General features: G+C 62.5%; 197 protein-coding genes, 3 pseudogenes and 2 riboswitches (1 of these 202 cut by a window edge). Of the genes and pseudogenes, 92 read left to right on the top strand and 108 right to left on the bottom strand.

Features of this window, described 5'->3' with window-relative positions:
• The first annotated feature begins 56 nt into the window (after positions 1-56).
• Positions 57-818 (top strand): annotated as a pseudogene (locus V6765_RS08005) (IS3 family transposase).
• 111 nt (positions 819-929) lie between these two features.
• Here the strand turns inward: V6765_RS08005 and V6765_RS08010 are convergent.
• The 6 genes and pseudogenes from V6765_RS08010 to V6765_RS08035 form a co-directional block, all read right to left on the bottom strand.
• Entirely contained in the window at positions 930-1,304 is a 375-nt protein-coding gene (locus V6765_RS08010) for a GtrA family protein (RefSeq protein WP_448427596.1), read from the bottom strand.
• On the bottom strand, positions 1,301-2,278 hold the full coding sequence (locus tag V6765_RS08015) for a glycosyltransferase family 2 protein (protein ID WP_448427597.1): 978 nt from the start codon (positions 2,276-2,278) through the stop codon (positions 1,301-1,303). Before V6765_RS08015 ends, V6765_RS08010 begins: the two co-directional genes overlap by 4 nt.
• A gap of 220 nt (positions 2,279-2,498) precedes the next feature.
• A complete protein-coding gene (locus V6765_RS08020) occupies positions 2,499-4,160 on the bottom strand; it encodes a hypothetical protein (protein WP_448427598.1) in 1,662 nt (553 codons plus the stop codon).
• Positions 4,161-4,387: 227 nt separating this feature from the next.
• Positions 4,388-5,123, bottom strand: a pseudogene (locus V6765_RS08025) (IS3 family transposase); the annotation flags it as partial.
• A 71-nt stretch (positions 5,124-5,194) separates the two neighbouring features.
• A complete protein-coding gene (locus tag V6765_RS08030; RefSeq protein WP_448427599.1) occupies positions 5,195-9,703 on the bottom strand; it encodes a glycosyltransferase in 4,509 nt (1,502 codons plus the stop codon).
• A gap of 602 nt (positions 9,704-10,305) precedes the next feature.
• Positions 10,306-10,923 carry a hypothetical protein gene (locus V6765_RS08035; RefSeq protein WP_448427600.1) on the bottom strand — a complete coding sequence of 206 codons (618 nt, stop codon included), beginning with the start codon at positions 10,921-10,923 and terminating at the stop codon, positions 10,306-10,308.
• 236 nt (positions 10,924-11,159) lie between these two features.
• Between V6765_RS08035 and V6765_RS08040 the strand changes: the two are divergent.
• Positions 11,160-11,673 (top strand): annotated as a pseudogene (locus V6765_RS08040) (transposase); the annotation flags it as partial.
• A gap of 810 nt (positions 11,674-12,483) precedes the next feature.
• A complete protein-coding gene (locus V6765_RS08045; protein ID WP_448427601.1) occupies positions 12,484-15,741 on the top strand; it encodes an autotransporter outer membrane beta-barrel domain-containing protein in 3,258 nt (1,085 codons plus the stop codon).
• Between the two features lie 216 nt (positions 15,742-15,957).
• Here the strand turns inward: V6765_RS08045 and V6765_RS08050 are convergent, their stop codons facing one another.
• The 3 genes from V6765_RS08050 to pdxA all read right to left on the bottom strand — a co-directional run bounded on the left by V6765_RS08050 (position 15,958) and on the right by pdxA (position 18,489).
• The gene (locus tag V6765_RS08050) at positions 15,958-16,269 is read right to left on the bottom strand and encodes a TraM recognition domain-containing protein (RefSeq protein WP_448427602.1); all 312 of its coding nucleotides are present in this window, start codon (positions 16,267-16,269) and stop codon (positions 15,958-15,960) included.
• A 347-nt stretch (positions 16,270-16,616) separates the two neighbouring features.
• Positions 16,617-17,501, bottom strand: coding sequence for a dihydrodipicolinate synthase family protein (locus V6765_RS08055; RefSeq protein WP_448427603.1), 885 nt, complete (start codon positions 17,499-17,501; stop codon positions 16,617-16,619).
• Positions 17,502-17,514: 13 nt separating this feature from the next.
• The gene (gene pdxA, locus V6765_RS08060; RefSeq protein ID WP_448427604.1) at positions 17,515-18,489 is read right to left on the bottom strand and encodes a 4-hydroxythreonine-4-phosphate dehydrogenase PdxA; all 975 of its coding nucleotides are present in this window, start codon (positions 18,487-18,489) and stop codon (positions 17,515-17,517) included.
• A 164-nt stretch (positions 18,490-18,653) separates the two neighbouring features.
• Between pdxA and V6765_RS08065 the strand changes: the two genes are divergently transcribed.
• Positions 18,654-19,709 carry a four-carbon acid sugar kinase family protein gene (locus V6765_RS08065; RefSeq protein WP_448427605.1) on the top strand — a complete coding sequence of 352 codons (1,056 nt, stop codon included), beginning with the start codon at positions 18,654-18,656 and terminating at the stop codon, positions 19,707-19,709.
• Positions 19,706-20,446, top strand: coding sequence for a FadR/GntR family transcriptional regulator (locus V6765_RS08070; protein WP_448427606.1), 741 nt, complete (start codon positions 19,706-19,708; stop codon positions 20,444-20,446). The genes V6765_RS08065 and V6765_RS08070 overlap by 4 nt, the downstream gene beginning before the upstream one ends.
• A gap of 266 nt (positions 20,447-20,712) precedes the next feature.
• Here V6765_RS08070 and V6765_RS08075 read toward each other — a convergent pair whose 3' ends face one another.
• On the bottom strand, positions 20,713-21,834 hold the full coding sequence (locus V6765_RS08075) for an iron-containing alcohol dehydrogenase (protein ID WP_448427607.1): 1,122 nt from the start codon (positions 21,832-21,834) through the stop codon (positions 20,713-20,715).
• Positions 21,835-21,845: 11 nt separating this feature from the next.
• Complete coding sequence (locus V6765_RS08080; protein ID WP_448427608.1) at positions 21,846-23,039, bottom strand: sialidase family protein; 1,194 nt, start codon at positions 23,037-23,039, stop codon at positions 21,846-21,848.
• A gap of 330 nt (positions 23,040-23,369) precedes the next feature.
• Here V6765_RS08080 and V6765_RS08085 point away from each other — a divergent pair, with 330 nt between their 5' ends.
• From V6765_RS08085 to V6765_RS08100, 4 genes are all read left to right on the top strand, one after another.
• Positions 23,370-24,869 carry an ABC transporter substrate-binding protein gene (locus tag V6765_RS08085; protein WP_448427609.1) on the top strand — a complete coding sequence of 500 codons (1,500 nt, stop codon included), beginning with the start codon at positions 23,370-23,372 and terminating at the stop codon, positions 24,867-24,869.
• 70 nt (positions 24,870-24,939) lie between these two features.
• Positions 24,940-25,854: an ABC transporter permease gene (locus tag V6765_RS08090; protein ID WP_448427610.1), complete on the top strand. Its 915-nt coding sequence runs from the start codon at positions 24,940-24,942 to the stop codon at positions 25,852-25,854.
• A 9-nt stretch (positions 25,855-25,863) separates the two neighbouring features.
• Positions 25,864-26,805, top strand: coding sequence for an ABC transporter permease (locus tag V6765_RS08095; RefSeq protein ID WP_448427611.1), 942 nt, complete (start codon positions 25,864-25,866; stop codon positions 26,803-26,805).
• The gene (locus tag V6765_RS08100; protein ID WP_448427612.1) at positions 26,798-28,426 is read left to right on the top strand and encodes an ABC transporter ATP-binding protein; all 1,629 of its coding nucleotides are present in this window, start codon (positions 26,798-26,800) and stop codon (positions 28,424-28,426) included. The genes V6765_RS08095 and V6765_RS08100 overlap by 8 nt, the downstream gene beginning before the upstream one ends.
• Positions 28,427-28,470: 44 nt before the next feature.
• Here V6765_RS08100 and V6765_RS08105 read toward each other — a convergent pair whose 3' ends face one another.
• The 3 genes from V6765_RS08105 to V6765_RS08115 all read right to left on the bottom strand — a co-directional run bounded on the left by V6765_RS08105 (position 28,471) and on the right by V6765_RS08115 (position 32,501).
• Complete coding sequence (locus V6765_RS08105) at positions 28,471-29,190, bottom strand: LytR/AlgR family response regulator transcription factor (protein WP_448427613.1); 720 nt, start codon at positions 29,188-29,190, stop codon at positions 28,471-28,473.
• Complete coding sequence (locus V6765_RS08110) at positions 29,178-30,275, bottom strand: sensor histidine kinase (RefSeq protein ID WP_448427614.1); 1,098 nt, start codon at positions 30,273-30,275, stop codon at positions 29,178-29,180. Before V6765_RS08110 ends, V6765_RS08105 begins: the two co-directional genes overlap by 13 nt.
• Positions 30,276-30,608: 333 nt before the next feature.
• Positions 30,609-32,501: a PhoX family protein gene (locus V6765_RS08115; protein WP_448427615.1), complete on the bottom strand. Its 1,893-nt coding sequence runs from the start codon at positions 32,499-32,501 to the stop codon at positions 30,609-30,611.
• Between the two features lie 345 nt (positions 32,502-32,846).
• Here V6765_RS08115 and V6765_RS08120 point away from each other — a divergent pair, with 345 nt between their 5' ends.
• The 4 genes from V6765_RS08120 to V6765_RS08135 all read left to right on the top strand — a co-directional run bounded on the left by V6765_RS08120 (position 32,847) and on the right by V6765_RS08135 (position 36,557).
• A complete protein-coding gene (locus V6765_RS08120; protein ID WP_448427616.1) occupies positions 32,847-33,062 on the top strand; it encodes a hypothetical protein in 216 nt (71 codons plus the stop codon).
• Positions 33,063-34,292: 1,230 nt separating this feature from the next.
• The gene (locus tag V6765_RS08125; RefSeq protein ID WP_448428759.1) at positions 34,293-34,931 is read left to right on the top strand and encodes a ZinT family metal-binding protein; all 639 of its coding nucleotides are present in this window, start codon (positions 34,293-34,295) and stop codon (positions 34,929-34,931) included.
• Positions 34,932-35,158: 227 nt separating this feature from the next.
• Positions 35,159-35,500, top strand: a complete 342-nt coding sequence (locus tag V6765_RS08130; RefSeq protein WP_448427617.1) for a hypothetical protein — start codon at positions 35,159-35,161, stop codon at positions 35,498-35,500.
• Positions 35,501-35,561: 61 nt separating this feature from the next.
• Positions 35,562-36,557, top strand: coding sequence for a DUF1775 domain-containing protein (locus V6765_RS08135; RefSeq protein ID WP_448427618.1), 996 nt, complete (start codon positions 35,562-35,564; stop codon positions 36,555-36,557).
• A 498-nt stretch (positions 36,558-37,055) separates the two neighbouring features.
• Here the strand turns inward: V6765_RS08135 and V6765_RS08140 are convergent, their stop codons facing one another.
• The 5 genes from V6765_RS08140 to V6765_RS08160 are packed head-to-tail and all read right to left on the bottom strand — an operon-like array spanning position 37,056 to position 41,320.
• Positions 37,056-37,829 (bottom strand): ABC transporter ATP-binding protein, encoded by a 774-nt coding sequence (locus V6765_RS08140; protein WP_448427619.1) that lies wholly within the window; start codon positions 37,827-37,829, stop codon positions 37,056-37,058.
• Positions 37,826-38,512 (bottom strand): ABC transporter permease, encoded by a 687-nt coding sequence (locus V6765_RS08145; protein ID WP_448427620.1) that lies wholly within the window; start codon positions 38,510-38,512, stop codon positions 37,826-37,828. The genes V6765_RS08140 and V6765_RS08145 overlap by 4 nt, the downstream gene beginning before the upstream one ends.
• Positions 38,512-39,231, bottom strand: coding sequence for an ABC transporter permease (locus V6765_RS08150; protein WP_448427621.1), 720 nt, complete (start codon positions 39,229-39,231; stop codon positions 38,512-38,514). Before V6765_RS08150 ends, V6765_RS08145 begins: the two co-directional genes overlap by 1 nt.
• Before the next feature lie 7 nt (positions 39,232-39,238).
• Positions 39,239-40,093, bottom strand: coding sequence for an ABC transporter substrate-binding protein (locus V6765_RS08155; RefSeq protein WP_448427622.1), 855 nt, complete (start codon positions 40,091-40,093; stop codon positions 39,239-39,241).
• 39 nt (positions 40,094-40,132) lie between these two features.
• Complete coding sequence (locus V6765_RS08160) at positions 40,133-41,320, bottom strand: M20 metallopeptidase family protein (RefSeq protein ID WP_448427623.1); 1,188 nt, start codon at positions 41,318-41,320, stop codon at positions 40,133-40,135.
• A 255-nt stretch (positions 41,321-41,575) separates the two neighbouring features.
• Here V6765_RS08160 and V6765_RS08165 point away from each other — a divergent pair, with 255 nt between their 5' ends.
• Positions 41,576-42,223 carry a TetR family transcriptional regulator C-terminal domain-containing protein gene (locus V6765_RS08165; protein ID WP_448427624.1) on the top strand — a complete coding sequence of 216 codons (648 nt, stop codon included), beginning with the start codon at positions 41,576-41,578 and terminating at the stop codon, positions 42,221-42,223.
• Positions 42,224-42,238: 15 nt separating this feature from the next.
• Positions 42,239-43,435 carry a pyridoxal phosphate-dependent aminotransferase gene (locus V6765_RS08170; RefSeq protein ID WP_448427625.1) on the top strand — a complete coding sequence of 399 codons (1,197 nt, stop codon included), beginning with the start codon at positions 42,239-42,241 and terminating at the stop codon, positions 43,433-43,435.
• 59 nt (positions 43,436-43,494) lie between these two features.
• Here V6765_RS08170 and V6765_RS08175 read toward each other — a convergent pair whose 3' ends face one another.
• Complete coding sequence (locus V6765_RS08175) at positions 43,495-44,229, bottom strand: class II aldolase/adducin family protein (RefSeq protein WP_448428760.1); 735 nt, start codon at positions 44,227-44,229, stop codon at positions 43,495-43,497.
• 52 nt (positions 44,230-44,281) lie between these two features.
• A complete protein-coding gene (locus V6765_RS08180) occupies positions 44,282-45,238 on the bottom strand; it encodes an NAD(P)-dependent oxidoreductase (RefSeq protein ID WP_448427626.1) in 957 nt (318 codons plus the stop codon).
• 398 nt (positions 45,239-45,636) lie between these two features.
• Between V6765_RS08180 and V6765_RS08185 the strand changes: the two genes are divergently transcribed.
• The 11 genes from V6765_RS08185 (at position 45,637) to V6765_RS08235 (ending at position 59,917) form a co-directional block, all read left to right on the top strand.
• The gene (locus tag V6765_RS08185) at positions 45,637-46,428 is read left to right on the top strand and encodes a response regulator transcription factor (protein ID WP_448427627.1); all 792 of its coding nucleotides are present in this window, start codon (positions 45,637-45,639) and stop codon (positions 46,426-46,428) included.
• A gap of 137 nt (positions 46,429-46,565) precedes the next feature.
• Entirely contained in the window at positions 46,566-48,368 is a 1,803-nt protein-coding gene (locus V6765_RS08190; protein ID WP_448427628.1) for a ShlB/FhaC/HecB family hemolysin secretion/activation protein, read from the top strand.
• 77 nt (positions 48,369-48,445) lie between these two features.
• Positions 48,446-50,020 (top strand): serine hydrolase domain-containing protein, encoded by a 1,575-nt coding sequence (locus V6765_RS08195; protein WP_448427629.1) that lies wholly within the window; start codon positions 48,446-48,448, stop codon positions 50,018-50,020.
• 303 nt (positions 50,021-50,323) lie between these two features.
• On the top strand, positions 50,324-51,937 hold the full coding sequence (locus V6765_RS08200) for a carboxylesterase/lipase family protein (protein WP_448427630.1): 1,614 nt from the start codon (positions 50,324-50,326) through the stop codon (positions 51,935-51,937).
• Between the two features lie 41 nt (positions 51,938-51,978).
• Positions 51,979-53,631 carry an AMP-binding protein gene (locus V6765_RS08205; RefSeq protein ID WP_448427631.1) on the top strand — a complete coding sequence of 551 codons (1,653 nt, stop codon included), beginning with the start codon at positions 51,979-51,981 and terminating at the stop codon, positions 53,629-53,631.
• 101 nt (positions 53,632-53,732) lie between these two features.
• Entirely contained in the window at positions 53,733-54,371 is a 639-nt protein-coding gene (locus V6765_RS08210) for a TetR/AcrR family transcriptional regulator (RefSeq protein ID WP_448427632.1), read from the top strand.
• 498 nt (positions 54,372-54,869) lie between these two features.
• Positions 54,870-56,117, top strand: coding sequence for a branched-chain amino acid ABC transporter substrate-binding protein (locus V6765_RS08215; RefSeq protein ID WP_448427633.1), 1,248 nt, complete (start codon positions 54,870-54,872; stop codon positions 56,115-56,117).
• 98 nt (positions 56,118-56,215) lie between these two features.
• On the top strand, positions 56,216-57,166 hold the full coding sequence (locus tag V6765_RS08220) for a branched-chain amino acid ABC transporter permease (protein WP_448427634.1): 951 nt from the start codon (positions 56,216-56,218) through the stop codon (positions 57,164-57,166).
• A gap of 8 nt (positions 57,167-57,174) precedes the next feature.
• Positions 57,175-58,461 (top strand): branched-chain amino acid ABC transporter permease, encoded by a 1,287-nt coding sequence (locus V6765_RS08225; RefSeq protein WP_448427635.1) that lies wholly within the window; start codon positions 57,175-57,177, stop codon positions 58,459-58,461.
• Positions 58,458-59,222: an ABC transporter ATP-binding protein gene (locus V6765_RS08230; RefSeq protein ID WP_448427636.1), complete on the top strand. Its 765-nt coding sequence runs from the start codon at positions 58,458-58,460 to the stop codon at positions 59,220-59,222. The genes V6765_RS08225 and V6765_RS08230 overlap by 4 nt, the downstream gene beginning before the upstream one ends.
• Complete coding sequence (locus tag V6765_RS08235; RefSeq protein ID WP_448427637.1) at positions 59,222-59,917, top strand: ABC transporter ATP-binding protein; 696 nt, start codon at positions 59,222-59,224, stop codon at positions 59,915-59,917. The genes V6765_RS08230 and V6765_RS08235 overlap by 1 nt, the downstream gene beginning before the upstream one ends.
• A gap of 109 nt (positions 59,918-60,026) precedes the next feature.
• Here the strand turns inward: V6765_RS08235 and V6765_RS08240 are convergent, their stop codons facing one another.
• The 6 genes from V6765_RS08240 to dsbD form a co-directional block, all read right to left on the bottom strand.
• Complete coding sequence (locus V6765_RS08240) at positions 60,027-61,931, bottom strand: heavy metal translocating P-type ATPase (RefSeq protein ID WP_448427638.1); 1,905 nt, start codon at positions 61,929-61,931, stop codon at positions 60,027-60,029.
• 179 nt (positions 61,932-62,110) lie between these two features.
• The gene (locus V6765_RS08245) at positions 62,111-62,941 is read right to left on the bottom strand and encodes a universal stress protein (RefSeq protein WP_448427639.1); all 831 of its coding nucleotides are present in this window, start codon (positions 62,939-62,941) and stop codon (positions 62,111-62,113) included.
• 106 nt (positions 62,942-63,047) lie between these two features.
• Positions 63,048-64,031 (bottom strand): zinc-dependent alcohol dehydrogenase family protein, encoded by a 984-nt coding sequence (locus tag V6765_RS08250; protein WP_448427640.1) that lies wholly within the window; start codon positions 64,029-64,031, stop codon positions 63,048-63,050.
• 277 nt (positions 64,032-64,308) lie between these two features.
• A complete protein-coding gene (locus tag V6765_RS08255; protein ID WP_448427641.1) occupies positions 64,309-65,034 on the bottom strand; it encodes a L,D-transpeptidase in 726 nt (241 codons plus the stop codon).
• A complete protein-coding gene (locus tag V6765_RS08260) occupies positions 65,031-65,660 on the bottom strand; it encodes a DsbA family protein (RefSeq protein WP_448427642.1) in 630 nt (209 codons plus the stop codon). The genes V6765_RS08255 and V6765_RS08260 overlap by 4 nt, the downstream gene beginning before the upstream one ends.
• 21 nt (positions 65,661-65,681) lie before the next feature.
• Positions 65,682-67,484, bottom strand: a complete 1,803-nt coding sequence (gene dsbD, locus V6765_RS08265; protein ID WP_448427643.1) for a protein-disulfide reductase DsbD — start codon at positions 67,482-67,484, stop codon at positions 65,682-65,684.
• A gap of 106 nt (positions 67,485-67,590) precedes the next feature.
• Here dsbD and V6765_RS08270 point away from each other — a divergent pair, with 106 nt between their 5' ends.
• The gene (locus tag V6765_RS08270) at positions 67,591-68,253 is read left to right on the top strand and encodes a response regulator (protein WP_448427644.1); all 663 of its coding nucleotides are present in this window, start codon (positions 67,591-67,593) and stop codon (positions 68,251-68,253) included.
• On the top strand, positions 68,250-69,584 hold the full coding sequence (locus tag V6765_RS08275; RefSeq protein WP_448427645.1) for an ATP-binding protein: 1,335 nt from the start codon (positions 68,250-68,252) through the stop codon (positions 69,582-69,584). Before V6765_RS08270 ends, V6765_RS08275 begins: the two co-directional genes overlap by 4 nt.
• 19 nt (positions 69,585-69,603) lie before the next feature.
• Here V6765_RS08275 and V6765_RS08280 read toward each other — a convergent pair whose 3' ends face one another.
• The gene (locus V6765_RS08280; protein WP_448427646.1) at positions 69,604-70,380 is read right to left on the bottom strand and encodes an SDR family oxidoreductase; all 777 of its coding nucleotides are present in this window, start codon (positions 70,378-70,380) and stop codon (positions 69,604-69,606) included.
• Positions 70,381-70,584: 204 nt separating this feature from the next.
• On the opposite strand from V6765_RS08280, the gene V6765_RS08285 reads away from it, so the two are divergent.
• Positions 70,585-70,776 (top strand): hypothetical protein, encoded by a 192-nt coding sequence (locus V6765_RS08285; protein ID WP_448427647.1) that lies wholly within the window; start codon positions 70,585-70,587, stop codon positions 70,774-70,776.
• Positions 70,777-70,893: 117 nt separating this feature from the next.
• Here the strand turns inward: V6765_RS08285 and V6765_RS08290 are convergent, their stop codons facing one another.
• Positions 70,894-73,083 (bottom strand): putative bifunctional diguanylate cyclase/phosphodiesterase, encoded by a 2,190-nt coding sequence (locus V6765_RS08290; protein WP_448427648.1) that lies wholly within the window; start codon positions 73,081-73,083, stop codon positions 70,894-70,896.
• A 417-nt stretch (positions 73,084-73,500) separates the two neighbouring features.
• Between V6765_RS08290 and V6765_RS08295 the strand changes: the two genes are divergently transcribed.
• The 5 genes from V6765_RS08295 to V6765_RS08315 are packed head-to-tail and all read left to right on the top strand — an operon-like array spanning position 73,501 to position 76,882.
• Entirely contained in the window at positions 73,501-74,133 is a 633-nt protein-coding gene (locus V6765_RS08295; protein WP_448427649.1) for a TetR/AcrR family transcriptional regulator, read from the top strand.
• Between the two features lie 13 nt (positions 74,134-74,146).
• On the top strand, positions 74,147-74,836 hold the full coding sequence (locus V6765_RS08300) for a DUF899 domain-containing protein (protein WP_448427650.1): 690 nt from the start codon (positions 74,147-74,149) through the stop codon (positions 74,834-74,836).
• Positions 74,829-75,515, top strand: a complete 687-nt coding sequence (locus V6765_RS08305; protein WP_448427651.1) for a glutathione S-transferase family protein — start codon at positions 74,829-74,831, stop codon at positions 75,513-75,515. Before V6765_RS08300 ends, V6765_RS08305 begins: the two co-directional genes overlap by 8 nt.
• A gap of 48 nt (positions 75,516-75,563) precedes the next feature.
• Complete coding sequence (locus tag V6765_RS08310; protein ID WP_448427652.1) at positions 75,564-75,986, top strand: VOC family protein; 423 nt, start codon at positions 75,564-75,566, stop codon at positions 75,984-75,986.
• A gap of 32 nt (positions 75,987-76,018) precedes the next feature.
• A complete protein-coding gene (locus V6765_RS08315; protein WP_448427653.1) occupies positions 76,019-76,882 on the top strand; it encodes an alpha/beta fold hydrolase in 864 nt (287 codons plus the stop codon).
• A gap of 103 nt (positions 76,883-76,985) precedes the next feature.
• On the opposite strand, the gene pdxR is transcribed toward V6765_RS08315, so the two are convergent.
• Positions 76,986-78,401, bottom strand: coding sequence for a MocR-like pyridoxine biosynthesis transcription factor PdxR (gene pdxR, locus V6765_RS08320; RefSeq protein ID WP_448427654.1), 1,416 nt, complete (start codon positions 78,399-78,401; stop codon positions 76,986-76,988).
• Positions 78,402-78,489: 88 nt separating this feature from the next.
• Between pdxR and V6765_RS08325 the strand changes: the two genes are divergently transcribed.
• The 3 genes from V6765_RS08325 to pdxY are packed head-to-tail and all read left to right on the top strand — an operon-like array spanning position 78,490 to position 80,707.
• Positions 78,490-79,188: a glutamine amidotransferase gene (locus V6765_RS08325; protein ID WP_448427655.1), complete on the top strand. Its 699-nt coding sequence runs from the start codon at positions 78,490-78,492 to the stop codon at positions 79,186-79,188.
• Positions 79,185-79,865: an MOSC domain-containing protein gene (locus V6765_RS08330; RefSeq protein WP_448427657.1), complete on the top strand. Its 681-nt coding sequence runs from the start codon at positions 79,185-79,187 to the stop codon at positions 79,863-79,865. The genes V6765_RS08325 and V6765_RS08330 overlap by 4 nt, the downstream gene beginning before the upstream one ends.
• Positions 79,862-80,707 (top strand): pyridoxal kinase, encoded by an 846-nt coding sequence (gene pdxY, locus V6765_RS08335; protein WP_448427659.1) that lies wholly within the window; start codon positions 79,862-79,864, stop codon positions 80,705-80,707. Before V6765_RS08330 ends, pdxY begins: the two co-directional genes overlap by 4 nt.
• Before the next feature lie 11 nt (positions 80,708-80,718).
• Here pdxY and V6765_RS08340 read toward each other — a convergent pair whose 3' ends face one another.
• The gene (locus V6765_RS08340; protein ID WP_448428812.1) at positions 80,719-80,985 is read right to left on the bottom strand and encodes a hypothetical protein; all 267 of its coding nucleotides are present in this window, start codon (positions 80,983-80,985) and stop codon (positions 80,719-80,721) included.
• Between V6765_RS08340 and V6765_RS08345 the strand changes: the two genes are divergently transcribed.
• The 3 genes from V6765_RS08345 (at position 80,921) to V6765_RS08355 (ending at position 89,685) form a co-directional block, all read left to right on the top strand.
• On the top strand, positions 80,921-81,073 hold the full coding sequence (locus V6765_RS08345; RefSeq protein ID WP_448427661.1) for a substrate-binding domain-containing protein: 153 nt from the start codon (positions 80,921-80,923) through the stop codon (positions 81,071-81,073). The genes V6765_RS08340 and V6765_RS08345 overlap by 65 nt on opposite strands.
• Before the next feature lie 306 nt (positions 81,074-81,379).
• Positions 81,380-88,420, top strand: coding sequence for an autotransporter outer membrane beta-barrel domain-containing protein (locus tag V6765_RS08350; protein ID WP_448427663.1), 7,041 nt, complete (start codon positions 81,380-81,382; stop codon positions 88,418-88,420).
• 92 nt (positions 88,421-88,512) lie between these two features.
• Entirely contained in the window at positions 88,513-89,685 is a 1,173-nt protein-coding gene (locus V6765_RS08355) for a TIGR03032 family protein (RefSeq protein WP_448427664.1), read from the top strand.
• A gap of 69 nt (positions 89,686-89,754) precedes the next feature.
• Here the strand turns inward: V6765_RS08355 and V6765_RS08360 are convergent, their stop codons facing one another.
• Together V6765_RS08360 and V6765_RS08365 are read right to left on the bottom strand one after the other, a co-directional pair.
• Positions 89,755-90,276 carry a DUF6653 family protein gene (locus V6765_RS08360; RefSeq protein ID WP_448427666.1) on the bottom strand — a complete coding sequence of 174 codons (522 nt, stop codon included), beginning with the start codon at positions 90,274-90,276 and terminating at the stop codon, positions 89,755-89,757.
• Positions 90,273-90,833 (bottom strand): phosphatase PAP2 family protein, encoded by a 561-nt coding sequence (locus V6765_RS08365; RefSeq protein WP_448427668.1) that lies wholly within the window; start codon positions 90,831-90,833, stop codon positions 90,273-90,275. The genes V6765_RS08360 and V6765_RS08365 overlap by 4 nt, the downstream gene beginning before the upstream one ends.
• 205 nt (positions 90,834-91,038) lie before the next feature.
• Between V6765_RS08365 and V6765_RS08370 the strand changes: the two genes are divergently transcribed.
• The gene (locus V6765_RS08370; protein WP_448427670.1) at positions 91,039-92,226 is read left to right on the top strand and encodes a helix-turn-helix domain-containing protein; all 1,188 of its coding nucleotides are present in this window, start codon (positions 91,039-91,041) and stop codon (positions 92,224-92,226) included.
• Positions 92,227-92,247: 21 nt separating this feature from the next.
• Here V6765_RS08370 and V6765_RS08375 read toward each other — a convergent pair whose 3' ends face one another.
• Both V6765_RS08375 and V6765_RS08380 read right to left on the bottom strand, forming a co-directional pair.
• Complete coding sequence (locus V6765_RS08375) at positions 92,248-92,535, bottom strand: SDR family oxidoreductase (protein ID WP_448427672.1); 288 nt, start codon at positions 92,533-92,535, stop codon at positions 92,248-92,250.
• Positions 92,536-92,545: 10 nt separating this feature from the next.
• Positions 92,546-92,758, bottom strand: coding sequence for a hypothetical protein (locus V6765_RS08380; RefSeq protein ID WP_448427674.1), 213 nt, complete (start codon positions 92,756-92,758; stop codon positions 92,546-92,548).
• Positions 92,759-92,767: 9 nt separating this feature from the next.
• On the opposite strand from V6765_RS08380, the gene V6765_RS08385 reads away from it, so the two are divergent.
• Positions 92,768-93,076 (top strand): hypothetical protein, encoded by a 309-nt coding sequence (locus V6765_RS08385; RefSeq protein ID WP_448427676.1) that lies wholly within the window; start codon positions 92,768-92,770, stop codon positions 93,074-93,076.
• 368 nt (positions 93,077-93,444) lie between these two features.
• On the opposite strand, the gene V6765_RS08390 is transcribed toward V6765_RS08385, so the two are convergent.
• From V6765_RS08390 to V6765_RS08410, 5 genes are all read right to left on the bottom strand, one after another.
• A complete protein-coding gene (locus tag V6765_RS08390; RefSeq protein WP_448427678.1) occupies positions 93,445-94,446 on the bottom strand; it encodes an ABC transporter permease in 1,002 nt (333 codons plus the stop codon).
• Between the two features lie 12 nt (positions 94,447-94,458).
• Positions 94,459-95,961, bottom strand: a complete 1,503-nt coding sequence (locus V6765_RS08395; RefSeq protein ID WP_448427680.1) for a sugar ABC transporter ATP-binding protein — start codon at positions 95,959-95,961, stop codon at positions 94,459-94,461.
• 96 nt (positions 95,962-96,057) lie between these two features.
• Entirely contained in the window at positions 96,058-97,005 is a 948-nt protein-coding gene (locus tag V6765_RS08400) for a sugar-binding protein (RefSeq protein WP_448427682.1), read from the bottom strand.
• Positions 97,006-97,154: 149 nt separating this feature from the next.
• Positions 97,155-98,147: a sugar-binding protein gene (locus V6765_RS08405; RefSeq protein WP_448427683.1), complete on the bottom strand. Its 993-nt coding sequence runs from the start codon at positions 98,145-98,147 to the stop codon at positions 97,155-97,157.
• A gap of 44 nt (positions 98,148-98,191) precedes the next feature.
• Positions 98,192-99,172, bottom strand: coding sequence for an NAD-dependent epimerase/dehydratase family protein (locus tag V6765_RS08410; protein WP_448427685.1), 981 nt, complete (start codon positions 99,170-99,172; stop codon positions 98,192-98,194).
• Between the two features lie 156 nt (positions 99,173-99,328).
• Between V6765_RS08410 and V6765_RS08415 the strand changes: the two genes are divergently transcribed.
• From V6765_RS08415 to V6765_RS08425, 3 genes are read left to right on the top strand one after another with little or no spacing between them, the layout of a single operon-like run.
• A complete protein-coding gene (locus V6765_RS08415) occupies positions 99,329-100,069 on the top strand; it encodes an ATP-binding cassette domain-containing protein (protein WP_448427687.1) in 741 nt (246 codons plus the stop codon).
• A gap of 12 nt (positions 100,070-100,081) precedes the next feature.
• Positions 100,082-101,071 carry an ABC transporter permease gene (locus V6765_RS08420; protein WP_448427689.1) on the top strand — a complete coding sequence of 330 codons (990 nt, stop codon included), beginning with the start codon at positions 100,082-100,084 and terminating at the stop codon, positions 101,069-101,071.
• 42 nt (positions 101,072-101,113) lie between these two features.
• A complete protein-coding gene (locus tag V6765_RS08425) occupies positions 101,114-102,112 on the top strand; it encodes a LacI family DNA-binding transcriptional regulator (protein WP_448427691.1) in 999 nt (332 codons plus the stop codon).
• Between the two features lie 113 nt (positions 102,113-102,225).
• Here V6765_RS08425 and V6765_RS08430 read toward each other — a convergent pair whose 3' ends face one another.
• From V6765_RS08430 to V6765_RS08470, 9 genes are all read right to left on the bottom strand, one after another.
• Positions 102,226-103,833: a GMC family oxidoreductase gene (locus tag V6765_RS08430; protein WP_448427693.1), complete on the bottom strand. Its 1,608-nt coding sequence runs from the start codon at positions 103,831-103,833 to the stop codon at positions 102,226-102,228.
• On the bottom strand, positions 103,830-105,347 hold the full coding sequence (locus V6765_RS08435; RefSeq protein WP_448427695.1) for an FGGY-family carbohydrate kinase: 1,518 nt from the start codon (positions 105,345-105,347) through the stop codon (positions 103,830-103,832). Before V6765_RS08435 ends, V6765_RS08430 begins: the two co-directional genes overlap by 4 nt.
• Entirely contained in the window at positions 105,340-106,182 is an 843-nt protein-coding gene (locus V6765_RS08440; protein ID WP_448427697.1) for a class I fructose-bisphosphate aldolase, read from the bottom strand. The genes V6765_RS08435 and V6765_RS08440 overlap by 8 nt, the downstream gene beginning before the upstream one ends.
• Positions 106,173-107,900: an FAD-dependent oxidoreductase gene (locus V6765_RS08445; RefSeq protein ID WP_448427699.1), complete on the bottom strand. Its 1,728-nt coding sequence runs from the start codon at positions 107,898-107,900 to the stop codon at positions 106,173-106,175. Before V6765_RS08445 ends, V6765_RS08440 begins: the two co-directional genes overlap by 10 nt.
• 58 nt (positions 107,901-107,958) lie before the next feature.
• Entirely contained in the window at positions 107,959-108,954 is a 996-nt protein-coding gene (locus V6765_RS08450; protein ID WP_448427701.1) for an aldo/keto reductase, read from the bottom strand.
• Positions 108,944-109,924 (bottom strand): sugar-binding transcriptional regulator, encoded by a 981-nt coding sequence (locus V6765_RS08455; protein ID WP_448427703.1) that lies wholly within the window; start codon positions 109,922-109,924, stop codon positions 108,944-108,946. The genes V6765_RS08450 and V6765_RS08455 overlap by 11 nt, the downstream gene beginning before the upstream one ends.
• Before the next feature lie 13 nt (positions 109,925-109,937).
• A complete protein-coding gene (locus tag V6765_RS08460; protein WP_448428762.1) occupies positions 109,938-110,918 on the bottom strand; it encodes an ABC transporter permease in 981 nt (326 codons plus the stop codon).
• A gap of 29 nt (positions 110,919-110,947) precedes the next feature.
• Positions 110,948-112,468, bottom strand: a complete 1,521-nt coding sequence (locus V6765_RS08465) for a sugar ABC transporter ATP-binding protein (protein ID WP_448427705.1) — start codon at positions 112,466-112,468, stop codon at positions 110,948-110,950.
• A gap of 83 nt (positions 112,469-112,551) precedes the next feature.
• Positions 112,552-113,565, bottom strand: a complete 1,014-nt coding sequence (locus V6765_RS08470) for a substrate-binding domain-containing protein (protein WP_448427707.1) — start codon at positions 113,563-113,565, stop codon at positions 112,552-112,554.
• A gap of 508 nt (positions 113,566-114,073) precedes the next feature.
• Between V6765_RS08470 and V6765_RS08475 the strand changes: the two genes are divergently transcribed.
• From V6765_RS08475 to V6765_RS08495, 5 genes are all read left to right on the top strand, one after another.
• On the top strand, positions 114,074-115,408 hold the full coding sequence (locus tag V6765_RS08475; RefSeq protein ID WP_448427709.1) for an amidase: 1,335 nt from the start codon (positions 114,074-114,076) through the stop codon (positions 115,406-115,408).
• A gap of 37 nt (positions 115,409-115,445) precedes the next feature.
• Positions 115,446-116,225, top strand: coding sequence for a transporter substrate-binding domain-containing protein (locus tag V6765_RS08480; RefSeq protein WP_448427711.1), 780 nt, complete (start codon positions 115,446-115,448; stop codon positions 116,223-116,225).
• 74 nt (positions 116,226-116,299) lie between these two features.
• Entirely contained in the window at positions 116,300-117,022 is a 723-nt protein-coding gene (locus V6765_RS08485) for an ABC transporter permease (RefSeq protein WP_448427713.1), read from the top strand.
• Positions 117,019-117,705, top strand: a complete 687-nt coding sequence (locus tag V6765_RS08490) for an ABC transporter permease (protein ID WP_448427715.1) — start codon at positions 117,019-117,021, stop codon at positions 117,703-117,705. The genes V6765_RS08485 and V6765_RS08490 overlap by 4 nt, the downstream gene beginning before the upstream one ends.
• 23 nt (positions 117,706-117,728) lie before the next feature.
• A complete protein-coding gene (locus V6765_RS08495; RefSeq protein ID WP_448427717.1) occupies positions 117,729-118,694 on the top strand; it encodes a LysR substrate-binding domain-containing protein in 966 nt (321 codons plus the stop codon).
• A 9-nt stretch (positions 118,695-118,703) separates the two neighbouring features.
• Here the strand turns inward: V6765_RS08495 and V6765_RS08500 are convergent, their stop codons facing one another.
• On the bottom strand, positions 118,704-119,852 hold the full coding sequence (locus tag V6765_RS08500; RefSeq protein WP_448427719.1) for an aminotransferase class V-fold PLP-dependent enzyme: 1,149 nt from the start codon (positions 119,850-119,852) through the stop codon (positions 118,704-118,706).
• A 10-nt stretch (positions 119,853-119,862) separates the two neighbouring features.
• A complete protein-coding gene (locus V6765_RS08505; protein WP_448427721.1) occupies positions 119,863-120,858 on the bottom strand; it encodes an ornithine cyclodeaminase family protein in 996 nt (331 codons plus the stop codon).
• 249 nt (positions 120,859-121,107) lie between these two features.
• Here V6765_RS08505 and V6765_RS08510 point away from each other — a divergent pair, with 249 nt between their 5' ends.
• The 12 genes from V6765_RS08510 to V6765_RS08565 all read left to right on the top strand — a co-directional run bounded on the left by V6765_RS08510 (position 121,108) and on the right by V6765_RS08565 (position 136,111).
• On the top strand, positions 121,108-121,452 hold the full coding sequence (locus V6765_RS08510; protein ID WP_448427723.1) for a RidA family protein: 345 nt from the start codon (positions 121,108-121,110) through the stop codon (positions 121,450-121,452).
• Positions 121,453-121,478: 26 nt separating this feature from the next.
• Entirely contained in the window at positions 121,479-121,790 is a 312-nt protein-coding gene (locus tag V6765_RS08515) for a (2Fe-2S)-binding protein (RefSeq protein ID WP_448427725.1), read from the top strand.
• On the top strand, positions 121,787-123,196 hold the full coding sequence (locus V6765_RS08520; RefSeq protein WP_448427727.1) for an FAD/NAD(P)-dependent oxidoreductase: 1,410 nt from the start codon (positions 121,787-121,789) through the stop codon (positions 123,194-123,196). The genes V6765_RS08515 and V6765_RS08520 overlap by 4 nt, the downstream gene beginning before the upstream one ends.
• Positions 123,186-124,292, top strand: a complete 1,107-nt coding sequence (locus tag V6765_RS08525; protein WP_448427729.1) for an NAD(P)/FAD-dependent oxidoreductase — start codon at positions 123,186-123,188, stop codon at positions 124,290-124,292. Before V6765_RS08520 ends, V6765_RS08525 begins: the two co-directional genes overlap by 11 nt.
• A gap of 238 nt (positions 124,293-124,530) precedes the next feature.
• Entirely contained in the window at positions 124,531-126,885 is a 2,355-nt protein-coding gene (locus V6765_RS08530) for a LuxR C-terminal-related transcriptional regulator (RefSeq protein WP_448427731.1), read from the top strand.
• A gap of 194 nt (positions 126,886-127,079) precedes the next feature.
• Positions 127,080-128,111, top strand: a complete 1,032-nt coding sequence (locus tag V6765_RS08535; RefSeq protein WP_448427733.1) for an ABC transporter permease — start codon at positions 127,080-127,082, stop codon at positions 128,109-128,111.
• On the top strand, positions 128,108-128,968 hold the full coding sequence (locus tag V6765_RS08540; RefSeq protein WP_448427735.1) for an ABC transporter permease: 861 nt from the start codon (positions 128,108-128,110) through the stop codon (positions 128,966-128,968). The genes V6765_RS08535 and V6765_RS08540 overlap by 4 nt, the downstream gene beginning before the upstream one ends.
• 3 nt (positions 128,969-128,971) lie before the next feature.
• A complete protein-coding gene (locus V6765_RS08545) occupies positions 128,972-130,654 on the top strand; it encodes an ATP-binding cassette domain-containing protein (RefSeq protein ID WP_448427737.1) in 1,683 nt (560 codons plus the stop codon).
• A gap of 53 nt (positions 130,655-130,707) precedes the next feature.
• Positions 130,708-132,267 (top strand): hydantoinase/oxoprolinase N-terminal domain-containing protein, encoded by a 1,560-nt coding sequence (locus tag V6765_RS08550; RefSeq protein WP_448427739.1) that lies wholly within the window; start codon positions 130,708-130,710, stop codon positions 132,265-132,267.
• Positions 132,260-133,387 (top strand): DUF917 domain-containing protein, encoded by a 1,128-nt coding sequence (locus V6765_RS08555; protein WP_448427741.1) that lies wholly within the window; start codon positions 132,260-132,262, stop codon positions 133,385-133,387. The genes V6765_RS08550 and V6765_RS08555 overlap by 8 nt, the downstream gene beginning before the upstream one ends.
• A 4-nt stretch (positions 133,388-133,391) precedes the next feature.
• On the top strand, positions 133,392-134,501 hold the full coding sequence (locus tag V6765_RS08560; RefSeq protein WP_448427743.1) for a DUF917 domain-containing protein: 1,110 nt from the start codon (positions 133,392-133,394) through the stop codon (positions 134,499-134,501).
• A 29-nt stretch (positions 134,502-134,530) separates the two neighbouring features.
• Positions 134,531-136,111, top strand: a complete 1,581-nt coding sequence (locus tag V6765_RS08565) for an ABC transporter substrate-binding protein (protein WP_448427745.1) — start codon at positions 134,531-134,533, stop codon at positions 136,109-136,111.
• On the opposite strand, the gene V6765_RS08570 is transcribed toward V6765_RS08565, so the two are convergent.
• The 11 genes from V6765_RS08570 to V6765_RS08620 form a co-directional block, all read right to left on the bottom strand.
• Complete coding sequence (locus V6765_RS08570) at positions 136,086-136,268, bottom strand: TRAP transporter large permease subunit (RefSeq protein ID WP_448427747.1); 183 nt, start codon at positions 136,266-136,268, stop codon at positions 136,086-136,088. The genes V6765_RS08565 and V6765_RS08570 overlap by 26 nt on opposite strands.
• Positions 136,269-136,369: 101 nt before the next feature.
• A complete protein-coding gene (locus V6765_RS08575; protein WP_448427749.1) occupies positions 136,370-141,823 on the bottom strand; it encodes an autotransporter outer membrane beta-barrel domain-containing protein in 5,454 nt (1,817 codons plus the stop codon).
• 901 nt (positions 141,824-142,724) lie between these two features.
• Positions 142,725-143,609, bottom strand: a complete 885-nt coding sequence (locus tag V6765_RS08580; RefSeq protein ID WP_448428764.1) for a DUF3313 domain-containing protein — start codon at positions 143,607-143,609, stop codon at positions 142,725-142,727.
• A 185-nt stretch (positions 143,610-143,794) separates the two neighbouring features.
• The gene (locus V6765_RS08585; RefSeq protein ID WP_448427751.1) at positions 143,795-144,553 is read right to left on the bottom strand and encodes an ABC transporter permease; all 759 of its coding nucleotides are present in this window, start codon (positions 144,551-144,553) and stop codon (positions 143,795-143,797) included.
• Positions 144,550-145,590, bottom strand: a complete 1,041-nt coding sequence (locus V6765_RS08590) for an ABC transporter ATP-binding protein (RefSeq protein WP_448427753.1) — start codon at positions 145,588-145,590, stop codon at positions 144,550-144,552. Before V6765_RS08590 ends, V6765_RS08585 begins: the two co-directional genes overlap by 4 nt.
• Positions 145,591-145,596: 6 nt before the next feature.
• Positions 145,597-145,800 (bottom strand): hypothetical protein, encoded by a 204-nt coding sequence (locus V6765_RS08595; protein WP_448427755.1) that lies wholly within the window; start codon positions 145,798-145,800, stop codon positions 145,597-145,599.
• 83 nt (positions 145,801-145,883) lie between these two features.
• Positions 145,884-146,732 carry an enoyl-CoA hydratase/isomerase family protein gene (locus V6765_RS08600; protein WP_448427757.1) on the bottom strand — a complete coding sequence of 283 codons (849 nt, stop codon included), beginning with the start codon at positions 146,730-146,732 and terminating at the stop codon, positions 145,884-145,886.
• Positions 146,733-147,013: 281 nt separating this feature from the next.
• A complete protein-coding gene (locus V6765_RS08605) occupies positions 147,014-148,351 on the bottom strand; it encodes a sensor histidine kinase (RefSeq protein WP_448427759.1) in 1,338 nt (445 codons plus the stop codon).
• Positions 148,351-149,022, bottom strand: coding sequence for a response regulator (locus tag V6765_RS08610; protein WP_448427761.1), 672 nt, complete (start codon positions 149,020-149,022; stop codon positions 148,351-148,353). The genes V6765_RS08605 and V6765_RS08610 overlap by 1 nt, the downstream gene beginning before the upstream one ends.
• Positions 149,023-149,212: 190 nt before the next feature.
• Positions 149,213-150,166: an alpha/beta hydrolase family protein gene (locus tag V6765_RS08615; RefSeq protein WP_448427763.1), complete on the bottom strand. Its 954-nt coding sequence runs from the start codon at positions 150,164-150,166 to the stop codon at positions 149,213-149,215.
• A gap of 50 nt (positions 150,167-150,216) precedes the next feature.
• Positions 150,217-151,095: an SDR family oxidoreductase gene (locus tag V6765_RS08620; protein ID WP_448427765.1), complete on the bottom strand. Its 879-nt coding sequence runs from the start codon at positions 151,093-151,095 to the stop codon at positions 150,217-150,219.
• Between the two features lie 139 nt (positions 151,096-151,234).
• On the opposite strand from V6765_RS08620, the gene V6765_RS08625 reads away from it, so the two are divergent.
• Complete coding sequence (locus tag V6765_RS08625) at positions 151,235-151,849, top strand: TetR/AcrR family transcriptional regulator (RefSeq protein WP_448427767.1); 615 nt, start codon at positions 151,235-151,237, stop codon at positions 151,847-151,849.
• 98 nt (positions 151,850-151,947) lie between these two features.
• Here the strand turns inward: V6765_RS08625 and V6765_RS08630 are convergent, their stop codons facing one another.
• Together V6765_RS08630 and V6765_RS08635 are read right to left on the bottom strand one after the other, a co-directional pair.
• The gene (locus V6765_RS08630; RefSeq protein ID WP_448427769.1) at positions 151,948-152,883 is read right to left on the bottom strand and encodes an NADP-dependent oxidoreductase; all 936 of its coding nucleotides are present in this window, start codon (positions 152,881-152,883) and stop codon (positions 151,948-151,950) included.
• 58 nt (positions 152,884-152,941) lie between these two features.
• Complete coding sequence (locus tag V6765_RS08635) at positions 152,942-153,310, bottom strand: hypothetical protein (RefSeq protein WP_448427771.1); 369 nt, start codon at positions 153,308-153,310, stop codon at positions 152,942-152,944.
• A gap of 107 nt (positions 153,311-153,417) precedes the next feature.
• On the opposite strand from V6765_RS08635, the gene V6765_RS08640 reads away from it, so the two are divergent.
• A complete protein-coding gene (locus tag V6765_RS08640) occupies positions 153,418-154,362 on the top strand; it encodes an AraC family transcriptional regulator (protein WP_448427773.1) in 945 nt (314 codons plus the stop codon).
• 28 nt (positions 154,363-154,390) lie between these two features.
• Here V6765_RS08640 and guaA read toward each other — a convergent pair whose 3' ends face one another.
• The 11 genes from guaA to ubiE form a co-directional block, all read right to left on the bottom strand.
• Positions 154,391-155,956 (bottom strand): glutamine-hydrolyzing GMP synthase, encoded by a 1,566-nt coding sequence (gene guaA, locus V6765_RS08645; RefSeq protein ID WP_448427775.1) that lies wholly within the window; start codon positions 155,954-155,956, stop codon positions 154,391-154,393.
• Between the two features lie 39 nt (positions 155,957-155,995).
• Entirely contained in the window at positions 155,996-156,628 is a 633-nt protein-coding gene (locus V6765_RS08650; protein ID WP_448427777.1) for a 5'-methylthioadenosine/S-adenosylhomocysteine nucleosidase, read from the bottom strand.
• Entirely contained in the window at positions 156,628-157,011 is a 384-nt protein-coding gene (locus tag V6765_RS08655; protein WP_448428766.1) for a PaaI family thioesterase, read from the bottom strand. Before V6765_RS08655 ends, V6765_RS08650 begins: the two co-directional genes overlap by 1 nt.
• Before the next feature lie 136 nt (positions 157,012-157,147).
• Positions 157,148-157,606 (bottom strand): TspO/MBR family protein, encoded by a 459-nt coding sequence (locus tag V6765_RS08660; protein WP_448427779.1) that lies wholly within the window; start codon positions 157,604-157,606, stop codon positions 157,148-157,150.
• Positions 157,607-157,625: 19 nt separating this feature from the next.
• Complete coding sequence (locus tag V6765_RS08665; protein ID WP_448427781.1) at positions 157,626-158,714, bottom strand: DUF1513 domain-containing protein; 1,089 nt, start codon at positions 158,712-158,714, stop codon at positions 157,626-157,628.
• A 1-nt stretch (position 158,715) separates the two neighbouring features.
• Positions 158,716-159,789, bottom strand: a complete 1,074-nt coding sequence (locus tag V6765_RS08670; protein WP_448427783.1) for an imelysin family protein — start codon at positions 159,787-159,789, stop codon at positions 158,716-158,718.
• Entirely contained in the window at positions 159,786-161,294 is a 1,509-nt protein-coding gene (locus V6765_RS08675) for a di-heme oxidoreductase family protein (RefSeq protein ID WP_448427785.1), read from the bottom strand. Before V6765_RS08675 ends, V6765_RS08670 begins: the two co-directional genes overlap by 4 nt.
• Before the next feature lie 359 nt (positions 161,295-161,653).
• Positions 161,654-162,934 carry an imelysin family protein gene (locus tag V6765_RS08680; RefSeq protein WP_448428768.1) on the bottom strand — a complete coding sequence of 427 codons (1,281 nt, stop codon included), beginning with the start codon at positions 162,932-162,934 and terminating at the stop codon, positions 161,654-161,656.
• Between the two features lie 144 nt (positions 162,935-163,078).
• Entirely contained in the window at positions 163,079-164,362 is a 1,284-nt protein-coding gene (locus V6765_RS08685; RefSeq protein ID WP_448427787.1) for an RsmB/NOP family class I SAM-dependent RNA methyltransferase, read from the bottom strand.
• A 253-nt stretch (positions 164,363-164,615) separates the two neighbouring features.
• Positions 164,616-166,202, bottom strand: coding sequence for a 2-polyprenylphenol 6-hydroxylase (gene ubiB, locus V6765_RS08690; RefSeq protein WP_448427789.1), 1,587 nt, complete (start codon positions 166,200-166,202; stop codon positions 164,616-164,618).
• Between the two features lie 9 nt (positions 166,203-166,211).
• Positions 166,212-166,988 carry a bifunctional demethylmenaquinone methyltransferase/2-methoxy-6-polyprenyl-1,4-benzoquinol methylase UbiE gene (gene ubiE / locus V6765_RS08695; RefSeq protein WP_448427791.1) on the bottom strand — a complete coding sequence of 259 codons (777 nt, stop codon included), beginning with the start codon at positions 166,986-166,988 and terminating at the stop codon, positions 166,212-166,214.
• 173 nt (positions 166,989-167,161) lie between these two features.
• Here ubiE and mutM point away from each other — a divergent pair, with 173 nt between their 5' ends.
• Complete coding sequence (mutM, locus tag V6765_RS08700) at positions 167,162-168,049, top strand: bifunctional DNA-formamidopyrimidine glycosylase/DNA-(apurinic or apyrimidinic site) lyase (RefSeq protein WP_448427793.1); 888 nt, start codon at positions 167,162-167,164, stop codon at positions 168,047-168,049.
• A gap of 17 nt (positions 168,050-168,066) precedes the next feature.
• Here mutM and V6765_RS08705 read toward each other — a convergent pair whose 3' ends face one another.
• Positions 168,067-169,779, bottom strand: a complete 1,713-nt coding sequence (locus V6765_RS08705) for a thiamine pyrophosphate-dependent enzyme (protein ID WP_448427795.1) — start codon at positions 169,777-169,779, stop codon at positions 168,067-168,069.
• A 128-nt stretch (positions 169,780-169,907) separates the two neighbouring features.
• Complete coding sequence (locus tag V6765_RS08710) at positions 169,908-170,900, bottom strand: 2-hydroxyacid dehydrogenase (RefSeq protein ID WP_448427797.1); 993 nt, start codon at positions 170,898-170,900, stop codon at positions 169,908-169,910.
• A 279-nt stretch (positions 170,901-171,179) separates the two neighbouring features.
• Here V6765_RS08710 and rpsT point away from each other — a divergent pair, with 279 nt between their 5' ends.
• The 4 genes from rpsT (at position 171,180) to ybaK (ending at position 174,750) form a co-directional block, all read left to right on the top strand.
• Entirely contained in the window at positions 171,180-171,446 is a 267-nt protein-coding gene (gene rpsT, locus V6765_RS08715) for a 30S ribosomal protein S20 (RefSeq protein ID WP_448427799.1), read from the top strand.
• Positions 171,447-172,352: 906 nt separating this feature from the next.
• The gene (gene dnaA / locus V6765_RS08720; protein WP_448428770.1) at positions 172,353-173,813 is read left to right on the top strand and encodes a chromosomal replication initiator protein DnaA; all 1,461 of its coding nucleotides are present in this window, start codon (positions 172,353-172,355) and stop codon (positions 173,811-173,813) included.
• Positions 173,814-173,919: 106 nt separating this feature from the next.
• The gene (locus V6765_RS08725) at positions 173,920-174,273 is read left to right on the top strand and encodes an ArsC family reductase (RefSeq protein ID WP_448427801.1); all 354 of its coding nucleotides are present in this window, start codon (positions 173,920-173,922) and stop codon (positions 174,271-174,273) included.
• 3 nt (positions 174,274-174,276) lie between these two features.
• Positions 174,277-174,750, top strand: a complete 474-nt coding sequence (ybaK, locus tag V6765_RS08730) for a Cys-tRNA(Pro) deacylase (RefSeq protein WP_448427803.1) — start codon at positions 174,277-174,279, stop codon at positions 174,748-174,750.
• A 3-nt stretch (positions 174,751-174,753) separates the two neighbouring features.
• On the opposite strand, the gene V6765_RS08735 is transcribed toward ybaK, so the two are convergent.
• Complete coding sequence (locus V6765_RS08735) at positions 174,754-175,614, bottom strand: hypothetical protein (RefSeq protein WP_448427805.1); 861 nt, start codon at positions 175,612-175,614, stop codon at positions 174,754-174,756.
• Positions 175,615-175,724: 110 nt separating this feature from the next.
• Here V6765_RS08735 and V6765_RS08740 point away from each other — a divergent pair, with 110 nt between their 5' ends.
• On the top strand, positions 175,725-176,981 hold the full coding sequence (locus V6765_RS08740) for an aminopeptidase (RefSeq protein WP_448427807.1): 1,257 nt from the start codon (positions 175,725-175,727) through the stop codon (positions 176,979-176,981).
• Positions 176,982-177,109: 128 nt separating this feature from the next.
• Here the strand turns inward: V6765_RS08740 and V6765_RS08745 are convergent, their stop codons facing one another.
• From V6765_RS08745 to V6765_RS08760, 4 genes are all read right to left on the bottom strand, one after another.
• Positions 177,110-177,685, bottom strand: a complete 576-nt coding sequence (locus V6765_RS08745; protein WP_448427809.1) for a nucleotidyltransferase family protein — start codon at positions 177,683-177,685, stop codon at positions 177,110-177,112.
• Positions 177,675-178,487, bottom strand: a complete 813-nt coding sequence (fdhD, locus tag V6765_RS08750) for a formate dehydrogenase accessory sulfurtransferase FdhD (protein WP_448427811.1) — start codon at positions 178,485-178,487, stop codon at positions 177,675-177,677. The genes V6765_RS08745 and fdhD overlap by 11 nt, the downstream gene beginning before the upstream one ends.
• 4 nt (positions 178,488-178,491) lie before the next feature.
• A complete protein-coding gene (gene ehuR, locus V6765_RS08755; RefSeq protein ID WP_448427813.1) occupies positions 178,492-179,880 on the bottom strand; it encodes a MocR-like ectoine utilization transcription factor EhuR in 1,389 nt (462 codons plus the stop codon).
• 134 nt (positions 179,881-180,014) lie between these two features.
• On the bottom strand, positions 180,015-180,494 hold the full coding sequence (locus tag V6765_RS08760; RefSeq protein ID WP_448427815.1) for a cupin domain-containing protein: 480 nt from the start codon (positions 180,492-180,494) through the stop codon (positions 180,015-180,017).
• A gap of 112 nt (positions 180,495-180,606) precedes the next feature.
• Between V6765_RS08760 and V6765_RS08765 the strand changes: the two genes are divergently transcribed.
• Both V6765_RS08765 and V6765_RS08770 read left to right on the top strand, forming a co-directional pair.
• Complete coding sequence (locus V6765_RS08765) at positions 180,607-181,572, top strand: LysR family transcriptional regulator (protein ID WP_448427817.1); 966 nt, start codon at positions 180,607-180,609, stop codon at positions 181,570-181,572.
• A gap of 50 nt (positions 181,573-181,622) precedes the next feature.
• On the top strand, positions 181,623-182,681 hold the full coding sequence (locus tag V6765_RS08770; RefSeq protein WP_448427819.1) for a lysine-2,3-aminomutase-like protein: 1,059 nt from the start codon (positions 181,623-181,625) through the stop codon (positions 182,679-182,681).
• Between the two features lie 101 nt (positions 182,682-182,782).
• On the opposite strand, the gene V6765_RS08775 is transcribed toward V6765_RS08770, so the two are convergent.
• Positions 182,783-184,111, bottom strand: coding sequence for a sugar porter family MFS transporter (locus tag V6765_RS08775; protein ID WP_448427821.1), 1,329 nt, complete (start codon positions 184,109-184,111; stop codon positions 182,783-182,785).
• A 214-nt stretch (positions 184,112-184,325) separates the two neighbouring features.
• Positions 184,326-184,427: riboswitch (TPP riboswitch) on the top strand.
• A gap of 108 nt (positions 184,428-184,535) precedes the next feature.
• On the opposite strand from V6765_RS08775, the gene V6765_RS08780 reads away from it, so the two are divergent.
• The 4 genes from V6765_RS08780 (at position 184,536) to V6765_RS08795 (ending at position 187,333) form a co-directional block, all read left to right on the top strand.
• Positions 184,536-185,249, top strand: coding sequence for an ABC transporter permease (locus V6765_RS08780; protein WP_448428772.1), 714 nt, complete (start codon positions 184,536-184,538; stop codon positions 185,247-185,249).
• A gap of 30 nt (positions 185,250-185,279) precedes the next feature.
• On the top strand, positions 185,280-186,224 hold the full coding sequence (locus V6765_RS08785; protein ID WP_448427823.1) for an ABC transporter substrate-binding protein: 945 nt from the start codon (positions 185,280-185,282) through the stop codon (positions 186,222-186,224).
• A 152-nt stretch (positions 186,225-186,376) separates the two neighbouring features.
• Positions 186,377-186,580 carry a hypothetical protein gene (locus tag V6765_RS08790; protein WP_448427825.1) on the top strand — a complete coding sequence of 68 codons (204 nt, stop codon included), beginning with the start codon at positions 186,377-186,379 and terminating at the stop codon, positions 186,578-186,580.
• 162 nt (positions 186,581-186,742) lie between these two features.
• A complete protein-coding gene (locus V6765_RS08795) occupies positions 186,743-187,333 on the top strand; it encodes a hypothetical protein (protein WP_448427827.1) in 591 nt (196 codons plus the stop codon).
• Positions 187,334-187,390: 57 nt separating this feature from the next.
• Here V6765_RS08795 and V6765_RS08800 read toward each other — a convergent pair whose 3' ends face one another.
• From V6765_RS08800 to purE, 5 genes are all read right to left on the bottom strand, one after another.
• Positions 187,391-188,641: an MFS transporter gene (locus tag V6765_RS08800; protein WP_448427829.1), complete on the bottom strand. Its 1,251-nt coding sequence runs from the start codon at positions 188,639-188,641 to the stop codon at positions 187,391-187,393.
• Positions 188,642-188,877: 236 nt separating this feature from the next.
• The gene (locus V6765_RS08805) at positions 188,878-189,483 is read right to left on the bottom strand and encodes a tetratricopeptide repeat protein (RefSeq protein ID WP_448427831.1); all 606 of its coding nucleotides are present in this window, start codon (positions 189,481-189,483) and stop codon (positions 188,878-188,880) included.
• A gap of 56 nt (positions 189,484-189,539) precedes the next feature.
• Complete coding sequence (gene ykgO / locus V6765_RS08810) at positions 189,540-189,665, bottom strand: type B 50S ribosomal protein L36 (protein ID WP_018064355.1); 126 nt, start codon at positions 189,663-189,665, stop codon at positions 189,540-189,542.
• Positions 189,666-189,794: 129 nt separating this feature from the next.
• On the bottom strand, positions 189,795-190,868 hold the full coding sequence (locus V6765_RS08815) for a 5-(carboxyamino)imidazole ribonucleotide synthase (protein WP_448427834.1): 1,074 nt from the start codon (positions 190,866-190,868) through the stop codon (positions 189,795-189,797).
• Complete coding sequence (gene purE / locus V6765_RS08820; RefSeq protein WP_448427836.1) at positions 190,865-191,374, bottom strand: 5-(carboxyamino)imidazole ribonucleotide mutase; 510 nt, start codon at positions 191,372-191,374, stop codon at positions 190,865-190,867. Before purE ends, V6765_RS08815 begins: the two co-directional genes overlap by 4 nt.
• Before the next feature lie 254 nt (positions 191,375-191,628).
• Here purE and V6765_RS08825 point away from each other — a divergent pair, with 254 nt between their 5' ends.
• The gene (locus V6765_RS08825) at positions 191,629-191,802 is read left to right on the top strand and encodes a YdcH family protein (RefSeq protein ID WP_448427838.1); all 174 of its coding nucleotides are present in this window, start codon (positions 191,629-191,631) and stop codon (positions 191,800-191,802) included.
• Between the two features lie 94 nt (positions 191,803-191,896).
• On the opposite strand, the gene V6765_RS08830 is transcribed toward V6765_RS08825, so the two are convergent.
• The 18 genes from V6765_RS08830 to V6765_RS08915 form a co-directional block, all read right to left on the bottom strand.
• Entirely contained in the window at positions 191,897-192,250 is a 354-nt protein-coding gene (locus V6765_RS08830; protein ID WP_448427840.1) for a DUF6665 family protein, read from the bottom strand.
• Between the two features lie 321 nt (positions 192,251-192,571).
• Positions 192,572-194,278 carry a 30S ribosomal protein S1 gene (rpsA, locus tag V6765_RS08835; RefSeq protein ID WP_448427842.1) on the bottom strand — a complete coding sequence of 569 codons (1,707 nt, stop codon included), beginning with the start codon at positions 194,276-194,278 and terminating at the stop codon, positions 192,572-192,574.
• A gap of 161 nt (positions 194,279-194,439) precedes the next feature.
• Positions 194,440-195,078: a (d)CMP kinase gene (gene cmk / locus V6765_RS08840; protein WP_448427844.1), complete on the bottom strand. Its 639-nt coding sequence runs from the start codon at positions 195,076-195,078 to the stop codon at positions 194,440-194,442.
• A 290-nt stretch (positions 195,079-195,368) separates the two neighbouring features.
• Positions 195,369-196,139, bottom strand: a complete 771-nt coding sequence (locus tag V6765_RS08845; protein ID WP_448427846.1) for a DUF4167 domain-containing protein — start codon at positions 196,137-196,139, stop codon at positions 195,369-195,371.
• A 413-nt stretch (positions 196,140-196,552) separates the two neighbouring features.
• A complete protein-coding gene (gene prmC / locus V6765_RS08850) occupies positions 196,553-197,416 on the bottom strand; it encodes a peptide chain release factor N(5)-glutamine methyltransferase (protein WP_448428774.1) in 864 nt (287 codons plus the stop codon).
• On the bottom strand, positions 197,412-198,494 hold the full coding sequence (gene prfA / locus V6765_RS08855) for a peptide chain release factor 1 (protein WP_448427848.1): 1,083 nt from the start codon (positions 198,492-198,494) through the stop codon (positions 197,412-197,414). Before prfA ends, prmC begins: the two co-directional genes overlap by 5 nt.
• Positions 198,495-198,563: 69 nt before the next feature.
• Positions 198,564-200,831, bottom strand: coding sequence for a phosphoenolpyruvate--protein phosphotransferase (gene ptsP / locus V6765_RS08860; RefSeq protein WP_448427850.1), 2,268 nt, complete (start codon positions 200,829-200,831; stop codon positions 198,564-198,566).
• Between the two features lie 77 nt (positions 200,832-200,908).
• Complete coding sequence (locus V6765_RS08865; RefSeq protein WP_230719811.1) at positions 200,909-202,159, bottom strand: aspartate kinase; 1,251 nt, start codon at positions 202,157-202,159, stop codon at positions 200,909-200,911.
• A 201-nt stretch (positions 202,160-202,360) separates the two neighbouring features.
• A complete protein-coding gene (locus V6765_RS08870; protein ID WP_448428776.1) occupies positions 202,361-203,137 on the bottom strand; it encodes an ABC transporter ATP-binding protein in 777 nt (258 codons plus the stop codon).
• Entirely contained in the window at positions 203,134-204,135 is a 1,002-nt protein-coding gene (locus V6765_RS08875; protein WP_448427853.1) for a FecCD family ABC transporter permease, read from the bottom strand. Before V6765_RS08875 ends, V6765_RS08870 begins: the two co-directional genes overlap by 4 nt.
• A complete protein-coding gene (locus V6765_RS08880) occupies positions 204,128-204,991 on the bottom strand; it encodes an ABC transporter substrate-binding protein (RefSeq protein ID WP_448427855.1) in 864 nt (287 codons plus the stop codon). The genes V6765_RS08875 and V6765_RS08880 overlap by 8 nt, the downstream gene beginning before the upstream one ends.
• Positions 204,992-206,911 (bottom strand): TonB-dependent receptor domain-containing protein, encoded by a 1,920-nt coding sequence (locus V6765_RS08885; RefSeq protein ID WP_448427857.1) that lies wholly within the window; start codon positions 206,909-206,911, stop codon positions 204,992-204,994.
• Positions 206,912-207,062: 151 nt separating this feature from the next.
• Positions 207,063-207,251: riboswitch (cobalamin riboswitch) on the bottom strand.
• Between the two features lie 68 nt (positions 207,252-207,319).
• A complete protein-coding gene (locus V6765_RS08890; RefSeq protein ID WP_448427859.1) occupies positions 207,320-207,829 on the bottom strand; it encodes a DUF421 domain-containing protein in 510 nt (169 codons plus the stop codon).
• A 119-nt stretch (positions 207,830-207,948) separates the two neighbouring features.
• The gene (locus V6765_RS08895) at positions 207,949-208,578 is read right to left on the bottom strand and encodes an N-acetyltransferase family protein (protein WP_448427861.1); all 630 of its coding nucleotides are present in this window, start codon (positions 208,576-208,578) and stop codon (positions 207,949-207,951) included.
• A 1-nt stretch (position 208,579) separates the two neighbouring features.
• Positions 208,580-209,884, bottom strand: coding sequence for a nicotinate phosphoribosyltransferase (pncB, locus tag V6765_RS08900; RefSeq protein ID WP_448427863.1), 1,305 nt, complete (start codon positions 209,882-209,884; stop codon positions 208,580-208,582).
• A 152-nt stretch (positions 209,885-210,036) separates the two neighbouring features.
• The gene (locus V6765_RS08905; RefSeq protein ID WP_448427865.1) at positions 210,037-210,276 is read right to left on the bottom strand and encodes a hypothetical protein; all 240 of its coding nucleotides are present in this window, start codon (positions 210,274-210,276) and stop codon (positions 210,037-210,039) included.
• A 3-nt stretch (positions 210,277-210,279) separates the two neighbouring features.
• Entirely contained in the window at positions 210,280-210,501 is a 222-nt protein-coding gene (locus V6765_RS08910) for a hypothetical protein (protein ID WP_448427867.1), read from the bottom strand.
• A 74-nt stretch (positions 210,502-210,575) separates the two neighbouring features.
• Entirely contained in the window at positions 210,576-211,535 is a 960-nt protein-coding gene (locus tag V6765_RS08915) for a 2-hydroxyacid dehydrogenase (protein ID WP_448427869.1), read from the bottom strand.
• A gap of 179 nt (positions 211,536-211,714) precedes the next feature.
• On the opposite strand from V6765_RS08915, the gene V6765_RS08920 reads away from it, so the two are divergent.
• The 3 genes from V6765_RS08920 to V6765_RS08930 all read left to right on the top strand — a co-directional run bounded on the left by V6765_RS08920 (position 211,715) and on the right by V6765_RS08930 (position 217,314).
• Positions 211,715-213,076 (top strand): NAD(P)-dependent oxidoreductase, encoded by a 1,362-nt coding sequence (locus V6765_RS08920; protein ID WP_448427871.1) that lies wholly within the window; start codon positions 211,715-211,717, stop codon positions 213,074-213,076.
• 12 nt (positions 213,077-213,088) lie between these two features.
• Positions 213,089-214,402: an NAD-dependent dihydropyrimidine dehydrogenase subunit PreA gene (gene preA / locus V6765_RS08925; protein ID WP_448427873.1), complete on the top strand. Its 1,314-nt coding sequence runs from the start codon at positions 213,089-213,091 to the stop codon at positions 214,400-214,402.
• 227 nt (positions 214,403-214,629) lie between these two features.
• On the top strand, positions 214,630-217,314 hold the full coding sequence (locus tag V6765_RS08930; protein WP_448427875.1) for a bifunctional diguanylate cyclase/phosphodiesterase: 2,685 nt from the start codon (positions 214,630-214,632) through the stop codon (positions 217,312-217,314).
• Between the two features lie 9 nt (positions 217,315-217,323).
• Here the strand turns inward: V6765_RS08930 and V6765_RS08935 are convergent, their stop codons facing one another.
• A complete protein-coding gene (locus tag V6765_RS08935; RefSeq protein ID WP_448427877.1) occupies positions 217,324-217,959 on the bottom strand; it encodes a TetR family transcriptional regulator C-terminal domain-containing protein in 636 nt (211 codons plus the stop codon).
• A 218-nt stretch (positions 217,960-218,177) separates the two neighbouring features.
• On the opposite strand from V6765_RS08935, the gene V6765_RS08940 reads away from it, so the two are divergent.
• From V6765_RS08940 to V6765_RS08985, 10 genes are all read left to right on the top strand, one after another.
• Entirely contained in the window at positions 218,178-219,425 is a 1,248-nt protein-coding gene (locus V6765_RS08940) for a Zn-dependent hydrolase (protein WP_448427879.1), read from the top strand.
• A 170-nt stretch (positions 219,426-219,595) separates the two neighbouring features.
• On the top strand, positions 219,596-219,988 hold the full coding sequence (locus V6765_RS08945) for an endonuclease domain-containing protein (RefSeq protein ID WP_448427881.1): 393 nt from the start codon (positions 219,596-219,598) through the stop codon (positions 219,986-219,988).
• A gap of 251 nt (positions 219,989-220,239) precedes the next feature.
• Entirely contained in the window at positions 220,240-221,694 is a 1,455-nt protein-coding gene (gene hydA, locus V6765_RS08950) for a dihydropyrimidinase (protein WP_448427883.1), read from the top strand.
• 3 nt (positions 221,695-221,697) lie between these two features.
• Positions 221,698-222,357 (top strand): LysE family translocator, encoded by a 660-nt coding sequence (locus tag V6765_RS08955; RefSeq protein WP_448427885.1) that lies wholly within the window; start codon positions 221,698-221,700, stop codon positions 222,355-222,357.
• Entirely contained in the window at positions 222,354-222,776 is a 423-nt protein-coding gene (locus tag V6765_RS08960; protein ID WP_448427887.1) for an NUDIX hydrolase, read from the top strand. Before V6765_RS08955 ends, V6765_RS08960 begins: the two co-directional genes overlap by 4 nt.
• Positions 222,773-223,558 carry an ABC transporter ATP-binding protein gene (locus V6765_RS08965; protein ID WP_448427889.1) on the top strand — a complete coding sequence of 262 codons (786 nt, stop codon included), beginning with the start codon at positions 222,773-222,775 and terminating at the stop codon, positions 223,556-223,558. The genes V6765_RS08960 and V6765_RS08965 overlap by 4 nt, the downstream gene beginning before the upstream one ends.
• A complete protein-coding gene (locus V6765_RS08970) occupies positions 223,551-224,027 on the top strand; it encodes an N-acetyltransferase family protein (protein WP_448427891.1) in 477 nt (158 codons plus the stop codon). The genes V6765_RS08965 and V6765_RS08970 overlap by 8 nt, the downstream gene beginning before the upstream one ends.
• A 296-nt stretch (positions 224,028-224,323) precedes the next feature.
• Positions 224,324-225,193: an ABC transporter permease gene (locus tag V6765_RS08975; RefSeq protein ID WP_448427893.1), complete on the top strand. Its 870-nt coding sequence runs from the start codon at positions 224,324-224,326 to the stop codon at positions 225,191-225,193.
• Positions 225,190-226,056 carry an ABC transporter permease gene (locus V6765_RS08980; protein ID WP_448427895.1) on the top strand — a complete coding sequence of 289 codons (867 nt, stop codon included), beginning with the start codon at positions 225,190-225,192 and terminating at the stop codon, positions 226,054-226,056. The genes V6765_RS08975 and V6765_RS08980 overlap by 4 nt, the downstream gene beginning before the upstream one ends.
• A gap of 30 nt (positions 226,057-226,086) precedes the next feature.
• Positions 226,087-227,082: an ABC transporter substrate-binding protein gene (locus V6765_RS08985; protein WP_448427897.1), complete on the top strand. Its 996-nt coding sequence runs from the start codon at positions 226,087-226,089 to the stop codon at positions 227,080-227,082.
• A gap of 101 nt (positions 227,083-227,183) precedes the next feature.
• Here V6765_RS08985 and V6765_RS08990 read toward each other — a convergent pair whose 3' ends face one another.
• The gene (locus tag V6765_RS08990; RefSeq protein WP_448427899.1) at positions 227,184-227,381 is read right to left on the bottom strand and encodes a hypothetical protein; all 198 of its coding nucleotides are present in this window, start codon (positions 227,379-227,381) and stop codon (positions 227,184-227,186) included.
• A gap of 39 nt (positions 227,382-227,420) precedes the next feature.
• Here V6765_RS08990 and V6765_RS08995 point away from each other — a divergent pair, with 39 nt between their 5' ends.
• On the top strand, positions 227,421-228,608 hold the full coding sequence (locus tag V6765_RS08995; RefSeq protein WP_448427901.1) for an efflux RND transporter periplasmic adaptor subunit: 1,188 nt from the start codon (positions 227,421-227,423) through the stop codon (positions 228,606-228,608).
• A gap of 11 nt (positions 228,609-228,619) precedes the next feature.
• Positions 228,620-230,686 carry the 5' portion of an efflux RND transporter permease subunit gene (locus V6765_RS09000; protein WP_448427903.1) on the top strand. Its footprint extends 1,218 nt past the window's final position, so 2,067 of the gene's 3,285 nt are visible here — the first part of the coding sequence; the start codon lies at positions 228,620-228,622; the stop codon falls past the right edge of the window.

The raw sequence follows: 230,686 nt of genomic DNA on the forward strand, positions 1-230,686 counted from the left end.
CTTCAATCGAATGCTTGGTCATAGGACTACTCCTAGTGTTTGCACTAGGACTTCCAATGTTCACGCCAATCTCGCAAGACGACCTTCACCGGAGGCTTACCGTGTTCCACGAGAACTTCCGGGTTTATGGCGTACGCAAGGTCTGGCGGCAGTTAAAGCGCGAGGGCTTCGATATTGCCCGATGTACTGTCGCCCGGCTCATGAGGACGATGGAGCTGCAAGACGTGATCCGAGGCATGCCCGCCAGAACAACGACGCCGGACAAAAAACGCGCCATGTCCGCTCGATCGGGTCAATCGTCACTTCAAAGCATCATCTCCGAATATGCTCTGGCTTTCCGATTTCACATATGTCGCGACATGGCAGGGCTTTGTTTACGCGGCTTTCGTGATCGATGCTATTGCTCGACGCATTCGGCTGGAGAGCAAGCCGCACTGCCCATACGAGCTTCGTCCTCGACGCTCTGGATCAGGCGCTTCATGATCGACAGCCCGTTCATCGTAGCGGCCTTATCCATCACTCGAACCGCGGCGTGCAATACGTATCTATTCGCTATTCCGAACGGCTGGCCGAGGCAGGCATTGAGCCGTCTGTCGGAAGTGTTGGCGACAGTTACGACAACGCCCTCGCAGAAACGATCAACGGGCTCTACAAGGCGGAGGTTATCCATCGGCGAGGTCCATGGCGCAACTTCAACGCTCGAATGGGTCGACTGGTTCAATAACCGACGCCTTCTGGAGCCGATCGGATACATTCCGCCCGTAGAGGCCGAAGAACGATACTATGCCACGTTGGACGCACCAGCGTTGGCCGCATAACTTAAACCAAACGGTCTCCGGCAACCGCGGCGCGGTTCACTATTCCTCGAGCTGTATTCCCACAATATCAACAAAGAGAAGTGAGGAGTTGCAGCACGCAAGTTGTTCACGTCAACTGTTGAAGACGTACTTCTTGGAAAGAAGGAAGTTGAACGCTAAACCAGAAAGCGTCCCTGCGAGGAGGGCAAACACCGGCAGATGTCCAATGAACGAAGGGAAGATCAGTGATAACCCGACTGACACTGTGTAGTTGACCGCGCCTCCGATCAAATTTGCGAAAAGGTATTTCAACCATTGCAGGGCAAGGTTCTGGTTTCTGTTGGTGAATGTCCATATCCGGTTCAGCAGCCAGGCGGAGCTCGCGGCAGAGAGGTAACTTCCGGCCCTCGCCACAGGAAATGGGCACCCTAATCCCAGCAGAAGAGTGACCACAAGCCAGTCGACCCCGAATGCAATACCGCCGACAATCGCAAAGCGGAAAATCATTGCCTTTTCTGGCTGTCCGTTTTGATTGGGCCACCAGGAACCGAAAGGTATTGCATACGTTTAGCTTCTCTGCGCCCGAGGGTAACTGTATTCAATATCAGTCCGCAGAAAAACGAAAGTGCGGCAAGAGTGCTGGTGCCGGTTGCAAGTACGGCTGTCGGGAGACGTGGCACAAGCCCAGTCTGCATGTAGGTAACAAATAGAGGTATACTGATACCAACGGTCAAAAGAATTAGAAGTACAGATATGATCGAAAAAAACTGAAGCGGTCTTTCATCTCTTACCAGGAGCAAGATGGTCGAAAGGATGTTGAAGCCGTCGCTGAATGTTCTGAGTTTACTGACCGATCCCTCAGGGCGTTCCTTGTATGGTGTACCGATCTCTCTGATCGGCATCCGGAGCTCGAGAGCGTGAACGGTCAGTTCTGTCTCTATTTCGAAGCCTGTCGCCAGTGCCGGAAAACTCTTCACGAAGCGCCGCGAGAAAACTCTATAGCCCGAAAGCATATCTTCAAACTCACGGCCGAACACGAACTGCACAAGTGATGTCAGCATCACATTGCCAAACCGATGGCCACGACGATAAGCCTCGGTTGATCCTCCAAGCCTTCGCCCATTCACCATGTCCAAGCCTTCGCTCGCGAGTCTATCGATAAGCATCGGAGCGGATGCAGCATCATACGTGTCATCGCCGTCCACAAGCACATATATATCGGCATCGATATCAGCAAACATACGCCGGACGACGTTGCCCTTTCCCTGCCGGAACTCATCGCGCACCACTGCGCCCGCCGAAGCAGCCAGTTCCTTAGTTCTGTCGGTAGAGTTGTTGTCGTAGGCGAAAATCGTTGCATGCGGAAGAGCCTGCCTGAAGTCTGCCACAACCTTGCCGATTGTAACCTCTTCGTTATAGCAGGGGATAATTACGGCCACAGACACGGGAATAGGCCCCTGAGTTGAAAAACCTTCTGTCACGGATGCCCCCGACACTTTGGAGTTGACCTTCAGCGGCTTTTATCAGGTGATGTCCGGAACGCAATATGTGTCCCGATAAAAACCTGGCGTGCTCCCAGATCCCATAACGCGGCCTCTTGCACCTTGAAAGACACGGCGGGAGTGTATGGCGCAATCATGCTCATGGTGCTCTACCTAAAAAAGCAGTAGTCTCGCCGCCTAAATCCTAGACTCGACCATTTCACGGGTCATCCGATCGCCGCGTAAGCGCACATATCTGCACGAACGGGGCGTCATCGACATTGGACACCAAGGCAGTGCACTCATCGGTGCGCTCCAGCCCGTAGTAGTCCAGTGCTTGATCCGCCGATCCTTTAAACGCTGCCGGGTATTCGAAGCCCCATAATGGCCCTTGAAAAGTTCGAACGGCATTGTCGACCATTTCCTGAAGTTTGCCTTCGCGCCCGGGGCTCGTAATATTGCTTTGGACGGCGATGGCCCTCACGCCTTCAGGCATTTCCGGAACAAGCCACGAATAGGCATAGGCATCTAGAAACAAAACCATCGCATTGTCTTCTATATCGGGGAGTTCGACCGAAACAACCTTGTCAGATGGTTTTGCTCGGCTCCACCATGGGTAATGCGTGTCGTGCATGACAAAGGCCATCAAGGCGACCATCCCGACCGTAGCGCCCACAACACGCCAGTTTTTGCCGGGCTTTCGGTCGACAGGCCGACCTGCGACGAGACGTTGGACCAAAACGACAGGAAGGATCCCGCTTAAAGCTTCGATTGTCGTCAGGTAGCGATAGATCGACCACTCGATTTCCCAAAGCACATAGGAAAAAAGGCAGAAAACGGCTAACGCCAGAAACATCCTGAAGGAGGTTGAAGCAAATGCCGACTTCCGATCGCGCACGAGGGACCATATTGCAGCGACCAGTGCAATGACGGCGGAGACAACCAGGATCAATATACGGGCATCTCGCATGTTGAGCTCGATCGCGACATGTGATTCACGAAAGGCCCAATATGCGGGGTAGAAGAGAGCCCGTATCAAGCCATCGGGTTTGAACCGTTCATCGGTCCAGCTGGCATGCGACGCGAAGTCCGATTTAAACACGTTGTTCATCAGAGGAAAGATCGGGTTTCCGAACTGCGCGTAGTTCTTCAGAAGCCAGTGTGCGTCGATGATCAGGAAAAGAGCGAAGCCCGAGACCGAGAACAGAAGGGCCTTCACCACAGCACCTTTGGGCGAAGCCATTTCCGTTGTCAGGATTGCAACCATCAGGCCGAGAAAATAGGGGACCAGCGTCAGCTTCAGACCGACCGATATACCTGCGATGACGCCGAGCAAAAGCACGCGTGGCAGCACCGTCTTCTCTTCCCGCATCCATGTAAACCAGAGAGCCACCGCAAGGAAAAGCGGCAGCGCTGGGACCACGTCGGTCATCGTGGTTAGAAAGGTAGAGTATATTCCGGCCCCGAGAAGCCCGTAAATCGCAACAAAGATGGAGAGAAGTCGCCAGAGTGCGCCGTCACTCGTGCGGAAACTCCAGGCCGTTATCATGACCAAATAGGCGGCTATACCGTAGGGTATTGCTAGGATCGCGTTCAGAAGCCTCGGTTGGTCATTGAGACCACGAAAGAGAAGGTAATAGAGGGCATCGAGCCCGTTGAAAAAGTAGGTTTGCATCTGTGCCGGAGCAATATCCAGCCCGGCTCGGTCATTCCAAGCGGAAAACCCATTATAGTAATGGTATATTTTGAAATCTGGAGATCCGTCAGTTGATATCGTCAGAGACAGTATAATAAAAAAAGCTAGGAAGAACGGAAGGTACACATAATGATTGCTGACGTACCACTGCTCTTTTGATGGGAGATGGTCTGAATTACGGCACATCGATTTTCCTGCAGGGACTGATTGGTAGAATCATTCTGATACACGCAAAAGGCGCAGAATTGAAATCACTCTTAGCACGGCGATGTCCGGGATAGAAACCCAATCAGCGAAAATGCGGAAGACGCGCACAAATGCATGACGGCTCAGGCGACCATTTGATCGCGCAACTTCTCTTCCCGGAAGAGCGTGGCTATCATATGAGGCGGCTCCCGTCCGGCCAGCGCTCCACGGCTTTGAAGTGCCCAGCCGATGACGCGGCGGGAATATAGGTTGATGACGACCGCCAGATAGGCGAAGCCCTCCAAGGTCCGGATGTAGGTGATATCAGTCACCCATGCCTTATCCGGCACCTCCACGTCAAACTGTCTGTCGAGCGTGTTGTCGACGGCAACAGAAGGTTTTCCACCGTAGCTTCCGGGCCGTCGCTTATAGCCAATCTGGGCCTTGATGCCGGCAAGACGGGTCAGGCGCGCAACCCGGTTCGGGCAGCACGTCTCCCCCTGATCCAGCAGGTCATCATGCAGTTTGCGGTAGCCGTAAACCTTGCTGCTGTCTTCCCACCAAGACCTCAACAGCTCTGTCTGCCGCCTGTCCTCGATGGCCCGCTTGCTCAGCGGTGCTTTGAGCCAGGCGTAAAACTCGCTTGGGTGAACCCGGAGAAGCCGCCGATGCAGGGCGATAAAGGCTTGACTATCACTTTGCATCCCTGGCGAAGTACGTGGCCGCTTTTTTTAGGATATCGCGCTCCTCTGTGACGCGAACCAACTCTTTCTTAAGCCGCTTGATCTCCTCGGATTCGGCGTTGGCCTGAGGCGTCGAGCCGGCAGACCTCTTCTTCCATGCATAGAAAGAATGCTGGCTTACGCCGAGCCGCTGAGAGACTTCCGACACCGGATAGCCTCGTTCCGTGATCTGACGAACGGCAGCGCGCTTGAAATCGTCACTGAAATTCGATTTGCTCATGATCGCCTTCTTACCTCATTTTTAGGCAGGAAGGTGTCTACAGTTCCCGGGGCTATTCAAGTTGATTTTGTTTAACTGAGCTGCTGCCCGAAAAGCGAGGAGATTGCATCGTTGAAACGGCTGTAGCTGAAATCAAGCGCGCGGGAATGGGCCGCCAGACTTAATCTCTGCAACTCACCCTCCGATATGTCGTTCATGATGCGTCTGGTCTGATCAACCAGACCCGCTATGTCATCATAGAAGAACCCGTTGACTCCATCGGTGATGATCTCGGTCGGGCCGCCAGCGCGGAGGGCCACAGGAATCGCTCCGCCTGACATTGCCTCGACGAGGCTTATGCCGAAATGCTCCGCCTTCTCCGGCTCGACCTCAAGGTCGCGGCCAAGGCCGGTCGCGTGCCAGTAGACCAGGCTCTCCGCATAGAGCTGTTTGAGCCTGGCTATCGGGCAATTGATATGGAAAAAAACAGGCAAATCTGCAGCCGTCTCCCGGATAGAGGCGAGAAAATCGATATCGCTTGGCTCCGGGGACGACGAGCCTGCCAGATGCAGCTCCACATCGCTCATCCCGCCTTCGACAAGCTTCCGAAACGACTCGATCTGGAGATCCTGGCGCTTCGAGTGGCCGCCGACAAAGAAACGTCCAACGGAGAAAATCATGCGACGCTTCGATTTTGCCGGTTCGATCAACGGAACGGGCGGATAGACAATCTGGGTTGGCAAGACCGGAAGTCCGGCCTTTTTGCAGCGACTTCTGTAGTTCTCCTCCGTGTAACTCGAGTTGACCATCACTTTCTGGTAGGTCTGCAACATGGCGCCGTCGCTCTCGGCGTTTTCCTTTAACTGAAACGGAAACTGGCAGTGATAGATTCTCACGCGACCGCGCCCTGCGACAGGCGGCAGAGCGGCGTTACCCATCGTTAGCATGATATCCGGATCGGGGCCCTTCTTAAACTCGGCGAGGGTTTTGAAACTCAGCATGCCAAGGTCGATTTCGAAAGCCGATCCGATCTGCCGCAAGCGAAGATCAGAATAAGGATAAGGCGTGACCACTTCGACCCTATGCGTACGCGCCAATTGTCGGGCGGCGCTCAGAAGGTAACGTTCGCCGCCCCCGGGCGTGACTGAGTAGGGAGAAAAAACAACGGCAACCGGAAGGTCTTCGCTCTCCTTCGGGGGCAACGACCAATCATCCGGCATGAAATCCGCAAGCTTTTCAGACAGCACTGCATCATCACGCTCGCGCAGAAACTCGCCCCAGCGCGCGACGAACTTGTCCCTGTTGGAATCGCCCAAAGCCTTACGCCGCACCTCAGCCTCCGTATTGCCGTTCGCGGCGGCACCCTCGATATGAATAACTCGGCTTTCCGGGCAATAGGCAACAGGCCTGCCGAGTGCGCGCAACTTGAAACACAGATCAGTATCTTCGTAATAAGCAGGCTCGAAGATGAGGTCAAAGCCGGCAGCTTTCATGAACATCTCTCGATCGATCAAAAGCGCCGCTGCAGAAATATAGTCGACAAACTTCTCCGACAGGATATCTTGGGTCGGAAATTCCTGATCGCGACCGTAGCGGACCGGATACCCGCCTTCGTTGATCGTTCCACCCGCCTCTTGAACGCGACCGTTCGGCCAGAGGAACATCGGCCCCACCGCGCCGAGTGCAGGGTTGTCATTCATCATTTGGAGCATGGCCGCCAGCCAGCCTGATTGCGGAAATGCATCATTATTCAGCAGTACAACGTACTTTCCACTGGCTGCTTCCGCCGCAATGTTGTTTGCTTCACCGAAAAAACGGTTACAGCCGATCTTGATGAAGGTTACGCCCGGGATCGGCCTTGACAAGCGTTCGATATCGTCCTCCCCGGAACCGTTGTCGACAATCACAACCTCATAGGTGTGCCCTTCGGTATTAAGCCAGATCTGACGAATGCACTCCAGCGTAAGAGGTGCGGCGTTCCAGTTGACAATCAGAATGGACACTTCCGGATTGTCGTTCGTGCACCAGCGCGCAGCGCGTTCCAGCACCTGTGCGGTAATGAACTGCGCGGCTCCCGGATAACTGGGACGATAGCGGCCAGGGCTCACAGGAACAGGACGGGACCCGGCCGCTTTGAGGCCCTCGCTTCTCAGCGTATCGACGGCATCGGACCATGTCGGACGGAAGAACTCACGACGTATTTTGCCTTCCGCTGCCGCGACGGCATCGTAGTCAGTGAGGGCCCTAGTGAACACTTCGACTGCGCCTTCAATGTCATTCGGATCGAAGTACCAGACGAGATCCGACGCCTGCTCCATGACAGGCGGCAGATTGGAGGCAAGGCACAGTTTGCCTTGCTGAAGGCTCTCCACCACCGGCAGACCGTATCCCTCACTCAGCGAAGGAAACGCTGTGAAGCGGCAGGCTCGCGTCAGCACGGCAATTTCCTCGTCGTCCAATCCGGACAGGACAACAAGCTTTCCTTTCTCGGCCAGATCACGATAGACCGAGTCCTCTGAGCCCAACCCGGCGTCGTTGCGTCCTGCTAGTACCAATTGGGGCATATCATACCCACTTTTCGTCAGCATACGCCAAAGCCGGCACAGCAGCACTTGATTCTTGCGTGCATCGACCGTTCCGACGCTGAGCACGAAATCATCGACCTGAACCCTGGTGAACTTGTCCTGCTGAAGCAGCTTTTCGGGTGCCGCAATTTGTTTCAGCGGATGCGCCCCGAAGGGGATTTTGACGATCTCCGCTGCGACTTCTATTCCCTCGAGAACCGCCCAGCGCAGAATTTGCGCGCGCACGTATTCCGTAGAGACAAAAACACGATCTGCGGTCTGCAGGGCAACCGTCAACCACTCCGCAAAACGTGTTGACTGCGGCTCATCGACATCCGCGCCCCCTTCAAGAGGGATGATGTCATGAACCAGAACCGAAAAGCCGATCCCCGTTTGGTAAAGATGTCGAAAAAGCGCAGTGAACTTGGGCGTCCACACCAGACCGGTGAAGAATACATGATCGCCTTTCGAAGGAGCCCCATCAGCGCTGAATTTACTCGCAGCATCGCGATAGCTACTGTCCAGCTTCCCGAGCAGATCAGCATCCAATTCGGCGCGGCTCATACCGATCAGGTCAAGGTCGGACCTTCCCGTGCGGCACGGCGCGAAATCGACGTGCTCTTCGCGCAACGCGGCACTCAGAATTTCGACGGACACGCGTCCCACGCCTGTCAACCTCTGATGCGCTTTCAGCCAGTCAACCGTGTCGCCAACATAGAACCACAGGCGGGGAGTCCGGGAGACCGGTCGCGATGAACAGACCTTCTCCGGTTGAGGTTCCGGTATCGGTACAACAGCGGTTTGCAGGAATGAGTCAGCCCGCTCGATGCGAATTTGCCGATAAGCCCTCCGCTTCTTGGCGTTAAATGGATGACGATAAAGTGCCGTATACCGGAGTTTTCTTCGGTTGACAGCCTCTTGGGCAGATTGCGAAGGCGACACACTGTCCGCTGTCCTCGAAGCATTCAGGCGCCGCAATATCTTTTCGCGTTTCTTCTGCCGGTACTTCCTGCGCTTGCGACCTGAGAGAGGATGCCGAACAGAGGCTTTCCATCTCAAGGCGCGCAACTTTGGCCTTTGCAGTTCCGAGACCAAGACGTCCAGCAATGAAGACATTCGCTCGGTCCGGGCCTGAGTTTCCCGAGAACGCGATTGCTGCAACTCACCCGAGTACTGATCGACAAGAGCGGCCAACGAACTGATCTGGTGAAGTAAATCGTCTATCTGCTGCCCACGACGATCACTCAGCTCGCTTGCCTCGTTCAGCGCCACTTCCAGATCACTCAGCTTACGCCTTTGATCAGTCGTCTCTACTCGCAAGGCCTCGCGGTCCGCCTCAACGATGAGTGCGTTCCATTCCCGGACGACCTTGTCGCCCAACATACTGTAGGCTCTTCGTATCGCGGTTGCCCTAGCGTCATCACCATTCATGAACGGTACAAGACATTCCGGGACTTCACCCAGAGCCAGAACGCCAAGCCCATGCTGATGGTGGAAATTGAAAGACGGGTATTTCTCGCTCAGCTCACCAAAAAGCTTCCATACGCCGAACTCACGCTCTCTGACCTCGGTATCGTGAAACAAAACGATGGCGTTGGGCGAAAGCTTCGGAAGCCATTCCTCAAAATCGCTCTTCGCGTCCTCGTAGAAATGACGGCCGTCAATGTGCAGAAGATCAATATAACCGTCGGTAAACTGTGTAACAGCCTCGCTAAATGTCGAGCGCACAAGTTGGGAAAAACCGGAATACCGCTCATTAATCCGGGACACGCTCTCAAACACGCTCTCCTCATAGAACCCGGCATGCTCATCACCAACCCAAGTGTCAACTGCGAAGGATTTTGTTCGCAGATCATGCTTCTTGATGGCTTGACAAAAGCAGAAATAGGAGAAGCCATTATGCGTGCCGAGCTCGACGAAAACCTTGGGGTCGAGCGCAGAGATAAGATGGAACGCAAAGGGCGCGTGCCCCAGCCAGCCGGACTCAACAATCGTCTCCGGAAGAATCAAGCTATTCTGAGAAAGGAATTCCTGCATGTATCACTCGGCTGTTTAGTGCACCAACGAGCCCAAACTTGGATTGAGGTGCTGTAATCTGTTCGCTTTCGGCAATTATGGCGGATTTGGAGGCTCCGGGAAATTGGCAACTTCTGATAATCCACACGGGCCGACTTGTCACCGCTGTTTGGAATTTCAATTCGACCTTATTATCCATCATGTCAGCATTGTCGAGATCAACCGCTACCTCGGCGATTTCCTTCGCTTCCGTCCATGTGCAGCCATCACCGGCTCCAAACCAGCCAAGGACTGCCCCTCCATCGGGCCTGCCATGCCTTCCCCCCGCAATCGTCATAAAAAGACGCGGAAGGTTTGCAGTTTCGCTTCGGTTTGTGGCGGCGGCTTGCGTCGATCTGCCCCGATACGACACCCATATCTCATAACAGGAGAACATGGCGGCCTCGACGCCAAAAGTAAGTCGATCCTAATGCGTGGTTGCGGGAAATGAACTTCCCGCATCGGAGAAAGTGGTGAATTTTCACAGAATTATATTTGCTCTAATATTACCAGGACAATATGTATTCATAAATAATAATGTAAATCATATTAGATATAATACACAAATTTGTAATAAAAATAATCTAAAATCGGTGAATTTTCGTCGGATCCACGATTTCCAGGAAAACCTTCCGGGCCTCACTTCGCCTGACCCCATGATCTCTCAACAAAGTTTCTATTGATGACCAGAAATACTCAAAATCGTCAGCAAAATCCGGGAAACAAAAGAAGTAAGTCCGAACCCGGAACTTGATCAGCGGATAAACAGCCTTGTAAAATTGGAAAGCCAATGCGTTTTCCTGAGTTTCCGGATTATCAGTATACCACAAACCGCCTGCTGTAGCGCCGGACTCGGAAACGCGGCGCCTGCTCTCAGCCGCAGAGAAGATGTCTCGCATAGGGATAAGAGCGGCATGAATCTTGGTCTGCCTATATTCCAGCGCACTCATCAACTCATCCGCATACCAAGGAGACTTGATCACGTAGGGGCTGTTTTCAGCGATCAACGGACGCTCCAGTCCGGCATACGATGTCGGGTCTACAGAGCTAAGCGCCTCTGAGACGTTATATCCCGTGTTGAACCCCAACGCCGTAAAAAACTGGATTAGCAATGTCGTACCGGTTCTGCCGGTGCCTGTAATAATAATATGACCGTCAGAAGCATCGGTTCGACTGCGCACTTTTTTCTTAAAAAATCTCATTCCAGACAACCTTTAATCCGATCCTCAAAGTCCGCGCCGAACCTTATACGATTAACGGCTTCCTAGGGATACGATAAAACAGCAAAGCCTCAACTGCGAAGTCGGGCAGGCTTGAGAAGCGCACAGCCTCAATCCCAGTTGGACTTGGAACCAATCGCAGCGCCGAGCGGGTCCGACTGAATAGCCCCGGGAACTGTAGACGCCTTCCTGCCTAAAAATGAGGTAAGAAGGCGATCATGAGCAAATCGAATTTCAGTGACGATTTCAAGCGCGCCGCCGTTCATCAGATCACGGAACGAGGCTATCCGGGGTCGGAAGTCTCTCAGCGGCTCGGCGTAAGCCAGCATTCTTTCTATGCATGGAAGAAGAGGTCTGCCGGCTCGACGCCTCAGGCCAGCGCCGAATCCGAGGAGATCAAGCGGCTTAAGAAAGAGTTGGTTCGCGTCACAGAGGAGCGCGATATCCTAAAAAAAGCGGCCGCGTATTTCGCCAGGGATGCAAAGTGATGGTCAAGCCTTTATCGCCCTGCATCGGCTGCAGTTTTCGGTGCGGACGATGTGCCGGCTTCTCCGGGTTCACCCAAGCGGGTTTTACGCCTGGCTCAAAGCACCGCTGAGCAAGCGGGCCATCGAGGACGGGCGATAGACATATCTGTTGAGCTCTTCGTAGGAAGACAGCGGCAAGGTTTACGGCTACCGCAAACTGCATGATGACCTGCTGGATCAGCGGGAGACGTGCTGCCCGAACCGGCGGCAACATTGGCGATGTTGACCAGCTTTCCCATACGGCCAAGTCTGACAAACTCAGCAAGCATTGGCAGCACATTCTTTAGCGGCCTGCCGGAGCCCTCTGGCAAACCGCCGTGCCGAGAATGATATTGGTCGTCAAACGCAGGAAGACGGCTTGGTCGTCGATCTGATCGAGCGGGCACTCCGAGGTGACCTACCGGTAAGGCACGGTGCTGCTCTTTGCCGGCTCCCGCTTCTCATACCAGATTTGCTCGCATTTATTGCGGAGATCAGTCATCGCAACCGACTGCTAAGTCCTGCAATAATGACAATTGTCAAATACGACGGAATCAGCTCTGCGTTGTGCACCTAACGGCAGGCCTCCGCCCGTGAAACGCGGGCGGTAAAGCATACCTTTTACGATCACATCTTTGTGTAACGAGGGCCTTATTATGTAAGTAAATACTTCTTCTTAACCCCCAATTTTCAACCCAAAAATACCACTATGTAAGGCATTTAGCCTGAACACAACTAAAAATAGTAAGCTTACATTTACCAATATTTACTTTACAATAGTTTCTTTAGCGAAAACTAAAATAAGATTATTATAAATATATATGAAAATACATGTTGAAATTTCATCATTATTAATAAAAGAGAATAAAAGTAAACGCCGTCAACCGACACGGGACTTTGTGTTGGCGCTTCCAGAGAGAGAGGGACCACCATGCCGCGAGCAGGCATAGTAAAAGATTCCATAGAGAGTGCGGTCCAAGAACAGCGGGCTCAGCCCTTCTGGCGCGAAACTTCCGCGATCGCCATCGCGGCATTCATGGTGTCTGTCACGCCGCTGATGCAACCTCTGATCAGCAACTTTTCCGGCCGCGCAATTGCCGCCGATGAATGCGGCGCGCCTGCTGGCGCGAACGACACCATCACCTGCAACAACACGACCTACACTACCGGACCGGGCGACAGCGTTGAGTATGTCGGCGTCGACGGCTTGACGTTGATCATCGACGACGGCGGCACGGGAACGCTGGATGTGACCACTGCCGGCGCGGCGGTCGTCCTGAGAAACAATGGACCATCGACAAATGACATTGTTCTTCAGGCAACGAGCTTCGGTACCATTTCCACGACATCAAACAACGCAGCCGCGATTGCGGGCGTCAATGGACTCGGCACAGCAACTGTTACTCTGAGCGGAGGTCAGGTTTCGACATCCGGCACTCTAGCACAAGGTCTCTTGGTCCAGTCGCTGACGGGGGCCGCAAACCTCCTGATGAGCGGTGGCGCGGTCAGCACGACTGGCAACAACGCCATCGGACTGTCATCCTTACGGCAGGTCTCCACCGGGTCGGAGAATTCCACTGTCACCTTGAGCGGCGGCAGCGTGACCACATCGGGCTCCGGTAGCAATGGCGTGCAGTCTGCGACGCTCGGCACGTCCAACATGGGCACTGCAATCATCAATATGTCCGGAGGCACGGTGAGTGTGCTTGCGTCGGGCTACGGACTATCCAGTTTCACTGACGGTCTCGGCGACGTCGAAGTCAATCTCTCCGGCGGCAGCGTTGCGACTGCAGGCGTCGCAAGTTATGGCATCTATGCCCACGTTTTTAGCCTCACTGGGCCGGGAGATACAACAATAACCATCGACGGCGGCTCGGTCGCGACAACGGGTGCAGGTTCCCACGCCGCGCTGACTTATACCCGTGGTACAGGCAACGCTATCATTGATATGGCAAATGGAGATGTCGGCGCGAGCGGCGCCGGGTCGCATGGATTGAATGCAGAGTCGATTTACGGCGGTTTCAGCGTTTCTGTAGAGGACGGTACGGTTTCCTCCGGCACAGGAGCCGGTGCTGCCATCTACACCTTCGGCCCCCTCGGCGGAACGGCCGATATCGGGTCGGCAGCCGTCATCGACGGTTCGGAGAGCGGCCTTGCGCTGGTGGACGCAGACACGGATTCGGAAGGTTTCGGCCTCACCTCGGGCGGCAACATAACCGTCACATCCGCAGGCATGGTCACCGGCGACGGCATTCTCAATCTCGGCGATGATAGCCTTACCATTTCAGGCGGAAGCTGGGCCGGCGACCTCTACGGCGACGGCATGACCGTCGATGCGGCAGACGGTGACGACACCTTCACCTATTCCGGCGGCATCCTCGCGGGCAACACCTATGCCTCAGGCGGCAACGACATGTTGACCGCATCGGGAAGCGCGGTCACGGGCGATGCCGCTCTTGGGCTCGGCAATGACAGCGCTACGCTTTCGGGCGGAAGCTGGACCGGCAATATCTACGGCGACGGCATGACGGCCGATGCGGCCGACGGAGCCGACACATTTACCTGGAGCGCAGGCGGTTTTGCCGGCGGCTACTATGCAGGCGGCGGCAACGATACCGCCACGGTTTCCTCTTCCGGGTACAACGGCTCGCAGATCTTCAGCGGCGACGATGCCGCCGGTACGCTGGCCGCCTCGACCTACGACGCGATCACCTTCTCGGGCGTCAACGCCGCAACCGATGCAGGCGCGACGATCGTTTACTGGGATGATGTCACGCTCGAGAGCTCGGCCCTTTCGGTCACCAGCGCGGCCTGGGACATCAGCACCGCGCCGGGCCAGGGGCTTTTCCTCAACAATTCGACGCTGGCCTGGTCGGCCCCGACCGGAAACCTCAACGCCAATCTCGACATTGGCGCCGGCAGCACCGCGAGCTTTGGCGGCACCTCGCTGTTGGTCGCCGGGAATCTTGCGAATAACGGACTGCTGACCATGCAGGACGGCGCCGCCCGCAGCAATGTCGTCGTTCTCGGCAACTACGCCGGAACCGGCACGCTGGCCGTCGACGTGGACTTCGCCACTAACACCGCAGATGTTCTGACGGTGAACGGCGATGTGACCGGCGGCCCGACGCTGCTCAGCATCAACAATGCAACCTCCGGATACGCAACCGGCAATGACGTGCTGGTCGTCGATGTGGCCGGCGCTAGCGCGGCCGGGGATTTCGCGCTTTCCGGCGGCCCGATCGGTTCCGGCGCTTACTTATACGACCTGTTCTTCGCCGCGGGTGACTTCTACATTGGCACCGATGGCACATATCAGCCGGCAGTCCCGGTCTATGAGGCCTATCCCCAGATGCTGATGGCGCTTGGACGGCTTCCCACGCTGCGCCAGCGCATCGGTGAACGCGATGTCTATGACGGCAACGCGGGTCGCGTGACAGACGAAGGCGCGAACCTCGACGCCCTGTGGGGCCGGATCGACGTCACGCAGGACCACTTCGAGCCGAAATCCTCCACCACTAGCTACGAAACCGACTTTGCGCATTGGGCGCTCAATCTTGGAGTCGACGGCCTGTTCAGCGACGGCGAGAACGGACAGTTGGTCGGCGGCTTCTACGCCAAGTATCTCAACGGTTTTGCCGACACGACGTCAGCATTTGGCAACGGCAAGACGAGCGTCGACGGCTATGGCCTGGGCGCGACCTTGACCTGGTACGGAGACAACGGTTTCTATGCCGACGGTCAGGCGCAATTCCAGTGGTATGACAGCGACCTTAAGAGCGACACGCTCGGAACGCTTGCCGATGGCAACCAGGGCTCCGGCTTTTCGACCTCGATCGAAATCGGCAAGAGTTTCGCGCTGTCGGATCGGGCCTCTCTCACGCCGCAGGCGCAGCTGACCTACGCCATGATCTCCTTCGACGACTTCAACAGCGCCGCCTACGGCGAGAATGTCTCGCTCGGCAACAATGACAGCCTCAGGCTGCGGCTTGGGCTTTCGACGGACGAAAAGGTTGTCTGGCAGGACGATGCCGGAAAAACGCGATCGGCAGGCTTCTACACCATCGCCAATGTGCACTACGACTTCCTCGAGGGCACAAGCGTCGACATCAGCGGCGTTTCGCTTAACAGCGATCTGCAGGGCCTTTATGGCGAAGCCGGCATCGGCGGCACCTATTCCTGGGCCGACGGCAAATATGCAGCCTATGGCGAGATTTCCGGACTCGCCGGCTTCGGCGACACCCAGGGCAATTACAGCATCGCCGGAAAGGCCGGCATGATGGTCCGCTGGTAATTCGCTCAAACAATAACGCGGTGCAACTTGAAAGCCGGGCCGTGCCCGGCTTTTTTTCTGTTTGGCGCGACCCTTGCCAATGAGTGGCGCATTAATTCGCCAATTTAACATTGGGTTACTGTTCATTTTTCCCTCATAGATCGCGCAGATATGAGATACAACCGTATCAACTATCAACGGCCTCTTCGATCCCGTCAGAAGCAATATCTTGCCCGCCTAAAGCTCCATTATCTGATCGGCCGTCATGAGCTTCTGGCGGCTTTCGCTGTTGGTGATGCGCGGGTTTTGCCCGAGCTTGGTGCCGGGCTGGCGGCTGCGGGTCAAAACCGTCTGATCACCAAGCGCATTTGCCGCCCAGCTTGCAGTTTCGTATTCAGCGCGGCCGAGCCCGAATATCCGGGTAGTGACGCATGAGCCGAGGATGCTGGCCGTGTCGCCTCTGCCATAGACGCTTTCGATCTGGCCCTTGTCCTGCGTGATGAACAGCGCCTCAATGCCGCAACCGGCGGCGGCCAGAGGACCGCTCACGAATGTTGCCGACTGTCGCCAGGGAAATCGGGTGCCGACTCATCAAGCATGTTAAGCTTGCCGTTGAAATACCTATGGATATCCCGCTCGGCAGAGCTCGTGCACATCCCGGCGAAAGTCGTCCCGTTTGAAAGCCATATCGCGAGATGCAGTACAGCGCCGCTTCAGCGCCCCTATGCCCTCGCCGGGCGTCGATTGGACTTATGCCAGCGCCGTTGCTCTTTTCGCCCTATATCGCCTTCGGGCTGCGGCCACTCTGCGGTTACATCCCAGCATTCAAGCCGCATCCTCGCAGCGATAGATGAACGAGGGGGCCGGATACAGAGATTTGAGGCCGCGGCGTCGTGCTACAGGCCGTAGCGCTCAAGTATCGCCTCGATCGCCCGGTCCTGTTCCGGTTCCGGCAGAAGGGCCGGCTGGCGGGAGAGGCCGACGGAGGGGTCGCGCAGGTAGAGCGCCCGCTTCACCAGGGCCGGCGGATAGCCGAGTTTGTAGAGATCGGTGCGGAAGGCGGCGTAGGTTTCCTGCGCCTTCGCCGCCCCCGCCTCGTCGCCCGCGTTGACGGATGAAACGATCCTGGCCAGCACCTCGGGCATGACGTTGCCGAGGCCGGAAATGCAGCCCTTTGCGCCGTTGGTCAGCGCCCAGTGCACAAGCTGGTCGGGGCCGGAATAGACATCGAAACCCGCGACAGTGCGGCCGACCTCCATATAGGCCTCGAGCGTATCCTGTGCGCCGCCGGAATCCTTGATGCCGGCAATATTGCCGTGGGCGGCCAGCCTGCGCGCCGTCTCGGGCTCGATATGGTTTTGGGTGCGCGCCGGAATGTCGTAGAGATAGATCGGCGTTTCGACGGCATCGGCGACCGTGGTGAAATGGCGCTCGAGCCCGTCCTGCGTGCAGGCGATGAAGAATGGCGTGATGACGGCGATGCCGTCGACCCCGATGCGGTCGAATTCGCGCGCAAGCTTCACCGTCTCGAAGGTCGCGGGCATGCCGGCATTGACGATGACGCGGGCGCGGCCAGCGACCTCATCGACCACCTCGCCGCAAAGCCGCACCTTCTCGTCAAAGGTCAGCGCCGAGAAATCGCCGTTGGTGCCGGCGCACATGATGTTGTTTCCGGCAGAAACCTGCCGGCGCACCTGCGCGCGCGTCGCCGCGTAATTGATGGTCTCGTCCTCATTGAAACAGGTCACGAGCGCGACGAACGCTTGCTTCTTGTCGGTCATTCTTCCCCCCCCCTCAACCGCGCGCGGCGGCGCCCATTTTCGCGGCATAATCGAGTGCCGCCAGCATATTGACGTGATTGGCCTTTCCCGTGCCGGCAATATCAAAGGCCGTGCCGTGATCGACCGAGCAGCGGTCGATCGGCAGGCCGAGCGACACGTTGACGGCGGTATCGAAGGCGACGAGCTTGATCGGGATATGGCCCTGATCGTGATACTGGGCGACGACCAGATCGAAGGCGCCGTTATAGGCGCGATGATAGACGGTGTCGGCCGAGATCGGCCCCACCACATTGATGCCCTCGGCCTTTGCCGCCGCCACAGCCGGCACGATCGCCTCGTCATCTTCCCGGCCGAAAAGCCCGTTCTCGCCGCAATGCGGATTGATGCCCGCCACCGCGATGCGCGGCGCTTCGAGCCCCATGCGCTTCATGTGTTTGTGGCCGGTGCGGATGGTTTCGAGCACCCGCTCCGTCGTCGCCCGCCCGATCGCATCCTTCAGCGAGACATGGGTCGAGACATGCACGACGTTCAGCCGCTCGGAGGCAAGCAGCATCCATGAGGATTTCGACCCGGTCAGATGCGCCAGCATGCCGGTGTGGCCATCATAGTGATGCCCGGCCGCATTCAGCGCTTCCTTGTTGATCGGGGCGGTGACGATTGAGGCGGCATCGCCGCCCATGGCCAGTTCCACCGCACGGGCGATATAGCGATAGGAGGCCTCTCCACAGGCCGGACTCAGGACACCGAATTCCTCCGGCAATCCATCGACGGCGATATGATCAACGCGAATACCGTCACCCGCCTCATCCGGCGCAAGGACCGGCAGATCGATGCCGCACACCGCCGCGGCGCGGGCAACCGTCGACCGGTCCCCTATGACGCGGACCTGCCGGCGCAAGGCGGCATCGCGCGCGGCAAGTGCCTTTACAGTCACCTCCGCGCCCACTCCGGACGGATCCCCCATGGTGATGACGATTGAGTGTTTCATGAAGGCCTCCCGAGAACGACGCGTCGCCGACATTTAACTTATAGGTAAACAGGTTTCAATAACCAACGCATAAATTAATGAAGAACGCCATTTCACCTTGAAATTTATCTTCTTTTTATCGCAAGATCGAGCCGTAACAATAATGACAACCTCAGGAGACAATCGTGCCGCCGGATGTTCTGATCATAGCCGATGACCTGACGGGCGCGCTCGATTCGAGCGTCGCCTTTGCGGGGCCGGGGCGACCGGTGCTGGTGGCGCGCAGCCCGGATGCCATTCCCGAGATTCTGAGCCAATCGCCGGATGTGCTCGCCGTCAATACGGCAAGCCGGGAATGCGACGCGGAGGACGCGGCGCAGCGCGTGGCGGCCGCCCTCGCCCGGCTGCCGTTGGCCGATATTCCGATGATCATGAAAAAGGTCGACTCGCGGCTCAAGGGCAATATCGCTGCCGAAATGCTCGCGCTACAGGCATCCCTCGGCGCGCGCCGCATCATCGCGGCCCCGGCGATCCCGACGATGGGCCGTCGTGTGAAGGGCGGCGTGCTCGGCGGCGACGGCATTGCCGCGCCCATTGAAGTCGCCTCCCGCATCGGGGTCTCTGCCGCAATACCGGATACCGCGAGCGACCGCGACATGGACGAGTTGGTCGCCGACGCAGGCTCCGGCGTGCTGTGGGTGGGCGCGCGCGGCCTCGCCTTCGCGCTGGCGCGCACCGCCGGGCATCCCGAACCACAACCTTTCAAGCTCACGCCGCCGCTGATGATTATCAACGGATCGCGCGATCCGATCACGGTGGCGCAGATTGAACACCTGCGGGCGCTGACGCTGGTGGACGAAGCGCCCGATGGGGCGGTTCCGGCAGTCGCCGAGACCGAACTGCCGAGCGTCGTATCCATCTGCGATGGCGGCGGCGGCCTTTCCGGCGAAGCCGCCGGCGCCCGCTTCTGCGATGGCGCGAGCCGCCTGCTGCATGCGCTCAGGCCACGGTCCCTGCTGGTGGCGGGCGGCGAGAGTTGCAACGGCATTCTCGACCGCCTCGGCATCCGAAGTTTACAAGTGGCCGCCGAATTGCGGCCCGGCCTGCCGGTCAGCCATGCCGTGGCGCCTTGGGGAAATTTACAACTCGTGACAAAATCGGGCGGTTTTGGTACGCCGTCGCTTCTCGCCGAGATTTTTGCCGAGGCGAATAGCGGCGATGACGAAGAGGACATGCGATGACCGACAATCTGAACCAGGACGCGGATCGCGGCGCCGCGCAACGGCGCACCTCGCTGTCGGACAAGGTCTATGAGGCGCTGCGCGGGCGGATCATGCGCGGCGATTACGGCGCCAATGAAAAACTGCCGGCGGAAAAGGATTTGTCGGTCAAGTTCGGCGTATCGCGCCCGGTGCTGCGCGTGGCGCTGGAGCGGCTGCGCGACGAGCGGCTGATCTATTCGCGCCAGGGCGCCGGCAATTTCGTGCGGATCAAGCGCGAGACGGCGCTCGGCTACACCCCCGTCGAGACCATCGCCGATATCCAGCGCTGTTACGAGTTCCGCCTGACCGTCGAGACCGATGCCGCCGCCCTTGCGGCGCTCAGGCGTAACGAGGCCGCACTTGCCGAAATGGAACGGGCGCTGCATCTCCTGTCGGATGCCACCGGCCAGCAGCTTCACCGCGAGGATGCCGATTTCGCCTTTCACCAGTCGGTCGCCCAGGCCACCAACAACCAGTATTACGGGGAAACGCTGAAGGCGCTGCGCGACCATATCTATGTCGGCATGAAGCTGCACGGCGAGACGCTGATGTCCGATGGCGCCTGGGCGCTGGAGGAGGTGCTGGCCGAGCACAAGGCGATCTACACCGCCATCAGGGAACGCGCGCCGGACGCCGCCCGCACCGCCATGCGCGCCCATATCGAGCACTCACGCGAGCGGCTTTTCGGCGGCGGCCTGTTCGATCTTTCACTCTGAAAACAGGTGACGACGGCCACCTCCCTGCTGACAAAGCACCAAGCTTTGACCATCATGTGTCATTGTTCCTTCGTTCTTGGGTCATGCTCGGACTTGATCCGAGCATCCAGGCAGCTAAGTCTATGAATTTGCAAATATTTATGGCGAGACCTCGCCGGGCGGCCTGGATCCTCGGGTCAAGCCCGAGGATGACCCGTTATGAGGGAGACGTTTGTCAGCAAACTGGAGGCGGCGAGACAGCCGCCCTCCCCTTTTTGCGGCAATGCCTAGAACGCCGCCCGATAGATCGCGTGCACATCGTCAACCGACATGTCGCGCGGGTTGTTGTCCATCAGCCTGCGGATGGCGTGGGCCTCCTCGGCCCAGAGTCGCAGATCCGCCTCGTCGGCGCCATGGGCGCCAAGCCGCATCTCGACGCCGAGATCCGCGCAGAATTGATGGGCGGCGCGGTGGACCGCTTCCGGCGTTTCCGCAGCAAGGCCGAGCGCGGCCATGATCTCGCCGGTCTTCTCGGCGGCCACGGGCTGGTTGAAGGCCAGTACATGCGGAAAGATGATGGCATTGGCGAGACCGTGCGGAAGGCCGAGCCGGGTGCCGAGCGGATAGGCGAGCGCGTGGCCCGCCGCCGTATTGACCGGCCCCAGGCAGATGCCGCCGTAATAGGAGGCGAGCATCATGCCCGCGCGGGCCTCGGCGTCATTGCCGCTTTGAACCGCGCGGCCGAGATATTGGCCGATCAGGCCGATGCCGAGCCGGGCGTAGCCATCGATCAGGTCGTGGGCCCGGATATTGGTGAAAGCCTCGACGCAATGGGCGAGCGCATCAATGCCCGTCGCGGCCGTTACCGCCGGCGGTACGGAATAGGTGAGTTCCGGGTCGAGGATGGCGATATCGGCCAGCAGGAACGGGCTCTCGACCGCGAGTTTCGATTTCGTCTCGGGATCGGTCAGCAGCGCGCGGATACCGGCTTCCGAGCCGGTGCCCGCCGTGGTCGCGACCTGCGCCAGCGGCGTGCGCCTGCCGGCCACCTTGTTCGGACCAACGACATCGCGGACGGATTGCTCTCCATCCCAGAGCGCCGCCGTCAGCTTGGCGACATCGAGAACCGAGCCGCCGCCAAGGCCCACGACGAGGTCCGGCTTGTGCGCCCGGGCCGCGTCCAGAACCGCCTCGAAGGCGGGAAGATTGGGCTCCGGCGGAGCTTCGGCATAGACCCGGACATCGCCTGGAAGACGAAGCCGCTCGACATAATGGGCCGTCGGGCCGCCGGCGATGACGAAAGGCCGTTTAGCCTCGGCCGCCCACGCGCCGAGCTGTGCCGCCGTGCCGACGCCGACTTCAAGTCGCTTCGGCTGGTGGAGCGTGATCGGGCGATCCATGCTGTTCATTTTCTCTCCTTTCACGTCCGGTGGTGCGAAACCTGCGCGACAAGCGTCGCGACGGTTGCGGCATCGAGCGCGACATGCCGGATGGCCCGGCGGTAAAGCGTGTAGGCGATATCGAGCCCGCCATCGTCGCGCGGCAGCAGCACGGGATAGGAAAGCTCCTTGTTGCGGCCATCGAGCGAATTGTTGGTAAGGCAGGTGCCGGGGCTGTCCTCGATCGTGTAGCGCACCGGAAAGGTGCGGCCGCCATCGCCCGAAAGACAGAGCGTCAGCGGCGCGCGCTCGACGCCCCAGATCGGGTTGCAGCCTTCGCGGGCCTCCGGTCGGGCGTCGCCCGCCTCCTCAAGCTCGTCATAGAGCGAGGCGCGGCGCGCTTCCGATTGCGCGGCCGAGACCGGGTTGCAGACCATGGCCACGATGTTGCCCTCAAGGCGTACGGCGTTGACGGAACTGTTGTTGTTCGGCACATCCGTCGGCGCGGGCGCGCTCCAGCTCCGCCCGCCATCACGGCTTTCGGAGCGATGAACGAAATCGGCCTGGCGACGGCGATAAAGCGCGATCATCTCGCCTCCGCCCAGGCTCACCGGCGTCATGTGCACGGACCCGGCCGAATCCGGCACATCGATAACTTCCCAGCTTTCGCCATCATCCGTACTGACGGCAATCGCCGCGGTATCGAAGGCGCCGGTCCAGCGAATGCCGGGCCGCGGATTGCAACGGAAGAGCGGCAGGCACCACGCCCCGTCATCGCGCACAAAGGGCGCGGCGCGAACGAAGGTGCCGGGCGGCAGGCCGGTGTCGCGAGCGTCAGCAGCCGCCAACCGATCGCCTTCGGGCGTGAGACGGCGCATGAATACCCGAGACTCATCCTGATTGCCGGCAGGCTGAGCGGTGTTGAAAAGCAGGATATCGCCTTTCGGCGTCACGAAGATCACCGGATTCTGTTCCGAGCGGTCGGGATCATTCGTCAGCCGCACCGCCTCGCCCCATGCCCCTGAGGCTGGATCGAGCAGCGAGGCATGGATGGAAATGTCGGACTTGCCTTCCAGCGTGCCGCCGAACCAGGCGCAGGCGAGACGTCCGTCCGGCAGGCGCGACAGGAAGGCTGCATGGTTCTGCACGGTCGGCGCCGGGAGAACGGCCTCACTGCCGTCCGGACGCGCCTCAAATCTTCCCGTCATCTTCCCGGCGATATCCTCCGGCGTCATGCACATGCTCCTCCACTTGATTCCGGCCTCCAAAAAACAGGCCACAAAACAAGTTGTCAAGTTGAAGTTTTCGGGAATATTCTCGACATCGGATTTACGGTAACAAATTTATCAATTAAATTCATAATGTTAATAAGATATCGAATTCAGGTTCGCCAATTAAACCGAGAAGGCGTTTGACAAAGGTTATCAACTTTACCAATATTGCGGAAAGCTTGAGCCGGCATCTCAGCCGGACTCACGCGGGCCATGTCAGTCCTTTTTTTGCGCGCGCAGCGGCGCAAGGGCCTGAACGACGTTATGCTGCGACGTTCCTGGAGGAGGAAAACAATGAAACGCAGAACTTTGCTTGCCGGGCTGATGCTGGCGTCATCGCTGACGCCGGCCTTTGCACAGGAGGAAGGATCGGTCACCGTCGTGCTGGCGGAAGAGCCGGATCTTGTCGAGCCATGCATGGCGACGCGCTCCAATATCGGGCGCATCGTGCTCCAGAACATCTCCGAAACGCTGACTGAACTCGACGTTCGTGGCGATGAGGGGCTGAAACCGCGCCTGGCCGAAAGCTGGGAGATGACGGACGACAACACCTGGCGCTTCCACCTGCGCGAGGGCGTGACGTTCTCCGACGGTTCGGCCTTCGACGCTGAAGACGTGAAGCACTCCTTCGACAGGGCGCAGAGCGACCAGATCGTCTGCGAGATCTCGCGCTATTATGACGGCATCACGATCACGCCTTCGGTTGTCGACGAGCACACGATCGACTTCACCACCGATCCCGCGCAGCCGATCCTGCCGCTCCTGCTTTCGCTGCTGACCATCGTGCCGTCGGAAACGCCGGTCGAATTCACCCGCGAGCCGATCGGCACCGGGCCTTACGTGCTTTCCGACTGGACGCCGGGCCAGTCCATCACGCTGACGCGCCGCGACGACTATTGGGGCGAAGCGCCGGCCGTGGAAACCGCGGAATATGTGTTCCGTTCCGATGCCGCCGTGCGCGCCGCCATGGTGGAGACCGGCGAGGCCGACATCGCGCCGTCGATCTCGGCCATCGACGCGACCACCGATCTCGACCACGCCTACCCGAACTCGGAGACGACCTATCTGCGGATCGACCACTCCGTGCCGCCGCTTTCCGACAAGCGCGTGCGCGAGGCGCTGAACATCGCCATTGACCGGGAAGCCTTCATCGGCACCATCCTGCCCGAAGGCGCGGATATCGCCACCGCGATCAACGTGCCGACGACGCTCGGCTGGAACCCCGACACCGAGGCGTGGCCCTATGATCCCGAACGCGCGCGCGCGCTTCTCGAGGAAGCCGCAGCGGACGGCGTTCCGGTGGACACCGAGATCCTGCTGGTCGGCCGCACCGGCAACTTCCCCGGCGCGACCGAATTCTACGAGGCGATCACCAGCATGCTGAACGAGGCGGGCTTCAACGTGAAGCTCCAGATGGTCGAGGTGGCGGAACACGAACAGTTCTACTCCAAGCCCTATGTCGATGATCGCGGTCCGATCATGGTCGGCGCGCAGCATGACAATTCGCGCGGCGATCCGGTATTCTCGATGTTCTTCAAGTACCACTCCGAAGGCCGCCAGTCGGGCATTGCCGACGCGCATGCCGACGAGCTGATCGAGGAAGCAACCGCGGCAACCGGCGAGGAGCGCGAGGCGCTGTGGTCGGAACTCTTCGGCTACCTGCATGACGACGTCATCGCCGATGTGCTGCTGTTCCATATGGTCGGCTTCGCTCGCGTCGGCGAAAACGTGGATTTCACGCCGACAATCGCGACCAACAGCCAGCTTCAGCTTGCCGAAATCGGCCTGAAGTAAGACCTTTCGAACGAAGAGCGCGCGCGCGGTCCTCCCGCGCGTGCTTCCCTTTTGAAAACGAGAGAACACGATGAAGAAAACGCTGGGAAAACGCGGGTTGACGAGCTTCGTCTCGCTGCTGGTCCTGATCGTGCTTGTGTTCTTCCTGTCCCGGCTGACCGGCGACCCGACATCGCTTTACCTGCCGGTCGACGCATCCGAGACGATGCGCGAGAACTTCCGCGAAATCCACGGCCTGAACGATCCGGTTCTGGTGCAGTTCTGGCACTATGTTACCGATATCGTCCGGCTCGATTTCGGCGAGAGCCTGCGAAAGGCCCGCCCCGCGCTGGAGGTGGTCATCGAGGCCTTCGCCTGGACTCTGCAGCTTGCCTTCATCACCATGGTTCTGGTGACCGCCGCCGCCATCACGGTCGGCGCGATTGCGGCCTTCAATGTCGGCACCTGGTTTGACCGGGCGGCCTCCGTCCTGTCGCTGATCGGCGCTTCGGCCCCCGATTTCTGGGTGGCGATCGTCGGCATCGTAATCTTTTCCGTCACCCTTGGCTGGCTTCCGACCTCGGGAACCGGCACCCCATGGCACTGGGTTCTGCCGGTCGCCGTGCTGTTCATCCGGCCGTTCGGGCTGATCCTGCAGATCGTGCGCGGATCGATGATCAACGCGCTCGGCTCCGCCTATGTGAAGACGGCGCGGGCCAAGGGCGTGAAGAACCGGCCGATCATCTTCGTCCACGCGCTGCGCAATGCCATGCTGCCGGTGATCACTGTGATCGGCGATCAGGCAGCCGCGCTTTTGAACGGCGCGGTGGTGGTGGAGACGATTTTCGGCTTTCCCGGCGTCGGCAAGCTGATGATCGATTCCATCATGCAGCGCGATTTCAACGTCATTCTGGCCGCGATCATGGTGACGGCGATCGCGATCTTCATCATGAACCTCCTGATCGACCTTGCCTATGCGGTGCTCGATCCGCGCATACGAACCTGAGGGACGCCGATGAGCGATACCACGACAGAGGCCAGAGCGGAGCACCCGACCGTTTCCAGGCAAGAACCGGGCGCTTTCCGGCGCTTTCTTAAAATGCTGTGGGCCGACAAGTTCGCCTTTGCGGCCGTATTGTTCCTGATCCTCATCGTGGCCTGCGCGATCTTCGGGCCGATGCTGCTTGATGGCGTTGCCGCAAAGCAGAACCTGCGCGCCCGCAACGCGCCGCCGTTTTCGTTCGAGCGCGGCTTTCTCTATCTGCTCGGCGGCGATGCGCTGGGCCGGCCGCTTCTCGCCCGCATCATCGTCGCGGCGCGCAACACCATGGTGGTCTCGGCCGGCGCAGTCGCCGCCTCGCTCGTGATCGGGTCCACGCTCGGCCTCATCGCCGGCTATCGCGACCGGTGGCACAGCGAAATCATCATGCGGCTTGCCGACGTCATCATGTCGTTTCCCTCGCTGCTGCTGGCCGTCACCGTGCTCTACGTGCTGGAGCCGTCGATCGCCAATCTGGTTCTGGTGCTCGCCATCACCCGCATCCCGATCTATCTGCGCACGACCCGCGCTGAGGTGCTGGAAGTGCGCAAGCGCATGTTCGTGCAGGCGGCGCAGGTCATGGGCGCGTCCAATCTGCGCATCGTGCTGTTTCACATCCTGCCGGTGGTGCTGCCGACGTTGCTGACCATCGCCACGCTCGACTTCGCCTTCGTGATGCTGGCGGAATCCGCCCTCTCCTTCCTCGGCATCGGCATCCAGCCGCCGGAGATCACCTGGGGGCTGATGGTGAGCCAGGGGCGGCAATATCTGACAAGCGCATGGTGGCTCGCCTTCTGGCCGGGCCTTGCGATCATCCTGACCACCATGTCGCTCAACCTGCTTTCGAGCTGGATGCGGATCGCGCTGAACCCGACCCAGCGCTGGCGGCTCGAAATCGGAGGCAAGTCCAATGGCTAGTTCCCACCTCCTTGAGGTACGCAATCTCTCGGTCCGCTTCCACACCGCGCGCGGTCCGGTCGACGCGGTCAACGACGTGTCGTGGCATCTCGACCGGGGCGAGACGCTGGCGATCCTCGGCGAAAGCGGTTCGGGCAAATCGGTCTCGGCGTCGGCGATCATGAACCTGATCGACTGCCCGCCCGGCGAGATCGTGAGCGGCGAGGTGCTGTTCGAAGGCCGCGACCTGCTGACGCTTTCCAGCGAGGAGCGCCGCCGGATCAACGGCAAGCGGATCGCGATGATCTTCCAGGACCCGCTCAGCCACCTGAACCCGGTCTATCCGGTCGGCTGGCAGATTGCCGAGGCGGCGATGTGCCACGGCAAGAGCAAGGATGAGGCTTTTGCCCGCGCCCTGAAGCTGATGGAACGCGTCGGCATTCCCGACGCCGCGGCCGCGTTGAAGAAATACCCGCACCAGTTTTCCGGCGGCCAGCGCCAGCGGCTGATGATCGCGATGGCGCTGGCGCTCAAGCCGGACATCCTGATCGCCGACGAGCCGACCACCGCGCTCGACGTCACCGTGCAGGCGGAGGTGCTGTCGCTCTTGGAGGAGCTGCAGGCGGAAACCGGCATGGGTCTCCTGCTGATCACCCATGATCTCGGCGTCGTCGCCGAGGCGGCGGACCGGGCCGTGGTGATGGAGGGCGGCCGGATCGTGGAGACCGGCACGCCGCGCGAGCTCTATCACAACGCCCAGCACCCCTATACCCGGAAACTACTGGCCGCAGCCCCCGGCAAGGGCGAGATGCGCACGGGTGAAAACGACCGCCAGCCGATCCTGCAGGTCTCCGGCCTCACCAAGACCTACGGCGCGTTCACCGCGCTGAAGAACGCCGATTTCGAGCTCCATGCCGGAGAAACGCTCGCCGTCGTCGGCGAAAGCGGTTCGGGCAAATCCACGGTCGCCAAGCTGATCCTCAGGCTCGAAGAGGCTTCCGGCGGCAAAGTGCTGTGGAAGGGCGAGGACCTGCTGACGAAATCGTACCGGCAAATGCGCGCGGTCCGCCGTCACCTGCAGATGGTCTTCCAGGACCCGACGCAGTCGCTCAACCCGCATATGTCGATCTACCAGATCATCTCCGAGGCCTGGGTGATCCACCCCGAGATTCTGCCGAAGGAGAAATGGCGCGACCGGGTGAATGAACTGTTGCAGCAGGTGGGGCTGAAGGCCGAGCACGCCGCGCGCCACCCGCACCAGTTTTCCGGCGGCCAGCGCCAGCGCATCGCGATCGCCCGCGCGTTGGCGCTCGAACCTGACGTGATCATCTGCGACGAGGCGGTGTCCGCACTCGACGTCTCGATCCAGGCGCAGGTGATCGCCCTTCTCGGGGAACTGCGTGACCGGCTTGGCATCGCCTTCATCTTCATCGCCCACGACCTGCCCGTGGTGCGCGACTTCGCCGACCGGGTGCTGGTGATGCAGCGCGGCGAGATCGTCGAACAGGGGACCGTCCGGCAGATTTTCGAAAACCCGCGGGAACTCTACACCCAACGCCTCCTCGCCGCCGGCCTCGACCCCGACCCCGACGTGCAGGCAGAACACCGAAAGGCGAGACTGGCGCTGGAGAGCGCCCTATAGGGGATACTGTCGCTTGCCTCCAAGTAACTGCAATAAGCCGAGGCTCAGTCATCCAGAAGCTGGCGCAGGCGTCTGGTTGCGGAGCGGCCAAGAGAGATTTCGCGACCGGCCTCGCTGAAACGCAGAATGCTTCGCCCGCCCGCCTGCCATTCGACCGTGTGGATATGTTCGAGGTTAACGATCAACGAGCGGCTCAGCCGGCGAAATGGAGGTGATGGCAGGTCGGCCTCGAACTTGCCGAGCAGGCCGCCGGCAAGATAGGCCTGGTCGCTATCGAGATGCACCCGCGTGAAGTCGGCTTCCGCCTGCAGCAGCGTGATTGAACTGACCGGAACCATAACCGAAGACATCATCGATTTCAGCAAAATGCGCGCCGGCGGCCGGGCTTCGGCGGCCGCCAACGGCGGCGGCGCAAGGCGTTCCCTGAGGCGGTTGATCGCGGTCTCGAGCCGGTCCGGGTCGACCGGCTTGACCAGAAAGTCGAGCGCAGCCACGTCGAACGCATCGATCGCATAGAGACTATAGGCCGTCACGACGATCACCGCGGTATCGGGCGACAGGTCGGTGATGATGTCGAAACCCTTGCCGCTTGACAGCTCTATATCCAGAAACACCGCATCCGGGCGCAGCGTCGCGATCAGGTCTCGCGCCTGGTCGATCGTGCCGGCCTCGCCGACGATGTCGATATCATCGAAGGCGGCGAGCATGCGCGTGAGGCCGCGCCGCGCCGGCGGCTCGTCATCGATGAGCACTACACGCGGCATGCGGATCCCCTCAGCATCAGCCTGGCGACGACGCGATCACCGGCCTGTTTCAATGTCAGCTCATAGCCTTCCGGGTAATGAAGATGAAGACGCTGTCTGGTATTGGCGAGGCCGATGGCCGGTCTGTCCGACCGTTCCGAACGCAACGTTCCCGAGTTGACGACCTCGATGACGATACTGCCCTCGTCGAAGCGTTCGACCTTTACGCCGATCTCGATGGCGTCGTCCTGATGCCGCAGGCCGTGCTTTACGGCATTTTCCACCAACGCCTGAAGGATCATGTGCGGCACCAGCACGTTGAGCGCGGCAGGATCGACAGAGACGGTCGTCCGCAGCCGCTCCTCGAAACGCAGTTCCTGTATGCGCAGATAGGCGCGCATCGCTTCCAGCTCGTCTTCCAGCGGACAGCGCGAATGGGCCGCGTGGTCGAGACAGTAGCGCAGATAGGCCGCGATGCGACGGACCATCTCCAGCGCCTCGTCGGGCCGGTCGTGAATTTCCGAGGCCACCGAATTCAGCGCGTTGAAGAGAAAATGCGGGGCGAGTTGCAGATGCAGCCGCTCCATTTCCAGCCGGACTGCCTCCGCCTGCGCCTCGGCGGCACGCAGGCGCTCGGAGCGCGCCTCCAGCAGCGCCGTGCGCCAGAAATACATCAACGACCAGCCGATGAGCAGGATCGTGTAAAATACGGTCATCATCGCCGGGCTGAGCGGAAGCGGCATGTCGTCGAGCACCAGACGGCGCACGATGTCGGCGATACCGTGCAGCAGGAAGCCGCCGACGACGGAAAAACAGAGCAGGAAGACGACGATCGGGAGGGACGTAACCCGGCGACGACGCGACAGGAAAAACACATGCAGCGCGCCGGTCATGAGAAAGGCGATCGGGTCCACGATCAGCGTCATAGCCGTTGCGGCGAAGACATCGCCGAAGGTGATGAGCCGTGCGGTCCAGCCGAAAAGGATCAGAAAACTCCAGACCGCACATTGCGCGCCCCAGAATGTCGTGAGCACAGGCGCACGACCGCCGGCGCTTGCGTGCGCACTGCCATTGGCGGCATCAAGATGCGCCGTATCACTGACCATGGTCTGGCACCCTTCCCTCGCGTCGACTGCCGCCAACTTACGCGCATCCCGCGCGGGAACGAATGCCGGTTCATCGAAAAAATAATCACGTTCATCGAAATACGGATGAATTCGCGCTGTCGGCCGCACATCCGTCGCGACGGCGTTTCGTGTGACCGTCCAAAAGCGGCGATTGAAGAAAGGCCTCCCCAAAAGGCGCGCCAAAAGAACTGGCCGCCTATATCCATCCGTGCATTCGATACATCGAACCGCCATCCGACCGATAGGCCAGGTCCATGCCAACGCCGTAGGCAGGGCGCTTGGCGCGCCATGCCATCTTGATACCGGAAGACGTCAGCCAACAAGGCCGTTGTCGTCGCGCTTGATCGCCATGATCGAGGAGCGCGGCAGGCCTTCTTCCGCCGGCCACGAGCCGCCCGGATGCTGGACGCCGACGAACATGGTGCGCCGGTCGGCGGACCAGCACAGGCCGGTGATCTCGCCGCCGCGCGGACCGGTCAGGAAGCGGACGATCTCGCCCGTTGCCGGATCGCCGGCAAGCTGCTGGTTGTTGCCCATGCCGGCGAATTCGCCCTCATTGCTGTCCTCACCGTCGGTCTGGATCCAGACCAGACCGCTGGTGTCGAAAGCCATGCCGTCAGGCGAGTTGAACAGATTGCCGCTGTTGATGTTGGGCGAGCCGGCATTGGCGTCCGAATGGACCTCCGGATTGCCGGCCATGACGAACAGGTCCCAGCGGAACGTGTCGGCGGCGTGATCGTCGCCATCGGGATACCAGCGCACGATCTGGCCGTATTTATTGGCCTCGCGCGGGTTCGGCCCGCCGACAGGCGTGGCGTCGCCGCCGGCATTGGCCTTGACGCCGCGGTTCTTGTTGTTGGTGAGACAGCAATAGGCTTCGACGGCGTAAGGGTTGACCGCGACCCATTCGGGACGGTCCATGGTCGTGGCTCCCACCTTCGATCCGGCCATGCGGGCGAAGATCAGGATGTCGGCTTCTTCCATACCGGTGGTTTCCGGCGTCAGCGCCAGCCATTCGCCGGTCTGGTCGTCGTTGAATTTGGCGACATAGAGCGTGCCGTCATCGAGGAGGCCATCGGTATCGCCGCCGGCGACATAGGGATGGGTCGAGACGAAGCGATAGAGGAACTCGCCGCGCTCGTCATCGCCGAGATAGACCACGACGCGGCCATCGGGGGCGAGCGTCACTTCGGCGTTTTCATGCTTGAAGCGGCCGAGCCCGGTGCGCTTGACCGGCGTGCTGTCGGGATCGGTCGGGTCGATCTCGACCACCCAGCCGAAGCGGTGCGGCTCGTTGGGGTTCTTCGAGGTATCGAAGCGCGGATCGAACTTTTCGTAGCCGTACTGGCTTTCGGCCGCCATGCCATAGCGCTCGTAGCCGGCGGCGACATCATCGCTGTAGCTTGTCTCTTCGGTTGCGCCGAAATAGCCGTTGAAGTTCTCCTCGCAGGTCAGATAGGTGCCCCACGGCGTCTTGCCGGCGCCGCAATTGCCGAGCGTGCCGAGCACGGCGCGGCCGTCCGGGTCGGCTTCCGTCTTCATGAGCGGATGGCCGGCGGCCGGACCCGAAATCGCCATCGGCGCATTGTGGTGCAGGCGACGGTTAAACGGGCTGGAGCGCACCACGGACCAGCCGTCCGCGCCTTCCGCGATCTCGACCACGGTCACGCCCTGCAGGTTCTGCAGCTTCAGCACGTCGGCCGCGCTCTGCGGCACGCCATCCTCGGTATGCGGCAGGTTGATATCGCTGTTCACATATTCGTTGTTGACCGCGAGAATCTGGTGACCACCGATCTCGAAGGTCTCCATGCCATCGGTGTTCTCACCGAAGACCTTGTCGGATTCCTCGACCGAGCCGCCGGTCTCATGGTTGAATTCGGCCACGCCGTCATAGAGCGGATCGCCCCAGCTCACCAGAACCCTGGCTTTATAGCCTTCGGGCACGTGAAAGGCGTAGTCGGTCTGGGCGGCGATCGGCGTGAACGGAAAGCGCGATTGCGGCGCTGCCGCTTCCGCCGCACCGCTGGGCAACAGGCCGGCGCTCATGGCTACGGCGCCAGATCCGAAGGCGACAACGCCGCCGAGGAAGCCGCGCCGCGAGATCGCGCGTTCGACCACCCGGTCGAAATCGCTTTCTTCGGGCCGGGGAAAATTGAGTTCATCCCACGCGTCGGCGGGCATCTTGATGGGCGGTATCCTGGTCATGAAAGGTCCTCGTAATTTAATAGCATTACAAAACCGACCCTACAGTGCTTTCTTGACGGCGGCATGAATGTCCCGTCGAGGGCCGCATAAAAACGTGTGTTCGACCCCGGAAACGCTGCGATGGCCGAGACAGAGAGGCGGCGTGGGAGCCGGCCTGCGGAAGGAGGCGCAGAAATGTCCGCGGTGAAGCACAATCCACACCTCCTGCGCCCCTATTGTCGGACGCAATTCTGAAACCCGCACCAGGTTTTCAACAAGGCGGAAAAAGCGGTTGCTTTCATATCACGCGTTCGATAATCGTAATGATATTACATTACTGATCCACCCACCAGAATGAGCATCTCTATGGCCGAGGCTTGCCTGACCTTTCGCGAACTGACGCTTGGATATGACCGACCTCCGGCGGGGCATGACCTGACCGGCGTTGCCGGCGATAGAGAGCGCAAACCCGAAACGCGCCCTTCGGACGCGTTGTCTTCAGCCGATGGCCCCGCGCGGAGCTACATAGACATGAGGCGACACAACGTCGAAACGCTCGCCGCCGCCACCAATAACGGCTGACACCAATAAACCGGGCGAGGCCGAACCTTGCCCATAACTGTTACGTTATACCATTAAGGAGAGACAGATATGAAACGATGGATCCTGGGCGCTTCCACGCTCACGATTGCGCTCGGCGCGCCGGCAGCGTTTGCCGATGACCATGAGGACAGCGTCACCCTCTACCGGGTTTTCGTCGGCGACCATGCGGATGCGAAGGTCACCGCCTTCGACCTCAGCGAACCCGACCATCGCTGGTCCTTCGACACCGTCGGTCAGAACAAGCTCTACGCGGTCAATGATGGCGCGGCCATCGTCGCCGTCCAGTCGGACAGCGATGCGGTTCACTTCATCGACAGCGGGATTTTGCTGCATTCCCATGGCGATCATGCCGATATCGACATTAAAGAGCCCACCGCCATCGAGGGCAGCCTCACCGGCCCGCGCCCGTTCCACATCATCGATCATGACGGCAAGGTCGTTATCAATTTCGACAAGGGCGGCTATGCCGCGATCGTCGATGCCCATGAACTTTCCCATGGCGAGATTGCAACCAGCGAACTGAAGCAGGACCGCGCCCATCACGGCTTTGCCGCCCCCGTCGGCCAGTACTGGGTCACCACCGTCGCCACCGACACGCCGGTTGACGGCACCCGCATTGGTCTGCGCGCCGTGAGCGAAGACGGCGAGCCGGCCGGCGATGTCGCGACCTGCACCGGTATTCACGGCGAAGCCTTCTCCGGCGCTTATCTGGCCGCCGGTTGCCAGGAAGGCGTGCTGACCGTGACACCGGGCGAAGACGGCCCCGTCTTCGAGATGCTGACCTATCCCGACGATCTGCCGGAAGGCGAGACCACGGGCACCCTGCTCGGCGCGAAGAGCATGCAGGTGTTTCTCGGCAATTACGGCAAGGATGGCCTCGTTGTCATCGACCCGGCCGATGAGCCGCATTTCAGCTATATCGACCTGCCTTTCCGCCGCGTCGACTTCGCGCTCGATCCGGCCAATGCGCGCTTCGGCTATGTGCTGACCGAAGACGGCAGCCTGCACCAGATCGACATTCTGGCCGCCAGCCTCACGACAAGCGCCAAGGTCACCGAACCCTATTCGATGGACGGTCACTGGAACGACCCGCGCCCGCGCATCGCCATGGCCGGCGATGAAATCGTGATGAGCGATCCGAATGCCGGTCTCGTCCGCCGCATCGCCAAGGAGGACCTGACGGAAGTGGGCACCATCGACGTCGGCGACATGCCCTACAATATCGCCGTTGCCGGCGGCAGCGGCATGGTGCATGAAGGCGAGCACGACGATCACGCCCATGGCGACGAAGCGCATGCCCACGATCATGGCGATCCGCAAATCTACAAGGGCTATTTCGAGGACAGCCAGATCGCGGACCGTCCGCTTTCCGACTGGGAAGGCGACTGGCAGTCGGTCTATCCCTATCTTCAGGACGGCACCCTCGATCCGGTGATGGCGCACAAGGCCGAGACCGGCGCGATGACCGCCGAAGAATACAAGGCCTATTACGACACCGGCTACAAGACCGATGTCGAGCGCATTACAATCGAGGGCGACGTGGTCACCTTCTATCGGGATGGCGCGGCCGTCAAAGGTCAGTACGCAAGCGACGGCTATGAAATCCTGACCTATGCCAAGGGTAACCGCGGCGTCCGCTTCATCTTCGAAAAGACCGGCGGCGATGAAGCCGCGCCTCAGTTCATCCAGTTCTCCGACCACCGGATCGCACCGGCCGACGCCGATCACTATCACCTCTACTGGGGTGACGACCGTGCTGCAGTACTGGAAGAACTCACCAACTGGCCGACTTATTACCCGTCATCGTTCAACGCCGACCAGATCGTCCAGGAGATGCTGGCGCATTGAGCCTTGCACGAAAGGCAGAAACAAGCGCTCGGCCTATTTGGCCGGGCGCACCGAATGGTCAGGACAGCACATGAGCCCGGCGCGACCGACCTGGCATTTCTCTTGCGTCAAATTGGCAGGTTGCAATAAATTGCGGCTTCCATTCTTGTTTCGCCGAGCTTATGCACACTTCGGCGAAACAGCGGGATGATGGGGAGGCATTGGGTTTGCGGGGATTGAAGGCAGCGATGCGGGAACTGGCGGCGGCGCTGGCCGTGATCGCCGTCTTTGCGCTTGCCTTTGTCTATCAGCCCTACATGCCGGCCTTGACGCATCATGATGCCGGTTCGCTCCTGGCATCCTCCCAGAGCGTTGTCTGCGGCAGCGGGCCTGCCGACCACGGGACCGCAAGCCATGGCCCCTGCCATGCCTGCCGCCAGGATGCCGCCATCCTGCCGCCGCCGCCGGACGAGGCCGTTCCGGCCTATACCTGCCTTGTCGCGCATGTCTTCACGGTGAACGACCAGGCCCTGACGCTCGTCCTCCACACCGATCACTACAATCCGCGCGCGCCGCCGTTTGCTGTCTGATTTTTTGACGCGGGCTTCAACAGCCCAAAAAATCACGACAATTCCAAACGGAGTATTTTCCATGACCATGTTCATGACCCGTCTCGCATGGGCCGGCGCGATCAGCCTTGCCAGCCTTTCCGCCGCCAGTGCCCACATGACGCTCGAGACTCCGGAAGCGGCCGCCGGCGGCAGCTACAAGGCCGTCATCCGCGTTCCCCATGGCTGCGATGGCGCGGCGACCACCGAAATCCGCGTCAAGGTGCCGGAAGGCTTCTATAGCGTGAAGCCGATGCCGCATGCGGGCTGGCAGCTTGAAACCGTTACCGGCGCCTATGCCAATACCTATATGGATCACGGCAGGCCGGTCAGCGAAGGCGTGACCGAGGTGATCTGGACGGGCGGCGAACTGCCCGACGCCCATTACGATGAATTCGTCATGCGCGGCTCGCTCTCTTCCGATATCGCACCCGGCACGGCGCTCTACTTCCCCGCTGAGCAGCTCTGCGCCGATGGCAGCGCCAACCACTGGACCGCCACGGGCGAAGCCGGCGACGGCGAGCCCGCGCCAAAGCTCACCGTTACCGCGGCCGACGGCGGCGACGACCATCACGACCACGATGACGCCACTGCGCCGGACCATGTGACGCTCGGCGATCTCGAAATCGACGGCGCCTTTGCCCGCGCCACCCTGCCCGGTGCGCCCGTCGGGGGCGGCTTCATGACGATCACCAATAATGGCGATACCGATGACCGCCTTATCGCCGCCTCTTCAGAGGCCGCCGGCGAATTGCAGCTTCACAACATGCGCATGGATGGCGAGGTGATGAAGATGTACCGGATGTCCGACGGCATTCCGGTTCCGGCTCATGAAACCGTGACGCTCTCGCCCGGCGGCATGCATGTGATGTTCATGCAGCTCAACGGGCCGCTGGTCGAAGACAGCGTCGTCGATGTCGAACTGACCTTCGAAAAGGCCGGCACCGTGACCGTGCCCTTCGCCGTGAGAAGCATCGCCGCACAAGATGCCGGCCACGACATGCATGGCATGGATCATGGCGACATGAACGCCAACTGAGCTTCAGACCTGTCGCCGCCCCTCCACCGGACGGCGATGTTGGTCAGCCGCGGTATCACGTTCTGGATCGCCTGCGGCAGTTCCGCACTTAGAGCCCTTCAGGCTTAAATGGAAGCGTTCTGCGGCAAGGAATTTGCGCCAGGACCAAGGGCTTTGGCGCAGGGCATAGCCGTCGCTATGTCCAAGCCGAAGACCGCCGGTAATGGCGCAAATTCATGCCGCCCTTCGGGTTTGCCCAAACCGGCCCTACACTTTGTCGAAGCCCTTCGCCATAGCTAAGGCTATGCCGCGCGGGCTTCTTCGCGTGGAAGAACCGGCTTGGGCAAACAGAACGGATTCCATTTAAGCCTGAAGGGCTCTAAGCCAATAGCCAAGCCTTATGGCGCATCATCGCAATCGCTCACAGGCTGATCGGAATCGCTTTCCTCGAAACCGCACTCCCTTGGCGCGCGGAACACTCTGCCGAACACGGGGCTGGCTGGGAGCCAAACCGGATAGTCATGCGCGGTCGAAATAGCCGCTGAGGAAGGCGGTGCAGCGTTCCGATTGGGTATTGCCGAAAACCTCGTCGGGCGTGCCGTCCTCTTCGATAATCCCCTGGTGCAGGAAGACCGTGCGGGTCGAGACCTCGCGGGCAAAGCCCATTTCATGGGTGACGATGATCATGGTGCGGCCCTCGCCGGCGAGGTCGCGCATGACCTTCAGCACCTCGCCAACCAGTTCCGGGTCGAGCGCCGAGGTAGGCTCGTCGAAAAGCAGCGCGCGGGGTTTCTGCGCCAGAGCGCGGGCGATGGCGACGCGCTGCTGCTGCCCGCCCGAGAGCTCGTTCGGCCAGGCGTCCGCCTTTTCGGGCAGGCCCACCTTTTCGAGCAGCGCCAGCGCCTCATCTCGGCATTCGGCCTTGTCGCGGCGCTGCACGATCAGCGGAGATTCGATCACGTTCTGCAACACGGTGCGGTGCGGCCAGAGATTGAAGTTCTGGAACACGAAGCCGAGTTCGCGGCGCATGGCGCGCACCGTGCGCATTTCGCCCCGTGTCAGCGTGCCGCCGCTGGGCGAAAGACGCGCCCGGCCGACCGAGATGACGCCGCTGTCGGGCGTCTCCAGCATGGGAATGCAGCGCAGAAGCGTGCTCTTGCCGGAGCCGCTGGCCCCGATCAGCGAGATGACGTCGCCATCATGCGCCGTCAGGTCGATGCCGCGAAGCACCTCGTTCTCGCCGAAACTCTTGTGAAGGCCCTCGACGGAAACCGCGGTAGGATGGGAAGTCATGGTCTTGCTCCGAATTGCCAGGGAGAGAGGGCGCGCTCGACGAGAGATGTCGCGCGGGTGATGATCAGCGACATTGCCAGGTAGATCAGACCCGCGCAGACGAAGATCTCGACCGCGCGCCAGGTTTCCGCGACGGCCTCGCGGGCGATGCCGGTGACATCCATCAGGCTGATCATGCTGACCAGCGCGGTGGCTTTCAGCATCGAGATGATCTCGTTGGAATAGGCCGGCAGGGCCTGCCGGATCGCGATCGGCAGGGTTACGCGGCGCAGGACCTGAAGGCCCGACATGCCGCAGACCCGCGCCGCCTCCTGCGTGCCCTTCGGCACGGCGCGCAGCCCGCCGCGCAGGATTTCCGACGTATAGGCCGCGTCGTTGAGCGTCAGCGCAATCAGGCCGCACCAATAGGGTTCGCGCAGCAATGGCCACAGAAAGCTCGCGCGGATGAACTCGAATTGCGCCAGGCCGAAATAGATCATGAAGAGCTGGACCAGCAGCGGCGTGCCGCGGAAGATGAAGACGTAGGTTCCTGCCACCGCGTTGCCGACCCGCGTGGCGCGCGCAAGGTTCAGCAGCAGGGCGAGAGCGAAGCCGCCCAACAGCGAGAAAAAGGCAAGATTGAGCGTCAGCGGCAGGCCGGAAAGCAGCGCCTGGAAGAGGGAAACGAAATAGGAAAACTCCATCAGCGTGCCTCTCCGGAATAGCCGGCCATTGCGCGCCGTTCGAGCAGCCGGAAGGCCTGGTCGGACAGAGTTGTGATGACCAGATAGATGACGGCCGCGGCGCTATAGAAAAGGAAATGTTCCTGCGTGGTGCCGGCGGCGATCGAGACCTGGCGCATGGTTTCAACCAATCCCGTGACCGAAACCAGCGCGCTTTCCTTGATGACGGACTGCCATTGATTGCCCATGCCCGGGATTGCCGTCACCATCGCCTGCGGCGCGGTCACGCGGCGAAAGAGCTGCCAGCGCGTCATGCCCACGACGCGGCCGGCCTCCAGCGTGCCGACCGGCACGGCCTGGTAGGCCCCGCGCAGGACCTCAGACTGGGTTGCGCCCGAGATCAGGCCGATCGCCAGCATGCCGGCAACGAAGCCGCTGATATCGAAGGGGCCTTCGAATCCGAGCGCGGTGCCCAGGAAGGCCACCACCTGGCGCCCGCCGAAGTAGAACAGGAAGATGACCAGCAGGTCGGGAACGCCGCGCAGAACCACCACATAGGTCTCGGCCAGCCGGCACACCCAGACATTGCCCGAGATGCGCGCCCAAACGGTCAGCGTTCCCAAGACCGTGCCGAGCAAATAGGCCGCGATCGAAACGGCGAGGGTCATGAGACCGGCGCGCACGAGCACCGGCCCCCATCCCTCGGGGCCGAAGCCCAGGAGATACAGATTTGAAGTCATGCGCCCATCAGTATTGCTGCGGGGTCACGACCAGGCCGAACCACTTCCGCGACAGATCGGCCAGCGTGCCATCGGCCACAATGCTTTCCAGCCCGGCATTGAGCGCGTCGCGCAGTTCCTCGTCGCCCTTCTGCACCACGAGGCCGGAACCATTGCCCATGATCCCGCCGCCAAAGGCCGGACCGGTTGCGGCGGCCTTGTCGGCATTCTTTTCGAGGAAGGCCGAGACATTGGTCAGCGAGGCGATGCCCGCGTCGATGCGCCCAACGCTGAGATCCTGGTAGACATCGGGGCCGTTCGGGTAGGTGCGCACGTTGACGCCGCGATCCTCGAGATATTCCTCAAGGAACTTGGACTGGATCGTTGCCTGCTGCACACCGACCGTCTTGCCGGCGAGAACCTCGGCAACGGCATCGATCGCCGGACCGATGCTCTCGGGATTGTCGAGGCGCGCGGATTCGCCATCCATCGGCAATTCGATGCCGGACGATTTCATGACCACAAAGGTCGAGCCGCCGAGCGTATAGTTGTGGGTGAAGTCGACCACTTCCTGGCGGGCGGGCGTGATGCTGACGCCGTCGACGATGGCGTCATACTTGCCGTCGATCAGGCCCTGGATCATGCCGTCCCAGGCCTGCGAGATCAGTTCGATCTTCAGGTTCTGGCGCTTGGCGATCTCGTTCACCATGTCGATCTCGAAGCCGTAGAGCTCGCCATTGGGACGGGTCATGTTGGAGGGAGGGAAGGAGCCTTCGGTGGCCATGACAATGGTCCGGTCGGTGACGTCGGCCTGGGCGCCGGATGCGGCCAGAAGGGCGGCGGAAAGCGCGGCGCCGGCAAGGGCGCGTGTGATCTTGAACATCAATAGTCCTCTCTGTTGGTTTTCTGAATTTGGAACCGCTCAGGCGAGCAGTTCGGTGGCCATGCGGGTCAGCACGATAGCGCTGTCCGCGATGCAACTTTCATTGGGCTGGTAGTCGGAGTTATGGACACGGTCGTTGCGGCCGGGGGTCTGCGCGCCGACATGGATCTGGATCGAAGGCATGCGCTCGCTGAAAAGCGAAAAATCCTCTGCCCCGAAACTCGGCTCCTCGGACGCGAGCGGCGCTACGCCAAACTGGGCCTCGATTGCGGCGGCGGCGCGGTCGACCATGGCGTCGTCGTTGATCAGGGCCGGCACGCCGCGCACATAATCGATCTCGGCTTCGAGATTCATGGCCGCGGCCGCATTGGTGCAGATCCGGCGGAAGGAGTCTTCCACGCGATCGCGCGATTCGGCGCTGCGGCAGCGCGCGGTGCCTTCGAATGTGCAGCTGTCGGGAATGATGTTCTGCGTCTCGCCGCCAATGATATGGCCGATGGTCAGAACGGCTGATTGCGCCGGGTTCATCTCGCGCGAGATGATGGTCTGAAGCTGGGCGATGACATGGGCCGCGCCGACGATCGGGTCGATCGCAGCATGGGGTCGTGCGGCATGGCCGGACTTGCCGCGGATGGTCACCTTGAACTCATCACTGGACGCGGTGCCCGCGCCACGGTTCAGCCGCACCTTGCCCGCCTCCAGTTCGGGGCGGTTGTGGAAGGCTATGGCCATGTCCGCCCCCTCGCCCGCGCCATCGGCCAGCATCGCGGCGGCGCCGCTCTCCAGCGTTTCCTCGGCGGGCTGGAACACAAGGCGCACGGTGCCGCGCAGTTTCGGCGCCAGCGCTTTCAATGCATGGGCCGCCCCCAGAAGGGCGGAGGTATGCAGGTCATGGCCGCAGGCATGCATCTTGCCGGCCACGGTCGAGGCATAGGGCAGGCCGGTCATCTCCTGGATCGGCAAGGCATCCATATCCGCGCGCAGGATCAGGCAGGGGCCCGGCGCGCCGCCCTTGATCTCGGCCACGACACCGGTGCGCCCGACCCCGGTCTTCGGCTCAAGCCCGATGGCGCGCAATTCCTCGGCAACCTTTTCGGCGGTGCGCACGGTCTCGAAGCCTGTCTCGGGGTGCGCGTGAATATCGCGTCGAATCTCGATCATCCGCGCCTCGACCTTTCGGACGAGCGCTTCGATCTCGGGTCCGGGGTCGTTCGATAACTTGTTCATTTGTATCCTTCCGCCCATGCGGAGACCGCCTCTCCAACACGGGGCATTGGGTATTTCAGGTTCAGGTGCGGAACCCTATTTACCGCAATGTTGTACAAATGTATAGTAACGGAAACAAATTAGCGACCAGCCAGTTCCCGACGCGTTGTTTCCCGGGGCGGTTCGGTCTGAAAATGAATAAAAGAATGACTTGGTTGCCGCCACGAAAGCCCCCAAAGCTGTCGCAAAGGCATCAAAAGGCAGGAGGACATCAGGGTGACAAGGCGGAGCTACCAACGTCTGGGTGTGGATGCGCGGCGCAGCGCACTCCTCGAGGCAACGCTGGATTGTCTGGCCGAAGACGGCATGGGCGGGGCCAGCGTGCGCAAAATCGCGGATCGCGCGGGCGTTTCGGCGGGACTGATCCGGCACTACTATGCGTCCAAGGACGAAATGGTCCATGAAGCCTACGCCTACCTGATGGACAATCTGACGGGGGCCGCGGCGGGCTCCGCCCATGCGGCGTCCGAAGGGCCAGCGCAGGCGCTCGCGCATTTCATCGCGGCCAATGTCACGCAACCGAACCTTTCCGCGCGCAAGGTTTCGCTGTGGGCGACGTTCATCGGGCGCGTTCGTTCCAGTCAGCGCTACGCCGATATCCACCGCGAAAGCTACCGGGAGTTCCTCGACCTGCTTGAGGAACTGATCCACCCCGTCCTGGTGCAGCATGGTCTGCCTGCCGATCCAGCGGCCTGCCACGGCTACGCCATTGCCCTCAACGGGCTGATCGACGGGCTCTGGCTGGAGGGCTCGCTCGGGCACGGGCTTTACGACCCCGCGCGACTGCCGGGCATAGCGCTGGCCGCCGCCGAAGGCATCCTGCGCCTGCCCGACAATACACTGGTGCGCGCCGTCGCGCCCTGAAGACAAGGAAAATACATGCAATACGCTTCAATTACCCGCAGGCTCAGGGATCTGGGCGGCGACAAATGGGCCGTTCACAACGCCGCTCGCGACCGCAATGCGCAAGGCGAGGCGATCATCATGCTGACCATCGGCGAGCCGGACATTCCGACCGACCCCGATCTGGTCGAGATCTGCGCCCGGTCGATGCGCCAGGGCCGGACCCGCTATTCCAACGGCCGCGGCGAAACCGGGCTGGTGCAGGCGCTGGAGGCCACCTATGCTCCGCGGCTGCCCGGTATCGGCTCCGAGAACATTCTGTGCTTTCCCGGCACCCAGACGGCGCTTTTCGCCGTGATGCTGGCGCTGGTCGAAGAGGGCGACGGCGTGCTGATCGGCGATCCTTACTACGCCACCTATGACGGCGTGGTCGAGGCGACCGGGGCCAAGGTGCAGCCCTTCCCTTTGAAGATGGAGCATGGTTTTGTGCCGCAGCCCGGCGACCTCAGGGATGCGATCACGCCGCAAAGCCGCGTGCTGCTCTTGAACACGCCGCACAATCCGAGCGGCTCGGTCATCGATCGCGACACCATGAAGGCCATCGGCGATATCGCGGTCGCGCATGACCTCTGGATCGTCTGCGATGAAGTGTATGAATCCCTGATCTTCACGGGCGAATTCTGCTCTCCGCTGGAATTCGCGGCGCTGCGCGAGCGGACCATCGTTGTCTCGTCGATCTCGAAAAGCCACGCCGCCACGGGCTTTCGCAGCGGCTGGGCCGTGGGACCGGTTGAGGCGATGCGTCTTGTGCTGCCGATCTCCGAAACCATGCTGTTCGGCAATCAGCCCTTCATTGCAGACATGACCGAAGCGGCGCTGACGGGGGATTACGATACCGCCGCGCGCCAGCGCGAGGCGCTCTCCCGTCGTGCACGCGCCTGTCAGGCAGCCTTCGACGCCGCCGAAGGGCTGTCGTCATTCGCCCCGCAGGGCGGCATGTTCATGATGGTCGACGTCTCCGAAACCGGCCTTGGCGGCGAAGCCTTCGCCTGGCGGCTACTGGAAGAGGAAGCCGTGGCGGTGATGCCCGGCGAAAGCTTCGGCACCGAAGCCGGGCATCTCATCCGTCTCGGCCTGACACTGCCGGATGAAGAGCTGGCCGAGGCCGTGCGGCGCATCGCGGCGCTGGCGACCCGGCTCTGCGCCGCGCGGGCCAAGGCCGCAACGGCCTGAATCAAGAAGGGCCGGCGCTTGACGCGCCGGCCCTCTTCAAACGTCTGGCCGAGCCTTGCTCAGTCCCGATAGTCCGGGGCGATCCGCTCCAGCAGGCGCAGATGCGCGGCCCATTCGAGGGCGACGTCGTCTTCCTCGCCCATCGAGCTTTCATACTGTTTCGCCACATGGCCGGCGATATCGGCGGGCACCGCGCGCAGTTTCTGCCCCATGGAGAGCGTGGCGACCTGGATCTCGCAAGCCCGCTCCATATAGAACATCGTGTTGAACATCGAGGCGGCCGTGGGGCCGGTTGCCACAAGACCATGGTTGCGCAGCACCAGAACGGGATTGCTGCCGAGGCTTTTCACCAGACGGTCGCGTTCGCCGAGATCCAACGAAATGCCCTCGTAATCATGATAGGAAATCCGGTTGTGGAACTGCAATGCGATCTGGTTGAGCGGCAGCAGCCCCTCCTCCAGCGTCGACACCGCCACGCCCGCGCGGGTGTGGGTGTGCATGATCCAGGCGGCATCGTGGCTGGCGCGGTGAATGGCCGAGTGGATGGTGAAACCCGCCGGGTTCACCGGGTAAGGACTGTCCCCGACCTTGTTGCCGTCCACATCGATCTTCACCAGCGACGTGGCGGTGATCTCTTCCCAGCAGAAGCCATAGGGATTGATCAGGAAATGGCCTTCCTCGCCCGGAACGCGGGCGGTGATATGGGTATAGATCAGATCGGTGAAGCGGTAGTGCCAGGCCAGCCTGTAGCAGGCCGCAAGGTCGCAGCGGGCCTGCCACTCGGCCTCGCTCATGCCCGCGGGGGCGGGGCGGGTCACTTTACTCATTACGCTCTCCTTCATCGGGTCAGTAGCCGCGCGCGCGTTCAACGCCGAGGCTGAGGGGAATGCCGTCGCGCAGTTCGCGAGCAGTTGCCACGATCTGCTTGCCCACGACCTCGGGCATCGAATCGCTGGCGATATGGGGCGTGATCCGCAGGCGCGAATCCCGCCAGAACGGGTGATCCTGAGGCAGCGGCTCCTGGCGGAAGACATCGAGCGTGGCCCCGGCAAGCTTGCCGTCATCCAGCGCCCGCATGAGATCGGCCTCGACCAGATGTTCTCCGCGGCCGATCTGGATCAGCCAGCTCCCCGGTGCCATGGCCGCAAACAGTGTTCCGTTCAGCACGTTCTCGGTGGCCGGGGTGAGCGGCAGGGCGTTGATCACGAAATGCGCGCCCGAGGCCGCGGCGATCACGCCATCCGAACCGCTGAAATACCGCACGCCGCCGATCGGCGCTTCAGGCGCGGTGCGGCAAGCAACGCGCAGGCTGAACCCCAGCGTGCGTAACGCTTGCGTAACCGCCGCGCCCATCGTGCCATTGCCCAGCACCGCAACGATCGTATCTTCCGGCGGGCGCATCGGCAGCGGCGCCCAGCGGGCCGCGTCCGCCGAGCGCGCGAGCTCGGAAAAACCGCGCGAGACATGCAGCACCTCATGGGCGGCATAGCCCGCCATCAACGCCGCCTGGTGCGGATCGCGCACCCGCGCAATGGCGACCGCCGGCCGCAAGCCCGGATTATCGAGCAAATCATTGACGCCCGCGCCGATCGACATGGCCAGTTTGAGGTTGGGATAGGCCCTTAAGCTCTCGGCCGTCGGCAGCCAGCAAATGGCGAAGCTGATCCGCTCCGGGTCTGAAACCTGTTCGGGGCGGTGCAGCACCACCTCCTGCCCGGCCGCCGCGACAGCGGCGCCATAAAGACCTTCAAGATCAAGCGTGGGGCTGAGGTACACGCCATGGATTGGCGAAGATCCGGTCATCAGATGTCCTCTTCTGGAGCAAGAATTTACTCCTTATTGCACGTCCGTATAGTATCGTGCAACCGTCGACCCGAGCGGTTTCACCTGACGCTGCCGCCGGATTCTCGCCTCGGATGTTCCCGTCCTTGCTCTCGAAGACCCTGATAGAGTTCATCGGACTCGACCGCACAAACCCGGCCTCTGCCTTTTGCCAATTTAACCGCCAAAACGCTGCTCTTCGATCTCATTGATGCGCACGCCATTCGTTGAATACAAAAGCGTCTTGGTATGCTCGATGCCGCTGGTTGGGGCATCCACCGCATCAGTTCACCTGATTTCTTGGCGGTTCTTCCCCATAATTTTACCCCTTACTTACAGAAAAGAGTGGGAATTGCCGTCCCCCGCGGTCAAATAGGGTCATGCTAGACGAAACAATCGATACTGAACGCATTTATGCGCTGTGGGACCAACTGGCGGATTTCGAGGCGTCGCGCATGCCTGAAGCGCGCGTGCATCTGCTCTCGGTCGTCAGCGACATGATCGACGCGCGCCAGGCCGACTGGATCGGCGCCGTGAGGCTTGCGGACAATATGCATCGCGATCCGCTTTTCGGCTGGCGACCGCGCAGCCTGTCGGCCCTTTATCCAGACGCGGAAACCGCGCGGACCATCCAGGAAGCCTTCGCCCTGATGGAAAAGGGCGAACCCGACATTACCACGATCCGCAATGCCGAGCTTGCCGGCCAGTTCCGGGTGTTCATGCTGGAGGAGCTTGGGACGCCCGAATGGTTTGAAAGCTATTCCTACAAAACCTTCTATCGCGGGCTGGACCGGCTGGACTCGATCTGGGTGGGCATTCCCATCAATGCCGATGCCGAAATCCAGATCGGCTTTCACCGGGCGCTCACGCAGCCGCGTTTTTCGGAGCGCGACCGGCGGATTGTGACGCACGCCCTACGCGGCATCCGTTGGTTTTATCGTCTGCAGATGCTGTCGGAAGGGATCGGGGTTGCATCCGAACCCCTGACGCCGATGGAAGGCAGGGTGCTGCACGACCTGCTGCAGGGACTTTCGGAACGCCAGATCGCCGAAAACAACGGCCAGAGCCCCCACACCGTCCACGATCACGTCAAGCGGATCTACCGCAAATACGGCGTTTCGAGCCGTGCGTCATTGATGGCGCTTTGGCTCGGCCAGCCCATACCCCCCTAAACAGGGGATTCCAAACGCAAGACGGCTGTTCGATAAGCTTTCGCAAAAAAGGGTCTCGTCAATTCCGGCGCGCCGCGCCGCCATCTGGCTGAATGCAAGAGTGGGTCCCTTGTGCAACGATCAGTGTGGGGGGAACCATGCGTCAAACGGCCCTTTCAGAGAATCCCGCTTTCCTGGCGATAACGCGCCTGCAATTGCTGGCACTGCTCGATGATGAAAAGGCTGTAGCGAGCCCTCCGGAGCCGTCGCGCAAAAGCGGCCCTCCCTCGCGCCCGGCTTCCTCCTGGTGGGGGTTTCTCGCCTGTGGCGCGCTCACGACCCTATGTCTTTTCGCGGGTACCGACACCGCGCTGGCGCAAACCGCGGAGCGGATCGAGCAGACGGTTGCCGGTCAGACGACCATTCTCGAGCGGTTCACGCCGCCTCAGCGCATCGGGACTGTCGATATCAAGGTTCAGGATCAGCGCAAGCGCACCCCCGAAAAGGATGCCGCCGCGATCCGCTTCACGCTCAATGCCCTGACAGTCGAGGGTGCTGTGACGTTGCCCGGCACGGCGTTTTCCGATCTCTGGCAAGGCATGACCGGCAAGGTTATCACGCTAGCCGATCTCTATCGCATCGCCGCAGAGATCGACGCCCGCTATCTGAACGCCGGCTATCTCGCCATGACCGTCGTGCCGGTTCAGGACTTTTCCTCCGGCAAGATCACGCTCCGCGTCTATGAAAGCTATGTCGAGACGCTGGAAGTCAACAGCGCCATTCCGGGCATCCGCGAGCGGCTTGCCCCCTATATCGACCGGATCATCGCCATGCGGCCGATCCGGATCAAGGAGGCCGAGCGCATTCTGCTGCTGATGAGCGATCTCGGCGGGCTCGATATCGAAGGCACGCTGATAAGGCCGGAGACACCGCAGGGCGGCGGAACATTGCGCCTCGATATCGGCTTCGACCGCGCCTCGGGCGGCGTCGGGCTCGACAATCTCGGGACCGATGAGGTCGGCCCGCTGGAGCTTTCCGGCAATGTCACCGTCAATGACATGCTGGGGCTTTTCGACACGGCAAGCCTCGTCGGCGTCACGGTTCCCAACACGCCACAGGAAATGATTTTCCTGCAGGCCTCGCAGGATATCCCGATCGGCTTCAACGGCCTTTCGGCCGGATATGATCTTTCCTACATCACCCAGAAGCCGGGCGGCGATCTCAAGGCCGACGACATTCATATCGAGTCCGTGATCGGCACGGCGCGGCTCGACTATCCCTTTATTCGCACCATCGACCAGAGCCTTTTCGGCAGGTTGGAGGTCAATCTGCGCAATGACCGCGTCGATGTGATGGGCGCGCGGGCGGCGCGCGAGCAGACGCGCTGGGCGGCCATGTCGCTGACCTATGACCGGCAGAACGGCGACACCGCCTTCCTCACCACGGCGGAATTCGGCCAGGGGCTGGGGCAGGAAACCGCCCTGCCCGAGGTGCCGGAAGACTATCGCTTCGCGCGACTGAACTTCGACATCGCGCATGCTCTTGGCGCCGACACCGCCATCCGGCTGCGCAGTGCCGGGCAGTACGCCGCAACGCCGCTGCCGGCGGCGGCGCAATTCTCGCTCGGCGGCGATCCCTATGGCTGGGCATTTGACGGCGGCACGTTGTCCGGGGCCAGCGGCGCGGCCGCCGCCCTTGAGCTCAGTCACGATTTCGAAACCGGTTGGTCGGCGCTTCCGGGGCTCACCTGGACGACATTTGCCGATTATGGCGTGGTCTGGAATGAGGCGGCAAGCGCTGACTATGCGCGCGATGCGCTCGGCTCCGTCGGCATGGGCGTGAGCGGCATGCTGGCGGAAAAGATGAGTTTTCAGTTGATTGCGGCCGTGCCGTGGTACAGTCCCGACAATGGCGAGGATGAGGGGCTCAGGGTTTTCTTCCGGCTGGGCCTTCCGCTCTGACGCGGTCCCGTCCGCATCGGCATCTGACAACACGACGTTCCGGCTGCGCCGGTGATTGCAACGAGGAGAGGTTTTCCATGTCACAGTTCAAGGCCTCGCGCCGCCATTTCCTGACCACGGTTTCGCTGGCATCTGCCTCGCTCGCCTTGCTCTCGCTCCCCGCACTTGCCGACATGCTGCCGCCATCGCGCACGTCTGGTGTCCCGGTCCCTCCCGGACAGATCGACGCGGCGGTAGCGGCGCTTGATGGCATTGTCGAAGACATCAAGGCCCGCAGCGGCGTGCCGGGCATTGCCGTCGCCGTGGTGCATGGCGGCGAGACCGTCTATGCCAAGGGGTTCGGCACGCGCGATGCCGAGGGAGACCTGCCCGTTACGCCCGATACGGTGTTTCAGCTTGCCTCGCTCTCCAAATCCGTCGGCGCGACGGCTGTCGCCCGCCAGGTCAGCCGCGGCGTGGTCTCATGGGACAGCCGCATGCAGGACCTGCTGCCGTGGTTTTCGCTCTCCGATCCGGCGGTGAGCGAGAAGCTGACGATCGGCGACCTCTACAGCCACCGCTCCGGCCTGCCGGACCACGCCGGCGACGAACTCGAGGACCTCGGCTTTGACCGCCAGACCATTCTCGAAAGGCTGCGGCTCCAGCCGCTCTCGCCCTTCCGCACCAGTTACGCTTATACGAATTTCGGCCTGACGGCGGCGGCCGAGGCTGTTGCGGAGGCATCGGGCATGGCGTGGAGCGAGCTTACGGAAGAAGCGCTATTTCAGCCGCTCGGCATGACCGAGACCAGCGCGCGTTTCGACGATTTCATGGCGCGGGAGAACCGGGCGACGCCGCATGCCAGAACCGAAGATGGTTTTGCGGCGCTCCATCAGCGCAAGCCCGATGCCCAGTCACCGGCGGGTGGCGTCAGCTCGACGGCCAATGACATGACAAAATGGATGACAATGGTGCTCGCCGGCGGCGGCGACCTCATCCGGCCGGAAGCGCTGCAGCCGGCGATCAGCCCGCAGAGTTTCTCCAGCAGGCCGCACAGCCCGGATGAGCGCGCGGGCTTTTATGGTTATGGCTTCGGCGTCGGCACAGATCCGAGCGGCCGGGTAATCCTCAGCCATTCCGGCGCCTTCATCCTGGGGGCCGCGACCTATTTCGCGCTGATCCCTTCGCTCGATGTCGGCATCGTGGTGCTCTCCAACGCCGCCCCGGTGGGCGCGGTCGAGGCGATCGGCGCGAGCTTTGCCGACATGGTGCAGACCGGCAGCGTGACCCGCGACTGGTTCTCGGGTTACGAAGCGCTGTTTGCCGGCCTTTACACACCGCTCGGCGAAACGGCCGGAAAGCCGTTCCCCCAGGCTTCCGCGGCTCCACCCCCCGCAAGCTATCTGATCGGCCGCTACAGCCATCCCTATTTCGGAACTGCCGAGGTAGCCGAGGACGCGACCGGCGACCTCGTCCTGCTTGTCGGGCCCGAGCCAGAGGCGTTTCAATTGATGCCGTGGGACGGCGCGATGATGGTGTTCGACATCGACACCGAAAACGCGCCCGAAGGCTCCCGCTCCGCCGCCACGTTCTCGGGCGGCCCGGACAAGGCCGAAACGCTGGAGATCGAACTGTTCGTCATGGACGGCCCTGCACTGTTCGAACGGATATAGAGCTGCTCACGACCGATTACTCTCAGACGCAGTGTCGGTCGGCGCTATAACATACCTGCCCGTTCCCAATACTAGGCGGCTCTATCAGAGGCAGAGAAATGTCCCGTAAGTGGCACGGTTCCGCGAAGGCGAACTTTGATTTCTGATCGATGGCGATCAAGAGACAGAGCTCGCCTTCGGCGGTTTCCGGCTCGGCAATCCCTCCCCGAACAGAGCGACTGGCCCCGCACAAACACTCACACACACGATAGTGAATATTGACGACGACGCCAATGTCATGCATGGATACGCGCGTACAGGCTGATGCATCGGGAGGAGCGGCAACTGGACAAGGGCGTGGCAGGAACCCGCCAGCGGGAAACGCTGGCCTATTGCCCGGACGGCATCCTGCGCGGATCGCTGGACGGGGATTTGCGCGTCTTCAAGGGCGTTTCCTATGCTCGCCCGCCCGCCGGTCCCGCGCGCTGGAAACCGCCCGTCGCGTTCGGCCCTTGGGACGGCGTCAGGGATGCGCTTGAATTCGGCCCCTCCTGTGTTCAGCCCGGCCGCCGCAAGGACAGCCTCTACGCGGGCGACATGATGCCTGTCGGTGAAGATAGCCTCAACCTCAATATCTGGGCGCCCGCCAGCGCGCAAGACGCCCCTGTCTTCGTCTGGATCCATGGCGGCTCCCTGATTTGGGGCGGAAGCTCCGAGCCCCATTACGACGGCTCCCGCCTGGCAGAGCGCGGGCTCGTGGCCGTCTCGATCAATTATCGCCTCGGCCTATTCGGATTTCTCGCCCATCCCGCGCTCAGCGCGGAAAGCACCGAACGGGTCTCCGGCAATTACGGCCTGCTTGATCAGATCGAAGCGCTTCGCTGGATCCGGAGAAACATCGCGGCCTTTGGCGGAGACCCCGACAATGTCACGATCGCCGGCGAGTCCGCCGGGGCATTGAGCGTGCTCGCCCTGATGTGCGCGCCCTTGGCCCGGGGGATGTTCTCGAAGGCGATTGCCCAAAGCGGCTACGCCATTTCCTTTCCTTCCCTTTCCCAGTCCCGTTTTGGCGAGCGGGCCGCCGAGGAAATCGGCGAGAGCCTGATTCGTTCGCTCGGTGTAGCCGACATCGCCGCGCTGCGTGACATGGACGCCCTGGAACTGGCCGCCGCGGCGCTGGATGCAGGCTACGCACCCACCTTCACCGTCGATGGCCACGTGTTGCCGCGCCAGATCGTCGTGACCTTCGACCGCGGCGAACAGGCCAATGTTCCGTTGCTTGCGGGCTTCAATACCGGCGAGATCCGCAGCCTTCGGTTCCTGGCGCCGCAACCGCCAGGCGACGCCGCAACCTATGCGGCCGTGATCCGGGAGCGCTACGGCAATCTCGCCGACGAATTCCTGGCGCTTTATCCGCACGACGCGACCGAGGAATACCTGCTCGAGGCCGTGCGCGACGCCATGTATGGCTGGACGGCCGATCGTGCGGTCGCCCACCAGACCGCACTCGGTCCGCCCGCCTATCTCTATCTCTTCGATCACGCCTATCCGGCGGCAGTGGAAGCGGGGCTCCAGGCCTTCCATGCGGCAGAAATTCCCTATGTGTTTGGGACGTTGGGCAGCGCCCCGCCGCCCTGGCCCAGGATCGACGACAACACGCGCGAGCGCGCCATGTCCGACGCGATGGCCGGCTATTGGGAGAGCTTCGCCCGAACGGGCAGGCCCGAGGCGTTGGGACAGCCGGAATGGCGCCCTTATAGCCATGACAGGGCCTGTATGCGCTTCGCCGAAACCCCGCACCTTGAAACAGACCTGATGCGGCGAGCCTTCGCGTTTCACGAAGAGGTGGTCCGCCGGCGCCGCGCCGCCGGCGATACGCCCTGGAACTGGAATGTCGGCGTCGCTTCGCCGCCGAGCCTGTTTGAAGTCAACAATTGAGGCGCGGCTGGCGGACGGCGCGACTGAAACCGGTAAAGCAAGTGAAAAAGCAAGACATCCAGAATGCAGTTCCACGGAATGCGAGCCGACCCGGCGCCGGCGAGGCGTTGGCGGACGGCGCGATGCAATATTACGGCCTGACTCTGGACAAATTCCTGCGCCACGCCGCCAAGTGGCATCCGCAGGCGGAAGTCATCACCGCCCGCCCCGATGGAACTCGCTACCGCGTGGGCTATGCGGAACTCTACGACCGCTCCCGGCGCATCTCCGCCCAGCTTGCCGCGCTCGGCGTCGGCGTCTCTTCCCGCGTCGCCACGCTTGCCTGGAACACCCAGGCGCACATCGAGGCGTGGTTCGGGATCATGGGCATCGGCGCCGCCTGTCACACGCTCAATCCCCGGGTGACGGCGGAGCAAAGCGGCGTCATGCTGCGCCAATCCGGCGCCGAAATCCTCATCGTCTGCGCCGATTTGATCCCTCTGGCTGAAGAGATCGTCGCCCATGCCGGCACGGTTTCACACATCTTGGTGATCGACGGACCTGAAGACGCCTGGACGGAGAAACGCACCGGGCTGACCGTGGAAGCGCTCGACCCGTTCGCCATTGAACGCGAGCCCGTCCCCTGGGGTGCGTTCGACGAGAACACCGCCTCAGGCCTCTGCTTCACGTCGGGCACCACTGGCGCACCGAAAGGCGTCACCTACACCCATCGCTCCAGCTATCTCCATACCCTGCGCATGCTGCAATCCGATGTGATGGGCCTCACCGGCAGGGATACGGCCCTTGCTGTCGTGCCCATGTTTCATGCCAATGCCTGGGGCCTTCCGTTCGTGACGCCGGCCGTCGGCGCGAATCTGGTCTTGCCCGGCCGAAAGGCGGATGGCGCCAGCCTCGCGCGCCTCATCGCCGCCGAAGACGTGACTGTCGCCGTCGGTGTGCCAACCGTATGGCTCGGCCTGGTCGAGCACATGGAGGCGGCCGGCGGCGAGCTTCCAAGCCTTGAGCGCATTATCGTCGGCGGCGCTCCTATGCCGCCGGCCCTCATGCAGCGCCTCGAAAACCGTCTCGGCATCACAGTCCAGACCAGTTGGGGCATGACCGAGCTTTCGCCCGACGGCACGATGGCCATTCCCGGCGATCCGCGGCGCAGGCCCGCTTCGGCCGGCAGGCCGGCAATCGGCGTCGATCTGCTCCTGAAGGACGCGGATGGCAAAGCATTGCCCGAGCAGCGCGACGTCGAAGGCCAACTCCATGTTCGCGGCGCCTCCGTGCTCGAACGCTATCTCGGCTTTGAAACCAGCGCCACCGATGCAGACGGTTGGTTCGGCACCGGCGATCTTGCGCGGATCGACCAGGACGGCAACCTGTTCATAACCGGCCGCGCCAAGGATCTGATCAAGTCCGGCGGCGAGTGGATCAATCCGGCTGAAATCGAGGCGGTCGTCGCGGCGATCCCGGAAGTCTCCCACTGTGCGGTGGTCGGCAAGCCCGACCTGAAATGGGGGGAGCGTCCTGTGCTGATCGTCGAAATGCGCAAGAATACGACGCTCACCGATGCCGAACTTACCGCGGCGCTCAGAGACAAGGTTGCTTCCTGGTGGATTCCCGATGCAATTATCCGTATCGACAGCATGCCCATGGCATCGACCGGCAAGATCGATAAGATGCGGCTCCGGGCGGAGTATGGCCAATGATGTCAGCTTCGCCATTGCAGGCCATTGAGAAAGGTAGCGGATTGTCCTCAGAAAAGAAACCGCGGCGCAAGAGCGCGAAGAAAGCCGAGCGCCGCGCTGATATGATCGAGCAGATTCTCGATACCGCCGAATTTCTGTTCTCCCGGCACGGCCTCTACGGTGTGACTTTGAAGGACGTGGCCACCAAGATCGGCGTACACCACACCCTCATCAACTACTATTTCGATGACAAGAAGAAGCTGTTCGACGCCGTCTTTGCCCGCCGCGCCGTCGTTACCAGCGAGCGCCGGATGCGCATGCTCGACGAATACGAGCGGGCGAGCAACGGCAAACCCACCGTGGAGGGCGCACTCAGAGCTTTTCTCGACACTGACCTCGATCTCTACATAGAGGGCGGCGAAGGTTGGAAGAACTATGCGGCGCTTGGCGCTCAGATCGCCAACACGCCTGAATGGGGTGCCGAGATGATGGACGAATATTTCGATCCGGTGGTCTTGCGCCTCATCTCGATCCTCAAGAAGGCATTGCCCGGCTGCGCCGAGCAGGACATCTTCTGGGGCTACCATTTCGTGACCGGCGCACTGATGCTGACGCTTGCCCGCACCGGCCGCATTGACAAGCTTTCCGGCGGACTTTGCAGGTCCGATGATTTCGTCGCCGTCAAGGAACGGATGGCGACCTTCATGACCGCCGGTTTTCTGGCGATCTGCCACAGCCGGGAGTCTGCTTCGCAGGGATGAAGAGGTCGCGAGACCTGTTGAATTCCGGGCATCGCAATGGTTTTGAGCGATACTCGGAAAGCGAGAAAATCCTTGCTTTTTGTACATTAATTCTCTAGTGAGTGAATAAATTACCGATATGAGGAAGTTGGATAGGGGGCCTTCCTCGGTGGCGATGTATCGGCTCCGGTAGCAGTGATCCAAAACCGGGCGAAAATCGCCGTGACGAGACCGTTCCGAGCCACGGTTTTGTCCAGTTCGAGCGGGGATTGGCGCGCGCTATAGCAATTCCAGGTGAAGTGGACACCGGTTCACCGTCCGGAATTGCGTAAAGACAATGAGATAGAGCGTTTCCGTGAAATGCGGAAAGGCTCTAAGGCCCCGGCGCCCGCAAGATCGAGGCCTGATTTCCTGGCCAGTGTCACCGCGCCGGCCAGACGATATTTCAAACGGTTGGAGGAGAGCCGTTTGGATATGAGGGAGGCGGATGATCCGCCTTCGCACTCTGGGAGGAGAGCAATGCAGAAAATTTTTGCCGGAACAGCGCTCGCGCTGTCCGTCCTCGGGCTGTCCGCGTTTGGCGCGGCCGCTGAGGACACCTTGAAGATCGGCTATGTCGATCCTCTTTCAGGCGGCGGCGCCGCCGCCGGCCAGATCGGCCTCAACCAGCTCAACTTCATAGCCGACGAAATGAACGCCAATGGCGGCGTGCTCGGCATGCAGGTCGAGATCATTCCCTACGACAACAAGCTCGACCCGCAGGTCAGCCTGGTGCAGGTGCAGAAGGCCATCGACCAGGGCGTTCGCATCATCGTGCAGGGCAACGGCTCGTCGGTCGCCGCGGCGGTTGAAGACTTCGTCACCAAATTCAATTCGCGCAACCCGGGCAAGGAGGTGGTGCATATCAACCATGCCGCCATCGATCCGTCGCTCACCAATGACAACTGCAGCTACTGGCACTTCGCCTTCGACGCCAACGTCAACATCAAGGTCGAAGCGATGACCAGCTTCATGAAGGCCAATGAAGCCATCAAGAAGGTCTACCTGATCGATCAGGACTATTCCTTCGGTCACTCCGTGGCCGATGCGGCTGTCAGCAAGCTTTCTGCCGAGGGCTCGACGATCGAAGTCGTCGGCAATGAATTCGTACCGCTGCAGAAGGTGACCGACTTCTCGCCCTACATTGCCAAGATCAGGGCTTCCGGCGCGGATTCGGTGATGACCGCCAATTGGGGCAACGATCTGCAACTGATGATCAAGGCCGCCGGCGACGCCGGTCTGTCGGTCGACTGGTACACCTTCTACGCCGGCCTTGCCGGCACGCCCACCGCGATCAAGCAGGCGGGCCTTGAGGACAAGGTCTTCCAGATCACCGAGGGCGTGAACAACATCGACTACCAGCCGATGCAGGACAAGGTGAGGGAATACCAGGCCAAGTATCCCGACGCACCGATCTACTACCCCCGCCTGTTCAACGCGATGGGTATGATCTTCGAGGCCGTGGAAGAAGCCGGCTCCGACGATCCGGTCCAGTTCATCCCGAAGCTCGAAGGCATGTACTACGTCGACTTTATCGACGGCAAGGAAGGTTTCATGCGCAAGGACGACCACCAATACTTCCAGACGATGTACATCTCCGGTCTTGGCGCGCTCGGTCCCAAGCAGCCCTTCGACGAGGAAGGAACCGGCTGGGGCTGGAAGGTGGCGGCGACCGTGCCGGTGGAAGACACCATCGTGTCGACCACCTGCCAGATGGAACGCCCCTGACCGCGCCGCATCGCCATGTCGACGCCGGGTTGCCTCCGGCGTCGATATCGCATGGTGCTCGCCGCGCGCAGGCCAGCCTGTGACCGAAGGAACCGCATATGCTCGAGATCATTATCATTTCGACTCTCAACGGCATTCTGTTCGGAATGTTGCTTTTTCTGATGGCAAGCGGCCTGACCGTCATCTTCTCGATGATGGGGGTGCTCAATTTTGCCCATGCCAGTTTCTATATGCTCGGGGCCTTTTTCGGCTTTGAAATCAGCCGTCATGTCGGCTTCTGGCCGGGACTGGTCGTGGCGCCCGTGCTGGTCGGCTCGATCGGCATGCTGGTAGAACGCTATGGCTTGCGAACGGTGCACAAGCACGGCCATGTTGCCGAATTGCTTTTCACCTTCGGCCTGACCTTCATCATCGAGGAACTGGTGCAGATGGTCTGGGGCAAGCTGGCGGTCGACTACCGCGTGCCCAAGATTCTCGATTTCCCCGCCTTCACGATCTTCTCGACCGAGTATCCCGCCTTCAAGGTTTTCGAACTCGCAACATCGATCTCGATCTTCCTGGTCCTGCTGCTCGTCATTAAGCGCACGCGGGTCGGCCTGATCGTCCAGGCCGCGCTCAGCCACCCGGAAATGGTCGGGATGCTCGGGCACAACGTCAACCGTGTCTTCATGCTGGTGTTCGGCGTCGGCGCTGGCCTTGCCGCCATTGCCGGCGTGATCGCCGGTCCGGCCTTCGTCACCCAGGCGAATATGGCGCAGTCCCTCGGACCGATCCTGTTCGTCATCGTCGTCGTGGGCGGCCTCGGCTCGCTGTCCGGCGCCTTCGTCGCCTCGTTGCTGATCGGACTGTTGCAGACCTTTGCCGTCGCTTCGAACACCTCTCTCGCCGGACTTTTTGGCGAACTTGCCGGCACGGGCGCGCTCAATGCCTACCTCGCCGACATCTGGAATGTAACCGTGGCTCAACTCTCGGCCGTAACGCCTTACCTGCTTTTGGTGCTGGTGCTGATCTTCCGCCCGCGCGGTCTTATGGGAACCAGGGAAGCATGAACGAACCGATGAAAAATACCCCGTCCGCCGGACCGGCATCCGGACGACGCACCGCCTATGGCGTCTGGATCATCGCGGCGCTGGTGCTGGCACTCTTGCCGCAGATCTTCAGCTCGGGCCTTGCCATCTCGACAATGTGCCTGATGGAAATCATGATCATCTTCGCCCTGTCTTACAACATGCTGCTCGGCCAGACGGGATTGCTGTCTTTCGGTCACGCCGTGTTCTTCGGCCTCGGCGGCTTCCTGACCGCCCACGCAATGAACGCCGCGCGGGCCGCCGATGCGCCGTTGCCGCTGGAGGTCTTTCCGTTGGTCGGCGGCTTGACCGGGCTTGTGTTCGGCGCGATTTTCGGTGCGGTGGCAACACGGCGCGCGGGCACCGCATTCGCAATGATCACGCTCGGCATCGCGGAACTCGTTTCGTCGAGCGCCCTCATCCTTCGTCATGCCTTCGGCGGAGAGGAAGGCATCTCGTTCGACCGCACCCGCGTTCTTCACCTGTTCGGCGTCACCTTCGGCCCGCAGCAACAGGTGTATTACCTCATCGCCGGATGGTGCTTCGTCTCCATGGTGGCCATGTACGCGATCACCCGCACGCCCTTCGGACGCATGTGCAACGCCGTTCGCGACAACCCGATCCGCGTCGCCTTCATCGGCTACAACACAACCATGATCCGCTTCATGTCCTTCGCGATCGCCGGACTGTTCGCCGGCATCGCCGGCGGGCTTCTCGCTCTCAACTTCGAGATCGTGACCTCGTCGGCCATGGGCGCCGCGCAATCGGGCGCCGTCATCCTGATGACCTTCATCGGCGGCATCGGCAATTTTGCCGGACCGATCATCGGCGCGGTGCTGGTCACCTATCTCCAGGTCATGCTGAGCGACATCACCGGCGTCTGGCAACTTTATTTCGGCCTGTTCTTCATTGGCATGGTGCTGTTCGTGCCCGATGGAATCGCGGGGCTCATCGTCCGGCAACAACCAATCTGGCAAAGCCGCCAACTGCACAAGGTCGCACCGTATTACATTTTGGCGGCCATCCCCGGGCTGATCGCCATTGCCGGTCTCAGCCTCATTATCGAAATGGCCTACCAACTGACAGTCAATGCTGCCTATGGACCCGAGATGACCTTCGCCTATGTCCCGCTCAGCGCCAAGTCGCCGCTGCCCTGGCTTGCGGCCGTCGTTCTTCTGGTCGGCGGCGGCTGGGCTTTCAAGCGTGCGGGCCGGATGGCGCTTGACGCCTATGGCGAGGCGCTTGCATCGGCGCGCGAACCGAAGGTGCAAGCATGACAGCGACCATCGTTTCACCCGCGCTCGAACTCATCGATCTTCACAAGAGTTTCGGCGCGATCCGCATCATCCGGGGTGTCCATCTTGCGATCCCGAAGGGCGAACGACATGCCGTCATCGGCCCAAACGGCGCCGGCAAATCCACCCTCTTCCATCTGATCAGCGGTCATTACCATCCGAGCGCCGGCGCGATCCGGCTGAATAGCGAGGACATTGGCGGCATGCCGCCACAACGGATCAACCGTAAGGGCCTGTCCCGCAGCTTCCAGGTCACCAATGTGTTCCCGCGCCTCAGCGTCTGGGAAAACATCCGCTGCGCCATCCTCTGGACGATGGGATATCGCTATTCCTTCTGGCGCGGCGTCGAGAACCTGGCCGATGTGAGGGCGCGCACCGAGGAAATCCTGCTCCAGGTCAACCTGCTGGAACGCTGGAACATCCCGGCCGGCACGCTTGCCTATGCCGAGCAGCGCGCACTGGAAATCGGGCTGGCGATAGCCTGCGACCCGGATGTCCTGCTTCTGGACGAACCCATGGCAGGCATGAGCCATGCCGAGACCCAACGCATGGTCGAACTGATCCGCACGGTCAGCGCGGGAAAGACGCTTTTGATGATCGAACATGACATGGGGGTCGTCTTCGACCTCGCCGATCGCATTACCGTTCTGGTTTACGGCGAGGTCATCGCCTCCGACACGCCGGAAAACATCCGCGCCAACGTCGCCGTCCGGCAAGCCTATCTCGGCACGGAGGCTGCCTGATGCTGACGGTCCGGGACCTCCATGCCTATTACGGCAAGAGCCATATCCTTCAGGGCGTCGATCTCGATGTCGGAGAAAACGAGATTGTCAGCATTCTCGGACGCAACGGCGTTGGCCGTTCGACGACCTTGAAGGCGATCATGGGCGACCCTTCGCCACAGGGATCGATCACCTTCAAGGGAAAGCCGATCGCCGGCCTGGCGCCCTACGCAATCGCAAATGCCGGGATAGGCTACGTGCCGGAAGAACGAGCGATTTTCCCGACCTTGACGGTCGAGCAGAACCTCATGCTCGGCCAAAAGCACGGACAAAAGGGCGGGCGCTGGAGCATCGAGGAAACCTGGCGGCTGTTCCCGCAACTGGAGGAACGCGCGGATGCGCCGGGCGGCGCGCTGTCCGGCGGTGAGCAGCAGATGCTGACCATTTGCCGTACGCTGATGGGCGACCCCGACCTGATCATGATCGACGAGCCGACCGAGGGGCTCGCGCCCCAGATGGTGGAGCGCATCGGCCTGCTGCTCGGCGAAATCGCCAAGCGCGGCATATCGATCCTGCTGGTCGAACAGAAGCTCGCCATCGCGATGCGCATTTCGCACCGCCTCTATGTCATGGGCCATGGCGGCATGGTATTTGAGGGAACCCCGGACGAACTGAACGCCAATGCAGCGGTACGGAAGGAGTGGCTGGAGGTCTGAGCGGCTTTCAGGAGCGAGCCTCAATCAGCTTGCCCGCCAGATTATGATTGTAGCGATGATCAAAGCCGAGGCGAAGTTGGCAGCAGGTGTGGGTCGAAAGAAGAGGCTTTCAGGAACGTACTTGCGCGACGTCAGATTGACGGGACGCGACTTTCTGTGAATGGAGCGGAACGGGCGGGCGCGGGGCGATACTGAGAGCGCGGAGTGCATTCAGGATCACGGTGACATCAATCGCCTCCTGCAAGAGCGCGCCCTGCACCGGGGTGAGATAGCCGAAGGCAGCGGCGATCATGCCGAGCACTGAAAGGCTGATCCCTGCAACCACGCTTTGGACGGCGATGCGGCGCGCACCGCGCGCTATCTGGATGCCCGAGCCGAGCCGGTCGAGGTGGTCCACCAAAAGTACCACGTCCGCCGCCTCGGCAGCAGCTGCCGCACCCCGTGCGCCCATCGCAACGCCCACGTCGGCGGCGGCAAGCGCCGGGGCATCGTTGACGCCGTCGCCCACCATCATCACGGGCCCGCGCTTGCACTCGGTCAGCACGAGAAGCACCTTCTGATCCGGCGTGAGGCCGGCGCGCAGTCCATCGATGCCCACCCCCTCGGTCACCCGTTCGGCCACTTCAGCGCGGTCGCCGGTGGCAAGAAGAATACGCGCTACTCCCTCGCGGCGCAGACCGTCCAGCATCGCGCCGGCGCCTTCGCGCAAGGGATCGGACATGACAAGGTGACCGGCCATGCGCCCGTCGACAGCGACAGCCACGAGGACCGACCCGGCGGCAACGGCGGAATGATCGCCGGGTCGCCGTCCGACGCGAGAGGCGACAAAGGCGTCTCCGCCCACAATGACGTTGCGGCCCTCGACATGCCCCACGACGCCTTCGCCCGCGATCTCCGCCACGTCCGAGGGAACGGGCAGAGAGAAGCCCCGCTCTTTCGCGGCGGCGACGACGGCCTGCGCCACCGGGTGCTTCGATGCCTGGTCAAGCGATGCCGCGAGCCGCAGGATCTCGTTTTCCGCCATGCCCTCATGGCTGTCGATCGAGACGATCTGCGGACGGCCCTCCGTCAGCGTGCCAGTCTTGTCGAGGATCAGCGTGCGGATGCGCGCCATCGTCTCGAGCGTCCCCGCGCCCTTGATGAGCACGCCGAAAGACGCCGCGCGCGAAAGGCCCGCGACGAGTGCGACAGGCACGGCGAGGATCAGCGGACAGGGCGTGGCGACGACCAGCACGGCAACCGCCCGGACCGGGTCGGCCGAAACCCACCAGGCGGCAAAGGCGATTCCGACGGTGACCGCGAGAAAGCCCAGCGACCAGCGATCCGCCAGCCGTGACATCGGCGCCCTCGACGCCTGCGCCTCCTCCACCAGCCGGACGATCCCGGCATAGGTGCTGTCCTTCGCCTCGTGCGTGGCCGTCAGGTCGAAGGCTTCGCCCGCGTTGGTCGACCCGCTCATGGCGTCGTCCCCGTGCGCCAGGCGCGCTGGGAGGGACTCGCCGGTCAGCGCCGAGGTATCCAGGAAGGCCGTTTCGGAGGCCACCGTGCCGTCCGCCGGCACCACATCGCCCTGCCGGATCAGCAGGCGGTCGCCAGGCACGATTTCGTCGAGCGGCACCTCTTCGATCCCGCCATCGCGATGCCGGGTTGCCGTCCGCGGCACGCGGGACAGGAGATCATACATCTCGCGCCGGGCACGACCCTCGGCGAAGGCTTCGAGGAATGTGCCGCCGGAATACATCACTGCGATGACTGCTGCCGCGAGCGTCTCGCCGAAGACGAGCGCCGCCGACATGGAGAGCGCGGCGACGATGTCGAGGCCCGCCTCGCCAGCGCGCAGGCCGCGCAGGATCTCGACCACAAGCACAACAAGCGCGGGAACGACACCGGCCGTCCAGACGAGGTCCGCGATACCGGCCCGAGCCGTGAAGGAGAACACAAGGCCCAACGTCAACCCGGCAGCGGCCAGCAAAAGCACTACAGTCTTGAGGCGATCGGTTCGGGAGGTTTCCATGGGGCCATCTTTATCCGGCTGAAGCTTGCTCTGAAAAGCGTATCGCACAAGGTCACCCGTCTCGCGCCGAGCACCTGCATCGTAGTTAGGCGATGCGCTCGTGAACGGTGTGACAGTCGGCAGGCGCTCCCCGGCATTTCGTGCGATCCTCGAATGCGACCCCGCCGGCCGGCCGCGCTCTAATGCCCCATCAGAACGGGAACTTCCGATCTCTTCAGGACCTCCCGCGTCGCGCCGCCAAGCACCCATTCGCGCAGACGCGTATGGCCGTAACCGCCCATGACGATCAGGCCGGCGTTGAGCAGTTCGGCCTCGTCAAGCAGAGTGGCGCCAACGCCCTTGCCCTCCGGCAGGGGGTTGAGCTCGACCGGGACCCCGTGGCGGGCGAGATGGCGGGCGATGTCATTGCCCTGGGTGACCCGCTCGATCCGGCCCAGTTCGTCGTCGCCGATCATGCAGACCGACACGCGTTCGGCCCGTTTTAGGAATGGCAGGGCCTCATCGACAGCCCGCGCGGCCTCCCGCGTGTTACGCCAGCCGAGCACGATGGTTGAAAAATCAAGGGCGGAAACGCATTTCGGCGGCACGAGCAAGACCGAATGCCCGGCCCCGAACAGCACGGATTCCACCAGCGCCGCGGCTTCATGGTCGTCCTCCTGCGGCATCGTCGTGACGAACAGGTCGTATAGCCTTGCCTCTGCCAGGATGGTCTGCTGCCACCTGGACGACAACACATCGAAACGACGCAGCTCGTTCCGGGCATCAAGACCGGACAGCAGGTCTTCGAGCTTTGCGGCAATCCTGTCGCCCTTCTCCCGTGCCTGTCTTTGCATGTCATCGAGAGCGGACGCCGAATAGCTGTAAATCTCCGCCGCCGGCATATCGGGCAGGCGATTGACGAAGACGCCGGAAAGATGGGCATCGAACATCACCGCGATCTGTCGCCCGGCTTCAAGGCGGTCCTTGTCGCCATCGCTGCCATCGAGGTGAACAAACAAATCCGTAATCATGTCGGCCTCCATTGTGCGCGTCGAATGAATCCAGTCGACCACACTCCGCTCGCAAGGGCTTTGATCATTATCAATAAATGAGACGGCAAACGCCGGCTCCGTTTCATCAGGGAACCAGAATCGCAGCGCCCTGAAAACGACCATGCCGCAGATCATCGAGGGCGCGGTTGGCCGCTTCGAGCGGATAGCGCTTGATCGTGGTCGAAACACGGGCGGCCTGCGCGACCTTCAGAAACTCATGGCCGTCCCGGCGGGTGAGATTGGCCACAGACAGTATATGCCTTTCTTCCCAGAGCAGGCGGTAGGGGAAGGCCGGAATATCGCTCATGTGAATGCCGCCGCAAACAACCCTGCCGCCCTTTCGGGTGGCGCGGAGAGCCAGAGGCACGAGTTCGCCGACCGGCGCGAAGAGGATGGCCGCGTCGAGCGCCTGCGGGGGCGCGTCCTCCGATGCCCCGGCCCAGGTGGCGCCGAGGCTCAGCGCATGCTCCTGGCTGGCGCTATCGTCGGCGCGCGTAAATGCATAGACCTCACGGCCCTGCCAGACGAGCACCTGCGCAAGGATATGCGCCGCCGCGCCGAAGCCGTAAAGCCCGATGCGTCTTCCCTCGCCCGCCATCTTCAGAGACCGCCATCCGATCAGGCCGGCGCACATCAGCGGGGCGGCGGCGGCCGGATCGTCGAACCCATCCATGGGAAAGGCAAAATCCGCATTGGCGATCACATGCGTGGCAAACCCGCCATCCCTGGTGCAGCCGGTAAACTGCGGGTCGTCGCAGAGGTTTTCGCTGTCTTCCAGGCAATAGGCGCAATGACCGCATGTGTGCCCGAGCCAGGGGATGCCGACCCTCTGCCCGACGGTGAGCGAGGCCACGCCGTCGCCGAGCTGTTCGACAATCCCGACGATCTCATGGCCGGGAATGACGGGCAGCCGCGTTTCGGGCAGATCACCATCGACGACATGCAGGTCGGTCCTGCAGACGGCACAGGCCTCGACCCGCACCCTCACCTCTCCCGCGCCGGGCACAGGATCAGGCCTTTCTTCGAAAACCAGTGGCGTTCTCAACGCCCGCAGAACCATCGCCTTCATGTCATCGCTCCGATAACGGGCTGTCACGTCAACCAGCCCTTCATGTCTCAAAGAACGGCTGTCCGGCCGTCGACGTGTCCGAAACCCGCCGACAACCACGCGGCAGCGCTCGCGTCAGGCTTTCACCTTACCTTCAAGCGTGACCATCGCGAAGGCCGTCATTTCGTCTATCGTTGCGAAGTTTGGCGGCCCGCCAGCGAAGAGCCCTGCGAACTCTGCGTCATATTCCGCATGGCTTCACGGCGGGCGCCGGGATAAATTCGAGGCTTCGGCCTGCTCAGACAGAATTTCTACTCTTTGCCCGAGTATCATTGCCCTGGTTGTTTTGTGTGCCAACTACCGGCTTCTCCTGCCCCCCGGCGGGCAGAACGATGACCTTTGCGCCGTCCGGGACACGGCGATAGAGGTCCATGACGTCCTGGTTCATCATGCGGATACAGCCCGATGACATTGCCTGACCGATCGACCACGGCTCGTTGGTTCCGTGGATACGGTAAAGCGTATCCTTGCCATCCTCGAACAGATAGAGCGCGCGGGCGCCGAGCGGGTTTGTCGGCCCGCCATCCATGCCGCCCGCCCATTTCTGATAGGTGTCGGGATCGCGCTTGATCATGTTCTGCGTCGGCGTCCATGTCGGCCATTCGCGCTTGTAGGCAACATTGGCCGTGCCGGACCATGCCATGCCCGCGCGCCCAACACCGACGCCGTAACGCATGGCCTTGCCATCCGCCATGACGAGATAGAGGAACCGGTTTTCGGGATCGACCACCACCGTGCCCGGCTGCTCGCCGGTCGGATCGTCGACGACCTGTCGCCGGAATTCGGGATCGAACTGCCTCAGATTGACGGCCGGCACAGCAAACGGCTCGTCGGTGACGGCGGCGTAGCGCGCGTCCTCAAGCACCGGCTTCGGTGCGGGCGGCTGCGGCGGATTGTCGATTGAGGCGCAGGCCGAGAGCGCGGCGACGACGACCGGAAGAAACTTGACGGGGAGGTTTCTCATTCGACGCGCTCTCCCGCTCCGTGACGCCGCCTGGCCTCCGCCACCGTTTCCTTGAAGCCGTCATAGTCGAGCGTCGTCGTCATCATCGGGCCGATCAGATAGGTCGGCGTCGAGATCAGGCCGAGCGCATCGCCCTGCTCCATCGTGCGCCCCAGCAGGGCGGTAATCTCCCCGTGGTGACCGGTGATATCGTCCTGCAATTGCTGCATGTCCACGCTCGTGGCGCGCACGGCTTCGAGCATCTGCGCCTCGGTAACCTTGTGGCCAGGAACGCCCATCAGAGCATGATGAACCTCTTCATACTTGCCCTGAAACTTCGCCGCGAGCGCCAGTTGCGCGCCATAGACCGAAGCCTCTGAAAGCACCGGCCAGTCCTTGTAGACGAGCCTGATATTGCCATCCTCCTCGACAATGCGGTCGAGGTCCGGGGCCGATGTCTTGCAGAAGGGGCAGTTATAATCGAGGAAGGCGACGATGGTGACGTCGCCCTCGGGATTGCCCGCCTCGGGCGCGTCGGGATCGTGCAAAATGGCATTGACGTCGATATTCTGGGCCATTGCGGGCACGCCGCCCGCAAGGGTGAACGCCGCCAGCGCGGCAGCGGCCAGGAAGGACCTGCGCTTCATGTCTGTCTCCTTGATTGGTCCTCAGGCGCCGGCCCGGGACAGGTTTTGCGAAATGGTTTCCGGGGTGATGGCGCCGGTGATCCGCGAATTGCCGATCTCCCGGCCGGCGCGATCGACCAGAAAAAGCGTCGGTGGACCGACGACGGAAAACCGGTCCATCAGCGCCCGCGCGTCGCCATTCTGGCGGGTGACGTCGACCGTGATCATGGCAACGTCCTGAAGGCGCGCGGCAATCGCCGGTTCGGCCATGATCTTTTCGTTGGATTTGCAGATCGTGCACCAGTCCGCGCTAAACGAGACCAGCACCGGTGTCTGCCCGGCGCCAGCAAGCGCTTCGTCGAACGCCGCAAGAGAGGTAACCTGCGTTTCATCGATCTGACGGCGGGATTCGGGAGCGCCGGCCAGAAATGCCAGCGGCTTGAGCGGATCGCGCTGGCCGGCGGCGGCGCCGACAAGCATGGTCGCGCCGGCAATAAACGTCACGAGGCCGAAGGCCTTAGCGGCGCGTTGACCCCAGCCGCTTCCGGCAGAAAGGCGATCGAAGGCCCCTGCGAAGACGGCGATGCCGATGACCGTCGCGCCCCAAAGGGCCAGTGCGGCGGGCGGCGGCAGAAGCCGCGCGACGAGCATCACGGCCACGCCAAGAAACACGACGCCGAAGGCCTGACGGATCGCCACAAGCCAGGGGCCGGATTTCGGCAGGATACGCGCGCCGAAAGTGCCGAAGGCGACCAGCGGCAGCCCCATGCCGAGACCGAGCGCAAAGAGCGCGACGGCGCCCCTGGCGGCCTCGCCCGTGTTGATGGCATAAAGCATCGCCGCCGCCAGCGGTGGGGTAACGCAGGGACCGACGATGAGCGCGGAACCAAAACCCAAAACCGCGGCACCGGTCACGGAACCGCCATGCCCGCGACCGGCAAGGCGGGTTGTGAGCGCCGACGGCAACTGAAGCTCGAAGAGGCCGAACATGCCAAACGCGAGCACGATGAACACGGTGGCCGCCAGACCAAGCGCAACAGGCGTCTGGAGCGCGGCCTGCAGATTGGCGCCCGACAGACCGGCGGCGAGCCCGACGAGGCCGTAGGCAGTCGCCATGGCCAGCACATAGGAAAGCGACAGGATGAACCCGCGTCGGGCGGAGAGTTTTGCGCCCGCGCCGGCCAGGGTGGCCGACAGGATCGGGATCATCGGGAAAACGCACGGGGTCAGCGATAATAACAGGCCAAAGCCGAGAAAGCCCGCCGCCATCAAAACCACATTGCCGTTGAGATAGGTCGTCGTCCGGTCGGCCACCCGGCTCTCCGCGCCGGCTGAACCCGGATCGGCGTTGCCGACAGCCGGCGCAACCTGCCAGGGGCCGGACCGCGTGGCGGCCTCGCTCAGCCGGTTACCGCTTCCCGATACCGAAAGGCTCGCCAGATCGATCGTCTTTTCGACCGGCGGATAGCAGATGCCCTGTTCGGCGCAGCCCTGATAGCGCACCGTCAGCCTTTCGGCTTCAAGGCCTTGCGGAAGCGCGGCCCGGACATGGTTGTGGTAGACATCCACAGTGCCGAAATTCGGATCGTCCTTTTCAACGCCGTCGGGCAGAGCAAGCGGAACCGGCTCCCCGCCCTCGCTTGCCTTGATGCTGTCGCGATAGAGATAGGTGCCCGGCGCGATCGTCCAGTCGAGCATTACCGCGCCGCTGACGTCACGGCCGGCCTTAAGCCGGAAGACGTCATCGGCGGGCGGCGGCATCTGCCCGAAGGCGGCGCTCGAAAGGCCAACAAGCAAAAGGGCGGCGGCGAAATGGGAGAGCAGGAACCGGATCATTGCAGGCATTTGCGATTCTTGATTATCAAAGCAGCGCGTCAGATCGCCCCGCCAGCTTAAGTCAGCCTTAAGCTGACGGGAAAACAACGGCCACGTTCAAACGGAAAGACAGTCCATGCGCATACTCGTGATTGAGGATGATCCGGTTCTGGCCGATGGCCTTGCTGTCGGCCTCAGGCTCAACGGCTACACCGTCGACGCCGTGGCGACCTGCGCCGACGCGCTTGCGGCCATCCGGACAGGCGCTTTCGATGCGATCATCCTCGACCTGATGCTGCCGGACGGCTCGGGGCTCGACCTGCTGGCGACCGCAAGACAGGCCGGAAACCGGACGCCCGTGCTGATGCTGACCGCGCTCGATGAAACGGAGGACCGGATTCGCGGCCTGGATGTCGGCGCCGACGACTATATCGGCAAACCCTTCGATCTGGACGAGCTCGCGGCGCGCCTGCGCGCTGTCACGCGCCGCGGCCATGGGCAGGCCGAGCCGCTTCTGACTGCCAACGGAATCGCGCTCGATCCTTCGAAAATGCTTGCAAGCGTGGAAGGCCGGGAGATCGTCCTGTCGCGCCGTGAATTCGCGATCCTGATGGCGCTGATGGAGCGTCCGGGCGTTATCCGCTCCCGGCAGGCGCTTGAAGACCGTCTCTATGGCTGGCAGGAGGAGGTCGAAAGCAACGCCATCGAAGTCCACATCCACAATCTGCGCGCCAAGATCGGCCGCGCCAGCATTGAAACCGTGCGCGGGCTTGGCTACCGCATGAGGCCAGACCGATGAATTCACTGCGACGCCGTCTTTTCATTCTGCTTGTCGTTGCGTCCGGCATCATCTGGGTTGCGGCTGTCATCTGGATTTCGAGCTGGAGCCGCTTCGAGGTGCAGCATGTGCTCGACACCCGGCTCCAAGAAGCCGCCCGCATGGTTCATTCGCTGGTTTCCAGCAGCGATATAGACGCAGCGCGGAAAAACGGAACATTCGCCTCGGTCGACTACGAGAAGCAGTTGTCGTGTCAGATCTGGTCGCTCGACGGCGATCTCGTCGCCCGTTCCAGCGGGGCGCCGGATGAGAGCATCGCGCTCAACGAAGAGGGTTTCGGCGATCGCGAGGTGAATGGCGAGGCGTGGCGGGTCTACACCATCATCGATGCCGAAAAGGGCGTGCGGGTGGTTGTCGGCGACCGCGTCGGCCTTCGCGACCGTCTGGTCCGCGACCTTGTTGCGGGGCTGTTGATCCCGGCGGCGCTGGTTCTTCCGGTGTTCGGCTTTCTCATCTGGTTCAGCCTCGGGCGCGGCCTTCGTCCGCTGAACCGTATTGCCGGCGACATCACCGCCCGCGATGGCGAGGACATGCGCGCGATTGACGCCGAAGGCGCCCCGTCCGAGGTCCGGCCTCTGGTGGATGCGCTGAATGGCCTGTTCGATAAGGTGGATGCAGCACGCAGACATGAGCGCGAACTGACGGCCTTTGCTGCCCATGAACTGAAAACGCCGCTTGCGGGTTTGCGCATGCAGGCGCAGGTGGCGCGTGCTGCCAAAGACGACGCGATGCGCGATCAGGCTCTCAGACAAATTCTTGTTTCAGTCGACCGCACCGACCGTCTGGTCCGCCAATTGCTGACATTGGCGAGGCTCGAAGCCGGCTCGGAGAAGATCGACAGGGAGCCGACGGCTATCGGCGAAGTGTTGCGCGACGTGATCGCGGGCCTGCCCGAAGCCGGCAATACGATCGTCGATCCGGCGCTGGACCAGTTCAGCGTTGAGACAAATGCCGAAACACTGCATCTGATCCTCAGAAACCTGCAGGAAAATGCGGTCCAGCATGCAGGCGCGAACGGCGCGGTGCACTGGCGCATGGCACCAGATGGCGATGGATTGGTTGTTGAGGACAGCGGCCCGGGTGTGCGGGAAGAAGACCTTGAGCTCCTGACCCGCCGGTTTTATCGCGGTCGCGACAATAAGGCATCCGGCACCGGGCTCGGGCTGACGATTGCAAGCATGGCGGCAAAACGTCTCGGTGCGTCTCTGACCTTCGAGAACCGGCCGGACGGACAGGGCTTCCGCGTCTCGATCCGTGGCGGTTTTCGCGTGGCTCATGATGCGCCCCTTTAAAAAGGTTCAGCAAAAACGTTCAGCGCAGCAGCCCCTGACCGCCATCCACCCAGACCGGGGTGCCGGTGACGTGCCTGGCCTTTTCCGAGATCAGGAAAGCGATGACGGCTGCAACATCTTCGCTGCGGCCGGGCGCGCCGCCCGTCAGCGGAATGTGGCCTTCGGGCCATTCGCTTGGGATGCCGCTCTTTTCAGCATGGCGGATATTGGTGTTGTCATCGATCTCGGTATCGATGGCCCCGGGGCAGACGGCGTTGATGCGGATCGATGACTTTCCCAGCTCGGGCGCCAGTTGCTGGACCATGGCAAGCTGCGCGGCCTTGGTGGCGGTGTAGGCCGTGGCGCCGGGCGAGGAGAAGGTGCGCGTGCCGTTGATCGAGGAGACCACCACGATTGACCCGCCGCCAGCCGCCCTGAGGTGCGGCACGCTCGCGCGGATCGTCAGAAACGTGCCGCGCAGATTGATGGCGATGGTGTGGTCGAACTCCTTGGGCTCGAGTTCATCAATTGGAGCCCAGACGCCGTTGACGCCTGCATTGGCGACGACGGCGTCGAGCCGGCCGTGTTTCGAAACCAGTTCGTCCATGGCTGCGGCCATCTCCTCCTCGTGAGCCACGTCGGCGGAAAGCTCCATCGCCGTGCCGCCATTGGCTTCGATTTCCTCGACCGTTTTTCTGTTTTCCTCCGGCGTATGGCCCAGGACGCCGACGACATAGCCGTCGGCCGCCAACGCCAGTGCCGCCGCCCTGCCAATGCCGGAACCGGCTCCGGTGACCAGAGCTACTGAATTTGCCATGGGTCGTTCTCCTGTTGCTTTATCCGGCCCTGGAACGCCGGGAATCTCGCGGGCATTGCCTGCGGCTCTAACCGACACGTCGCGGGATTGGTTCCCGAGAAAGCGTGGAGCAGATCAACGAAGCGGCTTTTTTCGGTTCGGAACAAAGGCCGGGATGACCGGTTCGGATGCAAACCCGTTCCAGTTTTCCAGAAAGGCGGCAAAATGTCTCTATCCAATCTTCTGTGGCTGTTTGCTGTGGCCGCCGGCCCGGTGCTTCTTGGCCTCGCTTTCGCTTACGGCATTGCCCACCAGCGAAAACTAACCAATGCCGAGCAAAAACAAAGCGACGAGGCGACCCGAGAGCTCTTCGAGGCCAATGACGACGAAAGCGCCGACGAGAAAGGGCGCGGATGACGGGCGGCATCTGTCCTAGCCGGAGTAAGACGCCAGCTCGGCGGGGCGAGTTCTTGACCAGCTCCGACTACGCGGTTGCATCTGGTCGGCGCCTTGGCCGCAGCTCTGCGTTTACTCTCATCTCCGCGAGCCGGCGGGAGAGGAAATGTGCTCAATGTCACGAAGAGGAACCGGCTTCGAGTAGAGAAAGCCCTGCAGGCTGTCACAGCCAATCTTGACAAGGCCTGCGTCCTGCAGCGCGGTTTCAACGCCTTCCGCGGTCGTCTTGAGGCCTCTCGCGTGGGCCAGTTCAACAATAGCCCGGATTATGGCTTCATCGCCGGCCTTCTCGCCAAACCCCTGGACGAAACTTCTGTCGATCTTGATGCGATCGACGTTCAGGGTTCGCAGTCGACCAAGCGACGAGAAGCCAGTCCCGAAATCATCAATCGCGATCTTCACACCTATTGCACGCAGGGCGTCGAGATTGGCGACAACGGCCGAAGCCTCATCGGTGGCGGCTGTTTCAGTCACCTCCAGTTCAAGAGCCTGCGGTGACAACCCGGTGGATAGCAGCACATTTTTGACTTTGGCGGCGTAACCTTCTTCACGGAGCTCGACGCCGGACACGTTGACCGCAATGCTCTTGCCTGACCAGTTAGTTGCCGCTTCGCAGGCTTCCCGCAAAACAAACTCGCCGACGGCTTCAATCATTCCGGTTTCTTCAGCTATCGGTATAAACAGTTCGGGCGAGATCGGGCCAAATTTAGGATGCTCCCAGCGAAGGAGTGCCTCGTAACCTTTGACCCGATGGTCACGTGCGGAAATAATGGGCTGGTAGTAAACCTGAAACTCGTTGCCAGCCTTCAGGGCCGTACGCATATCCCCTTCGATCTCCTGGCGCCTGATGAGCAACTGGTCCATGTCCTCTGAAAAGAACGTATACCGACTGCGACCGGAATTCTTGGAAAAGTACAAGGCAACATCAGCCCTCCGAAGCAGGCTCACGCGGTCGCTGCCGTCGCGCGGCGCCAGCGCTACCCCAACACTGACTCCGACAAAGACCTCCTGGCCGCCGAGTACAAAAGGGCGGCGTGCAGAATCAACGATGCGCTGACAGATAACGTCGACGTCCCGCACGCTGGCCTTTCCCCTGAGCATCACGGTAAACTCGTCTCCGCCAACGCGGGCAACGACATCACCCTGGCGTACGATAGCCTCCAAACGTTGGCCAAACTCGCGAATCAAAGCGTCGCCCGAGGGATGTCCGAGCGTATCATTGACCTGCTTGAACCGATCCAGATCGAGAAATAGAAGAGCGCTGCCCCCTCCCTTGGCCAACTCGACATCGACATATTCATTGAAGTAATTTCTGTTGGGAAGTTCGGTCAACGGATCGTGGAGCGCCATGTAACGGATCTGCTCCTCACTGGCCTCCAGCTCTTTCGAGCGGTTGTGATACAGGAGCAAAGAGAAGGCGATCGCGCAAAGCGCCAAGCCGATCACGGCGGTCAAAACCGGAATAAGCCTTGATAGCATCGTTTCCCCCGGGTGATGGGGATGCCAGACCATGTAGCCCAAAACGGATCCGTCAGTCTTGTAAAACGGCAGGCTGGAATAGTGCGGTTCATCGCTCGCCGCCCATGAAAAACGCAGGTCTTCGAACAGATAGTCGCTCTTCAACTCCTCGATCAGGCTTCCGTCGAGAAAGCGTACAGCGATGTGAACGGCTTCCTCGCCGGGGGTTTGCTGGATATCACCGGTGTCGGAAACAATTGGCTTGACGCTGACGACAGCGGGGCGCCCCTGGATGACTGCCAATTCGGATACGCCCGGCGTGAGCACGGTTTCGCTGATCTGGCTGTCATCGCCGGCCCGAAGCTTGTCGCGAAGAGCAAGAACCAAAGGCAGGGCTTCGTCTTCGACTACGCTGAACGCATCCGGAGCGGCCGTTCCGCCATCGGCAAAAGCGTAAACTGACTGGTTCGACGGATCGAGAACATAAGCCTGATCGAGGCCGAAATATTCATGCATCCAGGTCCCGAGATTACTATCCATCCAGGCGCTGTCACGCGCGCGCACCTGCTCGACAGCGTCATCCCAGACAGTGACACTTTCCTGATCGTGCGCGACTTTGGAACGCAGTTGAGAGACAACGAGTTGAACTAGGCTCGCTTGTCGATTGTACGAGACGCGATCAACCTCATGTCCCGCCCAAATCAGGAGCCCCAGAACACCAAGACCGATACAACCGGTCAACGCTAATATTGGCAGGGCGCGCGTCAGTAGAAAACCTGAGAATTTGAAAGACTGTTTTTTGTTGCGCATTTTCGAAACCTGCCATGTATTTAAAACTATGGAGAAACTTAAGCTTCTGCACAAGCGAATATCTCAAACCCTTCTGTCTGGAGTAGCGCACAAAGGGCGAGGCAGGCATTGCCAAAAATTCCTGTCGAGGACTGTCTCCTGCTCAGAGACAGACCGCACTTAGAAGCGCCGAAGGCAAGCCGCGCTGTCGCTTGTCTGTGAGGCCATACAGTGCTTGCCCAGACGTCGACGGCGGGATCGTCCGTTTGGTCTTCGTCCGGACCTTGGGTAGCGATGCCAGCGGCGCCTCAGGATAGGCCTCCGTTGCGTTAATCGCCGCCTCCAGCTTGCGTTCGCAGTCGTGTGCCTTGGGCGATCGTCGTCCCATTTGACAAGAAACCGACTAGTTGGTATGTAAATTGAAAAAGGAGGCGACGCATGCCCAAATCGACCCCAAAACCGGATGCGAGATCGAAGCTGCTCGATGCGGCGCTGTCGCTGATCCGCGCCAAGGGCTACACGGCCACCACCGTCGACGAACTCTGTTCGACCGCGGGCGTGACCAAGGGCGCTTTCTTTCATCACTTCAAGAGCAAGGACGCGCTCGGTATCGCGGCGGCGGAGCACTGGTCGGCCACCACCGGCGCATTCTTCGCCGGCGCGCCCTATCACGACCATGATGATCCGTTCGACCGGCTGATCGGCTATATCGAGTTCCGCAAGGCGATCATCGAGGGCGATCTCGCCGAGTTCACCTGTCTCGTCGGCACCATGACGCAGGAAGTCTATGGGTCAAATCCGGCGATCCGCGATGCCTGCGCGGCAAGCATTTTCGGGCATGCGGCCACGCTTGAGCCGGATATCGAGGCTGCGATGACAGCGCGCGGGATTGTGGCGGACTGGACGCCCGCCAGCCTGGCCGCGCACACCCAGGCCGTGCTGCAGGGCGCGTTCATACTCGCCAAGGCGACGGGTGGCCGCGCCATCGCGCGCGACAGCGTCGATCATCTGAAACGCTATCTGCTACTCCTGTTCGAGAGGCCATCGAAGAGCGGCGCGACAGGTTCTTGAGGAGGTTCATAACATGACTGGAATTTCAGACCATGAGACGAAGGCGGTGTCCGGTGTCGTTCGCCGAACAGTGTCGCCGGATGCCTGGCGCGACGAACTCGCCGACCTTCGCAATGCGGAAAAGGACCTGACCCGTGCCCAGGACCGGTTGGCCGCAAGGCGGCGGCGCATGCCGTGGACGAAGGTCGATGGCGACTATGCCTTCACCGGACCCGAAGGCACCGGCACGCTAGCCGATCTGTTCGACGGCCATCAGCAACTCATCGTCTATCACCACATGCTGAAGCCCGCGGATCCGAGCCCGTGCGCAGGCTGCTGCATGGTGGCCGACCAGATCCCGCACCTCTCCCATCTGCACGCCCGCAACACCACGCTCGTCTTCGTCTCGAAAGCGCCGATTAGCGAGATCGAGGCGTTCCGAAAGCGCATGGGCTGGTCGATGTCCTGGTACGAGACACGGGACAGTTTCAACGCCGACTTCGACGTGTCTTCGGGGTTCGGCCTCAACGTTTTCTATCGCGATGGCGCGGACATCTACCGGACCTACTACACGACCGGTCGCGGGGTCGAGACCCTCGGCACGGTCTGGACTCTGCTCGACCTGACGCCCCTCGGCCGGCAGGAAGACTGGGAGGACGCGCCCGAGGGCACGCCGCAGACCAGGCCATACCAATGGTGGCGGAGGCACGACGCGTATGACTGAGACGCGTCTCCAACAGTTGACCGCCGGCTCCAGACCCACCATCACCGTCTTTGAACGTTCGCCCGATGGAGGGAGGGGGCTGGCGCGCGACATGCGGGTGCGCTGGGCGCTCGAGGAAGTTGGCCAACCTTACGACGTGCGACCAGTGTCTTTCGCCGCGATGAAGGAACCCGCGCATAGGGCCCAGCAACCGTTCGGGCAGATCCCGACCTATGAGGAGGGCGACCTCACTCTGTTTGAAACCGGCGCGATCGTCTTTCACATCGCCGATCGCCATGACGGCCTGCTTCCGCGGGATGCGACCGCGCGGGCACGGGCGATCAACTGGATGTTTGCCGCGCTCAGCACCATCGAACCCACGATCGTCGACCGGGAGGTCGCCCTCTATCTCGAGCGGGACGAAAACTGGTTCGAGCAGCGCCTGACGCTTGTGGAGGACCGCATTCGCGCCAGGCTGACCGACCTGTCCCACCGCCTCGGCGATGCCGACTGGCTCGATGGCCGTTTCAGCGCCGGCGACCTGATAACGGGCGATGTTCTGCGCAGGCTAGGCGGATCGGGGCTGCTCGAAGAATATCCCAATCTCGCGGCCTACGTTGCCCGTGCCGAAGCGCGACCGGCCTTCAGGCGCGCATTCACTGCCCAGAGGGATTTTTTCAACGCTGCGGCGGAGCCGTAGCCAATCGTCGCCGTTGAAGGCGGCATAAACCGTAAGGGAGGAACTGACATGGAACCGACAATCTATCTTTTCTTCAAGGGCAACTGCTTCGAGGCGATGACCCGTTATGCCGAGGTGCTCGGCGGCGAGATCGGCGGTGTTTTCCGCAACGGTGACGCGCCCGATCCGGAAAGCCGGATGCCCGGCGGCGACGATATGGTGATGAACATGGCCATGAGTTTAGGCAATGCCACGGTCATGGCCTCGGACGTCCCGGCCGAAATGTACAGGAAGCCCGCCGGCTTCCGCGTATCGATCGCGCCGTCCTCGCGCGCGGAATTCGACCGCATCCACGAGGCGCTGGCGGCGGATGCGCAGAGCATCGAGATGGCGCCCGGCGAAACCTTCTGGGCCGAACGCTTCGCCATGTTCACCGACAGATACGGCACGCCGTGGATGCTCAATTTCGAGGGCGCCAAGGGCTCCGCCTGAGCGAACCTCAACGAAAGCAGGGAGAGACAATCATGTTCCGAATGGTCATTATGACCGCATTGCTTGCGGTCGCCGCCCCGGCATTAGCCGAAGACGAGCCGACAGGCGATCGCGTCGAGGTCCACGGTATGACGATGTATTACGAGGCCTCCGGAAAGGGCGATCCGCTGATCGTGCTGCACGGTGCCTATATGAACATCCCCTCGATGGGCGAGATCATCCCGATGCTCGCCGAGACGCACCGGGTCTATGCGCTGGAATTCCAGGGGCACGGCCGCACGACCGACATCGACCGGCCGATCACCTATCCGAACCTTGCGGGCGATGTCGCCGCTTTCATGGATGCGGTCGGGATCGAGAAGGCCGACATATTCGGCTACTCCATGGGCGCAGCCGCCGGGCTGCGGTTCGCCATCGATTTCCCTGAGCGGGTCGATCAGCTTGTCGCAGCATCGGTGGCGTATGATTACGAAGGCTGGCAGCCCGCCTTCAGGGACTTCGTCCCGCAGATGACTGTCGAGATGTTCCTGGAGATGCCGTTTGCCGCCGAATACCGCGAACTCGCGGCCAATCCGGACGGGTTTCCGGCGCTCGTCGAAAAGCTGATCGCGCTCGAGCATGAGCCGATGGCCTGGGGCGAGGACGTGGCAGCATTGGAGACCCCGGTGCTGATCATCACCGGCGACGCCGATGTCGCGACGCTGGAACATTCGGTCGCGATGTTCCGCCTGCTGGGCGGCGGGGCGATGGGCGACATGGGCCAACCGCTGCCGGAGTCCCGGCTCGCGGTAATGCCGGCGACATCCCACACCGCGGTCATCAACCAGCCCGCGCTTCTGCACGCATTCATCGAGCCCTTCCTTCAGGGGACGACACCGAAAGGGTTCTTCGAATAGCACGCGTCGCGCCTTATGCCCGAGGCGGCTTACCGCCGCAACGGGCATAAGGAGGTCGGGCAGGACCGCCGATCCACAAGGTCCCACTCAGCCGCCGAGAAACTCAACGCGGCAAGCTTCGGGCGAGGATATCCACCGCATGGGCGATCTGCGCCTCGCCCAGCGCTGCATAGCCGAGGCGGAGCGCCTGCGGGGCGGCGCGCTTCAGGGTGAAGCGGGTGGCCGGAAGAAGCGCGAGGCCGGCTTTTCCCGCGCGCGCTGCCCAGACATCTGCGGAGACTTCTCCGCAACCGAGCCACAAGGCCAGCCCGCCCGCCGGCGTTTCGAAGGCGATCCGCTCGCCCAGATGCTCTCTCAAGGCTGCGGCCAGAACATCGCGGCGGGCGCGATAGATGCGCCGCGCCTTGCGCGCATGACGGCCGAGAGCGCCGTCGCGGATCAGATCCGCAAGCGCGGCCTCCAGCGGCGCGTCGCCCTGCCGGTCGATTGCCGCGCGCGCCGCGGCCATGCCGGAGAGCAGCGGCTCCGGGGCCATGGCATAGCCGAGACGAATGCCGGGCGAGAGCAGCTTGGAAAGCGATCCCACGTAGATCAGCGGCAGGTCCGCGGGCGCACGGGCGGCGAGCGGCAGGACCGGGCGGCCTTCGAAGCGATATTCGTGGTCGTAGTCGTCCTCGATCAAGGTGATGCCATGTCGCTCGACCACCTCCAGAAGCTGCAAGCGCCGCGCGGCCCCCATGGTCACCGTGGTCGGATATTGGTGATGGGGCGTGACATAGACGGCGGCGATGCGCGGATCGCTTGCGATCGTCTCCTCAAGAGCCGTGACCGACAGCCCGCCCGCATCGACCGGAACGCCCCGCACGGAGGCCCCCGCAGCCCGGAAGGCTTCCCAGGCCAGCGAATAGCCGGGCTCCTCCACGGCAATCGCCTGGCCGGGCTTCACAGCCGCCTTTGCCGCCAGAAACAGCGCCATCTGGCTGCCGCGCGTGATCAGCAGCCGCGCCGGATCGGCGACCACGCCGCGATCCGAGGCGAGATAGGAGGAAAGCGCGTGACGCAGGACCGGCGTGCCACGGGCATCGCCATAATCCACGCCGGCCCGGAAAGCCGGCGACAGCAATGCGCGGCGAAAGGCGCGCGCCAGTGCCTTGTCCGGCAGCAGTTTGGGATCGGGCGCGCCGTCGGTAAAAGCCAGCGGCGGACGGACGACCGCCGGTTCGGCGGGAGCCTCAATGCTACCGGGCGGCGCCATCTCGTCAGGAAGATCCTGCGCGACGAAAGTGCCGCGTGCCGGCTCGGCTTTGAGCCAGCCCTGGGTCGCGAGCTCCTGATAGGCGGCATCGACCGTGTTGCGGTGAACGCCGAGTTCACGCGCCAGCGCGCGCGTTCCCGGCAGGCGGCTTCCGGGTTTCAGGCGGCCGCGCAGAATGTCGCGGGTGATCGCCTCGGCAATCGCCAGGAACAGCGGTCCATGCGGGTTCTTCGCGATTTCCAGCGCGAGGGGATCAGGGGCCATGGCAACCGGCCTATCGCAATTTCAAAAACTGGCTCTTCTTCACAGGCCGGATATTCGCGAGACAGACATCAAAACGCAAGAGGTTCCGATGCCGAAATCCGCCCTGATCCTGCGCCACCTCGCCTTCGAGGACCTTGGCAGCTTTGGTCCCGTGCTTGAGAAAGAGGGCTACCGGCTCAACCATATCGAAGCGGGGGTCGATCCCTTGCCGGACCCGCTTGGCACCGATCTTGTTGTCGTTCTCGGCGGCCCGATCGGGGTGAATGACACAAAGGCCTACCCTTCCATGGCGGCGGAGCGCGACTGGCTGGCACCACGCCTTGCCGCCCGCCGCCCGACCCTCGGCATATGTCTCGGCGCGCAGCTCATGGCTTCCGCCCTTGGCGCGCGGGTCGCGCCGATGTCGCGCAAGGAAATCGGCTTTTCCACCCTGACGCTGACAGAGGCCGGCAAAGGTGGTCCGCTCGGCCACCTTGCGGACACGCCCGTTCTCCACTGGCATGGCGAGGCATTCGAAACGCCCGTCGGGGCGGAGAACCTGGCCGCGACCTCCGCCTGCGCCACCCAGGCCTTTGCCATGGGACCGGCCATATTGGGGCTGCAATTCCATCCCGAGGCAGGCGAACTGCCAGCCTTCGAGCGCTGGCTGATCGGCCACAGCGTGGAACTGGCCGGCGCCGGCGTCGACCCGGCCGGCCTGCGTCGCGATGGGCTGGCGCATGGGCCAGCGCTGCGACGCGCCGGCCAATCCATGCTCCGGGCCTGGCTGCGGGGCCTGCCTGCATGACGGCGATCACTCTTCTGACCGGCCGCGCCCGGTCCTTGGCGGGAAGCGACGCGCTGAGCGGCATCGCGAAAAAACCGGCGGACGGGCCACTTCGGCTCGGCCCCGAAGGATTCGAAGGCGATGAACAGGCGGACCGGCGGGTCCATGGCGGCGTCGAAAAGGCGGTGCATCATTATCCGCTGGATCATTACACGCTCTGGCGCGAAGAGCTCGGCGAACGGCCGGCGCTTGGCGCTGCCGGCGGCTTCGGCGAGAACATCTCGTCATCCGGCCTGACCGAAGCCACGGTCGCCGTCGGCGACATCTTCCGGCTGGGCAGGGCACTGGTGCAGGTCTCCCAGGGACGCCAGCCCTGCTGGAAGCTCAACCATCGTTTTGGCGTGCCCGACATGGCCCGCCGCGTGCAACAGACCGGGCGCACCGGGTGGTATTACCGCGTGCTTGAGCAGGGTGTGGTGGCGACGGGCGACCGGCTCACGCTCGTCGACCGCATTGCGCCGGACTGGACCTTGCGCCGGCTGTGGCGCGCGCTCTATGTTGACCGGCTCAACCTCGGCGAGCTCGAGGGCATGGCCGCGCTCGACGTTCTGGCCGAGGGCTGGCGGAGATATGCGGTCCGGCGGCTTGCAAGCGGCCGGGTCGAGGACTGGCGCAACAGACTGGACGGCACTTCATGACCCCTCCCCCCTTCGTGATCTCGATCCAGAGCCAGGTTGCCTTCGGCCATGTCGGCAATTCCGCGGCGCTTTTTCCGATGCAGGCTGCGGGGCTGGAAGTGGCGGCGATCCCGACCGTGATCTTTTCCAACACGCCCGATTATCCGACGCTGCGCGGCCGGGCGCTTCCGCCGGAGTTCTTCTCCGACCTGCTGCAGGGCGCGCGCGAACGCGGCTTGCCCGAGCGGGCGAATTTCATCCTGACGGGCTATATCGGCTCGCTCGACGTGGCGCTGATGGTGGCGGATTTCGTGGCCGAGGCGAAAGCCGTCAATCCCCGCCTCACTTACGTCTGCGACCCGGTGATGGGGGATGCCGGCCCGGGCCTCTATGTGCCGGAAGCCATCGCCGACGTCATGCGCGACCGCCTGCTGCCGATGGCCGATATCGCGACGCCAAACCCGTTCGAACTTGCCTGGCTGACCGGGCGGAAGATCGCGACCCTGAAAGACCTGGAAACCGCAAGAACCTTTCTCCGCATCGCCCCCGGCGCACATCTGATCGCCACGGGCTGCGCACTGGAAGACACCCCCTCCGGCCATATCGAGAGCGTCATTCTCAGCGATGACGGCCTCAGCCGTCATCCGGTGGAGCACCTGCCGGTCGCGCTGCCGGGAACGGGCGACCTGTTCGCCGGGCTGATCGTCGCGGGTTTGGCACGCGGGCACATCCTGTCGCGCGCGGTGGAGATCGCCCAGCGCCTGACATCGCGCGCGTTGAACCACGCCCGCACCCTCGGCGCCGGCGAAGTGGTGCTCAGCGAACCGAAATTCCGCCGCGCTCTGCTGACGCTCGATTGGTGAGCGAAGATGACTCATCTGAGCTTCCAACGTTCGATGCGGTGAATTTGCAATACCGAACGAAGGGTCTCGTAAATAGTAGATATCAGCGAGCCTATGCTGTCCTTGAGGCGTTGGATGAGGCCGGGATCTCGAAAGATGCGGTGGTCCGCTCGGGCGGCGCGCTCGATTACCAACGCGGCTTTGAGATCGGCCTCAACGGCGTGGCGGACTTCGATGCGCTCGAGCGCCAAGCCGACGGCAGTCATCGCGACCAGCGACGACATGGCGATCTCGTTCATGAGCAGCATGCGCAAGCTTGGATGGAATCTCCCCGGCGATCTGCCGATCGTGTCCTTACGGCTCCCCGCGCCCGGCCAACTTTCCTGAGCAGAGCGGTTGAAGGGAGGCATCTCCGATACCGTCTACATTCCAATCCGAACTGATTGATGGTCGGAGCAGGCGCGTCGCCCTCAGCGATATCCATGACTATGCCTATCCTCTGGCGTGCCTGCTCGACTCAAGCCGCCGGACGAAGGTTTCCGTTCGCGCCCCATTCTCCGCCAGGCCCAGCGCTGTTCAGTACCAGAATTGGTCAGGCGCATTGCATCTTTGAAAATGACATTGGAGTGCGGCACTGGCTATAATTAGCGATCTATGAAATGCCAGGAGTTCCTGCTGGCGATCGGAGGGGGCATGCTTCGTTTCAGATCTACGAAACCAATCGAGCGATCGGATGGCCGGTTGCGGATCAGGACTGTTGCCTCGTCGATCCTGTTCCAGTCGACCGCCCTTGCCGGAACGCTTGCCGGCGTTCCGCTGCCGCTCTATTCGCGCGGTTACACCCGTGCCTATGCGGCGGCGAGCTGTAATCAGCCGGTGACGACGGAGACGGCGTCTAATATCGATGAAAGCCAGTTTCAGCAGCGGAACGGCGATGTCGCGTCCCAGACGATCAGTTGCACCATCGGTTCAGGAACGCTGACGGGCCCGCAATATGCCTATGGCGGCCCCTATATGGCGCTGTACAATGTTGGCGCCGGTGGCAGCGACACCTATCGGGGCCAGACCTACAACGTCCATTCCAACTGGGCCTGGTCGGGCTTTGGCGTCAGCGTCACCAACAATGCCGATATCACGGTTACGGAAGCGGGCGGCACGCAATTGCTGTTCGCCCCGGGCGGAAACATAACGCTCAGTGACCTGCGCGTCTCGGATACGCAGTATAACGCGCTCGGCGTAGTCTCGCTCGGCGCGCTCAACTGGAGCGGTTCCGATGACAACATGAAAACCGGCGCCGGCAATGGCGGCGCGGTGACCATCATAAGCTCCGGCGATGTGTCGAGCACGGTCGGCGGCGGCATCTTCGCGCTCTCACAGGGCGGCACCAACAAGCATGCCGACGACGTCGGAAAACAATATGCCGGTTCCGGTTCTACCGTTACCGTGAGATCTTATGGCGCGGTTTCCGGCAGCAGTTTCGGGATCGCCGCGCTCAGCATTGGCGGGCCTTCGACTTACAGCAAGGACAGCGATTTTTCCGGACCGGGCACCGGTGATTATGTCTCGGTCTATGCCGGAGGATCGGTCTCCGCCGCCGTCAGCGGACCGGCAATCCTCGCTGCATCCTATGGCGGCAACACCCCTTACAACGTCAACAGTTTCGGCGACGGCGTGCAGGGGGGCAACGGCGGCAACAGCTATACGTCCGAAATATCCGACTGGCAGAACCGGCGCTTTTACAACGCCGTCAAGGTTCAGGTCGGTAGCACGGCCAAGCCCATGGCGGGAACGATCAGCACCCAGTCGGCGGGGGCGGTTAATCTCTGGCTTAACAACCACACTGTCCAGCTGACGCGCGAGACCGGTGCCGCGATCGCCGCAATCACGCGCGGCGGCAACGGTCTTGCTGAAGGCGACAAGCAGGCGATGTTCGGCGGTTCCGTCGGCCAGGCCGCCGTTTATCTCTACGGCGCTTCGGCGACAGTCATCCAGACGAGCGGCTCGCAGTCGCCTGGTATTTTCGCACTCAGCCAAGGCGGCACATCCTACGAGACTGACAAGGATGATAATGAGCGGCCCGGCGGAGCCGGATCGACGGTTAACGTCACCGTCGCAGGCGGCGGCAGGATTTCAACCGGCGGCAGCAATTCCACTGGCATCATCGCGCAGTCACTGGGCGGCGGCGGCACTTCGACTTTCAAACAGTCCAAGGGTATTGGCGGCAGCGCTGGCGCGGTCACCGTCTCCAGCGATTTTTCCATCATCACGTCCGGCGATCATTCGCACGGCATCATCGCGCAGTCGGCCTCGGCCGCCGACGGCGACGGGATCTACACCAATGCCGGCACCGGCGCGCTGACCTGGGGGGACACCAGCGCCAGCGGATCGACCAGCAGCGACGTGACGGTCACCAATTCAGGCAACATCACCGTCTATGGTATCGATTCGCACGGCATCGTCGCGCAATCGATCGGCGGTGGCGGCGGGCTTTTGCAGTCCACCGGAACGATATCGACCACGAGCTACGCCACCGGCTCGGCGGTTTCCGATCCGGATGGCGGCCAGACGATCGGCGGACAGACCGCCGGCTCGGCCCCTGGTCAGGTCACCGTCACCAACAAGGGCAATATTTCCACCTATGGCGGCTATGCCGGCGCGAAGACGGCGGCCAGCAGCTCCGACCAGACAGCGATTGGCGGCGGGATCGCGATCCTGGCGCAGTCGATCGGCGGTGGCGGCGGCGTCAACTCCGGCACGGGCGCGACCGGGGCGATCGGCGCGGGAACGGGTTCGTCATCCGGCAGCGGCAGCAATGGCGGGGCGGTCACCGTTCACAATTACGGCAACCTGACCACAGCGGGCTCGGAGGCGCACGGCATCGTCGCCCAGTCGATCGGCGGCGGCGGCGGCCAGGGCCGGAACAAGAAGGGCCTGTTCCACACGGTCGGCGGCGCCGGCGGGCCCGGCGGCGCGGGCGGAACCGTCGATCTCGTCACAGAGGCTTCGACATCGATCGCTCTCGGTGGCGACTATGCCATGGGCATGGTTGCCCAGTCGATCGGCGGCGGCGGCGGCGCGGGCGGTCAGGCAACCGCCTGGGGATTGTTCTTTTCCAGCGCGACCGGCGGTTCGGGCGGCGCCGGCGGCGCGGGTGGCCAGGCAAAGGTCACCCAATTCGGCTCGGGCACGAAGGGCGCAAGCGATTACAGCGCGCTTTCCACCAAGGGCGACCATGGTACCGGCATTCTGGTGCAGTCGATCGGCGGCGGCGGCGGGATCGGCGGCAATGGCAAATCGACCAGCGCCGGTTTCGGCATCGACATCTCGATTGCCCATGGCGGCTCCGGCGCTTACGGCGGCAGCGGGGACGACGCGAAGGTCTATACCAACGGCGTTGTTGCCACCAGCGGCACGGATGCACAGGGGATCGTCGTCCAGTCGATCGGCGGCGGCGGCGGTTCTGGCGGCCAGACCTCGTCCAAGGCGATTGCCGCCGGCGTGCCGTTCGACGAGGACGGCAACACGATCTCGTTTTCGGTTTCGATCGCCCATGGAGGGAACGGCGGCGCGGGCGGCGATGGCGGCACGGCCGAGGCGCATGTCTACAAGACATCCAGAATCCAGACATCCGGCGATGGCGCGGCCGGCCTCGTGGTTCAGTCCATCGGCGGCGGCGGCGGCAATGGCGGAGATGCGACCGCCAGTTCCGTGGCCAAGTCGATCACCTCCTGGCTGGCGGAAGATGAGGAGAAAGTCGACGCAGGCACGGATTTTGCCGTCTCGGTCAATTCCTATGTCGGCGGCTATGGCGGCGTTGGCGGCGTCGGCGGCACCGTCAGCGTCAGCCATTACGGCGCGATCAGCACCACGGGCGGCTATGCCGACGGCATTCTGGCGCATTCGATCGGCGGCGGCGGCGGCAATGCCGGCACCGGCTCCGGTTCGACCAAGGCGGCGGACGGCATCAAGTCGGCGGCCCTGAATATCGGTCTCGGGGCCGACGGCGGCGCCGGCACCAATGGCGGCAGCGTCGACGTGCACATGGATGACGCCGGCGCTTCAATCTACACCGGCGGACACGTTTCGCGCGGCATCTTCGCCCAGTCGATCGGCGGCGGCGGCGGCTCCTCCTCCGGCGGCGGCGGCAGCGGCGACGCGGACTGGGACATCACAATCGGTCTCGGCGCGAAGGGTTCGGCCGGCGGCGATGGCGGCGCGGTGAGCATCTCGAGCGAAGGCGCGATCACCACCAAGGGCGACTGGTCGGATGCGATACTCGCGCAATCGATCGGCGGCGGCGGCGGCGCGGCCGGCTCCGGCAAGAGCTCGCTTTCCATCAAGGAAGACGAGGATGACGACGACGATGATGATGGCGGAGATGACGCCGAAGCGACGGAAACGATGCTCGCCATGGTGTCGTCCTCGGATGACGATGACGACGAAGGCGATGATGATGATGATGGCGGAGATGACGACGACAGCGACGAGAAGACCCTCACATTCGGCGTAACCGTCGGTTCGACCGGCGGGGCGGGTGGAGCCGGTGGCGCTGTGATCATCGGCCAGAACAGCTCCGGCACGGTCGTCGGCACCGGCACGATCCACACCTATGGCACGATGTCGGCCGGCATCGTGGCGCAGTCGATCGGCGGCGGCGGCGGCGCGGTGGCGATCTCCTCGGGCAGCGATGATTCCGATGACAGCGGCTCCTCCAGCAGTTGCGATTCCTCCAGCAGTTCGAGTAGTGACGATTCCAGCTCCGACGATAAGGATAGCTGCGCCACGCTCACCATCGGTTCGGAAGGCGGCAGCGGCGGCGATGGCGGAGCTGTCTCGGTCTACGCCGGCAGCATCTATACCGGCGGTTTCGCCTCCCACGGCATCGTCGCCCAGTCGATCGCCGGCGGCGGCGGGATCGGCTTTTCCTCCGGTCTTGCGGTTTCCAAGGTCAAGATCGGCCTCGGCGGCAAGGCGGACGGCAATGCCGGGACGGCGGGCGCGGTAACCGTCAAGACCCTTTCCGACACCAAAATCGTCACCAAGGGCGATGCCGCACAGGGCATCATTGCCCAGTCGATCGGTGGCGGCGGCGGTCTCGTTGGCGCTGCGCTCGGCACCGACAGCGCGGTCAATGACGACAGCATATCGAAGGTCCTGAGCGCAACGATGGGCTCCGGCAGTAATCCCGGCACGGCCCATGGCGGCAAGGTGGCGATCAGCCACAGCGGCGCGCTCGCCACCTATGGCGCGCGCTCGGTCGGCATCGTCGGTCAGTCGATCAGCGGCGGCGGCGGTTTCATGACGGCGGCTGAGACCGTGCTCGACGAGATATCCTTCGTCCAGAAACAGGCGCCCAACAGCGCCGATGCGGTGACGGTCGACCTTGAGGAAGGCGCGACCATCGTCACCTCCGGCGATGGCGCTTTCGGGATATTGGCGCAGACGGTTACCGGCGGCGGCGGCGTGGCGGCCGATCTGGCCCAGAAGCTCAATGCCTCCTACAGCTACTACGACAGCCTCTCGAGTGGCTCGAACTTCTACTACACAGACAACGGCAATGCCGACAGCGCCGGAACCGTTGGCGTCACCATCGCCTCCGGCGCATCGATCAAGACCAGCGGCAAATACGCCCACGGCATCGTGGCGCAGGCGATCGGCGGATCGGGCGGCATTTTCACGCAGAACGGCAAGACCTATGCCGGCACGCTTGGCCGCTTCAACAACATCAAGAACGGCGAGGCCGACGGCAATGCGCAGTCCGGGTCGCTTGCCGTGACGATCGGCGGATCGGTTGCCGTGACGGATCCGACCGCATGGGGCGTGTGGGCCCAGACCACCGGCGAGACCATGACGCTGACGCTCGACAAGGGCGGGGCGCTAACGGGCTCCACGGCCTCCGCCGTGAACGGAGCCTATCAGGGCGGCGCAGTCTATGCGTCGGCAGCCAAGCGGACCAGCATCACCCACAACAATTACGGCACGCTGACCGGCAATGTCGTGAACCACGCCTTCGATACATCGTCGTCTTCCGCGGCCAATGGCGCGGTGCAGATGGCGGCGCTCGGCGGCACCAGCATTTTCCTTAATCAGGGAACGGGCACGTTCGTGACCGGCGCGATCGCGGACGTCGACAGCGTGCTCAACGCCGGCAGCATTGATCCGGGCGGCGCGTGGAACACGATTGCCACGACCTTCACCGGCGATCTGGCCGGCGTCGGCTCATCGGGTAGCGCCTATGATGTCGCCGATCTCGGCCTTTCGACCGCGTTCTCGCCGTTCAGCTATTTCAAGCGCAGCGACCGGATCGACTGGCGCACGGAAAGCGCCAGCAAGGGCGGGCTGTTCACCAATCTCGATGTCGACATGGAGCACGGCACCGCCGACCGGCTGACGATTGCCGGCGACTTCGCCGGGACCTGGGGCGTCGACATCAACGCCAACGCCCTGCTGCCGAACACGCGCAGCGAGTTCCTGAAGGCCGAGGGTAGCGACACCTCGTCGCTCACCGCCCTCTCCTCGCTGGTGTTCGATTTCACCGACGTTACCAAATCGGCGGAGGGCTGGTACGGTTTCTCGGTCGATGATGCGTATTTCACCGGCAACGGAGTCTCGCTCGGCAAGAATGCCGGCGAAGTCTCGAAGGCCATGCAACAGGCCTGGGACAAGATTGCCGACGGCAGCGCAACGGAAGTGAAGTTTGCCGAAGACGAGATTTCGCTCGGCCAGGCCTTCGGCGCGTTCCATCAGTCCGAGCCGGAGACCTTCTCCGACATGCTGCTGGAACTCGCCTCTCAGACGGCGGCGGCGCCGCTGGCGGATTCGCCATCTGCGGCGATCGCGGCGGCCAACAGCGTGCTGTCGTGCCCGGCCTTCGAGATGACCGGGGTGATGATGGACGAGGGCTCATGCGTGTGGAGCCGCGTGCTTGGCGGCGAGACGACGCAGGACGCCCATGGCGATGCTTCCGGCTATACCCAGTCGGTCGGCGGCCTGCAGATCGGCGGCCAGACGGAGCTCAGCGATGGCTGGTTCTTCGGCTCGGGGCTCACCTATGAGAACAGCTGGTTCCGCAACGACAGCGGCTCGGAGAAGATGGACCAGCAGTCCTTCACCGGCGCGGTCGCGCTGAAGCGGGAAATGGGCCCGTGGCTCTTCGGCCTTGTCGGCGGCGCGGGCTACAACTGGGGCGATTCCAAGCGCTACATCAACCTCGACACGCTCTCGGCCACGGCGCGGGGCGAGCCGGATTCGGCGATGTTCTTCGCCCGGTTCCGCGCGTCCTATGAAGTCGCCCTGGGCGATGAGTATTACATGCGCCCCAAGGTGGATTTCGACGTCATCAACATGCACCAGTTCGGCTATACCGAAACCGGCGCGGGCGCGGTGAACCTGATGGTCGACGGCAATTCCGACACCGCGTTCGGCGTGACGCCTGGCATCGAGTTCGGAGCACGGATTCCGTTCAAGGAGAACTGGCCGGCGCGGCTTTACGGCGATCTCGGCGTGACCTTCCTGACATCGGATGAATGGGAGACGACGGCGCGGTTTGCGGGCCTATCCTCAGTGGACAGCTTCTCGACCTTCACGCCGATCGCCGATACGGTGGGCCATGTCTCGCTCGGGCTCGACCTTGCGCAACGCCAGGGCATGGAGCTGAAGTTCCAGTATGACGGCTCGTTCGCAGACGACTATCAGTCGCATGTCGGCTCCGTGCGGTTCGGCTACCGGTTCTGATCAGGCAACAGGTCACGGCCTGCCGAAAAGCGCTGGAGAGCGGCAAAGCTGTTGCCGCCTTCCTGATCCCACCCAACGCACAGGAATACCGCATGCCCGCCGATCCGTCCGAAAACAAGGGTGCCGCCGACGGCATCGCCGCACCGTCCGTGCCGGATCGCGCGGATGCGCCCGAGGCGCGGGTGGATCCCGCCGTTCTGCAGACCAATGTAACCTGTTCGCGCGGCTTTCCGCAGTGGCTTGCCATGCACAACTGCTCGCTGGCTTTCACCTCCTACCAGACCGGTCAGCTGTTTCTCGTCGGCACGCTGCCCAACGGGTCGCTGTCGCTGCATCAGCGCAATTTCGTGCGGGCCATGGGGCTGATCGGCGACGCCCAGCGCCTGCTGCTGGCCGGCCTTGCCCAGATCTGGCGCTTTGAAAACGTGCTGGCGCCCAATGAGCGCGCCAACGAACATTTCGACAAGCTCTATGTGCCGCGTCGCGGCCAGACGGTGTCGGACCTCGACGTCCACGAACTCGGCATCGACGCCGCCGGCCGGCTTCTTTTCGTCAACACCAAATATTCGTGTCTGGCGACCGACAGCGTCGCCCATTCGTTCAAGCCGGTCTGGCGACCGCCCTTCATCTCCCGACTTGCGCCGGAGGATCGGTGCCACCTGAACGGCCTTGCGATGGAGAACGGCGTTCCGCGCTTCGTCACCTCCGTCTCGACATCGGACATCGTCGACGGCTGGCGCGAGCATCGCCGCGATGGCGGCGTGGTCGTCGATATCGAGACGGACGAGATTGTCGCCGAAGGCCTGTCGATGCCGCATTCCCCGCGCCTGCACGATGGCGGTCTGTGGTTTCTCGATTCCGGCAATGGCTATCTCACCCGGCTGGACCTTGAAAGCAGGGCGCGCGAGCGCGTCGCCTTCTGCCCCGGCTTTCTGCGCGGCCTCTCCTTCCATGACGGCCATGCCCTGGTCGGACTTTCGCTGGCGCGGCGCGAAGGCGTGTTTTCCGGGCTCAACCTTCAGGACGAGCTCGAGCGGCGCAAGGCCGAGGCCTGGTGCGGGCTGCAGATCGTCAACACGGCCAATGGCGATATCGTCGAATGGCTGCGTCTCGAAGGCGGCATCAAGGAACTCTTCGACGTGCGCGTTTTGCCGGGCGTCCGCTGCCCAATGGCGCTGCCGACATTCGGCCCCGAACTTGCAAGCTTCATCACCATCGAAGCGCCGGATCAGCCCTTGTCGGAACGCGGCTGGAAACCGGCCTAGTTCACGTCGACACACCCTGGAAAACGACGGTCAGCGCTTTTTCGCCATGCGCCATTTCACTGTCTCTGTTCACGTAGGCGTGGCCTCAGACGACCACGCCGCATAGTCGGCATTGACCTTTTCCATATCGCTGTAGAGCCAGGCCATGCGGTCGAGGAACCAGAGCTTGAGCAGCATGGTCAGCGCCATGCCGGACAGCGTCGCCCATGGATCGAGCCAGATTAGACCGCCAACGAAGATGAGCCCGGAGACGGCCGAAAGCGCGTTCAGCACATTGCCGGCGCGTTCGTGACCGGCGGGAATGGGCACGCTTTTGCGCCTGAGCCAGACCCGTTCGCCGAAAATTCCGCGCGTCATCCAGTTGTTCTTGCGGGCGGGCGGCGAAAAAAGCCGCGGGTTCAGCCAGACCCAGGCAAGGGCTGCAATGGCCGGCAGGATGGCCCAGGGCCCGATCAGCACCCGGCTCCAGGCGGCAAGCGCCAGCGCGGGCAAGACGGTCAACCGGCTCCAGCCGCTCCACGGATTGGCGTGGCGCTGCCAGGTGCTGTCGTCCATGCCCATCAGCTTTTCCGCATATTCTGCAAATTTCATCGGCTGATGTTCTCCGTGTTTGTGCCCGCGGCCATCCTGTCGGTCTTTCGCTTGCGCGCCAGCCGCCGGATCCGGCCGGTGGCTTTCCTGAACCCGCGCTCGAACAAGAGCGCCCAGAGCGCCCCGGCGAGAACCTGCCACAGAGTATGCGAATCCGATTCGATGCGCGAGCCGCCGACAAAGAATGCCGCCAGGATGACGACGGTTTTCAGCACCGGCGACTTTTCGATACAGGCATTGACAAGGCTGCTCGCCCCGAAGCTTGCCGCCGCCATGTGGCCGGACGGAAAACCCTGAAGGCTTCCCGAGGGGCGGATGTTGATCCGGGCATCGCCAAGCCCCCATTTCGTGAGGTGGACTGTGCCGAGCATCGCCAGAAACCGCACCGCATAGTCTCCGCCGCCGCCGGTGGCGATCCGGCAGCCGAACGCGGCGACCGGCAGCGCGATCTGCAGATTGTCGCCGTAGCTTTCGACCGTTCTTTGAGAGAGGCACAGAGCCAGCGCCAGAACGGCGACGATGAGGATGTTTCTGTAGTGGAGGAGAGCTTGCTTCAAATGTCCAAATCCGTGATCGCTTCAATCACGGATGCGCTACGGCGAAGACGCCGCTGCGTCGTCCTGACCGGCAGGCGAGGACATCTGACAGGCCGGAAACCGCCTTTCTCGCTGTGCGTTTTCCGGAAAAGACCGGAATTTGCGGTTACCGGAAGGGCGCGCTAGAAAGTTTCCTCAACGACCGCCAGAAACTCCGACACCGCCCTTGATCGACCAGTTCAAAACCATTGCCGACACGGCCCTGCCGGTGGTCGCTTTCTATTCGGCGGTGCTGGCCTTCGGGCAGACCCGGTTTCACGCCAGCGCCCGGCTGCTCGGCGGCCTGTTCCTGCTGGTCTTCATCATCTCGCCGCTACCCTTGCGCTTCGACGAGACCACGCTTGCCGGGCATGTCTATTCCTCGCTGGTGTGGGGGTTGTTCGCCCCGGCCAGCACATTGCTGGCGCCGCTGTTTTATTTTTACGTGCTGGCGCTGACACAGGAAGGGCCGTTTCCAAGGCCATCGGGAAGGCATTTCATCCTGCCAGCGATTGCCGCCGCCGCCGGCCTTGCCATGGCCCTGCTGCCGGTTGCGGTGCGCAATGGCCTGTTTTCCGCCGCAGAAACCGGAGCGCCGCTGCCGCCAGCGCTTTCCGCTCTTGTCGGCGTCTGGCGCTTGCTCGGCCCGGCGACGTTCGCCCTGTGGCTGGTCTATGTCGTGCTGATGTACCGGCGGCTGACCGCCTATCGCAAGCGGCTCTGTGACCTCTATGCCAGCACCGAGCGGCTGGAGCTCTACTGGATCAACTGGCTGATGGGCATGGTGGCCGTTTACGCCCTGCTCAACCTCGTCGATGCCGCCGTGTTCGATCCGCTCGGCTGGGCTGTGGTACCGGTGATTGTCGACCGCCTTTGGTCGCTGCTGATCGTGATGGTTCTGGGCTTTTGGGGATTGCGCCAGCGACCGGGGCTGTTGCCGCCAGATGCGGCCCCGGCGGAGGCCGTCGAAATCGGCAAATATGAAAAAAGCGCGCTCTCGCCCGAGATGCAGCGGCGGATCGCGGACAAGCTCGTCGCCGCCATGGCGGATGAACGGCTTTACCGGGACGCCAGTCTTTCGCTCTGGTCGCTTTCACAGCATATCGGCGTTGCGCCCAATTATATCTCGCAGACGCTGAGCGAAACGCTCGGTCAGTCCTTCTACGCCTTCGTCAACGGCTACCGTATCGGCGAGGCAAAGGACCTGCTGGTTTCGCAGCCACGCTCGGTTCTCGAGATCGCCTATGATGTCGGCTTCAACTCCAAATCGGCTTTCTACACCGCGTTCCGGCGCGAAACGGGTAAAACCCCGGCGGCCTTCCGCAAGGCGCAGCAGGCGGACTGTGGCAGAGCCCAGAACGACGCGACCGGCTAGAGTAGCCGATCGCCAAATGCTCTACAGACGGATCATGCCCGCGTCCACGTTGACGCACTGGCCGGTCATCCAGCCGGCGTCGTCGGAGACCAGGAATGCCACGACCTTGGCGATGTCCGACGGCTGGCCCTTGCCGGGCATGGCCTGCAGCATTTCCACGAAACCGAAGCTCTCGGCATGCGGGCTCGCCTTCACGCCGTCGGATTCGGTGAGGCCCGGCGTGCCGAGCGCGCGCAGCACTTCCGGATAAGCATCCACGGGGCCGGCGGCCAGCGGGAAGACCGGGGGGTTGGTTTCAAGATATTTCATCTTCCCCTCCTCAACCGTAGAAATTGACGCCGGTCTTGTAGTCCTTGAAGCTCTCCGCATCGTGGCTGAACAGAACCTCGGCAACCTTCGCCTTCTCAATCTCCTTCAACCGGCGCATCGAGTTCACGCCGGCCACGGGGTGGATATGGAAGCCGACATTGATGTCCTGCTCATAGGTCTTGCGGGTATAGGCGGCGTCGGCAAATACATCCTCGACCTGCATTTCGCCGAAGTGGTCTCCGTCACCGTCGTCAACGAAGACTGGTTCCAGATGCAGAGCGAAGAGACCAAGGCCGCCATCATCGAAGCCGGTCGTATAGCCGAAGAAGCGGTCTACCCCTGGGGCGTCAAGAATGTCGGCCGCTCCTACGCCACCTGGACCGAAAACGGCGGCGTCATCACCCAGCTGCCGCCGGAAGAACAGACCCAGATGGAAGAAGGCTTCGCCACGCTCGCTGCTGAACTGCTGGAAGGCCAGCCGGAAGTGAAGGCCGAATATGAAAGGCTCCACGCCCTGGTTGAGGCATCCAAGGCCCAGTAAAACGCCGGCCTCAAGGAATTGATCGTTCCCCCGCCTCGAGCATGCAAAGCCGTGCTCGGGGCTTCTTGTTGCGCGCGTGCAGGACCTGTCGCCCTTTTCGACGGTCCCGCCTCCGGCCGCCCGGCGACCGATGCGCCGTGTAAAAAATAGCCGGGAATTTGTTCTCATTGTAGGATCGAGACGGGCGAAAACACGCACGTGTTTCACATCGGTGTGAAACACTACGTTCGGTCGTTCCGCCACCGCTGATCTGGCGCATGCGCGAGCATGCGCCGCGCCTCATCTGCCAGCTCCGTTCAACGAAGAGCGAGTTTGCAGCCGCGGTCGACTTCCGGGCGACCGCCACAGTGCTTCTGGCTACTCGGTTGCTAGCCGTCAGACGTCGTTGCGGCTTTGTCGAGCAAAGACATTGCCGCCTGATGCCGGCGTCTTTCGCGATAGGCGGCGAACTGCGTGTCGGCGATCACGCCGGCCAGTATGACGCTGCCCATGACCGCGAAATTCAGGGATGAGGGAATGCCGAGAAGGTTGACGAGATTCTGAAGCACCTGAAGCAGAATGACGCCGAGCACCACGCCGATGATCGAGCCCTCGCCGCCGCGCAGTGAAAACCCGCCAAGCACGGCGGCCGCAATCCCGTAGAGCTCGTAGAAATTGCCGTGCGATGCCGGCTGAACCGAACGGGTGTACATCGCGAAGAACACCGCCGAAAGGCCGGTCAGCAGCATGCACAGCACATAGGCCGAGACGATTACCCTTCGCGTATTGATGCCGGAATAGCGCGCCGCCTCCTCGTTCTTGCCGACGGCGAAGAGATGCCGGCCGAACACGGTGCGGTGCAGGACGAACCAGGAGATGACGGCGACGAGGGCGAAGGCGATCACCGAGTGCGGGATGCCGAAGCTGCGGCCGGCAACAAGATATTCGAGCGCCGGAAAATCTGTTCCAAAGGTGAAGCCGGCCGTGCCGTCGCGGGTGTAGAAACGGGCAATGCCGCGATAGATCAGCAGCCCGCACAGGGTCACCACGAAGGGCTGGAGCCTCAGCCTGGTCACCAAGAGGCCGTGCAGCAGGCCGATGAAAACGGCGAGCACAAGAACGATCGCGAGGGCAACCGGCCATGCCACGCCATGGGTCGCGATCAGGTCGATGAAGATGACCCCCAGAAGCGCGATGACGGAGCCGACCGAAAGCTCGATCCCGCCGGTCACGATGACGAAGGCTTCGGCAATGGAAAACAGGCCGAAAAGACCGATCAGGTTGGCCGTGTTCGCAAGATTGATCGGCGACAGAAAGCGCGGGTTGACCAGCGCCACAATCGCCCCGACACAGATGACCAGAACCGCAAGCCCGATATCTTTTCTATGCATTGTCGTAACCTTCTATCCGACGGCCAGCCGCAGGATGTTCTCCTCCGACAGTTCCTCATGTTCCAGAATTCCGGCGATGCGGCCGTGGCTCATCACGGCGACCCGGCTCGACACGCCGATCACCTCTTCCATGTCCGAGGAGATCATCAGAAGCGCCGTGCCGCCCGCGGCAAGTTCGCGCATCAGGCGGTAGACCTCCGCTTTGGCGCCGACATCGATCCCCCGCGTCGGCTCGTCCAGGATGATAACCTTCGGCCGTGTCGCCAGCCATTTCGCCAGCACGATCTTTTGCTGGTTGCCTCCCGAAAGCTCCGCCACCGGCCGGTCGAGCCGGCTGGCCTTGATCGCGAGATTGTCGCGCGCGTCGACGGCCAGAGCGAGCTCGGCCCGCCGGTCGACAAACCCGTGTCGCGACAAGGCGGCAAGGTTCGGCATCGCGATATTCCCGGCAATCGCGAAGTCGAGAAACAGACCTTCCGACTTGCGGTCCTCCGGCACGAGACAGATCCCGGCCCTAATCGCGTCCGGCACCGAGCCGGGCGCAACCGGCTTTCGCGCGACGGTCACCGTTCCGGCTTCGATCGGATCGATGCCGAAAATTGCGCGCGCAAGCTCCGTGCGCCCCGCGCCCACAAGCCCCGCAAGCCCGAGAATTTCGCCGCCGCGCAACGCAAGATCGACGCTTTCATGCGGATAGGCGGCGGTGCGCAGGCCGCGCGCCTCGAGCACGATGTCTCCACGCTTGTCGGCGGGCTTTTCGTAGAATTCCGAAACCGGACGGCCAATCATGAGGCGCACCATGGCATCCTTGCGGACGGCCGTGCCGACGAGATCGCCGGCATTCCTGCCGTCGCGCAGCCCGACGACCCGGTCGGCGACCGCCTCTATCTCGCCAAGACGATGGGTAATGAACAGCACGGCGACGCCCTGCTCGCGCAAAAGCCGGATGACGTCCAGCAGGCGCTGCGTCTCCGAAACCGTCAGGCTCGATGTCGGCTCGTCCAGGATCAGCAGGCGGACATTGGTCGAAAGCGCCCGGGCGATTTCGACCAATTGCTGATCGGCAAGCGAAAGCTCGGCCACGGGATCGGACGGGCCGAAGCGTGTGCCGAGCATGGCGAGCAAGGGCCGGACGCGATCTTCCATCGCCGCGCGGTCGATGAAGCCGAACAGGCTCTTGCGCAATTCCCGACCCAGCATCACGTTTCCGGTCACGTCAAGATTTGAGAACGGGTTCAGTTCCTGGTGCACGAAGGCTATGCCATGCGACAGTGCGCGGGCGGGGGTCAGGCTTTCCATGCGATGACCGTCAATGATGATTGCGCCGTTGTCGGGCCGGATTGTGCCGCCGAGAACCTTCATCAGGGTGGACTTGCCGGCACCGTTCTCGCCGATCAGGCCGACCACCTCGCCGCCGGCGATCTCCAGCGAAACATCGTTGAGGGCAATGGCGCTGGGATAGACCTTGGTGATGCCGCTCAACGTCAGGGAAATGGGTTTGCCGATCCGTGCCATCGCTTCCTCAAACCGTCGGATTGACCCGTGCGGACGATGATGTCCGCACGGGCGGGAAATGCCAGTGGCGACAGGAGGGACGCCGCATTTCCCGGGCTAGCCGTTGATGCGCTTCTTGAGCTCGGCCTCGAAGGCATCGACATTGCCCTGGTCGATGATCTTGGTGGGCACGATGATCAGCCCGTCCGCCGGAATTTCCGACCTGTCGCCTTCCAGGTAGGACGCCATCAGCTTCATGCCCTGATAGCCCCACTGGTAGGGGTCCTGCACGACTGTGCCGGCAAACGAACCCTCGCGAACGGCCCCGAGCGTGATCGGGTCCTCGTCGAAGGCGATGACGGTGATGTCGCCCAGCTTGCCCGCCGCCTGCAGGGCTTCGTAGATCTTGGGCGGATTATAGGAATAAAAACCCACCATGCAGTTGATTTCCGGGCTTGCGGCCAGCACGTCATCGACATTGGAGCGGGCGCGGGCGAAATCGACATCGTCGCCGCGCACATCCACCAGTTCGATGCCCTTGCCTTCGACCGCCTGGCGGAAGCCGGCGATGCGTTCCTTGGCATTGTCCGCGCCGAGAAAGCCGACAAAGCCCATGCACTTGCCGCCATCCGGCATCGCGCCGACGGCGATTTCACCAGCCTGAACGCCAGCGGCGGTGTTCGACGAGCCGAGATAGGCGATCCGGTCGGATTGCGGCGCGTCGCTGTCGGTGGTGAACAGCGGCACCTGCGCGGCGATCCGGTTGAAGGCGTCGATCGAGTTCTTCGGATCGGCCGAAGAAATCATGATGGCGTCCGTGCCTGCGGCGACCAGATCGTCCATCAGCGCGTTCTGCAGGGCGGCGGTGCCCTGCGCCGGATAGCGGAACTGCAGCTCGTAGCCCGGAAGCTCCGCCTGCGCCGCGTTGACGCCCGCCTCGGCCAGTTTCCAGAAGTCCGATGCGGCATTGACGACGAAGGCAAGCTGAGGCTTGTCGTCGGCCATTGCAGCGGTTGCGGTTACAGCGAAGCCCGCTGCAGCCAGGAATAGGGATGTCTTATTCATGATATCCTCCCGCGACCCTCTCCTCCAGGATCGCTCTTACCGGGTTGAAAATGGCGCACGGCAACGCCGCAGCGGGCCTTGCCCGACGCCGTGGTATGCGATGGTGCGGACGGGCGACCGCCGAAGGGCAAGCCGCCCGCGCATTGCCCTCAGTTATTTTCGCAGAAGCCGGGAGCATCTGCGGTGCAGACATCGAGCCCGGTGAACAGCGGATCATCGACCTTTTCGCCATTGATAAGCTGGATCATGACGTCGGGCGCGCGGTAGCCCATCTCGAACGGTCGCTGGCCGACCTGCACATGGCTGCGCCCCTCGCGGAAGGCCTTGGTCTGCGGCGGCAGCGTGTCGCCGGCGATGATGATCAGGTCCTTGGATTTCAGCCTGTCCATCACTTGATCCGTCACCTGGGTATAGGCCTGAGGGGCAAACTGCGCCCAGCCGCCGATCAAGATAAAGGCGTCGAGATCCGGATTTGCGGTAAACACATCAGACATCTGCTGGTTGGCGAGATCGGCCTGGTCATTGGTGAAGACCGGGCAACCCTCGATCTCGGTCCAGCCGTTCTGCCCAGTGAGCCGGTCGACATTCTTCTCGCCCGCGATGGTGTCGCGGAAGCCCTGGGCGCGGGCATTGATGTTGTCGGCGGCGACATTGCCGAGCTGGAGGCAGACCGTGCCGCCGTCAGCGCGAAGCTTTTTCGCCTCTTCCGCCATCTTGACGCCCATCAGATAGTTGTCCGTGCCGAGATAGGTCTTGCGCAGATCGCGATCCTGCTCGAGGAAATCGGCATCGATGGTCATAACCGGAACGTCCGGCGCGATCTCGCGAATGCGGTTGGCCATGGCCGGCGCGTTCGATGGCGAAATCGCGATCGCCGCGACGCCGCGGGTCAAGAGGTCATCGACGATCTGCACCTCGCCGGCTTCGTCGGAGGACGAGGCGGGCCCGGTGTAGAGGCACTCGTATTCGCTGTCCTTGTTTTCCGAAAGCCACTTCTTGCAGCCGAGATTGATCTGCTCGAAGAACGGGTTGTCGAGCCCCTTGACCACGATGGCCAGTGTCTTCTTGTCCTGCGCTCCCGCCTGACCGGCAAGAAGCATGGCCGCCGAGAGGGCGGTTATAGCCAGATATTTGATATTCATTGCAATTCTCCTCCTCTTCGCAATCGCCGGCGAAGGCTCCTTCCTCAGCCGGGATACCAGACAATGCGCGGGTCGTTTTCGCCGCGCCTGTAGTTCCATGCACGTTCAATGAGCTCCTCGAGGCCGACCGACGGCGTCCAGCCCAGCAGCTTGCGGGCCTTGGCGTTATCCAGCCAGTTGCTGTGAAACGGCGTCGCTATCTCCGCCCGGCCCGTGCCGGCGGCCTCCCTCAGCGCGGCAACCGCGCCGTAATCGACGGGTTCGTTCATGGCGATATTGAAGAGCTCGCCCTGGGCCTCAGGATTGTCGATCGCAAGCAGGATCGCGCCCACCAGATCGTCGACATGAATGAAGTTGCGCTTCAGAAAGCCGCCATCGGAATCGCGCATGGCGGGAAAGACGTCGCCATTGCGCATTGTCGCAAGGTCAGCCGCGTCGACGAGCGTTTCCCAGGGCGGGCCGCCGAACTGGGTGTCGTCGAGGGCAAAAGCATATCTGAAGTCATCCTTTTCCATGATCCACGGCGCGCGCAGGATCGTGTAGCCGAGGTCGTACTGGATGCCGAACTGTTCCAGCATCACCTCTTCCATCACCTTGGTCAGCGCATAGACGCCCGGATAGGCGCGGCGCGGCGACGTTTCGGTGATTGGCGCGGCGTAGCCCTGAAAAATATGGCCGACGACGCAATCGCCGCTGAGCAGCAGGAACTGGCGGCCGGTCTCGGACCTGCGGAACCGGTCGAGCAGAAGGTAAAGCCCCTTCAACGCGACATCGATGGCGAGATCGGGCGACTCCTTAACCGCGGCCAGATGAACAACATGGCTGACGCCATTGAGCGCCCGCTCGACCACCTGTTCATCGGCCATCGAGCCGCGGATTACGGTGACCCGGCGATCATCCGTTTCGATAAGGCGGTTGTTGCAAAGCGCAACCACCGCGAAATCCGAAAAACGCTGCTCGGCCAGAAAGGCGGGCAAGAACGCCTGTCCCACTTTTCCGGCCGCGCCGGTCACCAGCAGCTTCATCGGCAACCCCCCTCGATATCCCCTTGTGTCGGATGTGATAATTATTTAATAATAATATTAAGTCAAGTTATTATTGATTTAGTTATGGCGCCAGGGGAGATTGCCGGATAAGCTCGACGCTTTCCGGAGCGGCGCCGGACAATAGGGAGGGGACCTGTGACGAGACTTGTTTTGTCGGGAATATCGAAGAATTTCGGGGCCATTCAGGCCCTGTCATCCGTGTCGCTGGAAATCGCGCCGGGCGAGGTGCTGGGTCTGATGGGCGATAACGGCGCGGGCAAGAGCACGCTGGTAAAGATTATTGCCGGCAATTTCCCACCGTCTGCGGGCGAGATGCGCATCGACGGCAAGACAGTTGCCTTCCACCGGCCGCGGGACGCGCAGGAGCAAGGCATCGAGGTCGTGTATCAGGACCTCGCGCTCTGCGACAATCTGTCGGCCGCCTCGAATGTCTTTCTCGGTCGCGAGGCCATGCGCCGGGTCGGGCTCGTCAAATATCTGAACTATCGCCAGATGAACGAGACCGCGGCAGACCTCTTCCGCCAGCTCAAGTCCGAAACCCATCCGCGCGACCTTGTGCGGAAAATGTCGGGCGGCCAGCGCCAGGCGGTCGCCATCGCGCGCACGCTGCTCTCGAAGCCCAAGATCGTGATGATGGACGAGCCGACGGCAGCGATCTCGGTCCGTCAGGTCAAGGAGGTGCTGGATCTGATCCTGAGGCTCAAGGACCAGGGCATCAGCGTCATCCTGATCAGCCACCGGATGCCGGATGTCTTCGGCGTCGCCGACAGGATCGCCGTCTTGCGGCGTGGCGAGCTTGTCGCCAGCAAGCCTGCGGCAGGCTCCTCTCCCGAAGAAGTCACCGGTCTTATCACCGGCGCAATCGAAGCGGCATAGAAAGGCGGACCAATGACCACCATGGACCATGTGATATCAAGAAGTCAGCACCGCAACTGGACCTCGAAACTCGCCACCCAGCAGCTTTTCTGGGTGTTCATCGCCGCGATCGCGGCCTGCCTGGCGCTGAGCCTCATGACTGATACCTTCGCCAGCGAGAGAAACCTGTTCAACGTCGCCCGCAACTTCGCCTTTGTCGGCGTCATCGCGATTGGCATGACGGTGGTGATCGCCTCGGGCGGGATCGACTTGTCGGTCGGCTCGAGCGTGGTTTTGAGCGCGATGGTGATCAGCGTGCTGATGGCCGGCGGCATGTCGTTCTGGCTCGCCGCCCCGATGGCGATCGGCGCAGCACTTCTGGTAGGGCTCGTGAACGGCGTGCTGATCGCCTATGGCGGGATGCCACCCTTCGTGATCACGCTCGGCACGCTTTCGGCCGCGCGCTCTCTCGCCATGGTGCTTTCCGACAACAAGATGATCTGGGAATTCGGGCCCGACCATGATCTCCTGCTCTGGATCGGCGGCGGTTCGACGCTTGGCATCCCGCACCCGCTCTACGCGCTCGCATTGCTGACGCTCGTCATGTCGCTCACGCTCAAATGGACGCGGTGGGGCCAGCATGTCTATGCCATCGGCAGCAATGAGAGCGCCGTGCGCCTGACCGGCATTCCCGTCAAGCGGCTCAAGGTCAGCATCTACATGTTCTCCGCCTTTACCGCGGGCGTGGCCGGAATCCTGATGGCCGGCTGGCTCGGCAGCGTGACCACCAATCTCGGCCAGGCGCTGGAACTGACCGTGATCGCCGCCGCGGTGATCGGCGGCGCCAACCTTGCCGGCGGCGAGGGCACGGCGATCGGCGCGGTCGTCGGCGCGCTTCTGATCGAGGTCATTCGAAACTCCCTGATCCTTCTCGGCATCTCGACATTCTGGCAAGGAATGTTCATAGGTACATTCATCATTATTGCGGTGGCGTTCGACCGAATCAGGCATTTCAGATCATGAGGCCTGCAACGGGTGACAGCGCCGATCGTCTTGGAGAATGCATTGAAACCGACAATGATGGATGTCGCCGCCCGCGCCGGCGTATCCCAGGCCACCGTCTCCCTCATCCTCAACGGCAGTTCCGGCGCCCGCTTCAGCGAAGCGACGCGCAAGAGGGTGTTCGATGCCGCCGAGGCCCTGGGCTACCGGCTGTCCAACAAGACGGCGACAACCAGCCATGCGGCCGCCAAGGTCATCGTCTTCCTCGTCGATGAGCTTACCACCGATCCCTGGATGGCGCTCGCCTTCGAGGGCGCGCGGGAAAAGGCGCTGGAGAGCGGGATCATCGTGACGCTTGGCGTGTTCCGCAAGGGCGAGGATCCTGATGATGGGGTATTGTCCATCTGCGAAAGCCAGACCTTGGTGGGCTATATCTTCGGCACGATCCTGACCCGCAAGGTCGATCCGCCCCAGGCGCTTCTCGATGCCCCTTCCGTGCTCGTCAATTGCTACGACCAGCAACGCCGCCTACCCTCGATCGTGCCGGGCGATGTGGCCGGCGGACGCGCCGCGACCGAGCGGCTGATCGCCGGCGGGCGCAGGCGCGTTGCGCTGATCAACGGCCAGGAGGGGCTCGACAATCCGCGTGATCGGCTGCGCGGCTACAAGCAGGCGCTTGCCAGCAACGACCTCGCCTATGACCCGAAGCTTGTTCACTACGGCAATTGGGAGCCGTCGTCCGGCTACGAGAAGACCCACGAACTGATGAGGCTTCCCGACCCGCCCGACGGCATTTTCTGCGCCAACGACCTGATGGCGATCGGTTGTCTTGAGGCGCTGAAGGAGCTCGGCAAGTCCATCCCCGGCGATGTCGCGGTCGTCGGCTTCGACAATCGCGATATCGCCCAGTTCACCATGCCCCCGCTGACGACCTACCATCTCCCCATGTTCGAAATGGGCGCAATGGCCGTCGAATTGCTCGAGGACATGATGGGCGGACTGACCAGCGCGCATGACCAGCTCAAGGTCGAGTGCACCCTGATCGAGCGGGTTTCGGGTTAGCCGGAGCTGTACGCCTTTTGCGAATGCGCGAACACAGGCTTGACCGGTTTGGGATGACAAAAACGGAATCGTAGAAGGTCAGGGCACCAGGAGGCGCCGCTTCCGGCCCCAGTTCAGAAACGAGCGCCCTTCCTGATCATATCCGCAGCCTTTTCGGCGATCATCACGACGGGCGAGGCCGTGTTTCCGGATACGATTTTTGGCATGATCGAGGCATCGACGATCCGCAGACCATCAAGCCCCCTGAAACGAAGCTGCGGATCAACGACGGCCTCGTCGTCAACGCCCATGCGACAGGTTCCGACCGGATGGAAGATCGTGGTTGCGATGTTGCCGGCCGCTGACAGCAGGGCGTCATCGCCCTCGACCGCCGGCCCGGGAAGGATTTCCTCCAGCGCGTAAGGCTTCAGCGCCTTCGCCGTCATGATCCTGCGCGCCTGTCTGATCGAGGCGACCGCTATGTCCCTGTCCTTTGCCGCCGACAGATAATTCAAACGTATCTCCGGCTGTGCCATGGCGTCAGCGGTCGTTATGTGGCTGGCGCCAACGCTTTCGGGCCTCAGATTGCAGACCGAAACCGTGATGGCGGGAAAAGCGTGAAGCGGTTCTCCCAGCCTTTCGGTCGAGAGCGGCTGGACGTGATATTCGAGATCGGGCATCTCCAGCGACGGATCGGATTTCGTGAACATGCCGAACTGGCTCGGCGCCATCGACATGGGGCCCGATCGCTTCAGCCCGTATTCGAGCGCGATCGTTGCCTTGCCGTATAGAGAGTGCACCATGGTATTGAGGGTCTTTGCGTTCTTCACCTTGTAGACCGTGCGGATCTGCAGATGGTCCTGCAGGTTCTCCCCCACGCCCCGTCTTGCAAAACAGGGATCTATCCCAAGGGAAGAAAGCCGTTCCGGATCGCCAACGCCCGAGTGTTCAAGGATTTTTGGCGAGTTGATAGCACCGGCGCAAAGCAGGACTTCAGCGTTTGCACGGGCCGTGAAGGTCGCGCCCTTGTGGTGAAACCGGACGCCCGTCACCCGCCGGCCCTCGATGATCAGGCGTTCAGTCTCGGCGTGGGTGACAAGGCGCAGGTTTGGCCGCTTCAGGGCGGGCCGCAGAAAGCCCTTGGCCGTGTTCCAGCGCACGCCGTTTTTCTGGTTCACCTCGAAGAAACCGCTGCCCTCATTGCTGCCATCGTTGAAATCGGGGCGCGGCATGATGCCGAACTCCTTCGCGCCCTCCTGCACCGCCTTGAGAATCTCCCACCGCCCGCGCTGACGGGCGACTTTCCATTCACCGCCGCTGCCATGCATCGCGCTTTTGCCCGCATGATGATCCTCGGATTTCAGGAAATAGGGCAGAACATCATCCCAGGCCCAGCCGACATTGCCGAGCTGACGCCAGTGGTCGTAATCGGCGGACTGGCCGCGCATGTAGATCATGCCGTTCACCGAAGAACAGCCGCCCAGCACCTTGCCGCGCGGATAGACCAGGCTGCGCCCGTTGAGACCCGGTTCGGCGGCCGTCTTCATCATCCAGTCGGTGCGCGGATTGCCGATGCAATAAAGATAACCGACGGGGATATGGACCCAGTGGTAGTTATCCGAGCCGCCCGCCTCCAGCAGCAACACACGGCAGGCAGGGTTCTCGGTCAGCCGGTTGGCGAGAACGCAGCCCGCCGTGCCGGCCCCGACGATGATGTAATCATAGCTGCCCTCAAGTTTCATTCACCGGCCTCCGAAGCCGCAAGGTCACGCCAGATCGGATCCATCGCCCGGATTGCCCGGCGCCATATTTCATAGCGCTGGTCATAATGGGCGCGCATGTGCGGATCGGGCGTATAGGTGTGGGCCGGCCGGGTCATGCCGGCCACCGCTGCCGCCTCCTCGGGATGGATGCCGACGCCGACGGAGGCGGCGATCACAGCGCCCAGCGCGCCAGTCTCTCGCGCCTGCGCAACGGTGACCGGGACGCCGAGGCCATCGGCGAACATTGCCGGCCAGTGCGGCGAGCGCGCCCCGCCGCCCGCAAGCGCCGCCCTGTCGAAGGTGACCCCGGCTTCGGCCAGCACCTCGATATGGCGGCGATGCTCGAACATCACGCCCTCGTAGAGCGCGCGCAGCAGATGCCCTTCGCCATGCCAGCCGGCAAGGCCGAAAAAGCCGCCGCGCTGGTGCGCGCCCAACCGGCCGCCATAAAGAAAGGGGTGAAACATCGGATCTTCCGGCCCCGGGGTCACGCTGCCGACGGCCTCATTGACGAAGCCGAAGGGATCGTCGTGATGGCCGCCGCGCTCCACGAAGCTCCTCACATACCATTCAAGATTGGCCGCCGATGTGGCGCTGTTTTCCATGTTGGCGAACCGGTTGCGGCCATAGGCCGAGATCATGAAGACGCGATCGTCGCGCACCGGGGCGTCGGAGAAAACCTGATTGATCGACCAGCTTCCAACGATAATCGAGGCTGCGCCGCTGCCGACCGCGCCCGAGCCGAGCGCGGAGGCCACCACATCGAAATAGCCGGCGACCACCGGCGTGCCCTCGGCAAGTCCGGTCGCCTCCGCCGCCGCTCCGGTTACAGTGCCGACAATGCTGGTCGGCTCGACAAGCTCCGGCAATAGCCCTTCGGCGTCTTCGAGACCGTAGAGCGCGAGCAGATCATTGTCATAGGCCGCTTCCGGCAAACGAAGCAGACCGGCGCCCGACATGTCCGAAATCTCGCTGGTCTTTTTTCCGGTCAGATGCCAGCCGATGACGTCCTTGGCGAAAAGCAGCGTCCCCGCCCGCGCATAAATCTCCGGGCGATTGGCCTTGAGCCATGCAAGCAGCGTCGGGGTTTGCGATGGCCACGGCCGCTGAAGGCAGATGGCGTGAAGCGCATCGCCTTTGGCGGCGTCCAGTTCACCGGCAAGGGCTGCCGCCCTGGTATCGAGCGACTGTATGCCGATCAGCGCTTCATCGTCCCTGTCCAGCAGATAGAGCCCGTTTCCGTGCCCTGCCATGCCGATGGCGGCGATTGCGGATGGCGGGCAGCCACCGGCCTCAAGGCAGCCCCGGATCGCGACCCTGGCATTGTCCCAAAGCTCGGCGACGGATCGCTCGACCATGCCGGGCGCCGGCGTTTCGGTTGCGCCATCGATGGCGTGGGCGGCGACCTGCCGCCCCTCGAGATCGAACAGCACGGCCTTGATCACGGTGTTGCCGGCATCCAGTCCCAGCAGATATCTTGCCTGATCAGCCACGATTATAGATGTCCCACGCTTCATCGCCGCCGGCGCCGTCATGGATGATCGCCATCAGGGCCGCCACCACCGCCTTCGGATTGTCATGCTGATAGATGTTGCGGCCATAGACCATGCCTTTTGCGCCCTGCGCTATCAAGGCCGCGGATTTGGCGAGCACCGCCTTCAGATCCTCCTTGCCGCCGCCGCGCACCAGCACCGGCACGCGCGCCGCCTCGACCACGCGATGGAAATCCTCCGGGTCTTCGGTCGGGTCGGCCTTGATGATGTCGGCGCCCATCTCGCTTGCGAGCCGCACCAGCGTCACGATCTTCTCGGCGTCGCCATCGACCTGATAGCCGCCGCGCACATCATTGGGCAGCATCACCAGAGGCTCGATCATCAGCGGCATGCCGTATTTGTGGCAGGAAGCGCGCACGCGCGCGATGTTTTCCACGCATTGGCGGAACAGCTCGGGCTCGTCGGGCAGCATGAACAGGTTGACCACCACGCAGGCGGCATCCATTTCCAGCGCGCCTATGATCGGCTCGTCCGCATTCTGCAGCATCGACCACATCACCCGATGCCGCCGGTCATTATAGGGATTGCCCATGTCGATGCGCATCACCAGCGCCGGCTTGTCCTTTTCCGGCCGGCCCTGCAACAGGTCAGCCGGGCCATAGGCCATCTGGATCGCGTCGGGTTTCGCCTTGATCAGGCTGTCGACGACGCCGGCCATGTCCTCAAGCCCGACCAGGAAGCTCGGCTCGTTGCAGACCCCGTGGTCGATGGCGACATCCAGGCATCCGCCATTGGTGAACAATCGATTCATGCGGGCTTTCGTGCTTAGGCGCATTGCCGGCTCCTTGTCTCTGCTCTCTGTTTCAGAATTTCCGGCGGAACCCCGTGATAGTCCCGCAATTCTTCGATGACCGCCTGGCATTCGCGCGCCCTACGGGCGTCATCCCAGCCAAGCGCTTGCGCCATGACGGCCGCGATTGCCTCGATCTGTTCGCGGTCAATCTTGCCGGTGATGGCAAGCGATGTCCGGCGCAGGATGATATCGGATAGGTGCTCGACATGCTCATCGGCCGTCAGCAAGGCGATTTCCGCCGCCGTGAGCTCAAGTCCCGCAATCGGCGTGTCATCCGTGCGGGCCGTCAGCGCCGTCAGCAGCGCCCGCGCCCGCGTTCCGTAGACGTCCGCCATATGCGTTGCGCGCGCCTTGCTGATGCCGAAGGTATCCATCAGCTCGCCGACCAGCAATTCGGGCCTTTCCGGGTAATCACGTCCGCCGCCGATCGGCAGCGCCTCGGTGCTTGTGACCCGTTCCCGCCCGAGTTCCCTGAGCACGGCATCGGCGGTCTGCTCCGAAAACGCCCTGAACGATGTCCATTTGCCGCCGACCATGCAGAATTGCGGCACGGGCCCGTCCATGCGATGCACCTTGTGGTCGCGCGAGATTCGTCCGGTGAAATCGTGGTCGCTGACCGGCAGCGGGCGGATGCCGCTATAGCTGAAGACCACGTCGTTCCGGTGAATGGCGATTTCGGGAAACACCAGCTTCAGAGAGCCGAGTATGTACTCAAGCTCCTCATCCTCGCAGCGCGTGCGACCGGCATGCTGCACCCTGATATCCGTCGAGCCGGCAAGCACCTTGCCCAGATAGGGAAAGACGATGCAGACGCGGCCATCCGTGTTCTCGAAGTAGATCATGTGACCGTTGAGCGCCGCAAACAGTCTGTCATTATCGATGATCAGGTGGGACCCCTTGGTGCCGGAGACCAGCGGCCCGCTCCCTTCCCCGCGCGGCGCGATTTGCGCGTTGACTTCGTCAAGCCAGGCGCCGGAGGCGTTGACGATGACGCGGGTGGATATCGCGTAGCTGTTGCCGGTCTCCCTGTCCGTCACCGTGTAGCCCTCGCGCTGAGGGCTGATCTCGGCATAATTGAGCGCAATCGAAGCCGGGGCGGCGCTTTCCGTATCCAGCACCAGTTCCACACCCAGCCGTTCGGGATAGGATATCCAGGCGTCGTAATAGGTGGCCGAGCAACAGAGGCTGCCGGTGAGTTCCGGCCACCTCCGGCGGGTCTTCGCAGCGCCGCGGAATGTGTGTTTCGGCAGCCTGCTTCGCCCGCGCGTGATCGTGTCATAGAGGGTCAGGCCGAGTTTGATCGGCAGTGCGCCCCGGCTCGATGGCTTGCCCGATCCGCCGAACAGGGTCGCCGCCGAATTGAACAGGCCGGACACATAGGAGGTGACCGGGATGGTGGTCGGCAGGGGCCGGACCATATGCGGCGCATTGGCAAGCAGGGCGTCGCGCTCGGCAAGGGATTCGCGCACCAAGTCGAACTCGCCGTTTTCGAGATAGCGAAGGCCGCCATGGATCATGCGCGAGGGAGCGGCGCTGCAGCCGGAGCAGAAGTCGTTGCGCTCCACCAGCAGCACGCGAAGACCCTGTAGCGACAGGTCACGGAAAACCCCCAGACCATTGATGCCGCCGCCAATCACAACGGCGTCGAAGACGCCGTTTGCGGCCAGTTTCTCAAAGCTTTTCGCTCTTTGCGCAGACATAGGGGCTCCGTGCGCCGGAGGGGCCTCCGGCGTTCTCAAATTCCAGTATTGCGGTCGGTTAACCGTCCAGTTCGCTCAGATGGGTCGTAACGGCGCTGCTGATCGTTTTCTTTTCCTCCTCGGAAAGCCTGAGCCGTCCCGCCGCGGCGTTCTCGCGCGCCTGTTGGGCATTTCTGGCGCCGCACAGCGAAAAGGTGATGCCCGGCTGGGCGAGCGTCCATGCGATCACCACCTGCGCCGGACTGGCGTCGTGAGCGCTGGCGATCGGTTCGATCTTGTCCATCAGGGCGGCGACCTTCCGCCGGTTTTCGAGCGAGAAACGGGGATTGTCCTTGCGCTGGTCATCGCCGCTGAACGTCCGCTCGGGCCCCATCTTTCCGCTCAGAAGGCCAAGCGCCAGCGAGGAGTAGCTCAGCACCGAAACGCCGTTTTCTACGCAGACCGGAAGCAGCGTGGTCTCGATATCCCGTTTGACCATGCTGTATTCTTCCTGGATCGCGTCGAGCGCTCCCGCGGCCAGATAGGCAGCGATATCCTCCGCCGAGGTATTGCTGGCGCCGATCGAGCGGATCTTGCCCTGCCGTTTCAGCTGCTCCAGCGCCTCCATCGTCTCATCGACGGGCGTTGTCGGATCCTGCCAGTGGGTGATGTAGTGGTCGATATAATCCGTCTTGAGACGCTTCAGGCTCTGCTCGATTTCGAAGACGATCGAATCCTTGCCGAGGTAGCGGTGGACGGGCTTTCCGTCGTAGTCGAAGAAGTGATTGCCCTTTTGCATATGCCAGATCAGACCGCATTTGGTCGCCAGCACCACCTTGTCGCGCCGTCCGGCAAGCGCCTTTCCGACGATCTCTTCGGCCAGACCCTGACCATAGGCGGGCGCGGTATCGATCAGCGTGATGCCCTCATCGAGGGCGGCGTGGATGGCCCCGATCGAGCGCGCCTCGTCCGTGCCGCCCCACATCCAGCCGCCGATTGCCCAGGTGCCGAGACCGACCACGGAGGCCTCGATGCCGGAGTGTCCGATCGGGCGCTTTGCCATTTCATGCGACATTTTTAGACCTTTCCATTTCTGCAAGGACCGCGTTCACGGTCCCCTCATCCAGGATCAGCGAATCCAGGTATTTTCCGTTCAGAACCGTCTGGATCGGGCGAACCTTGTGCGGACCGGAAGCGACGCCGATCACCGTCCGGCAACCCGAAATCTCCGAGGGGGCGACCGCGACCAGCCGCGAGTTCAGTTCGTAATTCGCGAGGCTTCCGCCCTCCAGGATCAGATGGGCCATGAACTCCGCCGATACGCCGAGCCCGACCATCATCTTCCGGTCCTCTTCCGGGACCGGGTTGAGGTCGTAATAGCTCGATCCGCTCGGCTCGATGGAGCCGATGCCCGTCAGCGCAAGATTGGCGGCGCGCGCCAGATCGAACACCTCGCGCACGGAAGACATTTCCTTGAGCATTTCGCATTGCGCGCGGCTTTCGGCGAAAAGCGGCGCATGGACCATCAGCGCCCTGCCCCCCAGCCGTTCGGCAAGCCTCGAGGCCAGATTGTTGACGTCGGTATAGAACTTGCCCTGAACGCCGCCCGTCAGCGGCACCACGGTGACATCGAAACTGCGGTCGGCGACCAGATTGTCGACCGTGGCGCTGACGGCCTTGCCGCCGGTAATGGCGATGACGTCGCCGTCGCGGACATTTTCGAGGATGACATTGGCCGCTGCCTTGCCAACCTGCTGGAGGTTGGTTTCGGCATTCCCCGACACGGTGGGCGTGATCACCGCCGAGCCGAGAGAGGTCGCCTGCACCAGCGTGGCTTCAAGCTCCATAAGCCGCTGATAGGGCGTCTCGATATCGATCCGGACCATCCCGAGCCTGCGCCCCTGGGCGATCAACCGGTTGACCTTGGAATGCGACAGGTTGAGCCGCTGCGCGATCTCCGACTGCTTCATCCCCTCCAGGAAGTGCAGCACAAGCACGGTGTGCATCTGACGGGCAGTTTCAAAATCGAGATTGTGGTCGAGCATGTCCGTGCCCCTTCTATCCGCGCACTTTGTGGAGGTAATGGTCGATCGAAACCGCCGACAGCAGGATCGAGCCGCGTATGATATCCTGCCAGTAGACCGATACGTCCAAGAGCGCCAGCGAACTGGAAACGACGGACAGCAGGACCGTGCCGAGGATCGCGCCGAAGATCGTGCCCGAGCCGCCGCTGAGGCTCGCCCCGCCGATGACGGCGGCGGCAATGACATTGAGCTCCATACCGATCCCGAAGGTCGGCTGGGCCGAGCCGAAACGCGCCATGTAGATGACGCCGGCAACGCCGCAGAGCGCCGAACACAGCGTGGTCGTGGAAAAGATCACCCGCTTGGTGCGAACGCCGGAATAGGCGGCCGCCTTCTCGTTGCTGCCGGTGTAGAACACCTTGCGGAACAGCGTGGTCCGGCGCAGCGCGAAGTCGAACGCGACGACGACGACCAGGAAGATGATGATCACCAGCGGCACCGGCCCGATCGCGCCCTGCCCGATGAACTTGAACTCCGGCGGCAGGGTATAGAGCCCGAGCGGACGCCCGCCGGTCGCCAGCAGGCATATGCCGCGCGCGATCACCATCACCGCCAGCGACACGATGAAGTGATGCAGGCCGACGCGCGTGACGAAAAAGCCCATGAAGGCGCCGATGCCGGCGCAGGCCGCGATCGATATCGCCGATGCGACCCATGGATCGATCCCATGGAGATAGAGCCAGCCGCCGATCACCATGGCCAGTGCCGTTACCGAGCCCACGGAAAGATCAATGCCGCCCGAGATCAGCAGGATGGTCATGCCCACCACCACGATCCCCTCCACCGCAAAGGCCATCGCCATCGCCCGCATATTCACCCAGGTCAGGAAGTAGGGCGAGGCAAACGACATCACGATGAACAGAATGAGAATGATCGCGATCAGACCGGTCTCGCGCATTCTGAACATTTTCTTCAGCGGGCTCGTGCCGCCGCGTCCCGGCTTTGGCGCTGACATTTCCATAGCAGTGTCCACCTTCCCCTCCCTCAGGCAGTCCGTTTTTGACGATCAAGCACGGATGCCAGATGCATGATGTTTTCCTCGGTCATCGCCTCACCCGTGACCTCACCGCTGATACGGCCCTCGCGCACCACCAGAATGCGGTCCGAGATGCCGATCAGCTCCGGCAGTTCGGACGAGATCGCCACGATGCCGACGCCGGCCCGCGCCAGATCGCGCAGAATGCGATGAATCTCGGACTTGGCGCCGACATCGACGCCGCGCGTCGGCTCGTCGAGGAAGATCAGCTTCGGATTGACCGACAGCATCTTGGCGAGCGCCACCTTCTGCTGGTTACCGCCCGATAGCGAAGAAACCGGATCGCCGAGGCGGCCATATTTGAGGTTGAGCGTGCGACCGAGCCGTTCGGCCAGTTCCCGCTCCTTTCCGCCGCTGATCAGTCCGCCCATGCCGGAGACCTGCTCGAGGTCGAGCGCCGAAACATTCTCCGCGATCGACATATCGAGAAAAACGCCGTCGCCCTTGCGGTCCTCGCTCAGATAGACCATGCCGGCGGCAATGCTGTCTGCATATTCGGCGAGCGCGAGCTTCTGGCCGTTCAGCCAAACCTCGCCCGTTACCTCGCCTTCGAGACGGCAGATACCCTTGACGATCTCGCTGCGCCCGGAGCCGATCAGCCCGGCGAAACCGAGGATTTCACCTTTCTTCAGTTCGAAGGATATGTCGTGGAAGCGCCGGGCCTCGTTCAGCCCGTCGACCTTGAGGATGATCTCCTCGGATCGCTCAGCCGCAGACTGTTTTTCCGGATAGAGCTTGTCGATCACCCGCCCGACCATGGCGTTGACCACATCGCCCGGCTCGATATCGGCGACATTGTAGGTGACGATATACTGGCCGTCGCGAAACACCGAAACACGATCGCAATTGTCGAAAATCTCGGCCATGCGGTGCGAGATATAGATGATCGATATCCCACGATCTGCCAGACGCCGCATGATCGCGAACAATATCTGCGCCTCGGTTTCCGTCAGCGCCGCGGTCGGCTCGTCCAGGATCAGCACCCGGCAATCCAGCGTCAGGGCCTTGGCGATCTCGACCAGTTGCTGGCTGGAGATCGACAGATCGCGCACCAGAGTGGCGGGATCGATATCGGCAAGTTCCTCAAGAACGATTTTTGCCTTCTTGCGCAGCGCATTGTAGTCCATCAGAAAAGACCGGCTCACATTGGTGGCGGCCATAAAGATGTTCTCCGCGACCGAGACATCCGGACACAATGCGATTTCCTGATGCACCAGACCAATGCCAAGCTCCTGGGCCACCGACGGAGACGATATCCGAACCCTCTCCCCGCCGAGGATGATCTCGCCGCTGTCGGGTCGCAGGATGCCGTCGATCACGTTCATCAGGGTCGACTTGCCCGCCCCGTTCTCGCCGGCAAGCGCATGGATTTCGCCCTTGCGCAGCTCGAAATCCACGCCCTTCAATGCCCGGATCGCGCCGAAGGACTTGCTCAGATTGGCAATTTTCAGGATCACGTCATCGGTCATGGCGCGCGCCCTTCATCTCGGATTGAAATTGCTGCGAACGGTGGCGGCCAGCGCCACCGCTCATGATAGCCCGGTTTAGGGGCTCAGTTCGTGTCGCGACCTTCCATATATGCGTTGAGGTCGAAACTGTCGGCGTTCTCCTTGGTGATGACGGCGAATCCGTTGTCGGCAAAGGGAATCTGGAACGGGTTGTAGCCCGAGACCTTGTAGTCGTTGAACGGATCGAACACGTCACTGTGCACGGCGAAGAACGTCGCCAGGAAGCCGAGAAAGCCCTGCATGCCCTGGTTCGGGCTGAGCGCCATGTGAATATTGCCGGCCTTGATCTGTTCAAGCGTCGCCGGCGTGATGTCGGCGTGCATGATCAGCACTTCGGCGCCGGCTTCATTGACGGCCGCGACCGCGCCCTCGGCCGAACCCGCTTCCGGGATCCACATCGCGCCGAGATTGGGGTTGGCCTGGAGAATGGACGCCGTTGCCCGATAGGCGGCATTGCTGTCCTGATTGGTGGTCTGCCGGCCGACCAGCTTCATGTCCGGATAGTTGTCTTCCATGTAGGAAATCAGCGCCGTGACGCGAAGATCGTGGTTGGATTGGCCCGGATTTTCCAGAACTGCATATTCACCGCTTTCGCCGATCTGGCTGACGATCTCCTCCGCCGCGAACTTGGCTTCGGCCAGATTGTCGGAGGTGATGTAGGACGTTCGCTTGGAATTCGGCGAGTCGGCGGCAAAGGTCACCACGGCGACCCCGCTATCGACGGCCTGGTTGATCGGCTCGATAAAGGGATCGGCCTGCATCGGATGCAACAGAATGCCCGCAGGCTGTTTCACCAGGTCCTGCTCGAACGAGGCGATCTGCTTGGTGATGTCGTAATCCGGCGTTCCGGAGAAGACGGTTTCACAGCCGAAGGCGTCAGCCGCCTGCTTGAAGCCCTCATAGACCGGCACCCAGTAAGGGTGCGCCGAAACCATGACATTCATGACATAGGTTTCACTCGGCTCGCATTTGATTGTGTCGGCTGATGCCGGCGCCGTGCCGGAGACAAAAGCTGCAAGCGCCAGAGATGTCACCGCGCCGCCCAAAGTAAGTTTCATCATTTCCTCCTCCCAGAAGACCATGATCCAAGATCACCGGTACGCAAAAGGTACCGCACGAAATTAATCTCACATAACGCAATTTATTGCGCATGGGGACGTTAGGCGGCCGGCGGTTATGCTGTCAACAAACTTTGATATTTTTCTTATAGAGTGAAATATATTGCGCGCTGGCATATGATCAGTTCCGATAGCTGTTCCTTTAGGAGGGCCATTGGCCCCCGTTTGGCGGCGGCATGCGGGTGGGCCCGTCGGATATCGTTAAATCAACGCGGACAACGGCGGACCAGCCGTCGGCGGATAAGGGCTCGGCGAATTTGGCTTCAGCCATAATTTCGGCGGCGCCAGCGCGTTCCGGCATGGTAACCAGGAAACCGACATAGGCCGATCTTGCTCAAATCAGTTTCATAACTATTGGTGATCAACCACGTTGCCTCGGGAATTAGGATGCCGCGAAGGCAACTGGTAGCTTTTGTGTGTCGTTAATTCTCAAAAGAGCCGAACTGTCTTGACCGCCGACCCGCAGACGATTGCCGGAAGCCATGCAAGCAACCTGGAGACAGGTTCGCCGGTCGCGTGCGTTTCAGCCTGTCTTGCGCGGATCGCCGAGAGCAACGACGCCATACGTGCGATGATCTTCGTCGCTGCCGATGAGGCATTACGGGAAGCGCATCGGCTGGAGGCGGAGCTTGCTGCGGGTCGCTCGCGCGGGCCGCTTCACGGCGTGCCGATCGCGGTCAAGGACGTCATCGATGTCAGCGGCTGGCCCACGACCGGCGGCTCTCGCCTGTTCGAAGGCCGGACCGCATGCGAGGATGCGCCGGTCATAAGCGCGCTGCGCGAACAGGGCGCGATCATCATCGGCAAGACCAATCTGCACGAGTTGACCGCCGGCGGGCACGCCAATCCATGGTTCGGCACGGTCGTCAATCCGCTTGCGGAAGACCGGGGCACCGGCGGCACCAGCAGCGGCTCGGCGGCGGCCGTGGCGGCAGGTTTCTGCGAGGCGGCGCTGGGCACCGACACCGGCGGCTCGAACCGCTCGACGGCGGCGGCAACCGGGCTTTATGGCCTCAAGCCCACCAATGGAACCATTGACGCTGCCGGCATTCTACCGACCGCGCCGAGCTTCGATACCGTCGGCCCTATCGCGGGATCGCTTGAGCTGGCGCGCCTTGTCCACTTCGCGATGACGGGGCGCACCGCGCCGGAGCGTGAACGGGTCTCACCATCCGGTCTCGCGATCGGGCTCTGTCCCGACCTTCATGCCGCGCCGCTGGATGCGGCGGTGGATGAGGCCCACGAGGCTTGGCTCCGCTACGCGCGCAACAAAGGTGCAAAGGTAACCACACTGCGCTTCGCACCGGCGGCAAAGGTCGCGGAGGCCGGGTTCACCATCCTCGCTTACGAATTTGCCGCTCGATACGGCGACATCATTGCCGCAAACCCCGAAAACGTTGGCGAGGCCGTCCATGCCTTTCTGGAAACGGGGCTGGCGATCGATGAGACTGCCTACCACGCCGCCCTCGCCTTCCGGGCGGAGACACAGGGCGCGTTTCTCAAGCTCCTGCGATCCGTCGATGTGCTGGCGGCGCCGGTAGCGCCCGGACTTGCGCCGCGACTGCTCGATGAAACGACCATGGTTGGCAGCGATCATGTCCCCTATGGCCCGGCGGGCGGCACGTTCCGCCGCTGGGCCAATTTTTTCGGGGTGCCGGCGCTTGCCATGCCGCTTCCGATCGCTGGCGACCTACCCGCCGCGATCCAGCTCTCCATGCCACCGCTTTCCGAGAACCGTCTTTTCGCGGTGGCCAATGCCCTCGGTCCGAAGGAGACGGGCTGACATCACGTTCTTCAACAAACCAAAAAGGGGAATAAGCATGAAGATCGCATCACTCGCCATTATCGCCGCAAGCCTTGCCGCAGCGCCCGTTGCCTCGGCAGCGGACGAGGTCATCCGCTTCGGCGTCGCCGCCGAGCCCTACCCGCCATTCTCGGTCAAGAATGCCGCCGGCGTTTGGGAGGGTTGGGAAATCGACCTGATGGACGCTGTCTGCGCGGAAATGGACGCGGAATGCGTGATCGTCGACGTTCCGTGGGATGGCATCATTCCCGCGCTTCTGGAAAACAAGTTCGACGTCATCTGGAGCTCGATGTCGATCACCGACGAGCGCATGAAGGTCATCGACTTCACCGACAAATACTATTTCTCGCCGAATGTGCTGGTCGGCGCCAAGGCCGATCCCCGCGAATTCGACCTAGAGGATCCCGAAACGATGAAGGGTCTTGTCCTCGGCGCGCAGAGCTCGAGCACCCAGGCGTCCTATCTCCAGCAGGAACTTGGCGGCATCGCCGACCTGAAGCTCTACCCGACGCTCGACGACGAGATCGCCGACCTGAAAGCCGGCCGTATCGACATGATGGCGGCCGGCGGCATCCAGATCCAGAGCTTCCTCGACACCCCCGACGGCGAGGCCTACGAGATCAAGGTCACGATGCCGCAGGTCCAGATGTTCGGCTATGGCGATGGCGGCGGATTGCGCAAGGAAGACACCGCGCTGAAGGAACAGCTCAACGAAGCGATTGCCGCCGTGCGCGCCAGCGGCAAATATGACGAGATCACCGAGCAGTATTTCGATATCGATATCTACGGCGAATGATCCTGTCGATTTTTGTTGTGGCAGGTGCCGGCGCCCGCGCCGGCATCGTTTTGTGCAAGCGGAATTGAAGCCCCATGGACTCCCATTCATCCTGGTTGGTGCTGCTCAGCTTCGGCGATCGCGGCTGGAGCGACTCCCTGCTCTGGGGCGCGGGGCTCAGCCTGTCGCTTTCGGTCACGGCCTATCTGCTCGGCCTCGTTCTCGGCCTTATGGGCGCGGCGGCGAAGATCTCCGGCAACAGGATCGCCCGCGCGATCGCCAATTTCTACACCTCGGTGATCCGCTCGGTCCCTGAAATTCTGATCATCTTTCTAGTCTATTACACCGCCACCAACGCCCTGACATCGCTCTTGCAGATGACCGGCCTGGCGGCTGAATTCCAGGTCAACGGCTTCGTGGCGGCAACCTTCTCGCTCGGCATCGTGCAGGGCGGCTACAGCACCGAGGTGCTGCGCGGCGCGCTGGTATCGGTAGCCAAAGGTCAGTCTGAGGCCGGCTATGCGCTGGGTCTCACACCGCGCCAGAACTTCCGGCTGATCGTGCTGCCGCAGGCGATCCCGCTGGCGCTGCCCGGTCTCGGCAATCTCTGGCTGATCGTGCTCAAGGAAACCTCGCTGGTGAGCCTCGTCGGCTTCACCGATCTGGTGTTGGCGGGCAAGATGGCGGCGGGGGCCACCCACCGCTATTTCCTGTTCTATTGCGCCGTCGCCGTGATCTTTCTGGTGATGTCCGGCGTCTCCACGCTGCTGCTGCATCTGCTGGAAGAGCGCTACTCCAAGGCGTGGAGACCACGATGAGCGACTTTACCCTTTATCTGATCCAGCAACTCGCCATCGGCGTTCAGGCGACGATCGTGCTTTTCTTCACGGCCGCACTTGCCGGCAATGTGCTGGCACTGCCGGTGGCGCTTTTGAGGATGTCGAAGCACAAATGGCTGCGCTATCCGGCGATGGCGTTCATCCTCGCCTTTCGCGGCACGCCGTTGCTCGTCCAGCTCTATCTGGTCTATTTCGGCGTCGGCCAAATCCTTGCCGGCATTCCGGCCCTCAGATACAGCCCCTTCTGGCCGCTGTTTCGCAGCGCCTACGGCTACGCCTTCTTCACGCTGTCGCTGAACACGGCGGCCTATTGCGGAGAGATCTGGCGCGGCGCGATCGAAGGCGTTCCCAAGGGGCAGGCCGAGGCCGGGCGTTCGCTCGGACTTTCCAGGACCCGGATATTCCTGAGCATCCTGCTACCACAGGCGCTGCGCCTTGCTCTGCCCTCCATCGGCGGCCAGAATATCCTGCTGCTCAAGGGCACCGCACTTGCCTCCACCATCACGGTCTTCGAGCTGATGGGCGCGGCCAACATGGTGCGCTGGCAGACCTTCCGGGTCTATGAGCCGCTGTTTGCCGCGGCAATCGTCTATTTTGCGCTGGCCTGGGTGATCACCGCCGGTTTCAATTTCACCGAAAGGCGACTAGCCTTGCCGCATTGAGCGGCTGATGAACGGAGGCCCGTGTGATACTGGATGAAGGCGAGTTCACGCCCCGTGAGATCGAGACATTCGCGGCCGTCATGCTGCATGGCACCACCACCAGGGCCGCCGATGCGCTCAACATCACTCAGCCGGCGGTCAGCAAGATATTGCTGCAGCTCACCGCCAAGACCGGCTTTCCGCTGTTTCGCAACCACCGCCAAAGGCTGGTGCCGACGCCGGAGGCGCATATGCTCTATGCCGAGGTCAAGCGCGTGTTTGAATCCGTGCGCGGCATTTCGACCGCCGCGCGCGAAATCCGCGAACTGAGGAGCGGACGGCTGAATGTCGCGGCGTTGCCCGCCTTCGGCCTGACGCTGCTGCCCTCGATCGTCGCGAGCTTCACACGGGACTATCCGGATGTCTCGATCACGCTCGATATCCGCAGCTCCGCCACCATCGTCCAGCGCACCAGCCGCAACCAGCTTGACGTGGCGGTCGCGGCCGAAGTGGATGACGAAAGCCCCTCGGTCGTGCGCCGCTCGCTGGTCGCGACGCCGCCGGTCTGTATCATGCCGAAGGGGCATCCGCTTTCGCGCCTGTCGGCGGTCCAGGTCGACGATCTCGATGGTCAGGATTTCGTCTCCCTCGGCGTCGGCGACCGGATGCGCCGCCAGCTTGACGACCTCTGCAAGGAACGGGGCGTGACGCGCCGCACCAAGCTCGAGGCCGCGCTTTCGGATACCTGCGTCAACCTCGTTGCCGAGGGCGTCGGCGTTGCCGTCATCGACCGGCTCTCGGCCTGGATGGCGCGGGACAAGGCGATCGAAATCCGCGATTTCCGCCCCCATCTCGACGTCAATCTCAGCGTCTACCGCCCATGGGGCACGATCGCCTCCTCCGTGGCCGACACCTTCATCGAGCACCTGATCCAGAAGACCCGGGAGACCATGAATGTGGTCGACCGCGAGATCGGCGAACTCAGCAACCCACCAGGCGATCAGGCGTGAGGGATGCGCTCAGGCCGTCACCGTCTTGAGCGCTGCAAACAAGGCTCGGACATCGTCCTCATCGTTATAGATATGCGGAGAGACCCGCATCTTCGTGCCGCGCACGGTGACGTGGACGCCCTTTTCCTTCAGCATGCCGGCGAGCCCGTCGCGATAGCGTTCGCCGAGCTCGATGACGGCGATGTGGCCGACGCGCATTTCGGGCTCCGGCCCGCCGAGCCCCATGGCTTCCGCCTCCGCCCAGATCAACCGGTTGAGGTGGAGAAGCCGCTCATGAACGGCCGCGCCGCCCAAGCCTTGCAGCAGTTCCATCGACTTGAGCGCGACGGGCAGCACGGCAAAGTCGGAGCGTTCGCCCATGTCGAACCGGCGGGCGCCAGGGAGATAGCCGGGCATGGTCTCCAGGTAGAAATCGGGCCGTTCGCCGCCGGCGCGGTTCCATGAATGGAACTCGATCGGCCGGCCCGTCTTCTGCCATTTCTCGGACGCATAAAGAAAACCCAGCCGATAGGGCCCGAGCAGGAACTTGTAGGTGGCGAAGGACAGAAAATCCGGCTGGATCCGCGCGACATCGAAGGGCACTGCGCCAACCCATTGGGTGCCGTCCATCACCAGCGCCGCGCCGACCTCGTGCGCAGCCTCGGCGACCGCCTCGATATCGACCGTCATGCCTTCGAACCAGTGCAGGATCGTGCCCGCCACCACGGCGACCGGGGCATCGCTATGGCGGATGGCCGCGACGAGGGCCGCGCCCCATTCCTCTCCCGCGCGTCGCGAAACCGTGACGACCTTTGCGCCACGCGCTCGGGCCAGTTCGTACCAGGCATAGCGATGCGAGGTATGCTCGTTTTCCATCATGATGATCGCCGCGCCCTCGGGAACGGCGACATTCGCCGCTGCCACCGCGATGCCGTAGCTGGTCGCCGGGATCACCGCGATATCATCCGCCGTCGCGCCGATGAATAACGCAGCCAGCGCACGGGCTGCCTCGACATCATCATAGTAGTTGCCGATCGTCATGTCCCACGGCGCGGCCTTAACCCCCGTGCCCGCCCGACCGGCCTCCTCGGCGATGCGCGGGATCGGCGACATGTAGGCCGCATCGAGATAGCTGATGTGATCGGGGATCGAAAACAGGTGTTTCTGGCATTCGAGCATGATGTCCTCGCTAAAGTGTCACGGTCACGCCAAACCCGCGTTCCCTGGCTCTGAGATAGATGAAACGGGCAAGCTCGATATCCTGCGCCGGCACGCCGAGGGAGCGGTAGAGCGTGATTTCGTCATCGCTCTCGCGCCCGGGAAGATCGCCCGCAAACACCGCGCCGATCTCGCCCCTTAAATGGCCGCGCTCGATGAGGCCGGCCTCCAGCGGATCGATCAGATCAGATGCGGCGGTAAGCGCCATCGGCATGTAGTCGACGAAAACCTTCGCGCGCAACACACAGTCGGCATCGATTTCCCTGAGGCCGGCGACGCTCGCGCCCACCGCGTTCACATGCGCGCCCGGCGAAAGCCATGCGCCGTGCAGCACCGGTTCGGCGGCCGATGTCACGGTGCAGACGATCTCCGCCCCCGACACCGCCGCGCGCGCCGCGTCATAGGCCGTTGCCGCAATGCCCTTGTCGCGCTGGCGGCGGGCGAAGGCTTCGGCCTTCCGCCGATCGCGGCCCCAGACCCGGACATGGGCAAGCGGGCGCACCAGCGCAATGGCGTCGACATGTCGGTCGGCCTGCTCGCCATAGCCGAGGACCGCAAGCTCGCACGCATCCTCTTGAGCAAGCGCCCGGGTAGCGGCGGCGCTCGCGGCAGGCGTCCTGAGCCCGGTGATCGCATGGGCGTTGATCAGCGCCACCGGATGGCCGTGATCGCCCTCGAACAGCAACACCCCGCCCTGATGGGATGGCAAGCCGTGGCGGAAATTGTCGGGATAGACCGATTGCACCTTGGCGCCAGCCTGCGGACCGTCGGCGGCGACCATTACGGAAAGGCAGGTGCCGGCCATGCCCGGCAGCGCCAGGGTGCGGCGGATATCCTGCGCGATGCTGCCGTCGGACGTCTTTCTCAGCGCGCTTGCCGCCAGCGCGATCGTCTCTTCAGGCGTGACCAGCGCCTCGGCGGTTGCCCCGTCGATCACAAGCAATGGCGGCGCTTTCGTTGCGGCCATAGACACCTCTCGAATATTCGCATTGCCCAAGAGATAGCATCGCCTTGCCTTGGCCGGCGGACAAACTTGATAACAAATCGCCATGACCTGACCGGCCGAACTTATAGCGCGGCCCGCCTCCCCTCCCTTCATAACTATTGATTATAAGCCGGAAGGTTGCGGTTGTTTGCGCCCCGTGCCCGGCTGTTCCAGAAAATAGCTCATAACGCGGCTTCCGTTCGGAACGCAAAGAAGTGAAATGAGGGGCGCATGCATATCCAACGCTTTGATACAAACGCGCGGCTTTCGCGCGTGGTCGTTCATGGCGACACCGCCTATTTCTCCGGGCTGACGGCGGATGATCGCAGCAAGGACGCCGAAGGTCAGACGGCGGAAATCCTCGCCAAGGCCGACAGCTATCTCGAAACGCTCGGCGTTACCCGCAATGCGGTCCTCGCCGCCACGATCTGGCTCCGCGATATCGGCGATTTCGACCTGATGAACGCGGCATGGACGGCCTGGATCGACGCTCCCCCGGCGCGCGCCACAGTCGAGGCCGTTCTCGGTCTGCCGGATATCCGGGTCGAAATCCAGTTCACGGTCGCGATCGCATGATGACGGGGCAGCGGGAAAGGAATGCTGTGTTCAGCAAGATCAATCTCGCCGATCGGCGCGCGACGGTAACCGTGGAAATCGACGGCCGGTCGGTGACCTGTCGCAAGGGCGATACCGTCGCCGCCGCAGTGATGCTCGCGGACGATGGCCCCTATCGGCGCAACCCGGTCTCGGGCGCGGTGCGCGAACCCTATTGCATGATGGGCATCTGCTTCGAATGCCTGATCGAGATCGATGGCGTGGCCAATCAGCAAGGCTGTCTGCGCACGGTCGAGCCCGGCATGCGCATCCGCCGCCAGCGCGCGGTTCAGCCATTGCGGGAGAGTGACGAAGCATGACGCGTGATCTCTGCATCATCGGCGGCGGTCCCGCCGGCATCGCGGCCGCCAGCATGGCCGCCCGTCACGGCCTTTCCGTCACCCTGATCGACGAGCGACCGAGCGCCGGCGGCCAGATTTATCGCGGCCTGGAGGATGGCCCGCTGAAGGATCGGCTCGGACCCGACTATGCTGCCGGCGCCAGCCTGATCGACCGCTTCCGCAAGGCGGATGTCGATGCCCATTTCGGAGCCACTCTGTGGCGTGTGGATCACGGCGATCATGGCGGTTTCGCAAGCTTCACGGTGAGCGGTGCTTCCCGCCGCGTTGCCTACAAAAACCTGATCCTCGCGACCGGCGCGATGGAACGTCCCGTCGCCTTCGAAGGCTGGACGCTGCCCGGCGTGATGGGCGTCGGCGCGGCGCAGCTTCTGCTGAAATCTTCGGCCATCTCGCCCAACGGTAAGATCGTGCTTGCCGGCAACGGCCCGCTGCTGCTTCTGTTCGCAAACCAGTTGCTCGATCTCGGCGTGAAGATTTCCGCGATCCTCGATACGGCGCCCAGGAAAAACCCGGCGGCCGTGGCCGCTCGCCATCTGCCGGCGCTGTTTGCCAACCGCGCAAAGCTCGCCAAAGGCCTCGCCATGCAACGCGCCATCCGCGCGGCCGGCATCAAGACCTATCGCGATGTCTCGGCGCTGCGCGCGCTCGGCAAGGAGCGGGTCGAGGCCGTGACCTTTACCGCGAACGGCAACAGCCATGATTTGCCTGTCGATACGCTGCTGACCCATGAAGGGGTCATGCCCAATACCCAGCTTTCACGCGCGCTGAACTGCGCGCATGTCTGGGATAGCAGGCAGAACTGCCTGCGCCCGGACGTCGATCGCTTCGGCGAAACCAGCCTTGCCGGCGTCTTTATCGTCGGCGATGGCGCGACCATCAACGGCGCGATCGCCGCGCCCGCCTCCGCCGAAATCGCCGTCGGCCGGATCCTGGAACGGGCCGGCATGCTTGATGACACCGGCCGCGCCGCCATCACTGCGGCACATGCCGTGATGAAACGCGAGCGCGCCTTCCGACCTTTCCTTGATACGCTCTATCCGCCGCGCATTGCTGCTGCCCCGCTTTCTGACGCGACGCTTGTGTGCCGCTGCGAGGCCGTCAGCGCCGGCACCATGCGGCAGGCGGTGCGCGACGGCGCAACCGGCCCTGCCCAGGCCAAGGCCTTCACCCGGGCCGGCATGGGGCCGTGCCAGGGTCGCGTCTGCGGGTCGATCGTCACCGGCCTGATCGCGCAGGAACGCCACACTTCCCCCGCCGATGTGGGCGCCTATCACGTGCGCTTCCCGCTGAAACCGGTGACGGTCGGCGAGATGGCGAAAAGCCGCGATAAAGACAATCAGGACGAGGCCCACCATGCAGCTTGAAACGGACGTCGCGGTCATCGGCGGCGGGCTGGTCGGCATCGCGCTCGGCTACGGCCTCTCTCTGCGTGGCGTCGACAATGTCGTGCTCGACGAAGGCGACGATGCGATCCGCGCTAGCCGCGGCAATTTCGGCCTTGTTTGGGTGCAGGCCAAGGGGCTTGGACTGCCCGCCTACAGCAACTGGGCAATGCATGCGGTCTCGCGCTGGCCGGCGCTTTCCGACCAGCTTCTGGCAGAGACCGGCATCGATGTTGAACTGGTACAGAATGGCGGGCTGTACCTCTGCCGCACGCCCGAGGAGCTTGCAATGCGCGCGGCCAATCTGGCGACCATCCAGTCGCGCCATGAAGGCGATTACGACTACGATATTGTCGACAATGCCGGGCTGCGACGGCTGGTCCCCGAGATCGGTCCCGATGTGCCGGGCGCCAGCTATTCGCGCTATGACGGCCAGGCCAATCCGCTGCGACTGCTCCAGGCCTTCCATCGCGCCTATCAGAGGCGCGGCGGCCGGGCGCTCGGCAATAGCGGCGTGCTCGACATCACCCGGCGGGGCGAAAAATTCGTGCTGAAGACCGCGCGCGGCGAGGTTGTCGCCGGGCGCATTGCGCTGGCCGCCGGCCTCGGCAATGCCAGTCTCGGCGACATGCTGGGCGTCAGTATCCCGCTTGAACCGGTGCGCGGCCAAGTGCTCGTAACCGAGCGTGTGCCGATGAAGCTCGATTATGCGATCGAACAGGTCCGGGGCACTGGCGACGGCACGCTGATGATCGGCGGAAGCTGGGAGGAAGAGGCGGGGTACGACCTCGGCACCACCTTCGACGTCACCACAAGGATCGCCGCCGATTCGATGTTCTTCTTCCCGTTCCTGGAAAATGTCCGGATCGTGCGAAGCTGGTCGGCGCTGCGCATCATCACGCCCGATGCGGCGCCCGCCTACGAGGAAGTCGTCCCCGGCGCCTTCCTGATCACCTGCCACAGCGGCGTATCGCTTGCCGCGCTCCACGCCTATGAAAGCGCCGGCTGGCTCGCGGAAGGCGCAATTCCTGAAGCAATGGCGCCGTTTTCACTGGCGCGGTTTTCAGACCGGCGATAGGTGAAGCCGGGCGCCTTTCTGCCCGGAAAGGACCATGAAAGCACCGGCACGGTGCCGAATGACAGGCTGATTCTTCGGTAGAAAAGCTACCTTGATTGACACAGGTGAACACAATCGTCGACAAACGCTCTATTGCGGCGACGAACGCGCAATGCGCCCGTTGAAGAATACGGCAACGGCATGACCTGGTTGTGACCCCCGCCCGGCGCTGGTTTCTCAAAATGAAAGCAAGGTGGACATGGACGGCGAGACGGCGAATGTGGCGCACATCGACATGGTCGCACGCCAGGTGATCGCCAGCGCCTGCAGGTTCGTCGTCATCACCGCCGGCGCCGGCATGGGCAAGAGCCTGCTCCTGAGGGACCTTTCAAGGGCGCTCGATGTCGCCGTGTGCGCGACACGGGAACCGGTTCAAACTGCCGGGCGGACATTTCTGTGGGATATCCCCTCCGGGGCCGAAACCATCGCCTTCGACGAAGCGCTCTTCGAACGTTTCGAGCGGGTCGTCATTGCCCGCCGGCCCGGAACCGATGTGCCGGGGATAGAGCGCTTGATCCTCCACGGTGAAGCCCTTTCGCTCGACGAGCATGACCTGCTGCTGCCCGAAGGCGATCCGGCACGGCGCTATCAATGCGGCTGGCCAGTTCTTTGCGGCGTCGATCTTGATGATCCGGCCAAGCGGGCTCAGTTCAAAGCCTATATCGGTTTCGAAATCCTGCGTGCGCTGACGGCGCCGCAACTTGCGACCCTCTGGCGCTTGTTCAACGGCCACGCAATTGCGGGGAGCGCCGTCGCGCTGCCGTTCCTGCCTTTTGTCGAACGCACGGCTGACGGCGCCCGCGCCGCCTGCACCAATGGTGATCTGCGCGGAATCGTGCGCGCGGCGGCCAATGAGGAGATCGGGCGGCGCATGGAGCGCTTCGAGGCGGCGACGCCGCTTGCCCGCGCGCTCCATCAGTCGGGCCACACTGAAAAGGCCATATCCGCGCTCCAGTCCGCCGGGATGGAGGAACCGGCGGTCCGCCTTTTTGCCGAGGCGGGCGGGGTTTTCTACATACATATCGATGGGCCGGCAGCGTATGCCCGCGTGCTTTCGGGCTTCAGCCCCGAAATTTCGGCCGATAACGAGACCGTGGTGATCGCCAATGCCATGCGGGCGCTCAAGGCCGGCGAGACGGGACGGGCGAAGAAGCTGATCGCGGACAGATTCGGTCGGCAGAGCCTCGACCCCATGGCCGTCTTTGCGGGCGGCGCGCCTTACTCCCTGTCGTTCAAGGGCTTCCGGCTGGTGATGCTGATCTATGAGGATATCGTCATCACCGACGCCATGTTCGAGCGGCTTTACGACTATCTCGACGAATTGCCGCTGGAGGCGGCGCTGCTGCGCGGTTCATTCTATAATGCCGTGCTTGAATTCTATATCCGCCAGCGCCGCTTCAACGAGGCCGAAATGGCCGCAGCGCAGGCGTTTTCGAGCTATCGTGCCGCCGGCGTCCCGCTGCTTGTATTCTATATCTGCGTCCACCAGGCGGTGATCCGGCTGCTTTCGGGCGACGCCACCGGCGCCGGCAGCCGCATCGCCGAAGCCCGGCGGTTTATGGCAGAGGTCGGCTTCCAAAGCCCTGCCGACGCGCGGATCCTGCGGCTGATCGAGGCCTGCCATGCCTATGAGGACGGCCGCCCGCACGTGCTGATCGCCTTCATCAACCATGAATTCGATACCTTCGCGCAATCGGAAACCTGGCCAAGCCTTGTCGAATTCGCGCTTCATTACGGCAGCCAGGCGCTCAGCGAACATTTTTCAACGATATCCGCGCTCGGCTTTCTGGATCGCTGGCGTCTCCACCAGTCGCACGACCGCCAGTTGCGCTTCATGATCGAAATCCGCGCCGCGCTGGTGATGCAGAACGGCAATCGCTGGAACGATGCCGCCGCGACCCTTTCCGCCATGCAGATGCGGATCAACCGCACCTGGGTCGAGGCAGCACTTGACGATCTCGCCCGGCTTTCGATGCACGATGAGATCGAGGTGGCTTTCGCCTGGCTCCGGCAGATCGTCCATGAGCGGCCGGAACGGGCCTATCTCGACCGCCAGATCAGCGCCATGATTGCCAATGAAAGGGTGACCGGCCGCCAGCGGCGCGCGCTTCAGATATGGTTGGCCTTCGTGCTGAAACGGACCGGCCGGGCGACGGAAGCCCGCGCGGTGCTGCAGCGCATGTTCGACGATGCTGCGCGCACCGGCACGATCGCGCCGCTTCAGGAAGAACGCCGGTTTCTCGGCGAGCTGATGGGCGACAGCCGCATCGAGGGCTTTGTCTCGGCGGCCGGCCCCGCCCGCCGCATCATGAAACGGTTGTCCGAAACCGGCATCAAGGGCCGCACGATCGAGCAGGAATCGGGGCTATCGCGTCGTGAGGTGCGCATTCTGCTGATGATCTGCGAGGGCGCCTCCAACAAGTTTATCGCCGGCCGGCTCGGCATTTCGGAATCGACGGTCAAATTCCACCTGACCAATCTTTACCGCAAGCTCGGCTGTACAAAACGCCGCGAGGCTATCGCGGTGGCGCGGGCGCGTAACTGGCTGCACTGACCCGCCGCCAAGCCGGTCGAGCATCGCAATACCTGTCCTTTATTCTCAAAAACCTAGACCTTTTCTATCTTGTCGCATCTTTTCCCGCCCCGCAGACTGAACCCATAAGATCACCGCCAGCACTCCCACGATTGTCGGCGGCATAAAGGGAACAGTGGCCCCGACAGGGCCGAGGCTATGGAGCGGCGCATTCGATGCACCTGCGCTATCTGGAGATTTTTGTCAGGCGGCTTGCCGGTTTTGTGCTGGTTCTTTTCGTGCTGTCGCTGATGATCTTCGTGCTCGCCCGCGTGGTGCCGGGGGACCCGGCCCGCATGACGCTCGGCCCGAGCGCCACGCAGGAACAGGTCGACCAGTTGCGCGAACGCATGGGGCTCGACCAGCCCATCCTCGTGCAATATGGCCGCTATATCGGCAAGGCGCTTCAGGGCGATCTCGGGGACTCGATCGTCTCCGGCAATCCGGTGAGCCGGGATATCAGGGAATTCCTGCCGGCAACGCTTGAACTGATCGTCGCCACGGTGATCATCGAACTGATCTTCGCCATCCCGCTCGGCGTCATCACCGCCCGCTATCGCAACAGCTGGATCGACAATGCCGGGCGGCTGTTCTCGCTCGTCGGCGTCACCATCCCGGCCTTTCTGTTCGCGATCACGCTGCAGCTTGTCGCGGCCCGTTTCTTTCCCTCATGGCCCATTCTCGGCCGGGTCGACTACAATCTCGGCGCGCCTTCGGGGCCGACCGGCTTTCTGCTGATCGACGCCGTGCTCGCCGGCCGCAGCGATGTGTTCCTGAGCGCGCTCGCCCACCTCGCTCTGCCCGCCGCAGCCCTTGCCATGGCCGGCATCGGCCAGATCACCCGCATCACCCGTTCGGCGATGATCGACAACCTCCGGCGCGACCATGTGCTGACGCTGAAATCCTTCGGCGTGCCAGAGCCGGTGATCGTCTTCCGCTATCTGCTGAAGCTGTCCTCGATCGCGCCGCTGACGATCATGGGGCTCGAATTCGCCTCGCTGATCGGCAACGCCTTCGTGGTCGAGATGGTGTTTTCCTGGGGCGGTTTTGCCTCTTACGGCCTCACGGCGATCCTGCAGAAGGATCTCAATGCGCTGATGGCCGTGGTGCTCGTCTCCGGCGTGTTCTTCATCATCGCCAATCTCGTCATTGACATCGTCGTCAGCATCATCGACCCGCGCCTGCGCCTTGGGGAGGCTGGAAAATGAGTGAACAGACAGGCCTTTCCGCAGGCTACATGACCTGGTATCGCTTCAGCCGCAATCCGGCCGCCGTCATCGGCGGGCTGATCGTGCTGTCGGTGCTGCTGATGGCGGCCGTCGCGCCCTGGATCACGCCGTTTCCCGACCATGTCGGCGCCGTCGTCGATTTCCGCAACCGTCATGTGGCCCCGAATGCCGTCAACTGGTTCGGCACCGACAAGGCCGGCCGCGACATCTTCTCGCGCACGATCTTCGGTTTTCGCGTCTCGCTGCTGCTGGTCGTCGGTGTCCTCGGCATTTCCGTGCCGGTCGGCGCGGTGCTCGGCATGGTCTCCGGTTATTTCGGCGGCTGGTGGGAACGGATCATCACCGGGTTCACCAATGTCATGCTCGCCATGCCGCCGCTGGTCATGGCGCTTGCCATCGGCAACATCCTCCAGCCGAACCTGATCAACGCGATGATCGCGATCACCCTGCTCTGGTGGACCTGGCACGCCCGCCTCGTCTATCGCGTCACCCGGTCGATCGCGACCGAGGATTTCATCGAGGCGTCGCGGCTTGCCGGTGCCGGTCCGCTGCATATCCTGTTTCGCGAAATCCTGCCCAATTGCGTCTCGGTCATTTCGGTCAAGACGACGCTCGACGCCGCCTTCGTCATCTTGTTCGGCGCAACGCTCTCCTTCCTCGGCTTCGGCGTGAAGCCGCCAACGCCCGATCTCGGCTCGATGGTGGCCGACGGTCGCCAGTTCCTGCCGGAGAAATGGTGGGAAGTGCTCGCCCCCGGCTTCGCCATCTTCTACGCCACGCTCGGCTTCAACCTGCTGGGCGACGGGCTGCGCGACATGTTCGACGTGGAGGCGTAAGACATGGCCACCCCCCTTCTCAAGGTCGAAAATCTGAACATCGCCTTTACCGGCTATGGCCGCCGCAACCATGTGCTGAAGGATGTCGGCTTCGAGATCGCCGCCGGCGAGCGCGTGGCGCTGATCGGCGAGACCGGCTCGGGCAAGTCCGTGACCTCGAAGGCGATCCTCGGCACGCTCCCCGACAATGCCGTGATCGAAAGCGGCGATATTGCCTATCGCGGCGCGAGCGTGTTTTCGATGCCGCCCCGGGAGCGGGAAGGGCTGAAGGGCACTGCCTTCTCGATCATCATGCAGGACCCGCTGTCCTCGTTCAATCCGGTCTTCAAAGTCGGCAGGCTTCTGGACGACGTGCTCTATTATGCCGACCGGCGCAACGCCGTGATCAGCAGTGCCGCCGAGCGCAGGAAGCGGATCTTCAACGTTCTCCGCCGCGTTCAGCTTGCCGATCCGGAGCGGATTTTCGCGACCTGGCCGAACGAACTTTCCGGCGGCATGCGCCAGCGCGTGCTGATCGCGCTTTCGCTGCTGCACCAGCCGGAACTGCTGATTGCCGACGAACCGGGGACCGCGCTCGACGTCACCACCCAGGACGAAATCCTGAAGCTGATCAATCGTCTCGTCGATGACGAAGGCCTGTCGCTGCTGATGATCACCCACAATCTCGGCGTCGTCCGCCAGACGGCCGACCGGGTGCTGGTGATGCGCCACGGCGAGATCGTCGAACAGGGCACGCTGTCGGAGGTCTTCACCCGGCCGAAAGAGGTCTATACAAGCGACCTGATGGATGCCGTACCGCCGCTTTACGGGCCGCGCGTCGTCAATCAGCCGGCAAGCGCAAAGGCACCGATCGTCACGCTTGAAAACGTCGACAAGGTCTACCAGTCGAAGGGTCTGCTGTTTTCCCGCGGTCCGGGCCACCATGCCGCAAAATCGGTCAATCTCGCGGTCGCCGAGGGCGAGGTCTTCGGGCTTGCGGGCGAAAGCGGGTCCGGCAAGACCACGGTCGCCCGCATGGTCATGCGTCTCGTCAAGCCGACGTCCGGCACCATCCGCGTCGGTTCGGCGGCGGAAGGGGCCGATCCCCGCCGCCTGACCCAGATCGTCTATCAGAACCCTGGAACCTCGCTCAACCCGAAGCGCACGGTGTCGCAGACGCTCTCCGTGCCGCTTCGCTATGGCGGCTATGAGCGCACGGCGGCGGAGGCGCGCAAGAAAGAGCTGATGGCGCTGGTGCGGCTGCCGGAGAGCTTTCTCTCCAAATATCCGCACGAGCTTTCCGGCGGGCAGAAGCAGCGCGTCGCCATCGCCCGTGCGCTTGCCGCCGACCCGCGCATCATCATTCTCGATGAGCCGACATCGGCGCTCGACGTTTCGGTGCAGAAGACGGTGATCGACCTGCTCTTGGCCCTGCGGGAGGAGCTTGGCCTCACCTATGTGATCATCAGCCATGACCTCTCGCTGATGCGCAATTTCTGCTCGCGCATCGCCATCATGCTGAAGGGCGAAATCATCGAACAGGGCCTGACGGCCGATGTCTTCGCAAACCCCGAACACCCCTATACCCGCGCGCTGATCGCGGCCATTCCGGTCCTGAGTGACGCGGAAGAGGCCGAGAAGCCGAAGGTCAGCGCTGAAGACCGCGCCCGCTTTCTGGTGCAGAGCACCGGTGAGCAGGACGGATAAGACAATGGCAGGACCGCGCGCCCCAGGCGCCGGAAAGACAAGGAGACGATCCCGTGTATCGACTGGGAATTGATGTCGGCGGCACGAATACCGACGCCGTGGTGATGGAAGGCAACAAGGTGCTCTCGGGCGTCAAGGCAGCGACCACGGAGGATGTCACGAGCGGCGTGATCGCGGCGCTGGAAGGCGCGATCGGCAAGGCGGGCATCGACCGTGCCAGGATCGGCAACGTCATGATCGGCACCACCCACTTTACCAATGCCGTGATCGAACGCCGGCACCTCAACAAGGTGGCCGCGATCCGCCTCGGCCTGCCGGCAACGGCCTGCCTGCCGCCGATGGTCGACTGGCCGGAAGACCTGAAGGGCGTCGTTGGCAATCACGGCTATCTGGTCAAGGGCGGCTATGAGTTTGACGGCCGCGAGATCTCTCCCCTCGATGAGGCCGAGATTGCCCGCATTGCCGGCGAAATCCGCGACAACGATATCAAGGCCGCCGCCATCACCTGCGTCTTCGCGCCGATCAATGACACGATGGAAAAGCAGGCCAAGGCGCTGATCGAGAAGCATTGCCCCGGCCTGCCGGTGGTGCTTTCCACCGATATCGGGCGCATCGGCCTTCTGGAGCGCGAAAGTGCCGCGATCATGAATGCCAGCCTGTTGTCGCTCGCCGACCGCACCGTCAGCGCCTTTGCCAAGGCGCTGGCCGATGCGGGCCTGACCTGCCCGTTCTTCATCACCCAGAACGACGGCACGCTGATGGCCGCCGACACCGTCCGCAACTTCCCCGTTCTCACCTTCGCATCCGGGCCGACCAATTCGATGCGGGGTGCTGCCTTCCTCACCGGCGTGCGCGAGGCGATCGTGGTCGATATCGGCGGCACCACCAGCGATGTCGGATCGCTGCATCTCGGCTTTCCGCGCCAGGCGGCGACGGTTGTCGATGTTGGCGGGGTCCGCACCAATTTCCGCATGCCGGATGTGTTCTCGATCGGTCTCGGCGGCGGCTCGCTCGTCAGAAAGGATCACACTGGCAAGGTCACCGTCGGCCCGCAATCGACCGGCTACCGCATCACCAAGGAGGCAAAGGTCTTCGGCGGCGAGACGCTGACAGCGACGGATATCGCCGTCGCGCTCGGCAAGGCCAGCGTTGGCGATGCTGAAAAGGTCGAAGACGTTGATCCTGCATTTGCGAAGGCTGCAGAAGCCGAAATTATCGCGCTTCTCGAAAACGCCGTCGAGCGCAGCCGCATGTCGCCCGAACCGATCCCGGTGATCGCGGTGGGCGGCGGTTCGATCCTGATGCCGGACCGGCTCGGCGATCTCGAGGTCATCCGCCCGGAAAACTTCGCCGTCGCCAATGCCGTCGGTGCGGCCATCGCCCAGATCTCCGGCGAGGTCGACCGCGTCTATGCGCTCGAAAACGGCCTGACCCGCGAGCTCTGCCTCGCCGAGGCCGAGAAGGAGGCGACCGAAAAGGCCATCGCCGCAGGCGCCGTCGCTGGCACGATCGAGGTGATTGAGCGCGAGGACGTGCCGCTCGCCTATTTGCCGGGCAATGCGACGCGCATTCACGTCAAGGTCGTCGGAGAGATGGGAGGCATGAATGCCTGAGACCGTCACACGCTCGAAATTCGAATATGATCCCGCCGACATCTGGGTTCTGGATCGCGAGGATATCGAGGCGCTGGAAATCGGCTCGGCCATTCTCGGCACGGGCGGCGGCGGCAACCCCTATGTCGGCAAGCTCAGGGCGCGTCAGGCGATCGACGACGGGTTTACCCTCTCCGTGCTGCCGCTGGACAAGGTGCCGGACGAGGCCTGTTGTGTTTCGCTCGGCGGCATCGGCGCGCCGGTGGTCGGCTATGAGCGCATCCGCGAGGGCCGCGAGGGCCTGCGTTGCGTGCGGGCGATCGAGGAGATGCAGGGTTTTCCGGTCGACCTGATCGTCTGCGAGGAAATCGGAGGCTCCAATGCCATGGAACCGCTGATCGTCGGCGGAATGACCGGCCTTCCGGTGGTCGATTGCGACGGCATGGGCCGCGCCTTTCCCGAAATGCAGATGACCACCTATTCGATCTACGGCCACACCTCAACGCCGAGCGTGATGTGCGACGTGCACGGCAATATCGTGATCTTCAAGCATGCCGTGACGGAACTCTTTCACGAGCGCATGGCGCGGGCCTGCGTGGTGGCCCAGGGCGGCGGTTCGGACCTGGCCGCCGCGCCGATGGCCGGGTCGTTCCTGAAGAAGTTCGCGATCCCGAACTCCTACACCCAGGCGGTCTCGCTCGGCCGTGCGGTCATCGACGCCAAGCGCCGGCACAGCGATCCGATTGCTGCCATCTGCGAACGGGAGAACGGCCGGCATGTGTTCTCGGGCAAAATCACCGATCTGAAACGCCACCTGCGCGGCGGCTTCGTGGTTGGCGAAGCCATGCTCTCCGGCATCGACAGCCACCACGGCGAGGACGCATCGGTCCTGATCCAGAACGAGAATCTGGTCTTCACCCATGAGGGCGAGGTAGAAGTCTCCGTTCCCGACCTGATCGTCGTGCTCGACATAGACAGCGGCCACGCCATCACCACCGAAATGCTGCGCTACGGCCAGCGCGTGGCGATCCTCGCCTTGCCCTGCCATCCGCTCTTGCAGTCGCCGGCAGCGCTCGAAGTCGTCGGACCGAAGGCCTTCGGCTTTCCCGACATCGTCTACAGACCGGTCGCGGGAGGCTGAGGATATGGCGAAGACACTGATAACGGCCGACGACCTCGACGCCATCGCGCTCGGCGGTGCCTTTCTCGGAACCGGCGGCGGCGGCGATCCCTATATCGGCAAACTGATGGCGCGCGCGGCGCTCACCGAAAACGGTCCGGTGACGCTGATCGATCCGGCCGATGTCGGCGACGACGACCTCTGCGTGCCGGTGTTCATGATGGGCGCGCCGACCGTGATGCTGGAAAAGCTTCCGAGCGGCGCGGAGATCATGGCGGCGCTCGACCAGCTCGAAACCTATCTCGGCAAAAAGGCGACCGCGCTGATGTGCGTGGAAGCGGGCGGGCTCAACTCGACGATCCCCTTCGCCGTGGCGGCGGCGACCGGCCTGCCGCTGATCGACGGCGATGGCATGGGCCGCGCCTTTCCCGAACTGCAAATGGTCTCCTTCACCATGTCGGGCATCAGCGCGACGCCGCTGGTGCTGGCCGATGACAAGGGCAATTCCGTCCTGATCAACGCCGTCGACAACCTCTGGACCGAGCGGCTGGCCCGCGCCGACGCCGTGCAGATGGGCGGCGCGGCGCTGGTCGCCGCCTATTCGATGACCGGCGAGCAGATGCGCGACAGCATCCTGCCCGGCACGATGACGATGATCCGCGAGATCGGCGAGACGCTGATGGCCGAACGTAAGGCCCATCGCCACCCGGGCGCGGCGCTCCGCAAGCGGTTTTCAGGTCATCACCTGTTCACCGGCCGGGTGAGCGATATCGAGCGCAAGACGGTCGGCGGCTTTGCCCGCGGCCGCGCCATCATCAAGGGCACGGACGCCTTTGCCGGACGCCAGTTCAGCATCGATTTCCAGAACGAGTTTCTCGTCGCCCGCGATGACACCGGCGCCGTTCTGGCGACGACGCCGGACCTGATCTGCGCGCTCGACGCCGATGCCGGCATGCCGGTCACCACCGAACAGATGCGCTACGGCCTGTTGATCGAAATCACCGGCCTGCCGGCCGATCCGAAATGGCGCAGCCATGCGGGGCTGAGCCTCGTCGGGCCTTCCTATTTCGGCTACGACCATGCTTACGCGCCTGTCGAAGAGATCAACAATAACAAAAGCTTAAACCAGGACTGAATAAAGCTCATAAGAGAGAGGAACTTGTAATGACACGGAAAATGCTTGCAATCGCGGGGCTGGCTTTGGCGGCCACGGCAACGACGGCCCTGACGCCAGCCCGCGCTCAAGACGACAAGGTCTCGATCGTGGTGAACGCCACCCAGGTGTTCGGCACCATCGACCCGGCCCGCATCAACGACTACACCGAATACATGGCGGCCGTGAACCTCTATGACGGGCTGACGACGGTGGCCGGCGACGGCTCCATCATTCCCCAGCTCGCCGAAAGCTGGACCGTTTCCGACGACAATCTCACCTACACGTTCAAGCTGAAGGACGGCGCCACCTTCCAGGATGGTTCGCCGGTCGAGGCTTCCGATGTCGTGTACACGCTGAAGCGGCTGCTCTCCATCAACGAAGGCCCGTCCTATCTGTTTTCCAAGCTGATCGATCCCGAAAAGCTGAAGGCCGTCGACAGCCAGACGGTGGAAATTGGCCTGACCAAGGTCTACGCCCCGTTCCTGACCACCACCCCGCTCATTCTCGTCGTCAACGAGGACGCGGCAAAGGCCAACAGCGATGAGGAATGGGCGAGCGACTATATCGCCAACCACAGCATCGGCGCCGGTCCCTATATGCTCGCTGACTGGAATCGCGGTTCGCAAATGGTGGTTGCCCGCTACGACGACTACCATGCCGGTTGGGACCGCGGCCGCCCGATCGACGAAATCCGCTTCGTCATCACCAATGACGAAGCAACCGTGAAGGCGCTCGCGACCAAGGGCGAACTTGGCATGTCGTCGAACGCTCAGGCATCCGAGACCTACAACGCAATCGGCGCGATGGATGGCTACAAGATCATCGAGACGCCGACGGCGACCGCCCTCTACATCAAGATGAACACCAAGCTGCCGCCGACCGACGATATCCATGTCCGCCGGGCAATCGCCTATGCAACGGATTACGACACGATCCGCGAAGCGATCTATCCCGGCTCGCCGCTGTCAGGCCCGATGGCGCCGGCCTTTGCCGATGCCTATCCCGATGACCTGCCCGCACCCGAATACAATCTCGAAAAGGCCAAGGAAGAACTGGCCAAGTCGAAATATGCCGGGCAGGACATCACGCTGACCCATTCCTATGTGGCCGGCCTCTCCTTCGAGGAAGACATCGCGCTGCTGATGCAGGCCAATCTCGAACAGATCGGCATCACGCTCGATGTCCGCCCAGAACCGTGGAACCGGATCACCGAGCTTGCCAGTGAGCCGGACACCACCCCGAACACGACCCAGGTCTTCAACGGCCCGAGCTACCCCTCACCCGACAGCGTGTTCTACGTCCAGTATGACTCGGAGGCCGCCGGAACCTGGGCGTCGATGGAGTGGCTACAGAACCCGGAAATCGACACGCTGATCGATGAGGCCCGCACCACCACGGAGGTCGACAAGCAGAACGACATCTACAAGGAGCTGCAGCACAAGATCGTCGATCTCCAGCCCGATGTCTTCCTGCTCGTCGAAAACCGCCGCTATGCCGCAAGCGACTGCCTCCAGGGCTATGAATTCGTGCCGATGATGAGCTGGGACACCGACTTCTCGCGCTTCACCTGGAATTGCAGCGCCGAGTAGTCTGACAATGATGGCGGCCCAGCTTCAGACCTTCAACTGGAAGCGGGTACAGCATGGCAACTCTTCGAGAGCCCTGCTTGGTCAGGAGCGGGATTGCCATGGCGCCGGTGGCGGCGACCGTTGCAGGCGGGGAGCCCGACATTGCGCCGAACAGCATGCAGGCTACTGAGACGGGACACCGTTCTGTTCTCTGACTAAAATGAAAAACCCCCGGAACCGTGAGGGTCCGGGGGTTTTGTTTTGGTAACGGTCGGCTGCTTACCACTGCATCTGGAAGCTGACCTTGCCGGTGAGGCCGTAGCTGTCGCCGAAGTTTTCCAGCCCGGTCGAGGCCGTTACGTCGCCATTGATGCCGAGCTTACCGTTCAGCCAGGTATAGCTGCCGCCAATGCCGATCTCGCCCGTCCAGTCGCCGTCATCCGTCGACATGTTGACGCCCGAGACCCGGACTTCGCTCGGGTCGTTAGTGAAGTCGTAATACACATTGGCGATGCCGTGGAACGAGGCGCTCCGGGCTTCACCCGTAGCGGTGGTCCAGTCGGTGCGGTAATCGGTCTGCAGACCCATGCGGGCAGCAAGACTGTCGCCGTTCACCAGCGATACGTCTTCATTGTAGACGCCGGTGAAATCATCGAAGTTGACCGAACCCCAGGTGAGCTGCGCCTGCGGGGTGACCGCCCAGCCCGGCGCCACGTCGAAGCGGTATCCGGTCTCAGCCGACAGCGAATAGCCATAGGACTGCTGCATGCTGAGCGTCGGCATGCCGGCGATCGTGATGTCATTGTTGATGACATTGCCGAAGGCCTGACCGTCGAGATAGAAGCCGTTAGTGCCGTACCAGGTCATCGTCGCGCCCATGCCGAAGAGCTGGGTGACGACATCGCCGCCGCCGACGCGCGAGCTGACATCGGCCGAGGCGTTGGCATACTGGAATACCAGGCCGCCAACCGCAAAGCCGCTTTCGGTCTCGCCGAACTGCGCGTCCACGCCCATGCGAAGCCGGTAGATATCGGCATTGTAAGAGGCGTTCAGCGTGCCTTCGGTGCCGTCATAATGCTCGCGACCGCCGGTGAAATCAGCCCAGACATAGCCCGGATCGGCAACATCCCCGAGGTTCCAGTAGCGCTCGCCGACGCGATCCTGCAGCGAGTCGGGGCGGTTCAGCGTGAGCATCAGCTCGGGCAGAGCCTCGTAGACCGGCGTCGCATTGGAGAAATCGCCAGTCAGGAAGTACTGGTTGCCGACCTCGCTTAGAGCGTAGGCATAGGCGCCCGAGACATTATAGCCGGGCAGCACGAAGGTGCCCTGCTCGCCGCCGTCAAGCGTGATGATCTCGATTGCCTTGCCCGAGGCATAGCCAGTCGACAGCTCGTTCAGCGACAGCGTGGTGACGCCGCCGAGATTGGCGCCGTTGACCGTGAGCGAGTCGCCGATCGCATTGGCCAGATCGACATCGATCGCCAGCGTGCCGCCGCCGGTGAGGTTGCCGGTCACCGTCATGGCATCGCCCGTCGCCCCGTTAACCGACGACAGCGTCGAGCCGGGGTTCAGGAACATGTTGCCGTTAAAGGCGGTGCTCTGGTTGACCTGGAGCGTGGAGTTATTGAGGTAGATCCCCTGCGATGCGTCCGCGGTCGAACCGACGGTGATCGCCCCGCCCGTCAGCGTCAGCATGGTGTTATCGAGGCTGAAGGTTTCCCAGTTGGCGATCAGCGAGCCCGCCGTCGTCGCCGAAACGCCGTTAAAGGTCAGCGCATCAACGCCGGCGCCGCCATCAAACACCTCGGTGCCATCATAGATCGCGCCGCCGCCGAGATAGGCCGTATCGTTGCCGGCGCCGCCGTAGAAGCCGCTGTTGAGCGCGCCGCCGGTCCAGTTGAAGGCATCATTGCCGTCCTCGCCCTGGATATCGCCGGTCCAGGAGCCGCCCGCAAGGTTGAAGGCGTCATCGCCGGCGCCAAGCCATGCCGTACCGACAACCGTACCGGTCGTGGTCACGGTGACCGCGCCGTCCAGATCGACAAGCGCCATGCCGTCATGACCGCCGGAAGCCGTGATCGCGGCATCGGAGCCGATCATCACCGTGCCGGTCTGGCCGGCTTCGGACTCGGTCTTGATGCCGATATCGGCCGCCACCGAACCGCCAAGCGCGTTGACGGCGTAGGTTGCGTCCGAACCAAGCGTGAACGTGCCGAGGCCGATCGCCGCGCCGGAAGCGGTCGCGGAAACCGAACCGCCGTTCATCGTCAGGCTGGCCATGCCGCCATTGTTGACCTGGGCGAGAGCTGCGGCCGCGAAGATATCCCCGGAGGAGCTAGCCTCGAGCGCGATATCGCCAGCGGTCACAACCGTCGCATTGCCGTTTTCCGCAAGCGCGCCGATGCCGATGGCCGTGGCAACAGGGCCGCCATCTGCAATCGTCTGGATGTAGGAGCCGGCTTCGGACGTGGCGTAGGCATCGCCGGTGCCATGGGCCTGGCTGCCCACCCCGATCGAGCTTGCAAATCCATTGTCGGCCCCCACCGTCGAGTTGACCGAAGCCGTCGACTTGACTTCCGTGACAGCGTCGCCGGCGCCATCGGTCTCGGTGCTGAGGCCCGTTCCTTCTGCATCACCGCTGATGCTACCCGCTATTACCGAGGCGACGCCGCCAAGGATGGAGTGGGCCGTTCCATCGCCCACGGCAGCATTTTCGATGCCGATCGATTCTGCATAGAAACTCGCAGCGGTGATCGCACTGATCGAAGCGCCCTCCTCCACGAGCAGTTGCGCCCTGCCCTCTTCGGTCATGTTGCGCAGCCCTGTGGCAGAGGCATCAAGAGCCCCGATAATACCGACCTTGACGTCGCCCGTCCCCAACACGATCATGTCGGCGTCGCCGAGGCGGGAGCTGTTCCACACTCCGCCGGCAATAACATCACCGGTGCCCTCGGCATCGGCGGAAATCAGGCCGCCCAGCATAGCGGTTGCCGAGCCACCGGCGCTGTGGGCGAAGTTGGTCGCAGCCACCGCCCGCGCCTCATCGCTCGCCGACGCCTTCGCTAGCAGCGTGCTGCCGACACCAAGATCAAGAAAGGCTTCGCCAGCGCCATGCACTTCGTTGGCCACGGTGCGCGCCGTGGCAATTTGGCCTTTGGCCTCGGCCGAAGCGAGGCTGGCATCGAGCAGTTCGACAAACGCGTCGCCGTCATTGGCAAAGTTGTTGAGAGCCCTTGCCTCGGCAGATGCCGTACCGCTGATCGCGGTTGCGCTGACGCTGCCCGCCTCAGCAAGGGCAAGGCCCGCAAAGCCGGAACCCGAGACATTGCTGAACCCGGCCGCATTGGCATCGAGCGCACCTTCGGCAAAGGCAGTGACCCTGCCGGCACCCGCAACCACGCCCTTGGCCAGGCCGGCGGTGTTGGTGTTTTCTATCGCGACGGCCGTGGCGATGTCATTCTTGCTCGTGCCTTCCGCGATCACTTCCGCCGATTCCGAAAGTTCGATCACGGCCTCGCCGCCCGCGGCAGCGTTGACGACGCCAAACACTTCGGCAGCGCCTGAGGCTTCAGCCGTACCCGAAACCAGCCCCTTGATCGCAGCGTAGGCCAGGCCAAGCGGGTCCTTGGCAGCGTTGCTGACGCCGGTCACGTAGGCGGTCGTTCCCGCCTCATCGACGGTTCCGACATCGACCACGCTGCCCGCATCGATTTCAACACCGGCCGTGCCGGCCCCGCTCAGGGTGTTCATGATGCCATAGGCGTAAACATCGCTGCCGCTGACGTCGACGGAAACATCGCTTGCGCCCAGCAGGCGAACAATGGCGTCGTCGCCGACCGCGACGGCCATGATCCCGGTCGCCGTGGCGCTGCCGTCAACGCTGTCCGCCGTGGCAGTGATCGTGCTGCCATTGTCAAGCTCGACCCGGCCGCCGCCATTATAGGAGAAGTTGCGAACCGCAAGCGCGGTGGCATCAAGCTCGCTTTCAGCCAGGGCAACCGCAGTCGATCCATTGTCCAGCGCGGTGCGCGCCTCTCCAAGCGACGTGAAGGTGTTGACCGCAAGAGCGTTGGTGTTCTGCGAGGTGCTGAACGCCCCGGCGGCAACGCTCGACATATCGTCGATGACGGTGGAAGCGTCGCCCGCCGTCGAAGCGTTGAGAACGCCGGTCGAACTGGCGGCAAACCCGCCAAGACCGGCGCTCGCCGCGCCCGTCGCCCTGCTGGTGATGACGCTGCCGCCGCGAATGCGGATCCGCGCTTCGGTTTCGGCCCGGTTTTCGATTGCGGTTGAGACCGCGTAGCTGTTGGTGCTGGTGACGGAGGCCATAATCGTGCTGGCATCAGCACCGACGCCGGCGCGACCCGTGGTAGCGGTGTTGTCAACCGCTGTGGCTTGCACAACGCCGGTGCCACTTGCCGTCGCGGTAATCCCGCTTTCGTCCAGAACAGTCGTTGCCTCAGGGCCGCCGCTATTGATGACGCCGGAGGCAGTGGCATTGCCCGATTCAATGGTAGCTTCGGAGATCACATCTCCATCTTCGGTAACAAAAACGAACGCATTCTGTGTATCCGACGCGTTGCGGATCGCAGTTGCAGAAGCCTGCAAGCCACTGCCAAGAACCGTAACAGTTTCAGCTGTTGCGGAAACTGATCCCGCGCCTTTGATTGTGGCCTCGGCCACACCACCGATGCTCTGGTTGTCGATACCAAAAGCTGTGGAGGTCTCTACCGAAGTCGCCAATGAGGTCAGCGTTGCGTTGTCAATGATGGTTTTGACGCCGCCGTCACCGGCCGTGTTGGAAACGCCCGTCGAAGTCGCACGGAGACTCGCGAGTGTTGTATTGCCGGCCGAGGCGGTCACGTCGGCATCGTCCGACAAGGACACATAACCAAAGCTGGAAGCACCGGACGTTTCGACGCTGATCGCGGTTGCCTTATAAACGCCCAGATTGCCGAGGTCCTGGTTGACGCTGTTGGACGCCGTGATCTGGCTTGCGCCATCAACGGTGACCGAACCGGTATTGCCCACGCCGCTACCCGTCAGGCGTACGCCGAACGCATTGTTGCCGCCGATGCTGACGGATGAACCGCCGGTGATCGTCGCCGCCATTTCAGAACCATCGGCATTGCCGTTCACGATAACGGCGCTGGTGCCGGGCGTCAGCGCTGACCCGATGCTTACCGTCGTACCGTCAAGGTTGACCGTACCGATATGATCGGCAGTGCCGCCTGGCGCAAGCGTGACGACAATATTGGCTGTCGCAAGGAGCCCACCCCGCACCTCGCCGCCGGAAAAGTTTGCGGCTACCGCACCATCGCCTTGAAGCACGACCGGCCAGTAAATCCTATCGTAGCTGTCGGCGTTGAGGGTAAGCGCATTGCCGCCGCTCGAGGTGAGCCTCACGCCAGTGAAGCTAAAATTATACCAAGCATCGCCGATTTTCATGCCGGGATCATTGAGCGTAACAGTCGCACCCTGCAGGTTATTATAGGTGATGCCGACCGGCTTATTGCCGGTACAATCGATCACCGCATTGGCGCCACTCACCGATCCGCACTCATTCGCCGCAAATGCAGTCGAAGCACCCGCGCTGAAATAAGCCGCACCTGACGAAAGCGCCAGCATGCTGAGCGCTATCACCGATGCGGTTGCGCGCGGCGCGTAGCTCGCTGCCTTGCCCGCGACCTTGGTCATACGCCCGCCGCGCAGGTTCTCTCTCGACAATGTCATGTAGCCCCCCAATAAAGCTAATAAGCTGATTCCTGATTTAGCGAGATGACATTAAGCGCACAGAAATACAAGCAGATTCGATAGCAATCGCTAACATTTAAGGACGTGGCGCATCAAGCAAACCTGCGTTGAGCACGGACGCATGAGCCACTGCCTTGAAGCGATGGATTGTCCGGAAGCGACACGTTTCACTAACCCGGACGGATCGATCTTCTGATTAAGGGGAAAAGGAGGCCGTGTATCGCCTGAACGTACCCAATGATGTGCCGAACGTCCCGAAATAGCTTTCGAATCGCAGATGTCTCGCCTGCTTCAAAGGCCGGCGAAAGCGCCCATGCCCGGCAGCCGGCATCGCGTATTGGAGATGGTGAAGATCAAATGCAACGTCTGGCACAGAACCAACTCCGCGCTCTCATCAGCACAGTGAAATCAAGATCCCTATTCTGCGTTCAGGGTATCCTGACATACTTGCGAGAACGCGTGCTTCCTGTTTTTCAGGCAGCTCTTGATTGTGAATGGGTTTAGCCCACCGCAGACTTCTCTCATTTCTGACTGGCACATGCTGGCGGTGACCCAAAAGTCCTGACAAACGGGAGACAGTTTCGAGCTGTTCTCCTCGACGCATGCCGATATGGCATCAGGTGTAAGTCGCCATGGCCGTAGACAGATCGAACGGATTTCCGCTCCGCACGTTTCTTTGACCGCAGCCGATGGCGCGGCGGCCGTGGCGGCCTGCTGCGAGATGAGCACGCTCAAGGCTACGATGATCGCTCGGCACCAAGGAAAACGACGGCCCGCACGTGGCGCAGGTCTCGCATTCTGCTTGAAGCTGGTGTTTGGTTGGAAGCGCCCTTCGGGTTGGATCATGGGGGGCAATCTCCTGGTTATCGGTAGGAAGGCATCAGGGCGTGATGCGCGGCTTGGGCTTCTTGTCGGTCCATTCCGGTGGCAGCCCGTAATTGGCCGCAATGGCGCCCATCACTCCGGGCGCCCGGCCAAAGGCATCACAGGCGGGGTATTTGGGTTTTCCGCCCAGCCAGGATTGCACGCCGTGCCTCGTTGGAAGGGAAATGTCCCACATCTTCGGCTCCTTGCCGGCGATCAGCATGTCGGAAAAGTCATTCGCGAACCTGGATGCGAGGCCATAGGCGTCGCCCACCTCTGAAACGCGAGGATTGTCCTGGAACGAATTTGCCCCGCGCGCCCAGACGATCGCCGCGCGCTGGACGCCGCCGCTGTCAACCGCCTCCGCTTCAACCGCCAGCCCGCCCAGGCCGATGGGCAGGCGTGGCACGCCGAGAAAGGGAACATCGCCGGGTATGGCGAATCCGCCGCCCACGGTCACGACACTTGCAATGCCCGCCGCCACCTTGTTCGTCGGAACAACGTTGGTGATGACGGACCGGATCGTGATATCCGCCGGCTGGCCGGCTGGAAGCATCTTATATTTGTCGCTCAGCGCGACGCAGAGTGCCCGATCCAATGCATTGGACACCAGTGCACGGTCGGCTTGTGATTCGACACGGGATGCGGCGCCAGATGCGTAGCTGGTCGGTACGATGCTGGCGGACTTCACCGCGGCCAGACCTTTGCCATCCACGTAAATTCGCTTCTTTGACAGCGTTCCCTTGGAAGCGCCGAGATTGCTGTAGGAGGTCAGCGTTCCGGCGTTCTTCAGAGGCACCGAGGCACATCCGGATATCGCAACAATCACCGGCAAGGCGAGACTGAGACCTCTGAACCGAAACGTCCGGAGCGATTCGGCAAATCCTCGGAACGAGAAGATTGATGGAACGTTGCGCACGCTTCATAGCCTCCGTCACAAATGCTGGCGGAAGGTTGCGGGCGCAGGATTGCCGCAGCATTACAGGCTGTTCGAACGGCGGCGATTCTGCCGTTGGCATGGGCGGATGGAGGTTCAAGCGCGCGTTGTTGGGGGATACCGCCCACCGAATTATGTTCTATGACCAGTCAGGCATCCCGCAAGACGAATGCCAGGATGCTGGCAATCCCAAGCGCGAGCGTTGCCGCCGTGAGGAGTCCCAATCCAAGCCATGGTGAAACGTCATCGGGTAGCTGGATGACCGTATAGGCCTTCTGGCCGGCCGTAATCGGCCAATACCGCGCGAACCAATCGCCGATCGGGCCCGGTATGGACGGTGCGATGGCTGGCGTGAGCAGGGTGATGCCGACAAGGGCCGCCAGGCTCACGGCGGTCGACCGCGTAAGGACGCCAACAGAAAGCCCGATGACGGCGATGAGCGCGACGTAAAGCGCGGCTCCGACGAGCGCCCGGGCGACACCCGAACCGCCTATGCTCGCGATCGGAAGACCGGCATCGCCGAGCGCCATTTGCACCGCCGTGAAGCTGATCAGCGCCGTGGCAAGTCCGGTGCCAAGCCCGATGGCAGACACCACCGCCGCCTTCGCTATCAGAAGGCGGGGTGTTGACGGGACGATGGCGAGACTGGTCGCGATCATTCCGGTCTCATATTCAGACGTGATGGTTAGCGCCCCCAGCATGCCGACCAGGAGCTGAGCGAACAGCAAGCCCTTCAGGCTCTCTGCCGTCGGATCCCAGTATTCGGGCAAGTCTGTCGGCCGTGCGCCGATCAGGTCGGACACGCCGAGAAGCCCCAGCAACACGCTTGCGAGCATCGCGCTTGCCACCAGCAACCATGTGGTTCTGACGCTGGAGAGCTTTGTCCATTCGGAGCGCAGGATGCTCATGCGACATGGCCCTTATCATCGCGCGCGTCGCGCGTGAGGCGAAGGAAGACATCTTCCAGCGAACCGCGGACCTGGGTCAGTTCTTCGAGGACAATCGCCTCCCGGGCGGCGATCCCGCCGACGGTCTTCGCGTCGACGCCGGTGATGAGAAGGCTCGATGTCGAGTCGTCTTCGCAAGCAATGCCGGCGCGGCCCAGAGCCGTTGCAAGCTGGGTTCGCGAAGGGGTCCGAACCGCGACAGCGCCCGGCGCATGAAGCCGGATGAACTCCGCCAGCGTGCAGTCCGCGATCAACTGACCTTGTGTGATGACGACCAACCTGTCCGCCGTCAGTTCCATTTCCGACATCAGATGGCTCGAAAACAGGATGGTGCGTCCGTCATTCGCCAGAGTTCGCAGCAAGGTTCGCATCCAGCGGATTCCTTCCGGATCGAGACCGTTGAGCGGCTCGTCAAGGACCAGAATGCCTGGATCGCCGAGCAAAGCCGTCGCAATGCCCAGCCGTTGGCTCATCCCGAGCGAGAAGGTTCCCACCCGGTGGTGGGCGGCGCTCGTGAGGCCCACAAGGTCCATGACTTCGCGAACCCGCGCCTTGCCGAGGTCCGCAGCGTGTGCGAAGGCGAGCAGGTGGTTGAATGCGGTACGATGCGGATGCGTCGCCCGCGCATCCAGCAATGCGCCGATGGTCCGCGCCGGATCATTCAACCGGGCGATATGATGACCGGCGATCGTAATTTCGCCCGAGGTTGGTTCGGTCAACCCGAGCAGCATCCGCAAGGTCGTGCTCTTGCCCGCTCCGTTGGGGCCGAGGAAGCCGGTAATGACACCCGGCTCCGCGGTGAATGACAGGTCCTTCACCACGAGCTTATTGCCGTATCTCTTGGTCAGTCGATGCGCTCTGATGCCGACTGCGGTTCGTTTGTCGGGAGGTTGGTTGGTGTGACGCACCTCCCCGTCCGCAAGCGGAAGATGTGCAGTCGATTGGATATCCTGCGCCGTTGCACACGGTTGGGATCGGCAAGGACCGATAATGCTCATGCCGGCCTACCCCAGGACGTAGACATAGGCATAGACGTAGGCGCATTCAGGGTTGATCGGCCCCGTCACGGGTTGCACGCTGCCGCCAAAGGCTTTCGAGACCGGGGCTGCGGCAATTGTTGCCAACGAAGCAGCGAGCAGTGCACGGCGTGTCAATGGGAACTGTCCGCGTCTTTGCACGGCGATGGGATCTTCGTGATCGGCAGTCATGCTCACTCCGGGAAAGGGTGCGCCCTGCCGGGCAATCAAAGCGGGCGGCTTCGGCTGCTCGGCAGGACACCCCCAATGTCTGGTCAAAAGGGGTTGCGGGGATCGGCCAGCAGCGCCGGATCCGGGACAACCGATTGGCTCGCCACATTTGCCAGCATCTGATGCGCCATGTGGAATCCGAAATCTTCCGAGATCGCCTTCTTCCAATGTCGCGACAGGATGTTATGGGTCGCCCAGCGCGTGTAGCGCGGCCGTTTCATCATGTAGCGGGCGAGGTCCCAGGCCCTGTCGAGAAGCGCGTCCCGCGGAAAGATCTCGTTGATGAGTCCGTGCTCGAGGGCCTCTGGCGCCGGAATGGATTTCGACGCGTAGATAGAATAGGCGGCGCGCTTTGGCCCCATCAGGGCTTGCAGCGCCATGCCCTGCCCGTCGCCCGGGGGGCTTCCCAACCAGAAGTGGGGGTCCATGAAATCCGCGTCCGGCGCTGAAAAGGTGACGTCGGACAAAAGCGCGAATTCCGTGTGGACGCCGGGACCGTTGACGGCCGCGATGGTGGGCATGTCGATGCCGTAGATGAAGTTTTCGATATGCTTCCACCCGTCCATCATCCGCTGGTAGATGTGGTCCGGGTCCAGCTCCGCCGCCGGTTTCGGATTGAGTCCTTTCGGATCGCCCATCATCCATTGGTCGCCCGTGCCGGTCAGGATCAGCACCTGGTTCTCGGGATCGTTGCCGACATCCTGCCAGACGCGGGCCCAGGCGTTGTGGGCGGCGTGGGTATGTCTGTAGGGACCGTCGTCGGTGTGCATGCGCAGCTCGATGATGCCGCCCTCGCGCCGCATCCTGAAGAAGCGCTCGTAGCGCTTCGCGTAGTCATCGAACGATGTCGGTGCGGCATAACCCGTCCATTCCGCGCTCGGATCCCAGGTCATGAGCACTGCCTCCGGTAAGGGGTGGCGGAAGCTGCGATCGAGATGGGCGCAAGCAACGCGGCCGTCAGCGAAGTCGAGCGGCCTCTTGCCCGTGATGTGCGATTGTCGGTTCTCATGAAATCTGCTCTCGTTTCAATGCGGCCGCAGGCTGCGGCGATGGTTCGCGAGCAAAGATGGAACGGAAGAATTGCGGGGACATTACGGGCCGCGCCATGGATGCCGACGGATGCCCCCGTCAGCGAAATATTCTCTTTTCGGGACCTGAGGACCGCTCTTAAAGCCTAAAGCCGCATTGTTACCCTGGTGCCGCTGGAGCTGCTTTCGATACTGACATGCCCGCCATGTCTTTCGGTAATCTGCTTTACCAGGCTTAGTCCAAGGCCTGCTCCCCGGCTGTTCGGAACCACGCGATAGAAAGGCTCGAACACCAGGTCCTGATGATCCGCCGCTATGCCGGGGCCTTCATCGCTCACGCTGATTTCGCCGTCCGCCGACGCTGAAACCGTGATTGTCCCATGGCCGCCGCCGTGCTCGATGGCGTTGCGGATGAGATTGCCGATCGCGCGGCGCAGGGCGGCGATGTCGCCTTTGCGCTCGACGGGCATGTCGCCGCCATGAAACGAAATCTCGTACCCCGCCGCGATGGCGAGCGGTGCGAGATCCGCCACCGCTATGCGCGCGATATCGACGAGATCCACCGTTTCGGCGAGATCGATCGTCTGGCCGCCGCGCTCGAAATCGAGAAGCTGCTCCGCCATATCCGCCAGGCGCGCGACATCATCCAGCAATCGCCTGCGCTCCGGCCCGTCGGACAGGCCCTCGATGCGCGTCTGCATGATGGCGATCGGCGTCCTGAGTTCATGCGCCGCGTCGATCAAGAAGCGCTGGCGTTTCCCGAACTCGTTTTCGATACGCTCGAGCGCGCCGTTGAACGCTACCACGAGAGGCGCAACCTCCTTGGGAATGCCGGCGACCGGAAGCCGGTCCCCACGCTGCTGCAGCTCGATCTGCGATGCCATGTCAGCGACGTCGCTGACGCGCGCGATCGCACGCCCGACGATGCGGGGAACCGCAAGAAAGATGGCCGGCAGCGCGATTGCAAGCAGCGAGAGGTAGATCGGATAGGCCTCCGCGAGGATCGCAAGAACAGGCCAGCCTTTGCCGGCGGTACCGCCAAACAGGATCCTGACGTCGCCGATCGGCGTCTCGACGTCCTCGATCGAAGCGATTTCACGTACACCGCTTGCCCCGCGAATATCCGCTGAATGGAACAGGCTCACGAGCGGCGCGATGGCGGCGTAATTTGCGGGGACTGTTCCATGGGAGACGGAATCGCCGTTGGTTGTGGCGACCACGAACCAGAGCCCGTCGTTGCGCGCGATCAATGAACGAAGGGCCCGGGTCTCTTTAAGCCTGAGATCGCCTTCACGGTCGCGCTCGATCGCCTCCGCCACGGCGGATTTGACCGCTTGTTCCACGGCGACATTCGGCGAAAGCACCATCGTTGCATAGACGGAAAGCCCGACGATGACGACGGCAATCACCGCCGTGATCACGAGGCTGAGCTGCCAGCTCAATCGCCACCTGAGCGAGGGACTGGATTGGCGTCCGGCGCGCATCATTCCTCCCTCAGAAGATAGCCGACGCCCCGGATATTGTGGATCGTCACCCCGGCTCCGGCATCCGCCAGCCGCTTTCGCAGCCTCGAAATATGGGCATCAAGAGCGTTGGATTGTATTTCCTCCTCGTAATTGTAGACCGCCTCCTCGAGCGTTGAGCGAAGAACGGTCTTTCCCTTCCGTCTGGCGAGCGCCTGAAGGACCAGAAGTTCACGCCGGGGAAGATCGAGCGGCACGGCGCCAGCCATTACATCGAGATGCAGCGGGTCGATGTGCAATCGCCCGACCCGGATAGTCTGTTCCTCCAGGGTTTGCGGGCGCCTGAGCAGGGCGCGCACCCGCGCCATCAGTTCCTCGATGAGAAACGGCTTTCCGAGGTAATCGTCCGCGCCGAGGTCCAGCCCCTCGACGCGCTCCATCGGTTCGTTTCTGGCCGTCAGCACGATGACGGGCGTATCAATCCCGGCCCGCCTCAGCTTCGGAATGAAGGTCAGGCCTTCGCCATCGGGCAAGCGCCGGTCCAGCAGAATGGCGTCGTATGTGTTTTGAAGCGTGAGCTCGAATGCATCCGCGAGATACACGGCATGGTCGATGACAATGCCTTGCTTGCCCAGCGCCGCCGCCAGCGCATTCGCCAACTCCCTTTCATCTTCTATCAGCAGGAGCCTCATCGCTTCTCCGGGTTGTGCGCAGCGGCAGTCTTGCCTACCGAGATTGCAGCAGCATTACGGGGATAAAAGGGCTGCACGCTCCGGCAAGACGCTTTGGCCGAACGCTGGTGCCGGACCACAGGTTCATGGCGGACAAATCATTCCGGCGGCGCAATCGCCCGCCCTCGGAAATCGGCTTTTAAGCCTCTGTCTATTTGCTCTCGATCCGCCCCTCTGAGCCGGTTTCAGTTTCGCTCGTGATCGTGCTCCAGGCCGGATCATCCGGATAGAGCGCGGTTCTGAGATAGGCCCAGGTGATGCGCTGGATGGCGGCAACGCGTTCAGGGCTTTCGTCCGAGGTTTCCGCAGCGTCATAGCCCGATATGCCGCCGAAAATGTGCCCGGCATCCCTCACGGTCAGGAGCGATTTGGGGCCCGGAGCAAGCCGGTAGGCATCTGCCCGCCAGTCTGGGCGCTCGGAGAACATCGGGTTGATGTCCTTGTCGCCCGTCACCACCAGACAAGGCGTCGTCATGAAGCTGAAGTCGCTGTTGACCAGGGCCGGATAGCGTTCGGCTATCTTTGCGGACGCACCGCTTCCGCTGCCCGGCGGCGAGAACAGGACGGCCGCCTTTATTCGTGGCTCGGAAAGGTCCACGTCTTCACCGCTTTCGGGATCCTTCACGCGCATGCCGGCCAGCATGGCGACGGTGTGCCCGCCCAGGGAATGCCCAACCGCGGCGATGCGATTCCTGTCGATACGTCCCGCAAGGCCGGGGACGGCGGTTTCGATCTCATCGAGATGATCGATGATGAAGCGCATGTCCCTCGGGCGCGATTTCCAGAACAGCGGTCCCTCGGGACCGCTCGTATCGAGGCCGAGAGTCCTGGAGTTCTGGTGCGTTGGAACGATCACCACGAAGCCATGGGAGGCATAAAAATCGACCAGCGGGCCATAGCCTCGCATCGAGGCGATAAAATTGGACGAGCCGTGGCCGTGAGACAGCAGGATCACCGGCAGCTTGTCGCCCGTGGCAGGGACGACGACCCGCATTTCAAGCGGCGCCTGGCGGCCCGGGACCTCGAAGGTCACCGGACTGAAGGAAAGGATCGGGGTTGCCATCGGTACCGGCGGCCTGTCCGGTTTTACGGTTGGTTCGGACATGATCTTGGTCTCCATTCGCGGGAATGATGTTTTGGGTGACAGACCCTCGTTCAGACCGAGTCCAGAATATCCTGGATGAGACCGGCCTTCTGCAGGGGTTGCCATTGCAGCTTTTGTCTTGTCAGGACGCTGGAGGCCGGGACGTCCATCCGCGCAATCCGATCAAGCCAGCCGAAGTGGGATGCCGAGTCTTCTTCCGAAAGCGACCTCACCGGCACATCCAGCCGTTTGCCGATCGCTTCGGCGACGTCGCGGACTGTCACGCCTTCTTCGCTCACGGCATGGTAGCGCTCGCCGCTCGCGCCATTGTCGAGGACGAGGCTGTAAAGCCGGGCGGCATCAAGCCGATGAACCGCCGGCCAGCGGTTTTGTCCGTCGCCGACATAGGCCGAGACGCCGTGATTGCGCGCATGATCCATCAGGTAGGAGGCAAATCCCTGCCGGTTCCGGTCGTGGACCTGCGGCATCCTGATCACCGACACGCTGATGCCGCTGTCTGTCAAAGCCATGGCGACCTGCTCCGATACGCGCGGCATGCCGTGAGCGCCGGGCGGCAGGATATCGGTCTCCGTCGAAACCTGGCCCACGAGGGGCGGCAGTCCTGATGTGACGATGAACCTCTTGTTCGATCCGGCAAGGGCGCTGCCCATCGCCTCGATCGCGAGGCGGTCCATCTCGCAGTTTTCCGCCATGCGGGAGAAATCATGATCGAAGGCCGTATGGATAACGGCATCGGCTTGCTCCGCGCCAAGGCGCAGGCTCTCCAGGTCACGCAGATCGCCTTTCAGGACATCGCAACCGGCTTGCCGCAAGACTTCGGCTGACGGTTCCGACCGCGCAAGTCCCAGGACTTCGTGTCCGTCGTTGAGCAAGTTGGGCACGATCGCCGAACCGATGAAACCGGTCGCGCCGGTCAGAAAAATGCGCATTTCATATCCCTCGAATAAGTACCCTGGTTTCTCTACTGGCTTTTTGAAGCCCGGCGGCGTATTAAGCGGAACAGTCTTCCGCCTATATACGGAACATTGTTCCGTTTAACAAGCTCGTATCGGAGAATTTCAGGAATCCATGGCTGGCAGATCGTCGGGACGGAGCGTGCGCGCGGATGCGCAGCGCAATATCGAGACACTGGTGCGCACCGCGCGGGACGTGTTCGCCACATCGGGGGTCGAGGCGCCGATGCGCGAGATCGCGGAAAAGGCGGGCGTCGGGGTCGGGACCATCTACCGCAATTTTCCGCAGCGCTCCGACCTGATTGCGGCGGTGTTTCGCAGTGAGGTCGACGCCTGCGCGGACGCCGCGGCCTCTCTCGCCGAAGCCTATCCGCCCGCAGAGGCGCTCGACCGCTGGATGCAGCGCTATGTCGACTTCATCGTTGCCAAGCGCGGTCTGGCCGCCGCGCTCCATTCGGGCGATCCGGCATTCGAGGCTCTGCCCGCCTATTTCGACAGCCGGTTCGAGCCTGCGCTGCAAAGACTGCTCGATGCCGCCGTCGCCGCCGGAGAAATACGCCCCGACGCAAACCCGTATGACCTTCTGCGCGCGGTCGCGAGCCTCTGCATGCCGTCAAGCGATGGCAATCCAGCCGCCGCGCGCCGACTGGTCGCGCTGCTGGTTGACGGGCTGCGCTATCGCGCCGCCGGTCCGCAAGGCGCTGCGGGTCCCTCACATAAGCCTGAGTAGAGTGTTTCGTAGTCAGGTAGAAACAGCTGACGACGGCGAAAATTCGCCAGAACAAAGAGATAGAGCGCTTCTACCCGGATGGTGGCTGCTTTCCAGCCCTACGCCATGGGAGTAATCACCAGCTTCCCCTTGGGGTTGCCCGTCTTCTCAAGCGCGATGATCGCCGGGATTGCTTCGGACAGCGGCACGACACGACCGATCACCGGGGCGAGCCTGCCCTGCGCTGCCGCTTGGGAAATGCCCGCGAAACTTTCGGGGGTTGGATTGGCGATCACGATGTGATGGCGCGGTGAAAGCAGGCAGCCAATCATCTTGGCGGGCGTCGGAACGATGTGCAGTGACAGGCCGCCCTTCCGGAGCATTGCGCCACACTGGCGCAGCGACAGCGCGCCTGCGGTATCGAAAATGACATCGAACCGGCGTCGATAGGCCCCGACCTCGAAGGCGTTGTAGTCGATCACCTCGCTCACGCCCAGCGCCTTAGCCTCCGCGCGCCCGGAGGCGCGACAACTGCCGGTGACGATTGCGCCTTGCATGCGTGCGATCTGCACCGCCGAACGCCCCACGCCGCCCAGACACCCGGTGACAAGAACGGACTGCCCCGCACTCAGTTTCGCCTTTGCGATCAGCCCGATCCAGGCTGCCGAACCGACAACCGTCAGGGTTGCCGCCTGCTCGAACGTGATAGTGGTCGGCTTCAGCGCAACGTTTTTCTCGTCCGCCACGACATATTCCGCGAAAGCGCCGGCTTGCCGGATCGAGGCGGCACCGAAAACTTCATCACCCGCCTTGAATCGCTCGACATCGGGTCCGACCGCATCGACCACACCGGAAAAGTCATGGCCCAGACCGCGCGGAAAGCGCGAACCGGAGAGCATTTTCATTTCGCCGCGGCGGATCTTCCAGTCCATCGGGTTGACGGACGCGGCCTTGACGCGGACCAGAATCTGGCCGCGTCCGGGTTTCGGCTGATCCACATCGGCGAGTGAAAGCTCTTCCGGGTTGCCATACTTGAAATACTGGATGCGCTTCATGATGGGTTCTCGTCAATTTTCTCAAGCTTGAAATCAGTTGGCAGCGAGACACCCGACATCATCCCGCCCACCAAACCCAGAAAAAGGCGGCCCCAAGCACCGCCTCCGCGATGGCCGAACGAAAGATGCCCGCGCCGGCACGCCGCGCCGAAAATTCGAACATGCCCAGACCCGCAAGCAGCAGGGCCGTTCCGCCCATGACAAGGCACACCGCTGAGCGGATTTCCGAAGGGGCGGCCGTCCTGCCAAGGAAGAACATCAAGGCGATGCCCAGATACATCAGGCCCATCCGGCGAAACAGGATCAGCGCGCCAGCCGTGCTTTCGAGCCCCCACTCCCTGAGAACGCCGCCACCGAAGACGATGAAGCGGATGCCGAGAGCGCAACAGGCGACCGTCATCACCAGCGCCAATATCTCAAAGGTCAAACTCGATCTCCTCGTGCACATGAACGCTGAATCGCGAAAGCATCATAGGCCGTCGACTTCAGACGAACTATGCGTCAAAATCCGGCTTTTGTTGGAGATCATCCAGAATGGACCCGTTATCCGATATCATCTCCTTCCTGCGACTGCGGAGCTATCTCGTGGGCGGCTTCGAGGCCGGCGGCAAATGGTCGGTTGGCTTTGACGCCCATGAGGCCATCAAATGCTACGCCGTCACCGCCGGCGCGTGCTGGATCGCTGTGGAAGGCGGGGGCGCGCCTGTGTTTCTGCAGAAGGGCGATTGCTTCATGCTGCCGCGCGGCCAGCCGTTTCAGATCGCCAGCGACCTGAGCCTGCCGCCGGACGATTGGCGCCGCCACTTTCTCGGCGCCGAAGAAGGCGCGCTGGTGCAGCTCAATGACGGCTCAGGCGTGACCGTGCTCGGCGGCCATTTTGCGCTCGCGGGCCCGCAGGCCGAGATTTTGCTCGGCATGCTGCCGCCAATCGTCCATTTGCGCGGCGAGGCTGAAACGCTGCGCTGGGCCTTCGAGCGGATGCGAGAGGAACTGACCGATCTCAAACCGGGCGGCATTTTCATCGCGCAGCAGCTCGCCTCGATGATCTTCATCCAGGCGCTCCGCCTCTATCTCAACGAGAACAAGGGGACCGGCTGGCTGTTCGCGCTGACGGACCAACGGATCGGTGCGGCCATCAAGGCGATCCATAGGGATCCGTCGCGGCGCTGGACGGTGGAAACGCTTGCCACTGAGGCCGGCATGTCGCGCGCCAGCTTTGCGGCGCGGTTTCGGCAACTGGTCGGTGAAAGTCCGATCGAATATCTCACGCGCTGGCGAATGCGCCTCGCCGAACGCAGCCTGGAGCACGGCGAACCGATCGGCGCGATTGCCCTTTCGCTCGGCTATGAATCGGAAAGCGCGTTCAGAACGGCCTTCAAACGCGTGACGGGCACGACGCCCCGCCATCACGCGCGTTCGTCGGGCGGACCAGCGCAAGCCGCATTATTGTCTCAACGGCATGAAGTGGATCCGGCCTAGTCGAAGACACCCCCGGATACGGACAGTATCATTCCCACTCGATCGTGCCCGGCGGCTTTGACGTTACGTCGTAGACGACGCGGTTGATGCCGCGGACCTCGTTGATGATGCGGGTCGCGGCCTTGCCGAGAAAGTTCATGTCGTAGTGGTAGAAATCGGCCGTCATGCCATCGACGGAGGTCACGGCGCGCAGCGCGCAGACATATTCATAGGTGCGGCCATCGCCCATCACGCCCACGGTCTGGACCGGGAGCAGCACGGCAAAAGCCTGCCAGATGACATCATAGAGGCCGTTTTTCCGGATTTCGTCGAGATAGATCGCGTCTGCCTCGCGCAGGATGTCGAGCTTTTCCTTGGTCACGCCGCCGGGGCAGCGGATCGCAAGGCCCGGCCCCGGGAAGGGATGGCGGCCGATGAATGAATCGGGCAGGCCGAGTTCCTTGCCGAGCACGCGGACTTCGTCCTTGAACAGTTCGCGCAGCGGCTCGACAAGCTGCATGTTCATGCGCTCGGGCAGGCCGCCGACATTGTGGTGCGACTTGATGGTGACCGAGGGACCGCCGGAGAAGGACACGCTTTCGATGACATCCGGATAGAGCGTCCCCTGCCCGAGGAAATCGGCGCCGCCGAGCTTCTTCGCCTCGTCCTCGAAGGTCTCGATGAACAGCCGGCCGATGATCTTGCGCTTGGTTTCCGGATCGGCAACGCCTTCCAGCTCGCCCACGAACTTGTCGACAGCATCGACGTGGATGAGGTGGAGATTGTAGTGCTCGCGGAACATCGCGACCACTTCCGCCGCCTCGTTCTTGCGCATCAGCCCATGGTCCACGAGGATGCAGGTGAGCTGGTCGCCGACCGCCTCATGGATCAGAAGGGCTGCAACGGACGAGTCGACGCCGCCGGACAGCGCGCAGATGACCTTGCTGTCGCCGACCTGATCGCGGATCTTCTGCACCATCTCGGCGCGATAGGCCGCCATGGACCAATCGGATTTGAGCCCGACAATCTTGTGCACGAAATTGGCAAGCAGCTTGCCGCCATCGGGCGTATGCACCACTTCCGGGTGGAACATGGTGGTGTAATAGCGTTTTTCCTCGTTCACGCAGATCGCGAACGGAGCGTGCGGCGAGACCCCGATGATCTCGAAGCCCTCAGGCGCGCGGGTGACGCGGTCGCCATGGCTCATCCACACCGGATATTTATGACCGACCTCCCAGATGCCCTCGAACAGCGGCGAGGCCTTGAGGATCTCGACATCGGCCCGGCCGAATTCCGCCGCGTGGCCGCCCTCGACCGCGCCGCCAAGCTGGACGCACATGGTCTGCTGGCCATAGCAGATGGCGAGGATCGGCACGCCACTGTCGAACACCGCCTGCGGCGCGCGGGGCGAACCGTCGCGCGTCACCGAATCCGGGCCACCGGAGAAGATCACGCCCTTCGGCTGCAGCCGCTCGAACCCTTCCTCCGCCTTCTGGAACGGTACGATCTCGCAATAGACGCCGGTCTCGCGCACGCGGCGCGCGATCAGCTGCGTCACCTGGCTGCCGAAATCGATGATCAGGACGGAATCGGGATGGGAGATTTCTGGGGTCACGGCTGGGGCCTTCCTGTCGGTGAAAGCTAAAAACCGGCCTTATAGGGGAATCGCGCCCGTTTCAATGGCGCTTTCCAGCCGATCGATGGCCTCAGCCAGTTTTTCATCGATTATGTGCAGATATTGCGTCCAGTCATCGACCTGCTTCAGTTCGGCCTTGCCATCCGAGATGCCGCGCAGCGCGACCAGCGGCAGATCGAAGGCGTGACAGGCGCGCAGAAGCGCGAAGGTTTCCATGTCCACCATGTCGGCGTCGATCGCAAGATAGGCCGAACCGGACACGATGTTGCCGCCGGTGGAAAGCCGCGCCTGCGGCAGGCCCGGAATGAGGAATGGCAGCGCCACCTCAGCCGGCAGGTCGAGAAACGGCGTGTGGCCCTTCTCGAAACCGAGCGGCGAGGCGTCCATGTCGCGATAGGAGACCGATGACGCCTGGTAGATTTCCGTCTGCTCCAGCGTGGCCGAACCGGCGGAGCCGAGCGAGACCACGAGGTCGGGCAGACCGCCGCCGCTCTCCAGCGCGCCGAGCGTTCTCGTCAGCTGCACCGCCGCCTCCACCGGGCCGACGCCGGTCATCAGCGGCGCGATCCGGCTCTTCAGCCTGTCGCCATATTCGGCGGCGGCGGCCATGACGAACAGCACGCGCTTGCCCGCGATCAATTCAATCCGCATCAGCCCTGAAATCCTTCCCGGTCGCGCAGCACCATGCAGGTGCCGGACATGGAGGCAATCAGCTTTGCGGGGCCATCACCGATCGCATACCCCCTGCCATCGGTGACGATGATATTGGTACCGGGCTTGGTGACTTCGCCGCGAAACAGAAACCGCCCGCCCCTGCCCGGCGACATCAGATTGACCTTGAACTCGATGGTCAAAAGCGCGGCATCGGTATCGATCATGGTGTAGGCGGCATAGGTGCAGGCGGTCTCAAGCCCGGTCGCGATGACGCCGGCGTGGAGAATGCCATGCTGCTGGGTGAGCTTGGCATCGAAGGGCAGTTCGATTTCGACGACGCCATGGCTGATCCGCGTCAGCTCCGCGCCAAGCATCTCCATCGCGCCCTGGCTCGCGAAACTGTTCACGATCCGCCCGTGAAAATCGCCATGTTCGAAATCTGCCAATGCCCTGCCTTTACCGGAAACCGCCTTGTCAATGGGGCAAACCTGCCACGCCGCGGCGACTCCGGCAAGCTCAGTTGAGGTAGATCAGCGCGGCGTTGAGCAGGGTCGCGAAGGCGACCCAGAGGGCGTAGGGGGCGAACAGGGTGGCCGAGAGGCGATCGGTATGGCGCGTGGCGCCGATGAAGGCGAGGATGGCGAGCAGCAGCACCAATATGATGATCAGCGCCGGGACCATCATTTGCGCGCCGAAGAAGACCGGCATCCAGGCGATGTTCAGCACGAACTGCACGACCCAGAGGCCGAAGGCCCGACCATTCTCCCCACGCCGCAGGAAGCTGCGGGCGCCGGCCCAGCCGATGAAAACATAGAGCACCGTCCAGACCGGGCCGAACAGCCAATCCGGCGGATTGAAAGACGGTTTGGCGAGCGAGGCATACCATTCGCCCGGCATATTGAGGAAGCCGGCCAAGAGACCGGCGGCAAGGACGCCGATAATGAAGATCGCGTGGATGGCTCTGGTGTTTTTCATGGCGGTATAGATAGGATCGTCAAGCCGAATTGCCAGAGAGGCGCACGGCATGCTGATCGAAGGCCACGTCGTGGCGGCTGCCTGCGAAAATGCCATCATAGGTGCCGACGGCGAAGCCATGCGCGGCATCGGCTATGCCGGCGGCATTTTCAAGCTTTCCGGTCGAGACCACCCTGCCGGTCGCCTCCTCCAGCGTCACCGCCAGCCCCCTGGGCGAGGTCAGTCCGATCAGCCCGTCGCGCGGGTTGGCGGCGATCGCGCCGACATAATTGCCGAGACCGATCGTGACATCCTCCGGCAGCGGCGTGAAGGACAGGGCTTCGCCGGGGGCGATATGGCCGACCAGCGGCGGCGTCTCGTTGCGCGGCCCCTCGAACTGGCAGGCAAACCAGATGCGGCCTTCCGCCCCAAGTGCAAGGTGCCGGGTGGAGAGCTGGCTGAGGGCTGCGGGCAGCGCGTGCTTTTCGACAAGCGCCCCCGTGGCGGCATCGATCAGCGCCAGCGACGGCTCCATGTGATCGAGGTTCAGCTTTGTGCGGCCGAAATCCGGATGGGTTTCGATCCCGCCATTGGCGGCGATGAGATATCGTCCATCCGGCGTCATCGAAAGGTCGTGCGGGCCGACGCCATAGGTCGGGTATTCGCCGATCCGGATATAATCCTGCCGGGCATCATAGATGCCGATCATGCCGCGTCGGTTTTCGAAATCGTTTTCGCTGGCATAGAGAAACCGGCCATCCGGCGAAAATACCCCGTGGCCGTAGAAATGCCGGTCGGAGACGGCATTGACGATCGTCTCGCCGCCCGATGGCGACAACACCAGAATGAAGGTGCCGGGCCTGCGGGCAAACGCCGCCACCGTGCCTGTGGCAGGCGATACGGTGAGACCGTGAATTCTGTCTGGCAGCGCGACCTCGGATATGAACGCGCCATCCTCGCCCATCAACGCCAGCGCGAACCGGCCGTCCGGCGTCCTGATGCCGGTGGCGTAAACCGCGTCGGCGCGTTCCAGCGCGAAGGCGGCGGGGGCGGAAAGCCCGGCCAGGAAGAGGCTGCCTGCGGCCTTGACGAAACTGCGGCGATCGATCAGGGCCGAACGGGCGGGCATGTCAGTCTCCGTCGGAGAAGGAGAAGCCCGCGCCAAGCCCGATTGCGCCTCCGTAACGGTCGTTCAGCCGCAGGATCACGTCCTTGAGGTTCAGGATGATGTAATCGAGCTTCGCACGTTGATCCGGGTCATCGAGCACGACCTCGATATCCGGGTTCATACCCTCCACCACGCCATCGAGCGAGGAGAACAGGAAGTTGATCGAGGACACGATCGAGCGGACATCCTCGTCCAGCAGGTCCTCCATGCCGGAATCGTTCATGAGCGACTGCAGCGCATCGAGATTGGCGAGCACCGAGGGCCATGTGTTTTCGGAGCGCCAATAGATCGCGCGGGTGGCGAAATTCGGCCCGTCCTCGCCGCGGTAGAAATACTCGATGCGCTGGTCGCGCACCGTCTCCGCGCCATGGACCAGAATGCCGAGCAGCGCGGTCAACGCCTCGTCATCGGTGCGAAACAGCGGATTGTCGGGGCCGGGATGCTTCCAGGCATCGGCAACGCCGTCTTCGGCCTCCCAGGCGGCCGTCAATTCGCCGGCGACGCGATCCATATTGGTCGCGATCGCCTCGCCATAGCGGCAACGATAAGTATCGGGAGCCTCGAACATGGTTTCGTATTGCGTGCCGAACAGCACGAATTCGAGCGCGAGCAGGCCCTGCATCGCCACGCTCTTCTGCGGCAGATAGTCGGGATCGAGCGCAGTTTCATCCTCTCCGATGATCGCGGCCTGCACCTGTTTCAGGCCGATGCTCTTGCGGTCGGGATAATAGAGGATGCGCTCGAAACGATGGTCCTCCAGCACCGGGCCGGTGCGCACGATCTCGATTGCGGACCATGCCGCGACGGTGTCGTCAAAAGCCGCCGTTGCGGCCTGATAGCTGGTCTCGCCCGGCGCTGCGCAAAAGGCCTCGACGGCTTCTGACAACGTCCCGGTGGCGACCGCGAAATTCTGGTAGCCGGGGCGGATGAAGCCATCCACCGCCTGTTCCAGCACGCCGGGCACGGCGTCCCGGTTCATGGCGGCGGCGCTGCCGGCTGAAAGAATGACAAGTGTTGCGGCGATAAACTGTTTCACAGCGACTCCAGGAATTTGATCAGCGCGTCGCGATCCTCTTTCGCGGCATTGGCGAAATTGTCGCGCGCGGTTTGCGCTTCCCCGCCGTGCCACAGGATCGCCTCGGTGCGGTTGCGGGCGCGGCCGTCATGCAGGAAGAAGGAATGGTCGTTAACCACTTCCGTCAGGCCGCTACCCCAGAGCGGGGCGGTGCGCCATTCGCGGCCATTCGCCATCGCCACCTGCTGGCCGTCGGCAAGCCCCTCGCCCATATCATGCAGCAGGAAATCGGAATAGGGCCAGATCAGCTGGAAGCGATGGGCCGGATTTTCCGCATTGCGGCTGGTGACGAATTTGGGCGTGTGGCAGGCGGTGCAGCCGGCCTCGTAGAATACCTGCTTGCCGCGCAGAACTTCAGGATCATCCACATCGCGGCGCGCGGGAACGGCGAGGTTTTCCGCATAGAAGGTGATCAGCTCCATCACCGGATCGGGCGCTTCGGTATCGCCAAGGCGCGGCTGAACGCCGGTGGGCATGGCGAGGCATGCGGCTTCCGCCTCGGAGCAATCGCCGTAGGGGTTGGGCGCATCCGGTGAGGAAACGCCGATATCGCCGCTCATCGCGCCGACGGACTGATCGTGGATCGTCGCGTTCTGCGCCTTCCAACCGAATCGTCCAAGCTTGACCTCGCCGGTCACGGTATCGCTGACGATGTTGGGACGGCCCGAAACCCCGTCGCCATCAGCATCATCGGGATCGGCAAAGTCGAGAATGTCGGCGGGCTCGATCGCCTGCACCAGACCAAGGCCGATCATCGGGTTGGCAATGCGCGGCGAGAGCGTGGTGTCCTCGCCAAGCGGCCCATAGGCGAGGTCCGCCACGCCATAGGTCGGATGGCGGAGCGACACCACCGTGCCATCGCCGAGCGTAACCTCTTCTTCCCGATAATCGATCGTCATCCGCCCTTCGGCGGAAAGGCCGGGCACGGCGAAATCCTGAAGCTGTCCGCCATAGATTTCGTCGGGGAAATTGATGGTCTCGTAATTGTCGATGCGCGCCTGCTCTTCCGGCGTGCGGGCGGGCCGCGCCAGGCGCAGGAACATCGAGGTCGCGTCGCTGTCGCCCTCCGGCGGATGCCCGCGGCCATCCTTCAGATGGCAGCTCTGGCAGGAGCGCGCGTTGAACAGCGGCCCGAGACCATCCGACGCCTGGGTCGAGGATGGCGACGACACCCAAAACTTGCGAAACAGCGCATTGCCGAGCTTGAAGGTTTCTTCCTCGGCAAAGGTGATGTTGGCGGAGGAATGCGAGAAACTGTCGCGGTTGACGCTCGCCGTGCTGGTGGCGGCGCCGCCCTGCATGACTTCAAAGGCTTCCGGCTTTGAAAAGTCGTCTGTCGGCTGTGTGACCTTCTCGACCCGCGCCTTGTCCTTGGCATCAAGATCGGTGCGCTCGGCGGGCGGGGTCCAGTCGGCGGCGAAGGTCGTCGTAAAACACAAAGAAGCGGCCAGAGCCGCTGTCGTCATTGCAGGAATATGCCGTTTCATCATGCCATCACGGTCGTACCGGCCGTCCTTTATGTGTTGCGAGGCGGACATTTTCGCCGACTTCTAACCGAAGCTCTCGCTTAATGCACCTGTCTCGCCTTTTCTCTCAGCGTCATCCTCGGGCTTGACCCGAGGATCCAAGGCACCCATCCGCGCGACTGGCGCGAACGGCAATTCGTGAGGCCTGTCATTCTGCTATACAAGTCACGGCTCGCGACTTGCGTGGTTATGGATCCTCGGGTCAAGCCCGAGGATGACGCAGAATGCGGGGTAGGAGCCGCGATTAGCAGCATGGCGTGTTGCGCCGAGCGCCATCGGGCTCCACCCTAAACCCGCTCCTACTGGAACACCGCCTCCGGCGCGTCAAGGCTGTCGGAGCCTTCCAGCTCGATCTGGCCGAGATCGAGCGCGGCAATCGCGCGTTCGATGGACGGCGTCTGGTCGATCAGGCCGTCGATTGCGGCCTGAACCACGGCGTTGCCCTCGTCATTGCCTTCGCCGATCATCTGGTCATAGGCCTCGACGGTTTCCGCGCGGGTGGCCATCGCCTCCATCGCGGCGACGGTCGCAAGCAGCTTCGCCGTCAGTTCCTCGTCCAGCGCCGGGTCCTTGGCGGCCACCAGATCGGAGACCGAAGCGCCGGTCATTTCCGTGCCGTCGACGCGGGTGTAATCGCCGGTATAGGCCTGCAGAATGCCGATTGCGTCATTCAGATGCGAGGCGTGGGTGTTGTCGGAGAAGCAATCATGCTCTTCTTCCGGATCGTGCAGCAGCAGGCCGAGCTTCATGCGCTCGCCGGCTAGTTCACCATAGGAGAGCGAACCCATGCCCGTCAGGATCGCGGCAATGCCGGTGGTCGGGTCTTCGGTGACGTAGCTATAAGCTTCGCCGCCCTGTTCCCAGGCCGCGACAATGTCTTCAAGGTCGGAAATCAGAAGTTCGGAGGCTGCCGTGAGATAGGCCGCGCGGCGGTCGCAATTGCCGTTGGTGCAGTCATCGCCGGAAAGATAATCCGTGTAGGAGCGATCGCCCGCGCCGGCATCCGTGCCGTTGAGGTCCTGGCCCCAGAGCAGGAATTCGATGGCGTGGTAGCCGGTGGCGACATTGGCCTCGATCTCGCCGGCTTCGTGCAGCGTGTTGGCGAGCAGATCGGGCGTGATTTCGGTGGCGTCGACCGTCTCGCCGTTGATCTTGATCTCGGGATTGGCAATCACATTGGCGGTGTAGAGCGAGTTCTCGTCGCTTTCCATGCCGTAGGAGGCGTCGACATAGTCGATCAGGCCCTCGTCCAGCGGCCATGCATTGACCTTGCCTTCCCAGTCGTCAACGGTCGGATTGCCGAAACGGTAGACTTCAGTGAGCTGATAGGGGATGCGGGCTGCGATCCAGGCGTCCTTGGCGGCGTTCTGGGTTTCTTCGCTCGGGTTTTCGACAAAGGCCTGAATGGCCTCGTCCAGCGCCTTCGCCGTCGTCAGCGAATCCTGGTATTTCGCAAGGGCGACATCGGCATAGTGCTTGACCACCGCTTCGGGTGTAACGTCATCGGCAAAAGTCGGGGCTGCGAGCATGGTCGAGGCGGCAAAGCCCGCCAGAAGGGCGCGCGTTCGGTTCGTGTGCATCATGGGGTCCCTCTCCTTCAATGACACTGTGAGTGCTGCCTACATGAAGGAAAAAGAAACTTGTGTCAAATAATCCAGTTATAGAAAATCGCGCGCCGCCCGGGCGCTGCGCACTGGCTTGCGCATCGTCAATTTTCAGCCCGTTCAGCCCTGTTTGCGCAGCACCGCGCAGAAGAAGCCGTCGGTCTCGGTTGCCGCCGGCGACAACGTCGCGAACCGTCCCTCGGTGAAATGCGGCTGCTTCGTCGATGCCGGGAAGCGCGCCTGCCAGAGCGTCGCGATATCGAGGGCTTCGAAGTCGGCATGCCCTTCGAGAAAGGCCACGATCCGGGTCTGATTCTCGGCCGGAAGCAGCGAGCAGGTGACATAGACCAGCAACCCGCCGGGCTTGACGAAACGGGAGGCCGTGGCCAGCACCTCGTCCTGCTGGGCCATGCGTTCCTCGAGGTTCTTTTCCGACAGCCGCCATTTGATATCGGGCCGGCGCCGCCATGTGCCGGTGCCCGTGCAGGGCGCGTCGATCAGCACGCGATCGAAGGTCAGCCCCTCCAGCGCGGCGGCATCGTCATGGACCTGCACGTTGCGGGTTCCGGCGCGGCGCAGCCGCTCGATGATCGGCGCAAGCCTGGTGCGATCGGCGTCATAGGCATGCACCTGGCCGGCATTGTCCATATCGGCTGCAAGCGCCAGCGTCTTGCCGCCGCCGCCGGCGCAATAATCCAGCACCTGCTGTCCGGCATGGGCGTCCACCAGCCGCGCGACAATCTGCGACCCCTCGTCCTGCACCTCGAACCAGCCCTTCTGGAAGGCGAGTTCGGCGGTGACATTGGGCAGCCGGTCGCCGCCGCTGCCGGGCGGAATGCGCAGGCCGTAAGGCGCGATCGCGGTCAGATAGGCCCCTGCCCGGGCCAGCGCCTTCTTCACCTTCTCGCGATCGGCCTTCAGCGTGTTGACGCGCAGATCGAGCGAGGGGCGGCGGTTCAGCGCCTCGGCCTCGGCCAGCCAGCTCTCACCGAAATTTTCCTTGAAGGCCGGGAGTATCCATTCCGGCAGGTCGGCGCGGACATGGTCCGGGGCGTCGGCAAGGTTGCGGCTGACGAAAGCGGCAAGCGCCGCCTCCGAGAGCGGCTCCGGCGCGAACTTGTCGCCGTCGAGCTTTTCGGCGAGGCTTTCCGGGGTAAAACCCCATTGCCGATAAAGCACGGCATGCGCCAGCGCCGCCGGGCTGTCATCATCCATCAGAAAGGCGTGCGACAGCTTCATCCTGAGCGCGTCATAGACGATATTGCCGATCGCCGCCCGGTCGCCGGAGCCGGCGAACCGATGCGCCGTGCCCCAATCCTTCAGAGCATTCGCGATTGGCCGCTTGCGCTCCTCCACCTCGGAAAGAACCTCGATCGCGCCCTGAAGACGTCCGCCAATGCGCATGGTTATGCTCCCTTGGATGAGGTTTGGTGAAGGCTTTGACCACACGGCCCCCAATCTCCCCCCTTGAGGGGGAGATGCCCCGAAAGGGGCAGAGAGGGGTGAACCGCAAGCCGTTGAATTCGGAGTCCGTTGTTCCGCCCTATACCCCTCTCTGTCGCTTCGCGACATCTCCCCCTCAAGGGGGGAGATTGAAGGGGGCTATGCGGCTCTCGCTGGCTTTCACCCGCCAACGCGCCATCAACGCCAACACCCATCAAAACACCGCCACAGACGCCACCACGGCGAGGTACACCAGTACTGCCGCGATCAGCCACAGCGCCACGCGGCCCGAGCGGGTGTGGCGGGCCTCGGCGCGGCCGATCGCTTCGGAGGTGCGCTCGTCGAAGCGCAGGCCGTTTTCGCTCATGGCGATGACTTCGTTGTGGAATTTCTCGGTCTTGTCGGCGATGTCCGGGATCGCCTCGGCGATCTTCAGCACCGCCTGCATGCCCTCGCGCATATCGGTCAGCACCCGGCGGGGACCAAGATTATGCTCGATCCATTTCGACACGACCGGCTCGGACGCCTTCCACATGTTGAAATGCGGATCGAGCATGCGCGACACGCCCTCGACCACGACCATGGTCTTCTGCAAATTGATGAGCTGCGTCTGCGTGGTCATGTCGAAGATTTCGGTGATCTCGAACAGCAGCGTCAAGAGCTTTCCCATCGAGATCGTCTCGGCCGACTGGCCGTGGATCGGCTCGCCGATGGCGCGGATCGCCTGGGCGAACGAGGCCTTGTTGTGGTGCGCGGGCACATAGCCGGCCTCGAAATGGGCTTCGGCCACGCGCATATAGTCGCGGGTGATGAAGCCGTAGAGGATTTCGGCGAGCACCCGCCGTTCCTTCTTACCAAGCCTTCCGACAATGCCCATGTCGACGGCGACGATCATGCCGTCCTTGTCGACGAACAGATTGCCGGGATGCATATCGGCATGGAAGAAGCCATCCCTGAGGGTATGGCGCAGGAAGGACTGGATCAGCGTCACCGCCAGCTTTTCCAGGTCATGGCCCGCCGCCTTCAACCCCTCAACATCCGACATCTTGACGCCGTCGATCCATTCCATGGTGACGACATCGCGGCCGGTGCGCTCCCAGTCGACGGCGGGCAGGCGGAAGCCCTCGTCATGGGCGGTGTTTTCCGTCATCTCCGAGATCGCGGCTGCTTCCAGTCGCAGATCCATCTCGATCTTGGTGGTCTGTTCCAGCGTGCGGGTGACGTCCACGGGCCTGAGCCGCCGGCTGGAGCGGATGAAACGCTCCTGCATGCGCGCGACCAGATACATCGCGCCGAGATCCTCGTTGAAGCGGTGGCGGATGCCGGGGCGGATCACCTTGACAGCGACCTTCTTCTCGCCCTCCGGCGTCGCGACCGTCGCCGGATGCACCTGCGCAATCGAGGCGGCGGCGATCGGATCGCCGAACTCCACGTAGAGTTCGTCGACGGAACGCCCGAGCGAACCGCGAATGGTGGCCTTCGACGCCTCGACCGGAAAGAACGGCATCCGGTCCTGCAGCTGCGCCAGATCCTCGGCGAAGCCCGCGCCGACGACATCCGGCCGGGTCGCCAGGAACTGGCCCATCTTCACATAGGAGGGGCCGAGCCGCGAGATGGCCTTGCCGAGCCTGTCGGAGCGCGCCTTCTTGCGCGCGCCGGGCCGGGCGAACGGCACAAGCAGCGTCTTCACCAGCCGGGCATAGGGCGGCAGGCCTTCCGAAGGCAGCGCGTTAATCACGCCTTCGCGCGCGAGCACCCAGCCGACGCCGAGAAGGTTGAAGTAGGATCGAAGCGCGCCCATGATGAATGCCTAAAGTTTCCAGCCGGAATGAAGGGCAGCGATACCGCCGGAATAATTGGTGAACTTGACCCGCGAGAAGCCGGCGCGCTCGATCATCTTTGCAAAATCCTTCTGGTTCGGGAATTTGCGGATCGATTCGACAAGATAGCGATAGGGTTCGCCGTCGCCGGCGATCGCCTTACCGACGCGCGGAATGGCGTGGAACGACCAGAGATCATAGACCTTGTCGAGGATCGGCGCCTCGACTTCGGAAAATTCCAGCACCAGCAGGCGACCGCCGCGCTTGAGCACCCGGTAGGCTTCCGAAAGCGCCTTGTCGATATGCGGGACGTTGCGGATGCCGAAGGCAATCGTATAGGCGTCGAAGGTCTTGTCCTCAAACGGCAGGTCCTCGGCATTGGCCTCGACGAAGGTGAGGTTTTCGGCGATGCCCTTCTTCTGGGCCCGCTCCTCGCCGACAGCCAGCATGGAGCCGTTGATATCGAGCACGGTGGCGCGCGCCAGCCCCTTCGACGCATCGACGATGCGGAAGGCGATATCGCCCGTGCCGCCGGCGACATCGAGCACGTGATAATCGGGATAGGCGGGCGGGTTCAGCGCGCCAACCATGCCGGCCTTCCAGGCCCGGTGCAGACCCGCCGACATCACATCGTTCATGATGTCGTAGCGCTTGGCGACCTTGTGGAAGACATCGTTGACCAGAGGCTGCTTGTCGCCATCGGCGACATTCTTGAAGCCGAAAGAGGTCTCCATGCCGCCATTGGCGGTGGTCCGGCTGTCCGTCATTTTACGCACCTCACGCTTGAAAATCTTCCGTCTGCCCGTTTCGGCTTTGTCAGCACGCGCTGAATCGCTATATCGGGCCCAATATTGGCTCTGCTGCAGCGATACACAACAGACACCGTTGCGGCTATAAACCGAAACCCGCAAAAGCGAAACGCCAAAGGCTTAAAAACATCATGCCGGAACTGCCGGAAGTCGAAACCGTGCGCCGCGGGCTGGCCCCCGCCATGGAAGGCCGGATCATCGAGAAGCTGGAACTGCGCCGGGCCGATCTCCGGTTTCCGTTCCCGAAGGATTTCGCCGCGGCCGTGAAGGGCAGACGAATTGTCGCGCTTGGTCGGCGGGCGAAATACCTGCTGATCGACCTTGATGACGGCATGACCATCGTCGCCCATCTCGGCATGTCCGGTTCCTACCGCGTGGAAGAAGAAAGCACAGTCGAAACGCCCGGCGATTTCCACCTGCCGCGCAGCGCCGCCGCCATTCACGACCATGTCGTCTTTCATCTGAGCGACGGCCGGGCCCGCGTGATCTACAACGACCCGCGCCGCTTCGGCTTCATGAAACTCGTTCCGCGCGCCGGACTCGAGGCGGATGCAAGCTTCAAGGGCCTCGGCCCGGAGCCGACCGGCAACAGCCTCGACGCCGATTATCTGGCGACCCGCTTTGCCGGCAAGAGCCAGAGCCTGAAGGCCGCCCTGCTCGACCAGCGCAATATCGCGGGTCTCGGCAATATCTATGTCTGCGAGGCGCTGTGGCGGACGCGGCTTTCGCCGTTCCGCGCCGCCGGCCATCTGGTGACGCCCGCGGGCAGGCCGCGCGACGGGCTGAAACGGCTCGTGCCGGCGATCCGCGATGTGATCGCGGAAGCGATCGAAGCCGGCGGCTCCACACTTCGGGACCATCGCAAGACCGACGGCACGCTCGGCTATTTCCAGCATTCCTTCTCCGTCTATGATCGCACCGGCGCACCCTGCCGGCACGAGGATTGCGACGGCACCATCGCCCGCGCCGTCCAGACCGGCCGCTCCACCTTCTATTGCCCGGCCTGCCAGAAAGGGTGAGCGGGCGGGCGGCGGCACTACTTCAGAAAATTGCTTCTGAGCAGGGACACCACTTCCTTCATCCGGCCGTCGAACACCGCCTTCACGCCGAACATCGCGGTGGAGGCAACCTGGGAGACCTCGACCTTGGGCGGCATGACCAGCTCCATGCGGTTGACCTTAACGTCAAGCAGCGCCGGGCCGGGGGCGGCAAGCCAGGCGTCCATCGCCGATCCGAGCTGCTCCGCATTGTCCGCGCGGAAGCCCGCAATGCCGCAGGCCTCGGCAACCTTTGAGAAATCCGGATTCTCGAGCGTCGTGAAATGGTCGACCAGCCCCTCGACCCGCTGCTCCATCTCGACAAAGCCGAGCGAGGAATTGTTGAACACAAGGAGTTTTATCGGCACGTCTTCCTGAACCAGCGTCAGGATATCGCCCATCAACATCGACAATCCGCCATCGCCGCACATGGCGATCACCTGCCGGTCGGGATAGGCGAGCTTGGCGCCGATCGCCTGCGGCATCGCGCTGGCCATCGTGCCGTGCAGCAGGCTGTTGAGAAACCGGCGGCTGCCATTGGCCTTCAGATGGCGCAGCATCCAAACCATCGGCGTGCCGACATCGGAGATGAAAATCGCATCGCCGGCGGCCTTGGCATTCAGGAGATTGGCGACAAATTGCGGATGGATCAGGCTCGGGTCCGGCTCGTCGCCCGCCTCATCGTACTCGCCCAGATCCTCCTGCCATTCCTTGAGGTGTCGGTTGAGATGCTTCTCGTCTGTTTTCTCCTGCACCTTCGGCAGCAGTGCCTCCAGCGTCGTGCGGGCATCGCCGACAAGGCCCATATGGATCGGCGCGCGCCGGCCAAGGTGGGTCGGGTCGATGTCGATCTGCACGATCTTCCGGTCGGGATAGAACTGGGTATAGGCGAAGTCGCAGCCGACCGAGATCACCAGATCGGCCTTTTCAAGTGCGTTAAGACCCGCGCGGTTGCCGAGAATGCCGTTGACGCCGACATTGAAGGGGTTGCCCGGCTCCAGCCATTCCTTGGCGCGGGTGGTGTGCACCATCGGCGCCTTGACCTTGCGGCAGAGCGCCACCACCGCCTCGCGGGCATCGCGCGCGCCGATGCCGGCATAGATGGTCACCCGTTTCGCCTGATCGACCAGTTCGGCAAGCTCTGCCAGTTCCTCATCATTCGGGCGCGCTATGGGCCGGGGCCGGTGCACCCGCCAGTCCGCCGCATCGTCATCGCTTTCCTGAAACATGTCACCGCTGACGATCACCACCGCCACGCCGCCGTTGGTGAGCGCCGCCTGCGCCGCCATCGCGACGATCCGCCGCGCCTGGGCCGGATGCGAGATATGCTCGCAGAACACCGAATGCTGCTCGTAGATCTTCTTCTGATCGACATCCTGCGGGAAATCGAAGCCCTTTTGCGGGCGGTCGACCTCGGAGGCGATCAGCACCACCGGCGCGCCGTTGCGGTGGCTTTCATAGATACCGTTGACGAAATGCAGCGAGCCGGGGCCGCAGGTGCCGGCGCAGACCGCGAGTTCGCCCGTCATATAGGCCTCGCCGCCGGCGGCAAAGGCGCCCGCCTCCTCATGCCGGACGTGGACCCATCGAAGATCGGACCGGGACACGGCGTCCGTGAAATGGTTGATGGTATCGCCGGGTATGCCGTAAATGCGCTGCGCGCCCGCCTTTTCCAGCGTGTCGACGACGATCTCTGCGACGGTTTTGGACATGTGAGCGCTCCTTTCGCGGTCTTCTCCCGATTCTCTGCGCGAACGCCGTCAGACGGCGTTAATGGGTAAACGCGCCGCCGGCGAAAATGAGCCCGGAAAAAGCCGCGGTCGCGTGTTTTATCGCCCCCTCACCTTTTGCCGATCGGGTGGAGCGCGGCGCCACTCTCCTCGAAGGCGGTGATATTGCCGATCGTGGTGTGGGCGATGTTGAAAAGCGCCTCCTGGGTGAAGAAACCCTGATGGCCGGTGATCAGCACGTTGGGAAAGGTCAGAAGGCGGGCAAAGATATCGTCGCGGATGACCGTGGAGGACAGGTCGCGGAAGAACAGGTCGTCCTCCTCCTCATAGACATCGAGGGCGAGCGCGCCGATCTTGCCGGATTTCAGACCCTCGATCACGGCGAGCGTATCCACCACCCCGCCGCGGCTGGTGTTGACCAGCATGCAGCAGCGCTTCATCGCCGCGATCGCATCCTCATCGATGAAATGGCGGGTTTCCGGCGTCAGCGGGCAATGCAGCGTGAGGATTTCGGACTTTTCGAGAAGCTCGTCCTTGTCCACATAGCGCGCGCCGAGCGCCACCGCCTCGTCATTGGGAAACGGATCGAAGGCCAGGATTTCGCAGCCGAAGCCGGAAAAGGCGCGGATGACATTGCGGCCGATGCCGCCCGTGCCGACCACGCCGATCGTCTTGCCGTGAAGGTCGAAACCGAGCAGGCCGTTGAGCGCGAAATTGCCCTCGCGTACCCGGTTATAGGCGCGGTGGATCTTGCGGTTCAGCGTCAGCACCAGCGCCAGCGTGTGTTCGGCGATCGCGTAGGGCGAATAGGACGGCACCCGGGCCGCGGCGATGCCGAGCCGGTCGGCCGCGGCGAGATCGAGCCGGTTGAAGCCGGCGCACCGGAGCGCCACCAGCTCAACGCCCACATCCTTCAGGACCGAAAGCGCCGATGCGCCGAGATCATCGTTGACGAAGGCGCAGATCGCCTTCGAGCCGGCAGCAAGCTTGGCTGTCGGAGCGTGAAGCCCGGCCTCGGTGAAGATCAGTTCGTGCCGGCCCTCATTGGCCGCTTTCAGAAATTCCTCGTCATAGGGTTTGGCAGAAAAGACGGTGACGCGCATGGCGGCTCCTGTGGCTTGATCCCGGCCTCAACAAGTGTAAGGGCCTTTGCGGCAATGGCAATGGCCGGCGGCGACCGTGAATCGACCCGTTTGCCGGCTTTCGCCCCGATTTTGCGGGATTTAAGCATTGACGGGCAGCCGGATTGGCTTTATATGCCCGCCCACAGTATTTGAAAGCTCGATGAGCTTCATCAATTGCTCCCGTCACAAAAGCGCTTCCAGCCGGACACGGCAACCGCATGTGTCGGAGCTAGCGTCAGAATTCGAAGAGAGACTTATATGGCCAATACAACTTCGGCGAAAAAGGCGACGCGCAAGATGGCCCGCCGTACAGCCGTCAACAAGTCCCGCCGCACCCGCGTACGCGGTTACGTTCGCAAGGTTGAAGAAGCGATCCTCGCCGGTGATCTGGAGCAGGCGAAGGCCGCTCTCGCCGTAGCCGAGCCGGAACTGGCGCGCGCCGCCAGCAAGGGTGTTCTTCACCGCAACACCGCCTCGCGCAAGGTCTCGCGTCTGGCGCAGCGCGTGAAGGCAATTTCGGCCTGAGCCGAACAAAAATTGCAGACTTTTTGAACAACCCGGCCTCGCGCCGGGTTTTTCGTTTTGAGTTCATACACTTGGCTATTGTGACGCGAACATTACGAATAGATGTCACAAAAATGACCAAGAATTTTGAACCTTCTCAATGGCTTACGCGAGGATTGCCACATTTTTACCAATTTTGGGCCGCCGCGCGCCACGTAATGATGACATCTGAAAAATTTATTTTTTACGGCATTTTCGTCCATCCGATTTCAGACATATGTGAATCTAATTGATTCAAAAGCGATTCTTCTGAGCCCCTCCGTCGGCACCCAAACTCACGCGTAAGAGTCAATGCTGGAAGCGTCGAATCGGCAAAAAATCCTTGTTGAAATTGTCGGTCGTTCTTGCCTAAATGACCTCCGACAGCAGACGGAATGAGCTCCCGGATTTTTCGGGAGGGGCGTGTTCGACACAGGATGCGTTGTCTTCCCGAAGCTGGGAGCGGCGACTATTTTTTGGCGCCGTTTTTCCAACAATCGCAGGTTGTTATCCGGTTTTCGCCAGAAGTCCGGGTTCGTTCCTGTGTGTCTTTTGTAGACGACCCACGAGGCAGGGAGGGCGCTCAGAACTTCAAGGCATAGAAACTCCGGACATTTTGCAGCCTGCATTTTCCGATACGAGGATCGGGGCGCGGGCAAGCGGCGGAAAGTCCCAATTCCGGCTGAGAGCCGGACTTCGACGCATGCCGGAAAGACACCGGCAGCAGGGCAAAACAGGCAGCGGGCGACATAAAAAACAAGCGCGCGCCAGGGTGATGACGTTTGAAAGGCGGCAACGATGAGAATGAGAATGGTAGCCTCTCGCACCGAGGACAATGCGGGCGAAACCGAGGCCGGTGAAAATGATGCGAAACCGGCGACGGCTGCCATGAATTCCAACGGGGACGATATCTTCTTCGAACGCTTCTGCACCGCGCTGAAGGCCCATGTCGGCGGCGACGTCTATGCCAGCTGGTTCGGCCGGCTGAAGCTGCATTCCTCAGACAAGAGCGTGGTCCGTTTCTCGGTGCCCACCGCCTTTCTGAAATCCTGGATCAACAACCACTATCTCGATCTGATGACCGAGATTGCCCGCGTCGAGCGCCCGCAGGTTCTGAAGATCGAGGTTCTGGTCCGGTCCGCGACCCGCGCGCCGCGCCCCGCAGTTGCAAACGAGCAGCCGAAACCGGTCGCGGCCAACCCGGCGCCGGTCGTGCGTCCGCTGAACCGCGCACCTGCCGGCCAGCCGCTGATGCCCGATCCGGAAACGCCGCAGGCGCGCGGCGCCAGCACGTCCGGCCAGACCGTCTTCGGCTCGCCGCTCGACCCCTTCTTCACCTTCGACAGCTTCGTCGAGGGCGCGTCCAATCGGGTTGCCTTCGCCGCCGCCAAGACCATCGCCGAATCCGGCATGGCGGCGGTGCGCTTCAACCCGCTGTTCATCCATTCCTCGGTCGGCCTCGGCAAGACCCATCTTCTGCAGGCGATCGCCAACGCCGCGCTTGCCTCCCCGGACAAGCAGCGCGTGGTCTATCTGACCGCAGAATACTTCATGTGGAAGTTCGCCACCGCGATCCGCGACAATGACGCGTTGACGCTGAAGGATTCGCTGCGCAATATCGACCTTCTGGTGATCGACGACATGCAGTTCCTGCAGGGCAAGATGATCCAGCACGAGTTCTGCCACCTTATCAACACGCTGCTCGACAGCGCCAAGCAGGTGGTGGTCGCCGCCGACCGCGCGCCGTGGGAGCTGGAGTCGCTCGACCCGCGTGTGCGTTCGCGGCTCACCGGCGGCGTCTCGCTGGAAATGAATGGCCCGGACTACACGATGCGGCTTGAAATGCTGAAGCGCCGGCTTGAACTGGCGCAGCAGGAAGACCCGTCTATCGATATCGCGCCGGAAGTGCTCGAACATGTCGCCAGCAAGGTGACGGCGAGCGGGCGCGAGCTTGAGGGCGCCTTCAACCAGTTGCTGTTCCGCCGCTCCTTCGAGCCCGACCTTTCGATCGAGCGCGTTGACGAACTTCTGGTGCATCTGGTTGGCACCGGCGAGCCGAAGCGGGTGCGCATCGAGGATATCCAGCGCGTCGTCGCCCGTCATTATTGCGTTACCCGGCAGGAACTCGTTTCCAACCGCCGCACGCGGGTGATCGTCAAACCGCGCCAGATCGCGATGTTTCTCGCCAAGACGATGACGCCGCGCTCCTTCCCGGAAATCGGCCGCCGTTTCGGCGGACGTGACCACACCACCGTGCTGCATGCCGTGCGCAAGATCGAGGACCTTCTGGAGAAGGATCACAAGCTTTCGCAGGAAGTGGAGCTGCTGAAGCGGCTGATCAACGAATAGGCCCGGCTGGGCCTTACAGCGATCTTGTCCGAAAAGCCCGGCCCCTCGCCGGGCTTTTCTCATCTCCGCCAGCTTGCTAAAGCGAATGGCAAACAGGAGAGACGCCATGCCGGTCACGCTTTACGGAATCAGGAATTGCGACACGATGAGGAAGGCCTGGACCTGGCTTGATGAGCATTCCATCGCCTATGATTTTCACGATTACAAGAAGGCCGGGATCGACCGCGCGCATCTGGAGCACTGGTGCGACGCGGCGGGCTGGGACAAGGTGCTGAACCGCGCCGGCATGACCTTTCGCAAGCTGCCGGAGGCGGAAAAGGCCGACCTTACCCGCGAAAAGGCAATCGAGCTGATGCTGGCCCAGCCCTCGATGATCAAGCGGCCGGTACTGGAAAAGGACGGCGCGATCACGCTCGGCTTCAAACCAGAAAGCTACGAAGCCGTTTTCGGCAAGAGGTAGGCGATGGCGAAGACCACGCAGGCGACCCGGTTTCTCGACAAGGCCGGCGTCAGTTACACGATCCAGCAATATGATTACGACCCCAATGCCTTCAAGGTCGGGTTGCAGGCGGCTGCGGCGATCGGCGAGCCCCCCGACCGGGTGCTGAAGACGCTGATGGCCAATGTCGACGGCAAGCCGGTCTGCGCCGTGGTGCCTTCCAATGCCGAGGTCTCGATGAAGAAGCTCGCCGCCGCCTTTTCCGGCAAGCATGCCGAGATGCTGGACGCCAGGACCGCCGAACGGCTTTCCGGCTACCACGTCGGCGGCATCTCGCCCTTCGGACAGCGAAAACGCGTGCCGACAGTATTCGAGGAGAAGGCGCTTTCCGAGCCCTATGTGGTGATGAATGGCGGCCAGCGCGGACTGCAGGTCAAGCTCGCGCCGGCGGACGCGGTGAAGGCGCTGGGTGCTAAAACGGCAAGCGTGATCGCGTAACCCTCAGATCGGATTTCCCCGTGCCGCCTCCCGTTTGGCGGCGCGCGCCTCCGGCGTGAAGGCGGAACAATCCGGGCTGGTTGCGATCACGCCGGCGAGATCGTTTCGCGCAGTCGCGTCCTCCACGAAGGCGAGCCGTTCCTCACCCTGAAGAGCGATCACGGTATCACGCAGGATCGGCGCCGGTTCATTGCCGTATCGGCGCGCATGCCGGGCCTCAACAAAGTAGCGGACATCCGGATTAAGCCGGATATCGGACCAGTCTTCGACCTCACTCAAGGCAGGAAGAGCGAAGTAGTTGCCGGTCTCGGCATAGCTGACGAGCCTGTCGAGAAGCGCCATGATCCGGTCTTCGGCCGAGTTGCGGGGATGTCGGCCAGGCTTGCCGCAAAACAAACCTTCGGTCGGTGTGGCAAAATCGTAGGAATAGAGTTCGCGCAGTTCTTCGGTGACCTCGATAACGATACAGAACGAAGAGGCCGCGCGGTTGGTCTCAAGCACGTGCTGCTTCCACAGTTCCAGACCTTCGTTGAAATCGTGGGTGAAAGCGAATTCGGGATAGCGCCGGTTGTAGATCAGGTACTCAAAAACGATTTGGGCTGAGCAATTATCGAATCCCGCCCCCATCGCCTCAAGGTCGGCGATCACAGCATCCTCTTCCGCGCTGTATTCATCGGTAAAATCCGGGTGAGGGTGGTCCGCGAAAGACCAATTTTCTGTTGCCTGTGCCGGCAAAGACGCCGCGAGCAGAAACAGACAAGCGGCTTGCAAAGAACGCATCGGTCTTCTCCCCGTAAATCCCCGCACCAGTAATAGGCTATCAGGCAGATCATCACAACCTGAAGGAGCAATCATGCGCGACATGAACTGCGTATTCTCGTATTAGGTGAGTTCGGGAAGGCCGGGGCGCTTCAATTTCGCCTGAAAACAAACTAGATAGTGTCACGACACACCAATCAGTTAGCGAGGCGACCATGAACGCTCAACCCCGGCTTCCCCATCCCATCGATCTGGAAAAACTCGAGAAGCTCGCCGAGGTCGCCGTCAAGGTCGGGCTCAACCTTGCCGAGGGGCAGGATCTGGTCATGACCGCGCCAATCGAGGCGCAGCCGCTGACGCGGCTGATCAGCCGCCATGCCTATCAGGCCGGCGCCGGCGTGGTGACGACGCTTTTCAACGATCCCCAGGCAACGCTGGAACGCTTCGAGCATGGCCATGACGCAAGCTTCGACAAGGCGGCGAACTGGCTCTACGAGGGCATGGGCCAGGCCTTTGCCAATGGCGCCGCAAGGCTTGCGATCGCTGGCGACGACCCGATGCTGCTCGCTGCCCAGGACGCCGACAAGGTGGCGCGCGCCAACCGCGCCATGTCGACCGCCTACAAGCCGGCGCTGGAAAAGATCGCCGGTTTCGACATCAACTGGAACATCGTTTCCTACCCGACGCTCGCCTGGGCGAAGACGGTATTCCCCGACGATCCGGACGGCATGGCCGTCGCCAAACTGGCCAAGGCGATCTTTGCCGCCTCGCGCGTCGACCAGCCCGACCCGGTGGGCGCGTGGCGCGAGCATAATGACAATCTCCATGCCCGCTCCGCATGGCTGAACGCCAAACGGTTTTCGGCGCTCCGCTACACCGGCCCCGGCACAGACCTCACCATCGGCCTTGCCGATGAGCACGAGTGGTCTGGCGGCGCGTCGATGGCGAAGAACGGCATTGTCTGCAACCCCAACATTCCGACGGAGGAAGTGTTCACCACGCCGCACCGTCTGCGGGTGGAGGGTCATGTCTCCTCCACCAAGCCGCTGTCGCATCAGGGCACGCTGATCGACGACATCCGCGTCGAATTCAGCGAGGGCCGGATCGTCAAGGCGTCGGCCGCCAAGGGTGAAGCGGTGCTGAACAGGGTGCTCGACACCGACGAGGGCGCGCGCCGCCTGGGCGAAGTGGCGCTGGTGCCGCATTCCTCGCCAATTTCGGCCAGCGGGATCCTGTTCTACAACACGCTGTTTGATGAAAACGCCTCGTGCCATATCGCGCTCGGCCAGTGCTATTCGAAATGCTTCCTCAACGGCGACAAGCTTTCGCCCGACGAGATCGCCGCGCGCGGCGGCAATTCATCGCTGATCCATATCGACTGGATGATCGGCTCAGACCGGATCGACATCGACGGCATCGACGCCGCCGGCAACGCCACGCCGGTGATGCGCGGCGGCGAATGGGCCGAGTAGGCGGGATGGTCGTGTTGGGGGCGCAAGGTGGCCATTGAGGTGCCATGCGCTCCATTAAGGCGAACCGGAATCAACCTTGCGTGTTCGGCTTTGCCGAGGTCTCAGGCTATCGATGGCTGCCAGCCCTCTCACCCGTCCCAGCCGATCACCGTCAGGTCCGGCCACAGCGTCTTCCAGCGCTCGACCTTGTTCTCATAGGCTTCGCGGGAGACTTGCGTCTTGTTCGGGCGGACGACGGCGTTGAGGAGATCGGCGAGACCGAAGGGCGCATCGCATTCGAAGCCTTGGGCCGTCGGTCTGATGCCGAAGGCGGTGGCCGTGGTCGGAAAGGTCGTGATCGCCTCCGAGACGCTATCATATGCTTCGATGTCGAAGCCGAAGCGGTCGCCATACCAAAGGTGCACCCGGGCCTGGTTCTTGACGTCGATCCAGGCCGGCAGAGCGGAAAACGCCGCGCGGATACGGGCGGCATGGCGGGCTTCCGCCCGCTCCGACAGGTCGCTGGGGTCGAAATAGACGATATCGATATCCGCGATGCCGTGCGTCGGGTCCATGGCGAAGCGGCGGTTCCAGACCGTCTGCGCCAGCGCGCCGGCCACCAGCCAGCAATCCGGTAGATCGATCAGGCGCCAGTTTTCCAGAAGCGGCCTGATAAGCGGACTGTCCGATACCGCCGCCATAACTTCCGCAAGCTCATTCTTCATCGCGGCCCGCCACGACGATCCGCTCGGCGCGGCTGTAGACGCTGAAGCCGTCGCCGCGCGCCGTGGCGATCAGCGTCAGGCCGGCGGCTTCCGCCGTCTCGACGGCGAGCGCCGTCGGCGCGGAGATCGCGATCAGCACCGGGCTGCCGGCAATCGCCGCCTTCTGCACCATTTCCACCGAGAGCCGGCTGCTGACGACAATCGCGCCCGCCCTTGCATCAATACCCTCGCGCGCCAGGGCGCCGATCAGCTTGTCGAGCGCGTTGTGGCGGCCGACATCTTCCCGCACCGTCAGCATGCCCTCGCCCGGACGATAGAAGCCCGCGCCATGCACCGCGCGGGTGGCGGCAAACAGCGGTTGCGCGCGCGACAGCGCCACCACGGCGGCATTCACAGCGTCGGCCCGCAGGCGAAAACCCGGGGCGGCGATTTTCGGCACGGCCCGCACCGCGGCCTCTATGCTCTCCAGCCCGCAAAGCCCGCAGCCGACAGGCCCCGCCATGGAACGACGGCGGGCGGCGAGCGCCTCGGAGCGATCCGCCCGCAGCGTGATCTGCACGTCGATGCCCTTGTCGAAGGCAACGATATCAACCGCCTCGATCTCCCGAGGATCGCTGACGATGCCTTCCGTCAGGCTGAAGCCATAGGCGAAATCGACGAGATCATCCGGCGTTGCCATCATCACCGCATGGGTCGAGCCGCCATAGCTCATCGCCACGGCCATCTCTTCGGCAAGGGGTCGGTCGGCCGCCGTGTCGCGGCTTCCATGGGTGAATAGGGGCTTCAAGGGGGCTCCGGCCATCGCCTTACACCATCACCGCTTTGGGCAGTTGCCGCTCGCCCTTCAGGATCGCCGCGACCAGCGCCAGGGACGAAGTGAGTTCGAGTTCGCTCGAGGCGGCGAGCGCCACCCGGATCGCCGGCGGCGCGGCGGCGCGGCCGACATGAAAGCTCGACCCGGAAGCGACAGCGACGCCCCGGCTTTTCGCGCGCTCGACCATCGCCGCCTCTGTGAGGCCCTCCGGCAGTGGTATCCAGACATGCAGCGCGCCGGGCGTCATGCGGCAGGCGATGCCGGCGAGCGCTTTTTCCGCGATCGCCCGGCGGCGCATCAGCGCCTGGCGTTGCCAGTTGACGAGTTCGATCGCGGTGCCATCGAGGATCCAGCGGCTGGCGATCTCCGCCATCACCGGGGTCGCCACCCAGTTCGCCGCGAGATATCGGTTGGAAACGGCGGCGGCAAAGCGATCCGGCGCGGCCACGAAGCCGCAGCGCAGGCCGGGGATCGTGTTCTTCGACAGGTCGGTCATGTAGACCGTGCGCTCCGGCGCGAAGGCGGCGACGGGCGGCGGGCGGTTTTCGACGAGCGGTCCCAGCACATCGTTTTCGATGATGGCGAGATCGAGCCTGCGGGCAATCGCCGCGATCGCGCGGCGGCGCGGCGCGCTCATCACCAGCGCCTGCGGCCCAGCGGCCGATGGCTGGAGGAAGATCGCCCGCAGACGCTTGCGGCCGGCAACGGCCTCCAGCGCGGCCGGCACGATGCCCTCGCCATCCACTTCCACGCCCTCGAGATCGATGCCGAGATAGCCGGCGAGCGGGCGCACCATCGGGTGCGTCAACGCCTCCACCGCGAGCGACCCGCCGGCCGGCACGACGCTCATGAACGCCGCCGTCATCGCATCGCTGGAGCCGTTGGTGACCGTAATGCCGTGGGCTGGCGCCTTCAGCCCGCATGCGGCCAGCCAGTTGACGCCGGCCATGCGGTAGCGCTGGAACAGCGCGTTGGGCATCATCGAAAACGCCAGTTCCGGCGGCATGGTTACGCCGAGATCGGCAAAGGCTGCGCGGAACTTGGCGAGGCTGCGGCTCTCGCAGACCGGCTTCAGGATCGAAAGGTCGATGACGCCGCTGCCGCCCTCGGTGAGGTAGGGCCGCTCGGGGACCACAGGTTCCGCTTTGATATAGGACCCGCGCCCGACCTCGCCGACCACCATGCCGCGCCGCGTCAACTCCTCATAGGCGCGGCTCACGGTCTGCACCGACACCTTGAGATCGGCCGCCATCTCTCGCTGCGGCGGCAGGCGCATGCCGTCGATGAGCAGGCCGTTGCGCACGGCGGCCGCGATCTGTTCGGCAATGGAGAGATAGGCCGGCCGCTTGATAAGCCGGGGATTCGGGCGCCATTTTGTCATCTCCGGATGGTGGGGCAAATCCGGGAAAATGACAAGCGCGCGGCGGAAAGCGGATTGCGGAAAGGCAATGCCAAAGCCATGGAATGATTAACACTTCCGAAAGCTCCGGCAAACCCGCGAACCGCCGGCGGCTGTCAGCCTGCCATCGCCCGCATGACCGGACTTTGCAACGGTGGCCCGGTGAAGGCGCAACCGAAGCCCGCGGCGAGCGCACCAAGCTCGGCGCGATGCAGGTGCGGCACCAGTCCCTTGACGGAGGCGCTTGCGAAGAAGCTTTCGAAGCCGCCTGGGGTCACGGCGGTCAAGAATTGCGCCGGTTGCGGGCCGTGAACGTGAAATGCGTGCTCCCGGCCACGGGGTATGAAAACGGTTTCGCCATTGCTGCAGCGTCGCGTAGCGCCCTCCAGCCAGAATTCCACACCTCCATCGATCAGATGAATGATCTCGTCCTCATTGCGATGGACATGGCGCGGCGGGCCGGAGTTGGGCGGAACGATCGCTGAAAACATTCCAATTCCGCCGCCGGATTCGGCGGGCGTCAGAAGCACTGTATAGATCGTATTGAGCCAGGTCACGGTCGTGCCGGGCGAGTGCATTGCAAGATAGGTGTTCATGATTTTTTCCTGTCTGGATTTCAACAATTGCACCCGGCCGGAGCGCAGCTGACATATCGCCGAAAACCCGATATTAATGAAATCTATTGTTTAGATAGGACCTATCGACAGCATGAATTTCAGAAACCTCGACCTCAACCTGCTACGGGTACTGGACGCACTGCTGGACGAGCCCAATACCACCAGGGCGGGTACCGCTATCGGTCTCAGTCAGCCCGCGGTAAGCTCCGCGCTGAAGCGGTTGCGCGATCTTACCGGCGATGCGCTTTTTGAGCGCGAAGGCAACAGTTTGGTGGCAACGCCTTATGCGCTCGGCTTGCGCGAACCTGTGAGATCAGCGCTGGACGGCCTGGAACAAGCCTTCGCTGGCCGTGATGGTTTCGACCCCAACCGAAGTCAGCGAAGCTTTCTGCTCGGCGCGTCGGATTTTTTCGCCGAGCTTCTGATGCCCGCCCTCGTAGACCGGATGACCCGCGCCGCGCCCGACATGCGTTTGAAAATGCTGCCGTCCGCGCCGGACCAGCTTGCCGGACTGCTGACGGGAAACGGCTTCGACATGATCGTCTCAATTGCCGCGGAGGTGCCGGGCTGGATCGAAAGGCGGTTCCTGTTCTCTGCCCGCAACGTCGTGGTGGCACGGCACAATCATCCCGGACTTCAGACCCTAGAACCGGGCGCCACCATGCCGCTGTCTCTATTCTGCGAAATGCCGCAGGCAATTTTCTCCGCCACTCGCGACTTCACGCATTTCGAGGATGTAGCGCTCTCCCGAATCGGGAGGGCTCGCCATGTTCGCTTCACGCTTCCTGGATATTTCGCCGTCGCCCGCGTCGTTGGCAATAGCGACATTATCGGCGTCTTGCCCGCGAGCCTTGCGCAAGCGTTGCAACCGGAAATCGGTCTTTCAGTCTATCGCCTGCCTTTCGAAATGCCACTGATCGACCTTTACCTCTACTGGCGTAGCCGCGATACCCGCGATGCCGAGCATTCCTGGCTCAGGGAAGAAATCGTGGGCATTCTCGCGCCTCTCAACGAGGCCGCGCTTGCCGCCGCACCGGTCGCCGATGACTTTGCTTGACGGCGGAAACCGTCTAGAACGCCCCGAACGAAACCGGCGACGGGGCGACCATGTCCGAGAGCAAAGCGAAAACCGCGATAACCGACACCGATGCGCTGGTGGCGCGCGGGCTCGTGCCAGCGGAAGCGGCGGGCGATATCGCGCGGGTTGCCGAGGATTTCCGCATCCGCATTCCGGCCCATATCCTGTCGGCGATCGACACGGTGGCCGCCGATGATCCGCTGGCGCGCCAGTTCGTGCCGGATCGCCGCGAGCTTGAAGCCTATGACGGCGAGATGGAGGACCCGATCGGCGATGGCGCTTTCGAGCGGGCAAAGGGCGTTACCCACCGCTATCCCGACCGGGTGCTCTTGAAGCCGACCCATGCCTGCCAGGTCTATTGCCGCTTCTGCTTCCGCCGCGAGACCGTGGGCGAGCCGGAGGCCGCGCTTGACCGGGACGAGCTTGCCGCAGCGCTCGACTATATCCGCGCGCATAGCGAAATCTGGGAGGTGATCCTGTCGGGCGGCGATCCGCTGGTGCTGTCCGACCGCCGGCTTTCCGCGCTGATGAAGGCGCTTGGCGAAGTCGAGCATGTGGCCGTGATCCGCATCCACACCCGCGCCCCGCTGGTCACGCCCGAGCGCATCACCGACGGCCTTGTCGCGGCGCTGAAGCAGGCCCGCAAGACGGTCAATATCGTCATCCACGTCAATCATCCGCGCGAGCTGACCGAGGCGGTGCGCAGCGGGCTCGCCCGGCTTGCCGATGGCGGCATTCCGCTGTTTGCCCAGACCGTGCTCTTGAAGGGCATCAACGACGATGCCGAAACGCTGGCGACCCTGTTCAGGACGCTCCTCGCCAACAGGGTCAAGCCGTATTACCTCCACCATCTCGACATGGCCAAGGGCGTCGCCCATTTCGCCGTGCCGATCGCGCGCGGACAGGCACTGATGCGGGCGTTGCAGGGCGCGATCTCCGGGCTTTGCCTGCCGACCTATGTGCTCGATATTCCGGGCGGAGCCGGCAAGGCGCCGATCGGCCCTTGCTATCTGGAGCAAACCGGAGAGACGGAATACGAGGTCACGGATTACCGGGGCGGAAAACATTCCTATTCCGACTGGCGGTAAGCGCCAGTCTGGCCCTGCCGGTGCGTCATCTCCGCTGCGCCTCGCCCTCAGCGAAGGCCAGGGCGAGGATCGCTTCGTTTGGAGGGGCGGCGCTGCCGGCCTCACGCGCCGATAGTGCGCGCCTCGATTTCCTCCAGCGTAATGCCCTTGGTCTCGGGTGCCGCAGCGATCGCGTAGACGATGCCGACGATGCAGAAGAAGGTGAAAATCGCGAAGGTCCCGACGATGCCGATGCCCGCCAGCAGATCCGGAAACACAAGCGCCACCAGGAAGTTGAAGAACCAGTTGGCGACGGAGGCGAGCGCCATGCCGCGCGACCTGAGCCGCAGCGGAAACAGCTCCGCCATATAGAGCCAGGGCAACGGGCCGAGACTGACGGCGAAGAAGGCGATGAAGGTGAAAATGCCGATCATGGCAAGATAGGGGGTTGCCGCGACATCCATCATCGTCGCCACGGTCACCAGCGCCATCGACGCCGCGGTTCCGATGAAGCCGAGGATCAAGAGCTTGCGCCGGCCCATGCTCTCCACCAGATACATCGCGACGACGGTCAGCGCGACATTGACGACGCCGATGCCGACGGTCGCCAGAAGATCGGTCGTGGTGCCGGAAAAGCCGGCATTCTTGAAGATTTCCGGGGCGTAATAGATGATCGCGTTGATGCCGGAAAGCTGCTGCAGCACGAACACGATCATGGCGAAGCTCGTCACCGGCAGGATCCCGCGCTTCAGGAACGTGCTCCAGGCAGGCGTCGCCTCCTCGTCCTTGGCACTCTCCTTGATCTCGGCGATGATCTCGTCGACCTCGGCGGGCGAGGATTCCGGCTGCAGCTTCGCGATGATGTCACGCGCCTTGTCGGCATTGGCGTTGAGCGTCAGCCAGCGCGGCGTTTCCGGCGACAGCAGGATGCCGATCAGCGCCACGATCGACGGGAACACGCCGACGCCGATCATCCAGCGCCAGTCGCCCGAACCGCCAAAGGCCGCGTCCGACATGTAGGACACCATGATGCCGATGGTGATCATCAACTGGAAGGCCGAGACGATGGTGCCGCGAATGCGCGCCGGCGCGACTTCCGCCAGAAACATCGGCGCGGTCATCGCCGAAGCGCCGATGCCGACGCCGATCAGAAGGCGGGCAAGTGTCAGAACATACTGGTTGAAGGCAAGCGCGGAAATCAGCGAGCCGACCAGAAAGATCAACGCGCCCAGGATCAGCATCGGCTTACGCCCGTAGCGATCGGTGGTGACCATGGCAAGCACGGTGCCCGCCACCGCGCCGAGCGGCACGGCCGAGGTGATGACGCCCTCCATGAAGGCCGAAACCGTGAAATCCTGCTTGATGAACGGCAGAGCGCCGGAAATCACGCCCTGGTCGAAACCGAAGAGCATGCCGAACAGCGCTGCCACAATGACGATGGCGATGAGCATGGGTTTTCCTCCGCTTGGACGGCAGCTGCCGCCTTCCCCTCTTATGACCCCGTTTCTGAACCGTCGCTGAAAACCGCAAACGGCCTTATACCAAAAGTTGAAAGTCGAAACGGCATCCGTTGTCAAATCCTTTTGGACCTTGGCGTTTATATTAGCGGCGTTCCCGACTTCGCCGCCGAGCCTCTTGACCGGCGCGCCGCCGCGCGGCATAGAAGACGCATCCGAGGGGTGTGTCCGTGACACTGAGATGGCCGATGGCCGAACCCTTGAACCTGATCCGGGTTATGCCGGCGTAGGAACGGAGTTTGGTCTTGAGCGACACGCCCAGAAAATCAGCCTCTATTGACGCCTTCGCTGCCCGGTTTAGCCGGGGAGAGCGGGAGTGAAGCGTACCCTTTCGGCGGCACTCACCTTTTTCGCGATCATGTCCGGGCTTCTTGTGCTCTGGCAGTCGATCATCGTCTTCGGCGAGTTGCCGCGCTATATCCTGCCGCCGCCGCTTGCGGTACTGGCAAAATTCCAGACCGCCCACGCGATGCTGCTTGAAGAGGCGCTGGTAACGCTCAGGGAAATCCTGGCGGGCTTTGCCATGGGCGCGGTCTTCGGCGCGATGGCGGCGATTTTCATTGCCGCCTTTCCCCGCATCGGACGGTTCATCTGGCCTGTTCTGGTGGTGCTGCAATCTTTCCCCGTGTTTGTGATCGCGCCGATGCTGGTGCTCTGGTTCGGCTTCGGCATCGCCTCCAAGGTGGTGATGACGACCATCATCGTTTTCTTCCCCGTCGCCTCCAGCTTCGCTGACGGGCTGCGCCGCACCGATCCGGAGGTCGTGGCCGCGGCGAAGCTCGATGGCGCGGATCATTTCGAAATGCTGCGCCATATCCGCCTGCCGCTGGCCCTGCCGCATCTGTTTTCCGGCCTCAGGATCGCGGCCCCGCTCGCGCCGCTCGGCGCGGTCGTCGGCGAGTGGGTGGGGTCTGCCGGAGGGCTCGGCTTTCTCATGGTCCAGGCCAATGCCCGCATGCAGAGCGACACCGTGTTCGCCGCCATGCTGATCCTGGCACTCGAGGCCGTGCTGTTTCGAAAGGCGGTGGATCTCGCCGCTCCCTTCTTCACCCGCTGGTCGCATGAGGATTGAGCGACCGGTTCAGATAAACAGGAGAATGACATGCTGAAGAAACTCGCATTCGCCGCCGCTCTTGCCCTGGCTCCCGGGCTGGCGAGCGCCGCCGACAAACTCGATGTGATCCTTGAATGGTATGTGAACCCCGACCACGGGCCGCTGGTGGTAGCCCAGGAGAACGGCTACTTCGCCGACCAAGGTCTCGATGTGGAACTGCTGCCGCCGTCCGACCCGTCCATGGTGCCGCGCATGGTGGCGACCGGCAAGGTCGATATCGGCATTCACTACCAGCCCAATCTCTATCTCGACCACGAGGCCGGCATCGATATCGTCCGCTTCGGCACGCTGGTCTCGACCCCACTCAACACGCTGACGGTGTTGAAAGACGGGCCGATCAAATCCGTCGCCGATCTGAAGGGCAAGAAGATCGGCTTCTCGGTGGCAGGCATCGAGGACGCTGTGGTGGCCACGATGCTGGAAAACGCGGGCCTTTCCAGGGACGACATCACCCTGATCAACGTCAATTTCGCGCTGACCCAGTCGCTGCTGTCCGGACAGGTCGATGCCACCATCGGCTCGTTCCGCAATATCGAACTGCCGCAGATGCGGATCGCCGGCCACGAAGGCAAGGCGTTCTTTCCGGAAGAGCATGGCGTGCCGGTCTATGACGAGCTGATCTACGTGACCCGCAGCGAGATGCTTGATGATGACCGCCTGCCGCGCTTCCTCGAAGCTGTCGAAAAGGCGACGGTCTTCATCGTCAACCATCCGGAGGAAGCATGGGAGAGCTTTGCCAAGGCCTATCCCGATCTCGACGATGAGCTGAACCGCCAGGCCTTCGCCGAATCCGTCGTCCGCTTCGCCAAGCGTCCCGCGGCCTCCGATGCCGCACGCTACAAGCGTTTCGGCGCGTTCATGGCGGAAAATGGACTGATCTCTGAAGCGCCGCCGGTCGACGCGATTTCAGTGTCGCTATCGCAGGAAAAGTAGATCGGCCTCAAATCGCCACAAAAGCACATTATAAAGAATTGAAAGAGGCGGCGCGCATGCCGCCTCGCTGTTTCGGTCTTTTGTGACGACAATTGCGGCGATACCGCCATCCAAAGACCGATCTCTATTCCTTCACGACAGGAGATCGGATCATGAAACTTGCCGGCCTTGTGCTGGTGGTGGTCGGGCTTGCGGGCCTCACCATCCGCATCTTGCTTTATCAATATCCCGACGTTGCGGGCACCATCGAGGGCAGCCTTCTGAGCCCGCTCTCCCACCTCGTCCTGGCCGCCGGCGCCGCACTACTCGCGGTGCATCTGCTCTACCGCGTGCTGCGCCACGTCATGCATTTCTGACGGCTGCAAGCGGTCGGCATGGGTCCGCGCGGCGCGTGTGGGCCTGCAGCCTCAAGGGCATTTCACGCTTCCCCGTTGGATACCCTATTGCATTGAAATCATGCTGTATTTTCCCTAGATAGGCGAGCGCATACCCGAATCCATGACCTACAGAGAAATTGCATGCACCTGAAATACCTTCCCCTCGTCATCCTTCTGTCTGCCTCCTCCGCAATGGCGCAGGACTGGGCCGATCCGGACCATCCGGAAATCGACTACTCCGGCGTCTACGGTCAGCTCGCCTCCGAAAACGGATATAAGGAAATGATCGGCTGGTGGTCGTATGGCGACGAGGGCAAGGCCTATGACGACATCAATATGCTGATGGTCGCATCCAATGCGTATCAGCTGATGAGGGAACACAAACACTGGACGCTTTCCGGCGAGTGCCTCGACGGCACGCTCATCGTCGCGCTCGACTATGATGTTTCGAGTGAACCGGGCGCCTTCGCGATCGCCGATGACGGCTTTATCGACGTCAACTACACGGTCGACAGCGATCGCCACTATGAGGAAGGCTGGGTCAACGCCATGGAGGGCACGCGCGCCGCCCTCTACGATGACGATGCCTATACCATCCTGAAGGATTTCGCCGAAAGCGGTGAAGTGGTCTTCGAAGTCACCGGCGCTGACGGCAAGGCCAATGAACTCGCCTTCGACCTTGCCGGATCGGAAGAGGTTCTGCCCCGGCTGTTTGCCGCTTGCGGCCGATAGAGCGTTCCGGACCGAGGCCTGGCGGTTGCGCGAAACGGCGTTGGCGGCGGGTCGTGTTCACTCGCCTTCGCTTTCAGCCTGTTCAGCAGCCCAGGCGCTGGCAGCTTCGACGGCAACCGGCGTCGCGGTTGGCGTAACGCCGAGATAGCTTTCGGTCTGGCTGGCAGGAATAGCGGGCCGCTGTGTCATTCGATAGAGCGCGTAAAGCGCGATTCCAGCGAATGTCACGCTGAGAACGAGCCAGAAGCTGAACGGTCCGGCCCGTTCCATCGCCCAGCCGGTGGCAAGCGGGCCGATAATGGCGCCGAGCCCGAACGTGAAGACCAGACCGCCCGACGCAGCCGGCATATCTTCAGGCGCAAGGTAATCATTGGTGTAGGCCAGGAAGAGCGCGTAAAGAGGCGTCGTCATTCCACCCGCGACGAAGGCGGAGGCCATCAGCGGCCATAATCCGCCGCCCGCCAACCAACCGCAAAGGCACGCCGCAGCAGCAACGACCGACGCTCCGAAGATCAATGTGCGCCGATCAACACGATCCGAAATCCAGCCAATCGGATACTGCAGCGCGAGAGCGCCCGCAAACAGCATTGCCACGAACAGCGATATCTGGTCCGCCGTCATGCCGATCAGCGCGCCGAAGACGGCGCCCATGCCCGACTGCGTCGCATAGGCGCTTCCAAGAAAGAATATGCCGACTGTGCCAAGCGGCGATTGGCGATAGAGCTCACGCAAGGGCATCGGTCGCGTGACCTCCGTCCGCGGCGCTCGCCCAACGGTTAGAAGCACGGGCGCAAATGAGATCGAGACGAGGATCGAAGCCCCGATGAAAAGCACGGAGGTTCGCGCGTCGCCAAGCGTCAACAGCCCCTGCGCGCCGATAATGCCGAGCGTCTGTGCAATCATGTAGGCCGACAGCACCTTGCCGCGCGTCTCGTTGGTCGAGGCATCGTTGAGCCAGCTTTCCGCCGTAACGTAGATGCCCGACATGCAGAAGCCAACGAGGATGCGCAGCAAGGTCCACGCCCACGGCTCAACGATCAGGGGAAAGGTGATGAGCCCGGCCGACATGAAGCTGCCAAGCGCTGCGAAGACCCGCACATGCCCGACATTGCGGATCAATGACGGCGTATAGCGGGCGCCCGAAAGAAAGCCGACAAAATAGCCGGATGTCACGACCGCGAGCGCCGTCGCAGAAAAACCCTCCAAACCGCCCCTCAGGCCGATGAGGGTGAATTGCATGCCGTTGCCGAGCATGATCAGGACAATGCCGACCAGCAGGGCCCAGATACCTGACAAGACTGTGACCATCGACGCCCCTCAAGCCGACCCGCCATTGGTGTTCGGCATCAGCTTATTGTGAACATTTGCCGGGTTGCAGGGTGTCTCATTTGCGCACAGAAACTGACTGAAACGCGCGCGCGCTAAAATCTGCAACGGTTTCCGAAGCGAGGCGTTCAAGGCGATATGTCGGAATATCCGATCCAGGGGCTCGCGCAAGCCACCATGCGATCAACGCACGACGATGACGGCGATAAAACCGACACCTAAATCCGCTTGCCCGCCCGCTCGTTCAGCGTGCTTTCGACAAAGGCCGCGACATCGCGGTCGGCGGGATAGAATTCGAGATAGCGCCGCCAGACCGCGACTGCGGCCTCCTGCCGCCCGGTCCTGTCGAGAATGGTCGCCATCAGACCGAGCGCGCCGAAATCGCGCGGCTCCAAGGACAGCGATGTGCGGATATCGTCCATGGCGCGTTCGAGATCGCCATGGGTGTAATGGAGCACGGCGCGCTTGCGGTAGGGGGCTGCCTCGTCCGGCCTCAGCGCGATCGCCTCCGACAGGAAATCGAGCGCGGCGGCGGTGCGGCCGTTATTCTCCGAATCATCCGACCATTCGATCAGCAGGGAAACCGTGGGGCTTGGCGAGCGATCGAGATATTCGTCGATCTGGCGGGCGAGATCCGCCGCCTGCCGGGCATCGCTTGTGCGTTTCAGCCGATCATAAAGCCTGTCCAGCGGATCGGCCTCGACAACCACGTCGGGCATTTCTGAAACCTGATCCTCCGCGGCATTGCCCTGCGCAAGCGCCGGCAGCGGGCCGGCAATGGCCAGGGCGGCGAGGATCAGAATGGCGGACACAAAAAAGCGCATGACGGGAATGGTATCCCGTCATGGCGAAAATTCAAACAGATAATGCGCTTAATATCTCAGCCCTGACGGGCCTTGAAGCGCGGGTTCTGTTTGTTGATGATGTATACCCGGCCCTTGCGGCGCACCAGACGGTTTTCCCGATGACGGGACTTGAGCGCCTTGAGCGAATTCTTGATCTTCATGTTTTCGATCCGCTGTTTGTGCCGCTCTCGACTGATCAGTAAAGGCGGTCAGAATTGATATTCAAAGGCGCGCCTTACAAAAAAGCGCGCCGGACAGTGGCCGCTACCTAGCGAATGATCGCCGCCAAGTCAACCGTCGCGACGCTTTTCCAGCACGGTGACATGACCCATTTTCCGCCCGGCACGGCTTTCGGCCTTGCCATAGAGATGAACGAGCGCGCCTTCGGTCGTCATCCACTCCGGAATCCGCTCCATGTCGTCGCCGATGATGTTATGCATCACGCAATCGCTGTGACGTGACGGGTCGATCAGCGGCAGGCCGCAAACGGCGCGGATATGCTGCTCGAACTGCGAGATGACGCAGGCCGCCTCGGTCCAGTGGCCGGAATTATGAACGCGCGGGGCGAATTCATTGGCAATCAGCCTGCCGTCGCGCGCGACGAACAGTTCCAGCCCCAGAACCCCGACATAATCGAGTCCGATCAGCAGCCGCTCTGCAGCAGCGCGGGCAGCCGCCGCAATGTCCGGCGAAACGCTGGCCGGAACGGTGGAGGTCCGCAGAATGCCCTCGCGGTGGACATTCTCGGCCGGATCGAAACAGACGATCGTGCCGTCCATGCCGCGCGCGGCGATCACAGAGATTTCGCGGTCGAAATCGATCCACTCCTCAAAGATCGCGGGCGCGCCATTGAGCGCTGCGAAAGCGGCCTCCGGATCATTGTCGCTGCCGTCAAACACCCACTGCCCCTTGCCGTCATAGCCGAAGCGGCGGGTCTTCAACACGCCGCGTCCACCGAACGCCTCAAGCGCGTCCGCAAGGTCCTCAGCGGTATCAACCGCCCGGAAACCGGCGGTGGCGATGCCGCTGTCGTTGAGGAAGGTCTTTTCGGTGAGCCGATCCTGCGACACGGACAGCGCGCGGGCCGGCGGATAGACAGGCCGTTCGGCGGAGAGAAGCGCGGCGCTTTTCTCCGGCACATTCTCGAATTCATAGGTGATGGTTTCGCAGGCCCGAGCGAGCTCGGGCAACGCCGCCTCGTCATCATAACCTGCCACGATATGACGGTTCGCGACCTGGGCGGCCGGGCAATCTTCCTGCGGCTCCAGAATGACGGTGCGGATCGAAAGCCGGGCGGCCGCCATGGCCAGCATGCGGCCAAGCTGGCCGCCGCCGATGATACCGATGGTCTTCATGAAACTCATTCGTCCTTGTCGATGGGGTATTCGGCAACGCTTGCCGCCTGGCGCACGCGATATTCATCGAGCCGACCTGCAAGCTCCGGATCGGCCAGCGCCAGAACGGCTGCCGCCAGAAGCGCCGCATTGACAGCGCCGGCCTTGCCGATGGCGAGCGTTCCAACCGGAATGCCCGCCGGCATCTGCACGATCGACAACAGGCTGTCCTGGCCGGAGAGCGCGCGCGACTGCACCGGCACGCCGAAAACCGGCAACGGCGTCAGCGCCGCCATCATGCCCGGCAGATGCGCTGCCCCGCCGGCGCCGGCAATGATGATCTGGAAGCCTTCGGCGCGGGCGCTGCGGGCGAATTCATACATGCGGTCCGGCGTGCGGTGGGCGGAGACGATCCGCGCGTCGTAATCGACGTCGAGAATATCGAGAATGTCGGCGGCGTTCTTCATCGTTTCCCAGTCTGACTGGGACCCCATGACGATGGCGACAGGCGGATTCTTGATCGGGCTCATCGGCATTCCATTGTTTCAACAAATTCGACGAATGTGGCACGCGCCGACCATGCGTCGTTTCGGGCGAAACACGCTCTAGCATCAATCGTTTTCGGTGAAAAGCAAGGCGCCGGGGAGATCCTGCCGGCCTGGGGCAAAATGCCCTCACAAAATCACATTTCCGCCTTCGACAAACGTCTTCGATCATGGCATTCTTACATTGCACTTTGATGACGAGGCGCCGCATCCGGCGGCGCGAAACCAAAGGAAGGACGTGTGCAATGACAGTTCAGACGCATCTTGCCGCTCTCGAGGAAAAGCATTCGGAACTTGAGAGGAAGCTTCACGACGTAATGGCTTCGCCGTCCAGCCCCGACCAGGAAATCGCATCGATCAAACGCAGGAAACTTCACCTGAAAGACGAGATTGAACGCCTCCATCACTCCGCTACTTAAGACACCCCCCTGTCCTCAAACGCCCCGGCAAAAACCGGGGCGTTTTTGTTTGCGTAGCGCGCGCCTGATCGCCGGCTCGAAGCCTGCGCAATGCTCACGTGTCGCCGTCCTTCTCCCGCTTCTTCATCACCCCGATCCTGAGCATCACCTCGCGCGGTATGTCATAGGTCGATTTCAGATGGTGATCGGTGCGCAGCCCCAGATAATCGCGCTGGATGAACAGCGCGAAAGCGCGGTCGGCCGCTGCCTGCACCAGTTCATCGCGGTCCTGATTGGAGCCCGGCGTCTCGTCGTGGCGTCTGAGCGCCGCCAGCGCCTCCTCCAGCCGTCCGCCGATCCGCCCCAGCGCCTGCGCCGTCTCCTGCATGATCTCGTACTGCAGGGCGTCCAGATCGGGATCAAGCGGCCTGCTGCTCGTGCCCGGCAATATCGGTTTCCTGGTGGCCATCGGGGTTCCTTCGTCTGCTCTATCAAAATCGGGAAGGTGCTGCGGGAGTTCAAGCGTCATGGGCAAATGACGGGCAGATAAAACGGCGCACGCATATTTGGCAACCGCCGCTCCCCCTCACCAGTTGCATACGAGCGCCCCTCTCCCCTTCTGGGCGAGGAGGAGCACTTCAGCGTTTTCCGTGCAAGCAACAAGATCGGGCAATGCCGTCTTCCCCTTCTCCCCGTGGGGGAGAAGGTGGCCAAAGGCCGGATGGTACAAAACAAAAAACCGCCGGGCGCTGCCACCCGGCGGTTTTTCTATTCGTGAAGCAAGCGAGGCTTACTGGTCGTCGCGGTTCTTGAGCGCAGCGCCCAGAATGTCGCCAAGCGAAGCGCCCGAGTCGGACGAACCGAACTGAGCCACGGCTTCCTTCTCCTCGGCGATTTCCAGCGCCTTGATCGACAGCATGACCTTGCGGTCGCGCTTGGAGAAGTTGGTGACGCGGGCGTCGAAGACCTGGCCGACCGAGAAACGCTCGGGGCGCTGGTCGTCGCGGTCGCGGGCCAGATCCGAACGGCGGATGAAGGCGGTAATGTCGTCGTGGTTGACGAGCTTCACTTCCACGCCGCCGTCATTGGTGCCGATGACTTCGCAGGAAACGACTGCACCCTTGCGCAGGTCGCCGGAAGCGGCTGCTTCCGTCAGCGCATCCTTGCCAAGCTGCTTGATGCCGAGCGAGATGCGTTCCTTTTCGATGTCCACATCGAGAACGACAGCCTTGACGATATCGCCCTTGTTGTATTCCTCGATGACCTGCTCGCCCGGACGGTTCCAGTCGAGATCGGAAAGGTGCACCATGCCGTCGACATCGCCTTCGAGACCGATGAACAGGCCGAACTCGGTCTTGTTCTTGATCTCGCCTTCGACTTCGGTGCCGGGCGGGTTGGAGAAGGAGAAGGCTTCCCACGGATTCTCGAGCGTCTGCTTGAGACCGAGCGAGATGCGGCGCTTGGCCGGATCGACTTCGAGAACGACGACATCGACGTCCTGCGTGGTCGACAGGATCTTGCCGGGGTGTACGTTCTTCTTGGTCCAGGACATTTCCGAGATGTGGATCAGGCCTTCGATGCCCGGCTCCAGCTCGACGAACGCGCCGTAATCGGTGATGTTCGTGACGGTACCGGAAATCTTCTTGCCTTCCGGATACTTCGCCGAAATGCCATCCCACGGGTCAGCTTCAAGCTGCTTCATGCCCAGCGAAATGCGATGCGTTTCCTGGTTGATGCGGATGATCTGAACCTTGACGTTCTGGCCGATGGTCAGAAGCTCGGTCGGGTGGTTGACGCGACGCCATGCCATATCGGTGACGTGAAGCAGGCCGTCGATGCCGCCGAGATCCACGAAAGCACCGTAATCGGTGATGTTCTTGACGACACCCTCGACAACCTGGCCCTCTTCGAGGTTCTGAACGATTTCCGAACGCTGTTCCGCACGGCTTTCCTCAAGAACGGTCCGGCGCGAAACGACGATGTTGCCGCGGCGCTTGTCCATCTTCAGGATTTCGAACGGCTGCGGCGTGTGCATCAGCGGGGAAACGTCGCGGATCGGACGGATATCCACCTGCGAACGCGGCAGGAAGGCGATGGCGCCGTCGAGATCGACGGTGAAGCCACCCTTGACCTGGTTGAAGATCAGACCTTCAACGCGCTCGCCGGCCTCGAACTTGGCTTCGAGCTTGATCCACGATTCCTCGCGGCGCGCCTTTTCGCGCGACAGGACGGCCTCGCCCAGCGCGTTCTCGATGCGCTCGACATAGACTTCGACTTCGTCGCCGACCTTCAGTTCGCCTTCCTTGCCCTTGGCGCCGAATTCCTTCAGCGGCACGCGGCCTTCGACCTTGAGGCCGACATCGATGATGGCGACATCCTTTTCGATGCCCGTGACGAGGCCCTTGGCGACATAGCCTTCGGCCAGATCATTGTTGGCGCCGAAGGATTCTTCCAGCATTGCGGCGAAATCGTCGCGCGTGGGGGTTTGTGCAGTCATAGAAACTCCTGGAACGTGTCGGCTCAAAAAGCCTGACACGGATGCGCCGGTGGCTGGTGTTGATATCAGGTAGTCAAAGCACCCCTCTTTCCCTTATGGCAAAGAGCATTCCGGCGCGTGGATGCTGTGAAAACCTCTATATGCGGGAAAACCCGCCAATTTCAGTTATTCCGGTCAAGCTGCCCGTCGATAATCGCGCGCGCGGCTTGAAACGCGGCCTCTATACCCATTTTGGACGTATCAAGCAAGTGCGCATCGTCCGCTGGTCTCAGCGGACTGTCCTCGCGGCCCATGTCGCGCGCATCGCGGCGCTTCACGTCCTCGAAGATTTCGGCGAAATCTGCCGTCCCGCCGCCGGCGACAATCTCGTCATAGCGGCGTCTGGCACGCAGTTCGGGATCGGCGGTCACATAAAGCTTCACTGTCGCACCGGGGCAGACCACCGTGCCGATGTCGCGACCGTCAAGCACCGCGCCGGCGCCGGTTTCGGCAAAGCGGCGCTGGGCGGCAACGAGCGCCGTGCGGACCCGGGGCATCGCCGCCACCTTTGAGGCCGCCTCGCCGATTTCGTGTGCGGAAAGCACCGCGCGGTCGAGGCCGGCAAGATCGATCGCGCCCGCCATTTCGGCGGCAATCGTCTCGTCATCGAGCGGCTTGCCGGCATCGATGAGGGCTTTGGCGGTGGCGCGATAGGTGAGGCCGGTATCGAGATGCGGCAGACCGTAATGGGCGGCGAGCTTGCGCGCCAGCGTCCCCTTGCCGGCCGCCGCCGGCCCGTCGATTGCAATCACCAATGCCATTCATCTCCGCCACCGGCCGGGGCCGGCTTTAATCTATGTAACGCGCCAGCCTCGTTCGATTCGGTCGATCTAATCGGAGGCTTCGCAACAAACAATCTCTCCCCTTGAGGGAGAGATGCCCCGACAGGGGCAGAGAGGGGTGAACCCTCTCCTCAAATTCGGAGCTTGCGGCTCATGCCGCTACCCCTCCCTGTCGCTTTCGCGACATCTCCCCCTCAAGGGGGGAGATTGGGAGCTGATAGGACCTAGCCTCGCCGGCCGGCAAAACCTTGCTGCGACGCAGTCACTACTTACTCCGAAGCAGCGTCGGCCAGCGCCTTGGCGTCGCGGTTGCCGTCATTGTCGCCGGCTTCGGCCTTCGGCGTGCGACGGCGGCGGGCGGGCTTCTTGGGGGCTTCGCCTTCCGGGGCCGCTTCGGCGGCAGGCGCCTTGTCCTCGGTTGCCGGCGCTTCGCCTTCCGCCGCGGTTTCAGCAGCGGCGCGCTTGGTGCGGCGCGGACGGGCGGCGGTCGAGGCGCGGCGACGCGGCTTGTCGACCGGCTGGCCGTTGGCGTCCTCGGCCATCACTTCGGCGGGCGTGCCTTCGATCACCGGCTGCGGCCCATCGGCATCGACGGCCTGCTCCTGGCGGCGATTGTTGCGACGGTCATTGCGCTCGTTGCGGTCATTGCGCTCGCCGCGGTCGTTACGATCATTGCCGTCATTGCGATCATCGGCGCGGTTGCCGTTGGCCTGGGCGGCGTTATCGTCATTATCATCATTGTCGGAGCGGTCGTCGCGCTGGTGGCGATCCTGCATCTGCGCCTGGGCGGCGGCGATGATCCGGTTATAGTGCTCGGCATGCTGAAGGTAGTTTTCAGCCATGACGCGGTCGCCGGCGCTTTGGGCGTCGCGCGCCAGCGTCATGTATTTCTCCGCCACATGCTGGGCGGTGCCGCGGACCTTCACATCGGGACCGGCGCTGTCATAGGTCCGGGTCAGCGGATTGGCGCCCTTGCGGTTAAAATTGTTATTATTGCCGCCGCGCCCGCGTCCGCGTTTATTCTGCTGTCCTGACCTCATGAAAACTTCACCTGAATTTCTGTTTATGGTCGAGCTACGCCCTTTGCCGGGCGGTGTCATGAACACACGGCGGCATAGTCCATCCGGCAGGGCATCTCAGCGCTGCCATTCGTGGAATTTAAGGACCTGAATCACGCAAAAGACGGTAAGTCGCAATGAACCAACACTGGACGGAAAACCTGTAGACTGAGGCCAAGCGACGAATCGCTGTTTGTTTCAGTCGCCGTTTTGCGTGGCTGCAACCTAGCCCGCCTGTGGAGAAATTCCAAGCCCTTTCTTTAGCTGATTTCAAAAAAATCCGGGCGTTTTAGCCGGAAAATCGCAATCTTTCGCGACAGGAACGCCGCGCAGTTTCAAATATTTAGACAGGTCTATCGCCGGCGGCCAAAAAGCCGCCGCCTCCATCTCCGGCCTCATTCGGCCCTGATGAAGATCAACGCGCGATCGTTTCCGCCGAGGTCCTTCGCTGCAACCGAGAGTTTGAAACCGGCCTCGGTAAACACCTTGGTCACCGACACCTTCTGTTCGGCTCCGATTTCGAGCGCCACGATCCCGCCTTCGGCGAGATGGTCGCCAGCGCCGGCGGCGATCGCCCGATAGGCATCCAGGCCGCTTTCGCCGCCATCAAGGGCTGCCAGCGGATCAAAGTCGCGAACTTCGGGCTGAAGCGACGCGATCTCATCGGAAACGATATAAGGCGGATTTGACACGATCATGTCAAAACGGCCGTCAATTGCGTCAAACCACGAGCCCTGCTTAAGGGCAAGCCGGTCGGCCACACCATTAATCAAGGCATTGCCGCGCGCCGTTTCAAGGGCGCCCTCGGAAATATCCGTTGCAACGCCTTCGGCTTCGGGACACTGGCTCAGCAGCGTGATCGCGATCGCCCCGGTTCCGGTGCCCAGATCGACAAAACGCGCCCGCCCGGTCTCGGCGATACGACGCTTCAGAAATGGCAGGCAGTGTTCAACCAGGATTTCGGTATCCGGCCGTGGCTCCAGCGTCTCCGGCGACAGCAGGAAATCGAGCCCGTAGAATTCACGCGCCCCGAGGATGCGGTAAACCGGCTCGCGGTTCTTGCGGCGCTCGACCGCTTCGGCAACCGCCTGCATCTCGATGGCATCGATCACCCGCGCGCCTTCGGTCACCATCTTGGTCAGCGTCAGACCGAGCACGCCGCTCACCAGATGGCGGGCGTCTTCCTGCGGCACATCGAGCCCCGCCGCCGCGAAGGCGTCGACGGTCTGGCGGTAGAGTTCCGAAAGCGTCACCTCAATGCGCCTCGACGCCGAGCATGGCAAGCTGGCCGGCCTGGTAATCGGCCACCAGCGCATCCACGACCTCGTCGAGATCGCCGGCAATCACCGCGTCGAGCTTGTAGAGCGTGAGGTTGATGCGGTGATCGGTGACCCGGCCCTGCGGGAAATTATAGGTGCGGATGCGCTCCGACCGGTCGCCGGAGCCGACCTGGCTCTTGCGGTCGGCGGAACGGGCGTCATCGGCGCGCTGGCGCTCCATGTCGTAGAGCTTGGCGCGCAGCACCTGCATGGCCTTGGCCCGGTTCTGGTGCTGGGATTTTTCCGATGAGGTGACGACGATGCCGGTCGGGATGTGGGTGATGCGCACGGCCGAATCGGTGGTGTTGACGTGCTGGCCGCCGGCGCCCGAAGAGCGCATCGTGTCGATGCGGATATCTTCCTGGCGCACATCGACATCGATCTCCTCGGCCTCCGGCAGCACGGCAACGGTGGCGGCGGAAGTGTGGATGCGACCGCCGGCTTCGGTTTCGGGCACCCGTTGCACCCGATGAACGCCGGATTCGAATTTCAGCCGCGAGAACACGCCCCTGCCGCTGACCGAGGCGATGATTTCCTTGTAGCCGCCGGCATCGCCCTCGCTCGCCGAAAGCACCTCCACCTTCCAGCCCTTGGAAGAAGCGTAGCGCTCATACATGCGGAACAGGTCGCCGGCAAACAGCGCCGCCTCGGAACCGCCGGTGCCCGCGCGGATTTCGAGCACGGCGCTCTTTTCATCGGCGGCATCACGCGGCAGCAGCAGGATCTGGATTTCGCCCGACAGCGCCTCGATCTTCTCCTCGAGATCGGGCATTTCCATTTCGGCAAGTTCGCGCATCTCGCGGTCGGTCGCCTTGTCGGCAAGCAAGGTTTCCAGATCGGCAAGCTCGCTTTCGGCGGCCTGATAATCGCGGATCTTCTTCACCACCGGTTCCAGCTCGGCATATTCGGAGGCGAGCTTCACATAGGTTTCCGCATCGGGACCGGACGACATCCGGGCCTCGACCTCGGAGAACCGCCGTTCCAGTTCGCGCATCTTGTCTTTGGGTAGCCTTGCCACGCCGGGATCACTCCGCTGGTTATGGTGATTTTCTTATGGAGCGCTCGCGCGCCGACCGCTTAATGCCGTCTATAGCGGAATATTGTGGTCGTTCGCAAAGCGTTCAAGCAGTGCGCGCACGGGGGTGCCGTTGCCGGGATCGTCGAGCGCGGCATTGATCTCGGCGCTGACGGCGCCGATATCGAGCCCGAGCAGCATCGCCTTCACCGGCCCGATCGCCGTCGGCGACATCGAAACGGCGCGGTAGCCGATCGCAAACAGCGCCAGCGCCGAAATCGGCTTGCTGGCATATTCGCCGCACAGCGTTACCGACACATTGTTGCGCTCGCCCGCGCGCACGATATCGCGCAGCATCCGGAGAAACGGTTTGCTGATCGTGTCGTAGCGGTCGGAAACGCGGGCATTGCCGCGGTCGATCGCCATGAAGAACTGGTAGAGGTCGTTGGAGCCCACCGAGACGAAATCGACCTCGGCCATCAGTTCGTCGATCTCGTAAAGCAGCGCCGGCACTTCCAGCATGGCGCCAAGCTCGATCTTTTTCGGCACCTGATGGCCGAATTTGACGAGATGCTGGACTTCCTTGGCCATCAGCGCCCGCGTCTCGCGCAGCTCGCCCACTTCGGAAACCATCGGCACCATGACGCGCAGCGTCTCGCCCGCCGTCGCCTTCATCAGCGCGCGCATCTGCATGCGCAGGAGATAGGGCCGGTCGAGCGCAAGCCGGATGGCGCGCCAGCCCATGGCCGGGTTTTCCTCCTCCTGGGCGCGGAAGAAGGAGACCATCTTGTCGGAGCCGATATCGAGCGTGCGGAAGGTTACCGGGCGGTCGCCGGCATGGTCGAGCACCTGACGATAGAACGCTTCCTGCTCGGCGGCCTTCGGCATGCGCGAGGCGATCATGAACTGCAGCTCGGTGCGGAACAGGCCAATGCCCTCCGCGCCCGAATCATCAAGCTGCGGCAGATCCACCAGCAGGCCGGCATTCATCATCAGCCTGAAGCGCACGCCATCGGCCGAGACCGGCTCGACGGCGCGCAGCGCGCGGAACTGCTCCTGGCGGCGGGCGCGAAGCCGGACCTTTTCCTCATAGGCAACGACAAGCGCATCGAGCGGGCGCACATGCACCTCGCCGTCATCGCCATCGACGATGATGGCGTCGCCGTTTTCGACCTGGGCGGCAACGCCGGTCGCCTGACCGATCACCGGAATGCCCATGGCGCGCGCGACGATGATCACATGGCTGGTGGCGGCCCCGTCCTCCAGCACCAGGCCGCGCAGCTTTTCGCGCGGATAATCCAGAAGCTCGGCCGCGCCCATCACCCGCGCCACGACAATCGCGTCTTCGGGAAAGTTCTCGCCGTCGCGGTCGATAACCCCGCCGGTCAACTGTCTCAGAAGCCTGTTGGCAAGGTCGTCGAGATCGTGCATCCGGTCGCGCATGAACGGGTCGGTCAGCCGGATCATCCGCGCCTTGGTGTCGCTCTGCACCTTTTCGACAGCGCCCTCGGCCGTGAGCCCCAGCGTGATCGCCTCTTCCAGCCGGCGGACCCAGCCGCGGTCATGGGCAAACATCCGGTAGGTTTCCAGCACCTCGCGATGCTCGCCTTCCGAGGGCACGTCGTTGCGCTGCAACAGCTCGTCGATCGAGAAACGCAGTTTCTCCACCGCCGCGCGCAGCCGCGCGATTTCGGCGTCGCTGTCCTCGTTGACGAGATTGTTGATGACGATGCGCGGCTCGTGCAGCACGGCGTGGCCAAGCGCGATCCCCTCGCCATAGGCATCGCCCGACAGCGATACGGAGCGGGTGAGATCGAGCTCCATGCCGGGGCGGGTGATCTTCTTCAGGTCGCCGGAAGCGATCAGTTCGGCAAGCAGCATCGCCGCCGTCTGCAGCGCCTCAACCTCCTCCTCGCTATAGGCATGCTCGTCGGTGTTCTGGACAACCAGAACGCCGAGCGTGCGGCCGGCGCGCAGGATCGGTACGCCGAGGAAGGAGTGATAGATTTCCTCGCCGGTCTCCGGCAGGTAACGGAAGGCGGGATGCGACTGGGCGTCGGAAAGGTTCAGCGGTCGGGCGGACGCCGCGATCGTACCGACGAGGCCCTGCCCCATGCGCAGACTGGCGAGGTGGACGGCATCGCGCTTCAGGCCTTGCGTGGCGTAAAGCTCGAGCACGCTGTCGGCGCGCAGCACATAGACCGAGCACACCGCCGCCACCATATTGTCGGCGATCTGGCCGACGATGCGGTCGAGGCGGTCCTGCGGCTCCAATGGCTCCGCCATCAGTTCCCTCAGCCGCTTCAGCAAGATGCGCGGGCTCGATGCCTGGTGGTTCATCACAGTCTGTCCCCGGTGGCGGAAGTCCGTTCGGCTTCCATGGGTGACCGGGACTCACCGACCACCCTTTTTAGGGTCTATTTATCGAGACCGTAGCAGGAATGCAAAGTCCTGACTGCAAGCTCGGCATAGGCGCCGTCGATCAGGATCGAGATCTTGATCTCGGATGTGGTGATCGCCTTGATGTTGATTCCCTTCTGCGACAGGGCCTTGAAGGCCGAGGCGGCAACGCCGGAATGGGAGCGCATGCCGATGCCGATCACCGAAATCTTGGCAAGCTCGGTTTCGCTCTGAATCACGTCATAGCCGATTTCCGACTGCTTGGCGGCAAGCGCGGCCTTGGCTTTCTCGACATCCGAGGCCGGCACGGTGAAGGTCATGTCGGTATGGGTGCCCTCTTCCGAGATGTTCTGCACGATCATGTCGACATTGACATGGGCATCGGCGAGCGGGCCGAAGATGGCGGCCGCAACGCCGGGGCGGTCTTCGACGCGACGCAGCGAAATCTGAGCCTCGTCCTTGGCATACGCGATGCCGGTTACGACTTCCTGTTCCAAAATCTCATCCTCGTCGCAAATCAGGGTACCGGGCGGATTGTCGAAATCGCCCATGCCGGGGGCGTCCGGCGCATCGAAGCTTGAACGCACAAATGTGCGCACCTTGTGAACCATGGCAAGCTCCACCGAGCGAACCTGCAGCACCTTGGCGCCAAGCGAGGCCATTTCCAGCATTTCCTCGAACGCCACCTTCTTCAGGCGCCTGGCCTTCGGCTCGATGCGCGGATCGGTGGTATAGACGCCATCGACATCGGTGTAGATATCGCAGCGGTCGGCCTTGACGGCGGCGGCGATGGCGACGGCGGAGGTATCCGAGCCGCCGCGACCAAGGGTCGCGACCCGGTTATCCGGGCCAATGCCCTGGAAGCCGGCGCAGACGGCGACCTGGCCCTCGCCCATGCGCTTGATGATGTCCGAACCGTCGATATCGACGATGCGGGCCGCGCCATGGGTGCCGTCGGTCTTGATCGGCAACTGCCAGCCCTGCCAGGAACGGGCGTTGACGCCCATCGCCTGCAGCACGATCGCCAGAAGCCCGGAGGTCACCTGCTCGCCAGAGGAGACGACGACGTCATATTCGCGGGCATCGTGCATCGGCGAGGCCTCGCGCGTCCACTCCACCAGTTCGTTGGTCTTGCCGGCCATGGCGGAGACCACGACGGCGACCTCGTGGCCGGCATCGACTTCCCGTTTCACATGGCGCGCCACATTGCGGATACGTTCGATATTGGCGACAGACGTGCCGCCGAATTTCATGACGATGCGGGCCATTGAAGACTTTCCAAAACTCAAAATCCCAGGGCGTCCGGAACCGGACGCCTCATCCATGCCGCGTTCGCCGTCAGGTCAAAGCGCCGGCTCGCAACAGCCAGATTTCGACGCATGCCGGGAAAACTGCGGTTTCTTAGCGAAATCGCCGCCTTCGCGCAATGGCGCTTTCGGCAGGAACGGGACGCCGCCTGCTCCGCAACGCTATTTCGGCGAAAGACGGGTCGGCATGATCACCGGACCGCCATCGGCTTTGCCGAAATAGGCCTCGATGCCATAGACCCGGCGCAGGTTTTCCGCCGTCAGCACCGCTGCGGGCGTTCCATCCGCCACCACGCCGCCGCCATCCATCATGATCAGCCGGGTGCACCAGCGCGCCGCAAGGCCTAGATCGTGCAGCGAGACAAACACCGAACGGCCCTCGCGCAACAGCGAGACGAACACTTCCATCAGGCCGATCTGGTGGGCGGGGTCGAGCCCTGCGACCGGTTCATCGGCGATCAAGAGCGGGGTCATCTGCGCCAAAGCGCGGGCGATCAGCACGCGGGCGCGCTCGCCGCCGGAAAGCGTGTCGGCGGTGCGTTCGGCAAGGGCGTCAACGCCCATGCGCGCCATGGCTCCCGCGATGACCTGGCCGCGGGCATAGTCGCCGAAACAACTGTTCTGGATCCACGGCTGGCGGCCAAGCGCCACCACCTCGCGCACCCTCACCGGCCAGGCGATTTCGTGGTCCTGCGGCAGGAAGGCGACACGGCGTGCGCGCTCATTCGCGCTGAGGCCCTCCAGCGGACTATCCTGCAGGAACACCGCGCCGGAAGCCGCCGTCACGCCGATCAGCGCCTTCAGAAGCGTTGTCTTGCCCGCGCCGTTGGGGCCGATCAGGCCAACCAGTTCGCCGCGCCTGATCTGGAGATCGACGCCATTCACGATGGCGCGGCCGCCTCTTTCAACGGTGAGGTTTTCGGCGCGCAGCAGCATCAGACCAGTTCCCGCCGCGTCTTGTAGATCAGCCAGAGGAAGAACGGCGCGCCGATCAGCGCCGTCACCACGCCGATCTTGAGATCCCGCTCCGGCGCCACCAACCTTACCGCGACGTCGGCGGCCAGGAGCACCACCGCTCCCCCGAGCGCGCTTGCCGGCAGCAGCCTTGAGGGCACCGAGCCGACGAGCGGTCGCAGGATATGCGGCACCACCAGCCCGACGAAACCGATCGCGCCGGAAACGGCGGTCGCCGCGCCGACGCTTGCCGCCACGCCCCAGATCACCATGCGCTCGGTGCGCTTCGGCGACATGCCGAGACTGGCTGCGGCCTCATGCCCGAGCGTCAGCATGTCGAGCGCGCGGCCGCAGCCGAAGAGAAGCACCCAGCCGGCCAGCATGAACGGCGCCGACAGCCATACCTGCAGCATGGAGCGGTCGGCGAGCGAACCCAGCATCCAGAACATGATTTCCATCGCCGCAAAGGGATTGGGCGAAAGATTGAGCGCCAGCGAGGTCATGGCGCCGGCAAAGCTGGTCACGGCGACGCCGGCGAGAATGATCGTCAGGCTGCGCGCCCCGCCGCCGGCCAGAAACCGCACCAGCAGTACCGAGGCGAAGGCGAAGATCAGTGCCAGCAGCGGCAGCGCCAGCGAAAACAGCGCCGAAAGGCCGGTATAGATCGCGATCACCGCGCCGAGCGAGGCCGAGGCCGAGACGCCGAGAAGACCGGGTTCGGCCAGCGGATTGCGCAGATAGCCCTGCAGCACCGCGCCGGAAAGACCGAGCGTGGCCCCGATCATCAGACCCAGAATGGCGCGCGGCAGCCGGATTTCCTGCATGATCAGAACGATGGACGCGGCATCGCGCCCGAACAGGCCGGCGACACTCTGGCGAAACCCGATGCCCGCCGGCCCGATGACAAGCGAGGCGGTAAACAGCGCCAGCACGAGAACGCCGAGACCGACCATCAGCCGCCAATAGCGCCGGCGCTCATTCATCCGCTCCGCCTCCGCCAAGTCGTTCGGCGAGCAGGGCAATACCCGCGACATTGAACGGCCCGCCGCAGATGGTGTAACGGCTCGGCAGGTCGACATAGTCGCTCCGCTCGGTGGCGGCCACGAAGGCTGGATGCCTGAACCCGGCCTGGGCAAGCGCCGGGGCGTCGTAATCCGCGTCGCCGCCGACGATCACATCCGGCGCGGCCATGACCAGCCGCTCCAGCGGCAGCCGGCCAAGGCTGTCGACCCCGGCCTCCGAGGCGATGTTGACAAGACCGAGCTGGGCGATCATGTCGCCGGCGAGTGTGTTTTTGCCCGAGGTATAACCATTGGCGTAATAAAATGCTGCCGTGCGCTCGCCGTGCAGCGTGCCGGCGAGACCGGCGAGGCCTTCATCCATCGCGGCGATCACATCCGCCGCGGCCTGCTTCCTGTCAAGCAGCACGCCGATGCGCTCCAGATTGTGTCGCACATCATCGAGCGATGCCTCGGGCTGGAATTCCGCCACCGCGATCCCGAGCCGCTTCAGAAGATCGACCGTCTCCCGCGTCGTATAGCTGCCGGCGAGCACAAGATCGGGCTTCATCAGGAACACTTGCTCCGCCAGCCCGTCGTTCAGCAAGTAGTCTTCAGCCTGCTCTGCCATCGCCGAGATGGCGGGATCGGCCGCAAGCCTGGACACCGAAAGCAACTGCCCCTCCCCGGCAACGAGCATCGCCATCTGGTCGGTGCACAGGTTGATCGAGACTACGCGTTGCGGCGCTGACGAGACCGGACCGGAGAAGAAAAGAAGAAACCCGGCGCACGCTGCGAAGACGCTGAAAGCATTGCGTTTGGCGTGCGCCGGGTGCGGCATTTAGAAGGTCCTTCGGTAGGAAAGCGTCACGGTGGTGCCGGGCGCGTTATATCCGGGAATTGTCTGGTAGTCCTCGTCGAAGAGATTTTCGACCGCGAATTTGACGTTTGACAAGTCATCCACGGCATAATTGGCGGAAATATCGACCACCGTATAGTCGCCGAGCTGCGGATTGAAGTTCGAAGCATTGGTCCAGCGGCTGCCGACATATTCGATGTCCGCGTTGAGATTGAGACGCTCGGTCGCCTGCCAGCTTGCCGCCGCCGTCAGCTTCAGCCGGTTCTGGTTGGCGATATACTCGTCATCGGTCTCGTTCTTCGGCAGGCGGTATTCGAGACCGAAATCAAGACCGAGCCGGTCGTCGAGAAGCATCTGCGAATAGGTCGCGCGCACGCCGCTGACCTTGGCCTCCTCGATGTTCTCCATGGTGCCGATATAGGTGACCGGATCGGAGACGAAGACGATCATGTCGTCGATGTAGTTCTCGTAGTAGACGAGGTCGACCACGCTACCCGCGCCGGAATCCCAGTTCAGACCGGCTTCCCAGTTCTTCGAGGTTTCCGGGTCGAGATAGGGGTTGCCGACATAGGAGCCGTCGAACGCCCAGTAGAGGTCGTTGAAGGTCGGCGCGTTGAAACCGGTGGAGAACGAGGCGCGCGCCGTCAGCCCTTCGACCAGCTCGTAGCCGAGGCCGGCATTATAGGTCAGCGCGCCGCCGAACTGCTCGTCGGCGTCATAGCGCAGGCCGGCATTCACCGTCAGAGCATCAAGCTCCAGGCTGTACTGGCCGTAGAACGCACCGACATTGCGTCCGGTCTCGGTGTAATCGACGGAGGAATCGACAGTTTCGCGATAGGCGTCGAAGCCGAGGGTGAAGATGTTCAGCGCGTCGCCTGCGATAACTTCCTTGGTGGTCGAACCGGAAATGCCGAAACGGTTGGTGTCGTAGTGGGTATCGGCTTCCGGATGATCGTCGCGGAAATTCTTCTGATAGTCGAAGGCGGAATAAATCTCGAAGACCGACGACCAGTCGTCGGCGTGGTCGAATTCCGCGCCGAGCTTGAAGGCGGCATTCGTCTGGATCGACTGATTGGCCCCGTAGACCATGTCGCCGGTCATCCAGTCGGCATAGGGCGCGCTGTCGAAATGCGGATTGGAGCGGGCGTAGAAGCCTTGCGAATAGACCCGGCCCCAGGCGAAATCCTTGCCGACCGAATAGTTGAAGCTGCCTTGAAGGAACCCGTCGCGGCCCGGCTCATGGACGGAGTTGGACGGCGTGGTGAAATCATAGCCTTCCGTGCCGATCACCGAGAGGCCGACATTGAAGTCGACCCCGGACCCTGTGACGCCGCGGGTCGAAAGCGTGCCGAAGCCGCCCCATGGGTAGGTCACCCCGGTTTCCACGCTGGAGCAGGTCGCGGCGCCGTTCTCACAGAAGCTGCCATCCTTGGTGATGATGTTGACCACGCCGCCGATGGCATCCGCGCCCCACTGGGCCGAATGCGCGCCCTCGACGATCTCGACGCGGGCAATGCTTGCAAGCGGAATATTAGCGATGGCGGTGGAGCCGCCGGTGGCGGAGGCGACCCGCATGCCGTCGACCAGCACCAGCGTCTGGCCGGTATTGGTGCCGCGCAGGGTGATGCCCGCGTTTGCGCCCATGCCGCCATTGGTGGTGACGTTGACGCCCGGATAGCTTCTCAGCAGCGAGGGAAGATCGACGGCGGCGGAGCGCTCGATATCCTCCTCGGTGACCACGGTGACCGTCGAGGTCGACTGCACGATCGTGGAGGGACGGCGCAAGGGCGTCGTCACATAGATGGGTTCCAGAACCGTCGTGGCGCCGGCATCCTGCGCCAGCCCCTCTCCGGCCGAAGCAAGCACGGCGACGGCCATGCCGGCAGCAATGAATTCTCTCATGTCAAATCCCCATTCGGGCCGGCCGCGGCCGGCAAAAAAGCACCGTGGGGAATGGGAAATCGGTTTGGCCCGACCATCCATCCACGGCAACATCGTTTTCGAATGTCACCGCGACGGACGACCGCGCCTGAACAAGAACCCCGTGTTCAAGCATGGGTGACCGGATCGGGCAGGTCTCCTGGCTTCCGCGTCATCGCCTCAATTTCCGTCTTCCCGGACATGTGCCCAGTGACGTGGTGGAAATGGCTCAACGGTTACAGTTGCGGGGGCAGCCGCGGTTTTGAACCGCGTTCCCTTTTCATCCGTTCTTGCGAACGGAACCTGATCCGGGACCTATTTACGGGTCTGCGACAAGCCAAGTCAATGCGGCGGAATGCGGATTTCTGCGGACAAACCTGCGTGGACGACCTACAGGCTTTCGGTGCCGGGAACGCCGGCCAGTTGAGGGTCCTCGGGGCGCTTCACGACGCTGAGCGACCCATCCGTTTCCAGGATCACCGCGGAAATGGCCGCAGGCTCCGCCGTGCCGGAGGAGCGGATGGCTGCGCGCACCTCGTCTTCTGTCAGTCGTTCACGCTTCATCGCCTTTTCGAGGAAGACCCCGTCGCGGAAGACCAGCGCCGGCTCGCTTTTGACGAGCCTGCTTACTACCGGCGACCTGACGGAGAGCCAGGTGATGGCGAACTGCAGGAAGATCAGCACGGCAAGCGCCAGAACGCCTTCCGCCAGCGGCACCGATTTGCTGAGCATGACCGTTGCCAGAACCGAGCCGAGCGCGACGGTAACGACAAGATCGAAGGCGTTGAGCTTGCTCAACGTGCGTTGGCCGCTGATCCGCAACATCAGCACCAGCGCAATATAGGAGGCTCCGCCGACCACGAGGACGCGGATAATGCCGTTCCAGCTTTCAAAAAACATGTGTTCTCCCTTTATGAGGAGAGAACGCATGACAGAGCCAAAGGTGTCGGATCGTTTCGCAACGCCGCGACCGGCGACGGGAAAACGCTTTTGAGAAGACCGCCTTCCCCCGGCGAATCCTACCGTATCGGCCCATCGAGCGGAGGGACGGCGCGGCCGAGATAGACGACGCCGCGCTCGCTCTCGTCCAGCACCTCAAACCCCGAAGCCTGCCAGAATGCGGCTCCGCCGGCCTCGGTCCAGCCGGCCCCGACATGAACATGACTGGCCCCAAGTTCCGCAAGCCGCCTTAACGCCGCGCCGAGAAGCTGACGCCCGAGCCCATGGCCGCGGGCGCGCTCCAGGAGGTTCATGTGCAGATGCGCCGGATAGGCCTCGACCACTACCGGCGGCGGCATTTCCGGGTGGTGAAACAGATGGGCGCGCCATTCATCCGGCGACCACTGCGCGCTGCTTTGCGCAGCCGGCTCCGGGTAGCGCTTCCTGAGCGCCGGCCACCAGTCTGCCTCCAGCGTCCGCGCGAAGGCCTCGGTATCGGCGGTGCCCACAACATAACCGCAGACGCCCGCCTCATCCTCGGCCACGAAGCAGAAGCCGCCATCGACCCTGAGATAGGGCGCGGAATAGATATGGCCGATCATCTGCGGATCGTCGTAGAGCGCGCTCGCATCTCGGCCATTGTCGCCGGTTACAAGCGCGATCGCGTAGAGCGCGTCGAGATCCTCTGCCCTGCCTTCGCGGATATGCATGTCAGACCATCACCGGATGATCGACCATGTCCTCGGAGCCGAAGAACTTCAGGTAGCGCTCGACCTCCGCCGGATCGCCGGTCGCCTTCTGCGGATTGTCGGAAAGCTTCACCGCCGGACGACCATTGGCATCGGAGACCTTGCAGACGATCGAGATCGGCTTCAGCCCGCCGACGCGATGCGGCGCGCAGCCGATGAAATCATTGGTGAGATTGGTGCCCCAGCCGAAGCTCATGCGCACCCTGCCCTCGAAATGCTTGTAGGTCTCGATGATGGCATCGACGTCCAGCCCGTCGGAGAAGATCAGGATTTTCTCGCGCGAATCGCGGCCCATCTTCTTCCACCAGGCGATGATCTTCTCGCCACCCTCGATCGGCGGCGCGCTGTCAGGGCGGAAGCCGGTCCAGTCGGCAACCCATTCCGGCGCATTACGCAGGAAGGCCGCCGTGCCATAGGCATCCGGCAGCGCGATCAGCAGGTTGCCGCCATAGAGCTTGTTCCAGTCCTGCATTACCTTGTAGGGGGCCGCGGCGAGTTGCTCGTCGGTTTCGGCAAGGGCGGCCGCCACCATCGGCAGTTCGTGAGCGTTGGTGCCCACGGCTTCCAGATCGGTATCCATGGCGAGCAGCACATTGGAGGTGCCGGTAAAGGCCGGGCCGATGCCTTCCTTCAGCGCTTCCACGCACCAGCGCTGCCACAGGAAGGAATGCCGGCGGCGGGTGCCGAAATCGGATATTCTGAGCCCGTCGAGCGCCGCCAGCCGCTCGACCTTCGACCACATCTTGGCCTTGGCGCGGGCATAGGTCACGTCCAGCGTGAACAGGCCGATGCCCTTCAGCGCCGCGCGCGAACGCAACTCATTGATGATGCAGAGCGCCGGTATCTCCCACATCGTGGTTTCCATCCAGCGGCCATGAAAGGTCAGCTGATACTGGCCGTCATGGCGCGTCAGCTCATATTCGGGCAAGCGGAAATTGGCGAGCCAGGTCAGGAATTCAGGCTCGAAAATCTGCGAGCGGCCGTAAAAACTGTTGCCCGCAAGCCAGATCATTTCCTTCTTGGTGAGTTTAATCTCGCGCGCATGGTCGAGCTGGGCGCGCAGTTCCCCCTCGTCGATCTCGTCGGCAAGGCGGACGGAGGCTGTGCGGTTGATCAGCGAGAAGGTGGCGTTGACGTCCGGATAGAGCTTCCAGATCATCTGCAGCATCAGCAATTTATAGAAATCGGTATCCAGAAGGCTGCGGATGATCGGGTCGAGCTTCCAGCTGTGATCATAGACCCGTGTGGCAATATCGGTCTTGGCCATCGCCTCCCGCTCCCTTCAGGCGTCATTCGCGTGAAGGGCGGTAATGCGCCCCTCAGGGCCCATGATTTAGCCGCTCTGTTATCGGAAATCCAGAGCGCGGCGGCGCTTTTGCTCAACCCGAGTTTAAAGGGCGCGTTTAAACTAACGGCCTCCTAGTCCGCAGCAGGGGCGACCTGTTCGGCATCCTCGGTCACGGTCTCGACCTCGGGACTTCCGCCCTTCGGCGCAAACAGCTCCATCACCCCCCAGACTATCATGGCCAGCACGAGGCCGCCGCCGAGGACATAGATCACGCCACGGCCCCTTTCGGACTGGCGCGCCTCGTTCGGCGACAGTTCGGACTTGCCGGTATCGCGTTCATCGGTCTTATTCGTGTAGTTCGGGTCAGTCATCAATCACTCCACTGCCGGCGTATCGAAAAGCCATTCCGCGCCGCCCCATATCAGGACGACGCCGACCATGATCGCGATCAGGATCATGATCACGGTCTGCCCGCGATTGAGGTGCCGGCTTTCGGTCGGCGACACGCCGCCATTGTCTTCTTTGTTCTGCGGATAGTCTTCCTCACCCGGATATTTGACGGGGCGGACTTCCTTGGGATCGAAATGCGTTGCCATGACTTCCTCCTTGCCTGCCGCTTACGGGTTCAGCTGAAGGAAAAACGTCAAGGCCGCGCCGATTGTTCCGTTTCTCAGTAGCCCCGCTCGCGACCAACGACATGCTCGAGCGGCTCTCCCGCCTCATAGCGCGCAATCTGGCGCTCGACATGGGCAAACAGCGCGCCGATATCGCTGTCTGCCGCCACATGCGGGGTGATCACGACGTTTTCGCGATCCCAGAGCGGGCTTTCGGCGGGAAGCGGCTCGGTCTCGAACACATCGAGCGAGGCGCCGCCGAGAAGGCCGCGATCGAGCGCCGTAACGATATCGGCTTCCACCTGCGAGCCGCCGCGGCCGGCATTGATGAACACCGGCGCGCCGAGCGGACCGTCGCTTCTCAGCTTTTCGAACAGCGCCAGATTGTAAAGGCCCGTGGTCTCAGCCGTCAGCGGCAGCAGGCCGACCAGGATATCGGTCCTGGCGAGGAAGGCATCGCGGCCCGCCTCGTCAAAGGTTTCGATCCCTTCAATGCTCTTGGCCGTCCGCGACCAGCCGATCACGTTGAAGCCCATCATCTTCAGCTTCGCCGCCGCATCGCGCCCGAGTTCGCCGAGCCCCATGATCCCGACGGTCACCGCGCCTGCTTCCGGCTGCGGCAGCGGCTGCCAGCGCCGGACCTTCTGGCTGGCGTGATAGGCGGTGACCTGACGCAGGTGAAAGAGGCACTGCAGCACGACATATTCGCTCATGCGGCGTGTCAACGACGGGTCGACGAAGCGCACCAGCGGCGCATCCGGCAGGCCTTCCAGCGCCAGAACCTTGTCGACGCCCGCCCCGCCGGAAAACAGCACATCGAGGTTCTTCGCGCGGGAAAACAGGTCCGCGTCCGGCTGCCACAGGATCGCGTAGCGGCAATCGGAAAGATCGCGCCCGGCATTCTCCGCCGCGCCGAGATCGATAACCTCGCGATCGACGAAATGGCGCTTCAGCGCGGCGATGACGGCGGCGCGGTCGGAGAATTTGAGGTCGATCAGCAGCGGCGATTTGGTCATGACGGGCTTCCGGCAGTTTTTGCGAAGCCGACAGACACCATGTTTCCAATGCAATGATCAACATCAAAGCTGAACAGCGGACCGAGGGAAGCGCCCACGCACCCAAACTTTTACCGTTTGATAAATATTTATTTTCGCGGTAGCATTTCCCCAACAACCAAAAATTGGGGAACATTGCTATGCGAGAATTGAACCCGGCCCTGAAGGGCGGGCGACTTGCGCCCGATTCATACAAGGGCAATTTTTCCGACCTGCACCCTCCGCTCGACCGGCATGAGGCGGCTGTCGAGGCGGATCGCTGTTATTTCTGCTATGACGCGCCGTGCATGACGGCCTGTCCCACCGCGATCGATATCCCGCTGTTCATCCGCCAGATATCGACCGACAATCCGCTTGGCGCTGCGAAGACCATCCTCGACCAGAATATTTTCGGCGGCATGTGCGCCCGGGTCTGTCCCACCGAGACGCTGTGCGAGGAAGCCTGTGTGCGCAACACGGCGGAGGAAAAGCCCGTCGAGATCGGCCTGTTGCAGCGCTATGCCACCGATGCGGCGATGGCCGAGAACCGGCAGTTCTATACCCGAGCCCACGAGACCGGAAAGCGCGTTGCCGTCGTCGGCGCGGGCCCCGCAGGCCTTGCCTGCGCCCATCGTCTCGCCATGGCCGGTCACGATGTCATTGTACTGGAAGCAAAGGACAAAGCCGGCGGGCTCAATGAATATGGTCTCGCCGCCTACAAGACGGTCGACGATTTCGCCCAGAAGGAAATCGAATATCTGCTGGAGATCGGCGGTATCGAGATCCGCGGCGGGCAGATGCTCGGCCGCGATTATACGCTCGGCGAGCTGCGCCGCGATTATGATGCCGTCTTCCTCGGCATCGGCCTCGGCGGCGTCAACGAACTCGGCATCCCGGGCGAAAACCTTGCAGGCTGCGAAAACGCCGTCGATTTCATCGCGGCGATCCGGCAGGCCGACGATCTCGCCGAGATCGCCGTCGGCAGCCACGTCGTGGTGCTCGGCGGCGGCATGACCGCCATCGACGCTGCCGTGCAGTCGAAGCTGCTCGGCGCGGAAGAAGTGACGCTCTGTTACCGGCGCGGCGCGGATGCTATGGGCGCCTCGAAATTCGAGCAGGAGCTTGCGGCCTCGCGCGGCGTCTTCATCCGCCACTATCTGGCGCCGAAGGAAATTCTCGGCGAGGACGGCAAGGTCGCCGGCGTGCTGTTCGAGCACACCGAGATCAGGGACGGCAAGCTGGTACCCACCGGCGAGACCGGCGTGATTGCCGCCGACCACGTGCTGAAGGCGATCGGCCAGACGTTTGTCACCGAGCATCTGGAGGGCCTGAAACTCGAAAACGGCCGTATCGCCATCGATGCCGAGGGCCGCACCTCGCTACCCGATGTCTGGGCCGGCGGCGACTGCGTCAAGAAGGGCGAGGACCTGACGGTGACCTCGGTCGCGCAAGGCCGCGATGCCGCGATTTCCATCAATCACGTTCTTGCGGGCGAAGCGCCGCTTGTGACGGCCGTGGCCTGAGGAGAGAAGACAATGGCTGATCTTTCCAACAATTTCGTCGGCATCAAATCGCCCAATCCGTTCTGGCTCGCCTCCGCACCGCCAACGGACAAGGCCTATAATGTCGAACGCGCCTTCCGTGAGGGCTGGGGCGGCGTGGTGTGGAAGACGCTCGGCGAGGAAGGCCCGCCGGTCGTCAACGTCAACGGCCCGCGCTATGGCGCGATCTGGGGCGCCGACCGCCGACTTCTCGGCCTCAACAATATCGAACTGATCACCGACCGCGATCTCTATCTGAACCTGCGCGAGATCAAGGAAGTGAAGATGCGCTGGCCGGATCGCGCCATCGTGGTGTCGATCATGGTGCCCTGCGAGGAGGAAAGCTGGAAGGCGATCCTGCCGCTGGTCGAAGAGACCGGCGCGGACGGCATCGAACTCAATTTCGGCTGTCCCCACGGCATGTCCGAGCGCGGCATGGGCGCCGCCGTCGGACAGGTGCCGGAATATGTCGAGATGGTGGTGCGCTGGTGCAAGCAATATACCCGCATGCCGGTGATCACCAAGCTGACGCCGAACATCACCGATATCCGTCACTCCGCCCGCGCGGCCCATCGTGGGGGCACCGATGCCGTGTCGCTGATCAACACGATCAACTCCATCGTCTCCGTCGACCTCGACACTTTCGCGCCCAACCCGACGGTCGGCGGCAAGGGCACCCATGGCGGCTATTGCGGCCCGGCAGTCAAGCCGATCGCGCTCAACATGGTGGCCGAAATCGCCCGCGACCCGGAAACCGCCGGCCTGCCGATCTCCGGCATCGGCGGCGTGACGACATGGCGGGATGCGGCGGAGTTCATGGTGCTCGGCGCCGGCAATGTGCAGGTCTGCACCGCGGCGATGACCTATGGCTTCAAGATCGTCAAGGAAATGATTTCGGGGCTTTCGGCATATATGGACACCAAGGGCTTTCGGACTCTTGACGAGCTTTCCGGTCGCGCGGTGCCCAACGTCACCGACTGGCAGTATCTCAACCTCAATTCCATCACCAAGGCCCGCATCGACCAGGACGCCTGCATCAAATGCGGCCGCTGTCACATCGCCTGCGAGGACACCTCGCACCAGGCGATCACGGCGATGGTCGACGGCGAACGCCATTTCATGGTGAAAGAGGAAGACTGCGTCGGCTGCAATCTCTGCGTCAATGTGTGTCCGGTCGAAAACTGCATCGACATGGTGACGCTCGCGCCCGGCGAGAAGGACCAGCGCACCGGCGAGCGTGTATCGGCCGACTACGCCAACTGGACCACGCACCCCAACAACCCGATGGCGGCGAAAGCAGCCGAGTAATAGCAAGGGTCAAAGCATCGCCGACATTTGAAGCCGCGGGGCCATTTTCCCGCGGCTTTTTTATTTTAGTTATAATTAAATAAGCTAAAATAGATACCAATAATATTATAGTTAATTATAAACAATATTCGGTCTATATAGTATTTTTTAAATTTCATCGTCTATAATCCGCTCTTATTCATTAGATTTTTGCGATGTTTATCGCCAGGGATAACGGACAGGACGGCATGGCAGGACCGGCGAAGGCGGCCAGACGGTGGGGCATCATTCCGAGCGACATACTGGCCCTTTCGGCCACGGTGCTGGTGCTTGCCTCGATGTATTTCACCAACCACGAGCTGGATTCGAACTTCACCCGAAACCTCCGTCTGCAGACGGCTGAGAAGATTGCGCTTTCAAGCGCGAGGGTAACGAGCGGAATCCGCGAGAACCTGAAGCTGGTGGAAGGTCTTGGCCTCGCAATTTCGCTCGAGCCGGAGATTTCGCCGCGCCGGTTCGAGGATCTCGCAGACAAGCTGCTGGAACAGGATTCGGCACTGGAAAGCCTCGCGCTCGCCCGCGACATGACCATTGAAATGGTGTTTCCCTTTTCCGAAAACCGAGAGGCAATCGGCCTCAGCTATACCGACCGGCCCGAACAGATGGTCGCAATCAACAAGGCGTTGCTGACCCGCAAGCCGGTGGTCGACGGCCCCATAGAACTGGTGCAGGGCGGCAACGCGCTGGTGGTCTACTACCCGCTCTATGACGGCCCCGATAACGAGGCTTGGGGCATCCTCACATCGCTTGTCAACCTGGACCGCCTGCTTTTGGGCGATACCGTGGCCGCCGCCCATCCCGAGCTTGCAATCGCCGTCGGCAAGGACGGCGCCGACGGACGACCAACGCAGATCCTTTCCGGCGGCGAGGCCATCTTCGCCGGAGACCCCGTCACGCAGACCGTCGAGCTCGCCAATACCCACTGGACAGTCGCGGCCATTCCGCGCGAGGGTTGGCAAGAACCGTTCGGCCAGCGGCTGGTTCGCCATCTGCTGATCGACGCGGTCGGCATTTTGATCATCGCCTTCGTGCTCGGCATCGCCAAGCTGATGCGCGAACGCAACCGCAACATCGCAGCACTTCGGGCCCGCGAGGCGGAGCTGCAGCAGTTGTCGCAGCGCATGCAGTTCGCGCTCGAGGCTTCGCGCATCGGCGTCTGGGACATGGATGTCGAAACCGGGGAAGCGATCTGGGACGAGCGGATGTACGCGCTTTACGGCGAGCGCCCCGACAGCGGCATGAACGGCGTCGAAATCTGGTCCCGCCACCTGCACCCGGAAGACCGGCAGCTTGAATTCGAGAGGCTGGAGCATTTTCTGGCGGAGCAGCAGAATTTCCGCAGCGATTTCCGCATCGTTCTCGACGATGGGTCCGTGCGCCACCTTCAGGTATTCGGCGGGTTCTACAATGATATTGACGGCCGAGCGCATGTCGTCGGCGTCAACTGGGACATTACCGAGGATATAAGGCTGCATGAGGACATCAAGCGCGCGAATGCCCAGACCCAGGAAAAGAACCGGGAACTGGAACGCGCCCAGGCGGTTCTGCGCCACAACGCACTTCATGACGGACTGACCGGGCTTCCCAACCGAAGCTTCCTCGAAGCCGCGTTTGTGAAGGGCGAGGAGAAAGCGCCGGTCGAGCCACCCTACGCCGTGCTGCATATCGATCTCGACCGGTTCAAGGAAATCAACGATACGCTCGGCCACAGCGCCGGCGACGCAATGCTGCGCCATGCGGCGAACATGCTGCGTTCCATCGCCGGACCGAGGGACTTTCTGGCCCGTGTCGGCGGCGACGAATTCACGCTGGTCACGCATTGGAGCGGCGATGTCGAAAAATTCTCCCGCCGCGCCCAGGACATCATCCGCGCGCTTGGAAAACCGCTGCAATATGGCGAGCATCAGGTGCGCGTTTCGGCGAGCGTCGGCATTGCCTGGATGGATGACGAGGCGAGCTCGATGCGCGAGGTGCTGGTCAATGGCGGGATCGCGCTCTACGAAGCCAAGCGCATGGGCCGCAATCAGGCCGTGGTTTTCGACGCCGCGCTGCGCAACATCGCGATCACCAACAAGAAGGTCGCCGACGAACTGCTGGTGGCGCTGGAAAACGACCAGTTCCAGGTTTTCTATCAGCCGCAGATTTCAGCCCATACGCTGGAAATTGAAGGCGCCGAGGCGCTGGTGCGCTGGCGCCATCCCGAGCGCGGCATGCTGGCGCCGGGTCACTTCATCCCCACGGCGGAGACCACCGGCTCGATTGCGCGCATCGATGCGGTAGTGCTGAACAAGGCCGCCGCCCAGCACAGGGCGTGGTGTGAGATGGGCATCGCCGTGCCGCATGTTTCCGTCAACATCTCCGCCCAGCGCCTTGTGGATCCCGGGCTGCTGGACAGCATTCGGAAGATCGCTCCGAAACCCGGATCGCTATGCCTCGAACTGCTTGAATCGATCTCCTTCGATGAGCAGGGCACCAGCCTGGAAACCAGCGTCGCCCAGATCAAGGCCCTCGGCGTCGATGTCGAGATCGACGATTTCGGCACCGGCTATGCCTCGATCCTGAGCCTGCTCGCGCTTGAGCCGAAGCGCCTGAAGATCGACCGCCAGCTCGTCTTCCCGATCACCACCGGCCAGAGCCAGCGCCGGCTGGTCGCCTCGATTGTCGAGATCGGCCAGGCGCTCGGCATCGAGGTGATCGCCGAGGGCGTCGAGACGCTGGAACACGCAAGGATCCTGCGCGACCTCGGCGTCGACGCGTTTCAGGGTTTCTTCTTCGCCCCGCCGCTCGACAACCAGGCCTTCGAACGCTTCGCGCGCGAGCGCAGATGGGTGGACCATTTTGACCTCAGCGCCGACCCGCCCGAAATGGATTGACGGTCGCGTTCACCGCACGATCAGCCCGTTGACGAACAGGGTTTCGAGATAGCGCGCCGCATCCTCGAACCGGCCTTCGCCCGCCAGCCCCTCGCCGAGCACCGCCCGCACCTGGACATCGAAATCGGCATAATGCTGGGTCGTCGCCCAGATCGAGAAGATCAGGTGATAGGGGTCAACCTTGCGCAGCTTCCCGGCCTTCTGCCAGGCGCGGATGACCTTGGCCTTCTCATCGACCAGATCCTTCAACTCGCCTTTCAGAAACGCCTCCGTATTGGGCGCGCCCTGGATCACCTCATTGGCGAACAGCCGGCTTTCGCGGGGAAAATCCCGGGCCATTTCCAGCTTGCGGCGGATATAGGAGCGCAGCTCCGCCTCCGGATCCTTGTCGACGTCGAAAACGCGCAGCGGATCGAGCCAGATGTCCATCACGCTTTCGATCAGCGCTGAAAACATCGCTTCCTTGGAACGGAAGTAATAGAGTACGTTGGGCTTGGACATGCCGGCGACTTCTGCGATCTGGTCTACGGTTGCGCCGCGGAAACCGTTTGCCGAAAACACGTCGAGGGCCGCTTCGAGAATCACTTCTTCCTTCGCAACCTGGATGCGTGTGCGCCGCTGCGTCTTCGCCGCCCGTGCCGTCATTTTCGCCCGCTTTCTTCTCGTTCCGCCCAGCATTCCATAGACTGTTTCTGCCCAAAATCAATTCACGCCAAAAACTTAGGCAATTTCTTCCAAATTTGCCGCCGAATTTCATATTGATCTCTTGAGCCTTGCGATGGAAGCTGTAAGTTTACCAACCGGTCAAAAACACCACAGACGCCGCAAGGGCGCAAATGGGAACAGAGCCAGGGGAGCAGAAAATGGCGGCAGGCGAAAACATGCGGATCAATGGCGACCGCCTTTGGGACGCGCTGATGGAGATGGCGAAGATCGGCCCCGGCATTGCCGGCGGCAACAACCGCCAGACGCTGACCGATGCCGATGCCGAGGGTCGCGCGCTGTTCAAGGCATGGTGCGACCAAGCCGGGCTTACCATGGGCGTCGACAAGATGGGCACCATGTTCATGACCCGCGCCGGCACCGACCCGGATGCGTTGCCGGTCTATGTTGGCAGCCATCTCGACACCCAGCCGACCGGCGGCAAATATGACGGCGTGCTCGGCGTGCTGTCGGCTCTGGAACTGGTGCGTACGCTGAACGATCTCGACATCAAGACCAGGCACCCGATCGTGGTGACCAACTGGACCAATGAGGAGGGCGCGCGCTTTGCGCCGGCGATGATGGCGTCTGGCGTGTTCGCCGGTGAGCTGACCCTCGACTATGCCTATCGCCGCAAGGACCACGAGGGAAAAAGCTTCGGCGACGAACTGAAGCGGATCGACTGGGTCGGCGATGAAGAGGTCGGCGCGCGCAAGATGCACGCCTATTACGAATACCATATCGAGCAGGGCCCGATCCTGGAGGCCGAGGAAAAGCAGATCGGCGTCGTCACCCACTGTCAGGGCCTGTGGTGGCTGGAATTCACGCTGACCGGCAAGGAGGCCCATACCGGCTCGACGCCGATGGCGATGCGCGTCAATGCCGGGCTCGCCATGGCGCGCATTCTGGAGATGGTGCAGAAGGTGGCGATGAACGCCCAACCCAATGCCGTCGGCGGCGTCGGCCAGATGGTGTTCAAGCCGAATTCCCGCAACGTGCTGCCTGGCACCATAACCTTCACCGTCGATATCCGCACCGTCGACCAGGACAAGCTTGATGGCATGCGGGCCAAGATCGAGAAGCAGGCGGCCGAAATCTGCGCGGCGCTCGGCGTCGGCTGTTCGGTGGAAGCCGTCGGCCATTTCGATCCCGTCACCTTCGATCCCGAACTGGTTGGCAATGTCCGCGAGGCCGCCATCGAGCTCGGCTACAGCCATATGGACATCGTCTCCGGCGCCGGCCACGACGCCTGCTGGGCCGCCAAAGTCGCGCCCGCCACCATGGTCATGTGCCCTTGCGTCGACGGGCTGTCGCATAACGAGGCCGAGGAAATTTCGAAGGAATGGGCGGTCGCCGGGGCGGATGTGCTGCTGAGGGCGGTGTTGAAGACGGCGGAGATTGTGGAATGACGGCAGGTGCCGCACCCTCACCCGGCGCATTCGCGCCACCCTCTCCCCACGGGGAGAGGGGGAGCGTGGGGCGCTTTCTGAATAACATCGCAATCACTGTCCAAGACGCGAAGCGCCGCCCCTTCTCCCCTGAGGGGAGAAGGTGGCCGAAGGCCGGATGAGGGTGGCTCATGCCAAGCACGCGAACCCAGTTTGCCCGAACGCTGCGCCGTAACGAAACGGATGCCGAAAAGCTGCTGTGGCGCGAGCTGCGGAATCGCAATCTGAACGGTTTCAAGTTTGTCAGGCAGTATCCGATCGGCCCCTACATCGCCGATTTCGCCTGTCGGGAAAAAGCGCTTGTCGTCGAGCTGGATGGCGCGCAACATGCTGAAAGTATGAGAGATACGGAGAGGACGCGTTATATTAACAAGGCAGGCTTTTCAGTTATCCGATTCTGGAACGAAGAGGTACTCAGAGAAAGAGACGACGTGCTCGAAACCATCGTCGCCATTCTCGAAGACCGCCTGACGGAAGCCTGCGACGCCACCCGCTTCTCACACGCTACGGAGCAGATCCATTGAAGTCCACGCAAAAGCCTCCGCTCCGCTCCCGCGGCTTCATCGGCGCCAAGCCGGTCTCATCAGTCACCGCCGAGACGGGTCCGCAAAAGCTAACCGGGCCAGCAAAAAGCCGCGGCGTGAACAGGCCGAATCCGTCGGGCACTCCGAGAGGACTTGAAGAAAACATTCCGCCGCGACCAAAATGGCGGATCAAGTGAACAGAAATAACGAGAAGCGGAAAACCGCCCGTGGAAAGCATGAAGGGAACAGTTATGAGCACAGTCATCAAGGGCGGCACGGTCGTGACCGCGGACCTCACCTACAAGGCCGATGTGAAGATCGAGGGCGGCGTAATCACCGACATCGGTCCCGATCTTTCCGGCGATGAGACGCTGGATGCGGCGGGCTGCTATGTCATGCCGGGCGGCATCGATCCGCATGTCCATCTCGAAATGCCGTTCATGGGCACCTATTCCAGCGACAATTTCGAAAGCGGCACCCGCGCGGGCCTTGCCGGCGGCACCACGATGGTTGTCGATTTCTGTCTGCCCGATCCCGGCCAGTCGCTGCTCGATGCCCTGCAACGCTGGGACAATAAATCGACGCTGGCGAACTGCGACTATTCCTTCCACATGGCGATCACCTGGTGGGACAAACAGGTGTTCGAGGAGATGGAAACCATCGTCAAGGAAAAGGGCATCAACACCTTCAAGCACTTCATGGCCTACAAGGGCGCGCTGATGGTGAATGACGACGAGATGTATGCCTCGTTCCAGCGCTGCGCCGAACTGGGCGCGCTCCCGCTGGTGCATGCCGAAAACGGCGATGTGGTGGCCAGCATGCAGGCGAAGCTGCTGGCCGAGGGCAATGACGGGCCGGAAGGCCACGCCTATTCGCGCCCCCCCGAAGTGGAGGGCGAGGCCACCAACCGCGCGATCATGATCGCCGACATGGCCGGCGTGCCGCTCTATGTGGTGCACACCTCCTGCGAACAGAGCCACGAGGCGATCCGTCGCGCCCGCCAGAAGGGCATGCGGGTCTATGGCGAGCCGTTGATCCAGCATCTGACGCTGGACGAAAGCGAATATTTCGACAAGGACTGGGACCATTCCGCCCGCCGGGTGATGTCGCCGCCATTCCGCAACAAGCAGCATCAGGACAGTCTCTGGGCGGGGCTGCAGGCGGGTTCGCTCTCCTGCGTGGCCACCGACCACTGCGCCTTCACCACCGAGCAGAAGCGCACCGGCATCGGCGATTTCACCAAGATCCCGAACGGCACCGGCGGGCTGGAGGACCGGCTGCCGATGCTGTGGACCTATGGTGTGGCAACGGGCCGGCTGACGATGAACGAATTCGTCGCCGTCACCTCCACCAACATCGCGAAAATCCTCAACATCTACCCGAAGAAGGGCGCGATCCTGGTGGGATCGGACGCCGATATCGTGGTCTGGGACCCTGCCCGCGAGAAGACGATCTCCGCCGGCAGCCAGCAATCGGCCATCGATTACAACGTGTTCGAAGGCAAGCATGTGAAGGGCTTGCCGCGCTTCACGCTTTCGCGGGGCAAGGTGGTGATCGAAGAAAGCACGGTGAAGACCGAGGAAGGTCACGGCAAGTTCGTCGCCCGCGAGCCCTTCACTGCCGTCAACACAGCGCTTTCCACCTGGAAGGAACTGGTCGCGCCGCGCAAGGTGGAACGCTCCGGCATTCCGCGCTCCGGGGTCTGAGCCATGGACTGGTCAAACGTGGCGGCGTTTGCCGCGACCGAATTCCTGCTCTGTCTTTCGCCCGGCCCGGCCGTGCTGCTGGTGGTCGGGCTGTCGATGCGGCAGGGATTCTGGCGCTCGCAGGCGGCGGCCGCCGGCATCCTCACTACCAATGCGGTCTACTTCGCGCTGTCGGCGGCGGGCGTTGCCTCGCTGATCCTCGCCAGCGCCACGCTGTTTTACGTGCTGAAGATCGTCGGCGCGGCCTATCTGGCATGGCTCGGCCTTGGAATGATCCTGCCGCTGTGGCGCGCTTGGCGCAGCGGCGAGAGGGGCGATATCCCGCTTGCGCTTGCAACCGAGGCCTCCCCCCGGATCGCCGCGCCCCCGCTGAAGCTCTACTGGAAGGGCATCAGCGTGCAGGCGGCGAATCCGAAAAACCTCGCCTTCTTCGTCGCCATCCTGCCGCAGTTCATCGACCCTGCCGGGCCGGTGGCCTTGCAGATGCTGGTGTTCGGCAGCGTATCGGTGCTCCTCGAACTGCCGATCCTGGTGATCTATGCGCTGGCCTTTTCGGCGCTGGCCAGGGTGATCACCCGACGGGTGGTGCTGTGGATCGAGGCCGTGGCCGGCGGCGTGCTGATCGGTCTGGCCGGCGTGCTTGCATGGGAGCGGCGCGCATGAGCCCCGATATCCGCATCGCCGTCGCGCTGATCATCAACAGCCAGGGTGAGATGCTCACCGTGCGCAAGCGCGGCACCACAGCCTTCATGCAGCCGGGCGGCAAGATTGATGCCGATGAAACCCCGCTTGAGGCGCTACTGCGCGAATTGCGCGAGGAACTGGCGCTCGAAGCCGAGCCGGATAACTTCCGTTACGAGGGCTGCTACCGCGAACAGGCCGCCAATGAAGCGGACATGTTCGTTGAGGCGGAGGCCTTTTCCTGGCTTGCCGAACCCGAGGTCATACCGCAGGCCGAGATCGAGGAGTGTAAATGGCTGCCGGTCGATGGCCCGATCGATGTCGAGCGCGCGGCACTGACCCGCAGGCACCTGTTCCCGATTGCCGCCCGCCGATTTGCCGAAACCCGGAGCGCCTCATGAGTGAAAAAACATCCGTCGTCACGGCGAAAGACCTCTGTCTCACCTTCAACACCAATGATGGCCCGGTGCATGCGCTGAAGGACGTCAACCTTGATGTGAAGAAGGGCGATTTCGTTTCCTTCATCGGCCCGTCGGGCTGCGGCAAGACGACGTTTCTGCGCGTGATCGCCGATCTGGAAAAGAAGACCGCCGGCGAGATCACCGTCAACGGCACCACGCCGGAAAACGCCCGGCTCGACCGCGCCTATGGCTATGTGTTTCAAGCCGCCGCGCTTTATCCGTGGCGTACGATCGAGAAGAACATCGCCTTGCCGCTGGAGATCATGGGCTATACGAAGGCCGACCAGAACCGGCGCATTGAACGCGTGCTGGAGCTGGTGGATCTTTCCAATTTTGGGAAAAAATTCCCATGGCAGCTTTCCGGCGGCATGCAGCAGCGCGCCTCGATCGCCCGCGCACTCGCCTTCGACGCCGATCTGCTGTTGATGGACGAGCCCTTCGGCGCGCTTGACGAGATCGTCCGCGACCATCTGAACGAGCAGCTTCTGAAGCTCTGGGCGCGGACCGACAAGACCATCTGCTTCGTGACACACTCGATTCCCGAAGCCGTCTATCTCTCAACCAAGATCGTGGTGATGAGCCCCCGCCCCGGCCGCGTGACGGACGTGATCGAAAGCCCGCTGCCGAAGGAGCGCCCGCTCGATATTCGCGAAAGCCCGGAGTTTTTGAAGATTGCGCATCGTGTGCGCGAGGGGCTACGGGCGGGGCATAGTTATGAGTGAGTTTACGCTTCGCCCTGCCGAAATTAGAGATATGGCAGCCTGTGCTGCCATTCTCAATGACTGGATTGATGAGACGCCGTGGATGCCGCGTGTGCACGACCATGCCGACGTCGCCCGCCACTACCGCGAAACGATCTTCGTCGAACGCACCGTGTCCGTCGCGGAAGATCACGCCGTAGTTCTGGGATTTTCAGCTCTTTCCGATGATGACTACATCACCGCACTCTATGTCGCCGCCAATGCACGCGGGCGCGGCGTCGGCAAGGCACTTCTCGAAAGGGCCAAGACGGACCGGCCCACAGGACTGAGACTCTGGACTTTTCAGGCCAATGTCGCAGCACAACGCTTCTATGAACGGGAAGGTTTTGCCGAGCTTCGCCGCACCGATGGCGACAATGAAGAAGCTCTTCCGGATATTCTTTACGGCTGGCCTGAACAAAGCGAACCTCGGGGGCATCTTTATGAGTAAATGCCTGCTGCACCCACCTACCGTCACCCCGGCCTTGAGCCGGGACGACGGGAGAGAATGGGGGAAGGCTGAAGAACGCGGCAACCTCCAAACAATCTCCCCCCTTGAGGGGGAGATACCCCGACAGGGGCAGAGAGGGGTGCAGCGGCAGCCGCGCATTCTGAGCCGATCGGACAGGGTTCACCCCTCTCTGTCGCTTTCGCGACATCTCTCCCTCAAGGGGAGAGATTGGGGGGTGGGTTTTGCCGGCGCTGCGGCTTCCCGATTGGCGGCGCAGGGCCGGAAAGGACACCGCCATGCTGCGTGAGCGCGTCCTTCCCGTTGCCACCGTTGTGTTGGCCATACTGGCCATCTGGTGCGTGTTCGTCGTCGTCATGAACAAGCAGTTCGTCACCGATCAGGCGCGGCGCGCGGGACACGACATATCGTTTTCCGAGGTCGTGAAACAGTCCTACACGCTGGAGCGGCCGGTGCTGCCGTCGCCGCATCAGGTGGCGGCGGAGCTTTGGGATACGACAGCGAACAAGAAGATCACGTCCAAGCGCAGCCTCGTCTATCATGCCTGGATCACGCTGTCCTCCACGCTGCTGGGCTTTGCCATCGGCTCGGGTTTCGGCATCATTCTGGCGATCGCCATCGTCCATAACCGCACGATGGAGCGCTCGATGATGCCGTGGATCATTGCCAGCCAGACGATCCCGATCATCGCGATCGCGCCGATGCTGATCGTGGTGCTGAATGCGATCGGCATCACCGGGCTTTTGCCGAAGGCGCTGATTTCCACCTATCTTTCGTTCTTCCCGGTCGCCGTCGGCATGGTCTCCGGGCTTCGCTCGCCCGACCAGCTGCAGCTCGACCTGATGCGCACCTATAACGCCAATGACCGGCAGGTGCTTTGGAAGCTGCGCCTGCCATCGGCCGTGCCCTATCTGTTCACTTCGCTGAAGATCGCGATCGCGATCTCGCTGGTCGGCGCGATCATCGCCGAACTTCCGACGGGTGCCGTGGCGGGGCTTGGCGCGCGGCTTCTCTCCGGCTCCTATTACGGCCAGACGGTGCAGATCTGGTCGGCGCTGTTCATGGCGGCGATCCTTGCCTCTATCCTGGTGGCGGTTGTCGGCGTGGCGCAGGCTGCGGTGCTGAAGCGCATGGGGGTCAAGCCATGAGCGGTTTCGTCTGGTTTGCGCTCGCCTTCTGGATCTGCGGCTGGGCTTTCAACGAATGGCTGGTGCGGCAGAAGTTTTCCAATCGCGTGCTGAACCGGCTGGCATGGTTTGCCGTGCCGGTCATCTTCGGCCTCGCGATCCTGATCATATGGGAAGGCGTCGTCATCGCCTTCGACATACCGCCGATCCTGCTGCCGGCGCCCTCCGATGTCTGGGTGCGTCTCACCAACTCGCTGCCTATCCTCTGGGCCGATTTCCGCCAGACCTTCCTGAAGGCGGTGCTGATCGGTTATGCGCTCGGCTGCGGCTCCGGTTTCATCGTGGCGATCCTGATCGACCGCTCGCCCTTCCTGAAACGGGGCCTGCTGCCCTTCGGCAATTTCGTCTCGGCGCTGCCGATCGTCGGCATCGCGCCGATCATGGTGATGTGGTTCGGCTTCGACTGGCCGTCCAAGGCCGCCGTGGTGGTGGTTGCGACCTTCTTTCCGATGCTTGTCAACACCATTCAGGGGCTGGCTTCAGCCAGCGACATGGAGCGCGACCTGATGCGCACCTATGCCGCCACGTGGTCGCAGACGCTGATCAAGCTGCGCCTGCCGGCCGCATGGCCATTCATATTCAACGCGTTGAAGATCAATTCCACGCTGGCGCTGATCGGCGCTATTGTGGCAGAATTTTTCGGCACACCCACCGTCGGTATGGGTTTCCGGATTTCCACGGAAGTGGGCCGGGCCAATATCGACATGGTCTGGGCCGAAATTGCGGTGGCGGCGGTTGCCGGCTCCGCGTTCTACGGGGCGGTGGCGCTCATTCAGCGCGCCGTCACCTTCTGGCATCCCTCCGTCCGTTCGGGGCGGTCGTGATGCAACAAGCCAAAATAGGGGAACGTAACCATGAAATCGACTTTTATCGCGGCGCTTGCCGCAGGCGGCATGATGCTTGGAGCGTCGCAGGCCTTCTCCGCCGATGAAATCACGCTGCAGCTCAAATGGGTCACGCAGGCCCAGTTCGCGGGCTACTATGTCGCGCTGGAAAAGGGCTTCTACGAGGAAGAAGGACTCGACGTCACCATCAAGCCCGGCGGCCCGGATATCGCCCCGGCACAGGTGCTGGCCGGCGGCGGCGCCGATGTGATCGTCGACTGGATGCCTTCGGCGCTTGCAACACGCGAAAAGGGCGTGCCGCTCGTCAACATCGCCCAGCCCTACAAGTCCTCCGGCATGATGCTGACGTGTCTCAAGGAAAACAACGTGATGAGCCCGGAGGATTTCCCCGGCAAGACGCTCGGCGTCTGGTTCTACGGCAATGAATATCCGTTCCTGTCGTGGATGGCCCATCTCGGCATTCCGACCGATGGCGGCGAGGATGGCGTGACGGTGCTGAAGCAGGGCTTCAACGTCGACCCGCTGTTGCAGAAGCAGGCGGCCTGCATTTCCACCATGACCTACAATGAATACTGGCAGGTCGTGGATGCCGGCATTTCCGAGGACCAGCTCAACACCTTCAAATATGAGGATGAAGGCGTGGCGACGCTGGAGGATGGCCTCTACGTGCTGGAAGACGACCTTGCCGATCCGAAGTTCAAGGAAGACATGGTCAAGTTCGTCCGCGCCTCGATGAAGGGCTGGAAATGGGCCGAGGAAAACCCGGACGAAGCCGCCGAAATCGTGCTCGACTATGACGACACCGGCGCCCAGACCGAAAAGCACCAGAAGCGGATGATGCGCGAAGTCGCCAAGCTGACCGCCGGCTCCAACGGCGCGCTTGACCCGGCCGACTACCAGCGCACCGTCGAGGTTCTGCTCGGCGGCGGTTCCGACCCGGTCATCACCAAAGAGCCGGAAGGCGCCTATACGCTGGAAATCACCGACGAGGCGCTTTCCAACTAAGCCCATACAGGCAGCTAAATTTATACGCGCGGCATCGGTTCGATGTCGCGCGTATTGCATTTTTGCACCAGATCGGCTTTAAATCGAACCACCCGGTTCAATTAATGCGGCTTAAAGCGCGAGGCCATCTTGAAAAATGCCGGGTTGATGACGAACTGCCGCACGACGCGACGACGCAAGCCCCAAGGGCCGCTCTCGCGATTGCCATATTGAGATTTTGCCATGGCGGCAATCCGACCGCCCGGCGCGACACGTAAACAAGCTTGGAAATCCGCCATTCCGACGGAACGACAGCTCACGAGGAACCGGCCTCCTCCCGGCCGACTGGGGTACTTTACATGCCGAAACCGACCCGCCTTGCCGCCGCGACCGCCGTGCTTTTCGCACTTGCCGCCGCACCCGCCCTTGCTGCGGATGCCGCTGCGACCACCGAGCCGGCCGTCTCCCTTCCCGCCATCGTGGTAACCGATGCAACGGTAAAGCCGCTCACCGAGATTGTGCTGGCAACCGGCACCATCCGCCCGGTCGAGGAAGTTTTCGTGCAGCCGCTGGTGGAGGGGCTTTCGATCGAAACCATAAAGGCCGAGATCGGCGACCGGGTCGAGGCCGGTGCGGTGCTTGCCACCCTGCGCACCGACATGCTGGAGCTGGAACGGAGTAGCCTTCAGGCGAACAAAGCCAGGGCCGAGGCGAGCCTTGCTCAGTTGAAGGCCCAGTTGACCGCAAGCGAAGCCGCCCAGACCGATGCGCGCCGCCAGTTCGAGCGTACCAAGAGGCTCGCCGATAACGGCTCGGTCTCGACCTCTGCACTGGAGCAGGCCGAAACCGAAGCCCTGCGTGCCGATGCCAGCGCGGCTGCCGCCCGCGAGGCCATCGCGGTCGCCAACGCAGAAATCGCGGTCACGGAGGCACAGATCGAGGATATCGCGCTGCGCCTGGAGCGCACCAATATCAAGGCGCCGGTCGCGGGCGTGATCTCCGACAAGAACGCCCGGATCGGCGCAATCGCCAGCGGCTCCGCCAGTCCGATGTTCACCATCATCGAGGATGGCGCGATCGAGCTCGTGGCCCAGGTTCCGGAAGATTCGGTGATGAAGGTCGAAGCCGGCCAGAAGGCGGAAATCGAGCTCGTCGGCGCCAGCCGGCCGATCATGGGCACGGTGCGACTGGTCTCGCCGATCGTCGACGACGCCACCCGGCTTGCCGATGTGTTCATCAGCATCGACAACCCGGAAAGCGCGCGGGCCGGCATGTATGCCAGCGCCGAAATCATCACCAAGCAGGCGGAAGATCTCGCCCTGCCGCTGACCGCAGTCAATATCAGCCAGGGCAGCGCCACGGTGCGCCGCGTCAAGGATGGCATTGTGGAAGTGGTCGAGGTTGAGACCGGCATTCAGGACGGCGAAACCGTTCAGATCACAAGCGGGCTTTCCGAAGGCGACCAGGTGGTGGCCAAGGCAGGCGCCTATGTGCGCGCCGGCGACCGCATCAACCCGGTGCCCGCCTCCGCCACCGCGTCCAACTGAGGATCTGAGCGATGAATTTTTCAGCCTGGGCGATCCGAAATCCCGTAGCGCCGCTTCTGGCGATGGGTCTGTTGCTGTTCCTCGGCCTGCAGGCCTTCAAGGATATGGCCGTCACGCGCTTTCCGAATATCGACGTCCCTGTCGTGGCCGTAACCGTGGCCCAGTCCGGCGCGGCCCCGGCCGAGCTCGAAATGCAGGTGACCAAGAAGATCGAGGACGCGATCGCGAGCGTCACCGGCGTTGACGAGTTGAACTCGACGGTGACGGACGGCATCTCGACAACCTCGGTACTGTTCCGCATGGAAGTCAGCCCCGACGAGGCGCTGCGCGACGTCAAGGACGCGATCGACAATATCCGCTCCGACCTGCCGGCCACCGCCGAAGACCCCGTGGTGCGCAAGATCGACGTTGAAGGCCAGGCGATCCAGACCTTCGCCGTCTCATCTCCCAACATGTCGCTGGAGGAACTCTCCTGGTTCGTCGACGACAAGGTGGAGCGCGCGCTGCAAGGCATCAAGGGCGTCGGCCGGGTCGACCGCTACGGCGGCGCGGACCGCGAAATCCAGGTCTCGCTCGACGCCGACAAACTGGCAAGCTACGGCATCACCGCATCCGAGGTGAACGCGCAGCTGCGCCAGACCAATGCGGATGTCGGCTCGGGCCGCGGCCAGGTCGGCGGCTCGGAACAGGCGATCCGCACGCTTGGCGACAGCCGCAGCGTTTCCGATCTCGCCAACACCACGATCGCGCTTGGCGGCGGCCGGTATGCCCGGCTTTCTGACCTTGGCACGGTCACGGACACCTATGAGGAGCCGCGCACCTTCGCGCGTCACGGCGGCGAACCGGTGGTCTCCTTCGGCGTGTTCCGCTCCAAGGGCGCGAGCGAAGTGACGGTTGCCGACGCGGTGGCCGAGGCGCTGGACGAGGTGCGCGCGGAAAATCCGGAGGTCTCGATCTCGCTGATCGATGACGCCGTCTATTTCACCAAGGGCAACTACACCGCCGCGATGGACACGCTGTACGAAGGCGCGCTGCTCGCCATCATCGTGGTGTTTCTGTTCCTGCACAACTGGCGGGCAACGCTGATTGCCGCCGTCGCCCTGCCGCTGTCGGTGATCCCGACCTTCTGGATCATGGACATGCTCGGCTTCTCGCTCAATCTGGTGAGCCTGATCTCGCTGACGCTGGCGACCGGCATTCTCGTCGATGATGCGATCGTGGAGGTCGAGAACATCGAGCGCCACATCAATATGGGCAAGACGCCCTATCGCGCGGCGCTCGAGGCGGCCGATGAAATCGGCCTTGCGGTGATCGCCACGAGCTTCACCATCATCGCGGTGTTCGCGCCGGTGTCGTTCATGCCGGGTATTCCGGGCCAATACTTCATCCAGTTCGGCCTGACGGTGGCATTCGCCGTGTTCTTCTCGCTGGTGGTCGCCCGCCTGATCACCCCGGTGATGGCGGCCTATATGCTGAAGCCCTCCAAGCACAAGCACAAGGAAGACGCCGAGCACAATGACGGCCGGATCATGCGCGGCTATACCGCCGCCGTGCGCTGGACCACAAAGTGGCGCTATGCCACGCTGGTAGCGGCTGTCGGTATTCTCGCCGTATCGCTGTTCTTCATGGCACGCATTCCAGGCAGCTTCCTGCCGCCCGAAGATGCCTCGCGCATCGTGCTCTCCGTCGAACTGCCGCCGAATGCGCGGCTTTCCGACACCGAGGAGATGACCGACCTGATCGCGGAGCGGATCGAAGGCTATGACGGCGTGGAGGACGTGACCGTGCTGGGCGGTTCCTCGCCGCTGGGCGATCTCGAATATCGCCGGGCCACCATCACCGTCACGCTCGGCAAGCTGGCGCATTCGCTGCCCGAAGCTTTGGTCAACGACATGCTCGGCGGCTTGCCGCTGATCGGGCAGTATCTGCCGAAAATTCCGCCATCGGGTCGTGAAATCCCGCAATGGCAGATCGAACAGGAAATCCTGGCCGGGCTTGCCGATATTCCCGACCTTCGGATCACCAAGCTCAACGACCGCGGACAGCGCGATATCGAGTTCAACTTCCTCTCCGACAAT

The organism is Martelella sp. FOR1707, from assembly GCF_053484265.1.

Coding starts and splice junctions, on each gene's coding strand:
- V6765_RS08010 (WP_448427596.1), bottom strand. CDS start 1,304: ATGATTTTCCGCTTTGCGATTGTCGGCGGTATTGCATTCGGGGTCGAC.
- V6765_RS08020 (WP_448427598.1), bottom strand. CDS start 4,160: ATGTGCCGTAATTCAGACCATCTCCCATCAAAAGAGCAGTGGTACGTC.
- V6765_RS08030 (WP_448427599.1), bottom strand. CDS start 9,703: ATGCAGGAATTCCTTTCTCAGAATAGCTTGATTCTTCCGGAGACGATT.
- V6765_RS08035 (WP_448427600.1), bottom strand. CDS start 10,923: ATGAGATTTTTTAAGAAAAAAGTGCGCAGTCGAACCGATGCTTCTGAC.
- V6765_RS08045 (WP_448427601.1), top strand. CDS start 12,484: ATGGTGTCTGTCACGCCGCTGATGCAACCTCTGATCAGCAACTTTTCC.
- V6765_RS08055 (WP_448427603.1), bottom strand. CDS start 17,501: ATGACCGACAAGAAGCAAGCGTTCGTCGCGCTCGTGACCTGTTTCAAT.
- pdxA (WP_448427604.1), bottom strand. CDS start 18,489: ATGAAACACTCAATCGTCATCACCATGGGGGATCCGTCCGGAGTGGGC.
- V6765_RS08070 (WP_448427606.1), top strand. CDS start 19,706: ATGACCGACAATCTGAACCAGGACGCGGATCGCGGCGCCGCGCAACGG.
- V6765_RS08075 (WP_448427607.1), bottom strand. CDS start 21,834: ATGAACAGCATGGATCGCCCGATCACGCTCCACCAGCCGAAGCGACTT.
- V6765_RS08080 (WP_448427608.1), bottom strand. CDS start 23,039: ATGACGCCGGAGGATATCGCCGGGAAGATGACGGGAAGATTTGAGGCG.
- V6765_RS08085 (WP_448427609.1), top strand. CDS start 23,370: ATGAAACGCAGAACTTTGCTTGCCGGGCTGATGCTGGCGTCATCGCTG.
- V6765_RS08090 (WP_448427610.1), top strand. CDS start 24,940: ATGAAGAAAACGCTGGGAAAACGCGGGTTGACGAGCTTCGTCTCGCTG.
- V6765_RS08095 (WP_448427611.1), top strand. CDS start 25,864: ATGAGCGATACCACGACAGAGGCCAGAGCGGAGCACCCGACCGTTTCC.
- V6765_RS08100 (WP_448427612.1), top strand. CDS start 26,798: ATGGCTAGTTCCCACCTCCTTGAGGTACGCAATCTCTCGGTCCGCTTC.
- V6765_RS08105 (WP_448427613.1), bottom strand. CDS start 29,190: ATGCCGCGTGTAGTGCTCATCGATGACGAGCCGCCGGCGCGGCGCGGC.
- V6765_RS08110 (WP_448427614.1), bottom strand. CDS start 30,275: ATGGTCAGTGATACGGCGCATCTTGATGCCGCCAATGGCAGTGCGCAC.
- V6765_RS08115 (WP_448427615.1), bottom strand. CDS start 32,501: ATGACCAGGATACCGCCCATCAAGATGCCCGCCGACGCGTGGGATGAA.
- V6765_RS08120 (WP_448427616.1), top strand. CDS start 32,847: ATGGCCGAGGCTTGCCTGACCTTTCGCGAACTGACGCTTGGATATGAC.
- V6765_RS08125 (WP_448428759.1), top strand. CDS start 34,293: ATGCCCTACAATATCGCCGTTGCCGGCGGCAGCGGCATGGTGCATGAA.
- V6765_RS08130 (WP_448427617.1), top strand. CDS start 35,159: ATGCGGGAACTGGCGGCGGCGCTGGCCGTGATCGCCGTCTTTGCGCTT.
- V6765_RS08135 (WP_448427618.1), top strand. CDS start 35,562: ATGACCATGTTCATGACCCGTCTCGCATGGGCCGGCGCGATCAGCCTT.
- V6765_RS08140 (WP_448427619.1), bottom strand. CDS start 37,829: ATGACTTCCCATCCTACCGCGGTTTCCGTCGAGGGCCTTCACAAGAGT.
- V6765_RS08145 (WP_448427620.1), bottom strand. CDS start 38,512: ATGGAGTTTTCCTATTTCGTTTCCCTCTTCCAGGCGCTGCTTTCCGGC.
- V6765_RS08150 (WP_448427621.1), bottom strand. CDS start 39,231: ATGACTTCAAATCTGTATCTCCTGGGCTTCGGCCCCGAGGGATGGGGG.
- V6765_RS08155 (WP_448427622.1), bottom strand. CDS start 40,093: ATGTTCAAGATCACACGCGCCCTTGCCGGCGCCGCGCTTTCCGCCGCC.
- V6765_RS08160 (WP_448427623.1), bottom strand. CDS start 41,320: ATGAACAAGTTATCGAACGACCCCGGACCCGAGATCGAAGCGCTCGTC.
- V6765_RS08170 (WP_448427625.1), top strand. CDS start 42,239: ATGCAATACGCTTCAATTACCCGCAGGCTCAGGGATCTGGGCGGCGAC.
- V6765_RS08175 (WP_448428760.1), bottom strand. CDS start 44,229: ATGAGCGAGGCCGAGTGGCAGGCCCGCTGCGACCTTGCGGCCTGCTAC.
- V6765_RS08180 (WP_448427626.1), bottom strand. CDS start 45,238: ATGACCGGATCTTCGCCAATCCATGGCGTGTACCTCAGCCCCACGCTT.
- V6765_RS08185 (WP_448427627.1), top strand. CDS start 45,637: ATGCTAGACGAAACAATCGATACTGAACGCATTTATGCGCTGTGGGAC.
- V6765_RS08190 (WP_448427628.1), top strand. CDS start 46,566: ATGCGTCAAACGGCCCTTTCAGAGAATCCCGCTTTCCTGGCGATAACG.
- V6765_RS08195 (WP_448427629.1), top strand. CDS start 48,446: ATGTCACAGTTCAAGGCCTCGCGCCGCCATTTCCTGACCACGGTTTCG.
- V6765_RS08200 (WP_448427630.1), top strand. CDS start 50,324: ATGCATCGGGAGGAGCGGCAACTGGACAAGGGCGTGGCAGGAACCCGC.
- V6765_RS08210 (WP_448427632.1), top strand. CDS start 53,733: ATGATCGAGCAGATTCTCGATACCGCCGAATTTCTGTTCTCCCGGCAC.
- V6765_RS08215 (WP_448427633.1), top strand. CDS start 54,870: ATGCAGAAAATTTTTGCCGGAACAGCGCTCGCGCTGTCCGTCCTCGGG.
- V6765_RS08220 (WP_448427634.1), top strand. CDS start 56,216: ATGCTCGAGATCATTATCATTTCGACTCTCAACGGCATTCTGTTCGGA.
- V6765_RS08225 (WP_448427635.1), top strand. CDS start 57,175: ATGAAAAATACCCCGTCCGCCGGACCGGCATCCGGACGACGCACCGCC.
- V6765_RS08230 (WP_448427636.1), top strand. CDS start 58,458: ATGACAGCGACCATCGTTTCACCCGCGCTCGAACTCATCGATCTTCAC.
- V6765_RS08235 (WP_448427637.1), top strand. CDS start 59,222: ATGCTGACGGTCCGGGACCTCCATGCCTATTACGGCAAGAGCCATATC.
- V6765_RS08240 (WP_448427638.1), bottom strand. CDS start 61,931: ATGGAAACCTCCCGAACCGATCGCCTCAAGACTGTAGTGCTTTTGCTG.
- V6765_RS08245 (WP_448427639.1), bottom strand. CDS start 62,941: ATGATTACGGATTTGTTTGTTCACCTCGATGGCAGCGATGGCGACAAG.
- V6765_RS08250 (WP_448427640.1), bottom strand. CDS start 64,031: ATGAAGGCGATGGTTCTGCGGGCGTTGAGAACGCCACTGGTTTTCGAA.
- V6765_RS08255 (WP_448427641.1), bottom strand. CDS start 65,034: ATGAGAAACCTCCCCGTCAAGTTTCTTCCGGTCGTCGTCGCCGCGCTC.
- V6765_RS08260 (WP_448427642.1), bottom strand. CDS start 65,660: ATGAAGCGCAGGTCCTTCCTGGCCGCTGCCGCGCTGGCGGCGTTCACC.
- dsbD (WP_448427643.1), bottom strand. CDS start 67,484: ATGCCTGCAATGATCCGGTTCCTGCTCTCCCATTTCGCCGCCGCCCTT.
- V6765_RS08270 (WP_448427644.1), top strand. CDS start 67,591: ATGCGCATACTCGTGATTGAGGATGATCCGGTTCTGGCCGATGGCCTT.
- V6765_RS08275 (WP_448427645.1), top strand. CDS start 68,250: ATGAATTCACTGCGACGCCGTCTTTTCATTCTGCTTGTCGTTGCGTCC.
- V6765_RS08280 (WP_448427646.1), bottom strand. CDS start 70,380: ATGGCAAATTCAGTAGCTCTGGTCACCGGAGCCGGTTCCGGCATTGGC.
- V6765_RS08285 (WP_448427647.1), top strand. CDS start 70,585: ATGTCTCTATCCAATCTTCTGTGGCTGTTTGCTGTGGCCGCCGGCCCG.
- V6765_RS08290 (WP_448427648.1), bottom strand. CDS start 73,083: ATGCGCAACAAAAAACAGTCTTTCAAATTCTCAGGTTTTCTACTGACG.
- V6765_RS08295 (WP_448427649.1), top strand. CDS start 73,501: ATGCCCAAATCGACCCCAAAACCGGATGCGAGATCGAAGCTGCTCGAT.
- V6765_RS08300 (WP_448427650.1), top strand. CDS start 74,147: ATGACTGGAATTTCAGACCATGAGACGAAGGCGGTGTCCGGTGTCGTT.
- V6765_RS08305 (WP_448427651.1), top strand. CDS start 74,829: ATGACTGAGACGCGTCTCCAACAGTTGACCGCCGGCTCCAGACCCACC.
- V6765_RS08310 (WP_448427652.1), top strand. CDS start 75,564: ATGGAACCGACAATCTATCTTTTCTTCAAGGGCAACTGCTTCGAGGCG.
- V6765_RS08315 (WP_448427653.1), top strand. CDS start 76,019: ATGTTCCGAATGGTCATTATGACCGCATTGCTTGCGGTCGCCGCCCCG.
- pdxR (WP_448427654.1), bottom strand. CDS start 78,401: ATGGCCCCTGATCCCCTCGCGCTGGAAATCGCGAAGAACCCGCATGGA.
- V6765_RS08325 (WP_448427655.1), top strand. CDS start 78,490: ATGCCGAAATCCGCCCTGATCCTGCGCCACCTCGCCTTCGAGGACCTT.
- V6765_RS08330 (WP_448427657.1), top strand. CDS start 79,185: ATGACGGCGATCACTCTTCTGACCGGCCGCGCCCGGTCCTTGGCGGGA.
- pdxY (WP_448427659.1), top strand. CDS start 79,862: ATGACCCCTCCCCCCTTCGTGATCTCGATCCAGAGCCAGGTTGCCTTC.
- V6765_RS08345 (WP_448427661.1), top strand. CDS start 80,921: ATGCGCTCGAGCGCCAAGCCGACGGCAGTCATCGCGACCAGCGACGAC.
- V6765_RS08340 (WP_448428812.1), bottom strand. CDS start 80,985: ATGAACGAGATCGCCATGTCGTCGCTGGTCGCGATGACTGCCGTCGGC.
- V6765_RS08350 (WP_448427663.1), top strand. CDS start 81,380: ATGCTTCGTTTCAGATCTACGAAACCAATCGAGCGATCGGATGGCCGG.
- V6765_RS08355 (WP_448427664.1), top strand. CDS start 88,513: ATGCCCGCCGATCCGTCCGAAAACAAGGGTGCCGCCGACGGCATCGCC.
- V6765_RS08360 (WP_448427666.1), bottom strand. CDS start 90,276: ATGAAATTTGCAGAATATGCGGAAAAGCTGATGGGCATGGACGACAGC.
- V6765_RS08375 (WP_448427672.1), bottom strand. CDS start 92,535: ATGAAATATCTTGAAACCAACCCCCCGGTCTTCCCGCTGGCCGCCGGC.
- V6765_RS08380 (WP_448427674.1), bottom strand. CDS start 92,758: ATGCAGGTCGAGGATGTATTTGCCGACGCCGCCTATACCCGCAAGACC.
- V6765_RS08390 (WP_448427678.1), bottom strand. CDS start 94,446: ATGCATAGAAAAGATATCGGGCTTGCGGTTCTGGTCATCTGTGTCGGG.
- V6765_RS08395 (WP_448427680.1), bottom strand. CDS start 95,961: ATGGCACGGATCGGCAAACCCATTTCCCTGACGTTGAGCGGCATCACC.
- V6765_RS08400 (WP_448427682.1), bottom strand. CDS start 97,005: ATGAATAAGACATCCCTATTCCTGGCTGCAGCGGGCTTCGCTGTAACC.
- V6765_RS08405 (WP_448427683.1), bottom strand. CDS start 98,147: ATGAATATCAAATATCTGGCTATAACCGCCCTCTCGGCGGCCATGCTT.
- V6765_RS08410 (WP_448427685.1), bottom strand. CDS start 99,172: ATGAAGCTGCTGGTGACCGGCGCGGCCGGAAAAGTGGGACAGGCGTTC.
- V6765_RS08420 (WP_448427689.1), top strand. CDS start 100,082: ATGACCACCATGGACCATGTGATATCAAGAAGTCAGCACCGCAACTGG.
- V6765_RS08430 (WP_448427693.1), bottom strand. CDS start 103,833: ATGAAACTTGAGGGCAGCTATGATTACATCATCGTCGGGGCCGGCACG.
- V6765_RS08440 (WP_448427697.1), bottom strand. CDS start 106,182: ATGCGCCTAAGCACGAAAGCCCGCATGAATCGATTGTTCACCAATGGC.
- V6765_RS08445 (WP_448427699.1), bottom strand. CDS start 107,900: ATGTCTGCGCAAAGAGCGAAAAGCTTTGAGAAACTGGCCGCAAACGGC.
- V6765_RS08450 (WP_448427701.1), bottom strand. CDS start 108,954: ATGTCGCATGAAATGGCAAAGCGCCCGATCGGACACTCCGGCATCGAG.
- V6765_RS08455 (WP_448427703.1), bottom strand. CDS start 109,924: ATGCTCGACCACAATCTCGATTTTGAAACTGCCCGTCAGATGCACACC.
- V6765_RS08460 (WP_448428762.1), bottom strand. CDS start 110,918: ATGTCAGCGCCAAAGCCGGGACGCGGCGGCACGAGCCCGCTGAAGAAA.
- V6765_RS08465 (WP_448427705.1), bottom strand. CDS start 112,468: ATGACCGATGACGTGATCCTGAAAATTGCCAATCTGAGCAAGTCCTTC.
- V6765_RS08470 (WP_448427707.1), bottom strand. CDS start 113,565: ATGAAACTTACTTTGGGCGGCGCGGTGACATCTCTGGCGCTTGCAGCT.
- V6765_RS08480 (WP_448427711.1), top strand. CDS start 115,446: ATGAAGATCGCATCACTCGCCATTATCGCCGCAAGCCTTGCCGCAGCG.
- V6765_RS08485 (WP_448427713.1), top strand. CDS start 116,300: ATGGACTCCCATTCATCCTGGTTGGTGCTGCTCAGCTTCGGCGATCGC.
- V6765_RS08490 (WP_448427715.1), top strand. CDS start 117,019: ATGAGCGACTTTACCCTTTATCTGATCCAGCAACTCGCCATCGGCGTT.
- V6765_RS08500 (WP_448427719.1), bottom strand. CDS start 119,852: ATGCTCGAATGCCAGAAACACCTGTTTTCGATCCCCGATCACATCAGC.
- V6765_RS08505 (WP_448427721.1), bottom strand. CDS start 120,858: ATGGCCGCAACGAAAGCGCCGCCATTGCTTGTGATCGACGGGGCAACC.
- V6765_RS08510 (WP_448427723.1), top strand. CDS start 121,108: ATGCATATCCAACGCTTTGATACAAACGCGCGGCTTTCGCGCGTGGTC.
- V6765_RS08520 (WP_448427727.1), top strand. CDS start 121,787: ATGACGCGTGATCTCTGCATCATCGGCGGCGGTCCCGCCGGCATCGCG.
- V6765_RS08525 (WP_448427729.1), top strand. CDS start 123,186: ATGCAGCTTGAAACGGACGTCGCGGTCATCGGCGGCGGGCTGGTCGGC.
- V6765_RS08530 (WP_448427731.1), top strand. CDS start 124,531: ATGGACGGCGAGACGGCGAATGTGGCGCACATCGACATGGTCGCACGC.
- V6765_RS08535 (WP_448427733.1), top strand. CDS start 127,080: ATGCACCTGCGCTATCTGGAGATTTTTGTCAGGCGGCTTGCCGGTTTT.
- V6765_RS08540 (WP_448427735.1), top strand. CDS start 128,108: ATGAGTGAACAGACAGGCCTTTCCGCAGGCTACATGACCTGGTATCGC.
- V6765_RS08545 (WP_448427737.1), top strand. CDS start 128,972: ATGGCCACCCCCCTTCTCAAGGTCGAAAATCTGAACATCGCCTTTACC.
- V6765_RS08555 (WP_448427741.1), top strand. CDS start 132,260: ATGCCTGAGACCGTCACACGCTCGAAATTCGAATATGATCCCGCCGAC.
- V6765_RS08560 (WP_448427743.1), top strand. CDS start 133,392: ATGGCGAAGACACTGATAACGGCCGACGACCTCGACGCCATCGCGCTC.
- V6765_RS08565 (WP_448427745.1), top strand. CDS start 134,531: ATGACACGGAAAATGCTTGCAATCGCGGGGCTGGCTTTGGCGGCCACG.
- V6765_RS08570 (WP_448427747.1), bottom strand. CDS start 136,268: ATGCTGTTCGGCGCAATGTCGGGCTCCCCGCCTGCAACGGTCGCCGCC.
- V6765_RS08575 (WP_448427749.1), bottom strand. CDS start 141,823: ATGACATTGTCGAGAGAGAACCTGCGCGGCGGGCGTATGACCAAGGTC.
- V6765_RS08585 (WP_448427751.1), bottom strand. CDS start 144,553: ATGAGCATCCTGCGCTCCGAATGGACAAAGCTCTCCAGCGTCAGAACC.
- V6765_RS08590 (WP_448427753.1), bottom strand. CDS start 145,590: ATGAGCATTATCGGTCCTTGCCGATCCCAACCGTGTGCAACGGCGCAG.
- V6765_RS08595 (WP_448427755.1), bottom strand. CDS start 145,800: ATGACTGCCGATCACGAAGATCCCATCGCCGTGCAAAGACGCGGACAG.
- V6765_RS08600 (WP_448427757.1), bottom strand. CDS start 146,732: ATGACCTGGGATCCGAGCGCGGAATGGACGGGTTATGCCGCACCGACA.
- V6765_RS08605 (WP_448427759.1), bottom strand. CDS start 148,351: ATGCGCGCCGGACGCCAATCCAGTCCCTCGCTCAGGTGGCGATTGAGC.
- V6765_RS08610 (WP_448427761.1), bottom strand. CDS start 149,022: ATGAGGCTCCTGCTGATAGAAGATGAAAGGGAGTTGGCGAATGCGCTG.
- V6765_RS08615 (WP_448427763.1), bottom strand. CDS start 150,166: ATGTCCGAACCAACCGTAAAACCGGACAGGCCGCCGGTACCGATGGCA.
- V6765_RS08620 (WP_448427765.1), bottom strand. CDS start 151,095: ATGCGCATTTTTCTGACCGGCGCGACCGGTTTCATCGGTTCGGCGATC.
- V6765_RS08625 (WP_448427767.1), top strand. CDS start 151,235: ATGGCTGGCAGATCGTCGGGACGGAGCGTGCGCGCGGATGCGCAGCGC.
- V6765_RS08630 (WP_448427769.1), bottom strand. CDS start 152,883: ATGAAGCGCATCCAGTATTTCAAGTATGGCAACCCGGAAGAGCTTTCA.
- V6765_RS08640 (WP_448427773.1), top strand. CDS start 153,418: ATGGACCCGTTATCCGATATCATCTCCTTCCTGCGACTGCGGAGCTAT.
- V6765_RS08650 (WP_448427777.1), bottom strand. CDS start 156,628: ATGCGGATTGAATTGATCGCGGGCAAGCGCGTGCTGTTCGTCATGGCC.
- V6765_RS08655 (WP_448428766.1), bottom strand. CDS start 157,011: ATGGAGATGCTTGGCGCGGAGCTGACGCGGATCAGCCATGGCGTCGTC.
- V6765_RS08660 (WP_448427779.1), bottom strand. CDS start 157,606: ATGAAAAACACCAGAGCCATCCACGCGATCTTCATTATCGGCGTCCTT.
- V6765_RS08665 (WP_448427781.1), bottom strand. CDS start 158,714: ATGCCCGCCCGTTCGGCCCTGATCGATCGCCGCAGTTTCGTCAAGGCC.
- V6765_RS08675 (WP_448427785.1), bottom strand. CDS start 161,294: ATGACGACAGCGGCTCTGGCCGCTTCTTTGTGTTTTACGACGACCTTC.
- V6765_RS08680 (WP_448428768.1), bottom strand. CDS start 162,934: ATGCACACGAACCGAACGCGCGCCCTTCTGGCGGGCTTTGCCGCCTCG.
- V6765_RS08685 (WP_448427787.1), bottom strand. CDS start 164,362: ATGCGCATTGGCGGACGTCTTCAGGGCGCGATCGAGGTTCTTTCCGAG.
- ubiB (WP_448427789.1), bottom strand. CDS start 166,202: ATGGGCGCGCTTCGATCCTACTTCAACCTTCTCGGCGTCGGCTGGGTG.
- ubiE (WP_448427791.1), bottom strand. CDS start 166,988: ATGACGGACAGCCGGACCACCGCCAATGGCGGCATGGAGACCTCTTTC.
- mutM (WP_448427793.1), top strand. CDS start 167,162: ATGCCGGAACTGCCGGAAGTCGAAACCGTGCGCCGCGGGCTGGCCCCC.
- V6765_RS08705 (WP_448427795.1), bottom strand. CDS start 169,779: ATGTCCAAAACCGTCGCAGAGATCGTCGTCGACACGCTGGAAAAGGCG.
- V6765_RS08710 (WP_448427797.1), bottom strand. CDS start 170,900: ATGCGCGTCACCGTCTTTTCTGCCAAACCCTATGACGAGGAATTTCTG.
- rpsT (WP_448427799.1), top strand. CDS start 171,180: ATGGCCAATACAACTTCGGCGAAAAAGGCGACGCGCAAGATGGCCCGC.
- dnaA (WP_448428770.1), top strand. CDS start 172,353: ATGAATTCCAACGGGGACGATATCTTCTTCGAACGCTTCTGCACCGCG.
- V6765_RS08725 (WP_448427801.1), top strand. CDS start 173,920: ATGCCGGTCACGCTTTACGGAATCAGGAATTGCGACACGATGAGGAAG.
- ybaK (WP_448427803.1), top strand. CDS start 174,277: ATGGCGAAGACCACGCAGGCGACCCGGTTTCTCGACAAGGCCGGCGTC.
- V6765_RS08735 (WP_448427805.1), bottom strand. CDS start 175,614: ATGTCGCGCATGATTGCTCCTTCAGGTTGTGATGATCTGCCTGATAGC.
- V6765_RS08740 (WP_448427807.1), top strand. CDS start 175,725: ATGAACGCTCAACCCCGGCTTCCCCATCCCATCGATCTGGAAAAACTC.
- V6765_RS08745 (WP_448427809.1), bottom strand. CDS start 177,685: ATGAAGAATGAGCTTGCGGAAGTTATGGCGGCGGTATCGGACAGTCCG.
- fdhD (WP_448427811.1), bottom strand. CDS start 178,487: ATGGCCGGAGCCCCCTTGAAGCCCCTATTCACCCATGGAAGCCGCGAC.
- ehuR (WP_448427813.1), bottom strand. CDS start 179,880: ATGACAAAATGGCGCCCGAATCCCCGGCTTATCAAGCGGCCGGCCTAT.
- V6765_RS08760 (WP_448427815.1), bottom strand. CDS start 180,494: ATGAACACCTATCTTGCAATGCACTCGCCCGGCACGACCGTGACCTGG.
- V6765_RS08765 (WP_448427817.1), top strand. CDS start 180,607: ATGAATTTCAGAAACCTCGACCTCAACCTGCTACGGGTACTGGACGCA.
- V6765_RS08770 (WP_448427819.1), top strand. CDS start 181,623: ATGTCCGAGAGCAAAGCGAAAACCGCGATAACCGACACCGATGCGCTG.
- V6765_RS08775 (WP_448427821.1), bottom strand. CDS start 184,111: ATGCTCATCGCCATCGTCATTGTGGCAGCGCTGTTCGGCATGCTCTTC.
- V6765_RS08780 (WP_448428772.1), top strand. CDS start 184,536: ATGTCCGGGCTTCTTGTGCTCTGGCAGTCGATCATCGTCTTCGGCGAG.
- V6765_RS08785 (WP_448427823.1), top strand. CDS start 185,280: ATGCTGAAGAAACTCGCATTCGCCGCCGCTCTTGCCCTGGCTCCCGGG.
- V6765_RS08790 (WP_448427825.1), top strand. CDS start 186,377: ATGAAACTTGCCGGCCTTGTGCTGGTGGTGGTCGGGCTTGCGGGCCTC.
- V6765_RS08795 (WP_448427827.1), top strand. CDS start 186,743: ATGCACCTGAAATACCTTCCCCTCGTCATCCTTCTGTCTGCCTCCTCC.
- V6765_RS08800 (WP_448427829.1), bottom strand. CDS start 188,641: ATGGTCACAGTCTTGTCAGGTATCTGGGCCCTGCTGGTCGGCATTGTC.
- V6765_RS08805 (WP_448427831.1), bottom strand. CDS start 189,483: ATGCGCTTTTTTGTGTCCGCCATTCTGATCCTCGCCGCCCTGGCCATT.
- ykgO (WP_018064355.1), bottom strand. CDS start 189,665: ATGAAGATCAAGAATTCGCTCAAGGCGCTCAAGTCCCGTCATCGGGAA.
- V6765_RS08815 (WP_448427834.1), bottom strand. CDS start 190,868: ATGAGTTTCATGAAGACCATCGGTATCATCGGCGGCGGCCAGCTTGGC.
- purE (WP_448427836.1), bottom strand. CDS start 191,374: ATGCCGATGAGCCCGATCAAGAATCCGCCTGTCGCCATCGTCATGGGG.
- V6765_RS08825 (WP_448427838.1), top strand. CDS start 191,629: ATGACAGTTCAGACGCATCTTGCCGCTCTCGAGGAAAAGCATTCGGAA.
- V6765_RS08830 (WP_448427840.1), bottom strand. CDS start 192,250: ATGGCCACCAGGAAACCGATATTGCCGGGCACGAGCAGCAGGCCGCTT.
- rpsA (WP_448427842.1), bottom strand. CDS start 194,278: ATGACTGCACAAACCCCCACGCGCGACGATTTCGCCGCAATGCTGGAA.
- cmk (WP_448427844.1), bottom strand. CDS start 195,078: ATGGCATTGGTGATTGCAATCGACGGGCCGGCGGCGGCCGGCAAGGGG.
- V6765_RS08845 (WP_448427846.1), bottom strand. CDS start 196,139: ATGAGGTCAGGACAGCAGAATAAACGCGGACGCGGGCGCGGCGGCAAT.
- ptsP (WP_448427850.1), bottom strand. CDS start 200,831: ATGAACCACCAGGCATCGAGCCCGCGCATCTTGCTGAAGCGGCTGAGG.
- V6765_RS08865 (WP_230719811.1), bottom strand. CDS start 202,159: ATGGCCCGCATCGTCATGAAATTCGGCGGCACGTCTGTCGCCAATATC.
- V6765_RS08875 (WP_448427853.1), bottom strand. CDS start 204,135: ATGAATGAGCGCCGGCGCTATTGGCGGCTGATGGTCGGTCTCGGCGTT.
- V6765_RS08880 (WP_448427855.1), bottom strand. CDS start 204,991: ATGCCGCACCCGGCGCACGCCAAACGCAATGCTTTCAGCGTCTTCGCA.
- V6765_RS08885 (WP_448427857.1), bottom strand. CDS start 206,911: ATGAGAGAATTCATTGCTGCCGGCATGGCCGTCGCCGTGCTTGCTTCG.
- V6765_RS08890 (WP_448427859.1), bottom strand. CDS start 207,829: ATGTTTTTTGAAAGCTGGAACGGCATTATCCGCGTCCTCGTGGTCGGC.
- V6765_RS08895 (WP_448427861.1), bottom strand. CDS start 208,578: ATGCATATCCGCGAAGGCAGGGCAGAGGATCTCGACGCGCTCTACGCG.
- pncB (WP_448427863.1), bottom strand. CDS start 209,884: ATGGCCAAGACCGATATTGCCACACGGGTCTATGATCACAGCTGGAAG.
- V6765_RS08905 (WP_448427865.1), bottom strand. CDS start 210,276: ATGACTGACCCGAACTACACGAATAAGACCGATGAACGCGATACCGGC.
- V6765_RS08910 (WP_448427867.1), bottom strand. CDS start 210,501: ATGGCAACGCATTTCGATCCCAAGGAAGTCCGCCCCGTCAAATATCCG.
- V6765_RS08915 (WP_448427869.1), bottom strand. CDS start 211,535: ATGACCAAATCGCCGCTGCTGATCGACCTCAAATTCTCCGACCGCGCC.
- V6765_RS08920 (WP_448427871.1), top strand. CDS start 211,715: ATGCGAGAATTGAACCCGGCCCTGAAGGGCGGGCGACTTGCGCCCGAT.
- preA (WP_448427873.1), top strand. CDS start 213,089: ATGGCTGATCTTTCCAACAATTTCGTCGGCATCAAATCGCCCAATCCG.
- V6765_RS08930 (WP_448427875.1), top strand. CDS start 214,630: ATGGCAGGACCGGCGAAGGCGGCCAGACGGTGGGGCATCATTCCGAGC.
- V6765_RS08935 (WP_448427877.1), bottom strand. CDS start 217,959: ATGACGGCACGGGCGGCGAAGACGCAGCGGCGCACACGCATCCAGGTT.
- V6765_RS08940 (WP_448427879.1), top strand. CDS start 218,178: ATGGCGGCAGGCGAAAACATGCGGATCAATGGCGACCGCCTTTGGGAC.
- V6765_RS08945 (WP_448427881.1), top strand. CDS start 219,596: ATGCCAAGCACGCGAACCCAGTTTGCCCGAACGCTGCGCCGTAACGAA.
- hydA (WP_448427883.1), top strand. CDS start 220,240: ATGAGCACAGTCATCAAGGGCGGCACGGTCGTGACCGCGGACCTCACC.
- V6765_RS08955 (WP_448427885.1), top strand. CDS start 221,698: ATGGACTGGTCAAACGTGGCGGCGTTTGCCGCGACCGAATTCCTGCTC.
- V6765_RS08960 (WP_448427887.1), top strand. CDS start 222,354: ATGAGCCCCGATATCCGCATCGCCGTCGCGCTGATCATCAACAGCCAG.
- V6765_RS08965 (WP_448427889.1), top strand. CDS start 222,773: ATGAGTGAAAAAACATCCGTCGTCACGGCGAAAGACCTCTGTCTCACC.
- V6765_RS08970 (WP_448427891.1), top strand. CDS start 223,551: ATGAGTGAGTTTACGCTTCGCCCTGCCGAAATTAGAGATATGGCAGCC.
- V6765_RS08975 (WP_448427893.1), top strand. CDS start 224,324: ATGCTGCGTGAGCGCGTCCTTCCCGTTGCCACCGTTGTGTTGGCCATA.
- V6765_RS08980 (WP_448427895.1), top strand. CDS start 225,190: ATGAGCGGTTTCGTCTGGTTTGCGCTCGCCTTCTGGATCTGCGGCTGG.
- V6765_RS08985 (WP_448427897.1), top strand. CDS start 226,087: ATGAAATCGACTTTTATCGCGGCGCTTGCCGCAGGCGGCATGATGCTT.
- V6765_RS08995 (WP_448427901.1), top strand. CDS start 227,421: ATGCCGAAACCGACCCGCCTTGCCGCCGCGACCGCCGTGCTTTTCGCA.